This is a genomic window from Lysobacter sp. DMC97 (genome assembly GCF_056313745.1).
Genome location: NZ_JBQUZR010000002.1, coordinates 110,098 through 340,783, shown reverse-complemented (window position 1 = coordinate 340,783; position 230,686 = coordinate 110,098). Strand labels below are relative to the sequence as shown.

161 protein-coding genes, 1 tRNA gene and 1 pseudogene (2 of these 163 running past the window's edge) are annotated in these 230,686 nt (G+C 69.7%); 82 read left to right on the top strand and 81 right to left on the bottom strand.

The genetic code is table 11. The features are described from left to right. The 4 genes in view from ACT53Q_RS04345 to ACT53Q_RS04330 are tightly spaced (at most 45 nt apart) and all read right to left on the bottom strand, a layout consistent with a single transcriptional unit that may run on beyond the window. A protein-coding gene (locus ACT53Q_RS04345) for a 2OG-Fe(II) oxygenase (protein ID WP_476185433.1) crosses the window boundary here: on the bottom strand, positions 1 to 223 show its 5' portion. 476 nt of this gene lie to the left of the window's left edge; only the first 223 of its 699 coding nucleotides appear in the window; its start codon is at positions 221 to 223; its stop codon lies beyond the left edge, outside the window. A gap of 4 nt (positions 224 to 227) precedes the next feature. After that, entirely contained in the window at positions 228 to 1,130 is a 903-nt protein-coding gene (locus ACT53Q_RS04340) for an AEC family transporter (RefSeq protein WP_476185432.1), read from the bottom strand. A 45-nt stretch (positions 1,131 to 1,175) separates the two neighbouring features. Beyond that, a complete protein-coding gene (locus ACT53Q_RS04335) occupies positions 1,176 to 2,111 on the bottom strand; it encodes a hypothetical protein (RefSeq protein WP_476185431.1) in 936 nt (311 codons plus the stop codon). Next, positions 2,098 to 2,493: a helix-turn-helix domain-containing protein gene (locus ACT53Q_RS04330; RefSeq protein WP_476185430.1), complete on the bottom strand. Its 396-nt coding sequence runs from the start codon at positions 2,491 to 2,493 to the stop codon at positions 2,098 to 2,100. Before ACT53Q_RS04330 ends, ACT53Q_RS04335 begins: the two co-directional genes overlap by 14 nt. 430 nt (positions 2,494 to 2,923) lie before the next feature. Here ACT53Q_RS04330 and ACT53Q_RS04325 point away from each other — a divergent pair, with 430 nt between their 5' ends. Together ACT53Q_RS04325 and ACT53Q_RS04320 are read left to right on the top strand one after the other, a co-directional pair. After that, positions 2,924 to 3,058: a hypothetical protein gene (locus ACT53Q_RS04325; protein WP_476185429.1), complete on the top strand. Its 135-nt coding sequence runs from the start codon at positions 2,924 to 2,926 to the stop codon at positions 3,056 to 3,058. Between the two features lie 106 nt (positions 3,059 to 3,164). Next, positions 3,165 to 3,335 carry a hypothetical protein gene (locus tag ACT53Q_RS04320; RefSeq protein WP_476185428.1) on the top strand — a complete coding sequence of 57 codons (171 nt, stop codon included), beginning with the start codon at positions 3,165 to 3,167 and terminating at the stop codon, positions 3,333 to 3,335. A gap of 119 nt (positions 3,336 to 3,454) precedes the next feature. Here ACT53Q_RS04320 and ggt read toward each other — a convergent pair whose 3' ends face one another. Together ggt and ACT53Q_RS04310 are read right to left on the bottom strand one after the other, a co-directional pair. Then, positions 3,455 to 5,143 carry a gamma-glutamyltransferase gene (ggt, locus tag ACT53Q_RS04315; protein ID WP_476185777.1) on the bottom strand — a complete coding sequence of 563 codons (1,689 nt, stop codon included), beginning with the start codon at positions 5,141 to 5,143 and terminating at the stop codon, positions 3,455 to 3,457. Between the two features lie 212 nt (positions 5,144 to 5,355). Further along, positions 5,356 to 6,705 (bottom strand): jacalin-like lectin, encoded by a 1,350-nt coding sequence (locus ACT53Q_RS04310; protein ID WP_476185427.1) that lies wholly within the window; start codon positions 6,703 to 6,705, stop codon positions 5,356 to 5,358. Between ACT53Q_RS04310 and ACT53Q_RS04305 the strand changes: the two genes are divergently transcribed. Further along, positions 6,689 to 7,093 carry a hypothetical protein gene (locus tag ACT53Q_RS04305; RefSeq protein WP_476185426.1) on the top strand — a complete coding sequence of 135 codons (405 nt, stop codon included), beginning with the start codon at positions 6,689 to 6,691 and terminating at the stop codon, positions 7,091 to 7,093. The genes ACT53Q_RS04310 and ACT53Q_RS04305 overlap by 17 nt on opposite strands. Here ACT53Q_RS04305 and ACT53Q_RS04300 read toward each other — a convergent pair. From ACT53Q_RS04300 to ACT53Q_RS04275, 6 genes are all read right to left on the bottom strand, one after another. Continuing rightward, positions 7,036 to 8,910: a putative bifunctional diguanylate cyclase/phosphodiesterase gene (locus ACT53Q_RS04300; protein WP_476185425.1), complete on the bottom strand. Its 1,875-nt coding sequence runs from the start codon at positions 8,908 to 8,910 to the stop codon at positions 7,036 to 7,038. The two genes, ACT53Q_RS04305 and ACT53Q_RS04300, sit on opposite strands and share 58 nt — an antisense overlap. Before the next feature lie 117 nt (positions 8,911 to 9,027). Beyond that, positions 9,028 to 11,553, bottom strand: coding sequence for a prealbumin-like fold domain-containing protein (locus tag ACT53Q_RS04295; protein ID WP_476185424.1), 2,526 nt, complete (start codon positions 11,551 to 11,553; stop codon positions 9,028 to 9,030). A 346-nt stretch (positions 11,554 to 11,899) separates the two neighbouring features. Then, entirely contained in the window at positions 11,900 to 13,825 is a 1,926-nt protein-coding gene (locus ACT53Q_RS04290) for a hypothetical protein (protein WP_476185423.1), read from the bottom strand. A gap of 3 nt (positions 13,826 to 13,828) precedes the next feature. Beyond that, positions 13,829 to 15,745 carry a hypothetical protein gene (locus ACT53Q_RS04285; protein ID WP_476185422.1) on the bottom strand — a complete coding sequence of 639 codons (1,917 nt, stop codon included), beginning with the start codon at positions 15,743 to 15,745 and terminating at the stop codon, positions 13,829 to 13,831. A 170-nt stretch (positions 15,746 to 15,915) separates the two neighbouring features. Beyond that, on the bottom strand, positions 15,916 to 19,617 hold the full coding sequence (locus ACT53Q_RS04280; RefSeq protein ID WP_476185421.1) for a hypothetical protein: 3,702 nt from the start codon (positions 19,615 to 19,617) through the stop codon (positions 15,916 to 15,918). Positions 19,618 to 19,628: 11 nt separating this feature from the next. Beyond that, complete coding sequence (locus ACT53Q_RS04275) at positions 19,629 to 34,280, bottom strand: DUF7507 domain-containing protein (RefSeq protein WP_476185420.1); 14,652 nt, start codon at positions 34,278 to 34,280, stop codon at positions 19,629 to 19,631. Positions 34,281 to 34,832: 552 nt separating this feature from the next. On the opposite strand from ACT53Q_RS04275, the gene ACT53Q_RS04270 reads away from it, so the two are divergent. After that, positions 34,833 to 38,519 (top strand): indolepyruvate ferredoxin oxidoreductase family protein, encoded by a 3,687-nt coding sequence (locus ACT53Q_RS04270; RefSeq protein ID WP_476185419.1) that lies wholly within the window; start codon positions 34,833 to 34,835, stop codon positions 38,517 to 38,519. A 43-nt stretch (positions 38,520 to 38,562) separates the two neighbouring features. Here the strand turns inward: ACT53Q_RS04270 and ACT53Q_RS04265 are convergent, their stop codons facing one another. The 3 genes from ACT53Q_RS04265 to ACT53Q_RS04255 all read right to left on the bottom strand — a co-directional run bounded on the left by ACT53Q_RS04265 (position 38,563) and on the right by ACT53Q_RS04255 (position 42,879). Then, complete coding sequence (locus tag ACT53Q_RS04265) at positions 38,563 to 40,905, bottom strand: M56 family metallopeptidase (protein ID WP_476185418.1); 2,343 nt, start codon at positions 40,903 to 40,905, stop codon at positions 38,563 to 38,565. After that, the gene (locus ACT53Q_RS04260) at positions 40,905 to 41,294 is read right to left on the bottom strand and encodes a BlaI/MecI/CopY family transcriptional regulator (RefSeq protein WP_476185417.1); all 390 of its coding nucleotides are present in this window, start codon (positions 41,292 to 41,294) and stop codon (positions 40,905 to 40,907) included. The genes ACT53Q_RS04265 and ACT53Q_RS04260 overlap by 1 nt, the downstream gene beginning before the upstream one ends. 121 nt (positions 41,295 to 41,415) lie before the next feature. Beyond that, complete coding sequence (locus ACT53Q_RS04255; protein ID WP_476185416.1) at positions 41,416 to 42,879, bottom strand: hypothetical protein; 1,464 nt, start codon at positions 42,877 to 42,879, stop codon at positions 41,416 to 41,418. A gap of 381 nt (positions 42,880 to 43,260) precedes the next feature. On the opposite strand from ACT53Q_RS04255, the gene ACT53Q_RS04250 reads away from it, so the two are divergent. The 3 genes from ACT53Q_RS04250 (at position 43,261) to ACT53Q_RS04240 (ending at position 44,656) form a co-directional block, all read left to right on the top strand. Then, positions 43,261 to 43,602: an I78 family peptidase inhibitor gene (locus ACT53Q_RS04250; RefSeq protein WP_476185415.1), complete on the top strand. Its 342-nt coding sequence runs from the start codon at positions 43,261 to 43,263 to the stop codon at positions 43,600 to 43,602. An 80-nt stretch (positions 43,603 to 43,682) separates the two neighbouring features. Next, a complete protein-coding gene (locus ACT53Q_RS04245) occupies positions 43,683 to 44,210 on the top strand; it encodes a guanyl-specific ribonuclease (RefSeq protein WP_476185414.1) in 528 nt (175 codons plus the stop codon). Next, positions 44,207 to 44,656: a barstar family protein gene (locus ACT53Q_RS04240; RefSeq protein ID WP_476185413.1), complete on the top strand. Its 450-nt coding sequence runs from the start codon at positions 44,207 to 44,209 to the stop codon at positions 44,654 to 44,656. Before ACT53Q_RS04245 ends, ACT53Q_RS04240 begins: the two co-directional genes overlap by 4 nt. Positions 44,657 to 44,664: 8 nt before the next feature. Here ACT53Q_RS04240 and ACT53Q_RS04235 read toward each other — a convergent pair whose 3' ends face one another. Both ACT53Q_RS04235 and ACT53Q_RS04230 read right to left on the bottom strand, forming a co-directional pair. Next, positions 44,665 to 45,228 carry a hypothetical protein gene (locus ACT53Q_RS04235; protein ID WP_476185412.1) on the bottom strand — a complete coding sequence of 188 codons (564 nt, stop codon included), beginning with the start codon at positions 45,226 to 45,228 and terminating at the stop codon, positions 44,665 to 44,667. Beyond that, complete coding sequence (locus ACT53Q_RS04230) at positions 45,225 to 46,499, bottom strand: TCR/Tet family MFS transporter (protein WP_476185411.1); 1,275 nt, start codon at positions 46,497 to 46,499, stop codon at positions 45,225 to 45,227. The genes ACT53Q_RS04235 and ACT53Q_RS04230 overlap by 4 nt, the downstream gene beginning before the upstream one ends. Positions 46,500 to 46,743: 244 nt before the next feature. On the opposite strand from ACT53Q_RS04230, the gene gltB reads away from it, so the two are divergent. The 4 genes from gltB to ACT53Q_RS04210 all read left to right on the top strand — a co-directional run bounded on the left by gltB (position 46,744) and on the right by ACT53Q_RS04210 (position 53,755). Continuing rightward, positions 46,744 to 51,222, top strand: a complete 4,479-nt coding sequence (gene gltB, locus ACT53Q_RS04225; RefSeq protein ID WP_476185410.1) for a glutamate synthase large subunit — start codon at positions 46,744 to 46,746, stop codon at positions 51,220 to 51,222. A gap of 190 nt (positions 51,223 to 51,412) precedes the next feature. Further along, positions 51,413 to 52,906 (top strand): FAD-dependent oxidoreductase, encoded by a 1,494-nt coding sequence (locus ACT53Q_RS04220; protein ID WP_476185409.1) that lies wholly within the window; start codon positions 51,413 to 51,415, stop codon positions 52,904 to 52,906. A 121-nt stretch (positions 52,907 to 53,027) separates the two neighbouring features. Then, positions 53,028 to 53,330: a hypothetical protein gene (locus tag ACT53Q_RS04215; RefSeq protein WP_476185408.1), complete on the top strand. Its 303-nt coding sequence runs from the start codon at positions 53,028 to 53,030 to the stop codon at positions 53,328 to 53,330. An 80-nt stretch (positions 53,331 to 53,410) separates the two neighbouring features. Further along, on the top strand, positions 53,411 to 53,755 hold the full coding sequence (locus tag ACT53Q_RS04210; protein ID WP_476185407.1) for a hypothetical protein: 345 nt from the start codon (positions 53,411 to 53,413) through the stop codon (positions 53,753 to 53,755). Positions 53,756 to 53,889: 134 nt separating this feature from the next. Here the strand turns inward: ACT53Q_RS04210 and folE are convergent, their stop codons facing one another. The 6 genes from folE to ACT53Q_RS04180 form a co-directional block, all read right to left on the bottom strand. After that, positions 53,890 to 54,546 carry a GTP cyclohydrolase I FolE gene (gene folE / locus ACT53Q_RS04205; RefSeq protein ID WP_476185406.1) on the bottom strand — a complete coding sequence of 219 codons (657 nt, stop codon included), beginning with the start codon at positions 54,544 to 54,546 and terminating at the stop codon, positions 53,890 to 53,892. 85 nt (positions 54,547 to 54,631) lie between these two features. Further along, positions 54,632 to 56,500: an exodeoxyribonuclease V subunit alpha gene (gene recD / locus ACT53Q_RS04200; protein ID WP_476185405.1), complete on the bottom strand. Its 1,869-nt coding sequence runs from the start codon at positions 56,498 to 56,500 to the stop codon at positions 54,632 to 54,634. Beyond that, positions 56,497 to 59,877: a UvrD-helicase domain-containing protein gene (locus tag ACT53Q_RS04195; RefSeq protein ID WP_476185776.1), complete on the bottom strand. Its 3,381-nt coding sequence runs from the start codon at positions 59,875 to 59,877 to the stop codon at positions 56,497 to 56,499. The genes recD and ACT53Q_RS04195 overlap by 4 nt, the downstream gene beginning before the upstream one ends. Continuing rightward, entirely contained in the window at positions 59,874 to 63,290 is a 3,417-nt protein-coding gene (gene recC / locus ACT53Q_RS04190; RefSeq protein ID WP_476185404.1) for an exodeoxyribonuclease V subunit gamma, read from the bottom strand. The genes ACT53Q_RS04195 and recC overlap by 4 nt, the downstream gene beginning before the upstream one ends. A gap of 53 nt (positions 63,291 to 63,343) precedes the next feature. After that, on the bottom strand, positions 63,344 to 63,862 hold the full coding sequence (locus ACT53Q_RS04185) for a DUF1993 domain-containing protein (protein ID WP_476185403.1): 519 nt from the start codon (positions 63,860 to 63,862) through the stop codon (positions 63,344 to 63,346). Between the two features lie 177 nt (positions 63,863 to 64,039). Continuing rightward, the gene (locus ACT53Q_RS04180; protein WP_476185402.1) at positions 64,040 to 70,996 is read right to left on the bottom strand and encodes a putative Ig domain-containing protein; all 6,957 of its coding nucleotides are present in this window, start codon (positions 70,994 to 70,996) and stop codon (positions 64,040 to 64,042) included. 282 nt (positions 70,997 to 71,278) lie between these two features. On the opposite strand from ACT53Q_RS04180, the gene ACT53Q_RS04175 reads away from it, so the two are divergent. The 4 genes from ACT53Q_RS04175 (at position 71,279) to ACT53Q_RS04160 (ending at position 73,624) form a co-directional block, all read left to right on the top strand. After that, positions 71,279 to 71,824 carry a phage tail protein gene (locus ACT53Q_RS04175; RefSeq protein WP_476185401.1) on the top strand — a complete coding sequence of 182 codons (546 nt, stop codon included), beginning with the start codon at positions 71,279 to 71,281 and terminating at the stop codon, positions 71,822 to 71,824. Positions 71,825 to 71,900: 76 nt separating this feature from the next. Continuing rightward, positions 71,901 to 72,437, top strand: coding sequence for a phage tail protein (locus tag ACT53Q_RS04170; protein ID WP_476185400.1), 537 nt, complete (start codon positions 71,901 to 71,903; stop codon positions 72,435 to 72,437). 85 nt (positions 72,438 to 72,522) lie between these two features. Next, a complete protein-coding gene (locus tag ACT53Q_RS04165) occupies positions 72,523 to 73,056 on the top strand; it encodes a phage tail protein (RefSeq protein ID WP_476185399.1) in 534 nt (177 codons plus the stop codon). Positions 73,057 to 73,114: 58 nt separating this feature from the next. Continuing rightward, positions 73,115 to 73,624, top strand: a complete 510-nt coding sequence (locus ACT53Q_RS04160) for an N-acetyltransferase family protein (RefSeq protein WP_476185398.1) — start codon at positions 73,115 to 73,117, stop codon at positions 73,622 to 73,624. Between the two features lie 41 nt (positions 73,625 to 73,665). Here ACT53Q_RS04160 and ACT53Q_RS04155 read toward each other — a convergent pair whose 3' ends face one another. Next, positions 73,666 to 73,956, bottom strand: a complete 291-nt coding sequence (locus ACT53Q_RS04155; protein WP_476171377.1) for a DUF6916 family protein — start codon at positions 73,954 to 73,956, stop codon at positions 73,666 to 73,668. Between the two features lie 241 nt (positions 73,957 to 74,197). Here ACT53Q_RS04155 and ACT53Q_RS04150 point away from each other — a divergent pair, with 241 nt between their 5' ends. The 6 genes from ACT53Q_RS04150 to ACT53Q_RS04125 are packed head-to-tail and all read left to right on the top strand — an operon-like array spanning position 74,198 to position 78,425. Beyond that, complete coding sequence (locus tag ACT53Q_RS04150) at positions 74,198 to 74,983, top strand: ABC transporter ATP-binding protein (RefSeq protein ID WP_476185397.1); 786 nt, start codon at positions 74,198 to 74,200, stop codon at positions 74,981 to 74,983. Continuing rightward, on the top strand, positions 74,983 to 75,735 hold the full coding sequence (locus tag ACT53Q_RS04145; RefSeq protein WP_476171379.1) for an MlaE family lipid ABC transporter permease subunit: 753 nt from the start codon (positions 74,983 to 74,985) through the stop codon (positions 75,733 to 75,735). The genes ACT53Q_RS04150 and ACT53Q_RS04145 overlap by 1 nt, the downstream gene beginning before the upstream one ends. A gap of 49 nt (positions 75,736 to 75,784) precedes the next feature. After that, a complete protein-coding gene (mlaD, locus tag ACT53Q_RS04140; protein WP_476185396.1) occupies positions 75,785 to 76,318 on the top strand; it encodes an outer membrane lipid asymmetry maintenance protein MlaD in 534 nt (177 codons plus the stop codon). Then, positions 76,315 to 77,001, top strand: coding sequence for an MlaC/ttg2D family ABC transporter substrate-binding protein (locus ACT53Q_RS04135; RefSeq protein WP_476185395.1), 687 nt, complete (start codon positions 76,315 to 76,317; stop codon positions 76,999 to 77,001). The genes mlaD and ACT53Q_RS04135 overlap by 4 nt, the downstream gene beginning before the upstream one ends. Further along, positions 76,998 to 77,294, top strand: a complete 297-nt coding sequence (locus ACT53Q_RS04130) for an STAS domain-containing protein (RefSeq protein WP_476185394.1) — start codon at positions 76,998 to 77,000, stop codon at positions 77,292 to 77,294. Before ACT53Q_RS04135 ends, ACT53Q_RS04130 begins: the two co-directional genes overlap by 4 nt. Before the next feature lie 48 nt (positions 77,295 to 77,342). After that, positions 77,343 to 78,425: an MlaA family lipoprotein gene (locus ACT53Q_RS04125; RefSeq protein WP_476185393.1), complete on the top strand. Its 1,083-nt coding sequence runs from the start codon at positions 77,343 to 77,345 to the stop codon at positions 78,423 to 78,425. Positions 78,426 to 78,531: 106 nt separating this feature from the next. Here ACT53Q_RS04125 and ACT53Q_RS04120 read toward each other — a convergent pair whose 3' ends face one another. Next, the gene (locus ACT53Q_RS04120; protein ID WP_476185392.1) at positions 78,532 to 79,911 is read right to left on the bottom strand and encodes a DNA recombination protein RmuC; all 1,380 of its coding nucleotides are present in this window, start codon (positions 79,909 to 79,911) and stop codon (positions 78,532 to 78,534) included. A 122-nt stretch (positions 79,912 to 80,033) separates the two neighbouring features. Between ACT53Q_RS04120 and ACT53Q_RS04115 the strand changes: the two genes are divergently transcribed. Further along, the gene (locus ACT53Q_RS04115; RefSeq protein WP_476185391.1) at positions 80,034 to 80,741 is read left to right on the top strand and encodes a glycine-rich domain-containing protein; all 708 of its coding nucleotides are present in this window, start codon (positions 80,034 to 80,036) and stop codon (positions 80,739 to 80,741) included. A 38-nt stretch (positions 80,742 to 80,779) separates the two neighbouring features. On the opposite strand, the gene ACT53Q_RS04110 is transcribed toward ACT53Q_RS04115, so the two are convergent. Beyond that, positions 80,780 to 81,961: a class I SAM-dependent rRNA methyltransferase gene (locus ACT53Q_RS04110; RefSeq protein WP_476185390.1), complete on the bottom strand. Its 1,182-nt coding sequence runs from the start codon at positions 81,959 to 81,961 to the stop codon at positions 80,780 to 80,782. Between the two features lie 268 nt (positions 81,962 to 82,229). Here ACT53Q_RS04110 and ACT53Q_RS04105 point away from each other — a divergent pair, with 268 nt between their 5' ends. The 4 genes from ACT53Q_RS04105 (at position 82,230) to ACT53Q_RS04090 (ending at position 85,414) form a co-directional block, all read left to right on the top strand. Beyond that, complete coding sequence (locus tag ACT53Q_RS04105; protein WP_476185389.1) at positions 82,230 to 83,189, top strand: TerC family protein; 960 nt, start codon at positions 82,230 to 82,232, stop codon at positions 83,187 to 83,189. Then, positions 83,186 to 83,350, top strand: a complete 165-nt coding sequence (locus ACT53Q_RS04100) for a hypothetical protein (RefSeq protein ID WP_476185388.1) — start codon at positions 83,186 to 83,188, stop codon at positions 83,348 to 83,350. Before ACT53Q_RS04105 ends, ACT53Q_RS04100 begins: the two co-directional genes overlap by 4 nt. A 102-nt stretch (positions 83,351 to 83,452) precedes the next feature. Next, positions 83,453 to 84,235, top strand: a complete 783-nt coding sequence (locus ACT53Q_RS04095) for a rhomboid family intramembrane serine protease (protein WP_476185387.1) — start codon at positions 83,453 to 83,455, stop codon at positions 84,233 to 84,235. Between the two features lie 387 nt (positions 84,236 to 84,622). Further along, positions 84,623 to 85,414 (top strand): TrbM/KikA/MpfK family conjugal transfer protein, encoded by a 792-nt coding sequence (locus tag ACT53Q_RS04090; RefSeq protein WP_476185386.1) that lies wholly within the window; start codon positions 84,623 to 84,625, stop codon positions 85,412 to 85,414. Positions 85,415 to 85,513: 99 nt separating this feature from the next. Here the strand turns inward: ACT53Q_RS04090 and ACT53Q_RS04085 are convergent, their stop codons facing one another. Next, complete coding sequence (locus tag ACT53Q_RS04085) at positions 85,514 to 86,176, bottom strand: DUF2238 domain-containing protein (protein ID WP_476185385.1); 663 nt, start codon at positions 86,174 to 86,176, stop codon at positions 85,514 to 85,516. 110 nt (positions 86,177 to 86,286) lie between these two features. Here ACT53Q_RS04085 and ACT53Q_RS04080 point away from each other — a divergent pair, with 110 nt between their 5' ends. After that, entirely contained in the window at positions 86,287 to 87,990 is a 1,704-nt protein-coding gene (locus tag ACT53Q_RS04080) for a M28 family metallopeptidase (RefSeq protein ID WP_476185384.1), read from the top strand. A 6-nt stretch (positions 87,991 to 87,996) separates the two neighbouring features. Here the strand turns inward: ACT53Q_RS04080 and ACT53Q_RS04075 are convergent, their stop codons facing one another. Both ACT53Q_RS04075 and ACT53Q_RS04070 read right to left on the bottom strand, forming a co-directional pair. Further along, positions 87,997 to 89,814 carry a monovalent cation:proton antiporter-2 (CPA2) family protein gene (locus ACT53Q_RS04075; RefSeq protein ID WP_476185383.1) on the bottom strand — a complete coding sequence of 606 codons (1,818 nt, stop codon included), beginning with the start codon at positions 89,812 to 89,814 and terminating at the stop codon, positions 87,997 to 87,999. Between the two features lie 116 nt (positions 89,815 to 89,930). Beyond that, positions 89,931 to 90,851, bottom strand: coding sequence for a LysR family transcriptional regulator (locus tag ACT53Q_RS04070; RefSeq protein ID WP_476185382.1), 921 nt, complete (start codon positions 90,849 to 90,851; stop codon positions 89,931 to 89,933). Positions 90,852 to 90,956: 105 nt separating this feature from the next. Here ACT53Q_RS04070 and ACT53Q_RS04065 point away from each other — a divergent pair, with 105 nt between their 5' ends. Beyond that, the gene (locus tag ACT53Q_RS04065; RefSeq protein ID WP_476185381.1) at positions 90,957 to 91,556 is read left to right on the top strand and encodes a short chain dehydrogenase; all 600 of its coding nucleotides are present in this window, start codon (positions 90,957 to 90,959) and stop codon (positions 91,554 to 91,556) included. Positions 91,557 to 91,633: 77 nt separating this feature from the next. Here ACT53Q_RS04065 and ACT53Q_RS04060 read toward each other — a convergent pair whose 3' ends face one another. Then, entirely contained in the window at positions 91,634 to 92,083 is a 450-nt protein-coding gene (locus tag ACT53Q_RS04060) for a hypothetical protein (protein ID WP_476185380.1), read from the bottom strand. A 129-nt stretch (positions 92,084 to 92,212) separates the two neighbouring features. Here ACT53Q_RS04060 and ACT53Q_RS04055 point away from each other — a divergent pair, with 129 nt between their 5' ends. Together ACT53Q_RS04055 and ACT53Q_RS04050 are read left to right on the top strand one after the other, a co-directional pair. Then, complete coding sequence (locus ACT53Q_RS04055; protein WP_476185379.1) at positions 92,213 to 93,058, top strand: energy transducer TonB; 846 nt, start codon at positions 92,213 to 92,215, stop codon at positions 93,056 to 93,058. A gap of 248 nt (positions 93,059 to 93,306) precedes the next feature. Further along, on the top strand, positions 93,307 to 94,164 hold the full coding sequence (locus tag ACT53Q_RS04050) for a PA4780 family RIO1-like protein kinase (protein ID WP_476185378.1): 858 nt from the start codon (positions 93,307 to 93,309) through the stop codon (positions 94,162 to 94,164). A 27-nt stretch (positions 94,165 to 94,191) separates the two neighbouring features. On the opposite strand, the gene ACT53Q_RS04045 is transcribed toward ACT53Q_RS04050, so the two are convergent. From ACT53Q_RS04045 to ACT53Q_RS04025, 5 genes are all read right to left on the bottom strand, one after another. Further along, on the bottom strand, positions 94,192 to 94,929 hold the full coding sequence (locus ACT53Q_RS04045; RefSeq protein WP_476185377.1) for an RNA pseudouridine synthase: 738 nt from the start codon (positions 94,927 to 94,929) through the stop codon (positions 94,192 to 94,194). Positions 94,930 to 95,139: 210 nt separating this feature from the next. Further along, a complete protein-coding gene (locus ACT53Q_RS04040) occupies positions 95,140 to 97,071 on the bottom strand; it encodes a helix-hairpin-helix domain-containing protein (protein ID WP_476185376.1) in 1,932 nt (643 codons plus the stop codon). Continuing rightward, on the bottom strand, positions 97,068 to 97,883 hold the full coding sequence (locus ACT53Q_RS04035; protein WP_476185375.1) for a PP2C family serine/threonine-protein phosphatase: 816 nt from the start codon (positions 97,881 to 97,883) through the stop codon (positions 97,068 to 97,070). The genes ACT53Q_RS04040 and ACT53Q_RS04035 overlap by 4 nt, the downstream gene beginning before the upstream one ends. Then, a complete protein-coding gene (locus tag ACT53Q_RS04030) occupies positions 97,883 to 98,560 on the bottom strand; it encodes a vWA domain-containing protein (RefSeq protein WP_476185374.1) in 678 nt (225 codons plus the stop codon). The genes ACT53Q_RS04035 and ACT53Q_RS04030 overlap by 1 nt, the downstream gene beginning before the upstream one ends. A 153-nt stretch (positions 98,561 to 98,713) precedes the next feature. Beyond that, complete coding sequence (locus tag ACT53Q_RS04025; protein WP_476185373.1) at positions 98,714 to 100,123, bottom strand: tectonin domain-containing protein; 1,410 nt, start codon at positions 100,121 to 100,123, stop codon at positions 98,714 to 98,716. A 379-nt stretch (positions 100,124 to 100,502) separates the two neighbouring features. Here ACT53Q_RS04025 and ACT53Q_RS04020 point away from each other — a divergent pair, with 379 nt between their 5' ends. Next, entirely contained in the window at positions 100,503 to 102,131 is a 1,629-nt protein-coding gene (locus ACT53Q_RS04020) for an ATP-dependent Clp protease adaptor ClpS (RefSeq protein WP_476185372.1), read from the top strand. 63 nt (positions 102,132 to 102,194) lie between these two features. On the opposite strand, the gene fusA is transcribed toward ACT53Q_RS04020, so the two are convergent. The 3 genes from fusA to trxA all read right to left on the bottom strand — a co-directional run bounded on the left by fusA (position 102,195) and on the right by trxA (position 107,121). Beyond that, a complete protein-coding gene (fusA, locus tag ACT53Q_RS04015; protein WP_476185371.1) occupies positions 102,195 to 104,234 on the bottom strand; it encodes an elongation factor G in 2,040 nt (679 codons plus the stop codon). A gap of 487 nt (positions 104,235 to 104,721) precedes the next feature. Further along, a complete protein-coding gene (gene rho / locus ACT53Q_RS04010; protein WP_476185370.1) occupies positions 104,722 to 106,551 on the bottom strand; it encodes a transcription termination factor Rho in 1,830 nt (609 codons plus the stop codon). A gap of 243 nt (positions 106,552 to 106,794) precedes the next feature. Beyond that, the gene (trxA, locus tag ACT53Q_RS04005) at positions 106,795 to 107,121 is read right to left on the bottom strand and encodes a thioredoxin (RefSeq protein ID WP_476185369.1); all 327 of its coding nucleotides are present in this window, start codon (positions 107,119 to 107,121) and stop codon (positions 106,795 to 106,797) included. Between the two features lie 233 nt (positions 107,122 to 107,354). On the opposite strand from trxA, the gene rhlB reads away from it, so the two are divergent. From rhlB to ACT53Q_RS03960, 9 genes are all read left to right on the top strand, one after another. Beyond that, positions 107,355 to 109,163, top strand: coding sequence for an ATP-dependent RNA helicase RhlB (gene rhlB, locus ACT53Q_RS04000; RefSeq protein ID WP_476185368.1), 1,809 nt, complete (start codon positions 107,355 to 107,357; stop codon positions 109,161 to 109,163). Between the two features lie 145 nt (positions 109,164 to 109,308). Continuing rightward, positions 109,309 to 109,743: an RDD family protein gene (locus ACT53Q_RS03995; protein WP_476185367.1), complete on the top strand. Its 435-nt coding sequence runs from the start codon at positions 109,309 to 109,311 to the stop codon at positions 109,741 to 109,743. A 90-nt stretch (positions 109,744 to 109,833) separates the two neighbouring features. Continuing rightward, on the top strand, positions 109,834 to 110,523 hold the full coding sequence (gene ftsE, locus ACT53Q_RS03990; protein ID WP_476185366.1) for a cell division ATP-binding protein FtsE: 690 nt from the start codon (positions 109,834 to 109,836) through the stop codon (positions 110,521 to 110,523). Continuing rightward, positions 110,516 to 111,460: a permease-like cell division protein FtsX gene (gene ftsX, locus ACT53Q_RS03985; protein ID WP_476185365.1), complete on the top strand. Its 945-nt coding sequence runs from the start codon at positions 110,516 to 110,518 to the stop codon at positions 111,458 to 111,460. Before ftsE ends, ftsX begins: the two co-directional genes overlap by 8 nt. Before the next feature lie 120 nt (positions 111,461 to 111,580). Then, positions 111,581 to 112,420 carry a response regulator gene (locus tag ACT53Q_RS03980; RefSeq protein ID WP_476185364.1) on the top strand — a complete coding sequence of 280 codons (840 nt, stop codon included), beginning with the start codon at positions 111,581 to 111,583 and terminating at the stop codon, positions 112,418 to 112,420. A gap of 18 nt (positions 112,421 to 112,438) precedes the next feature. After that, a complete protein-coding gene (locus tag ACT53Q_RS03975; protein ID WP_476185363.1) occupies positions 112,439 to 112,828 on the top strand; it encodes a GFA family protein in 390 nt (129 codons plus the stop codon). Between the two features lie 10 nt (positions 112,829 to 112,838). After that, a complete protein-coding gene (locus ACT53Q_RS03970; protein WP_476185362.1) occupies positions 112,839 to 113,225 on the top strand; it encodes a hypothetical protein in 387 nt (128 codons plus the stop codon). 52 nt (positions 113,226 to 113,277) lie between these two features. Then, entirely contained in the window at positions 113,278 to 113,991 is a 714-nt protein-coding gene (gene ung / locus ACT53Q_RS03965; RefSeq protein WP_476185361.1) for a uracil-DNA glycosylase, read from the top strand. 196 nt (positions 113,992 to 114,187) lie between these two features. Next, complete coding sequence (locus ACT53Q_RS03960; RefSeq protein WP_476185360.1) at positions 114,188 to 115,750, top strand: sodium/sugar symporter; 1,563 nt, start codon at positions 114,188 to 114,190, stop codon at positions 115,748 to 115,750. Positions 115,751 to 115,775: 25 nt separating this feature from the next. On the opposite strand, the gene ACT53Q_RS03955 is transcribed toward ACT53Q_RS03960, so the two are convergent. From ACT53Q_RS03955 to ACT53Q_RS03920, 8 genes are all read right to left on the bottom strand, one after another. After that, positions 115,776 to 116,813 (bottom strand): LacI family DNA-binding transcriptional regulator, encoded by a 1,038-nt coding sequence (locus ACT53Q_RS03955; RefSeq protein ID WP_476185359.1) that lies wholly within the window; start codon positions 116,811 to 116,813, stop codon positions 115,776 to 115,778. Positions 116,814 to 116,843: 30 nt separating this feature from the next. After that, the gene (locus ACT53Q_RS03950; RefSeq protein WP_476185358.1) at positions 116,844 to 117,245 is read right to left on the bottom strand and encodes a hypothetical protein; all 402 of its coding nucleotides are present in this window, start codon (positions 117,243 to 117,245) and stop codon (positions 116,844 to 116,846) included. 11 nt (positions 117,246 to 117,256) lie between these two features. Continuing rightward, complete coding sequence (locus ACT53Q_RS03945; protein ID WP_476185357.1) at positions 117,257 to 117,637, bottom strand: hypothetical protein; 381 nt, start codon at positions 117,635 to 117,637, stop codon at positions 117,257 to 117,259. Positions 117,638 to 117,692: 55 nt separating this feature from the next. After that, the gene (locus tag ACT53Q_RS03940) at positions 117,693 to 124,064 is read right to left on the bottom strand and encodes an FG-GAP-like repeat-containing protein (protein WP_476185356.1); all 6,372 of its coding nucleotides are present in this window, start codon (positions 124,062 to 124,064) and stop codon (positions 117,693 to 117,695) included. 207 nt (positions 124,065 to 124,271) lie between these two features. After that, on the bottom strand, positions 124,272 to 124,484 hold the full coding sequence (locus ACT53Q_RS03935; protein WP_476185355.1) for a hypothetical protein: 213 nt from the start codon (positions 124,482 to 124,484) through the stop codon (positions 124,272 to 124,274). 63 nt (positions 124,485 to 124,547) lie between these two features. Further along, entirely contained in the window at positions 124,548 to 125,432 is an 885-nt protein-coding gene (locus ACT53Q_RS03930; protein ID WP_476185354.1) for a PA5033 family protein, read from the bottom strand. 370 nt (positions 125,433 to 125,802) lie between these two features. Continuing rightward, positions 125,803 to 127,800, bottom strand: a complete 1,998-nt coding sequence (locus tag ACT53Q_RS03925) for a glycoside hydrolase family 3 protein (protein ID WP_476185353.1) — start codon at positions 127,798 to 127,800, stop codon at positions 125,803 to 125,805. A gap of 103 nt (positions 127,801 to 127,903) precedes the next feature. Next, entirely contained in the window at positions 127,904 to 130,600 is a 2,697-nt protein-coding gene (locus ACT53Q_RS03920) for a TonB-dependent receptor (RefSeq protein ID WP_476185352.1), read from the bottom strand. A 286-nt stretch (positions 130,601 to 130,886) separates the two neighbouring features. On the opposite strand from ACT53Q_RS03920, the gene ACT53Q_RS03915 reads away from it, so the two are divergent. From ACT53Q_RS03915 to ACT53Q_RS03890, 6 genes are all read left to right on the top strand, one after another. Continuing rightward, a complete protein-coding gene (locus tag ACT53Q_RS03915) occupies positions 130,887 to 132,314 on the top strand; it encodes a glycoside hydrolase family 30 protein (protein ID WP_476185351.1) in 1,428 nt (475 codons plus the stop codon). A gap of 114 nt (positions 132,315 to 132,428) precedes the next feature. After that, a complete protein-coding gene (gene zwf / locus ACT53Q_RS03910; RefSeq protein WP_476185350.1) occupies positions 132,429 to 133,892 on the top strand; it encodes a glucose-6-phosphate dehydrogenase in 1,464 nt (487 codons plus the stop codon). Between the two features lie 10 nt (positions 133,893 to 133,902). Then, the gene (gene pgl / locus ACT53Q_RS03905; protein ID WP_476185349.1) at positions 133,903 to 134,610 is read left to right on the top strand and encodes a 6-phosphogluconolactonase; all 708 of its coding nucleotides are present in this window, start codon (positions 133,903 to 133,905) and stop codon (positions 134,608 to 134,610) included. Further along, on the top strand, positions 134,610 to 136,445 hold the full coding sequence (gene edd / locus ACT53Q_RS03900) for a phosphogluconate dehydratase (RefSeq protein ID WP_476185348.1): 1,836 nt from the start codon (positions 134,610 to 134,612) through the stop codon (positions 136,443 to 136,445). The genes pgl and edd overlap by 1 nt, the downstream gene beginning before the upstream one ends. 19 nt (positions 136,446 to 136,464) lie before the next feature. Further along, positions 136,465 to 137,469, top strand: a complete 1,005-nt coding sequence (glk, locus tag ACT53Q_RS03895; protein ID WP_476185347.1) for a glucokinase — start codon at positions 136,465 to 136,467, stop codon at positions 137,467 to 137,469. After that, positions 137,466 to 138,104 (top strand): bifunctional 4-hydroxy-2-oxoglutarate aldolase/2-dehydro-3-deoxy-phosphogluconate aldolase, encoded by a 639-nt coding sequence (locus tag ACT53Q_RS03890; RefSeq protein WP_476185346.1) that lies wholly within the window; start codon positions 137,466 to 137,468, stop codon positions 138,102 to 138,104. Before glk ends, ACT53Q_RS03890 begins: the two co-directional genes overlap by 4 nt. Before the next feature lie 18 nt (positions 138,105 to 138,122). Here the strand turns inward: ACT53Q_RS03890 and ACT53Q_RS03885 are convergent, their stop codons facing one another. From ACT53Q_RS03885 to ubiA, 4 genes are all read right to left on the bottom strand, one after another. Then, the gene (locus ACT53Q_RS03885; protein ID WP_476185345.1) at positions 138,123 to 138,617 is read right to left on the bottom strand and encodes a M15 family metallopeptidase; all 495 of its coding nucleotides are present in this window, start codon (positions 138,615 to 138,617) and stop codon (positions 138,123 to 138,125) included. Positions 138,618 to 138,743: 126 nt separating this feature from the next. Beyond that, complete coding sequence (locus ACT53Q_RS03880; RefSeq protein WP_476185344.1) at positions 138,744 to 139,115, bottom strand: excalibur calcium-binding domain-containing protein; 372 nt, start codon at positions 139,113 to 139,115, stop codon at positions 138,744 to 138,746. Positions 139,116 to 139,409: 294 nt separating this feature from the next. Next, on the bottom strand, positions 139,410 to 142,058 hold the full coding sequence (locus ACT53Q_RS03875; protein WP_476185343.1) for a TonB-dependent receptor: 2,649 nt from the start codon (positions 142,056 to 142,058) through the stop codon (positions 139,410 to 139,412). 337 nt (positions 142,059 to 142,395) lie between these two features. Further along, positions 142,396 to 143,295, bottom strand: coding sequence for a 4-hydroxybenzoate octaprenyltransferase (gene ubiA / locus ACT53Q_RS03870; protein ID WP_476185342.1), 900 nt, complete (start codon positions 143,293 to 143,295; stop codon positions 142,396 to 142,398). 64 nt (positions 143,296 to 143,359) lie between these two features. Between ubiA and ACT53Q_RS03865 the strand changes: the two genes are divergently transcribed. From ACT53Q_RS03865 to ACT53Q_RS03785, 17 genes are all read left to right on the top strand, one after another. Next, a tRNA-Arg gene (locus ACT53Q_RS03865) sits at positions 143,360 to 143,436 on the top strand. A gap of 586 nt (positions 143,437 to 144,022) precedes the next feature. Then, complete coding sequence (locus ACT53Q_RS03860) at positions 144,023 to 144,619, top strand: DUF4402 domain-containing protein (protein ID WP_476185341.1); 597 nt, start codon at positions 144,023 to 144,025, stop codon at positions 144,617 to 144,619. 169 nt (positions 144,620 to 144,788) lie between these two features. After that, positions 144,789 to 145,277, top strand: a complete 489-nt coding sequence (locus tag ACT53Q_RS03855) for a DUF4402 domain-containing protein (protein WP_476185340.1) — start codon at positions 144,789 to 144,791, stop codon at positions 145,275 to 145,277. A 97-nt stretch (positions 145,278 to 145,374) separates the two neighbouring features. Continuing rightward, positions 145,375 to 145,878: a DUF4402 domain-containing protein gene (locus ACT53Q_RS03850; protein ID WP_476185339.1), complete on the top strand. Its 504-nt coding sequence runs from the start codon at positions 145,375 to 145,377 to the stop codon at positions 145,876 to 145,878. Positions 145,879 to 145,970: 92 nt separating this feature from the next. After that, positions 145,971 to 146,828, top strand: coding sequence for a fimbrial biogenesis chaperone (locus ACT53Q_RS03845; RefSeq protein ID WP_476185338.1), 858 nt, complete (start codon positions 145,971 to 145,973; stop codon positions 146,826 to 146,828). A 98-nt stretch (positions 146,829 to 146,926) separates the two neighbouring features. After that, entirely contained in the window at positions 146,927 to 149,566 is a 2,640-nt protein-coding gene (locus ACT53Q_RS03840) for a hypothetical protein (protein WP_476185337.1), read from the top strand. A gap of 134 nt (positions 149,567 to 149,700) precedes the next feature. After that, the gene (locus tag ACT53Q_RS03835) at positions 149,701 to 150,153 is read left to right on the top strand and encodes a MerR family transcriptional regulator (RefSeq protein ID WP_476185336.1); all 453 of its coding nucleotides are present in this window, start codon (positions 149,701 to 149,703) and stop codon (positions 150,151 to 150,153) included. A gap of 58 nt (positions 150,154 to 150,211) precedes the next feature. After that, a complete protein-coding gene (locus ACT53Q_RS03830; RefSeq protein WP_476185335.1) occupies positions 150,212 to 150,793 on the top strand; it encodes an NAD(P)H-dependent oxidoreductase in 582 nt (193 codons plus the stop codon). Between the two features lie 122 nt (positions 150,794 to 150,915). Continuing rightward, positions 150,916 to 152,862 carry a molecular chaperone HtpG gene (htpG, locus tag ACT53Q_RS03825; protein ID WP_476185334.1) on the top strand — a complete coding sequence of 649 codons (1,947 nt, stop codon included), beginning with the start codon at positions 150,916 to 150,918 and terminating at the stop codon, positions 152,860 to 152,862. A gap of 146 nt (positions 152,863 to 153,008) precedes the next feature. Then, the gene (locus ACT53Q_RS03820) at positions 153,009 to 154,994 is read left to right on the top strand and encodes an eCIS core domain-containing protein (protein WP_476185333.1); all 1,986 of its coding nucleotides are present in this window, start codon (positions 153,009 to 153,011) and stop codon (positions 154,992 to 154,994) included. 8 nt (positions 154,995 to 155,002) lie between these two features. Continuing rightward, positions 155,003 to 158,425 carry a DUF6603 domain-containing protein gene (locus ACT53Q_RS03815; protein ID WP_476185332.1) on the top strand — a complete coding sequence of 1,141 codons (3,423 nt, stop codon included), beginning with the start codon at positions 155,003 to 155,005 and terminating at the stop codon, positions 158,423 to 158,425. Continuing rightward, positions 158,422 to 161,088: a hypothetical protein gene (locus tag ACT53Q_RS03810; RefSeq protein ID WP_476185331.1), complete on the top strand. Its 2,667-nt coding sequence runs from the start codon at positions 158,422 to 158,424 to the stop codon at positions 161,086 to 161,088. Before ACT53Q_RS03815 ends, ACT53Q_RS03810 begins: the two co-directional genes overlap by 4 nt. A 37-nt stretch (positions 161,089 to 161,125) precedes the next feature. Next, entirely contained in the window at positions 161,126 to 165,565 is a 4,440-nt protein-coding gene (locus ACT53Q_RS03805; RefSeq protein WP_476185330.1) for a hypothetical protein, read from the top strand. Further along, the gene (locus tag ACT53Q_RS03800) at positions 165,562 to 167,133 is read left to right on the top strand and encodes a hypothetical protein (RefSeq protein ID WP_476185329.1); all 1,572 of its coding nucleotides are present in this window, start codon (positions 165,562 to 165,564) and stop codon (positions 167,131 to 167,133) included. The genes ACT53Q_RS03805 and ACT53Q_RS03800 overlap by 4 nt, the downstream gene beginning before the upstream one ends. Before the next feature lie 15 nt (positions 167,134 to 167,148). Further along, positions 167,149 to 167,958 (top strand): helix-turn-helix transcriptional regulator, encoded by an 810-nt coding sequence (locus ACT53Q_RS03795; RefSeq protein WP_476185328.1) that lies wholly within the window; start codon positions 167,149 to 167,151, stop codon positions 167,956 to 167,958. Positions 167,959 to 168,048: 90 nt separating this feature from the next. Then, positions 168,049 to 169,137 carry a serine hydrolase domain-containing protein gene (locus ACT53Q_RS03790; RefSeq protein ID WP_476185327.1) on the top strand — a complete coding sequence of 363 codons (1,089 nt, stop codon included), beginning with the start codon at positions 168,049 to 168,051 and terminating at the stop codon, positions 169,135 to 169,137. Between the two features lie 167 nt (positions 169,138 to 169,304). Beyond that, positions 169,305 to 169,616 carry an SCO4225 family membrane protein gene (locus ACT53Q_RS03785; RefSeq protein ID WP_476185326.1) on the top strand — a complete coding sequence of 104 codons (312 nt, stop codon included), beginning with the start codon at positions 169,305 to 169,307 and terminating at the stop codon, positions 169,614 to 169,616. 37 nt (positions 169,617 to 169,653) lie between these two features. Here ACT53Q_RS03785 and ACT53Q_RS03780 read toward each other — a convergent pair whose 3' ends face one another. Beyond that, complete coding sequence (locus ACT53Q_RS03780) at positions 169,654 to 170,133, bottom strand: hypothetical protein (protein ID WP_476185325.1); 480 nt, start codon at positions 170,131 to 170,133, stop codon at positions 169,654 to 169,656. A gap of 102 nt (positions 170,134 to 170,235) precedes the next feature. Between ACT53Q_RS03780 and ACT53Q_RS03775 the strand changes: the two genes are divergently transcribed. Then, the gene (locus tag ACT53Q_RS03775) at positions 170,236 to 171,132 is read left to right on the top strand and encodes a LysR family transcriptional regulator (protein ID WP_476185324.1); all 897 of its coding nucleotides are present in this window, start codon (positions 170,236 to 170,238) and stop codon (positions 171,130 to 171,132) included. Positions 171,133 to 171,171: 39 nt separating this feature from the next. After that, positions 171,172 to 171,564 carry a hypothetical protein gene (locus ACT53Q_RS03770; RefSeq protein ID WP_476185323.1) on the top strand — a complete coding sequence of 131 codons (393 nt, stop codon included), beginning with the start codon at positions 171,172 to 171,174 and terminating at the stop codon, positions 171,562 to 171,564. Between the two features lie 33 nt (positions 171,565 to 171,597). On the opposite strand, the gene ACT53Q_RS03765 is transcribed toward ACT53Q_RS03770, so the two are convergent. The 10 genes from ACT53Q_RS03765 to glyQ form a co-directional block, all read right to left on the bottom strand. After that, positions 171,598 to 172,371, bottom strand: a complete 774-nt coding sequence (locus tag ACT53Q_RS03765) for an ATP-grasp domain-containing protein (RefSeq protein ID WP_476185322.1) — start codon at positions 172,369 to 172,371, stop codon at positions 171,598 to 171,600. A 61-nt stretch (positions 172,372 to 172,432) separates the two neighbouring features. Further along, positions 172,433 to 176,350 carry a translocation/assembly module TamB domain-containing protein gene (locus ACT53Q_RS03760; RefSeq protein WP_476185321.1) on the bottom strand — a complete coding sequence of 1,306 codons (3,918 nt, stop codon included), beginning with the start codon at positions 176,348 to 176,350 and terminating at the stop codon, positions 172,433 to 172,435. A 22-nt stretch (positions 176,351 to 176,372) separates the two neighbouring features. Then, complete coding sequence (locus tag ACT53Q_RS03755; RefSeq protein ID WP_476185320.1) at positions 176,373 to 178,184, bottom strand: autotransporter assembly complex protein TamA; 1,812 nt, start codon at positions 178,182 to 178,184, stop codon at positions 176,373 to 176,375. Between the two features lie 137 nt (positions 178,185 to 178,321). Continuing rightward, positions 178,322 to 178,744 (bottom strand): hypothetical protein, encoded by a 423-nt coding sequence (locus ACT53Q_RS03750; RefSeq protein WP_476185319.1) that lies wholly within the window; start codon positions 178,742 to 178,744, stop codon positions 178,322 to 178,324. 130 nt (positions 178,745 to 178,874) lie between these two features. Continuing rightward, positions 178,875 to 180,374: an aminotransferase class V-fold PLP-dependent enzyme gene (locus ACT53Q_RS03745; protein ID WP_476185318.1), complete on the bottom strand. Its 1,500-nt coding sequence runs from the start codon at positions 180,372 to 180,374 to the stop codon at positions 178,875 to 178,877. Between the two features lie 487 nt (positions 180,375 to 180,861). Next, entirely contained in the window at positions 180,862 to 181,287 is a 426-nt protein-coding gene (locus tag ACT53Q_RS03740; protein ID WP_476185317.1) for a hypothetical protein, read from the bottom strand. Positions 181,288 to 181,769: 482 nt separating this feature from the next. After that, entirely contained in the window at positions 181,770 to 183,965 is a 2,196-nt protein-coding gene (glyS, locus tag ACT53Q_RS03735; RefSeq protein WP_476185316.1) for a glycine--tRNA ligase subunit beta, read from the bottom strand. Further along, positions 183,962 to 184,306: a cupin domain-containing protein gene (locus tag ACT53Q_RS03730; protein ID WP_476185315.1), complete on the bottom strand. Its 345-nt coding sequence runs from the start codon at positions 184,304 to 184,306 to the stop codon at positions 183,962 to 183,964. Before ACT53Q_RS03730 ends, glyS begins: the two co-directional genes overlap by 4 nt. After that, positions 184,303 to 184,968 (bottom strand): glutathione S-transferase family protein, encoded by a 666-nt coding sequence (locus ACT53Q_RS03725; RefSeq protein ID WP_476185314.1) that lies wholly within the window; start codon positions 184,966 to 184,968, stop codon positions 184,303 to 184,305. The genes ACT53Q_RS03730 and ACT53Q_RS03725 overlap by 4 nt, the downstream gene beginning before the upstream one ends. Next, a complete protein-coding gene (glyQ, locus tag ACT53Q_RS03720) occupies positions 184,965 to 185,909 on the bottom strand; it encodes a glycine--tRNA ligase subunit alpha (protein WP_476185313.1) in 945 nt (314 codons plus the stop codon). Before glyQ ends, ACT53Q_RS03725 begins: the two co-directional genes overlap by 4 nt. Positions 185,910 to 185,980: 71 nt before the next feature. Here glyQ and ACT53Q_RS03715 point away from each other — a divergent pair, with 71 nt between their 5' ends. Together ACT53Q_RS03715 and ACT53Q_RS03710 are read left to right on the top strand one after the other, a co-directional pair. Further along, a complete protein-coding gene (locus ACT53Q_RS03715) occupies positions 185,981 to 186,718 on the top strand; it encodes a glutamine amidotransferase (protein WP_476185312.1) in 738 nt (245 codons plus the stop codon). Between the two features lie 70 nt (positions 186,719 to 186,788). Continuing rightward, the gene (locus ACT53Q_RS03710) at positions 186,789 to 187,661 is read left to right on the top strand and encodes a BPSS1780 family membrane protein (protein ID WP_476185311.1); all 873 of its coding nucleotides are present in this window, start codon (positions 186,789 to 186,791) and stop codon (positions 187,659 to 187,661) included. Between the two features lie 10 nt (positions 187,662 to 187,671). On the opposite strand, the gene ACT53Q_RS03705 is transcribed toward ACT53Q_RS03710, so the two are convergent. From ACT53Q_RS03705 to ACT53Q_RS03685, 5 genes are all read right to left on the bottom strand, one after another. Then, positions 187,672 to 187,971 carry a hypothetical protein gene (locus tag ACT53Q_RS03705; RefSeq protein ID WP_476185310.1) on the bottom strand — a complete coding sequence of 100 codons (300 nt, stop codon included), beginning with the start codon at positions 187,969 to 187,971 and terminating at the stop codon, positions 187,672 to 187,674. A 20-nt stretch (positions 187,972 to 187,991) separates the two neighbouring features. Continuing rightward, positions 187,992 to 188,435 carry an EF-hand domain-containing protein gene (locus ACT53Q_RS03700; RefSeq protein ID WP_476185309.1) on the bottom strand — a complete coding sequence of 148 codons (444 nt, stop codon included), beginning with the start codon at positions 188,433 to 188,435 and terminating at the stop codon, positions 187,992 to 187,994. A gap of 103 nt (positions 188,436 to 188,538) precedes the next feature. Further along, positions 188,539 to 188,709, bottom strand: a complete 171-nt coding sequence (locus ACT53Q_RS03695; protein WP_476185308.1) for a hypothetical protein — start codon at positions 188,707 to 188,709, stop codon at positions 188,539 to 188,541. Positions 188,710 to 188,720: 11 nt separating this feature from the next. Next, positions 188,721 to 189,302, bottom strand: a complete 582-nt coding sequence (locus ACT53Q_RS03690; RefSeq protein WP_476185307.1) for a TlpA family protein disulfide reductase — start codon at positions 189,300 to 189,302, stop codon at positions 188,721 to 188,723. Positions 189,303 to 189,504: 202 nt separating this feature from the next. Continuing rightward, a complete protein-coding gene (locus ACT53Q_RS03685; protein ID WP_476185306.1) occupies positions 189,505 to 190,713 on the bottom strand; it encodes a DesA family fatty acid desaturase in 1,209 nt (402 codons plus the stop codon). A gap of 188 nt (positions 190,714 to 190,901) precedes the next feature. On the opposite strand from ACT53Q_RS03685, the gene ACT53Q_RS03680 reads away from it, so the two are divergent. The 3 genes and pseudogenes from ACT53Q_RS03680 (at position 190,902) to ACT53Q_RS03670 (ending at position 193,217) form a co-directional block, all read left to right on the top strand. Beyond that, positions 190,902 to 191,525 carry a CDP-alcohol phosphatidyltransferase family protein gene (locus ACT53Q_RS03680; protein WP_476185305.1) on the top strand — a complete coding sequence of 208 codons (624 nt, stop codon included), beginning with the start codon at positions 190,902 to 190,904 and terminating at the stop codon, positions 191,523 to 191,525. 7 nt (positions 191,526 to 191,532) lie between these two features. After that, a pseudogene (locus tag ACT53Q_RS03675) lies at positions 191,533 to 192,165 on the top strand (lysophospholipid acyltransferase family protein); the annotation flags it as partial. 101 nt (positions 192,166 to 192,266) lie between these two features. Beyond that, complete coding sequence (locus tag ACT53Q_RS03670; protein ID WP_476185304.1) at positions 192,267 to 193,217, top strand: phosphatidate cytidylyltransferase; 951 nt, start codon at positions 192,267 to 192,269, stop codon at positions 193,215 to 193,217. A 552-nt stretch (positions 193,218 to 193,769) separates the two neighbouring features. Here ACT53Q_RS03670 and ACT53Q_RS03665 read toward each other — a convergent pair. Continuing rightward, a complete protein-coding gene (locus ACT53Q_RS03665; RefSeq protein WP_476185303.1) occupies positions 193,770 to 194,297 on the bottom strand; it encodes a hypothetical protein in 528 nt (175 codons plus the stop codon). A gap of 44 nt (positions 194,298 to 194,341) precedes the next feature. Between ACT53Q_RS03665 and mutM the strand changes: the two genes are divergently transcribed. The 4 genes from mutM to ACT53Q_RS03645 all read left to right on the top strand — a co-directional run bounded on the left by mutM (position 194,342) and on the right by ACT53Q_RS03645 (position 199,360). Further along, a complete protein-coding gene (gene mutM, locus ACT53Q_RS03660; RefSeq protein ID WP_476185302.1) occupies positions 194,342 to 195,169 on the top strand; it encodes a bifunctional DNA-formamidopyrimidine glycosylase/DNA-(apurinic or apyrimidinic site) lyase in 828 nt (275 codons plus the stop codon). A gap of 54 nt (positions 195,170 to 195,223) precedes the next feature. Continuing rightward, a complete protein-coding gene (locus ACT53Q_RS03655; RefSeq protein ID WP_476171470.1) occupies positions 195,224 to 195,817 on the top strand; it encodes an ECF-type sigma factor in 594 nt (197 codons plus the stop codon). A gap of 143 nt (positions 195,818 to 195,960) precedes the next feature. After that, entirely contained in the window at positions 195,961 to 198,801 is a 2,841-nt protein-coding gene (locus tag ACT53Q_RS03650) for a serine/threonine-protein kinase (protein ID WP_476185301.1), read from the top strand. A gap of 28 nt (positions 198,802 to 198,829) precedes the next feature. Next, positions 198,830 to 199,360 (top strand): hypothetical protein, encoded by a 531-nt coding sequence (locus ACT53Q_RS03645; RefSeq protein ID WP_476185300.1) that lies wholly within the window; start codon positions 198,830 to 198,832, stop codon positions 199,358 to 199,360. A gap of 9 nt (positions 199,361 to 199,369) precedes the next feature. Here ACT53Q_RS03645 and ACT53Q_RS03640 read toward each other — a convergent pair whose 3' ends face one another. The 3 genes from ACT53Q_RS03640 to ACT53Q_RS03630 form a co-directional block, all read right to left on the bottom strand. After that, positions 199,370 to 199,993: a thymidine kinase gene (locus tag ACT53Q_RS03640; protein WP_476185299.1), complete on the bottom strand. Its 624-nt coding sequence runs from the start codon at positions 199,991 to 199,993 to the stop codon at positions 199,370 to 199,372. A gap of 48 nt (positions 199,994 to 200,041) precedes the next feature. After that, the gene (locus tag ACT53Q_RS03635) at positions 200,042 to 200,881 is read right to left on the bottom strand and encodes a hypothetical protein (RefSeq protein ID WP_476185298.1); all 840 of its coding nucleotides are present in this window, start codon (positions 200,879 to 200,881) and stop codon (positions 200,042 to 200,044) included. Positions 200,882 to 200,978: 97 nt separating this feature from the next. Further along, positions 200,979 to 201,761, bottom strand: a complete 783-nt coding sequence (locus ACT53Q_RS03630; RefSeq protein ID WP_476185297.1) for a hypothetical protein — start codon at positions 201,759 to 201,761, stop codon at positions 200,979 to 200,981. A 111-nt stretch (positions 201,762 to 201,872) separates the two neighbouring features. Between ACT53Q_RS03630 and ACT53Q_RS03625 the strand changes: the two genes are divergently transcribed. From ACT53Q_RS03625 to plsB, 4 genes are all read left to right on the top strand, one after another. After that, on the top strand, positions 201,873 to 203,852 hold the full coding sequence (locus ACT53Q_RS03625; RefSeq protein WP_476185296.1) for a UvrD-helicase domain-containing protein: 1,980 nt from the start codon (positions 201,873 to 201,875) through the stop codon (positions 203,850 to 203,852). Positions 203,853 to 204,453: 601 nt separating this feature from the next. After that, positions 204,454 to 205,371, top strand: coding sequence for a 5'-nucleotidase, lipoprotein e(P4) family (locus tag ACT53Q_RS03620; RefSeq protein ID WP_476185295.1), 918 nt, complete (start codon positions 204,454 to 204,456; stop codon positions 205,369 to 205,371). 248 nt (positions 205,372 to 205,619) lie between these two features. Beyond that, a complete protein-coding gene (locus tag ACT53Q_RS03615) occupies positions 205,620 to 206,600 on the top strand; it encodes a hypothetical protein (protein WP_476185294.1) in 981 nt (326 codons plus the stop codon). 26 nt (positions 206,601 to 206,626) lie between these two features. Further along, positions 206,627 to 209,434, top strand: coding sequence for a glycerol-3-phosphate 1-O-acyltransferase PlsB (gene plsB, locus ACT53Q_RS03610; RefSeq protein WP_476185293.1), 2,808 nt, complete (start codon positions 206,627 to 206,629; stop codon positions 209,432 to 209,434). 12 nt (positions 209,435 to 209,446) lie between these two features. Here the strand turns inward: plsB and ACT53Q_RS03605 are convergent, their stop codons facing one another. The 5 genes from ACT53Q_RS03605 to ACT53Q_RS03585 all read right to left on the bottom strand — a co-directional run bounded on the left by ACT53Q_RS03605 (position 209,447) and on the right by ACT53Q_RS03585 (position 220,307). After that, positions 209,447 to 213,013 (bottom strand): RCC1 domain-containing protein, encoded by a 3,567-nt coding sequence (locus ACT53Q_RS03605; protein WP_476185292.1) that lies wholly within the window; start codon positions 213,011 to 213,013, stop codon positions 209,447 to 209,449. A gap of 79 nt (positions 213,014 to 213,092) precedes the next feature. After that, positions 213,093 to 214,910 carry an alpha/beta hydrolase-fold protein gene (locus ACT53Q_RS03600; protein WP_476185291.1) on the bottom strand — a complete coding sequence of 606 codons (1,818 nt, stop codon included), beginning with the start codon at positions 214,908 to 214,910 and terminating at the stop codon, positions 213,093 to 213,095. Positions 214,911 to 214,920: 10 nt separating this feature from the next. Next, positions 214,921 to 215,631, bottom strand: coding sequence for a DUF6445 family protein (locus ACT53Q_RS03595; protein ID WP_476185290.1), 711 nt, complete (start codon positions 215,629 to 215,631; stop codon positions 214,921 to 214,923). 10 nt (positions 215,632 to 215,641) lie between these two features. Beyond that, positions 215,642 to 217,666 carry a glycoside hydrolase family 97 protein gene (locus ACT53Q_RS03590; protein WP_476185289.1) on the bottom strand — a complete coding sequence of 675 codons (2,025 nt, stop codon included), beginning with the start codon at positions 217,664 to 217,666 and terminating at the stop codon, positions 215,642 to 215,644. Positions 217,667 to 217,700: 34 nt separating this feature from the next. Beyond that, positions 217,701 to 220,307 (bottom strand): alpha-1,6-glucosidase domain-containing protein, encoded by a 2,607-nt coding sequence (locus tag ACT53Q_RS03585; protein ID WP_476185288.1) that lies wholly within the window; start codon positions 220,305 to 220,307, stop codon positions 217,701 to 217,703. Positions 220,308 to 220,515: 208 nt separating this feature from the next. On the opposite strand from ACT53Q_RS03585, the gene ACT53Q_RS03580 reads away from it, so the two are divergent. Together ACT53Q_RS03580 and ACT53Q_RS03575 are read left to right on the top strand one after the other, a co-directional pair. Further along, positions 220,516 to 222,048 carry a tryptophan halogenase family protein gene (locus ACT53Q_RS03580; RefSeq protein WP_476185287.1) on the top strand — a complete coding sequence of 511 codons (1,533 nt, stop codon included), beginning with the start codon at positions 220,516 to 220,518 and terminating at the stop codon, positions 222,046 to 222,048. Positions 222,049 to 222,216: 168 nt separating this feature from the next. Next, positions 222,217 to 223,701, top strand: coding sequence for an MFS transporter (locus ACT53Q_RS03575; protein WP_476185286.1), 1,485 nt, complete (start codon positions 222,217 to 222,219; stop codon positions 223,699 to 223,701). A 304-nt stretch (positions 223,702 to 224,005) separates the two neighbouring features. Here the strand turns inward: ACT53Q_RS03575 and ACT53Q_RS03570 are convergent, their stop codons facing one another. Continuing rightward, complete coding sequence (locus ACT53Q_RS03570) at positions 224,006 to 225,043, bottom strand: LacI family DNA-binding transcriptional regulator (protein WP_476185285.1); 1,038 nt, start codon at positions 225,041 to 225,043, stop codon at positions 224,006 to 224,008. A 63-nt stretch (positions 225,044 to 225,106) separates the two neighbouring features. Next, a complete protein-coding gene (locus tag ACT53Q_RS03565) occupies positions 225,107 to 226,555 on the bottom strand; it encodes an MFS transporter (RefSeq protein ID WP_476185284.1) in 1,449 nt (482 codons plus the stop codon). 192 nt (positions 226,556 to 226,747) lie between these two features. On the opposite strand from ACT53Q_RS03565, the gene ACT53Q_RS03560 reads away from it, so the two are divergent. Continuing rightward, on the top strand, positions 226,748 to 227,122 hold the full coding sequence (locus tag ACT53Q_RS03560) for a hypothetical protein (protein ID WP_476185283.1): 375 nt from the start codon (positions 226,748 to 226,750) through the stop codon (positions 227,120 to 227,122). Positions 227,123 to 227,798: 676 nt separating this feature from the next. On the opposite strand, the gene ACT53Q_RS03555 is transcribed toward ACT53Q_RS03560, so the two are convergent. Then, positions 227,799 to 228,017, bottom strand: coding sequence for a YdcH family protein (locus tag ACT53Q_RS03555; RefSeq protein WP_476185282.1), 219 nt, complete (start codon positions 228,015 to 228,017; stop codon positions 227,799 to 227,801). A gap of 48 nt (positions 228,018 to 228,065) precedes the next feature. Further along, positions 228,066 to 228,431, bottom strand: a complete 366-nt coding sequence (locus tag ACT53Q_RS03550) for a hypothetical protein (RefSeq protein ID WP_476185281.1) — start codon at positions 228,429 to 228,431, stop codon at positions 228,066 to 228,068. A gap of 339 nt (positions 228,432 to 228,770) precedes the next feature. Between ACT53Q_RS03550 and ACT53Q_RS03545 the strand changes: the two genes are divergently transcribed. Further along, a complete protein-coding gene (locus ACT53Q_RS03545) occupies positions 228,771 to 228,938 on the top strand; it encodes a DUF1328 family protein (RefSeq protein ID WP_476185280.1) in 168 nt (55 codons plus the stop codon). Positions 228,939 to 229,047: 109 nt separating this feature from the next. Here the strand turns inward: ACT53Q_RS03545 and ACT53Q_RS03540 are convergent, their stop codons facing one another. Then, the gene (locus tag ACT53Q_RS03540) at positions 229,048 to 230,148 is read right to left on the bottom strand and encodes a hybrid sensor histidine kinase/response regulator (RefSeq protein ID WP_476185279.1); all 1,101 of its coding nucleotides are present in this window, start codon (positions 230,146 to 230,148) and stop codon (positions 229,048 to 229,050) included. Next, positions 230,138 to 230,686: the final stretch of an ATP-binding protein gene (locus tag ACT53Q_RS03535; protein WP_476185278.1), read on the bottom strand. It continues 1,623 nt past the right edge of the window; only the last 549 of its 2,172 coding nucleotides appear in the window; the start codon falls outside the window, past its right edge; its stop codon occupies positions 230,138 to 230,140. Before ACT53Q_RS03535 ends, ACT53Q_RS03540 begins: the two co-directional genes overlap by 11 nt.

Here is a 230,686-nt window from a genome sequence, read left to right as displayed (position 1 = left end):
CTTCGATCAGGCGGTCGTAGTCCGCGCCTTGCGGATACGCGCCGCGCGGGGTGGTGCGCGAGGTGCCGTCGCTGCGCTCGGCCAACTGCCACGGCACGCGTTCGGACAGCTCGCGCGCCAGCGCTTCGGCCGCGGGCGGCTGCAGGAAGCCGGGGATCTGCACGTGGCCGCGCATCGCGAGTTCGCGCCGCCAGTGGTCGATGTCGAGGTCGTTGCTGATCATGCCGTCATCCTACGCCGGCCCACAGCGGCAGCGTGAGCAGCGACAGCAGCAGGCCGTAGCCGACCATCGCCGCCGCCAGCCGCGGCGCGAGGCCGTGCGAGATCGCCAGCGCGCCGGCGGTGACCATCGACGGCATCGCCGATTCCAGCACCGTGGTCCGCGCCATCTCGCCGTGCAGGCCCAGCAGCCGCACCAGCGGCAGCGCCAGCGCCGGCAGCAGCGTGAGTTTCAGCAGCAGGCCGGCGGCGAGCGGCTTCAGCTCGTCGCGCGGCAGCGCCAGCTTCACCGACAGGCCGATGGTCAGCATCGCCAGCGGCAGCAGCGCGTCCGACAACCGCTGCAGCCCGCCCGCGACCCATGCCGGCGGCTCGGCCGGCATGATCGTGAAGCCGACCACGAGCGCCCAGATCGGCGGAAAGCGCACGACCCGCGCCAGCATCTCGCGCGCGGTCGGCTTGCGGTCGCCGCCGTAGCGCGCGAGCACCCACAGCCCGAACGTCGACAGGATCAGGAACGCGCCGAACTGGTCGTAGATGACGGCGTACGGCAGCGCGTGCTCGCCGATGAGCGCCCGCGTCAGCGGATAGCCGAGGAAGCTGGTGTTGCCCAGCGCCACCGTCAGCAGCAGCACCGCGCGCTCGTCGTCGCGGAACCGCAGCGCGCGCGCCAGCAGCGTCACCAGCACGATCGTCGCCAGCAGCAGCACCCATGGCACCACCGCGATCCCGATCAGCGCCGGCTCCAGGTGCAGTCGCGGCGCATAGCGCAGCACCGCCGCCGGCAGGCACACGTACAGCACCACGAGGTTGAGCGTCTGCGCCGCGTTGTCCGGCAGCACCCGCAGGCGCTGGAACGCATAGCCCAGCGCGAGCATCGCGAGGATGAGGGCGAAGGCGTCGAAGGCCATGTTATGAAAATAACTTACTTGAAGAAAAGCCGTAGCCAAGTACGTCTATGGCCTTCCATACGATGATGGCAAAATAATAGTTGTTGCCGTCATAGTATCCATCGCATGGATCAGGATGAACACTTGATACGTGTTAGTAAACGACTCCGCCACGCATTCATGAGAAACGCCATTTGCATCCGTAAGTTTCAAATTTCGCTTCCCAGAAGCACGACTCTTCCCCAGCGGAACCATTGCACCAATTTGGTCATCCGGCGTGAATGCATCTGGCCAGTCTAAGTTACCGAATACCTGGGCGAATGACGCGGATGGGACAACTCGGCGCAACGATGCCCGAAACCCATCGCCATCTGCAAATTTCGGCGGATTCAGCACGAGAACTACGCATGTTTTTGTACTTTTCGAAACATACTGCCGTATGCTTGCATACAGTGATGCCCCGTATTTTTTACTCATGTCGACAGCAGTAAAAATCCCGAACGCCTTACTTTCAGCCTCTTCAATAAACGTATCAATTTGGAACAGCACTTCCGATGCAAAGACGTTTGCTTCACGATCAAACGCTTCTGCCACATCGGGGTCTAGAGAATGCTCACAGTCCTCCACCACCGCATACATAGTGCGCTGCCAAGGCAAAAAACCGTGTGCTGACTCATGGAGACGGACAAAGGTTTTTTTGACCCCCATGAGACTCTTGTCGATAAAGACAAGCCCTTCACTTGCATGAAAGAGTCCAAGCACTTTGGATAACGCAGTCTTTAGGGACTGGCCAGCCTCGTGTGCTTTTGCGCGAAGCTTTTGAATAAAGCTCTCGTTGAGCACATCTTCTTTGACTTCCTCCACTTTCGCTACAGACATGATGTCGGCGACGGGAGTCGGAAAGACGCCGAGAGCTCCTGCCTCTCGAAGCGCTCGCTCTGCCTCAGCTCGAACTTTTGCGCGCTGCGCTTGCGTTAGACTGCAATCATCAGGTTTTCTCATGCCCCTTCCGTTGTGAGCGAAATACTGCGAGATATGTGAGAAGCGCGTGCTCTTCGTCTGCGGACAATTGCTCTATCGCGAAGGTCGCCGCACGGCCATGCTTTTCTTCTGCCCTACGATCCGTCTTTGTTGGCGCAATGTAGCCCGCTCGCTGCATCAAGTCCTCATATGAGATCCCGTATGCCTGGGACAGCGCATAGAGGATGTGCGGCGAAGGCTTTGCTACTTTGCCATTTTCAAGTTGGCTTAGATATGCATTGGAGACATCTTGATTGGTTGCCTCTTCCACACCACGAAGAGTCATGTCCAATCCAAGCCGTACTGATTTTAGGTATGTCCCAAGCTTTGCAGGGAGGGATACCCCTGTGGTCTCAGTCGTCATATGTCCTCCGTCCGAGGGCGGCTAGATGAGCCTAACCGGCTCAAAATGTTAGCACGCGCTAACCGAATCAAGCATGCTTAATGAGCGCTTGACATCGCAAGCACGCTCCGTAAGATACGCACATACCCCAAGGCCATAGGGGATTTGCTCGGCTCCTTAGCAGTCAGCCTGATCGACTGCTAAACATTCAAGGACGAAAAAAGGGCCTAGCCGATGGCTAGACCCTTTTGCAATTTTTTTGTGTTACCGACCGAGAAGGGTCGGGGTAAAACAAGAAAACCACACCCGTTTACGTCCAATCGGTGCGGTCTCAGAGGTTGCAGCACTGCGGGCGGGCAGTTCGGAAAGCATATGGATTGCTGACCGAACCGTCAAGTGCCGCTCCTTTGAGTTGTCGGATGGACGCCCTGCCAATAAGGAATCTCAGCGTATGACTACGCCGACGACTCCCCAGCGGCCGGGCTACAAGCTCATCTTCAGGCCGTTCATCACCCTGAAGAACGGCAAGAAGCTCTTCGCTTCTGCTGTGGGCTTGAAAGCCTTCCCGCTCTGGGTGCCCGAGTAATCGGGTCGGTGACGGGGCAGTCCTTGTGGCTGCCCCGTCCTGAAGGTCGGAGATTCCTACCCTTAGCGATAAAACCGATCCATTCACACTACAGAGGAATAATTAGATGGCTACCAACCCACCGAAAGGCGATGGTCACCGCATTGGCCCTGTGCGCGATCGTTCGCAGACCAAGACCCCTGCTGGAAATTACGTGAAGCGCAACACCGATACCGGGCGCTTCATGGACGTGAAGTCGGACAAGACCCCGTTTAAGGGCGTCCGAAAAGAGAAGTAAGAGCAACCAAGAAAGGGGGCACGCAGTTCGTGCCCCCTTTCCTTTGCCAAAGATCGGCCTCTGCTATCCAACCAATATCTTCTATCGCCCGCAATACGTACCCGCAGTACGTCATCCGCTCAATACCCCGCCGCCATGCCGTCCTTGCGCGATTCGCTGGCGCCGACGTAGCCGCCGCCGTTGGGGTTCACCATGATCGCCTGGTAGCCGCCGTAGGGACCGTCGGCGAAACGGATGGAATGTCCCTTGCGCATCAGCGCGCGGACGGTTTCGATCGGGAAGCCGCTTTCGAGGTCGACTTCGCCGCCGTCGGTCATCGCGGTGCTCTGGCCGGTGGGTTCGGTGCTGCCGTCGTGCTGGATGCGCGGCGCATCGCCGGCTTCCTGCAGGTTCATGCCGAAGTCGATCAGGTTCATGAGGATCTGCGCGTGGCCCTGCGGCTGCATCGCGCCGCCCATCACGCCGAAGCTCAACCACGGCTTGCCGTCCTTCGTGACGAACGCGGGGATGATGGTGTGGAACGGCCGCTTGCCCGGCGCGTAGGTGTTGGGATGGCCGGGCTTGAGCACGAACATCTCGCCGCGGTCCTGGAAGACGAAGCCCAGTCCCGGCGGCGCCATGCCGCTGCCCATGCCGCGGTAGTTCGACTGGATCAGCGACACCATCATGCCGCTGGCGTCGGCGGTGGTGAGGTAGATGGTGTCGCCTTCATTGACCTCGGGAATGATGCCCGGCTCCACGCTGCGCGCGGCCTTGTCCATCGAGATCCGCTTGCCGCGTTCGGCGGCGTAGCCCTTCGAGATCAACCGCGCCACCGGCGTGTCGTAAAACTTCGGATCGGCATACGACGCGGCGCGATCGGCGAACGCCAGCTTCTTCGCCTCGACGAACAGATGCACGTGCTCGGGGCTGCCGAAGCCATACGACTTCAGATCATAGGGTTCGAGCAGGTTGAGGATCTGCAGCGCGGCGATGCCCTGCCCGTTCGGCGGCAGTTCCCACACGTCGTAGCCGCGATAATTCGTGCTGACCGGCTCGACCCAGTCACCATGGTGTTCGGCGAGGTCCTCGTAGCGCAGGAAACCACCGTTGGCCTTGAAATACGCATCGATGGTGCGCGCGATGTCGCCCTTGTAGAACGCGTCGCGGCCGCCGCGCGCGATCTGCTCCAGCGTGTTCGCGAGGTTCGGATTGCGCCAGGTTTCACCGGTGCGGGGGCCGCGCTTTCCATCCACGGTGAACTGCTCGGCGAAGCCGGGCCACTTCGACAGGCCCGGCACGCTGCGGTTCCAGTAGTACGCGATGGTTTCGGCGACCGGATGGCCTTCACGCGCGTAGCGGATGGTCGGCGCGAGGTTGTCGGCCATCGGACGCTTGCCGAAGCGGTCGTGCAGCGCGAACCAGCCGTCGACGCAGCCGGGCACGCTCACCGGCAGCGGCCCCTGCGCCGGAATGTCGGTCAGGCCGCGGCGCTGGAACTCGGCCAGCGTCAGCGCCTTCGGCGAACGCCCGGAACCGTTGTAGCCGTAGAGCCGCTTCGTCTTCGGGTCCCACACGATCGCGAACAGGTCGCCGCCGATGCCGCTGCCGGTCGGCTCCATCAACCCCAGCGCCGCGTCGGCCGCGATCGCCGCGTCCACCGCGCTGCCGCCGGCGCGCATCGTCTCGAGTGCGATCTGCGTCGCCAGCGGATGCGACGTCGCCGCCATCGCATGCGGCGCATACACCTCGCTGCGGGTGGCGAACGGCTTGCCGGTGACGCGATCGGCGGCGAGTGCGGGACCCGCCGCGGACAGTGCGACGGACAACGCGAAGACCGCGGCGAACGAGGCCGCAGGCGTTCGGATCGATCGGGACACGGGGCACCTCGCCGGGACGGAACGCGGGAGGTGCAGGGTAGCGCGCCCGGCGTCCGCAGCGAATCCGCAGGCGCACCGGGGATCGCCGGCACCGACGCCGCGTCGCCCCGGACGCGCGACGGGCCCGCGCGCTCACCGCGCAGGCCCGTCGCTCCGGCGCTTCAACCGAACGCCGCCTGCAGGCTCGCGATGATCGCCCCCATGCTGCCGCCCGCCATCGGCACGGTCACCGTGGTCCCGCTGAAGGCGATCAGGCGCTGGCCGGACGGCGCGGACTGCGTGAACGGGGTCTGCGACGTCGCGCCGGACATCGTGCCGTACGGGCCGTGCGTCGCACCGCTCCTGCAGGTCAGGGTGAGCTGCAGGACGCACTGCCAGCCGTACCACGTGCCGGTGTAACCGGAGATCGACACGATCGGATCGTTCGGCGAAATCGCGAGGGTCGTGGCCGTGCCGCCGTTCCCGCCGTGCTGCGGCAGGGTGAAGAGATCGGCCCCCTGGGGCCCGGTGTTGTACGGCCCCGTGCCGGTGCACACGATCTGCAGGGCGTCGAGCACCTCGCCCGAGCGGACCGTGATCCCGGTGATGTCGGGGACGCCCGCGGCGCCGACGATCGGCCGATCGTCGAACGCGGTGCCGGCAGGCGGCTGCGCGAGCTGGTCCAGGATCATGAACTGCGCCTGCTCGAACTGGAAATTGCCGGAGTTCAGGCGCCACATGAAGATGTCCCGGTAGGCGTACGTGGTGCCGCCGTGCTGGAACCCGGCCGACACGGCGCTCCACACCTGCTGCGCGCTGGTGTTGGGTGCCGCGTTGTCGGGTTCGAACTGCGCGCCGTAGCCGATCTTGTCGGGGGAGATCCCGGCGCGCAGGAAGCTCGACAGCGGCGTGCCGTCGTAGAACTGCGGCGACACGAAATCGAACGCACTGTTGACCGTCGCGTAGTCGATCGTGTCGGTGGGCCATGCCGGCGTGAACGACAGGAAGTACTTCACCGGCTGCGCGTCGAACACCGTGCGGATCGTCGAGAACAGGATCTTGAAGTGTTCCCGGGTGAGCTTCAGGGAGACATCGCCTTCCCAGTCGACGTCCAGGCCGTTCATGCCGCTGGCCTGCAGGTAGGCCACCAGATTGGTGGCGAACGCCGTGGCCTGCGCCTGCGGATCGCCGCCGCCGGCGAAGATCCTCGCGAGGGTGTTGTCGCCCGAATACACCATGGTCGCCAGGAACTTGATGCCCGGGTTGGCCTGCCGCGCGTCGCGGAGCACGTAGTCGAGGTAGTCCTGGTTCGTCAGACCGCCGGGATGGGAAGAGGCGCCGATCTGGATGGTATCGCCGTTGGTCGCGGGCACGACCTCGAAGAAGGCGATGCCGATGAAGTCGGCGCTGTTGTACGTCCCGTACTGGATCAGCGACTGGTAACAGCTGTCGGGGCTGGTGTAGTTCGTCTGCGGCGGCTCATCCTCATTCAGGAAAAGCCATGCATTGACGCCATTGGGCAAGCTGGTCATTTCGATGCTCCTTTCGATCGACGCGGCGTTGGAGGGAACGTCGACGGCCTGGCGATCGCCCGGCCATCCACGTTCGGATCGCATGCGCAGGGTCGGCGCCGCTGACGGCGGGGTCGAGCGACGTGCCGACGCGATCCGCCGGATCGGTGCGAACACGGCCCGACCGCTCGTCGACGACGCCCTGCCGCATCAGGGTGCGTCGGATGCGGCATGCGGTGTGGTCGTCGTCGGTGTCTCTGCGGTGCCTTCGTCCACATGCACGCCGCTGTGCCGGTTGCCCGAGCTCCCGCGCGAGATCCGTGTCCGCGTCCGCCGCGTCGCGCGGCCGGCTCAGCCCTGCCCGCCGAACCCCGCGATCAGCGTGTCGTTGTCGATCGCCGGCGAATAGAGCCAGCCCTGCACGGCGAAGATGTTGCAGTCGCGGAGGCACTCGGCCTGGGCCTGCGTTTCGACGCCCTCGCCGACGACGTCGATGCCGAGGGTGTGGGCGAGTTGCGCCACGGCCTGCACGATCGCGAGGTCGGCACGGTTGCCGGGCAGACCGGCGGTGAAGCCGCGATCGATCTTCAGCGTGTCGATCGGCAGGTGCTTGAGGTAGCCGAGCGAGCAGTAGCCGCTGCCGAAATCGTCGAGCGCCACGTGCACGCCCAGTGCGCGCAGGCGGGCGAGCGTGCGGCCAGCGGTCTGCTGGTCGCGCAGCAGCAGCGTCTCGGTGAGTTCCAGGCACAGGCGCTGCGGCGGCAGGCCGGAATCGGTGAGGGCGATCTGGACGTCGGTGATGAGGCCGGCCTGCTCGAACTGGCGCGCGGAGACGTTGACGCGCAGCATCGGCGCGACGCCGTCGCGCGCGGGCCAGCGCATCGCGGCGTGGCAGGCTTCGAGCAGCACCCAGCGGCCGAGGCGCACGATCAGGCCCGAGCTTTCCGCGACCTCGATGAACTCGCCCGCCGGCACCACGCGGCCGTCGGGCGTGCGCCAGCGCAGCAGCGCTTCGGCGGCGCGCCAGCGCCCGTCGCGCAGGTCGATCTCGGGCATGTAGTGCAGCACCAGGTCGCCGGCGGCGAAGGCCTCGCGCAGCGCCTGTTCGGTGCGCAGGCGTTCGAGCAGGCCGCGGTGGCGGTCGGCGTCGAACACTTCGCAGCGGTTGAAGCCGGTCTGGCGCGCGCGCAGGCTCGCGTTCTCGGCGTTGCGCAGCAGCGTGTCGGCGGACGGCGCGACGAGGTCGCGCGAGAAGGCGATGCCGGCCGACACCGTGGCCGGCTGCGGCAGGGCGCCGCCGTGGTCGAAACCGGCCTGGACCAGGTCGATGCAGCGTTCGGCCAGCGCCAGCGCCTCGACTTCCGGCAGGTGCCGGTGCGGGATCACCGCGAAGGCGTCCTCGCGCACGCGGGCCAGCGTCGCCGCTTCGCCGGTGGCCTCGCGCAGGCGATCGGCGACCGCGGTGAGCAGGCGCTGGCGCGCGTCGCCGTCGGGCAGCGCCTCCATCGGCAGTTCCACCTGCAGGTGCACCGCCACCAGGCCGCCGTCGTTCTCGTGCATCGGCCGCAGCGCGCTGTGCGCGACTTCGAGCAGGTGGTCGCGGTTGGGCAGGTCGGTCTGCGGATCGTGGCGTTCGATGTAGCGCAGCCGGCTTTCGGCCTCGCGGCGCCGGCTGATCTCGTAGGCCATGGCCACGTAGTCGCCGATGCTGCCGGCGAAGGCCTCGTCCTCGGGCGTCCACATCCGCGCGCAGCCGACCTGCTCGTGGCAGACCACGCCCAGCAGTTCACCCTGGCTGCGCACCGGCGCGTCCAGCAGCGACTGCACGCGATGGCGGGTGAAATAGGCCTGCAGGCTGTCGTCGTCGGCCACGGTGTCGTCGGCGCGCACGTCGGCGATGTCGATCACGCGCACGTCTTCCAGCTGCTCGCCGTATTCGCGATCGATGGCCAGGGTTTCGTCGAAGCCGTCGGGGTTGTGGCGATCCTCGCTGCGCAGGTAGGCATGCACGCAGCGCAGGCGGCTGGCACCGCGATCCACGCGCCAGACGTTGACGCGCTCGACTTCCAGCGTTTCGGCGGCGACCTGGCAGATCAGGGCGATGGCGGTCTGCAGGGTGCAGTCGTCGCTCCACACCCGGCGCGCCAGGGCGACCAGCGCGTGGTTGTGGCGCAGCGCGCGTGCGCTGCGTTCGGAGTGCCTGGGGTGTCCCGCGTTCGCCGTCATCGCTCCCCCGTTCCTCGAACAAAGGTCGCGATCCGTTCAGGATCGCGGCGCTGGCCCGGTGTCATACGCGAAAACCGGGCCGGGGCGGTCAGCCACGGCAAGGTGCCGCCCTGCCTGTCAGTTCACCGTGCAGGTCAGCGTCACCGTCACCGAGCTGTTGAGCGGCAGCGCCGGGATCGGTGCGCCCGCGCCCTGCAGTGCGGCGACGAGAACTGCGCCGGTGATCGGCGGACACGTCGCGCCGCCGGTCGCGGTGCAGCTGGCGGAGGTGCAGGTGAGGTTGGTCGGCGCGGGATCGGTCAGCACCGCGCCATCGGCGGCATCCGGCCCGAGGTTGGCCACGGCGATGGTGTACGTGGTCGTGGCGCCGGAGGTCACGATGTCCGCGGCCTGGTCGACGTCGCCGTTCACGCCCGGCGTGTTGGTCTTGGTCAGGCGCAGGTCGGCCTGGTTCTTGCGCGTGTTGGTGAAGGTGCAGGTCAGGTCGTCGCCGGTGACGGCGGTCAGCGAGAAGCTGGTGCCGCTGCCGCTGGGCGCCTGCCCGCCCGCCAGTGCGTTGGTGCAGCTGTAGGTGGTGATGTAGTTGCCGAGGTTCGCGCCGGCGGCGGCGGTCTCGGCCAAGGTGTAGGTCGCGCCGATCGCGCCGGGATTGAGCGTGGCGACGCCGGTGGCGGTGGTGCCTGCGCCGGCAGTGGTCACGGTGGCCGGGCCGCCGGTGCCGGTGACGGTGAGGGTGAACTGGTCGCCGGCGACGAACCGCCCGGACGGCAACGCCTTCTGCAGGCGCAGGATCGGCAGGCGGTCATTGGTGAAGGTGCAGGTGAAGCCGGTGCTGGCCGCGATCTCGGCGCCGGTGATGGTGTAGGTGGTGCCGCTCAGGCTGCCGACGGTGGCGTTGGACGCGTTGACGCAGGTCGCACCGTTGAACGACCAGCCGGCCGGCAGCGAATTCTCGTTGATGGTGACGGCGGTGGTCGGCGAAACCACGGCGAAGACCTGCGTGCCGGTCATGCCGGTGTTGCCGTCGACCTGGGTCGCGGTGTTGGCGGCCGCGGTGGTGACGGTGCCGGTGGTCTGTCCGGTGTTGGTCAGGGCGAAGCCGAACGGGCCGCCGGCGATGCCGGTGGTGATCTTGTTCAGCAGCACCTTGCGCGTGACCTGGAACTGGTAGTCCTCGACTTCGCCGCTCTGCACCGTGCTGACCGGCGTGTTGCAGTTGTCCAGCGGGGCGGTGGTGGCGCTGCTGGTGCAGACGCGGAAGCGGGCGAAGGTCGGGCCGATGATCGCGCCGGCCGGCACCGCGATGTTGAGGTTGACCGTGCCCGTGGCGACCGCCTGGTCGCTGACCATCTGCTCGCCGGCGTCGTTGAAGTCGCCGTCGGCGTTCCAGTCGAACCAGGCGTTGAGCACGCCGCCGGCGTTCTGGATGCTCACCGGCACGATCGTGATCTCGCCGATCGGCAGCAGCGGCGACAGGGTCACGCCATCTTCGTCGTCGGTATTGTTGGTGTCGTCGCCGGTCGCGTTGGCATTGTTGAGCAGGCCGGTGTCGGCGTCCACGGTGGCGCCCATGCGGATGCCGGTGATGGTGTGCGTGGGGTTGCCGTAGCTGATCGGCGCGTCGCCGACGTCGGCGTTGTCGGATTCCAGCAGGAACGACGCGTTGGTGGCGCCGTAGACCAGCGTGGCCGCCGCACCCGCCATCTGCAGGGTGTAGAGACTGCCGGGCGTGGCGCCGCCGTTGCGGAAGTAGGCGCCACCGGTCACGCCATTGGGTTCGTTGTTGATGTTGCCGTTGGGCGTGTCGTAGGTGCCGGCGCTGTTGCCGGTCACCAGCGAGCCGGTGAGCGAGGTGTGGCCGGTGGGCGTGGTGAAGCCTTCGGTGCTGCTGCTGGCGCCCATCACCAGCTTGCCGTCTTCGGCCTCGTCCGGCGCCTGGCCGGCGTCGTAGGCGGCCGGGGCAAGCGAGGAGTTGCCCGGCGTGCCGGTCGTCACCTGCGCGGTGGCGGTGGCGTTGCGGACGAAGCCGGTCACCGTCTGCTCGACGTTCTGGTACACCGACGCCAGCATCAGCGCGTCGTCGCCGGGGTTGGTCGGCGACACCACGTCGGGGAAGGTGATGCTGACCGTGCCCGAGGCCGCGCCGCCGAGCAGCGTGTTGATGTCGTTCTCGAACAGCACGATGTGGAAGCTGCTGAGGCTGAAGAACGCGGTGCCGGCCGGCGAACCGCTGGGCGAGGTGCTGATGTTGATGAAGCGGGTGTCGCCGCTGGGCGTGCCGCCGATCACCAGCGCGTTCTGCCGGTTGATCGTGCCGCCCGGGCCGGTGACGCGCGCGGTGATCTGGTTGTTGCTGGTGGTGGCCGGGGGCGTGCCCGTGCGCGGCTCGGGATAGTTGTCGCCCAGGCCGGTGCCGGCGGTGTTGGCGGTGGTGCACAGGCCGCCCGTGCCGTCGGCCGCCGAGCAGTGGTCACGCTCGAACGTCGCCCAGATGAACAGGACGCGGTTCTTGCCGCTGGGGATGCTGAAGCTGGCGATCGATGGCGTGCCGGTCGCCCCGGCGCCGGTGGCGGTCGCCGTCTGGGTGGTGAGGTGCTGGACCGTGGCCGCATGGAGCTGCGGCGCATGCGCAACGATGGCCAACAGGCACGCAAGCACGGCCGCGCGACATGCGCGGGCCACGCCCGAGCTGATTCGGATACTCATCATCAACCACCCCTGTCCTGCTTCGTTGCTTCCGTGACTACCGTCCCCGGGCCGGCCGATTGCACGACAACATCACACCTTCGCGGCATGGCGGATGCGTTCGTGTTTCCATCGTGCGCGGCACGGGTCGCGCAATCACGTCCCGTGCAACATAAGCGCGGCAAGCGCCCCCCTCACGCTGTCACATGTGACAGGCTAGTGATTCCGGACCATGCAAAACCTGCCGTGCGTCTGAATTTCGTGGTCCTTTGGTCGCAATCGATGGCGTTGCCATCGATGTCCGCTATGGCACGGTGCAGGTCAATGCAAAACTCACATTGCCGCCGGACGGCAACGTGGGGATGCTCACCCCCCCGCCCTGCAGTGCAGTGACCAGTGCGGCACCGGTCTGCGCGGGACACGCGGCGCCGCCGGTGGCGGTGCAGGTGGCCGTGGTGCAGGTCAGTCCCGTCGGCGCCGGATCGGTGATGACGGCGTTGTTCGCCGGCTTCGGCCCCGTGTTGCTGACGACGATCGTGTAGATCGAGGTCGCGCCGGACGCCACGGTGTCGGCGGCCTGGTCGACTTCGCCGTTCACGCCCGGCGTGTTGGTCTTGGTGATGCGCAGGTCCGACTTGCAGGTCCGGCCGACGTCGGTGCCGGGCGTGTCGGTCGCGGCGCTGACCACCGATCCGGTGCTGCTGCCGCCGCTGGTCGCGCCATGGGTGGCACCGCCGGGCTGGCCCTGGGCCGTGTTGGTCAAGCCGGGCGCACCGCCGTTCGCGGTTACCGTGGCCGCGCCGGTGGTGATCACCACGCCCGCCGCACCGCCGCCGCCGCCGCCGTGGGCGGAGCCGCCGGGCACCCAGGCGTCGCCGCCGCGGCCGCCACTGACGTCGACGTTCAGCGCGGCGCTCCAGGTGGTCGCGACCACCACCACGCTGCCGCCCGCACCGCCGCCGCCGGCGGCGTCGTTGAGCGGGTTGTCCGCCGCACGGCCGCCGCGGGCACGGATGGTGCCGGCGCCGGTCACGGTGACCGCGCGCGCCATCACGATGCCGCCGCCGGCCGCGCCGCTGGACTGCTCGGCCGTGCTGTTGCCGTTGTTGTCGCCGCCGCCGCCGCCACCACCCATCACCAGCCGGGCGATGCCCGCCTGGGCGAACGCCGCGCCGCCGAAGGCCCACTTCTTGTCGGGCAGGTTGCTGTAGTCGGCGAGGATCCCGGCGTAGCCGGCCGAGCGCCAGCCGGCGCCGCCGCGTCCGCCCGCAGCGCCGTTGCCGCCGCCACCGCCGCCGCCGTTGTCGCTGCCGGCGTCCCAGTAGGCGCCGCCGCCGCCGGCGTTGCCGGGCGCGCCACGCGCCCAGTCGCCGGTGCTGGCGGTACCGGAGGGATAACCGCCCCAGCCGGCGCCGAGGTCGGTGATCGCCGCAGGGTTGCCGTCGTCCGGCGTGCGCTTCTCGCTGATGAAGCGCGGCGTGCCGGCGATGCCCTCGCCCTTCACCGCGTGGCGGGTGTCGTCGTCCCAGCGGAAGCGTTCGACGGCCTCGTTGACGTCGCGGGCGCGGCCGCCCGCGCCGCGGAAGCCGGCACCGTCGACATCGATGGTCTGGCCGTTGAAGTCCAGGGTGAAGGCGGCGTCGATCACCGCCACGCCGCCGCTGTTGCCGTCCCATGGCGACGCAGTGACGGTCCCGCCGAGGGTGACGTTGGCGTACTGCGGCACGCGGACGATCTGGAAGGTGCGGCGGCCGTTGGTGGTGGTGGCGGCGGCCTGCTCGTAGGCGGCCGTCAGCGGCGAACCGGTGAGGTCCAGCGTGCTGCCGCTGGTGCCCGCGCCGGCGCGGAGGAACTGGTAGCGGCCGGCGGCGCAGCCCGGCGACGAACTGAGGTAGCCCGATGCGGGCTCGCCCGCGACGCCGTCGCCGTAGGCGAGCGTGTCGGTGGTGTTCAGCGTGGCGCACTGCATCTGGATGATCAGCACCAGGTCGCCCGGGGCCAGCGTCGCCGCCGCGCCGCGCTGCGCGCTCAGCGAGATCGTGGTGCTGCCCGGCCCGTAGTTGCCGGTGCCCGGGGTCCAGTAGGTGTTGATGATGCCCGCGACGCCGGTGACGTTGCCGGCACCGCCGGGGGTGGCACAGACCTGCGCACGCGCGCCCGGCGTCGACAGCAGACCGCAGGCGAGGGTGGCGACGAAGGTGAGGACGAGACGCCGGGGAGAGGCAGTCATGGTTCAGGGCACCTGGCAGGTGAGGATGAAGGTGGCCGTGCCGCCGACCGGCAGCGTCGGCACGGTCGCACCGGCCCCCTGCAACGCGGACACCAGCGCCGCACCGGTCTGTGCCGGGCAGGCCGCGCCGCCGGCCGCAGTGCAGCTCGCGGTGGTGCAGGTCAGGCTCGCCGTCGCCGGATCGGTGATCACGGTGCCGTTGGCCGCGCCCGGCCCGTTGTTGCGCAGGGTGATCGTGTAGGTCGTGCTGGTGCCGGAGGTCACGGTATCCGCGGCCTGGTCGACATTGCCGTTGAGGCCCGGCGTATTGGTCTTGGTCACGCTCAGGTCGGCACGGGCGGTGAAGTTGCACAGCGGCAGGTCCGCGATCGCCGGCGCCGACGCGGTGTTGCCGCCGTTGCCGGCCGTCGCGCCGTTGGGCACGAATTCGGTCACGGCGGTCGACGAGGTCGTGCCGCCATTGCCGCCCGACACGGTGCGCGTGCCGCCGGGCGAGGCGATGTAACCGCCACCGCCGCCGCCGCCCGGACCTTCGGACTCGACGCTGGTGATCAGCTGGTTGCCGCCGCCGCCGCCGTTGGCGGAGAAGCTCAGCGCGCCTGCGCTCGGGGCGACCAGTACCACCGAACCGCCGCCGCCGCCGCCGCCGGGGGCATCGTTGTGGCCCGGCACCGTGGCCGTGGCCGTGCCGCCGTTGGCCTGGAGCGCACCGCTGCCGCCGACGGCGTTGGCGATGACGTACACCAGCCCGCCACCGGCAGCACCGGCGCTGGCCGCACTGTTGTTGCCATCGCCGGCACCGCCGCCGCCGCCGAAGAACAGGCGGGTGTCGCCGACGGTACTCGGGTTGTTGGCCAGCGGACGCCCGCCAAGCCCGCCGCGCTCGCGCCGGTTGTTGCCGGCCCACCCCGCCGTGCCCGGGGCCGTCGTCAGCGCATTCTGGTCGGCGGCGGCGTAGGTGTAACCGCCACGGCCACCGCCCGGGGAATTGGTCGTCGACGTCAAGGTGCCGTCGATATTCCACGCGTTGGCCCACGCTGCCGTGGCGAGGCTGGGCACGCCCTGGCCGCTCCAGCCGGCCGCACTGCCGCCGTTGGCGCCACCGCCACCGCCGGCATTGTGCGAATTGCCGCCACCGCCGCCGTTGGCGGGCGCGCCGCGGTTGTAGCGTCCGCCCAAGCCGTCGTACACGGTCTGCGCACCGGCGATGCTTTCGCCCTTCTCGCCACCATCGGCCGCGGTCGCGGCCACGTAGGCGGTGATGTCGGTCGCGGCATCGGTGCTCGTGTTGTCGAGCGCGCCGCCGCGGAACCCCAGCGCGTTGGCGTGGATCGTCCCGTTGATGGTGGCCGTGCCGTCGACGATGACCGCGACCACGCCGCCGGTGCTGCCGTTCCACGCGGACGGCACGACGGACGCCCCGGTGTTCACGGTCAGGCTGCTGAATTGCGGCACGCGCACGACCTGCGCACCGCCGTTGTAGGAGAAGCGCAGCGGCGTGGCGCTGCAGACGGCGCCCAGCGTGATCACGTTGCCGGCCACGGCGGCGACGCTGACGAATTCGTAGCGGCCGGCGTTGTTGAGCGCGGTCACCGCGCCGTAGCCGCTGGTATTGGTGGTCGCGATGCTCGCGCCCTGCGCCTGGTACAGCATGAGCACGTCGCCGGCGGTGATGCCGGCCGCACTGGCGACGGTGATCGTGCCGGCGCCCGACGCCGCGCCCGCAGAGAGCGTGGTCACGGTGTTGAGCACGGTGTTGGCCGCCGTCACCGTCCGCGCGCCATCCTTGCCGATCTGCCGCGCCTGCGCGGCAGGCGAGACCAGCCCGGCGGCAACGACCAGCGCCGCGACCAGCGTCGTCAGGCGAACGGGGCTGCGGGGAGCCGCAACCGGGCGGGACGACGACACGAGGCCTTTCATTCCAGGGAATCTCCGACAAACCAGGGTTGCGCTTGGAACACGGCGCGACACACGCGCCGACTATCGATCTGGCGTCGACGATCGAATCATTCGATGGCCGAAGCCGGGACGAGCGCGAACGCCGCGCCCGTCCTGCAGACACGGCGTTCCGTCGCCGTCAGTCGTTCATGTCAGTACCAGCCGACGAAGTTCACGAACCAGCCGCGCTGGTCGTAATCGAAGTTCGTCAGGTCGTCGTTGAACTGGGTGAAGTTGTAGCCCACGCCCAGGCGCAGGTTCTTGCCCAGATCGCGGTCGATGCCGACCAGCGCGCCCTGGCGATCACCGCCGTGCTTCGCGCCGAGCCAGCGGTACTCCGCCAGCGCGTGCCAGTCGTCGGCGAACGCGTAGCGCGCCTGCGCCGCGACGAACGTCGCGCCGGAGTCGGCCCACTCGCCCGCCAGGCGGCCGTAACGCACCTCGCCCTCGCGACGCATCGCCTTGCCCGCGAACTCCCAGTGCACGTTCGGGGTGTACACGCCTTCCAGCGACAGCACCTGGCTGCGCTGGTCGTAGTTGGCGACGTTGGTGCCCGTCTGCGACAGCGCGGACACGTCGTACAGGTACGTGTACTTGCCCAGCAGCGCCCACTTGCCGGTGTCGAACGGACGCCATGCGAACCCGAGGTTGCCCTCGATGAACTTCGCGCCCGCGCTCGCCTGCAGGTCGTCGGTGGTCTTCGAGTAGTTGAAGCGCGCCGCGATGCGGAAGCTCTCGTTGACCTTCTGCGTGAACGTGTTGGTGGTCACCCACTGCGTGCGCCGCTCGGCGCCGCTGTCCTCGCGCCATTCGAGCTTGCTGTTCCACTGCGTCGCGCTGGAGGTGCGGCCGCCGCTGACGCTGACCGCGTTGCGGTCGACGTTGCCGGTGCCGCGGTCGAGGTTCGCGGTCTGCAGGGTGAGGCCCAGCGTCCAGCCCACGCCCGGATAGAAATCCATGCCGAAGGTGTGGGCGAGGCCGCTTTCGTTCGGCGCCTTGAGGTACTGGCTCTCGTTGTAGACGTTGACCTGGTTCGACAGGCGCCAGCGCTGGCCCAGCGTCCAGCCGGCGGTCTGCCGGTTGTTGAACAGCGGGTCGTAGCTGGTGCGGTCGGTCGACCAGGTGTAGGCGCCGTAGAACGTGTGCTCGGGGCTCAGGCGGTATTCGGCGTTGACCTGCGCCGAGTCGCCGCGGTCGCCGGTGGTGACTTCCGCCCCGACGCTCGACAGATCGCCGAACAGGTACTTCGCGCCCAATGTGTACGCGTCGTTGTCGGCGTAGCGGCCGCCGTCGTCGTCCACCGTGAACTGCGCGGTGCCGTACAGGTCGAGGCTGCTGCCGAAGCGGTGCTTGTACTGCAGCGCGGCGAGCGTGCCGGACGCGTTGCCGGACAGGCGCTTCTCCTCGATGCGGCGCAGCTCGCCGGCGAGGCTGTTGAAGTCGTCGATCCGCCATTCGCCGGTGACCTGCGACTGGGTCAGCGTCTCGTCGCCGCGTTCGGCGCGGCTGTAGCGCGCGTGCACGTTGATGTTCTGCGCGAACTGGCCCAGCACCTCGGCACCTTCCTCGCGCACGCGCGAGCCGATGTCGAAGCGGCTGACCGAGAAGCCCGAATCCACGTCGCGCCACCAGGCACCGGCGGACCAGTCCAGCGCGGTCCAGCCCAGTTCCTTGAAGTTGGCGCGGGCCTCGACCGCACGCGCATCGCCTTCGCGCGACACGGTGGTCGGGTTGAGCTGGCTGAAGCTCAGGCCGCCGTTGTCGGAGAAGAAGATCGGCGCGCTCGCGGCCTGCGTGCTGCTCTGTTCGAGCTTCAGGTAGGTGCCGCGACCGGCCTGCAGGGTCAGGTCGGCGCCCTTGAGCGTGTAGTCGTCGCCGCCGCGGTTCTCGTCGATGTACGTGGCGCCCAGCGCGACGTGTTCGCCGAACCAGTGCTTGCCGCGCAGACCGGCGGTGAACGACCCCGGATCGAAGCCGTCGGGGATGTACTCGTAGTCGACCAGCAGCACCTGCGAGAAGCCGTCCAGCGGCGTGTCGCGGGTGAGCGTGGGGATGTTCTCGCGGGTGATCTGCGCCAGCGGCCGGGTCAGCAGCAGGCGGCCCTGGAACTCGTCGATCTCGTAGTCCGCGCCGCGGGCCAGGTCGATGCGCTTCTCGACGCGGCCGGTGGTGTGGTCGCGCACTTCCAGCACCACGCGGTCGGAACCGGGCAGCACGTCGGTGTGCTTGAGGTAGTAGAGACTGCCGCCGGTGCCGAGGAACTCGCTGTGCCCGGGCGCGCTCTGCGCCTCGGAGCCGAACACCTTCAGCTGCGACGCCGGTTCACCAAGCTCGGTCGCCTTGCGCGAACGCCAGCTCAGCGCGCCGCCGTACAGCGAGCGCGAGTACTGGCCGTACTCGGTGCCGGTGATGCCGGTGTTGAAGTTGCCCCACAGCGCCTGGCTCTTGTCCCAGTCGACGCGGACGTAGAGCTTGCCCTGGGTGTCGACGTCGCGGACCGTGGTCGAGTCGTCGCCGTAGACCGGGTAGTACTGGTCCGGATCGAGGCGGCGGAACACGTCCTGCGCGTTGGCCTTGCCGAAGCCGTGGAACAGGTCGCGGATCTCGCGTTCCTGCGTATCGGCCTGGGCGGTGACCAGGTATTTGCCCTTGATCTTGCCCTTCAGGTAGAACGCGAGGCGACCTTCCAGCAGGAAGCCGTCGTCGTAGCGTTCGTCGCCGCTGAGCGGCTCCACCGAACCGGACACGCTGCTGCCGGACGCCGTGAAGTCGGCGATCGCGACCGCGAACATGTACTTGCCGGTGACGTCGATGTCGAGGCGCTTGTTCAGCGTCTGCTGGTCGCCGCCGGCGAGTTCGATCTCGTAGGCATGGCGGCCCACCGGCACCAGGTATTCGGCCACCAGCTTGCGCTGCAGGTCGATCGGCTGGCTCTGGCCATTGATGCGGACCGAATAACCCTCGGGGATGTCGCGGCCCTGGATGCGGATGCGCGAGCCGTAGATCGCGATGTTCTGCTGGCGCAGCGCGTTCTCGCCGAACACGCCTTCCACCAGACTGCGCTGCTGCGCCTCTTCGGCGCTCATCGCGATGCCGTTGGCCTTCTCGACCGAGCGCTGCAGCACCTGGCTGCCGCGTTCGGCTTCGTCCGGCGTGACCAGCTGCATGCGCCGCGGCCAGGTCTCGTCGAAGCTGCCGTCGGCACCGTAGGCGCGGACGATGTAGACCAGTTCGTCGCCGGCGCGGGCCTCGAAGCCCGCCGGCAGCGTGCCGTCCCAGGTGACGTCCGTGACCGCACCGACCGGCAGGTCCACCTTCGCCAGCGGCGCGACCAGGTCGGCGTCGCTGGCGCGGTAGATCAGCACCTCGGCGCGGCGCACGAAGTCGGCGTAGTTGCTGTAGGCGTAGAAGCGCACCGGCTTGGCGATGCGGCTGCCGTCGAAGGCCACCAGCGACGGCGCCGAGACGTTGAGCTGCGGCTGGCCGAGGTTGGGATCCTCGGTGGCCCAGATCACGCCGCCGCCGGGCAGGTCGGCCGACCACTTGCCGATGGCCAGCGCCTGGCCGGGCTGGAGGTCGCGGTTCCACGTCGAGGCGACGTGTTCGGCTTCCACCGTCACCCGGCGATCGGGCTGCAGCTTGCCGGAGTCGGACTGTTCCGAGGTGTCCTTCGTCACCGGGCGCTGTTCGCCGCGGGTGCGGATGGTGAACACCATGCCTTCGTCGGACGTGCAGCCGTTGCCGTTGCAGCGGGTGGCGTCGGACGCGGGCGGCGCCTCCTGTGCGGAGGCGGTGCCGGCGAGGCCGCCGGCGAGGATGCCGATCAGGGTGTAGTCGAGCAGTTTCATCTTCATCTTGGCGACCCTCACTGCCCGTTCATTCCGGCGGGGGCAGCCGGATCCTCGTTGATGTCCACACGCAGTGCACCGCGGGCCTTCGCCGGCAGCGCCTCCGCGATCGCGTCGTAGACGGCCTTCGCACGACGCATGCCAAGTGCCACGTTGTAGTCGTCCGCACCGCGCTTGTCGGCGTGGCCGACCACCGCGACGCGGTTGCTGCCGACCTCGACCAGGTACTCCGCGATGCGGCGGATCAGCGGCCGGTATTCCGGCTTGATCTCGGCCCGGTCGGTCTCGAACAGGAAGGTGCCGATCAGCGGCCACGCCATCACGCCGACCACCGTCGAGGACGGATCGTGCGGGTTGGCGCGGACGCTGATGCGCAGGCCCGCCGCCGTCTCCGGCGACAGCTTCGCCACCAGCGCGTCGCGCACCGCGACCGCGCGCTCGAAGGCCAGCAGGTCGCTGTCGCCCTCGGCGCCGATCACGATCTCGCCGCCGCGGTGCTGCTGCGCTGCGTCGGCCATCTTGTCGATGGCCGCGCGGTACTGCGGGCGGATCTCGCTGCTGTCCGGAGCGAACATCACCGAGCCCAGCTCCATCTCGACCGACTGCGAACCGCCTTCCAGCACCGACACCGGCAGCTTCACGCCGAAGTCGAAGCGGGTCGGCACGCCCGGGGTCACGCGCTTCACCAGCGGGTTGTCGGTGGTGAACACCGTGCCCGGCGGCAGCGTGGCCGGATCGACCTTGAGGATCAGGTTGCGGCCACGTTCCCAGCGTCCGCCGTCGACACCCGCCAGGTGGTAGCGACCGTACTGGTCGGTCTCGACCAGCAGGCCTTCCACCGTGGCCAGACGCACGCCGGGGATGCCGCGCTCGTCGATGCCGGTGTTGGCGATCACGTAGTCGACCACGTAGCCGTCGGCCACCTGGCTGACATGGCGTTCCACCGTCGGCGCCGCCGCATTCAGTCCCTTGGCCGCATCGCCGCTCTTCTCGACGCGGGTGCTGCCGTCGGCCGCCATGCGCACCGTCACGCCCTGCGCCGAGGTCAGCACGAAGTCGTCGGTGAAGCGCAGGTCGCGCAGGGTCTGGCGGATGACGACGGTGTGCTTGGCCACCGGATCGCCTTCCGACTGACGCGCCGCGAGGTCGCCCAGCGCAATGCCGTGGAGCATCGGCGAGCTGTGGTCGGCTTCCGCCGCCGGGCCGTTGCCGCGATCGACCGTGGTCGAGTTCGGCACGTAGGCCTCCGGCGCGAAGCCGCCCTGGACATGCACCTCGCCCAGGCCCGCCGGATCCTGCCAGCCGTCGCCGTCGCGGTCGTTGAAGACCGTACCGACGATCAGCGAGTCGTCCAGCAGCGGATCGGCGACCAGCTGCACGTCCGCGGTCGCGGTGTTCGACACCACGTCGCCATCGTCCTCGACCACCGCGCTGTTGGTGTGGATGCCGGCGCGCACGCCCGCGCCCACGCGCAGCAGGTAGGTGATGGTGGCGCGACCGCCGGCCGGGATGTCGATCTGGTCGACCCGGATCGGGTAGGTCCCGACCAGGCGACCGGCACCGTCGGCATCCGCGACGCGCAGCGAGCCGTCGACGTAGGTGAAGCCGGCAGGCGGCGTATCGATCAGCGTGCCGTCGGTCATCGGCGTCTGGCTGGTGTTCTCCATCGTCACCGTGTAGCGGACCAGGTCGCCGACGTGGACGTCGTGCGGGCCGGCGGTCTTGGTGACGCGGATCGTCGCCGGAGCGCCGTTCACCGCCACCACCGCCGTGCCCGTGGACGTCACCGTCTGCGCCGAGGCCGAGGAACGGCCGGTCGCGGTGGCGACGTTGTCCAGCGTGCCGCCCGCCGCGGCCTCGGCCGCCGTCACCGTGTGCGTGTAGGTCGCACAGGTGGCGGACGCGCCCGGGGCCAGCGTGGTCGGCGAGCAGCTCAGCGTCGTCGGCGCACCGCCTTCGAAGCTGTCGGTCACGACCAGGTTGTCCAGCGTCACGTTGCCGGTGTTGGTCACGCCCACCGCGTAGGTGATCACGTCGCCCGCGTCCGCCTGGCCGATCACGCCGGTGTCGGTGGTGATCGTCGCGGTCTTGGTCGCCGCGATCGCCGGGTTGCGCGCGATCGGGGTGCTGGTGCTGTCAGGCGGGGACACCGTGGTGCCGCCGCCCGGCAGCGAGCCGGTCGCGGTCGCGGTGTTGTTCACCGTGCCCGCGTCGACTTCTGCCTGCGTGATCGTGTGCGAGCCGGTGCAGGTCGTGGACGCGCCCGGGGCCAGCGTGGTGGTCGGGCAGACCGCCGCCGCGGACAGGTTCGGGTCGTTGATCACCAGGCCCATCACCGTCACGTTGCCGGTGTTGGTCACCACGAAGCTGTACGGGATCGACGCACCGGCCGTGTTGGCGCTCGGGGTGCCGGCGATCTTGTCGATCGTCAGGCCCGGCTGCGCCGCCACGACCACCGTCGCCGTCGCCGTGTCGCAGTTGGTCGGGTTCAGCACTTCGCAGATCGTGTACGGGTACGTGTAGGTGCCCGCTTCCGTGTTCGGCGCGATGGTGATCGTGCCGTCCGCGTTCATCGTGATCGAACCCGACGCCGGCGTCGGCGCGGTGCCCGGGGTCAGCGTGACGTCGGCCGGGTTCACCGCCACGCCGTTCAGCGTGTCGTTGACCAGCACCGAGGCCGTCGAACCGCCGCCCACGCCGTTGACCGGCGGGAAGCTGTCGTCGACCGCGTCGATCGGGGCCGCACCCACGGTGACCACAACGATCGCCGTGTCGCAGTTCGCCGGGTTCAGCACCTCGCAGATCTCGTACGTCACCGTGTAGGTGCCGGCCGGCGTGCCCGGGGCAACGCTCACCGCGCCCGTCGCCGGGTTCAGGGTCACGTTCGGGTTCGTCGTCGCCAGCATGTTCAGCGTGACCGTCGCGAGGGTCGCCGGCGCGCCGTTGAGCGTGTCGTTGACCAGCACGTTCGGCACCGCGACGCCACCGGTCGCACCGTTCGCCACCGCACCGCTGTCGTCCACCGCGTCGATCGGCGCCGCCGCCACCACGATCGTGGCCGTGGCCGTGTCGCAGTTGGTCGGGTTCAGCACTTCACAGATGGTGTACGGGTAGCTGTACGTGCCCGCCGTTGTGCCCGGCGCGATCGTGATGGTGCCGTCGGCATTCATCGTGATCGAACCGGCCGTCGGCGTCGGCGCCGCACCCGGGGTCAGCGTGACGCTGGCCGGGGTCACCGCCGCGCCACCGAGCGTGTCGTTGACCAGCACGCTCGGCGTGTTGCCGCCGCTCGCACCGTTCACCGGACCGTAGCTGTCGTCCACCGCGTCGATGACCGCCGCACCCACGGTGACGGTGACCGTCGCCGTGTCGCAGTTGGTCGGGTTCAGCTGCTCGCAGATCCGGTAGACCAGCGTGTAGGTGCCCGCCGGCGTGCCCGGGGCCACGTTCACCGCGCCCGTCGCCGGGTTCAGGGTCACGTTCGGGTTGCTGGTGCTGACCTGCGTCAGCGTCACCGTCGCCAAGGTCGCCGGCGCGCCGTTGAGCGTGTCGTTGACCAGCACGTTCGGCACCGCGGTACCGCCGGCCGCGCCGGACGCCACCGTGCCGATGTCGTCCACCGCGTCGATCGGCGCCGCCGAGACCACGATCGTGGCCGTCGCCGTGTCGCAGTTCGCCGGGTTCAGCACTTCGCAGATCGTGTACGGATAGGTGTACGTGCCCGCCGTCGTGCCCGGCGCGATCGTGATGGTGCCGTCGGCATTCATCGTGATCGAACCCGCTGCCGGCGTCGGCGCCGCACCCGGGGTCAGCGTGATGCTGGCCGGGTTCACCGCGACACCACCCAGCGTGTCGTTGACCAGCACGCTCGGCGTGGTCGCGCCGTTCGTGCCGTTCACCGGACCGTAGCTGTCGTTCACCGCATCGATCGCCGCCGCACCCACGGTGACGGTGACCGTCGCCGTGTCGCAGTTGGTCGGATTGAGCTTCTCGCAGATCTGGTACACGAGCGAGTAGGTACCGGCCGGCGTGCCCGGAGCCACGTTCACCGCGCCCGTCGCCGGGTTCAGCGTCACGTTCGCGTTCGTCGTCGCCACCTGCGTCAGCGTCACCGTCGCGAGGGTCGCCGGCGCGCCGTTCAGCGTGTCGTTGACCAGCACGTTCGGCACCGCCGTGCCACCCGAAGCGCCGCTCGCCACCGTGCCGGTGTCGTTGACCGCGTCGATCGGGGCCGCCGCCACGGTGACGGTCGCCGTCGCCGTGTCGCAGTTGGTCGGATTGAGCTTCTCGCAGATCGTGTACGGATACGTGTAGATGCCGGCCGTCGTGCCAGGCGCGATCGTGATGGTGCCGTCGGCATTCATCGTGATCGAACCGGCCGCCGGCGTCGGCGCCGCACCCGGCGTCAGCGTGACGTTGCCGCTCGCACCCACCGTCACCGCACCGCCGTTCAGCGTGTCGTTGACCAGCACGCTCGGCGTGGTCGCACCGCTGGCACCGTTCACCGGACCGTAGCTGTCGTCCACCGCATCGATCGGCGCCGCGCCCACGGTGACGGTGACCGTCGCCGTGTCGCAGTTCGTCGGGTTCAGCTTCTCGCAGATCTGGTACACGGCCGTGTACGTGCCGGCCGGCGTACCCGGCGCGACGTTCACCGCGCCCGTCGCCGGGTTCAGCGTCACGTTCGGGTTGCTGGTGCTGACCTGCGTCAGGTTCACCGTCGCCAGCGTCGCCGGTGCGCCGTTCAACGTATCGTTGACCAGCACGTTCGGCACCGCCGTACCGCCGGAAGCGCCGTTCGCCACCGTGCCGGTGTCGTTGACGGCATCGATCGGCGCCGCACCCACGGTGACGGTGACCGTCGCCGTGTCGCAGTTGGTCGGGTTGAGCTTCTCGCAGATCTGGTACACGAGCGTGTACGTGCCGGCCGGCGTACCCGGCGCGACATCCACCGCACCCGTCGCCGGGTTCAGCGTCACGTTCGGGTTCGTCGTCGACACCTGCGTCAGGTTCACCGTCGCCAGCGTCGCCGGCGCGCCGTTGAGCGTGTCGTTGACCAGCACGTTCGGCACCGCCACACCGCCCGACGCGCCCGACGCCACCGTGCCGGTGTCGTTGACCGCATCGATCACGGCCGCAATCACCGTGATGGTCACCGTCGCCGTGTCGCAGTTCGTCGGGTTGAGCTTCTCGCAGATCGTGTACGGATACGCGTAGATGCCCGCGGTCGTGCCAGGCGCGATCGTGATGGTGCCGTCGGCATTCATCGTGATCGCACCGGCCGCCGGCGTCGGCGCCGCACCCGGGGTCAGCACGGCGTTGCCGCTCGCACCCACCGTCACCGCACCGCCGTTGAGCGTGTCGTTGACCAGCACGCTCGGCGTGGTCGCACCGCTGGCACCGTTGATCGGGCCGTTGCTGTCGTCCACCGCGTCGATCACGGCCGCACCCACGGTGACCGTCACGGTCGCCGTGTCGCAGTTGGCCGGGTTGAGCTTCTCGCAGATCCGGTACGTGACCGTGTACGTGCCGGCCGGCGTGCCCGGCGCCACGTTCACCGCGCCCGTCGCCGGGTTCAGCGTCACGTTCGGGTTCGTCGTCGTCACCTGCGTCAGGTTCACCGTCGCCAACGTCACCGGCACGCCGTTGAGCGTGTCGTTGAAGAGGACGTTCGGCACCGCCGTGCCGCCGGAGGCGCCGTTCGCCACCGTGCCGGTGTCGTCCACCGCGTCGATCGTCGCCGCCGACACGGTCACCGTCGCCGTCGCCGTGTCGCAGTTCGTCGGGTTCAGCACTTCGCAGATCGTGTACGGATAGGTGTAGATGCCCGCCGTCGTGCCAGGGGCGATCGTGATGGTGCCGTCGGCATTCATCGTGATCGAACCGGCCGCCGGGGTCGGCGCCGCACCTGGCGTCAGCGTGACGTTGCCACCCGCGCCCACCGTCGCCGGGGCGCCGTTGAGCGTGTCGTTGAGCAGCACGCTCGGCGTGGTCGCGCCGCCGGCGCCGTTCACCGGGCCGTAGCTGTCGTCCACCGCATCGATCGGCGCCGCGCCCACGGTCACCGTCACGGTGGCCGTGTCGCAGTTGGTCGGATTGAGCTTCTCGCAGATCTGGTACGTCACCGTGTAGGTGCCCGCCGGCGTGCCCGGGGCCACGTTCACCGCACCCGTCGCCGGGTTCAGGGTCACGTTCGGGTTCGTCGTCGACAGCTGCGTCAGGTTCACCGTCGCCAGCGTCGCCGGCACGCCATTCAGCGTGTCGTTGACGAGGACGTTCGGCACCGCGGTCCCGCCCGACGCGCCATTCGCCACCGTGCCGGTGTCGTTGACCGCGTCGATCGGCGCCGCCGCCACGGTGACGGTCACGGTCGCCGTGTCGCAGTTGGTCGGGTTGAGCTTCTCGCAGATCTGGTACACGACCGTGTACGTGCCGGCCGGGGTGCCCGGGGCCACGTTCACCGCACCCGTCGCCGGGTTGAGCGTCACGTTCGGGTTGCTGGTGCTGACCTGCGTCAGGTTCACCGTCGCCAGGGTCGCCGGCGCGCCGTTCAACGTGTCGTTGACCAGCACGTTCGGCACCGCCGTGCCGCCCGACGCGCCGTTCGCCACCGTACCGGTGTCGTCCACCGCGTCGATCACGGCCGCACCCACGGTCACCGTCACGGTCGCCGTATCGCAGTTGGTCGGGTTGAGTTTCTCGCAGATCTGGTAGGTCACCGTGTAGGTGCCCGCCGGCGTACCCGGCGCGACATCCACCGCGCCCGTCGCCGGGTTCAGCGTCACGTTCGGGTTCGTCGTCGACACCTGCGTCAGGTTCACCGTCGCCAAGGTCGCCGGCACGCCGTTGAGCGTGTCATTGACAAGGACGTTCGGCACGGCTGTGCCGCCCGAAGCGCCCGACGCCACCGTGCCGGTGTCGTTGACCGCGTCGATCGGCGCCGCACCCACGGTGACGGTGACCGTCGCCGTGTCGCAGTTGGTCGGGTTGAGCTTCTCGCAGATCTGGTACGTCACCGTGTAGGTGCCCGCCGGCGTACCCGGCGCGACGTTCACCGCGCCCGTCGCCGGGTTCAGCGTCACGTTCGGGTTCGTCGTCGACACCTGCGTCAGGTTCACCGTCGCCAGGGTCGCCGGCACGCCGTTGAGCGTGTCGTTGACGAGCACGTTCGGCACCGCGGTCCCGCCCGACGCGCCATTCGCCACCGTGCCGGTGTCGTCCACCGCATCGATCGGCGCCGCGCCCACGGTCACCGTCACGGTCGCCGTGTCGCAGTTGGTCGGGTTGAGCTTCTCGCAGATCTGGTAGGTCACCGTGTAGGTGCCCGCCGGCGTACCCGGGGCCACGTCCACCGCACCCGTCGCCGGGTTGAGCGTGACGTTCGGGTTGCTGGTGCTGACCTGCGTCAGGTTCACCGTCGCCAGCGTCGCCGGCACGCCGTTGAGCGTGTCGTTGACCAGCACGTTCGGCACTGCCGTGCCGCCCGACGCGCCGTTCGCCACCGTGCCGGTGTCGTTGACCGCGTCGATCGGCGCCGCACCCACGGTGACGGTGACCGTCGCCGTGTCGCAGTTCGTCGGATTGAGCTTCTCGCAGATCTGGTAGGTCACCGTGTAGGTACCGGCCGGCGTGCCCGGGGCCACGTCCACCGCACCCGTCGCCGGGTTCAGCGTCACGTTCGGGTTCGTCGTCGACACCTGCGTCAGGTTCACCGTCGCCAGCGTCGCCGGCACGCCGTTGAGCGTGTCGTTGACCAGCACGTTCGGCACCGCCGTGCCACCCGACGCGCCCGACGCCACCGTGCCGGTGTCGTCGACCGCGTCGATCGGCGCCACCGCCACGGTGACGGTCGCCGTCGCCGTGTCGCAGTTCGTCGGGTTCAGCACTTCGCAGATCGTGTACGGATAGGTGTACACACCGGCCGTGGTGCCAGGCGCGATCGTGATGGTGCCATCGGCATTCATCGTGATCGAACCGGCCGCCGGCGTCGGCGCGGCGCCAGGTGTGAGCGTGACGTTGCCGCCCGCGCCCGTCGTCACCGCACCGCCGTCCAGGGTGTCATTCACCAGGACGCTCGGGGTCGTCGCACCACTGGCGCCATTGATCGGGCCGTAGCTGTCGTCCACCGCATCGATCGCCGCCGCACCCACGGTGACGGTGACCGTCGCCGTGTCGCAGTTGGTCGGATTGAGCTTCTCGCAGATCTGGTACACGAGCGAGTAGGTACCGGCCGGCGTGCCCGGCGCCACGTTCACCGCGCCCGTCGCCGGGTTCAGCGTCACGTTCGCGTTCGTCGTCGCCACCTGCGTCAGCGTCACCGTCGCGAGGGTCGCCGGCGCGCCGTTGAGCGTGTCGTTGACCAGCACGTTCGGCACCGCAGTCCCGCCGGCCGCGCCAGACGTCACCGTGCCGGTGTCGTTGACTGCGTCGATCGGCGCCGCCGCCACGGTGATGGTCGCCGTCGCCGTGTCGCAGTTCGTCGGGTTCAGCACTTCGCAGATCGTGTACGGATAGGTGTACACACCGGCCGTCGTGCCCGGGGCGATCGTGATGGTGCCGTCGGCATTCATCGTGATCGAGCCGGCCGCCGGCGTCGGCGCCGCACCCGGCGTCAGCGTGACGTTGCCGCCCGCGCCCACGGTCACCGCACCGCCGTTCAGCGTGTCGTTGACCAGCACGCTCGGCGTGGTCGCACCGCTGGCGCCGTTCACCGGGCCGTAGCTGTCGTCCACCGCGTCGATCGGCGCCGCGCCCACGGTGACGGTGACCGTCGCCGTGTCGCAGTTCGTCGGATTGAGCTTCTCGCAGATCTGGTAGGTCACCGTGTAGGTGCCCGCCGGCGTGCCCGGCGCCACATCCACAGCACCCGTCGCCGGGTTCAGCGTCACGTTCGGGTTGCTGGTGCTGACCTGCGTCAGGTTCACCGTCGCCAGCGTCGCCGGTGCGCCGTTCAACGTGTCGTTGACCAGCACGTTCGGCACCGCCATCCCGCCGGCCGCGCCATTCGCCACCGTGCCGGTGTCGTTGACGGCATCGATCACCGCCGCACCCACGGTCACCGTCACGGTCGCCGTGTCGCAGTTGGTCGGGTTGAGCTTCTCGCAGATCTGGTAGGTCACCGTGTAGGTGCCCGCCGGTGTACCCGGCGCGACATCCACCGCGCCCGTCGCCGGGTTCAGCGTCACGTTCGGGTTCGTCGTCGACACCTGCGTCAGGTTCACCGTCGCCAGCGTCGCCGGCACGCCGTTGAGCGTGTCATTGACGAGGACGTTCGGCACCGCCGTGCCGCCCGAAGCGCCCGACGCCACCGTGCCGGTGTCGTTGACCGCGTCGATCGGCGCCGCAACCACCGTGACGATCGCCGTCGCCGTATCGCAGTTGGTCGGATTGAGCTTCTCGCAGATCGTGTACGGGTAGGTGTAGATGCCCGCCGTCGTGCCCGGCGCGATCGTGATGGTGCCGTCGGCATTCATCGTGATCGAACCGGCCGCCGGCGTCGGCGCGGCGCCAGGCGTCAGCGCGACGTTGCCGCTCGCGCCCGCCGTCACCGCACCGCCGTTCAGCGTGTCGTTGACCAGCACGCTCGGCGTGGTCACGCCGCTGGCACCGTTGATCGGGCCATAGCTGTCGTCCACCGCGTCGATCGGCGCCGCCGACACCACGACCGTCGCGGTCGCGGTATCGCAGGTCGCGGGGATCGTCGCCGGGAAGGTGCAGATCGTGTACGGATAGAGATACGTGCCCGCAGCGGTGCCCGCAGCCACCGTGATCGTGCCGTCGGCATTCATGGTCAGGCCGGCATTCGGGCTCGCGCCCGGCGTCAGCGTGACGTTGGTGCCGATCACTGCCGCCACGCCGTTCGACGTGTCGTTGGTGATCACCGTGGCCGTCGTGCCGCCCGCGATGCCGTTGATCGGCGTCGTCGAGAAGTCATCGTTGACCGCATCGATGAGCGCATTCGTCGGCGTGGTCACGCTGCTGCTGCAGTGCGCCGCCGCCGGACAGGTCGTGTCGCCGCCGCCGGTCACGCTCGCCGTGTTGGTCACGCTCGGCACGGCACCCGCCGTCGGCGTCACCGGGATCACGAAGCTCGTGTTGCTGCCCGCGGCGAGGCCCGCCGCGATCGTGCAGGTCACCGTCTGGCCGGCTGCCGTGCAGCCCGCCGGCAGCGTGCCGATCGTCAGACCGGTCGGGATCGCGTCGGTGATCGTGGAGACAGCATTCGTCGCCGCCGTACCGGTGTTGCTCACCTGCAGCGTGTAGCTCGCCGGGACACCGACCGTGAACGAAGCGGCGGACGCCGTCTTCGTCAGCGTCAGCACCGGCGCATTCACCGGCGTCGGACCCACCGTGCTCGTGCAGCGCGCAGCAGCCGGGCAGGTCGGATCACCGCCACCCGTCACCGTCGCCGTATTGGTCACGCTCGGCTGCGCCGCCGTGGTCGGCGTCACCGGGATCACAAAGCTCGTGCTGCTGCCGGCCGCCAGGCCGGAGGCAATGGTGCACGTCACCGTCTGGCCGGCTGCCGTGCAGCCCGCCGGCAGCGTGCCGATGGTCAGGCCCGCCGGGATCGTGTCGGTGATCGTGGAGACGGCATTCGTCGCCGCCGTGCCGGTGTTGCTCACCTGCAGCGTGTAGGAAGCCGGGACGCCCACCGTGAACGAAGCAGCGCTCGCCGTCTTCGTCAGCGTCAGCACCGGCGCATTCACCGGCGTCGGACCCACCGTGCTCGTGCAGCGCGCAGCAGCCGGGCAGGTCGGATCACCGCCACCCGTCACCGTCGCCGTATTGGTCACGCTCGGCTGCGCCGCCGTGGTCGGCGTCACCGGAATCACGAAGCTCGTGCTGCTGCCGGCCGCCAGGCCCGCCGCGATCGTGCACGTCACCGTCAGGCCCGCAGCGGTACAGCCCGCCGGCAGCGTGCCGATCGTCAGACCCGCCGGGATCGTGTCGGTGATCGTCGAGACAGCGTTCGTCGCCGCCGTGCCGGTGTTCGACACCTGCAGCGTGTACGAAGCCGGAACACCGACCGTGAACGAAGCAGCGCTCGCCGTCTTCGTCAGCGTCAGCACCGGCGCGTTGACCGGCGTCGGGCCGGCTGTGCTCGTGCAATGCGCCGCCGCCGGGCAGGTCGGATCACCGCCGCCCGTCACCGTCGCCGTATTGGTCACGCTCGGCTGCGCCGCCGTGGTCGGCGTCACCGGGATCACGAACGACGTGCTGCTGCCGGCCGCCAGGCCGGACGCAATCGTGCACGTCACCGTCTGGCCGGCTGCCGTGCAGCCCGCCGGCAGCGTGCCGATGGTCAGACCGGTCGGAATCGTGTCGGTGATCGTGGAGACAGCATTCGTCGCCGCCGTGCCGGTATTGCTCACCTGCAGCGTGTAGCTGGCCGGCACACCGACCGTGAAGCTTGCCGCCGAGGCGGTCTTCGTCAGCGTCAGCACCGGCGCGTTCACCGGGGTCGGACCCGCCGTGCTCGTGCAGTGCGCCGCCGCCGGGCAGGTCGGATCGCCACCGCCCGTCACCGTCGCCGTATTGGTCACGCTCGGCTGGGCCGCCGTCGTCGGCGTCACCGGGATCACGAAACTCGTGCTGCTGCCCGCGGCGAGGCCCGCCGCGATCGTGCACGTCACCGTCTGGCCAGCTGCCGTGCAGCCCGCCGGCAGCGTGCCGATCGTCAGGCCCGTCGGGATCATGTCGGTGATCGTCGAGACAGCGTTCGTCTCCGCCGTGCCGGTGTTCGACACCTGCAGCGTGTACGAAGCCGGGACACCGACCGTGAACGAAGCGGCGCTCGCCGTCTTCGTCAGCGTCAGCACCGGCGCGTTCACCGGGGTCGGACCCGCCGTGCTCGTACAGTGCGCCGCCGCCGGGCAGGTCGGATCACCGCCACCCGTCACCGTCGCCGTGTTCGTCACGCTCGGCTGTGCCGCCACCGTCGGCGTCACCGGGATCACGAAGCTCGTGCTGCTGCCGGCCGCCAGGCCGGCCGCAATCGTGCACGTCACCGTCTGGCCCGCGTTGGTGCAGCCCGCCGGCAAGGTGCCGATCGTCAGGCCGGTCGGGATCGTGTCGGTGATCGTGGAGACGGCATTGGTCGCCGCCGTGCCGGTGTTGCTCACCTGGAGCGTGTAGCTCGCAGGCACGCCCACCGTGAAGCTCGCCGCCGAGGCGGTCTTGGTCAGCGTCAGCACCGGCGCGTTCACCGGCGTCGGACCCACCGTGCTCGTGCAGTGCGCCGCCGCCGGGCAGGTCGGATCACCGCCGCCGGTCACCGTCGCCGTGTTCGTCACGCTCGGCTGTGCCGCCGTCGTCGGCGTCACCGGGATCACGAAGCTCGTGCTGCTGCCGGCCGCCAGGCCCGCCGCAATCGTGCAGGTCACCGTCTGGCCCGCGCTCGTGCAGCCCGCCGGCAGCGTGCCGATCGTCAGACCCGTCGGGATCGTGTCGGTGATCGTGGAGACGGCATTCGTCGCAGCCGTGCCGGTGTTGCTCACCTGCAGCGTGTAGCTGGCCGGGACACCGACCGTGAACGAAGCAGCGCTCGCCGTCTTCGTCAGCGTCAGCACCGGCGCGTTCACCGGCGTCGGGCCGGCCGTGCTCGTGCAATGCGCCGCCGCCGGGCAGGTCGGATCACCGCCGCCCGTCACCGTCGCCGTGTTCGTCACGCTCGGCTGCGCCGCGACCGTCGGCATCACCGGGATCACGAACGACGTGCTGCTGCCGGCCGCCAGGCCGGACGCAATCGTGCACGTCACGGTCTGGCCCGCGCTCGTGCAGCCCGCCGGCAGTGTGCCGATGGTCAGACCCGTCGGGATCGTGTCGGTGATCGTGGAGACGGCATTGGTCGCGGCAGTGCCGGTGTTCGACACCTGCAGCGTGTAGCTGGCCGGCACACCGACCGTGAAGCTTGCCGCCGAAGCGGTCTTCGTCAGCGTCAGCACCGGCGCATTCACCGGTGTCGGGCCGGCCGTGCTCGTGCAATGCGCCGCCGCCGGGCAGGTCGGATCACCGCCGCCGGTCACCGTCGCCGTGTTCGTTACGCTCGGCTGCGCCGACACCGTCGGCGTCACCGGGATCACGAAGCTCGTGCTGCTGCCCGCAGCGAGGACCGCCGCGATCGTGCAGGTCACCGTCTGGCCAGCTGCCGTGCAGCCCGCCGGCAGCGTGCCAATCGTCAGACCGGCCGGAATCGTGTCAGTGATGGTCGAGACAGCATTCGTCGCCGCCGTGCCGGTGTTGCTCACCTGCAGCGTGTAGCTCGCAGGCACGCCGACCGTGAACGAAGCGGCGCTCGCCGTCTTCGTCAGCGTCAGCACCGGCGCATTGACCGGCGTCGGACCCACCGTGCTCGTGCAGCGCGCCGCGGCGGGACACGTGGTGTCGCCGCCACCGGTCACGCTCGCCGTGTTGGTCACGCTCGGCTGTGCCGCCGTCGTCGGCGTCACCGGAATCACGAAGCTCGTGCTGCCGCCCGCGGCGAGGCCCGCCGCGACCGTGCAGGTCACCGTCTGGCCCGCGGCAGTACAGCCCGCCGGCAGCGTGCCGATGGTCAGACCCGTCGGGATCGTGTCGGTGATGGTCGACACGGCGCTGGTCGCCGTCGTGCCGGTATTGCTCAGCTGCAGCGTGTAGCTCGCAGGCACGCCCACCGTGAACGAAGCGGCGGACGCCGTCTTCGTCAGCGTCAGTTGCGGCGCATTGACCGGCGTCGGGCCGACCGTGCTCGTGCAGCGCGCCGCGGCAGGACACGTGGCATCGCCACCGCCGGTCACGCTCGCCGTGTTGGTCACGCTCGGCTGTGCCGCCACCGTCGGCGTCACCGGAATCACGAAGCTCGTGCTGCCGCCCGCGGCGAGGCCCGCCGCGACCGTGCAGGTCACCGTCTGGCCGGCCGCTGTGCAGCCTGCCGGCAGCGTGCCGATCGTCAGGCCCGCCGGGATCGTGTCGGTGATGGTGGAGACGGCGGTCGTCGCTGCGGTGCCGGTATTGCTGAGCTGCAACGTGTACGACGCCGGGGCGCCCACCGTGAAGCTCGCGCCCGAGGCCGTCTTCGTCAGCGTCAGCTGCGGGCGGTCGACCGTCGTGGTGACCGAACCGGTGTTGTTGCCGGTGCAGGTGACGGGCGAGCCCGAGCAGTTGGGATCGCCGACGCCGGTCGGCGGCAGCACGGTGGCGGTGTTGGTGATGCTCGCCGCGGCGGCGGAGCCGACCGTGCAGGCGATGGTGAGGGTGGCGCTGCCGCCATTGGCGAGCGCCAGACCGGTCCAGGTGCCGGTGCCGGTCGCGCCGGGGGCGATGGTGCCGACGGTGAACGTGCCGGCGGACGGGGTGTACGTGCAGCCGGTCAGACCGGCGGGCAGGCTTTCCTGGAGGGAGAGGGTGTCACCGGCAACGATTGCGCTGGGGCCGCCGTTGGTCAGGGTGAGGGTGTAGTTGAGGATCTGGCCGACGATCACCGGGCTGGGGCTGGCGGTCTTCACCAGGCTCAGGTCCGAAGTGCGGACGATGGTGTCGCTGTCGGTCGCGGTGTTGTTCGCAACGTTGGGGTCGGTGACGGTGACCGGGGGCGCGACCGAAGCGGTGTTGACCGCCTGCGACCAGGCGACCGGGCTCGCGAGGAGTCCGGCAGCGAGCAGGGTGACGGCGACGATCGAACGGCGCACGATTTCCGCGATGCAAGTCGGTTTGGCCAGCACTGAAACTCCCCCTGGGCCGACCGGTATGCGGTCGCCACCCGTTACTCGTTGAAGCAGTGCCCGACCCCCGTGCACTGCCGCTCTGTCACTACCCTGTCGAACGCCCGTCTGGCGGAATGCCGTCCGGGCGGGACATGGGTTGTCACATGCCGCTCCGGAAACCTCCGGAACGGAACGGACAGCAATCGCCTTTCTGCGAACGCATGTCGCCGCAGGCCCGGAAGCAAGTTTCGGGCCAGTAACGGACATTCATCACGGAATCCGGGCAAATCGCCTATCCATGTGAGTTCCCCGCATCGGGCAAACTCGCTGATCCGTCCCGGGGCGTCAGCGCATTTGGTCACATTTTGCGCATTTTCGCTGGCCCCCCCGGGGCACCTCCGGGAGGTCATGAACACGATTGCGTTGGGCTCTGGCGCCCCCGGCAGGCGCCCAACTCCGCGTCCCTGCTAGAATTTTCGCTCTATTTCCCCTGATCTTCGAGCGGCGGGCCAGCCCGTCGCCAAGGATGCCTGCCGCATGACCAGCCCTACCGACCTTCGTCCAATCTCCCCGGACCCGGCCGCGCCGTCCACCGTCGATCGCGCCTACACCCTGGACGACAAGTTCACCCGGACCGAGGGCCGCATCTATCTGTCGGGCGTCCAGGCGCTGGTCCGGCTGCCGCTGATGCAGCGGCTGCGCGACCAGGCCGCCGGGCTGGCCACCGCCGGCTTCATCAGCGGCTACCGCGGCAGCCCGCTGGGCGGCTTCGACCTGGAGCTGTGGCGGGCGAAGAAGCATCTGGAGAAGGCCGGGATGAAGTTCACTCCCGGCCTGAACGAGGATCTCGGCGCCACCATGGTCTGGGGCACCCAGCAGACCAACCTGTTCCCGGGCGCGAAGGTCGATGGCGTGTTCGGCATGTGGTACGGCAAGGGCCCGGGCGTGGATCGCTGCGGCGACGTGTTCAAGCACGCCAACGCGGCCGGCACCTCGAAGTTCGGCGGCGTGCTGGCGATGGCGGCCGACGACCACGCCTGCCGCAGCTCCACGTTGCCGCATGGCAGCGAAGGCGAATTCCAGTCGGCGCTGATGCCGGTGCTGAACCCGGCCGGCGTGCAGGATATCCTCGACATGGGCCTGATCGGCTGGGCGATGTCGCGTTACACCGGTCGCTGGGTGGGCTTCAAGACGATCGCCGAAACCGTGGAATCCTCGGCGTCGGTCGACGTGAATCCGCTGGCGCTGCAGATCGTCACGCCGGACGACTTCGAGATCCCCCCGGGCGGGCTCAACATCCGCTGGCCCGATCCGCCGCTGGACCAGGAGATGCGCCTGCATCGCTACGCGGTGAAGGCCGCGCAGGCGTTCGCGCGCGCCAATCGCCTCGATCGCGTGGTGATCGATTCGCCGAACGCGCGGCTCGGCATCGTCACCACCGGCAAGAGCTACCTCGACGTGCTGCAGGCGCTGGAATACCTCGGCCTCGACGCGCGCGCCTGCGCGGACCTCGGCATCCGCGTCTACAAAGTCGGCATGACCTGGCCGCTGGAGCCGATGGGCATCCGCGCGTTCGCACGCGGGCTGCAGGACATCGTGGTGGTCGAGGAGAAGCTCGGCTTCATCGAAAGCCAGATGAAGGAGCTGTTCTACAACTTCGAGGGCGACCGTCCGAGCATCGTCGGCAAGTTCGACGAGAGCGGCGCGTGGATCCTGCCCAGCACCGGCGAGCTGACGCCGGCGACGATCGCCGGCGTGATCGGCCGGCGCATCCAGCGTTTCCACGCCAGCGAGCGCATCGAGAACGTGATGCGGTGGATGGCGGAGAAGGAAGGCGAACTCGCGCTGCCGCGCGCCAGCTTCCCGCGCGTGCCGCACTACTGCAGCGGCTGCCCGCACAACACCTCGACCAAGGTGCCGGAAGGTTCGCGCGCGCTGGGCGGCATCGGCTGCCACTACATGGTCACGTGGATGGACCGCAACACCGACACCTTCACCCACATGGGCGGCGAAGGCGTGACCTGGTGCGGGCAGGCGGCGTTCACCGAGAACGAGCATGTGTTCCAGAACCTCGGCGACGGCACCTACTTCCATTCCGGTTCGCTGGCGATCCGCCAGTCGATCGCGGCCGGCGTCAACATCACCTACAAGATCCTCTACAACGACGCGGTGGCGATGACCGGCGGCCAGCCGGTCGACGGCACACTGACCGTGCCGCAGATCGCGCAGCAGATGCGCGCCGAGGGCGCGTACACGATCGTGGTGGTCAGCGACGACATCCTGAAGTGGACGCGCCAGCGCTACCTGTTCCCGAACGACGTCGAATTCTTCGATCGCCGCGAACTGGACGAGGTGCAGAAGAAGCTGCGCAAGACCAAGGGCGTCAGCATCCTGATCTACGACCAGACCTGCGCCACCGAGAAGCGGCGCCGCCGCAAGCGCGGCAAGCTGGTCGATCCGCAGAAGCGCGTGGCGATCAACTCGCTGGTCTGCGAAGGCTGCGGCGACTGCGGCGTGAAGAGCTTCTGCGTGTCGGTGCTGCCGAAGGACACCGAATACGGCCGCAAGCGCGACATCGACCAGAGCAACTGCAACAAGGACTACAGCTGCGTCGAGGGCTTCTGCCCGAGCTTCGTCACCGTGCACGGCGGCCAGCTGCGCAAGGGCAACAAAGTCAACGCCGCGGATCGCCTCGGCAACCTGCCGATGCCGACGTTCGCCAGCGCGCTCGACCGTCCCTGGAACATCCTGATCACCGGCGTCGGCGGCACCGGCGTGGTGACGATCGGCGCGCTGCTGGGCATGGCCGGCCATCTCGAAGGCAAGGGCGCGACGGTGCTCGACCAGACCGGCCTCGCGCAGAAGGGCGGCGCGGTGACCACGCACATCCGCCTGGCGCGCACGCCCGACGACATCCACGCCGTGCGCATCGCCGCCGGCGAGGCCGACCTCGTGCTCGGCTGCGACATGGTCGTGGTCAACGACTACTGGGCGCTGTCGAAGATCCGCGGCGACCGCTCCCACGTCGTGCTCAACAGCTACGAGGCGATGCCCGGCACCTTCACCACCCGCCCGGACATGCAGTTCCCGGCGGCCGACATCGTCGCCGCGGTGCGCACCGCGCTGGGCGGCAAGGATCCGTCGCTGGTCGACGCCACGCAGCTCGCCACCGCGCTGATGGGCGACGCGATCGCGGCCAACCTCTTCATGCTCGGCTATGCCTGGCAGCAGGGGCTGGTGCCGATCTCGTTCGATGCGCTGATGCGCGCGGTCGAACTCAACGGCGCCGCGGTGCAGATGAACAAGACCGCGTTTGCGTGGGGCCGCCTCGCCGCGATCGACCTGCCCGCGGTCGTCGAAGCCGCCGGCATCGTCAAGAACGCGCCGACCACCGCCGAAGCCACGCCGCACGCGCTGCCGCTGCTGGCGCCGACGCCGTCGGAAGGCCACGAGTCCGGCCTCAATCCGCAGGCCGCGAACCTGCGCGACGCGCAGGAGCTGCGCCACGTGCCGGCCAGCGGCGGCGGCGACGCGTTCGCGCCGCTCGACGACACGCGGCTGTCGCGCTCGATCGACGAGATCATCGCCCGCCGCGTCGCGTTCCTCACCGAATACCAGGACGCCGCCTACGCGAAGCGCTACCAGGACCTCGTCGCGAAGGTGCGTGCCGCCGAGCAGGCGAAGGCGCCGGGCGCGACCGACCTCTCGGAGGCCGTCGCGCGCTACGCGTTCAAGCTGATGGCGTACAAGGACGAATACGAAGTCGCGCGGCTCTACACCAGCGGCGAGTTCCAGCGCCGCCTGCAGCAGCAGTTCGAGGGCGACTACACGCTGCGCTTCCACCTCGCGCCGCCGCTGCTGGCGAAGAAGGACGCGCAGGGCCGCCTGATCAAGCAGGAATACGGCCCGTGGATGCTCAAGGCGTTCGGCCTGCTGGCGAAGCTGCGCGGCCTGCGCGGCGGCACGTTCGACGTGTTCGGCTACACCGCCGAACGGAAGATGGAGCGGCAGCTCATCGCCGACTACTTCGCCACGATCGACACGCTGCTGGCGAAGCTCGATGCCGGCAACGTCGCCCTCGCCACCGAGATCGCCTCGATCCCCGAGCACATCCGCGGCTTCGGCCACGTGAAGGAAGCGCACCTGCACAAGGCGAAAGCGCGCGAAGCGGCGCTGCTGGAGAAGTGGAACGCGACGCCGGCGGAGACGCGCGCGGCGGCCTGACCGGCCGGCCGCGCGCGAAGGCGCGCTTTCGCAACGCGCGCCATCACAGGTTCGCGAAGCGATCCAGCGCCTTTTCGGCGTTGCCGCGCTCGAAGTCCGGCAGCGTGCGCGCGACGTCGCGATAGTCGGCGATCAACTGCGCGTCGGCCGGCATCGTCGCGGCCAGCGCGGCCAGCACCTGTCCGCGCTCGAAATCGGAGCCGAGGGTGCGCGCATGCCGCAGGATCGCGCGGCTGCGGGCGGCGTCGGGCCGGGCGCTGGCGATGAACGCGAGCAGCGCCTCGCGCCGGTCGAAGTCGCCGCCGATGGCGTCGATCGCTTCGAGCACATCGTCGTCGGTCAGCGGGACACCGGCCTTCAGCGCCGTTTCCAGCACCGACCGGCGCTCGAAATCGCCGCCCATGCCCTGCAGCGCACGCAGTGCCAGCGGCACGGCCTGCATGCGTGGCCGGCCATCCTCGATCACCGCCTGCAACGTGCGCTGGCGATCGAAGTCGCCGCCGATGGCGGCCAGCGCCTGCGACCAGGCCGCGGCCGTGGGACCGTCGAACGGCAGCTTCGGCGCGGCGGAAATCAGCCATTCCGCGCGATCGAAATCCGCGCCCATGCCACCGGCGATCGCCAGCAGCGACGCCTGCTGCGCCGGCGTCAGGCCGGGCCGCGCCAGCGCCACGTCCAGCGCGCGGTGCTTCTCGAAATCGCCGTCGATGTCGCGCAGCAGCGCCAGCGCGCGGTCCATCTGCGCGGCATCCGGTGCCGCCTGCGCGAACAACTGCGCGAGGTAATTCGCACGCACGCCGTCGTCGTCGAGCTTCGCGATCTCGTCGAGCAGGCCCGGCACGCCGCGCGCAGCGAGGATCCGGCCCGCACGCGCCTCGGCATCGAAGCCGCTGAGGCGGTAGAGCGCGGGGATCGTCGCGGCCAGCCACGCCTGCGCCTCGGCATCGAAGGCATGCGGCCGGCCATCGACCGTGTAGGTGCGCGTCGCGACACCGGCGTCGTTGCGCATGTGCAGCACACGCAGCACGCCCCGGCGACGCTGTTCGAGCTCGAACCGGGCGCCGCGGCCGACGCGCAGCACCGTGCGTTCATCGGGCGAGAACGCGACGTCGCCGTCGATGCGCGCATGCAGGGTTTCCCCGCGGACGGGCATGTCGGCACCGACGCGGTACGTCCGGTCTCCGTTGTGGAACGTGATCGACAGCGGATGCAGATTGAACAGGTCCGGCAGCAAACCCGGCCGCGACACCACGATCACGCCGGGCAGCGCGACCAATGCGAGCAGCACGCCACCCGCGATGAGCCAGCGCCGGCGACGCGAAGGCGGCCGGCTCGCGTCGGGCGCGCGTTCGAGCAGCACACGCACGCGCTCGACGATGCCGCCGTCGCGTTCGGCCATCGCCAGCGCGAGCCCGACGGACGATGCACCAGCATGCTGCGGCGCGACGCGGGCCAGGCATTCGGCGAGGCATTCGGCCAGCGCGCGTGCGCCGTCGCGGCCGGCCGCGACGCGGTCGCACTGCGTTTCGGCCAGGGCTTCGAGACGACGCAGCGCGCACCACGCCAGCGGATGGAAGAACAGGGGCACCAGCGCGAGCCGCTGCAGGAAGCGCCAGCGCGGATCGCGGCGCTGCACGTGCGCGAGTTCGTGCGCGAGCATCGCCCGCTGCTGCGCCGGCGGCAGATCCTCGGCCCAGTGCGGCAGCAGGATCGCGCCGGGCACCACCATCGGGCCGTCGAGCCGCGCCAGCAGGCGCACGCGGGGCACGGGCAGGCGCAGCGCCACGGCCTGCGCCTCCAGCGTCGCCACCAGCGCGGGCGAAGCCGCGGTGCCGCTACGCAGTGCCTGCCGGCGCAGGCGCACCAGCGCCTGCACCTGGCGCAGCAGGCGGACACCGGCCCACAGCGCGCCGAGCAGCCACAGCGCGAGACCGAGCAGGACCAGCTCCTCGGTCACGGGAAGCGCAATCGAGGGCACGGGCGCGAGGCGCGCCGGCGGTGCGTCAGACGACGCGATCGGCATCGTCGACAGTCCCTCCGCCGGAAGCGCGACGGACGCCGGCAGGTCCGCGTGCGCCAGGGCCGGTGCCGGCCGTGCGGAGGCCGTCGATGCGGCGGCCGCGACCGCCGTCGGCGTCGGCGGCGCGGACGCCGGCAGCATCGACGCCAGCCGCAGCGCGACGGACGCAAAGGCGCCGAACAGCGCCAGCCGCCACGCGAATTCGGCCCAGCCCGGGTGGCGCAGCGCGCCGGCGCGTTCGAGCAGCCACGCCACGGCCAGCAGCACGGTCGCATGCAGCACGAACATCGCCAGCAGGCCGGCAAGGAAGGTCGGCGACAACGCCGCCTGCTGGGGCAGGCCGGCGAACAAGGGAACGAGGTCCATCACTTCGTCCCCCCGTCGGTGTCCTCATCGCGGCGCAGCAGCGCGCGCACCTGTTCCAGGTCGCCCGGCGCCACCTCGCGCTCGCTCACCAGATGCGCGAGCAACGCCTTCGGGTCGCCGCGGAACACCTGGGCGATGAGGCTCGACACCATGCTGCGCTTCACCTGCGCCTCGCTCACCAGCGGGCGGTAGAGCAGCAGCCGGCCTTCGCGCCGCGCCGCGACCACGCCGCGCTTCTCCAGCCGCGTCAGCAGGGTCGCGACCGTGGTGTGGGCCAGGTCGCGGTCGCCGAGGGCCGCCGTGGCGTCGGCCACGTTCAGTTCCCCGGCCCGCCACAGCATCCGCATCAGGTCAAGCTGGAGGTCACTCAGCACGATGTCGTCGGTCATTCTGGCATCTTCTCTACATGTGTAGTACTACATTTGTAGAATCGAGGCCCGGACCTGTCAAGCCCCCGCCACGTTCCGGCGGCCCGTCACCGGCGATCGGACGTGGCGAGCAGTGCCGAGGTCAGTCCCGGCACGCCCAGCGGGCGTAGGCGGCGTCGCGCTCGGCGTCGCTGTAGAAGTGGTGCATGAAGGCGCTGTCGTACAGCGTCGACAGCAGGTTCCCGGGCAGGCGGAAGTCGCGCAGGATCCGGCGGTACAGGCCGGAATACGCCTTGTCTTCACCGACGTTGCGCGGGTCCAGCCGCAGGTCCGGCACGCCGAGGAAGCCGGCGAGCGGCGCGGCCATGCGCGACAGGTCTTCCTGGCGATAGATCAGCAGCTCGATGCCCGCATGGTCGATGCGCGTGTACCCGGCGGCGTGGTCGAAGGGATGCGCGTAGACGTCCAGGTCGCAGTGGTAGCGATGGTCGAACCAGCGCAGGCCGCTGCTGCAGGTGTCCCAGAAGCGCTCCTCGATCAGCGCCACGGCATCGGCGGCGTTGAGCACGGCGGCGCCGTGGTACTGGAACAGGCCCGACAGCGTCCACGACACGATTTCGCGCGTCGCCGAGATCACTTTCACCGGACGCGCGCGTTCGTGCACCAGGATGCGCGAATACGCCAGGCGGTTCGACGGATAGCCGGTGACCACGTCCGTCGGCCAGTGCAGGTGGAGGACGCCGCCGTCGTAACCGGCCGCCTCCAGCGCGGCGGCGATCGCGTGCGAACCGACCTTGCCCATCTGGTAGACGTGCAGCGCGGCATCGTGCAGCCAGGCACTGTCGCGGTTCGGGATGCGTTGCTCGTACCAGCCTTGATAGCAATAGTGGATCTGCGCCGCGGCGTCGCTGGGCAGCGCGAGCTCGGGATAGCGCGCGCGATAGAACCCCGGATCGAAGCCGTCGAGGCGCGCGGGATCGAAGATCCGCCGCTCGTAGTAGCCCTGGTGGAAGAAATGGCCGAACGCGTGCGCTTCGCTGTCGCCGGTGGCGGCGACGTCGGGATTCGCGATCAGGTATTCGCGCCAGCGGAAGTCGCGCAGGATGCGGCCGGCGAACGGCGACTGGTAGAGGTTCGGCAGCGCCGGCGGCGGGATCTTCGGCGGACGCAGGTCGATCTCGAACGCGAGCGGCGGCGCCTCGTCGTCGGGCACGACGTCGATGACGGCCGTCAACGCCGGATGCGCGTCGGGATCGATCGGCGAACACGTCGGCAATGCCTTCAGCGAATGCTCGATGTCCGAAGCCTCGTCGTCCGCCAGCGGCAGCACGTGCCAGTGCACCGACCGGACCAGCTGCATGCAGCTGATCGCCGGCCGCCGCAGCGCCTCGCCTTCGACATCCCCGACGTGCAGCGTGCCGTCCGCCGCGGATGCGACGACGATCACGTCGCCGACGGCGCAGACGTCGGCGAAGCAGTGTTCGCGCGCGGCGGCGGCCGGGGGCGGATCCGGCTCGAGATCGAGCGCGCAGATGGCGCGACGCTCGAAGTCCGCGAGCGTGTCGGGGTCGCATTCGCCGAACCACCAGATGTTGCGATCTTGCATGTCGCTCTCCTCCCACGCCGCGAACGCACGCGCGCCGCCGCGGTTGACGCAGGGCGTGCCGGGCACGCCGCCGTGCGTGCCATGCATCACGTCTTCCGCCTGCCGCCGCGCGTGCACGCAAACGTGTGCATCGCGACGCGAGTCTACCTGCGCAGCGCGCGCATGCGACCGGATCGCCGTCGCACGATGCCGATCCGTGATCGATGGCCGATCGGCATGCGGGAATGCGCACGGGACCGTGCAGGACGATCGATTTTCCGCGTCGATCGAATCGCGCAGGATGCAAGACGCGCGCAGGGGCGTGCCCGCATCCGCGGCTTCACGAAAATCCTACGGACGGCATGCATACTGCGCGCAACTTCCACGGAAAGGACAAGCGCCATGGCTTCGTCTCCGATCCCGTTGTTCGCACTGCTCACGCTCGCCGCCTGCGCGCCCGTCGGGTCGCAGGAAACGCCGCCCTCCGGCGCGGTCGTCGGCGAGGAACCGCCGGTGCTGGCCGGTCCCGGCCTCGATGGGCCGGGTTGCGATGCCGCGAAGGCGCAGGACTTCGTCGGCCGCAAGGCGGACGAAGGCACCGTGCAGGCCGCGATGGCGGCCAGCGGCGCCAAGCTGGTGCGCGTGCTGCGCCCCGGCATGATGGTCACGCAGGACTACCGCGGCGACCGGTTGAACCTGCAGCTCGACGGCAAGGGCATGATCGCGTCCGCCACCTGCGGCTGAACGCGAGGAATTGACCCGGATCACCCCGCGCCGCGCCGCGCGGGTCCATCGTGGACCACGACAGCGACGGGAGGCGACCGATGCCGGCACGGACGGGTTCGGGATGGAGGATCTGGGGCACGCTGGCACTGCTGGCGGTCGTCGCGTGGTTCGCGCTGCGCGGGATGCACGCACCGGTGCCCGCACCATCGCCTGCGCAGACACCGGCGCAGCATGCACCGGTGCACGAGGCCGAGAATCCGCTGGCGCTCCCGCCAGCGATGCCACCGACCGAGACACACGGCGCGGCGCGCGACGATGCGCCGACCGGCACCGCCTATCCCGACTTCCTGCCGCCCGAGGCCATCGACACGCTGCGCCTGATCGCGCGCGGCGGCCCGTATCCGCATCGGCAGGACGATGGCACGTTCGGCAACCGCGAACGCCGGCTGCCGCCGCAGCCGCGCGGCTACTACCGCGAATACACCGTGGAAACGCCGGGCTCGCGCGATCGCGGCGCGCGGCGGATCATCGCCGGCGGCCGGCCGCCGACCGAATTCTTCTACACCGACGACCACTACCGCAGTTTCCGCCGCTTCACCCCCGACGGTCAGGAGACAGGCCGATGAGCGCGATGGAACTGAATGCGCTGCTCGCCGATCCCGAACGCGCCGGCGCGTACTTCGTCGACGCGCGCGATCGCGAGGCGCTGGTCGCGGCCGGGCGTGCGCTGCGCTTCCGCGTGCAGGCCATCGACCTGCGCGCCTGCACCGACACCGACGCCGTGCTGCGCGAGATCGGGGAGGCGCTGGAATTCCCCGACTGGTTCGGCGGCAACCTCGACGCACTGGCCGACTGCCTCGTCGATCTCTCGTGGCTCTCGGCGCCGGGCTACCTGCTGGTGCTCGAACACATCGGCGTGTGGCGCGAGCAGGCTGCCGAGGACGTCGAAGCGGTGGTCGAGATCCTGCAGGACACCGCCGCACGCTGGGCCGCGGACGCCGTGCCGTTCTGGGCGATGCTGCCGCTGCCGAGCCACGAACTGGCGGCGGTCGAAGGCGCGGACGACGACTGAGGCGCGCGTCAGCGGCCGAGGCGGGCGTGGTAGTCGCGGATGCGGGTGACGAGGTCCTTCGCCGACAGTTGCAGCCCTTCGGACAGGATCCACAGATGCGGGCGGCGGGGATTCGATGGCATGTCCCAGGATGCGATCCGTTGTTCCGGATGCTTCAGACGAATGCCGAGATACGGGCGCTTCGATTTCCCGCCTCGACGAAATTCGTCGCACCATTCGATCTCGTCCCAGCGCACGTCCACGCGCTCTCCGAGCCAGGGCGTCGCATGCAACCCATCGCCGTCCAGCGTGATCGCAGGGCCTGCCTTGCGGAATCGCAACAAGGCCCAAGCGCCGTTGAAGGCCAGGACCGAAAATGCGATGACGAACCAGACGAACATGCCCGGTTGCGGTGGATCCATGAAGTGCGGCACGACCCACCCGATCAGGAACGCCGTCGACAGGACGAGCGCTTCCGCCAAAGTCGGCCGGTAGTCCGCATACCGGATTTCGACGATGTTGGCCTCGACCGGCTGCTGCGCAGTCGTTCCGCGTGTGTCGATTGAATCCGGCAACGGAACGGGCGCGTTCACCCGCCCGCCACCTCCGGCGCGGGCGGCATCGCGGCCGGCGCAGTCGCCGGTGCGCGTGCATGGCGCCACGCGATCAGCCAGCCGCAGGCGAGCAGCACCGCGGCGAGCAGGAACGCGATGCCGGGCAGGTGCACCGGCGCATGCGGGCCGATGAAGTAGCCGAACGATCCGGCGAACAGCGCGGGCGCGAAGATGCCGGCCAGCGACACCAGTCCGGTCAGTGCACCGTTGACGCGGCCCTGCACTTCGGGGCCGACCTGGCGCGAGATCAGCGACATCGTGGCCGGGCTCGCGATCGCCCACAGGCCGCTGACCGGCAGCCCGCACAGGAACAGCCAGCCGGTGTCGGCGATACCGTAGATCAGGAAGCCGACGACGCCGCAGGCCAGGCCGAGCAGGATCGCGCGGCGTTCGCCCAGCGCCTTCACCAGCTTGCCCACCAGCACCGCATTGACGATCACGCTGATCACGCCGACCACCGCCAGCACGTAGCCGGCGTGCTTCTGGTCCCAGCCGTAGCGCACGTCGGCGAACAGCACGAACGTGCTCGGATACACGTAGTGCGCGAAGTTCGCCATGAACACCAGCGCGACCAGGCCCCAGATCGCAGGGTAATCGCGCAGCAGCGCCACGCCGCCCATCGGCCTGGCGTGCGACCAGTCGAAGCTCGACGTGCGCTTCTCCGGCGGCAGCGATTCCGGCAGCACGAACAGGCCGTACAGCACGTTCAGCAGCGCCAGGCCCGCGGAGAACCAGAACGGCAGGCGCAGGTCGACGTCGCCCAGCACGCCGCCGAGCAGCGGGCCGATGACGAAGCCCAGCCCGAACGCGGCGCCGATCATGCCGAAGCCCTTGGCGCGCTCCTCCGGCGCGGTGACGTCGGCGATGTAGGCGTTGGCGGTGCTGAAGCTGGCCGAGGTGATCGCCGAGATGATGCGGCCGACGAACAGCCAGGCGAGGTTCGGCGCCAGCGCCATGAACATGAAGTCGACGCCCAGCCCCAGGCACGACAGCAGGATCACCGGGCGGCGGCCGTAGCGATCCGACAGCGCGCCCTGGATCGGCGAGCTGAAGAACTGCACGAAGTAGTACGCGCTGGCGAACACGCCGACCCAGTAGGCGGCCTTCGACTCGTCGCCGCCGACGAACTGCTGCACCAGATGCGGCAACACCGGGATGATGACGCCGAACGCCAGCACGTCGATCAGCACGGTGACGAAGATGAAGGCCAGCGCGGCGCGGCGCCGGCCGGCGACCAGGGGCGTGTTCACGTGGGGACGGGGAGGCAGCGGAGCGAGGGCGCAGTCTACTCCGCACCGCCGGACCACGGTGTCCGCGACGGACGCCACCCTTCGACGAATGGACCCGGCCCCCCGGTTGCCGCAGTGCACCAATTGTGCTTTAGTCGGGTCATCCTGCGATGGACGTTCCCGTGGACCCGATCGGCCCGCGAGGGCGTCCGCGCCTCCCGATTCCCCGTGAATCCCCTGGCGTTCCCTTCCCGGAGCCCGTCCGATGGAAAGCGATCAACGCGGCCTGACCGGCCTCTACGACCCACGCGACGAGCGTGATGCCTGCGGTTTCGGGCTGATTGCGCAACTCGACGATCGTCCCAGCCCTGCCCTCGTGCGCAGCGCGCTCGAGGCGCTGGCCCGCATGACCCACCGCGGCGGCGTCGCCGCCGACGGACGCACCGGCGATGGCTGCGGCCTGCTGCTGAAGACCCCGGATGCCTTCCTCCGCGCGATCGCGGCCGAATCCGGCATCGTCCTCGGCCAGCGCTACGCCTCGGGAATCGTATTCATGCCGCACGACGCGGACGCCATCGACCGCGTCCGCGCCGCCTTCGCCCAGGCGCTGCGCGGCGTCGGCCTGGCGGTGTCGGGCTGGCGCACGGTGCCGGTGGACGCGTCGGTCTGCGGCGATCTCGCCCGCGCGCACCTGCCGGCAATCGAACAGATCTTCGTGGTCCCCGTGCTCGACGTCGAAGGCGCGCGCATGGCGGCGGCGGAATTCCAGCGCGCGCTGTACGTGGCGCGACGCCGCGCCGAACAGGCGCTGCAGGACGTCCCCGGCCTGCACGTGGTGAGCCTCTCGGCCAGCAGCATCGGCTACAAGGGCATGGTGCTGCCGGAATCGCTGCAGGCGCTCTATCCCGACCTGCAGCGGCCGGAACTGGCGAGCAGCGCGGTCGTCTTCCACCAGCGTTTCTCCACCAACACCAGCCCGCGCTGGCCGCTGGCGCAGCCGTTCCGCCTGCTCGCGCACAACGGCGAGATCAACACCATCGCCGGCAACCGCGTCTGGGCCCGTGCCCGCGCCCACATCTGGCGACCGAACGGGTTCGATCCGGCCGAGTTCGATCCGCCGATCGAGATGAGCGGCTCCGACTCGCAGAGCCTCGACTCGATGCTGGAACTGCTGCAGGCCGGCGGCATGGATCTGCTGAAGGCGCTGCGCATCCTCATCCCGCCGGCGACGCAGTCGCTGGAATACAAGGACGCCGACCTGCTGGCGTTCTACGAGTACTACGCGCTCAACAGCGAGCCGTGGGACGGCCCGGCCGGCATCGTCGCCTTCGACGGCCGCTTCGCCACGTGCACCGTCGACCGCAACGGCCTGCGCCCCGCGCGCTGGCAGGTGAGCGACGACCGCACCTTCATGGTCGCGTCCGAAGCCGGCGTGTGGGACGTCGACAACGCCCGCATCCTCGCCAAGGGCAAGCTCGGCCCGGGGCAGATGATCGCCGCGGACCTGGAGACCGGCCGCCTGCTCGATTCCGACGCCATCGACGCGATCAACCGCGCGCGCGCGCCGTACAAGCAGTGGCTGAAGCAGGGCATGACCTACCTGCACACCGAACTGGTCGATCCGAACCTCACCTCGATGCCGTTCGACGCGTCGACGCTGGCCGGCTTCCAGAAGCTGTTCCAGCTCACCCGCGAGGAGCGCGAGCAGATCCTGCGCCCGCTGGCGGAAACCGAGCAGGAAGCCGTGGGCTCGATGGGCGACGACGTGCCGATGGCCGCGCTCTCCGCGCAGGTGCGGCCGCTGTACGACCGCTTCCGCCAGGCGTTCGCGCAGGTGACCAATCCGCCGATCGATTCGCTGCGCGAAGACTGCGTGATGTCGCTGGGCACGCAGATCGGCCGCGAGGGCAACCTCTTCGCCGACGGGCCGGAGCAGGTCGCGCACGTCATGCTGAACTCGCCGGTGCTGTCGCAGCGCAAGCAGCGCCAGCTGCTGACGATGGCACCGTACGCCGAATCGCATCGCTACCTCGATCTGAACTATCCGCCCGAAGAAGGCCTGCGCGCCGCGCTCGAACGCCTGTGCGCCGAGGCCGAGGCCGCCGCGCGCGACGGCGTGCTGCTGCTGATCCTCACCGACCGCCGTCCGCGCCGCGACCACCTGCTGGCGCACGCGCTGCTCGCCACCGGCGCGGTGCACCAGCATCTCGTGCGCACCGGCCTGCGCTGCACGTCCAACCTCATCGTCGAGACCGGCACCGCGCGCGATCCGCACCACTTCGCCTGCCTCATCGGCAACGGCGCGACCGCGGTGTATCCCTACCTCGCCTACCAGACGCTGCACGACCTCGGCGAGCGCGGCATCCTCAAGACCAAGCACGGCGAAGGCACGCAGATCGGCCGCAGCTACCGCCGCGGCATCAAGAAGGGCCTGCTGAAGATCATCTCGAAGATGGGCATCAGCACCATCGGCAGCTACCGCGGCGCGCAGCTGTTCGAGATCGTCGGCCTCGCGAAGGAAGTCGTCGACCTGTGCTTCACCGGCACGCCGTCGCGCATCGGCGGCGCCACGTTCGAACAGCTGCAGACGGAGACCGCGGAAGTCGCGGCGCGCGCCTGGGACAACAACGCGTTGCCGGAATTCGGCGGCCTGCTGCAGTTCACGCCGAACGGCGAGTACCACCAGTACAACCCCGACGTCGTCACCACGCTGCAGCGCGCCGTGCGCAGCGGCCTGCGCGAGGACTGGAACGCCTACGCCGCCGCGGTGAACGGCCGCCCGCCCGCCGCGCTGCGCGACCTGCTCGCGCTCGACACGGCGAAGGCGACGCCGATTCCGCTCGATGAGGTCGAACCGGTCGAAAGCATCGTCAAGCGTTTCGACACCGCGGCGATGAGCCTCGGCGCGCTGTCGCCCGAAGCGCACGAGGCGCTGGCGATCGCGATGAACCGCCTCGGCGGCCGCAGCAATTCCGGCGAAGGCGGCGAAGACCCGCTGCGCTACGGCACCGACAAGGTGTCGAAGATCAAGCAGGTCGCGTCGGGCCGCTTCGGCGTGACACCCGAATACCTCGTCAACGCCGAAGTGCTGCAGATCAAGGTCGCACAGGGCGCCAAGCCCGGCGAAGGCGGCCAGCTGCCCGGCCACAAGGTCAACGCGCTGATCGCGCGGCTGCGCTACGCGCGCCCGGGCATCGGCCTGATCTCCCCGCCGCCGCATCACGACATCTATTCGATCGAGGACCTCGCGCAGCTGATCTACGACCTGCGCCAGGTGAATCCCGAGGCGCTGATCTCGGTGAAGCTGGTCGCACACGCGGGCGTGGGCACGATCGCCAGCGGCGTCGCGAAGGCCGGCGCGGATCTCGTCACCATCTCCGGCCACGACGGCGGCACCGGCGCCAGCCCGATCTCCTCGATCCGCTACGCCGGCACGCCGTGGGAACTCGGCCTGTCGGAAGCACGGCAGTCGCTGATCGCCAACGGCCTGCGCGACCGCGTGATCGTGCAGGCCGACGGCGGCATGAAGACCGGCCTCGACGTGATCAAGGCCGCGCTGCTCGGCGCCGAATCGTTCGGCTTCGGCACCGCGCCGATGATCGCGCTGGGCTGCAAGTACCTCCGCATCTGCCACCTCAACAACTGCGCCACCGGCGTGGCCACACAGGACGACCGCCTGCGCGAGGACCACTTCACCGGCCTGCCCGAACGCGTCGAGCATTTCTTCCGCGGCCTCGCCGAGGAAGTGCGCGGCTATCTCGCGCAGCTCGGCGCGCGCACGCTCGACGAGATCGTCGGCCGCACCGATCTGCTCCGCCAGACCGAAGGCACGCTGCCGGTGCATCGCCTGCTCGACCTCGCGCCACTGCTGTCGACCGACGGCCTCGTCGGCCCCGCGCGCTGCGGCGTGCGCGCGCCGCAGCCGGCACCGACCGGTCTCGCCGCGACGCTGGAAACCGACCTCGCCGACGTCATCGCGCACAAGCGCGGCGGCGCGTTCCGCCATCCGATCCGCAACACCGACCGCAGCATCGGCACGCGCCTGTCCGGTCGCATCGCGCGCCTGCACGGCAACCACGGCATGCACGGCGCGCCGATCGACCTGCATTTCGACGGCAGCGCCGGCCAGAGCTTCGGCGCGTTCCTCGCCGGCGGCCTGCACCTCGAACTCGAAGGCGAAGCCAACGACTACGTCGGCAAGGGCATGGCCGACGGCCGCATCGTCATCCGCCCGCCGCAGGGCGCGCGCTACGTCGCCAGCGAATCGCCGATCCTCGGCAACACCTGCCTGTACGGCGCCACCGGCGGCGAACTCTACGCCGCGGGCCGCGCTGGCGAACGCTTCGGCGTGCGCAACTCCGGCGCGCTGGCGATCGTGGAAGGCGCGGGCGACCACTGCTGCGAATACATGACCGGCGGCATCGTGACGGTCCTCGGCCGCACCGGCCTGAACTTCGGCGCCGGCTTCACCGGCGGCATGGCCTACGTGCTCGACATCGACCGCGACTTCGTCGATCGCTACAACCACGAGCTGATCGACATCCTGCGCATCAACCACGAAGGCTTCGAGAACCACCGCTCGCACCTGCTCGACCTGCTCGAACGCCACCAGCGCCTCACCGGCAGCGCGCTGGCGCAGCGGCTGATCGACAACTTCCGCGACTACCTCGGCAAGTTCTGGCTGGTGAAGCCGAAGGCGGTGAGCATCGAGTCGCTGGGCGAAACCCTGAGGCGCGCGGCATGACGATCACGCACATCGCGACACATCGCACGGCATCGCGGCCGCGCCCCCTCCCCAACCCTCCCCCGCATGCGGGGGAGGGAGATTCATACGCCCTCCCCATCCCTCCCCCGCACGCGGGGGAGGGCGATCCGCGCGCAGCGCGGATGGGTGGGGGCCGACGTTCGGCAGGCGCATGCGGGGGATCACGTCCATGAGCAAGAAGACGCCACAGGCGTTCCTGCAATCGCAGCGGCAGATGCCCGATCGCGTGCCGGTCGAGGCGCGTCGCGACGGCGACTGGCACGAGCTGTATGGCCGCTTCGGCGAGCCCGAGGCGAAGACCCAGGCGTCGCGCTGCCTCGACTGCGGCAACCCGTACTGCAGTTGGGGCTGCCCGCTGCACAACTTCATCCCGCAGTGGCTGGAACTCGCTCGGGAAGGCCGCGTGCACGAAGCCGCGGCGCTGTGCCACGAGACCAACCCGCTGCCGGAGATCTGCGGCCGCGTCTGTCCGCAGGACAGGTTGTGCGAAGGCTCGTGCACGCTCAACGACGGCTTCGGCGCGGTCACCATCGGCGCGGTCGAGAAATACATCGTCGACAAGGCGCTGTCCGAAGGCTGGACGCCCGATCTCTCGCACGCGCCGGCCACCGGCAAGCGCGTCGCCGTCGTCGGCGCCGGCCCCGCGGGCCTCGCCTGCGCGGACCGGCTCGCGCGCGCGGGCGTGCAGGCCGTGGTGTTCGATCGCTACGAACAGATCGGCGGCCTGCTGCAGTTCGGCATCCCCAGCTTCAAGCTCGAAAAGACCGTGATCGCCGAACGCCGCCGCGTGCTCGAAGGCATGGGCGTCGAATTCCGCCTCGGCGTCGAGATCGGCCGCGACGTGTCGCTGGACACGCTGCTCGCCGACTTCGACGCGGTGTTCCTCGGCCTCGGCAGCTATCGCTACACCGACGGCCAGCTGCCCGGCCAGGACCTGCACAACGTGCTGCCGGCGCTGCCGTTCCTCGTGCAGAACGGCCGCATCGTGATCGGCGAAGACAATGCCGCCGGCCGGCCCATCGCCGGCTGGGAAGACCGCGTCGAACTGCCCGACCTGCGCGGCAAGCGCGTGGTCGTGCTCGGCGGCGGCGACACCGGCATGGACTGCGTGCGCAGCGCCGTGCGCCTGGGCGCGGCCGAAGTGAGCTGCGTCTATCGCCGCGACGAAGCCAGCATGCCCGGCTCCGCGCGCGAGGTCGCGAACGCACGCGAGGAAGGCGTGCGTTTCCTGTTCCAGCGCGCGCCGCTGGCACTGCTCGACGACGGCACGGGCCATGTCCGTGCCGTGCGCGTCGCCGAAACCCGCCTCGGCGAACCCGATGCCCGCGGCCGCCGACGCCCCGAACAGGTGCCCGGCAGTGAAGTCGACCTCGACGCCGACATCGTGCTGATCGCGTTCGGCTTCCAGCCCGATCCGCCGGCGTGGCTCGTCGCCCACGGCGTCACGCTGCACGAGGACGGCCGCATCCGCGTCACGCCCGCGCCGCCGCCGCACCACCCGTTCCGCTTCGATCCCGCGAATCCCGTGCATCCGTACCAGACGACGAACCCGAAACTGTTCGCCGGCGGCGACGGTGTCCGCGGTGCGGACCTCGTCGTCACCGCGGTGCAGGAAGGCCGCGACGCGGCGGGCAGTATCGTGCGGTTCATCGGCGCGGTGTAAGCCGGGCGCGGACAGCGCCTGCCGAAATACCTGCCATGTCACCACAGGCAAGGAACCTGCTCGTTATGACAGGTTGAATTGCATTCGCACAGGTTTTACAAAGGACGGAGAGCGAAACCCCATGATTGAAGGCATCATGAAGATCTCCGACGAACAAATCGAAGCGGCAATTCTTGAGGCAGGCAGCGAATTTGATTCCCACGAAATCATTCGGAAAATCGTGCAGAAAAATCAGCACGCATACATCGCGGAATTGTCTTCCGTAGAAAGCGAAACACCCTTCCAGACATTTCATTCGATGCTGGGAAAGCGCATCAAGACGATCTGCATGCGCCATGGATTCACAGGCCACGCATCGCGCAGCCAGGATATCTTTGGTCAATACAGCAAATGCGTCTTCTGGACCCGCCTGGACGACACCTAACGCTCCGAATTCAAACATGCCATGCGATGCACTATGCATCTGAACTCATGAATCAAGGGCCATAGAAGAGACAACCGGCGATGCGTCATCTGATTTTTGCAGCTTTCATTTCTGCAATGTTTTTTTCATTTCCTGCAAATGCGGCAAAGACCTACACCCCGGAACAACTCCGGAAAATGGTCGAATCAGGAAAGCCACCAAAACAGGGAACCCCTACCACACAGAATCAAGTCATGGCATTCAACGTTTGCGTAGGAAAAGTTGACGCCATCGTAGATTCCATTGAAGGGCAGTACCCGGCAAAAAACATCGTCCAGACGAAGTTTCTTTACATGGTGAAGGTCTGGACAAACGATGCCGCCATGACGCTTTCCTGCAGCCAGCCTGACAGAAAGCTGATTATCACCACCGCCCAATATCTCTGAGTTCGCAAGCCAAGTCATCGACCCAGAGTTGTCTGGCACACAACATCTGGGTGCAGAGCACCCAGCCTGCAAGTTCTCATGTCGTGATTTGGCAGTTCACTCACCTACCACCGACGTGACTACGCCGGCACGGATCACCTTCCCCCACGCACCCGGATCAGTTCCAGGAACTCGCTGCGGGTCCGCGCGTCGTCACGGAAGGTGCCGAGCATCTTCGAGGTGACCATGCTGACGCCGCGCTTGTGGATGCCGCGGGTGGTCATGCATTCGTGCGCGGCTTCGATGACGACGCCGACGCCGCGCGGTTGCAGGGTCATCTGGATGCAGCGCGCGATCTGCGCGGTCATCTTCTCCTGCACCTGGAAGCGGCGCGCGTAGGCTTCGACCACGCGGGCGAGCTTGCTGATGCCGACGACGCGACCGCTCGGCAGGTAGCCGACATGCGCGCGGCCGACGATCGGCGCCATGTGGTGTTCGCAGTGGCTCTCGAATTCGATGTCGCGCAGCACGACCATCTCGTCGTAGCCCTCGACTTCCTCGAACGTGCGCTTGAGGTATTCCTCGGGGTCCATGGCGTAACCGCTGAACCAGTCGAAATACGCCTTCGCCACGCGCTTGGGCGTGTCGAGCAGGCCTTCGCGGGTCGGGTCGTCGCCGGCCCAGCGCAGCAGCACGCGCACGGCCTCCTCGGCCTGCACGCGGCTCACGCCATGGCGTTCGTCCGCTGCGTTCGCGGCGGTGTCCTGCGGCTGTCCGTCACGGGAATCGTCGTGGGAATCGTGCGCGCACATGGCGGGGGTCTCCGGCGGGGGACGGGCATGGTAGCGCGATCCCGCGACGGCCGCGCAGTGCCGGCCCGTGCACGATCGCAACGCCTCATTCCACGGGTCGCACGCGTGCTTGCAGGCGTGCGGCGAGCCCGGAATCTCGCCAGGTGCGGCGGTCGATGCTGCGCCGCAGGAGGTCCGGCGACGCCCACAGCAGCGCACGTTCGCGCGCGCGGGTCAGCGCCGTGTACAGCAGCTCGCGCGACAGCACGCGGGCATCGACGTCGGGCAGGATCAGCGCGATCCGCGCGAACTCCGACCCCTGCGCCTTGTGCACGGTGGTCGCCCACGCGGACGCATGCGCGGGCAACTGCGCGGGGCGCCACGCACGCAGGCCGTTCGCGGTATCGAACCACACCGCGATCTCGCCCTGCGCATCACGCCAGGCCACGCCGAGATCGCCGTTGAACAGGCCGTGGCGTTCGCTGTTGGCCGACATCGCCAGCAGACGGCCGTGGAAATACGGCGTGCGCCCGCCGAGCTCGGTCGCACACCACGCGTTCCAGTGCTCGGCGCCAAACGGACCTCGACGCAGTGCGGTGAGCAGGCGCAGCGTGGTCGCGCGCTGCAGCGCCTGCGCCGGATCGTCGGCATCGCGCACCGCGACGAACGCAGGCAACGCCTCGCGCCGCAGCGTGTCGGCGAGCGCCAGCGTGTCGCCCTGGTGCCAGTCGAGCGAGGCGTCCTCGCCATCGAGCACCGCGAGCGCGGCATCGGCATCGCCGCGCTGCACCGCATCGGCGAGCGTGCGCAATCCGGCCGCGCCCGCCTGCCGCCAGCCGCGCACGAGCTGCACGCGCGCACCGGCCAGCGGCGCATCGTCGGACGTCGCCGGCACCTCGGCATCAAGCAGCGCCGATGCGAACGCCGCATCGTGCGACGGGAACGCGAGACCATCGCCCGCGGCGACGCACAAACCGCCGAGCACGTCGCCGGCCTCGACCGCGGGCAACTGGTCCGGGTCGCCGAGCAGCACCAGCGTCGCGTCGTCGGGTACGGCGTCGACCAGCTTCGCCATCAGCGGCAGGTCGATCATCGAGGCTTCGTCGACGACGACCAGATCGAACGGCAGCGGATGTCGCGCATCGTGGCGGAACCCGACGCGACCGGGCCGCGCGCCGAGCAGGCGATGCAATGTGCGGGCGCGACGCGGCACGGCGTCGGCGAGCGCGGCATCGAGACGGCCGGCGTCGACATCGGCGCGCAGCACCGCATCGATGGCCTCGCCCAGGCGCGCGGCGGCGCGGCCCGTGGGCGCAGCGAGTGCGATGCGCGGTGCGGGCGCGTCACGCAGGCGCGCGTCCGCGAGCCGCAGCGCGAGCAGCCGTGCGACCGTCGTCGTCTTGCCCGTGCCCGGGCCACCGGTGATCAGCAGCAGTCGCCGGCGCAGGGCGATGGCGGCCGCAAGCGCCTGACGATCAAGCCCGGTGTCGTCGCTGCGCAACGGAAACAACGCGCGCAATGCATCGGCCAGCGGTGGCGACGCCGACGCTTCGATCGTCGCGTCGGCGCGCTGCACCAGCCGATCTGCCAGTCGTTGCTCGTAGCGCGCATAGCGTTGCAGCGCGACGCGGCCGTGCGCGAACGACAGCAGCGTGCCGCGCGGGTCGTCGCCCTCCCGTTCGAGCGCCACCTGCGACGACGCGCGCAGCGCCTCGGCCCAGGCATCGGTCTCAGGCAAGGTCGCCTGCACGTCCAGCGCCGCCAGCAGCGCGCCGGCATCGGCCAGCGCGAAACTGCTGTGGCCGAGCGCGACCGCGCGCATCGCCAGCGCACCGGCGAGCGCCACCGGCGTCGACGCATGCAGGCGTTCGCGCAGCAGCGCGGCGAAGGCGGCGTCGACCGTGCGCAACGCGCCTTCGGCCTGCAGATGGCGCAGCGCGCGCGCGGCGATGGCGTCGCGATCGTCAGCGCTCATCGCGTCGACTCCGTCGCTTCGGTTCCGCCATCGAACAGCGCATCGAGTGCCGCGAGCAGCGCCGGCGACACCGGATCGACGTGCACACCGCGCCGCGAAGAGATGCCATCGCCATCGTCGTGCGGATCGATGCCGCGCAGGAACAGGTAGACCGCGCCGCCGATCATCGTCGCGTCGTCGAAACGCTCGCCATGCCGCAGGCGCAGCCAGCGCCGCAGCGCGACGAGGTAGATCAGGTATTGCAGGTCGTAATCGCGCACGCGCACCGCATGGCGCAGCGACTCCGGCCCGTAGCCGGGCAGGCGGTTGGTCTTGTAGTCGAGCACCCAATGACGGCCGTCGGCATCGCGGTAGACGAGGTCGATGTAGCCCTGCATCAACCCGTCCAGCGTCGCCTGCGCGGGTTTGCGCGCGCGCGGGTAACCGTGCGCCTCCAACAGCGCATACACGGCGTCGATGCGCATGGGCCGCAGCCGGAAATGGAACGCCATCTCGCGGGCCTGCATCGACGCCGGCAGCGTGCACAGACGCACGTCGCCGGGCAACCGTACGTTCAGCGCCCGCGATACCAGCCGCGCGGTCTGCGCCAGATGCACGGGCGTCGCTGCAAGCCCTTGGCGCATCAGCGCGCGTTCCAGCAGTTCGCGCTGGCTGTCGGGCCAGTGGTCGTCGAGCAGCGTCACCTGGACATCGGCATCGCGACGCCACGCCATGGCGTCGGCAGTTTCCAGCACCGCGTGCACCGCATTGCCGAACGCCGTGCCGCCAAGGCTCGTGGCTTCGACTTCTTCGATCGCGATCGCAATCGATTCATCCTCCGCGCCGCGCATCGTTTCGACATCGTCGCCGTGCGCGAGCAGCGATGAAAAACTGTGCAACCGTGCATCGTTGGCGAAGCGACGCCGCGCTTCGCGCACCGGCGGCGGGGGTACCGGCGCAGTGCCACGGTGTGCGACCGCGGCGACCGCACGCGAGATGGACGCCGGCAGTGCAGTGATATCGACATCGCGTACCGCAATGCCGGGGTCACGCGCAGCCAGCGCGTCAAGCCGCGCACGCATGCCCGCGGCGTCCAGCGTGTCGGCCTTGCGGCCCATGCGCGCACCGTCGTGCAGGAGCCAGTGCAGCGCGGTGTCCTCGGTGCTGCCGCTGCGGCTCCACACCGCATGGATCGCGTACTTGGCGCGCGTCAACGCGACGTAGAGCAGGCGCTGCGCTTCGGCAGCGTCCTCGTCTTCGGCGCGTCCTTTCGCATCGAAATCGGGCGACGCCGGCAATGCCTTCGCCACCCACGCGCGCGCCGGGCCGGTCGTATCGAGATGAAAGTCATATACCTTCAGTGAGGACGGCGGCGGCTCGCCCAACCGCGCCACGAACGGCAGTATCACCACGGCATACTCCAGACCCTTGGCCCTGTGCATGGTGGTGATCTGGATCAGCCCGGCATCGGCCTCCAGTCGCAGTTGGCGGCTGTCGTTCTCGCGAGTGCTGGCATCGGCCTGCGTCGAGAACCAGCGCAGCAGTTCGGCCGGACCATGATGCTGCGGCGCTTCGGCCTGCAACAGTTCCAGCAGATGCAGCAGATCGGTGAGCCGGCGCGCGCCGCCGATCTCGCCCAGCCAGCGCGGCGCGGCCTGTCGCGCGAACGGGAGCAGCGCCGGCAGCGGGCCGCGGCTGCGCCATAGCGCCGCGGCGCGGTCGAAGTCGTCGATGGTCCGTGCCGAACGCTGCGGGTCGCTGTCGAAGGCTTCGATCGCCGCGGCGTCGAAGCCCAGCAGCGGCGTGGCAAGTGCGGCGCGGAACAGCCCAGGGTTGCCGGGTTCAGCCAGCGCACGCAGCACGGTCTGCAGCATACCGGCGGCCTCGCTGTCGAACACGCCGCCCTTGCTGAGCAGCGCCGCCGGCACGCCTGCGGCGGCCAGCGCACGCTGCATCCGCAGCGCTTCGTCGTTGCTGCGCGTGAGCACTGCGATGTCGGACGGCCGCAGCGGTTCACCGCGCAATGTTGTGTGTGCGAGCAGATCGGCGATGACCGCGACTGCCGTCGCGCACATCAGCGGCAGTTCGTCGTCCTTGCTGCGGAAACCCTTGTAGGCATTCGACGAATGATGCTGCGTCTTGTCTGGCGCGGGTGGCGGCAGCCAATGCAGGGTCAATGCGGGCACCTGCGCATCGTCGATGCGCAGATCGGCGTCGGTCGCGCCGCCCGCCGCGCGCAACGGATGGAATTCGATGCGCGGATCGCGGAACGGCTGCGCGTGCGCGGTGAACACGGTCTCCAGCGCCTGCAGCATCGCGGGCCGCGAACGATAGTTGGCGTCGAGCGCGTACTCGCCTGCCGCCCCACCCGCGTCCGCCAGACGACGCACGCGGTCGCGGGCGCTCAGATACGTCTCCAGATCGCCGCCGCGGAAACGGTAGATCGCCTGTTTGGGATCGCCGATCAGGCACAGCAGCCGCTGCTCCGGATCGCTCGCGTCGTGGATACGACTGAAGATGTGCCACTGCCGCGGGTCGGTGTCCTGGAATTCATCGATCAACAACAACGGCCAACGTTCGGCCAGCGCTGCGGCGAACGCAACATCTTCGCTGGCGCGCCACACCGCTTCGATCAACTGGTCCTGGGTGCGTTCGCCGCGTAATTGCATCAGCGCCGCGAAACGCGCCTGCGCCTCCGCGCGCAGTGCGTGCAAGGCGGTCGCGGCCTCAGATTCTTCCGCACGCGGCAACGTCGTGCGCGCCGGATCGCAGAGTTCCGGCAGAGACTTCGCCAGCGCGGCGGGACGCGACCAGACCTCGCGCAGCAGCGCGTACTGTGCGGGATCGCCCTCGTCGCCGGCCGCGCAACGCCACAGCTGCGCCGCGACCTCGTCCCAGGCTTCGGGTGCGCCGTCGACCAGTTCGACATCGGCCAGCAGCCTTGCGCGAAAACCGAACTCGCGCAGCGCGCGCTGGCAGAAGCCGTGGATGGTGGCGATCAGCGCTTCGTCGAGCTGCGCCAGCGCCGCGCGCAGACGGTCGCGGAGCGTGGCGGCGTCGACCTGCACGCTGGCTTGCACGAGCACGGCCTTCGCAGCGTTCGCTTCGCTGTCGTCGTCGCGCGTCGTCGCGCCATCCAGCACCTTCTGTGCAGCGAGCAGACGTTGGCGCAGGCGATTGCGCAACTCCTGGGTGGCTGCGCGGGTGAAGGTCACCGCCAGAAGCTTCTGGATCGGAACGCCGCGCTCCAGCAACAGGCGCAACAGCACCGTGACGAGCGTGAAGGTCTTGCCTGTCCCGGCGCTGGCTTCGATCAGGCGCAAGCCGTGCAGCGGCAACGCAAGGCCGAGATCGCCGCTGTCGCCTGCGGGCTGCGGGCGAGGATCGGACGCGCTCATGCCTGCGTCTCCAAGGCATCGAAGATCACGCGCGCGACCGCGCCGAAATCCAAAGCACGCACGCTGTCGACCGCATCGAACAAGCCATGCGGACGGAACGCGAGTGCCAGCCATGCATCGGCGGATTCCCCGCCGTAATCGCCGAAGCGCGGTGCGAACGCCTGCTGCGCCGCAGTCCATGCGGCGACGTGATCGGCCGGTTGCTTCGCACGGAATTTCTCGATGTAGGCCCAGCCCGCCTTCGGCGCGAATGGCAGTGGTTCGCACTGGCCGCGGCGAAACAATGCGAGCAGCGCATTCAATCGCGCCAGCGCTGCGTCGCGGTCGATACCCGCGAAGGTCCGGATCGCGATCGGCGGCACATCCTCTGGCGCATCGCCGGATTTCTTCCGGCCGCCCTTCGCTTCGCCCTCGCCAACCAGCACCGTGCGCGCATCTGCGCCGTGGACCGACGCCAGCAGCAGATGATCGATGCCCGCGCGCAACCGGCGCTTGCCGTCGAGCTTGCCGGATTCAAGGATCAACCGCAGCGGATGGCCGTCGGCGTCGCGATGCACGTCGTCGAAACGGAATGCCACCGGCGCCGTGGCTTCGGCGACCTCAGGCGATGTCGACGCGGTCAGCACGGCGCGCGCTTCTGCCAGCAGCCCGCGCGCCAGAGGCCGCGTGTCTTCGATCAGCGCTTCGCCATCGCGGCCCGGCGGCAATTCGGCGCGCGCGCGCATGCGCCGAACCACATCACCGTCATGGTCTTCAATCCGCTGCCGCGGGTCATCGGCAGTCAAGGCCGCGATGACCGTGTAGCGGCGCAGCTTGTCGCTGCCCTGCGGTTCGCGGTCGTCAGGCATCTCGTCGCGGGTCGTCAATCGCAGGCCGAGTCGATCCTGCAACCAGGCTTTCGCCGGGTTCGCGAAGAACGCCTGCAGCGCGTCGCGATCCGGCGGTTCGAATTCGACCGTATCCATCGCCAGTGGTGCAGTCACGAACGGAGGTTCGTTCACCTGCATGGCCGCAGCCGTGGGCATCGCCCATTCCTTCCGATACGAAAACCGCCGCGGTTCGACGCCACCGTCATCGCCCGCGCCGAACGCGCGCGGCGAGAACGGCTGCAGCGGATGCTGCACGCAGAGCTGGTCGCGAACCTGTTCGCCGTGCATGCGCTCGATAGCGCCCAGCAGTTCGGCGATCACCGGCGATGGCTCGCGCACGCTGCCGTCGCGTGCGTCGCTGCCGCCGTAGCTGAGATAGAACACGTCACCGGCCGCGCACAGCAACTGCAGGAACAGGAAGCGGTCGTCGTCGCGCACCGAACGGTCGCCCGGATAGCGCGGCGCGCGGCCCTGGATCGCATCGACCAGGCGATTGATGTCGTCGGCCGGTTCGCGGCGCGGGTAGGCGTCGGCGTCCAGCCCAAGCAGGCAGATCACGCGGAACGGCACCGTGCGCAGCGGCACCATGCCAGCGAAGGTCACGCCGCCGGACAGCCATGGTCGATGCGGCGACGGCAGGGTCAGCGCGTCGCGCAGCGCGCGGCGCACCAACAGGGCCGGCAATGCACCCGCGTTCGCGGCTTCGCTGGCGAAATCGTCCAGCGTTTCCAGCAGCAGCCGTCGCGCCTGGGCTTCGGCCTCGTCCTGCGGCACCGGCGCCAGCGACGCCTGCAGCCAGCCCGCGAGCCGCGCGCGCCATTCGCTCGCGGCATGCGGTTCGCGCATCCACGCGGCAAGCTCGCGCAACCGGCGATAGAACGCCAGCGCGCGATCCAGCGTTTCGGCATCCGCGCCTTCGAGTTCGGAATACGGCGCGATCAGTTCCGTGCCGACGACGGAGGCGTGCGCGCCATCGCCCGCGGCGTAGCCGCTGAGCAGGCGATCGATGCCGAAATCGAAACTGTATTCGCGCCAACGACTGGCGCCAGCGCGTTCGCGCGCGTGCTCGTCGTCGCCCCAGCGGATGCCGGCAGCGGCGAACCAGTCGTCGATCCGCGCGCGCTGGGCGGTGTCGAGCTGCAGCGCATGCGCGACCGCCGGTGTCGCGAGCAGATCGCGAAAGCCGCTGGCGGTGAGTGGAGCGTCTGCCAAGGCCAGCACGTCCAGCAGCATCGCCACCAGCGGATGTGACTGCGCCTGCGGGCGATCGGCAAGCGCGAACGGAATGTAGCGCGGATCATCCGCCGACAATCCGCCGAACACTGCGCGCGCCAGCGGCAGGTAATCCGCGATATCGGGCGCCAGCACCGCGATGTCACGCGGCTGCAGCGGCGGGTCGAAGCGGCAGTCATCCAGCAGGGCGCGCAACTGATCGTGCAGTACTTCGACTTCGCGCAGCTTCGAGTGGCAGGCGTGCAGTTGCAACGACACATCGCCCGGGTCGTATGCGGCGGCGGTCGGCGGGGCGCGCTCCAGCACGTCCTGCTGCAGGCGGTGCAGCAGCGTGTCGCGGCCCGGCTCGACGAACAGTTCTGTCTCGCGCTGCGGCAGCACCACATCGTAGGAAAACAGCTGTGCGACGATTTCGCGACCGCCCGCACCCCAGGCAGTGAGTAGCGGATTGTCGCGTTCTGCATCGGCGAGCGCCGCCGACAGCGAGGCGATGCCGTCGCGCTTCACGCGCTCGCGCAGCGATTCGACATCGCCCCAGTATTCGGCCGACGGCATGGGCAGGTAGAAATCGAGTTCGATCCACTGCCCCACCACCGCCAGCATGTGCAGTACATCGGGCGAGACGTGGATGGTGCCGAACGCGGCCACGCGCGGCGGCAGTCCCGGCGGTGCGATGCCGGCGTAGTCCTCGGCGTCGCGGTCGTGCCGCGCCAGCCAGTCGCCGAGCAGCGCGGCGCGATGCATGGATCCTTTCAGCCGCTGATGCAGGCTGCGCCACAGCTGAGCCTGCCAGTCGTCGCGGCTGGCAGACACGTTGCGTTCCCAATCGCGCAGCCAGTCGGGGCGATAGGCCTGGTAGCGGTCGTAGGCCGCGGCCAGCGCATCGGCCAGTGCGTAGCGGGTGATCGCGCGTTCGCCCGAATCGCGCCTGTCGTCCGCCGTGGCCCGCTGCAGATGGTGCTGCACTGGCTCCGGCAGGCCGGTTGCGTTGTCACCGAGCAGTGCGTAGAGCTCCCAGCGCAGGCGTTCGCGGTCCCACGGCGAGGCCTCGGGCAGCGCGGGACGCGCCGCGCGCAACAGCCGCCAGACGAATTCCGACGGCGTGCACAGGTCCAGGTTGGCGGCAACGCCGAAGCGTTCGGCCAACGCCTGTTGCAGCCAGTGCCGCAAGGCGGGCTGCGGGATCAGCACCACGTCCTGCGCCAGCGAATCGGGGTCCGCGGGCGTCGCCAGTCGCGCGCCGAGATGCGCCGCCAGCCGGTCGAGCCGGTTGCCGGAGATCAGGTGGAAGCGCGCGGATGCGGTCGGCATCGCGCCATGATGCCGGAGACGCCGCGTGGGCGTCTCCGGCACGGTGACGCGGTTCAGCCCTGGCCCGCAGGACCGAGGTAGTCCGCCTTGCCCAGCGGCACGCCGGCGTGGCGCAGCAGGCCGTAGGCGGTGGTGCAGTGGAAGTGCACGTTCGCCAGCACCCAGCCGAAGACGTACTCACGGCCGGTGAAATGCAGGTCGCCGCGGCTGCGCGTGGACACGACGATCGCGCGCGATTCGGCGCCGTCGAACGCCGATGCAGGCACGGAGGCGATGTAGTCGATCGCGCGCGCGAGGCGGTCGTCGAGTTCGCCGAAGGTGGTTTCGTTGTCCTCGAACTTCGGCGCCTCGCCGCCGCTGAGGCGGCCGACGGCGTTCTTGGCCATGTCGGTGGCGATCTGCACCTGGCGGGTCAGCGCGAACATGTCGGGCGCCAGGCGCATGCCGAGCAGGACGGCGGGATCCCAGCCCTGCGCCTCGGCGTGGGCGTGGCCCTTGCGCAGCACGTGGCGGAGCTGTTCGAGGGCATGGCGAATGGCGGGGACGGCGTCTTCGGCGATCGAGAAGGACATCGAGGTTCCGGGGGTCGGGGGAAGAGCGCGGAGTCTATGCCGCGCGCGGCCCGGGGGCAGCCGCCACCGGCGCATCACTGCGTCGCCACCACGGAATGGCGATGCCGCGGCGCAAAAAAAGCGCCGCTGCGGAGGCAGCGGCGCTCGGGTGTCGCATGGATCGGAAGCGGGTCCCGATCAGAACTTCCGGTCGACGTTGACCTGGATGCCCTGGTCCTTGTCGTCGCTGCCCACCATGCCGCGGTAGTCGAAGCGGAAGGACCAGTCGTTGTCCAGATCGAACATCAGGCCGAAGCCGAACAGCAACCGCGTGCGGTCGAACTCGTTCAGGCCGGCGCGGTAGAACGGACCCAGCGGCAGGTCGGCGTAACGCATCGTCTGCGCGCTGCCGGCCTTGAAGTCGTGCTGGTACTCGACCATGAACTTCGGCACGAGCATGCCCCACGACATCTGGCGGTGGTAATCGACGCGCAGGCCGGCGCTGCCGGTGTCGGTGTCGACGTCCATGCTGTCGTAGCTCAGCGCGAAGATCGGGTCGCCGTGCTCGGTGTAGCGGTCGAGCTGTGCACGGGCCACGTCGCCGCGCAGGTACGGCGAGAACCGCCATGCGCCGTTCTCGATGTCCGCACCCACCGACACCGAACCGAACCACTGCGCACCGTCGCGGGTGGCGCGGACGAAGCCGCCGTTCGCCGTCACGTAGCGGCGCAGGTCGTAGCTCAGCGTCTGGTAGCCGAACAGGCCGTCGACGAAGAACCGGTTGCCCGGGCTGTAGCTGCCGTACAGAGCGAACGTGTAGGCGTTGCCGTCGTTGCGCGAGCCGTTGTCGCCGATGTCGCTGCCGTCGCGGCCATAGCCGAGGCCGCCGCCGAAAGCGAAGACGTCGTTGACGCGGTAATCCAGGCCGACGCTGAGGCCGTCGGTCTCGAAGTCCACGCCCGCGCTGCCGCCGCGGCCGTCGTGGTTGCCAGAGCGGATCGAACCCGTCGCCCAGGCACCGAAGGCGCTGCCGTTGCCATTACCGTTCGCGGCGTTGCCGGTCATGCCGTTTCCGGTCATGCCGTTGCCCGCCAGGCCGTTGCCGGCCGAGCCGCCGTTGCCGCCCAGACCGTTGCGCGAGCAGTTGCGATCCGGGATCTGGCCCACGATCTCCGGGCAGTACGGCGAGGTCACCGCCGAGACGCCGTTGTCGAAGTGCCCGCCGTCACCGCCACCGCCGTGCAAGCGCTGCATGCGCTGCTGGAAGTTGTCGATCTGCGAGCTGGCGAAGCGACGGGTCGCATCCGCCTGCGATTCCAGCAGGCCACGGACTTCCGGATCACGCGACGGATCCGGACGCTGCACGATGTTCAGCGTGTAGGCACGGGTGCCCTGGAAGCCCAGGTTGTCGGTCGCGCGCACCGTGAAGGCGAACGCGCCCGACACCGTCGGCGTGCCGCTCAGCACGCCGGCGCTGCTCAGGGTCACGCCGGCCGGCAGCGCACCCACCGTCACCGCGTAGGTGTACGGCGCGGTACCGCCGGTCGCGCTCAGCGTCTGGTTGTAGGCCACCGAGAACACGCCGGCCGGCAGCGTCGCCGGGTTGATCGTGATCGTCGGCGCCGACAGCGCCAGGGTGTAGGCGTTCGTCACCGTCGCCGCGGTCCCGGTGGTGCTGTCGGTCGCGCGGATGCTGAAGGTGAAGTTGCCCGCCACCGTCGGCGTGCCGCTGAGCGTGCCGGTCGCGGTGTTCAACGTCAGGCCCGCCGGCAGTGCACCGGACGCCAGCGCGTAGGTGTACGGCGCGATGCCGTTGCTCGCGGTGAACGTCTGCGTGTACGCCGTGCCGGCCGTGCCGCCTGGCAGCGCACCCGCCGCGGGCGTCAGCGTGAGCGTCGGCACCGCGATGGTCAGCGTGTAGTTGTTGGTGACGGTGGCCGCGGTGCCGCCGGTGCTGTCGGTGACGGTCACGCTGAGGTTGAACGTGCCCGACTGCGTCGGCGTGCCGCTGAAGGTGCGGGTGCCGGCGTTGAAGGTCAGGCCGGTCGGCAGTGTGCCGGTCAGCGTCGTCGTGTACGGCGCGATGCCGCCGCTGATCGTCAGCACCTGCGAGTAGGCCGTACCGGCGGTACCGGCCGGCAGCGTCGCCGGGGTCAGCGTCAGCGTCGGCACCGCCACCACGACGGTGTAGGCACGGCTGGCGCTCTGGCCGAAGGCGTCGGTCGCTGTCACGGTGAAGTTGAATGTGCCCGAGGCCGTGGTCGTGCCCGACAGCACACCGGCCGACGTCAGCGTCGTGCCCGTCGGCAGGCTGCCGGCGGTGACGGTGAAGGCGTACGGGGCCACGCCGCCGGTCGCGGTCAGCGTCTGGCTGTAGGCCAGGCCGGCCGTGGTGTTCGGCAGTGTCGCCGGGGCGATCGCGATGACCGGCGCCGGGACGTCCAGCGTGTAGTTCTGCGTGATCGAGAACGGTGCGCCCGTGCCCGTCAGCACCGTGTCGGTGGCGGTGACGGAGATCGGGTAGCTGCCCGGGACGGTCGGCGTGCCCGACAGCGTGTTGCCGCTGAAGGTGACGCCGGCCGGCAGGGCGCCGGTCAGGACGTAGTTGTACGGACCCGGGCTGCCGCCGGCGGTGAAGGTCTGCGAGTACGCGGCGCCGTAGGTGGCGTTGAGCGTGCCCGCGGCCGGGGTCATCGTCAGCACCGGCGCGGCGATGGTCACCGTGTAGGCGCGCGAGCCCGTCTGGCCGTTGGCGTCTGTGCCGGTGACGGTGAAGTTGAACGTGCCGACCTGGAACGAGGTGCCGAAGAGCGCACCGGCGCCGGTCAGGGTGAGGCCGCTCGGCAACGCACCGGCGGTGACCGCGACGGTGTACGGGGAGACGCCGCCGGTCACGGTGATGCTCTGGCCGTAGGCGGTGCCCGCCACCGGGTTCGGCAGCGTGGCCGGGTTCACCGTGATCGTCGGCGCCGGCACGTTGAGCGTGTAGTTGTTGGCGACCGTGAACGGCGCACCCGCACCGGTCAGGACGGTGTCGGTGGCGGTGACGGTGATCGGGTAGCTGCCCGGCACCGTCGGCGTGCCGCTGATCGTGTTGCCGCTGAAGGTGAGGCCGGCCGGCAGCGCGCCGGTGAGGGCGTAGCTGAAGGTGTTGGAGCCACCCGAGGCCGTGAACGCCTGCGAGTAAGCGGCACCGTAGGGCGCGGTCAGCGTGCCCGCGGCGGGCGTCAGCGTCAGCGTCGGCGCGGCGATCGTCACGGTGTACGCGCGATTGCCGGTCTGGCCGAAGTTGTCGGTCGCGGTGACGGTGAAGTTGTACGTGCCGACGACGTTGCTGGTGCCGGACAGCGTGCCGCCCGAGGCCAGCGTGATGCCGGCCGGCAGCGCGCCCGCGGTCACCGAGAAGGTGTACGGCGCGGCACCGCCGGTCGCGGTGACCGTCTGGCTGTAGGCGGTCGCGGCGACCGGATTCGGCAGCGTGGCCGGGTTCACGGTGATCGTCGGCGCGGCCACGGTGATCGTGTAGTTGCGCGCGACGGTGAACGGCGAGCCGGTGCCGGTGGAACCGGTATCGGTGGCAGTGATCGTGATCGGGTAGCTGCCCGGCGCAGTCGGCGTGCCGGAGATCGTGTTGCCGCTCAGGCTGAGGCCGGCCGGCAGCGCGCCGGTGACGGCGTAGCTGTACGGACCGACGCCACCGCTGGCGGTGAAGGCCTGCGAGTAGGCCACCGCATACGGCGCGGTCAGCGTGCCCGCGGCCGGCGTCATCGTCAGCGTGGGCGCGGCGACGGTCAGCGTGAACGCCTGGCCGACGGTGTACGGGCCGTTGCCCGTGCTGGTGTCGGTGGCGGACACGTTGAGGTTGAACGAACCGGCCTGCGTCGGCGTGCCGGAGATCGTCACCGTGTTCGCAGTGGTGCCGGTGATCGACAGGCCCGCCGGCAGGTTGGTGACCTGGTAGCCCGACCACGGCTGCGCGCCACCGTTGAAGGTGAAGGTCTGCGTGTACGGGCTGGCGACGGTGGCAGCGAAGCCACCGGACGGGGTGATGGTGATCACCGGGTCATTGACCGTGATCGAGACCGTGGCCGGCGCCGAGGTGCCGCCGGTGTTGGTGGCGGTGTAGCTGAAGCTGTCCGGACCGGCGTAACCGGTGTCCGGCTGGTAGGTGATCGTGGTGCCGCTGACGATCGCGGTGCCGTGCGTCGGCGCCGTGGTGATCGCCAGCGAGGTCGCGGCGCCGCCGCCGAGGGTCAGCGGGACGTTCGTCGCCGCGGCGTTGTAAGCCACGGTCAGCGAGGAGTTGGTCGCCGTCGGCGGCACGTCGATCACGGTGATCGTGTGGGCGCGGCTGCTGATGTACGGACCGGTGCCGGTGCTGCTGTCGGTCGCGGTCACCGTGAAGTTGAAGGTACCCAGCGCCGACGGCGTGCCGGTAATGGCACCCGTGGACGGATTGAGGGTCAGGCCGCCCGGCAGCGCGCCGGCGTTGATCGAGTAGGCGTAGGGCGCGGTGCCGCCCGACGCCGGGCCGGTGTTGCCGGTATAGGCCGCGCCGAGCACGCCGCCCGGCAGCACGACCGCCGGCAGGGTGATCGTCGCCGGCGCGATGGTCAGCGTGTACGCCTGGGTGCCGGCGAACGGACCCGGGAACGGACTGCTGTCGGTCGCGGTGACGGTGAAGTTGAACGTGCCGCCCGCGGTCGGGGTGCCACTGAGCACACCGGCCGGCGACAGGGTCAGGCCGGCCGGCAGCGCGCCGGCGGTGACCGCGAAGCTGTACGGCGCGACGCCGCCGCTGGCGGTGATCGTCTGGCTGTAGGCCGTCGCGACCGCGCCGTTGGGCACGGTGGCCGGGCTGATCGTCACCGGCACGTCGTCGTTGGTGATGGTGCCGACGCCCTGGTTGTCGCTGATCGTCGCGTTGCTCGCGCCGCTCAGGTTGACGAAGAAGGTCTCGTTGGCTTCCGGCACAGTTTCGCCGATCACCGGCACCGTGATGGTGCGGGTGGTCTGGCCCGGCGTGAAGGTCAGCGAGCCCGACGTGTTCGTGTAGTCGGCCGGCTGGGTCGCGGTGCCGTCGGCGGTGGCGTAGTTCACGCCCACGCTCTGGCCGCTGGCCGCGCTCAGGGTCACGGTGAACACGGCGTTGGTCGTGCCGCTGTTGCCTTCGGTCACGGTGACGTCGTTGATCGACAGGCTGGGCAGCGGGTCGTCGTTGACGATCGTGCCCACGCCCTGGCCGTCGATCACGACCGCGTTGATCACGTTGGTGACGTTGACGAAGAAGGTCTCGCTCGGCTCGTTCAACAGCTCGCCGTTGACCAGCACCGTGAAGGTATAGGTGCTGCTGCCGGCCGGGATGGTCTGGTTGGTGAGCGCGCTGGCGACGTAGTCGATACCCCCCGTGGCGCTGCCGTTGGCGGTGGCGATGTCGAAGGTGACGCCGCCCGGGCCAGCCGGGGCGCTCAGGCTCACCGTGAAGGTGAAGTTGGTGGTGCCGGCGTTGCCTTCGTTCGCGGTGACGTCGTTGATCACCAGACTCGGCAGGTCGTCGTTGAGGATCGTGCCGGTCGCGCTGGCAGGCACGCCGACGGTGTAGCCGGCGCCGGCGTTGAGGGTCAGGGTGACCGTCTCGTCGGACTCGATGGTGGCATCGGCGGTCGGGTTGACGGTGATCGTGCCGGTGGTGCTGCCCGCCGGGATGACCAGCGGCGAGGCGATGGTCGCGTAGTCGGTGCCGTTGGTGGCGGTGCCGCCGATCGTGTAACCGATCGAGAGCGCCGAGAACGACGCCTGGTTCAGGGTGACGGTGTAGACGAGGTTCGGGGCACCGTCTTCCGCGACATTCGCGGGCGAGACGCTGATGGTGGCGCTCGGCACGTCGTCGTTGAGGATGGTGCCGGTGGCGCTGGCCGGCACACCGACGGTGTAGCCGGTGCCGGCGGCGACGGTCAGGGTGACGGTTTCGTCGGCCTCGACGGTGCCGTCGACGTTCGGATTGATCGTGATGGTCGCGGTGGTCGCACCGGCCGGGATGACGACCGTGGCGACGCCGCCGGCGTAGTCGGTGCCGGACGTGGCGGTGCCGCTCGTCGTGATGTTGACCGTGGTCGGCGAGGTCAGGTTGAGGCTGCGGGTGACCGTGTAGGTGAGGTTGGTCGCGCCGTCTTCACTCACCGAAGCCGGCGACACCGCGATGCTGACGCTCGGCGGCGGGCTGACGGTGAGGGTGTAGTTCTCGACCTCGAAGTAGCTGCCCGGGCCGGTGCTCGAATCGGTGACGCGGATGGTGACCGGATAGTTGCCGGGCGCGGCGGCCGTGGTACCGCTGACCACGCCGGCGCTGGAAATGGTGATGCCGGCCGGCAGCGTGCCGGTCTCGAGCGCGTAGGTGTGCGGGGCGACGCCGCCGGTGGTGGACAGCGTTTGCGAGAACGCGACGCTCTGGATGGCGGTGCCGCTGGGCGTGGCGAGCGTCAGGGTCGGGTTCTGGACCGTGCCGGTGTAGCCCTTGTCGACGAACTGCGCGGTGGGGCTGGTGGAATCCGTCGAGCGCACGCTGAAGGTGTAGCCGCCGCGCTGGGTCGGCGTGCCGCTGAGGACGCCGCCGCTGCTGAGGGTCAGGCCGACCGGGAGCACGCCGCTCTGCAACGTGTAGGTATAGGGCGCGAGGCCGCCGGTGGAGGTCAGGGTCTGCGAGAACGCCGTGCCCGCGGTCATCGTCGGCAGCGAGGCCGGCGAGACGGTGATGGGCGAGGCGGACGGCGTGATGGTGATGGTCACGCCGACGGTGTTGCCCGCGACGGTGCCGTCGGTGAATTCGAAGTAGTCGCTGGTGGCGGTGTCGTTGTTGTGGCTGTAGTCCACGAACCAGCTGCTGCCGGTGATCCGCAGGTTGGCGGTACCGTGGGCCGGGAACGCGGGACCGTCGACCGCACCGATGCCGGCGAAGGCGATGCTGACGGCGCAGTTGGTGACGTCGACGGCAACCGTGCCGCCCTGCGAGACCGTTCCGGTCTTCGCCGCGCATTGCACGGACGTGTGGGCTGCACTGGCCAGCGTGGGCCACATCGCGGCGAGCGCGAGCAGGACGACGATCAGACCGGCACGGGCCGAACGGCCCCGGCCTTTCGCGAAGAGCGACGTGAGCATGTGCATATCCCTGTTCCCCTGTGGTTCGTCCCTGCGGGACGGCCTTGCGGTCTATCGCCCTGCCGTCGTGACAACGGACAACGGGCCACGCATCGGCCACGGCCTTCCAGCGCCAGGACGAGCCGGCATTGGAACAGGATCGGCGGGAGAGGGGAAGTCCCGTTTGAAAGGATCAATCGCCCGCATACGCCCCCGTAGGGCTCTTGTGGGGGGACGTGGGCTGGTTCAGAGTACCCCCGCGCGCCGCATGAGGCGGTGCGCCACATCCAAGGGGGATCCACGATGAGCGAATTCTTCATCGGCCAGATCATGATGGCCGGCTTCAATTTCGCACCGAAGTTCTGGGCGCTGAGCAACGGCCAATTGCTGCCGATCAATCAGAACCAGGCCCTGTTCTCGCTGCTGGGGACGCAGTACGGGGGCAACGGCACCACCAACTTCGCGCTGCCGGACCTGCGCAGCCGCACGCCGATCGGCTACGCGTCATCGGTCGATCCGAGCTGGCAACCCCCGTCGGTGCAGATCGGCCAGTCCTCGGGCGTCGAGAACGTCACCCTGCTGAGCACGAACCTGCCGTCCCACACGCATTCGATGAATGCTTCGACCCTCAACGGCGACAAGCAGAACGCCGGTGGACGTCTCTACGGCACCAGCACCAGCACCGGCACCGTGCCGACCCTGTACGGCCCCAGCTCCGGGGCGCTGGTCCCGCAGAACCCGCAGACGGTCGCGCCGGCCGGCGGCAACCAGCCGCATCCGAACATCCAGCCCTACAGCGTCATCAACTTCTGCATCGCGCTGAGCGGCATCTTCCCGTCGCGCAACTGAGCCGCGGCCTCTCGACAAGGACCCACGGACCCTCGCGCCGGACCACCGCGCGATCGTCCTTCATTCGGAGCACATCATGAGCACTCCCTACATCGGCGAAATCCGCATGTTCGGCTTTGGCACCCGCGGCGCCCCCAACGGCTGGCAGGCCTGCGACGGCAGCCTCCTGGCCATTTCCGAGTACGACGCCCTCTTCGCGCTGATCGGCACCACCTATGGCGGCGACGGCCAGACCACCTTCGCCGTGCCCGACTTGCGCGGCCGGGTGCCGATCCACCAGGGCCAGGGCCCGGGCCTGAGCAACTACGTCATCGGCCAACGGGCCGGCACCGAGACCGTGACCGTGCTGCCGACGCAGATGCCGGCGCACACCCATACCCTGGTGGTGACCACGGGCGCAGCCAGCAGCATCACGCCAGGCAACACGCTGCTCCCGGCTTCGGTCAGCGGCGAGTCCTTCTATGCCTCCGACATCACCGGCGCGACCGTGCTGCCGATGTCCACGCAGTCGACCAGCCTCGCCGGCGGCAGCCAGCCGCACGAGAACTGCATGCCCACGCTGACGGTGCAGTACTGCATCGCCACGTTCGGCATCTTCCCGTCACCGGCCTGATCGCCGCATACCTCACATTCCGCGCGCCACGCAGGCGCGACCGCTGCCCTCGCGGGCGCGGAGACCTCATCGGAGGAACCAAGTCATGACGCAACCCTTCATCGGCGAAATCCAGCTGTTCGGCTTCAACTTCAACCCGCGTGGCTGGGCGTTCGCCAACGGCGCCACGCTGCCCATTTCGCAGAACACCGCGCTGTTCTCGCTGCTGGGCACCATCTACGGCGGCAACGGCCAGACCACGTTCCAGCTGCCCAACTTCGCCGGCCGCGCCGGCTGCGAGCAGGGCAACGGGCCGGGGCTGTCGCCGCGCTCGCTGGGCCAGACCTTCGGCGTCAACACGGTGACGCTGACCAGCAACCAGATCCCGCAGCACAACCACGGGATCAACGCCTACCTGCCCACGTCCGGGAAAGTCGGCACGCCGGTCGCGAACGGCGGGTTGTCGCAGCCCAGCCTGTCCGCCAACAAGCCGTTCAATTCAAGTGCGCCCAACACCACCTTCGCACCGAACATGATCAGCCCCAGCCAGGGCGGCGGGTTCCCGCACGAGAACCAGCAGCCGTACCTCGGCGTGAACTTCTGCATCGCGCTGCAGGGCATCTATCCCTCCTTCCCCTGAGGTGATGGCCGCCGCGCCCGCGCGGTTGACGCCGTTTCCAACCGAACGGCCCGACCGCATGACGACACCCGCGCTCCTTGCCGAGCGCGGGTTTTCGTTGCGCTGGCTGCACGACGACGACCTGCCCTGGCTGCGCGACCTCTACGCCAGCACCCGCGCCGCGGAAATGGCGCCGGTGCCGTGGCCGGCGCCCGCCAAGCGGCAGTTCCTGGACCAGCAGTTCGCGCTGCAGCACCAGCATTACCTCGCCCACTACGGCGACACCGATTTCCTCGCACTCGAACGCGCCGGCCAGCCGGTCGGGCGCTACTACCTCCAGCGCACGGCGCCGGACCACCTGATCGTCGACATCTGCCTGTTCCCCGCGCTGCGCGGGCACGGCGTCGGCGCGGCGCTGATCCGCGCGAGCCAGGACGCCGCCGCCGCACGCGGTCACGGCATGCACCTGCACGTGGAAGGCCACAACGCCGGCGCTCGCCGGCTGTACGAACAACTGGGCTTCGTCGTCACCGGGCCCGCGTTCCGCGGCACCCACTGGCCGATGCGCTGGGCGCCGCCGGCGGCCTGATCCCTCATTCCGGCGCCGCATCAGCCCCGGAACGCCCCGCCTCAGTTGAAGACGGCCTGGTACAGGAAGCCGGCGCGTTCCTGCGCCACCGGCACCAGGAAGATGCCGACGTCGCCGACGCGCGGGTGGTGCATCGTGTAGATCTGCTGCGGGAACAGGATCGGGGCGGTGTTGCGGAACAGCAGCGAGAACGGCGCGCGCGCCGGGTTCTTCGCGTGATCGGCGATGGGGCGGGCCTCGACCAGCACGAATTCGACCGACATGTCGTTGAGATCGGCCGAGAACGTCTCGTTCACGCACCCGGCGAAGTGTTCCAGCGTCAACAGCTCCATGGATCCCGGCCCCCTGCGGCCCTGCGCTGCGCGGTCCGCAGCGCCGCCATCCTCGCCGCTGGCGCCGACCGGCACAAGCCGCGGGACGCCGCGTTCCCGCCCCGACGCAGACAACGGCACCGCCGGCATGGACAATGGCCGCCCCCGAACGGTCCCGTATGGCCGGCGGCTCCCGTCCGATTCAGGCGGGGGCGGCCATCCTGAACGGGTTTTGCGCCCGCCCCCTTTCCCTGCGAACCCGATGCCCACCGCTCCCGCCGCTGTCCAGGTGTCCGGCCTCCGCCTCGATCGCGGGACGCGCACCATCCTGCGCGACATCGACCTGACCGTGCCGCAGGGCAGCATCACGGCGATCCTCGGCCCGTCCGGCTGCGGCAAGTCGACCCTGCTGTCGGCCCTGACCGGCGAACTGGCCCCGGCCGCGGGCACGGTGGAAGTGCTGGGCCGCCCGGTGCCGCAGCGCAAGCGCGAGCTGCTGGAACTGCGCAAGGGCATCGGCGTGCTGCTGCAGGGCAACGGCCTGCTGACCGACCTCACGGCCGCCGAGAACGTCGCCCTGCCGCTGCGCACCCACACCGACCTGCCGGCCGACGTGATCGCCCGCCTGGTCGAGATGAAGCTGCACGCGGTCGGCCTGCGCGCCGCCGCCGATCTCTATCCTCGCGAACTCTCCGGCGGCATGGCGCGCCGGGTCGCGCTGGCCCGCGCGCTGGCGCTGGACCCGCCGCTGATGCTGTACGACGAACCGCTGACCGGCCTCGACCCCATCGCCAGCGGCGTGATCATGAGCCTGATCGCCCGGCTCAACGCCAGCCTCGGCCTGACCAGCCTGATCGTGACCCACCACGTGCACGAGACCCTGCCGATCGCCGACCGCGCGGTGGTCGTGGCCAACGGCGGCATCGTCTTCGACGGCACCCCGGCCGAACTGGAAAGCAGCGCCGATCCGCTGGTCCGCCAGTTCCTGCGCGGCGAACCCGACGGCCCGATGCCCTTCGACGCGGTCCGCCGCACGGAGGCCGCGTGATGGCCTTCGCCGAGACCGTCCGCAGCCTAGGCCGCGCCGGCCTGTTCTCGCTGGCCGTGTTCCGCGCCAGCCGGCCGGGCACCCGCGATTTCTGGCAGGAGCTCACCCGCGAGATCTACAAGATCGGCGCGCGCAGCCTGCCGATCATCGCCGTCGGCGGCGCGTTCGTGGGCCTGTCGATCACCCTGCTCGGCTACCGTGCGCTGCAGACCTACGGCGCCGCCAACCAGATCAGCGCGCTGATCGGCCTGGGCATGTACCGCGAACTGGCGCCGGTGCTCACCGCGCTGCTGTTCGTCGGCCGCGCCGGCAGCTCCATCGCCGCGGAACTCGGGCTGATGCGCGCCACCGACCAGATCACCGCGCTCGGGCTGATGGCGATCGATCCCGTCGGCAAGGCGGTCGCGCCGCGCTTCTGGGCGGCGGTCATCACCGTGCCGCTGCTCACCGCGATCTTCTGCAGCCTCGCGATCTGCGCCAGCTGGTTCCAGGGCGTGCAGGTGCTGGGCATCGACAACGGCGCGTTCTGGCAGGTGATGAAGGACGCCGTGGATTTCCACGAGGACTTCCTGCCGGCGTTCCTGAAGTCCGCCGTGTTCGGCGGCACCGCGGCGCTGGTCGCCTCGTACGTGGGCTTCCACGCGGAACCCACCATCGAAGGCACCTCGGTCGCCACCACCCGCGCGGTGGTGAACGCCTCGCTGCTGGTGCTGATGTTCAACTTCGTGCTGTCCGCCTTCCTGTTCCGTTGACTTGTTCCGCTGACCTTCCCGTTGACCCGACCCAGATGAGTACGCGCCCATGAGTGCACGCGGTCCCCGCCTCGAATTCGCCGTCGGCGCCTTCCTGCTGCTGTCGCTGGCCTCGCTGCTGGTGCTGGCGATCGCCTCCACCAACGGCAAGTTCGGCTTCGGCGAACCCACCTATCCGCTGAAGGCGCGCTTCACCAACCTCGGCCAACTGCGGCCGATGGCGCCGGTGAAGATCGGCGGCGTGCCGATCGGCAAGGTCGCCGCGATCGAGCTCGATCCGAAGAAGCTCGACGCCGTGGTCGTGCTCGACATCGACGCCCGCTACAAGGACCTGCCGATCGACACCTCGGCCAGCATCCTCACCGGCGGCCTGCTCGGCGAGAGCTACGTCGGCCTGCAGCCCGGCGGCGACGTCGAGACGCTCAAGCCCGGCGAGGAAATCGCCTACACCACGCCGGCGGTCGACCTGATCCAGATGGCCGGCAAGTACATCTTCGGCGGCGGCGGCAGCAGCAAGCCCGACGACGCCACGTCCTCTTCCACTCCCGACGCTTCCCCCAACGACCGGAGCCCGACGCCATGACCCGCAAGTCCCGCTTCCTGCCCCTCCTGGCCGGCGCCGCGCTGCTCGCCGCAGCGCCCGCGTTCGCGCAGCAGGCCGCGCCCGCGGCCCCCGCCGCCGCGCGTGCCGCGCCCGCCTCGGCGACCATGCAGGGCACGCCCAGCCAGCTCGTGCTCAACAACAGCCAGCGCATCCTCAGCACGCTGGAGAAGCGCCGCGCCGAGTTCACCAAGAACCGTACCGCGCTGCGTGAATTCGTCAGCACCGAGTTCAACGCGATGTTCGACCGCGACTACGCCGCCCGCCAGGTGCTGGGCCGCCACGGCCGCGGCGCGTCCGACGAGGACGTGAAGCTGTTCGCCGACGCGCTGGCCGACAACCTGATGCAGCGCTACGGCTCGTCGCTGCTGGACTTCAACACCCGGCTGCGGGTGCGGGTGAAGTCCGAGACCCAGCTGCCGCGCGGCCTCGGCGTGAAGGTCTCCAGCGAATTCCTGCGCCAGGGCGGCGAACCGATCCCGGTCGACTACCTGATGCGCCGCAACGGCAACCAGTGGAAGGTGTTCGACGTGATGGTCGAAGGCGTGTCCTACGTGCAGACCTTCCGCAACCAGTTCGACGCCGAACTGCAGCGCAAGTCGATCCGCGAGGTCGCCACCGCGCTGCGCAGCGGCCAGTTGCGCCCGGACGCCGGCCAGCCGTGACCGCCGCGGCCGCCCCGTCGATCGCGGTCGCCGATGGAACCCTGCGTTTCGTCGGCCCGCTGCGCCGCGAGGCCGTGGCCGCCCTGCGGGCGCGGCTGCCGGCCTCGCTGGCCGACATCCACCGCATCGACCTGACCGGCGCCGACAGCATCGACAGCGCGGGATTGGCGCTGGTTTCGCTGGCGGCGGCGCGCTGCGCGGCGGATGTCGCCATCGACGGCCGACCGACGGGTTTCGACGAACTGCGCGCCGCGTACCGGCTCGGCCACGACCTCGGCTTCGTCCGCGACTGAGACGCGCCGCACGCACCCCACGCCACGACAACGGACTACACTCGGGCCATGATGCTCACCCGCCTCCTCCCCCCGGTGGCGCTCCTCGCAACGACGCTGCTGACCACCGGCTGCGCTCCGCGAACCGCCCGCCCCGACGCCCCGCCCGCGACCGCGACGATCGAAGCGCCGATCGATGCGCCCGCCGCCGCGGCCGACATGCCCGCACCCGCCGCCGGCGATGCCACGACCACGGACGATGCGTCCGGCATCGCGGCCTCGACCGGCACCACGCCCGCCGACATGCCGCCGCCCCCCGCGGACGCCACCGCCGACGGCGCATCGCCCACCGACGCCGAACGCGACTACGCGGCGATCTACGGCGGCCAGGACCCCGACGCCTACGATCCGATCGCCGATCCCACGCTGCCACCGCCGGCAGCCAGTCCGGCGAGTTTCGATCCGTGGGAAAAGCTCAACCGCCGCGTGCACCGCTTCAACATGGTGGTCGACCGGCGCGTGGCGAAGCCGCTGGCGACCGCGTACGTGCACGCCGTGCCGCGCCCGCTGCGGCTGGGCGTGAGCAACTTCTTCAACAACCTCGGCCAGCCGGTCAGCGCACTCAACGCGCTGCTGCAGGGCAAGCCGAAGCAGGCCGGCCAGTCCGCGGGCCGGTTCCTGATGAACACCACGCTGGGCATCGGCGGCCTGTTCGATCCCGCGACCGCCGCCAACCTGCCGAACCGCAGCGAGGACTTCGGCCAGACGCTCGGCGTATGGGGCTGGAAGCGCTCGCGCTACGTCGAACTGCCGCTGTTCGGCCCGCGCACGCTGCGCGACGTCTTCGGCATGGCCGGCGATTCGCCGATGTCGCCGACGCGGCAGGTCGAGGACGACAAGATCCGGGTGTTCCTGCAGGGCGTGCAGCTGGTCGACGTGCGCGCGCAGCTGCTGTCGACCGACAGCTTCCGCGAAGGCGCCGCCGACGACTACGCCCTCGTGCGCGATGCCTGGCTGCAGCGCCGCAACTACCAGATCGGCGAAGACCGCAAGCAGCCGCAGGACGAGCCGCTGCCGGACTACCTCGAGAACGGCGACGACGCGCCCACGGTGCCGGCCAACGCGATGCCGCTGCCGAATCCGCCGCGGTAACGGAGACCGTCCACGCTCTTCCGGTAGAGCGGGCTTCAGCCCGCTGTCTTCTCACGAAGCCAGAAGCTGCGGCCTGAAGGCCGCTCCGCGGTCCGACCGGAGTCGTTCACGGGACGTCGCCCTCGGCATCGTTCGTGTCCTGGGCATCGCCCAATAGCCTCTGCGCCTCACCGGCGGGCAAGGCCTCCACGTCGCGCAGCTTGCTGGTGAGCACGCGGGCCCGCTTCTGGCTGTCATCAATCTTGTTGCTGGCCTCGTCGAGCTTCTTCTTCACCGCATCAAGGGCTGTCCCGAACTTGCCGAACTCGGTCTTGACCGCGCCCAGCGTGCGCCAGACCTCGCTGGAGCGTTCCTGGATCGCCAATGTGCGGAAGCCCATCTGGAAGCTGGTCATCAGCGCCAACAGGGTGGTTGGTCCAGCAACCGCGATTCGCAGGTCGCGCTGCAGTGATTCGACCAGGCCCGCACGGCGCAGCACCTCGGCGTACAGGCCTTCGGTAGACAGGAACAGGATCGCGAATTCGGTGGTATGCGGCGGCGCGACGTATTTGTCGCGGATCTCCTTCGCCCATTTGCGTATCTGCCGCTCCAGCGCATCCCCGGCGGAGCGCGCAGCGTCCGCGTCGGCGCGCTCCTGTGCATCCAGCAGGCGCTCGTAGTCCTCGCGCGGAAACTTGGCGTCAATGGGCAGCCACACCGGTACGTTGCCGTCGGAGCCCGGGAAGCGAACCGCGAAGTCCACCTGTGCGTCCTTGCCCGGGATCGTCTTCACGTTCGATGCGTACTGATCCGGCGCGAACACCTGTTCCAGCAACGCCGCAAGCTGCATCTCGCCGAATGCACCGCGGGTCTTCACGTTGGTCAGCACCCGCTGCAGGCCGCCGACATCGGCCGCCAGCCTGCTCATGTCGCCCAGGCCCTGATGCACTTGAGCAAGCATCTGCGCCACGTTGCCGAAGCTTTCCGTCAACCGCGTCTCCAGCGTCGACTGCAGCTTCTCGTCGACCGTGGCGCGCATCTGTTCGAGCTTGGCTTCGTTGCCGGCCTGCAGCTCGCGCAGTTTCTGTTCCAGCGTCGTGCGCAGTTCGCCCAGCCGCTGTTCGTTGCGTTCGGTCAGTTCGCGCAGCTGCGCGCCGAGCGTGTCGGCGAACTGTTGCTGGCGCGTCGCCAGCTCCAGCCGCGCCTTGTGCGCGTCGTCGCCCAGCGCGACGCGCAGTTCATCCAGTCGCTGGTCGGTGCGCGCGGTCAGGTCGCCAAGGCTGCGGCCGAAACTCTCGATCCGCTGCCCCTGCGCCAGCGACAGGCTGTCCAACTGTTCACGCAGTTCGCCGCGCCCGCTGCGCTGCTCCTCGCGCAGCGCGTCCTCGATCCGGGTGCGCAGCTGGTCGAGTCCGGCATCGGGCCGGCGCAGCAGCAGGAGGACGAGCAGGACAAGGCCGATCGCGACGACGACCAGGATCAGGACGAGCAGGAGGATCGAGGACATGGGCGCCAGTGTACCGGCCGCGGCCGACGGGATGACCCGGTCATGACGGAAAGATGTCCGTTGTCATTTTTCAGTCACGACCGCATGCAAGGCTGGCGCCATCGCCACAGACGGAGCCGTGAATGTCGCGATTCGATCTCGGTATCACCCTGATCATCGTCGCCTTCCTGACCTGGAACACCGCATCGCGATGGCAGCGCGCCCGACGGCTGCGCTACCTGCGCGACACCCCGCTCCCACCCGGCCTTTTCGACAAGCTCCGCCGGCAACGCCCGGACATCGGCCCGGAGCATCGCCCCGCCATCGAAGTCGCGCTGCGCGATTTCTTCGCCGCCTACCTGCTCGGCGGCCGCAAGCCGGTGTCCATGCCTTCGCAGGCCGCGGACGAACTCTGGCACGCCTTCATCCTTTGCACGCGGCACTACGACGCGTTCTGCCGGCAGGCATTCGGACGCTTCCTCCACCACACCCCGGCCGTCGTGCTGACGCGACGTCACGACCGCAACGTCGGCCTGCGCCGGGTCTGGACGCAAACCTGCCGCATGGAAGGCATCGATCCCAAGCGGCCGACGCGCCTGCCGCTGCTGTTCGCGCTGGATGCGCAGGTCGGGCTGGCCGACGGCTTCCGCTACACGCTCGATTGCAGCGCCCTGCGCGAGGCCGGGGCCGCGGGCGATGCCGGCGGCGGCCATTGCGCAACGGACTTCGCCAGCGACGGCTTCGACGGCACCACCGATGGTCTCGGCGACGGCGGCTGCAGCGGCGATGGCGGCGGCGACGGGTGCAGCGGCGACGGGGGTGGCGACGGCGGTGGTTGCGGCGGGGACTGAACGTCCGCAACGTCACGCGGTCGCGTGGGGGTCGACCGTCAATCCACCACGCGGCAGAACACCGCCTTCAGGTAGCGGCTTTCCTGCACGTCGGTCAGCCACGGATGGTCGGCGCCGGCACCGGCGACCTTCAGCACCTGCACGGTGCGGCCGGCGTAGAACGCGGCACGGCGCAGCATGTCGAGGAACTGCTCCTCGCTCACCAGGCCGGTGCACGAGAACGTCGCCAGCAGGCCGCCGGGCTTCACCACGCCCATCGCCAGCTTGTTCATGTCGAGGTACTTCTTCAGCGCCGGGATCACCTGCTCGCGGTCGCGGGTCATCTTCGCCGGGTCCAGGATCACCACGTCGAAGCGCTCGCCGTTGTTCGCCGCATCGCGCAGCCACGGGAAAATGTCCGCCTGCACGAAGCGCGGGCGCACGCCGTTGAGTTTGGCGTTGCCCTTGGCGATCTCGATCACCGCCTCGTCGATGTCGATGCCGACCACCTCGCTGGCGCCGCGCGCGGCGGCGTACACGCCGAAACCGCCGGTGTTGCAGCACAGGTCGAGCACGCGCTTCCCCGCGCACTGGTGCGACAGCCATTCGCGGTTCTCGCGCTGGTCGGCGAAGAACCCGGTCTTGTGCGCGCCCGCGGGATCGGCGCGGAACTTGATGCCGTACTCGGTGATGATCGCCGGCGCCGCCGGCTCGCTGCCGCGGAAGTCGAAGCTTTCCTGCTTCTGCACGTGCTCGTCGGCGAACGCGTGGAAGCGGCAGCCGGGGAACTGCGCGCGCAGGGCGTCGTAGATCCACTCACGGTAGCGGAACATGCCGGCGCTGAAGTATTCGACCACCAGCAGGTCGCCGTAGCGGTCCACGACCAGGCCGCTGAGGCCGTCGCCCTCGCTGTGCACCACGCGCCAGGCGTCGGACACGGCGTCGAGCTTCAGCACCTCGCGGCGCAGGCGCACGGCCTCGGCGATCTTCGCCGCGAACCAGTCGGCGTCGACCACCACGTCGGGGTCGCGTTCGAGCAGGCGGATCGCGATGCGCGAATGGCCGTTGTAGAAGCCGCGACCGATCCACACGCCGTCCGGGCCCACTACCTCGACCAGACTGCCGGGCTTGGGCCGTTGGGTCGGTTTCTCGACCAGTTTCTGGAAGATCCACGGATGGCGGGAGGTCCAGGCGTTGCGGAGGCGGATCTCGGGGAGCGGGGCGGCGTTCGATGCGTTCATCTGCCGTATTGTAAGCGGGTTGACGCGACCGCTCCGGTCGCGAACAATCGCCGCTCCAGAAGGGGAGTAGCTCCCGAACGTTCCGGTCGTCAATACGGGCCCGCAAGCCCCGGCCGGACGGCAGTCGCACAAGGCATTTGATGCCGCGGCTGCGAGCGAGACCTTCGCCGCCACGGCGAAGCCTCGTTCTTCCGGTCGCTCCATGCCTTCCGACCCGATACGACGCCCAGCCCCGCGGTTGGGCGTTTTTCGTTTCGGGAGAAATCAGATGGACACCATCGGCAATCCGTTGTTGTGGAGCGCGTTCGCCGCGCTCGTCGTCGTCGCCCTGCTCGTCGACCTGGTGCTGATGCGCCACGGCGGCCCGCACAAGGTGACATTCAAGGAAGCGTCGTTCTGGAGCCTCGGCTGGATCGGCCTGGCGCTGGCGTTCAACGCCGGCCTCTGGTGGTACGCCAGCGACACCCTCGGCCAGGTCGCGGGCGACCGCATCGCGCTGGAGTTCCTCACCGGCTACCTGGTCGAGAAATCGCTGGCGGTCGACAACATCTTCGTGTTCCTGATGCTGTTCACCTACTTCGCCGTGCCCGAGGAACAGCGGCAGAAGGTGCTGGTGATCGGCGTGCTGGGCGCGATCGTGCTGCGCGCGATCATGATCTTCGCCGGCGCGTTCCTGCTGGCGAAATTCCACTGGATCCTCTACGTCTTCGGCGCGTTCCTGGTGCTGACCGGCATCAAGATGCTGCTGGCCGCGGGCCAGGCGCCGGACCTGGAGAAGAACCCGCTGCTGCGCTGGATGCGCGGGCACCTGCGGCTGACGAGCGACTACGCCGGCAACGCCTTCCGCGTGATGCGCGACGGCAAGGCGTGGTACACGCCGCTGTTCGTGGTGACGGCGCTGATCGGCGTGACCGACCTGATCTTCGCGGTGGACTCGATCCCGGCGATCTTCGCGATCACCGCCGACCCGTTCATCGTGCTGACCTCCAACGTGTTCGCGGTGCTGGGCCTGCGCGCGATGTTCTTCCTGCTGGCGGGCATGGCCGACCGCTTCCACCTGCTGCCCTACGGCCTGGCCGCGGTGCTGATGTTCATCGGCGCGAAGATGCTGCTGATCGACGTCTACAAGATCCCGATCGTCTGGTCGCTGGGCGTGGTGGCGGCGACAATCGGCGCGACCGTGGTGCTCAGCCTGCTGCGGCCGGCGAAGCCGGCGGGTGCCGCATGACCCTGCGCGAGAAGCTGCTGTGGGGTGCGGGTGGGGTGGCGACGCTGTGGATCCTCGTGCTGGTGCTGCGGGCGGCGAGCGGCCGCCCGCGCAGCGAATCGGGCCGCTGGGCCTGGGAGGCGCTGGGCTCGCTGCTCGACGCCCTGTTCTGGTTCCTGTGACCGCGACGGGCCGCGGAATGCGCCGCAGCGTTCCAGCCGCGGTGTCGGCGCGCCCCTGCCGGCGGCCTTGATCGCGCCGGCCGCCGGCTCCAGAACCTGACGATGCGCCTGCCCACCCCCGACGACGTCCCCGATACCCCCGCCCAGCGCGCCGCCGACCGGCGACGCCTGCTGCGGGCCCTCAACGCCAGTCTGGCGTTCGTGCTGCTGCTGTCGGCGGTGTTCGCGCTGCAGCAGGGCGAGGACATCGGGGCCTTCACCGTCACCCCGCACGCGATCGCGGGCCTGCTCGGCGTGCTGACCGCGCCGCTGCTGCACGGCTCGTTCGAACACCTCGCGGCCAACGCCGGTTCGCTGCTGCTGCTCGGCACGCTGGCGCTGGGCGTGTATCCCAGGGCCAGCATGCGCGCGCTGCCGCTGATCTGGCTGGGCTCGGGACTGGGCGCGTGGCTGCTGGGCGACCCGGACACCCACCACCTCGGCGCCAGCGGCCTGACCCACGGCCTGATGTTCCTGGTGTTCGTGCTGGGCCTGCTGCGCCGCGACCGGCCGTCGATCGCCGCGGCGATGATCGCCTTCTTCCTCTACGGCGGCATGCTGATCACCGTGCTGCCGCACGAGCCGGGCGTGTCCTGGCAGTCGCACCTGGGCGGCGCCGTGGCCGGAGTGCTGTCGGCGCTGCTGTTCCGGCATGCCGACCCCGTGCCGCCGCGCAAGCGCTACAGCTGGGAGCTGGAGGACGAGGCCGGCGAGGCCGATCCGCTGGAGCTGCCGCGGCCCGACGACGTGCCGGTGCTGTGGCATCGCCCCGAGGCCCGGCCCGACGACACCCGCAGCGTGGTGCTGCCGTTCCGGCGGCGTCCGGGCGTCGACGAGCCAGACTGAGGGAACCCGCCACCCGCCCGTCCGCGCAGGATTCCGACGAGCGGTCATGGCCCGGATCGACGCCGGGAGGGCGTCCGCCCCTCGCCCGGGCATCGATTCGCCTTTTCAATCATGGGGTTGCGCCACCGTCCCGCACTCCGGGACGCCTCTGCCCGCACCGGACGGGCGACGGGCCATGCTTTGCAAAGTGTCGCGGAACTCCGCTAACCTGAACTGGGGCTCCTGCCGCCGCATCGATCACGTCGATCGATCGCCGCGAGTGGGTCATGTAGCAGGGGCACTGAATTCCGAACGTTCCGGCATGGCCGGGGCCCGGTTATGTGAATCAAGGAACCGTCGTCCTCCGTGGTTCCCGCCCAAGCCAATCGATTACGGGAGCGAAGTCAGATGAACAGGAAAGCGATTTCGATGGCGCTCGCCACGCTGCTGCTGGCCAGCGGCGCCGCCTACGCCCAGGACAGCAACCAGCCCGACCCCAGCGTCTACCAGGCGATCGGCGTCGATCCGACGACCCTGCCTTCGCAGTACGACCCGAACCAGTACAGCGGCCTGCCGGAAGGCATCGATCCGAACGCGGCCCAGGGCGGCACGCTGTCGAACGACATGCAGGCGATGGTCGACAACATCGTCAACCAGCAGAAGGGCCAGACCCTGAGCGGCGACGAAGGCCTGGCCTGCGAAGCCATCATCTGCCTGTCCAGCGCCACCCGCCCGGGCGAGTGCGCGGCCTCGCTGGCCCGCTACTTCAGCATCAACCTGAGCAAGCCCTGGAAGACCATCCAGGCGCGCATCAACTTCCTCAAGATGTGCCCGAGCTCGAACGACTCGCCGCAGATGGGCAGTCTGGTCGAGGCCATCGGCAACGGCGCCGGCCGCTGCGACGCGGCCACGCTGAACCAGATCAACCGCCGCTGGATCGGGGAGAACGAATACGAGATCGACAGCACGATGCCGTCGTACTGCGACGCGTATTTCGCGCACGAGTACACCGACATCAACAACCTGCGCCCGCGCTACGTCGACCGCTTCGTGGTTCGTTCGTACACCGACAGCGAAGGCAACGTGATCAACGAGTACGACGGCGGCTACTGGGTCGACGGCACCACCAGCCTGCCGTCCTCGGTCGCGGCGACCAACGCGATTCCCGCTTCGAAGGACAAGGCCGGCGTCGGCTTCTGATCCTTCCGCCAGCGCGGAACGCAACGAAAAGGCGGGGGCGACCCCGCCTTTTTCGTGTCCGGAAGCCGGTCGCCCCGCGCCCGACCACGGCCCGACCGGTCAGCGCAGGACCGCGGCCCCCAGCTGGCGATCGTGCACCCGCGACCACAGCAGCAGCGACAGCGCCGCGCCGCACAGGCACAGGAACATGTCCCACTGCGTGTCCCACTGGTCGCCCTGGGTGGCGAGGAAGGCGTCGGCATCGGCGCCGTAGATCAGCGCCGACCACCATTCGATCAGCTCGAAGAACGCGCTGAAGCTCAGGCACACCGCCAGCACGAGGTAGTTGAGCCAGCCGCCGCGGCGCAGCGGCGTGTGGCGCAGCAGCAGTTCGCGGGCGAGGATCGCCGGCACGAAGCCCTGCATCAGATGGCCCACGCGATCCCACGGGTTGCGCTGCAGGTGCCAGCCCAGCGCCGTGGCGGTGTCGCGCAGCCAGAACCCGATCGGCGTCTCGGCGTAGGTGTAGGCGCCGCCGTGGATCAGCACCAGCGCATGCGCGACCAGCAGCCAGCACAGCAGCCGGGTCAGCGGGAAGCGGCGCCAGTTCATCAGGATGATCGGCAACGCGGCCATCACCCATATCGTCTCCAGCAACCAGGTGAGCCGGTCCTTCGGCGCGATGCCGGACACGACCAGCGCGCCGACCACGATGCCGAGCTGGAGCCAGCCCTCGCGGCGGCCGGGCGGGGTGGCGATGGCGGCGGTCGGAACGACGGACATGACGGCATCTCCCGCGAACGATGCCGCATGGTACGTCGCCCGCACGGCATCGGCGTTGTCGCGTTCCCGTGCCGGTGATAGCGTCCGCCATCCCCCGACCGGAACCGACGATGGCGCGCCTGCATTTCCTCGCCGCAACCCTGCTCCTGGCCATGCCGCTCGCCGCCTGCGATCGCGGCCCCGAGGCGCCCGTCGCGCCGACGGTCTCCGCGCCCGCGGTCGACACCGCGGCGCCGCAGCCGAAGACCGCCGCCGAGCGCCGCATCGCCGAGGACGTGCGCACGCTGGCCGACGATCGCTTCGAGGGCCGCGAGGCCGGCACCCGCGGCTACGACCTGGCCGCCGAGTACGTCGCCAGGCGCTTCGCCGCGATCGGGCTGGCACCGGCGGGCGACGACGGCAGCTTCTTCCAGCGCGTGCCGCTGCTGAAGGCCACACGCGAGGCCGACGGCGCGGCGCTGGTGATCAAGCGCAACGGCCGCGAGATCGCGCTGCGCTTCCGCGAGCAGTTCCTGCCCGGGCAGGACTTCGACGCGGCGGAGCACGACGTCGAGGCGCCGGCGGTGTTCGTCGGCCAGGGCGTGCACGCCCCCGACCTGGGCCACGACGACTTCGCCGGACTCGACCTGCACGGCCGCATCGCGATCGTGTTCGGCGGCGCACCCGCGACCTTCGGCAACGACCAGCGCGCGTTCCACAGCTCGACCCGCGAGAAGCTGCGCCTGCTGGCCGAGCGCGGCGCGGTCGGCGTGGTGTTCGTCGACACGCCGAACGACGAGGCCGACACGCCGTGGGCGCGCACCGCCGACAACTGGCAGCGCCCGGCGATGCGCCTGCGCGGCCCCGACGGCAAGAGCGTGGGCACGTTCCCGCAGCTGCGCGGCATGGCCGTGGTGAGTGCGGCGGCCGCCGACCTGCTGTTCGCCGACGGCCCGCGCACGGCCGCGCAGCTGTTCACCGCGGCCGATGCCGGCACGCTCAAGGGCTTCGCGCTGCCGGGCACGCTGCGGCTGGCCGCGCGCACGAAGATCGAACCGGTCGAGTCGCGCAACGTCGTCGCGAAACTGCCGGGCAGCGACGCCGCGCTGGCGGCCGAACACGTCGCCTACACCGCGCACCTCGACCACCTCGGCATCGGCGCGCCGGTGAAAGGCGAGGACGGCAAGGAGGACCGCATCTGCAACGGTGCGCTCGACAACGCGCTGGGCGTGGCGATCCTGCTGGAGACGGCGCGCACGCTGAAGGCCGAGCCGAAGGCGCCGAAGCGCTCGATGCTGTTCATCGCGCTCACCGCCGAGGAGAAGGGCCTGCTCGGCGCGGAATGGTTCGCCACGCATCCGACCGTGCCCGCCGACGGCCTCGTCGCCGACCTCAACGTCGACATGCCGGTGCTGCTGGCGCCGAGCAAGGACGTGGTGCCGATCGGCGCCGAGCATTCGACGCTGAAGACCGCGCTGGAAGCGGCGGCGAAGGAGGTCGGCGTGACCCTGTCGCCTGATCCCTATCCGGAGGAGGTCGTGTTCGTGCGCAGCGACCAGTACGCCTTCATCCGCGCCGGCGTGCCGTCGCTGTACCTCGACGGCGGCACGCTGTCGGCCGACGGCATACGCGATCCGAAGCTGGCGCTGCGCAAGTTCCTGCGCGACCACTACCACCAGCCCAGCGACGACGCCTCGCTGCCGATCTTCTGGCCCGATGCGGTACGGCTGGCGACGCTGGAAGCGCGCATCGGCCGCCTCGTCGGCGACGCGACGGATCGTCCGCGCTGGAACGACAGCGACTTCTTCGGCGAGCGGTTCGCGGCGAAGCGCTGACGCCGGTCAAGCGGCCGGCGCGTCGTCGCCGGCGTCCGCCGCGCCGGTGTCTGTCGACTCCGGCGCGACGTCGGCCTCGAACAGCTGTTCCAGCTCGCTGCGGGCGCGGCGTGCGCTTTCCAGCAGCGCCGCTTCGTCGTCGTAGATGAGGTGCTGTTTGGCGAGCAGCGTTTCGTCGTGCGCGCGGAAGCGGTGCATGCGGTCGTCGGCCTGTTCGGGCGGCATGCCCAGCGCGACCAGCACGTCGCGGCCCATCTCCAGGCCCGAGGCGAAAGTCTCGCGGGTGACGTCGGCGCCGAGGTCCATCAGCTGCCACGCGTGGCGGCGATCGTGCGCGCGCGCGAACAGCCGCAGGTGCGGGTACAGGCGCTTCACGACGCGCGTGGTGCGCAGGCTGGCGGCCGGATCTTCCAGCGCGTTGATGAACACCTTCGCGTTGGCCGCGCCGGCGGCGCGCAGCAGGTCGGGCCGCGAGGGATCGCCGAAGTAGACCTTGTTGCCGAAGCGGCGCATCACGTCGAGCTGTTCGCTGTCGGTCTCCAGCGCGATGAAGCGGATCTTCTGCGCCAGCAGCAGGCGCGCGACGATCTGCCCGAAGCGGCCGAAGCCGGCGAGGATGACCTGCGAGTCGTGGTCGGGGATCGCGTCGAACGCCCGCTCCGGCTTGCGTTCGGGATGCGCGCCCAGCCAGCGCCCCACCGCGATCATCGCCAGCGGCGTGAGCGCCATCGACAGGCCGACGATCGCCACCAGCCGGTTCTGCACGGCGTCGTCGATCAGCTGCACCTTCGCCGCTTCGGCCAGCACCACGAACGCGAATTCGCCGCCGAGCGCCATCACCGCGCCCAGCTGCAGCGCCTCGCGCCACGCCAGCCGCCCGGGGCGCACGCCGATCGCGAACAGCACCGCCGACTTCACCGACAGCAGCGCCAGCGTGCCCAGCGCGATGGTCCACGGCTCGGCCGCGATGCGATGCAGGTCGATGCTCATGCCCACCGACATGAAGAACAGGCCCAGCAGCAGGCCCTTGAACGGTTCGATCTGCGATTCGATCTCGTGGCGGTATTCGGAATCCGCCAGCAGCACGCCGGCGAGGAACGCGCCCAGGCCCATGCTGAGACCGGCCAGCGACATGATCCACGCCGCGCCGAGCACCGCGAACAAGGCGCTGGCGGTGAGCATTTCCGGCACGCCGATGCGCGCGGCGGTGCGGAACAGCTGGCGCAGCAGGAAGCGGCCGCCGATGACCACCACCACGATCGCGCCGACCGCCTTCAGCGCACCGGCACCGGCATTGCCGTGGCGCGCGGCGGCGCCGAGCAGCGGGATCGAGGCGATCAGCGGGATCGCCGCGAGATCCTGGAACAGCAGCACCGCGAAGGCGGTGCGCCCGTGCGGCGAATTCAGCGCCTTGCGCTCGGACAGCAGCTGCAGGCTGACCGCGGTGGACGACAGCGACAGCGCGAGCCCCGTCACCAGCGCGGCCTTCCAGCCCAGGCCCAGCGCCAGCGCGATCCCGCCCAGCGCCGCGCCGCTCAGCACGACCTGCAGCGCGCCGAGCCCGAACACCGGCCGCCGCATCACCCACAGCCGCGATGGCGACAGTTCCAGGCCGATGACGAACAGCGTCATCACCACGCCGATCTCGCTGGCGGCCATCACCGGCTCGGCGTCGCGGATCACCTTCAGCCCGAACGGGCCCAGCGCGACGCCCGCGGCGAGATAGCCCAGCACCGCGCCCAGGCCGAACCGCTTGAACAGCGGCACGGCCACGACGGCGGCGAGCAGGAAGACGAGGGCGAGCTGGAGACCGTTGCCGTGCATGACCGCGCCACGTTACCGACCGCGGCCGACCACGGCAACGCACGTGCGCCGATCGCCGCGTTCCGCCGACGCGACGCTGCGACGCTGCGACGCTGCGACGCTGCGACGCCGCGGCGTCAGCGCAGCAGCGCCTGCCGCTCCGGCGCCTCGAACCACGCCAGCGCGAAGCAGCGGAACGCCTGCTGCAACCGCGTGGGATGGCGTCGCTGCGGATGCACCAGCGCCATCGGCAGCTGCGCGATCTCCCAGTCCGGCAGCAATCGCACCAGCCGGCCTTCGGCCAGCGCATCGCGCACCAGGTAGAACGGCAACCGGGCCATGCCCACGCCGTGTTCGGCCGCGCGCTGCAGCGCCGCGAAATTGTTGATCGCGAGGCGACCGTGCGGACGCACCGTGCCGCTGTCGCCGCCGCGCACGAACACCCACTCCGCGTCGTCGCTGAAATGGCTGTTGCGCAGCGCCGGCAGCGATGCGAGATCGGCCGGGCGCCGCGGCGGCTCGCGCCCGGCCAGCAGCGCCGGCGCGGCCACCGCGATCTCGCGCACCACGCCCACCGCGCGCACGACCAGGCGCTCGTCGATCACGCGCGTGGCGCGGAACGCGAAATCCCAGCGGCCGTCGAACAGGTCGCGGACGACGATGCTGGTGTCGACCTCCACGTCCACCTGCGAATGCCGCGCCATGAAATCGCGGACCAGCTCGACCACGAACGTTTCGCCGAACGTGGTCGCGGTGGTGATGCGCAGCACGCCGCGCACCTCGTCGCGCTCGGCGGCGACGCGCTGCCGGGCGTCCTCGTAGGCCGCACGCAGGCGGCCCACGTCCTCGGCGTGGCGATGCCCCAGCGCGGTCAGCGACAGCCGCCGCGTCGTGCGCAGCAGCAACTGCGCGCCCAGCGCCTGTTCCAGCTCGGCCACCTGGCGGCTGACGTGCGCCTTGGAGCAGCCCAGCGCCGCCGCCGCCGCGGTGAAGCTGCCGTGCTCGGCGACCGCGGCGAAGCAGAGCATCCGGTCGATGTCGGCGGACATTGTCTTCATGGAGAAACAGTATTTCCGCGCCTGGCCGGCTAATCAAGGCAAAACCCGCGGCGCAGACTGTCGCTACTCCGCCGATTGTCGGCTCAATGGAACAAAGGAATCGCCATGAAACTGCTCCTCGTCGGTGCCCACGGCACCCTGGGCCGCGCCGTTGCCGCCGAACTCGGCGCGCGCCACGAGATCGTCACCGCCGGCCGCTCCGCCGGCGACGTCCGCCTCGACCTCACCGACCGCGACGGGGTTGCCGCCGCGCTCGACCGCATCGGCCCGCTGGACGGCGTCATCGCCGCCGCCGGCAACGTCGCCTTCGGCCCGCTGCTGGAGCTCACCCCGGAACAGTGGGCGCTGGGCCTGCAGGACAAGCTGATGGGCCAGGTCCAGCTGGCGCTCCTGGCCGCGACCCGCCTCAACGACGGCGGCTCGATCACCCTGACCACCGGCGTGCTCACGCACGACCCGATCCGCTACGGCGCGTCGGCGTCGCTGGTGAACGGCGCGATCGAGGGCTTCGTCCGCGCCGCGGCGCTGGAACTGCCGCGCGGCCTGCGCATCAACGCCGTCAGCCCCGGCGTGCTGGCCGAATCGATGCCGGGCTACGCACCGTATTTCCGCGGCTTCGAGCCGGTGCCCGCGGCCCGCGCGGCGCTGGGCTTCAGCCGCAGCGTGGAAGGCGCGCAGACCGGACAGGTGTACCGCATCGGTTGAAGTGCCGCATCGGCTGAGGCCGACGCATCACCGACGCGATCGAGGGTCCGGCGCAGCGCGCCGGGCCCTTGCGCGTTCTAGCCGCACATCACCACGCGGTCGTCGAGGCGACCGCGGAAACGACGCTCGAAGCGGCGGCCGTCGGCGGTCTTCAGCCGCAGCGTGCCTTCGATGCTGCCGTCCGCGGCCTGCCGGAATGTCGCCTCGCCGGTCAGCGGCGTCGCGTGGTCCGCGGTTTCGACGTACATCGCCACGCCGGTGCGGTCGTCGCCTTCGGCGAAGACGACCTTGCGTTCGCCATCGAACTGCGGCGACGACCAGACCGACAACTGCAGCGCCGGCAGCGCCGCAGGATCGACGCCATTGCCGGCGGGCACGGACACGGTGAAGGCCGCACCGTCCCACGGCGCACAGGTCCTGGCGATCTGCGCGGTCGCGACCGCCTCCGGCCGCGTCGGCGGCGCCGCGCCGCAGGCCGCACAGGCCAGCACCAGTCCCGCACACATCCACCCGCGCCATGACGTCATGTCCGCACTCTCCGGAGACGACCCGCGCGGCCCGATGCCGGCGGTGTCGATGACGCGATTGTGCACCGGACGCGCGATCGCGGCGGCTTGCAGTACGCTGGCGCCCTCGCATCCCTCAAGGTCGTCGCCGTGTCCTTCCGCCCTCTCGCCGCATGCCTGCTGCTCGTCTGCCTGCTCGCAGGGTCGACCATCGCCTCGGCGCAGCGCATCGACCCGAAACAGGTCGAATCCAGCCTGCTGGTGACCGGCAGGATCGACATCGCCGCCGACGGCACCGTACTCGGCTACACGCTCGACCAGCCGGGCAAACTGCAACCCACCGTGCTCAACCTCATCGCCGGCACCGCCCCGCAGTGGAAGTTCGAGCCGGTGAGCGAACCCGCGCCGCAGTCGTTGCAGATGTCGCTGCGCTTCGTCGCGCGGCGGCCCGACGACACCCACGTCACCGTGACGTTGAGCAGCGCGCAATTCAGCGTCCCCGATCCCGCACCCGACACCACGCTGCAGCTCGACAAGCGGAAGATGCGGATGCCGACGTATCCGAAGGAACTGGCGGAACAGGAAATCGAGGCGACGGCATTCGTCTCCGTCCGCGTGCACCCCGACGGCACCGGCGACGCCGTCGTCCGCCGCGTCGACCTGATGGCGCGCGGCTCGAAGGCGGACATGGCGCGCTGGCGCAACGCACTGGCGCAGCGCGCACTGACCGCCGCGAAGGAGTGGCGCTACAAGGTGCCCACCCGCGGCCCCGATGCCCAGCGCCCGTACTGGTACGGCAACATCCCGATCTGCTTCACGATGGAAGGCGAGCCGCCGCCGTACGGCGTCTGGCAAACCTACCTCCCCGGCCCCGAAACCCCGTCGCCCTGGGAAAACGAAGCCGACAAGGACACCAACTACGACGCCGCCGCACCGAACAGCATCACCGGCGCCTCGACGGCCCGGCGCCTGCTGACGCCGCTGATGAAGAAGTGATGCGGGATGGCGATGATCCTGCGTGCGCTGCGCAGGGTCCCGCCGACGTTCACCGCCGACGCGCCGGTCCGAGCCGACCTCTGCTCGTGGAATGTCCGCTTGTAGCCAAGGACTGACCTCTGCCATCACCGGACTGCGCGCTGATCGCAGCTGCCGTTTTTCGCACGATGGCGACGCCTGTCGCGAAATGCGAACATTTGCGGTTCGTGGCAAGCAGCGCCGTACCGGCGCGCCCCTCCAGAGAGACCGTGAAGACCCCCCAAGGCTTGCAGGCGCTGATCGACGACGGCGTCATCGATGAAGTGCTGCGGCCGCTGAAGAGCGGCAAGGAAGCGGCGGTGTACGTCGTTCGCAGCGGCGACGACGTGCGTTGCGCCAAGGTCTACAAGGACATGGCGCAACGGAGCTTCCAGCAGCGCGTGCAGTATCAGGAGGGCCGCAAGGTGCGCGGCAGCCGCGAAGCGCGTGCGATCGGCAAGGCCAGCAAGTACGGGCGCAAGCAGCAGGAAGTCGCCTGGAAGAATACCGAGGTCGATGCGCTCTACCAACTGCGCGCCGCCGGCGTGCGCGTGCCGGAGCCCTTCGGCTATTTCCACGGCGTGCTGGTGATGGAACTGGTCACCGATGGCGAGGGCTTCTCCGCGCCGCGCCTGGGCGAGATCGAGCCGAGCGAAGAACAGGCCCGCGAATTCCACCGCATCCTGATCCGTCAGGTCGTGCTGATGCTGTACTGCGGGCTGATCCACGGGGATCTGTCGCCCTACAACGTGCTGGTCGATGCGGACGGGCCGGTGGTGATCGACTTCCCGCAGGTCGTCAGCGCCGCCGGCAACAACGCCGCGCGCACGATGCTGCTGCGGGACGTCAACAGCCTGACCGCCTACCTCGGGCGCTGGGCGCCGGAACTGCTGGACACCTGGTACGGCGAAGAGATGTGGGCCCTGTTCGAGGCCGGCGAATTGCGGCCGGACACCGAATTGACCGGGGAGTTCACCGCGGACGAAGGCGACATCGACCTGGACAGCGTGCGCCACGCCATCAACGATGCGCGCGAGGAAGCGTTGATCCGCCAGCAGGGTCGCGAAGCGGCGGAACAGGACGATTGAAGCGACCGGCGGCCGGGGCGCCGTGGTTCAGAACTTCTCGCCGACCGGCAGGTAACGCCATGCGCCGGGCGGCATCGGGCCGTTGGCGCCCTTGCCCAGTCCGATTTTGCCGATGCGCAGGCGGCGGATCGACAGCACGTTCAATCGGACTTGCGCGCACATCGCACGCAATTGCCCGTCCCGCACGCCCTTGATCGCGAAGCGCAGCCGCGTCTCGCTCTGCCAGCTGACCTTGCATGGCGGCAGCTCGCGGCCGTTCAGGCTCAAGCCGTGGTTGAGCTTCCGCAGGCCGTAGGGAACGATGTCGCCGGCGACTTCGACGATGTACTCGTGCTCGATCAGGTCGGCGTCCTCGGTCAGGCGGCGCCAGACCCGGCCATCCTGCGTCAGCACCATCAGGCCGCTGGCCTCGGCGTCCATCGACACCAGCGGCGTCAATCGATGCAGATGGCGACGCAGCAGACGCACGCCGCTGGCGTCGTCGGCCCAGCGCGTGTCGGAGCGCACCAGCACACTGGCCGGGCTGCGCCCGTCGATCGCATCGAAACCGGACGGCTTGTGCAGCAGGATCGTCGCCGGCTCCACCGGCTCCAGGCGCGCCTCGGGATCGAGTTCCACCCGCTCCGTCGTCACCTTGTGCTGCGGCGCCTCGATCACGTCGCCCTCCACCGTCACCCAGCCATTGCGGATGTACTGCTCGGCTTCGGCGCGCGAACAACTGAACAACTCACTGACGCGATGGGCGAGACGAACGGGAAGCGACATGGAGACGGCCGAAAAGCGGGGCATGCAGTGTAGCGGCCCGGAAGGCAGCGCGCGGGGGAAGATTGGACGTGTGGTCGCGTGGCATCGGCCGAAGGCGGACGTTCGATGTTGCCCCCGTAGCCCGGGTAAGGCCGCACCCGGGAATCCCTGATTGTTCATCCCGGGTGCGTTTCGCTTACCCGGGCTACTTGCTGCTCTTGCCAACGACTTCTATCGGATTGCGCGAAGGTCAGCTTCTGCCTGTGCCGCGACTTGCGCCGCAGCGCGCATCGGGCCTTCCAAAGCTTGGCGTCTTGAGAGGATCGTATTGCGAATCTGATGGAGTTCAGTTGTCCCCCTCCGCAGCGCCTCTTCCAACTCCCGCTTTTGCAGGGCGATGCGCTGATCTAGGTCCGCGACATCCTTCGGATCTACGCCCGAAGTCGGATCGAAACGGAACTTGGCTTCGACTGCTCGCTTCCAGTCCATCAACCGCGCGGTGAGGGCAGGACCGAAACCGGGAACATTGAGTACCGCTTGACGAGAAATGTCGTCCGCAGTTTCTATTCCATAGGACTCTAGCATCGACTTCTTGGCCGGGCCAACTCCGCTGATGTTGGCTTTGGAAATTTCAAATTTATCGAGGAACTTCCTTTTTGCAGCAGCCTCACGATTGCTCACGAGCTGCGAGTAATGCAACTGACGCGTAACCGGGAGCTTCAAAAGCTCTTCCCGCTGGCTACGCAACTCATTGAGTTTTGCTTCAAAGGACCGACTGGATGCCTCCTTGAACCATCTATCACTCAGACTGCGCAACTCATTTTCAGCAAGCAACTTGCGCTGTTGGTATTTTGTCTTGTCAATCGAAGGAGCAATTGCACGAAGAATTGCGGCTGCAGCCCATGCCGCGAGGCAGCTCAACATCCAAAAAATTCCGTTTGCGATGCAAACGACAAATACAGCCAAAGCAGCTATGACACCGAGCCCGCTGAATACGCCTTTGAGCGAGGCGTACCGCTGCACCTCGGGGGATGGAACAACAGGATTCGAGGCGACTGCCAGCTGTGCCGCTGGTGGCGATGGAACAGAAGCGATTTGCGCCCACACGGCTTCGAGGCTGAAGGGCCCGCTTGCGTGAGGCTGTGGTACATAACCCATCGGCAACGGGAACGGCGAAGCTCCAGTGCCCGCTTGAATTTTGCACCAGGGGCAGGGGATGCCTCGCACGAAGTAGTGCCCGCCGTGGCTGGAACACTTGGCAAAATTTCCTTCCAGCCTTTGCAACGCAAGCACCCATTGCTCAGCTGTCGGGCGCCCGCCTGGCTGCATGCCATTCTTTGAGAAGGCCTTTTCCCATAGCTCAGCGATCTCCTGTCCCGCTACAAAAGCAGAGGGTGAGGCCGGCGGTGGCGCCATTTGCGTTGTAGCCTGCTCCCGGGAATAGGCGTATTTGCATTGCGCGATTGCCTCGCCCAGAGACAAGTCGCCCTTTCCGAAATGCTTCCCGGCAAAGGGATGCCGGCCGAGCATCAGCAGGCGAAAGATCAGGACGGCAAGGCCGAAATTGTCATGATTCGCAAAGCGCACGACGCCTCGGAACGCCTTTCCCTGTAGCTCGGGCGGCGTGAAGTCCTCGACGCCCACCTCGCACAGGAAGGTCTTTGCACCTGCGGCGAACTGGAAGCTGTCGCAGTCGATCAGGCGAACAGTGGCGTCGGCCGAGACCATGATTCCGCCATGGTTTACGTCAGCGACTAGGATGCCCGCTTCATGCACCACAGCAAACGCTCGCGCCGTATTGAGCGCAGTGCGAACCAGCAGACGCCAGTCTGCCTGCGGAAAGATCTGCTGCCGGCTCTTCGGGCCATATACTTCATGCACATCATGCGCAATGACTTTCGGCATCAAGAAGCCGGTCACTTTGCTGCCATTTCCATAGAGCACGTCATGCGGCCATGCCGTCAAAGCCGCAAGTTTAGGCGTCAGCAGCTTCGACATTGCACGCAACTTCTCTGCACGCTCGGCCGGAATATCTTTTAGATATATCTTTGCCACAAGATCCGGCTTGCCCACCACCTCATACACGGCGCCCTCGCCGCCCTTCCCCAGTAACTTGCCTAGTTGCACGAGGCCTTTCGACCCTCTGACCGCTATCAGACTCATGGCTCGACTGCTACAAGCGCTTTTGATGGAGGCATCTTCAGCCGACTTGCCATCAGGAGGGTGATGTCATCGTCCGCACGCTCCGTGATCGTCGGGGAAGACAAATAGCCGGCAAGCTGTCGAGACAGATCCTCACTGAAACCGTGCGTCTTGCATGCGCGAACGGCCGGGAACATCCCATCGAAGAATGGGCTGTGCACGGTTTGCGATGCATAGTGCAGTGTTAAACCTTCGATTCCGTCTGTAAATACTGCAACCTCATAGATGGGCTGTGCAGTCAGCGTGAACTCGAACGCCTCACGACTCGATGGCTCAGTAAGGAATCGCGTGGTGTTAAGGTACTCGCCATGCTGAGGCCACGACGCGATGCACCAATCGTCCTCACCTCGCGCCAAAAAGACGATCGCGCCGTCACCTATCTGCATGAACAAAGCGTGCTCGTTGGAAACAACGGCAGCGAGAAGCGTGCAGGCAAATTCGCGCAAAGCGAGGCCCTGCTCTTGGGCAGCCTGCTGTACCGCTTCGGCTGCGTTCTCGATCCATGTCGACGCAAGCTCACGCGTCACATCACAAAGCACACCACCTTCTTCGAGGTATAGACGAATATTGTCGAGCAGTTCTTGACAGGCACGTTCGGAACCATCATCGGAGCGAGAAGCACTGCCAGCGCCATCGGAGGCAATCAGGACGACAACCGGCCCAAAATCGGAAAGAATCTCCAGACGATGGCTGTCTTGGCAGGGCGCCCCGCTCTTCCCATGGGAAGCACCCGTAACGGAGGCAGCGACCGCACGCCACTCCTGCAGCTCCATCAGACGCTCGCCCACCCCTGCGGCGTAGCTGGGTTCTCCAGTGGAACGGCGTCGCCCGGAGTCGAACGCGAAACAGCACTCATCGAGTTCGACAGCCAGCTGAAAAGGTCGCGGAAACGAAGACCTTTGAGACTCAGCGGCTCGCGCACGCTTATCTGCTTCAGTATCTCCATGTTTGCGCCTTGAATGCCGACCGCGAAGAACTGGAAATTCTTATTGGCCTCACCCTCGCGTACGAGTTGTGCTGCTCGGTCCCACCTGTCGGTCGGGGCGCCATCGGTAATCAGGAATATCCATGGCCGGTAGAAAGCGACGCCATTAGCGCGGTAGATGTCTTTGCGCTGCCGTATCATTTCCACTGCGCGCTCTATGGCCGATCCCATTGGCGTATCGCCGGCACTCTCCAGGGCGGGAGGGTAAAATTCATCTGCTGTGACAAAATCGGTCACGGTCGAAACTGGTCCGAATGAGACGATACCGACCTCGACTCGCTTGGCAGCAAGCGAGTCGGCGACGAGCTCATCCTTGAACTGAATCAGGCCGGCATTGAGTTCCGCGAGCGGTTGCCCTGCCATGGACCCTGAATTGTCCAGCAATAGGAGACAAGGACACCGGGGCTCCGGGTTGTCAGCAAACTTGTGGGCGCCAAACGGCACCTGCTCAAACGCGTTCTCCATCCCCCACTCCTTAAGCATTAGGAAAGCTTCAAGTTAACCGGCTTGGCGCCACGCAGTCGCCGCAGCAAAGCATGCCGCTTTGGATCGACCTTCACGCCACAACGATAATCCAGCCCTATGCCAACTCCACCCTGCAACATCTGACAGCCCCCATCACCCACTAACACCTCCCACCCCCGCCGCCCTGAAATACCGCCGCAGATGATGGTCCGCGCCGACCATCACGCCGGCGCCGGTCCAGACGTTGTTGTCGTTGCCGGTACCGACGGTGATGCCGCAGACGTGGTAGCGGTCGGCGGCATCGATCTGCTGCAGCGGGACGGCGCCGATCTGCGCCCAGTCGCCGGGGGCGATACGCGACCAGAGTTTGTGTCCGCTGTCGATCGCGAACAGCGACGCGTCGCTGCCGATGGCGACGTCGAGCATCGGGCCCGTGATGGGTGAAGCGATGGGCTGCCAGGTGCCGTCATAGTAGAACAGCTTGCCGTCGGGATCGAGGCCAGCGATGTACTGCGCCGAGCCCACCGACACATTCTGCATCGTGCCGGGCACGGGCAACCAGCCACTGCCGTTGAAGCTGAAGATCGCGTGGTTCGCGTCGACGCCCCACAGCGTGCCGTCGGTGCCGACGGAGATCGATGCGAGGTTGCCGCCGGCGATGCGCTGCCACGTGCTGCCGCCCCATTCGAGATAGCGGTTCCGCTGCACGTCGAGCACGTACATCCTGTGGGCGTCGATCGCGAAGACGTCGAGCACCTGCGGGAAGTTCGCGAGGCGCTCGTAGACCGAGAAACCGGCAAGGCGCACCGGCGGCTGGCCGTCGACCAGCACCGTGCCGTCCGCGGCGACGCCGACACAGTTGACGATGCCGGGCGTGTCGAGCATCTGCCACACGCCGCCGCCGAGCACGTAGAGCAGGCCAACGTCCCAGCCGTAGACCAGGCCGTCGTTGCCGGCGGTGATGCCGTACAGCCGCGGCGTGTTGGTCGCGACCACGCGCCACGTGTTGCCGTCGAGCCGCAGCGTGCGCTGGTCGCTGGATTGCAGCCAGACCGTGCCATCGGGCGCGATCGAGATCCACTGAGCATCGGGTGCACCGTCCACGCGCGCGAAGATGGTGCCATTCCAGCGATACGGTGCGCCGGGCCCGCCCCACCAGCCGCTGGTGTTGTCGATGGTCCACGCATCGCCGCCGTTGCCGACCGCGATGAACAGCGCGTTCGCGCCGCCGTTCGGGCGCAGCTGCCAGCCGTCGTTGTTCGCCCACTGGAAGATGTTGCCGTGGTCGTCCACGCCCCACACGCCACCGTCAGGCGCGACCGCGGCGTGCCAGATCGGCGCCCACGGTACGGGCTGCAACGGCGTGTCGACGAGGCGGTAGAGATCGCCCGCGGGCCCGAGGCCGTAGATCGTCTCGACATTCGCCACCGCAACGCAGGTGATGGCCTGCGAAGGCTCCGGCTGGATCGCGCCGTTGCCGAGGAAACGCAGCGACTGCTGCGCCGTGTCCACTGCCCAGAGACTGCCGTCGTTGCCGTTCGCGGCCATCCGGTACTTCGCCATGTGCTGCTCCTGCGTCTGTGCTGCGGAAGGGGAGTCGGGCACCTGTCGCGGAAAACCGCGATGCGGCGGCGACGCAGACGCGGGACGCGCCGCATCGCGCGTTGCGCGTGCAGCAAAAGTGGCGATCGGATCTGGAGCGAGGCGCGCACCGGCGGCCTTCCCTGACGCGACCGCCTGTTCCCCCTGTCGGCGCGCCATGCATGCAGGCGCCTCGCGGATCATGACGTGATTTCGGGACGCATGCGGTCAGGGACGCACGGCAGCGAGGAACGCGTTGGCTCGGGTCGGTATCGCGATGGTCGCGGCCGGTGATCGACGGCGGGTCGTGCGGCCACTACGCCTATAATCCAGAAACGCTGGCCGAATGGACCGTTCAGACATGAAAGAAACGCCGGATTGGGTGAAGGATGTGTTCCTCGTCGTCCACGACGACGACGACACGCCGTTCGAAGGACTGGCCGCGCTGCTCCGGCGCTGCGTCGGATTCGGAAAGGAGAATGCCGAAAGCTGGGCGCGACACATCGATCGCAACGGCAGGACGAAGATAGGGCCATGGACGCGGACCATCGCCGAGACGATCCATGGCGAAATGACGCGCCTGGCGCCGGAATACGCATGCGGGACGCTGCGGGTGTCACTCGAGGACGATGCCGAGGACGACGTGCCGCCGGACGCGGCACGCCCCACGCGCAAGGCCCATCAGGTCATCGACGAAGTGTTCCGTGGCTGGCCTGCGGACAGTTTGGTGATCGTGCGACGCGAGTTCCCGGCGTACCTGCGCGTGGACGTGCAGCTCGCGCTGGATGCGCTCACGGCAGGTGCGCGTCGCGTGGGTGTCCATGGCCGCAACCGGTACGACGCTTCGGACATGGCGACACTCGTGTCCGAGCGCGATCACGCCAAGCTGGTCGGCGCGATCCAGTACGAGGACATCGACATCGGCGAAGGCCGCCCCGTGCGCCTGGCGACGAATGCGCTCTCGCTGGTCGAGGACGTCGACGTGCCGCTCGCCGTGTGGGTGAACACCGGGTCCGAGTTCACCCACATGCCGCAGCTGAACGTGGAGATCCTGTCGCCGCCCGGCGAAGCGGCCGCCGCTCGCACCACGATGATGCTCGACGCGATCGAGGCCGCCATCGCGCAGGGACGCAGCTATCGCGGAAAAGTGCTGTCGCTCGAAGCCAGCGAAAGCTATCGCGGCATGGCGGCGAACGCGCTCACCGTGCATTTCCGCACACCGGTGGGCGAGGACGAACTGGTATTGCCCGCTGCCGTGAAACAGGCGCTGGAGCGGCACGTCATCGGCTTCGCCGCGGAGCGCGAGGCGCTGAAGTCGTTCGGACAGTCCGGCCGCAAGGGCGTCCTGCTGTACGGTCCGCCCGGCACGGGCAAGACCCACACGATCCGCTATCTCGCCGAACGCCTGCGCGACCACACCACGTTCCTGGTCACGGCGGAGCAGGTCGGCATGATCGGCACCTACTTCCGGCTGGCGCGGCTGTTCGCGCCGTCGATCCTGGTGATCGAGGACGCCGACCTCATCGCGCGCCAGCGCGACGACATGTCGTCGGCCGGCGATGAAGTCATGCTCAACCGCCTGCTCAACGAAATGGACGGCCTGAAATCCGACGCCGATCTGTTCGTGATCATGACCACCAACCGTCCGCAGGCACTGGAAACCGCGCTGATCCAGCGCCCGGGCCGCATCGACCATGCCATCGAAGTGCCGGTACCCGACAGCGATTGCAGGCAACGCCTGCTGCGGCTCTACGGCAGGGGCCTCGACATCGATCCGAAGGCCGCCGCGGATCTCGTCGCGCGCACCGACGGCGTGAGCGCGGCCTTCATCAAGGAAATCGCGCGACGTCTCGCCCAGCAATCCATCCGCGCGGGCCATCCGGGGCGGGTGGATGCCGCCGACCTCGATGCCGTGCTGGACGAGATGCTGACCGAACGCGAAGGCCTCAACCTGCGACTGCTGGGGGGCGCGAGCGTCGGCAGCGCGTGAGGCACACGACGCGACGCGCAAAGGAAAGGCGCCGGTCGCCCGGCGCCTTCCTGCCACGAAACCTCATTGCACCCTGGCGTCCTCGTAGCCATGGAACGACAGGGTGGCCTCCGCGCGGCCCTGCGTGAGCGAACGCAGCGCGGTGGCGTAGCCGGCGAGCGCGGCGAGCGGCGCCAGCGCGAGGACGTCGGCGCGCGCGCCCTTGTCCTTGATCGTCGCCACGCGGCCATGACGGCGTTGCAAGTCGCCGATCACGTCGCCCAGATGCGCGGACGGCGTGTCGATGACGACGTCCATCACCGGTTCCAGCAACGTGGTGCCGACCTGCGCCAGCGCAGAGCGGATCGCGTCACCCGCCGCGCGCCGGAACGCGAGGTCGGACGAATCGACGGCATGCGTCTCGCCGTCGACCAGCGTCACCGCGATGCCGACGACGGGATGGCCACGCGGGCCTTCCGCCAGCGCCGTGCGCACGCCGTGCTCGGTCGCCGCCACGAACGCCTTCGGCACCGCGCCGCCGACGGTGCGGTCCTCGAACGTGACCAGTCCGTCGTCGCGCGGTACGACGTCGATGACCACGCGCGCGAACTGGCCGACGCCGCCGTTGCGCTTGACCACCTTGCCCTCGACGCCGCGGATCGCGGCGCGCGGGGTTTCCTGGTAGGCCACGCGCGGCGTGCCGGTGCGCACCTCGACCTTCCAGTCGTCGCGCAGGCGTTCGACCTTGGTGTCGAGATGCAGTTCGCCCATGCCCCACACCAGCGTCTCGCCGGTGTCGGGATCGGTACCGACGCGGAACGACGGGTCTTCCTGCGCCAGCGCGGCCAGCCCCTGGCCAAGCCGGATCAGGTCGTCGCCGTGCGCCGCAGACAGCCGCAGCGACAGCACCGGCGGCTGCGTGCGGATCGCTTCCAGCAGCAGCCGGTCGTCCGCACCCGACAGCGTTTCGCCGCCGACCGCGTCTTTCCAGCCGAGGATGGCGACGATCTCGCCCGCCTGCGCCTCGCGCACGTCGTGCGTGCGTGCCGCCTGCACCATCGCGAGGCGCCCGATGCGACGCGTGCGCGCCTGATGCGAGCACCACACCGCATCGCCCACGCGCAGCGTGCCCGCGTAGACGCGCACGTACGCGACCGGCCCGTGCGCCTGGTGCGCGACCTTGAACATCAGCGCCGCGAGCGGGCCCGCGGGGTCGGCATCGAGGTACGTCTCGACGCCGTCGCGTTCGGCACGCACCGGCGGGCGATCCAGCGGCGACGGCAGATAGCGCACGATCGCGTCGAGCAGCGCTTCGATGCCACGGTTGCGGATCGCCGAACCCGCGAGCACCGGCACGCCGGCGCCCGCAAGCGTCGCGCGCCGCAGCGCAGCGCGCAGCATCGCGTCGTCGATCGGGCGTTCGTCGAGCCACGCCTCGGCCAGCGCGTCGTCGTGGCCGGCGACGGCTTCGATCAGCCGTTGTCTTGCATCACGATGCTGCAGCGCGTCGTCGTCGGTCCACGGGCGACGCACGGTCTCGCCGTCGTCGGTCCACGACACGACGCTGCGTTCGACCAGGTCGACCCAGCCGTCGAACGTGCCGGCCTCGCCGAGCGGCACGCCCAGCGCCCATGCCTCGGCGCCGAGCTTCTCGCGCAACTGCGCGAGCACGCGCGCGAAGTCCGCGCCCGGCCGGTCCATCTTGTTGACGAAGGCGATACGCGGCACGCCGTGGCGTTCGGCCTGGCGCCACACGGTCTCCGACTGCGGCTGCACGCCGTCGACCGCGGAGAACACGGCGACCGCGCCGTCGAGCACGCGCAGCGAGCGTTCGACTTCGATCGCGAAGTCGATGTGGCCCGGCGTGTCTATGAGCGTGAGCCGATGCATGGTGTCGCCGTCCGGCGCCCAGTCCAGGCGCACGGCCGCGGCGCCGACGGTGATGCCGCGGCGGCGTTCGATCTCGGAGAAGTCGGTGGTGGCGGCGCCGTCGTGCACTTCGCCGATGCGATGGATCGCACCGGAAGCGTAGAGCAGGCGTTCGGTGAGCGTGGTCTTGCCGGCGTCGATGTGGGCGATGATGCCGAGGTTGCGCCAGCGGGAAAGCGATGTGCGGGTGTTCATAAAGGTGGATTCGATGAATCGCCAACATGCGGGGCCGCACGCCCCGGTTGGCGACGGGATGGGCGGCTAACGTTCGGTGTCGGCGGTCTGGTGCATGGCACGTTCTCCTGGTGTCTTCGGCGTGGTGGATCGGGAGATCCGGAAAATCGGGCGATTCGGAAAAATCGCGGGCAACAAAAAAAGCACCCTTGCGGGTGCTTGTCTGCGTCGCGACCGGAGGCGGCGGATCAGCGTGATCCGGAGCCGTCGATCGCAGGAGGCAGACGCACCCGGCCCGCGCTCGCGCGCTGGCGATTCAACAAAATCAGGAGCGGGTTCCGCGTCATGATCGTGGCCGGTCGGGTGGAAGGAGGCGCGCATTCTGCGCGCGGGGTCGCGGCGGCGTCAACGCGGCACGGATGGGACGCTGCGTCCGGGTCCGGAACGCGAACGCCCCGCACGAGGCGGGGCGTCCGGTACAACGCATGCGGTGCGAATGGACGCCAGATCAGCGCCGCATCGAGGCGAAGAACTCGTCGTTCGACTTCGTGGTCTTCATCTTGTCGAGCAGGAATTCCATCGCCGCGATCTCGTCCATGCCGTGCAGCAGCTTGCGCAGGATCCAGATCTTCTGCAGCAGGTCGGGTTCGATCAGCAGGTCCTCGCGGCGGGTGCCGCTGAGGTTGACCGCGATTGCCGGGTAGACGCGCTTCTCGGTGATGCGGCGGTCGAGGTGGATTTCGCTGTTGCCGGTGCCCTTGAATTCCTCGTAGATCACCTTGTCCATCGCGCTGCCGGTGTCGACCAGCGCAGTGGCGATGATGGTGAGGCTGCCGCCTTCCTCGACGTTGCGCGCGGCACCGAAGAAGCGCTTCGGGCGATGCAGGGCGTTGGCGTCGACGCCGCCGGTCAGCACCTTGCCGGAGCTGGGCACGACGTTGTTGTAGGCGCGGGCGAGACGGGTGATCGAGTCGAGCAGGATCACGACGTCCTTCTTGTGCTCGACCAGACGCTTGGCGCGTTCGATCACCATCTCCGCGACCTGCACGTGGCGGGCGGCGGGTTCGTCGAAGGTCGAGGACACCACTTCGCCGCGCACGGTGCGCTGCATTTCGGTGACTTCTTCCGGACGCTCGTCGACGAGCAGCACGATCATGTGCACGTCGGGATGGTTGTAGGTGATGGCGCTGGCGATCTGCTGCATCATCATCGTCTTGCCCGCCTTGGGCGGCGAGACGATCAGCGCGCGCTGGCCCTTGCCCTGCGGCGCCATCAGATCGAGGATGCGGCCGGTGATGTCTTCGGTCGAACCGTCGCCGCGTTCCAGGCGGAAGCGCTTGCGCGGGAACAGCGGGGTGAGGTTCTCGAACAGGATCTTGTTCTTCGACGCTTCCGGCGGCTCGCTGTTGATCGTGTCGACCACCGACAGCGCGAAATAGCGTTCGCCGTCCTTCGGCCAGCGGATCTTGCCGGCGATGTAGTCGCCGGTGCGCAGGTTGAAGCGGCGGATCTGGCTGGGCGAGATGTAGACGTCGTCCGGGCCGGCGAGGTAGCTGGCCTCGGCTGCGCGCAGGAAGCCGTAGCCGTCGGGCAGGATCTCCAGCACGCCGTCGGCGGCGACGCCTTCGCCATGGCGGGTCAGCACCTTCAGGACCGCGAAGATCACGTCCTGCTTGCGGGCGCGGGCCACGCCCTCCTGGATGTTCAGCTGATCGGCGACGTCCAGCAGTTTGGGGGTGGGCATCCGCTTGAGGTCGCTGAGCGAATACTGCGGAAAGCCTTCGGGCACCGCCGGTTGGCGCGCCTGGAACTGCGGCTGCGGCTGGCCGCCGCCACCACCACCGCCCTGGAAGCCGTTGCCGTTGCCGTTGCCGTTGCCGTTGCCCTCGCCGCTTTCGCCGCCCTCGTTCTGGTCGCGGTTGCGGAAGCGGTCGCGGCGGTTGCGGAAGCGGTCGCGGCGGTTGTTGTTGTTGAACCGGTCGCCGCCCTGGTTTTGGCCTGCGTTCTGCCCGCCGGGCTGGCCGGTGCCCTGACCGGCATTCGCGCCGCCGCCCTGCGGGTGCCCCTGGGACGACGGTTCGTCGCCGCCGGTCTCGATGTGGGAAAGCGCGAAGCTGCCGGCGGAGGATTCGGCCTGCGGCGCAGGCGGGGCCGCGGGCGGCGCAGTGAAGGCGGGTGCCGGCGCCGGGGCGGCCACCGGGGGCGCGGGCGGCGGCGGTGCCACCGGCTGCGGTGCCTCGGGGAGCGGGATATCGACCTGGACGGCGGTCTTGGCCACGCGCGGTTTGCGCACGCGCTTCACGGCGCTATCGCCGGATTCGGGGGTCTTGTCGGACAAGCGGAAGTCCTCGCGTCTGCGAGCGTCCGCGGTGCGCGGACGGGAATGCGGTGGGGAGAGGGTGGTCGGAACGACGGAGAAATGCGGCGCCGGGGGCGCGTCTCGCAGCAGAAGCTAGCACCGGCGCGGCGCGGCGGCAAGCGCCGGGGCGGGTCGCGATTCAGGCACCGCGACGGGCGGCACGCAAAATCTGCCGGGGCCGCCGGGGCCGCCGCAGCCCGGAGCCGCGGCGGCGGAAGGGCGTCAGAGCGCCTTGTCGATCAGCTGGGCGAGGTGCTGCTTGCCCACGGCGCCGATCTGGGTGCCATGGATCTGGCCGCCCTTGAAGGTCAGGAGCATCGGGATGCTGCGGGCGTTGAAGCGGCGACCCAGGTTCGGGTGGGCCTCGACGTCGACCTTCACGATCTTCGCCTTGCCGGCGTATTCGTCGGCCAGCTGGTCGAGCAGCGGGGCGATCATCTTGCAGGGGCTGCACCACGGGGCCCAGAAATCGACCAGGACGGGCACGTCGGACTGCAGGACGAGCGCGTCGAAATCGGCGTCGGTGGCATGGGCAATCTTGTCGCTCACTTCGGATCTCCGGAAAGGCGTGCGGGGCGCCGGGGCGCGCCGGTGGGGTCGGTCGGGGGGGCAGGCTGCTACACTGCGGGTTTGCATCGCCGGCTTCAAGGGTCGCATCCCGGGGGCCGAGCGCCACATTTCCGGTCGTGCGCGGAGAGCCGCAGTCTGCTGCCGACGCCCCTCACGCGCAAGCGCACACCCGGCCTCCCGCCGCCGCGCAGACCCGCCCAAGACGCCAGGACATGAGCGACAAGCCCCTAACCGACATCGTGTTTCCTTCCTTCGACCTGCATCCGGCGCTCCTCGCCGGGCTCGAAGCCGCCGGGTTCACCCGCTGCACCCCCATCCAGGCCCTGACCCTGCCGGTGGCCCTCGCCGGCCGCGACGTGGCCGGCCAGGCCCAGACCGGCACCGGCAAGACGCTGGCCTTCCTGGTGGCGGTGATCAACCGCCTGCTGACCCGCCCGGCGCTGGCCGAGCGCAAGCCGGAAGACCCCCGGGCCCTGATCCTGGCCCCGACCCGCGAGCTGGCGATCCAGATCCACAAGGACGCCATGAAGTTCGGCGCCGACCTGGGCCTGAAGTTCGCCCTCGTGTACGGCGGCGTCGACTACGACAAGCAGCGCGCCCTGCTCCAAGCTGGCGCCGACGTGATCATCGCCACCCCGGGCCGGCTGATCGACTACGTGAAGCAGCACAAGGTGGTCAGCCTGCACGCCTGCGAGATGTGCGTGCTGGACGAAGCCGACCGCATGTTCGACCTCGGCTTCATCAAGGACATCCGCTTCCTGCTGCGCCGGATGCCGGAGCGCACCATCCGCCAGACCCTGCTGTTCAGCGCCACCCTCAGCCATCGCGTGCTGGAGCTGGCCTACGAGCACATGAACGAGCCCGAGAAGCTGGTGGTCGAGGCCGAGTTCATCACCGCCGCGAGGGTGCGGCAGAAGATCTACTACCCCGCCGACGACGAGAAGATCCCGCTGCTGCTGGGCCTGCTCTCGCGCAGCGAGGGCGCGCGGACCATGGTGTTCGTGAACACCAAGGCGTTCGTCGAGCGCGTGGCGCGGTCGCTGGAACGCGCCGGCTACCGGGTCGGCGTGCTCAGCGGCGACGTGCCGCAGAAGAAGCGCGAGTCGCTGCTGAAGAAGTTCCAGGCTGGCCAGCTGGAGCTGCTGGTCGCCACCGACGTGGCCGCCCGCGGCCTGCACATCGACGGCGTCAGCCACGTCTACAACTACGACCTGCCGTTCGACGCCGAGGACTACGTCCACCGCATCGGCCGCACCGCCCGCCTGGGCGCGGAAGGCGACGCGATCAGCTTCGCCTGCGAGCGCTACGCGATGAGCCTGCCGGACATCGAGCGCTACATCGACCAGAAGATCCCGTCCGAGCCGGTGACCCGCGAGTTGCTGACCGCGCTGCCGCGGCCCGAGCGCGTCCGCCCGCCGGCGCCGGCCGAAGGCGAGGCCGCCGGCGACGAGGACAGCGACGACAGCATCAGCACGATCTTCCGCGAGGCCCGCGAAGCCCGCGCCGCCGACGAGGCCAAGCGCGGCGGTGGCCGTCGCGACGGCGGCGGTCGCAGCGGCCCGGGCGCCCGCAGCGGCGGTCGCGGCGAACGTTCGGGCGGCCCGCGCCGCGAAGGCGGCAGCCGCAGCGAAGGCAGTGCCGGCGCTTCGGGCGAAGCTCGCGGCGATCGTCCGCCCCGCGCCCCGCGCCCGCCGCGCGATCCGGCCGCGCAGGCGCCCGTCGCCAACGCCGCGACCGCCCCCGACGCCGCGCCCGCGGTGCCGCAGGCCGAAGGCGAGCGCCCCGCGCGCAAGCGCCGGCGCCGTCGCGGCGGCAAGCGCATCGAAGGCACCGAAGGCGCCCAGGCCGTCGGCCAGGCGGTCCGCGCGATGGAGACGCCCGCCCCGGTCGCCGTCGGCGGCAAGCCCGCGTCGGCGCCCGCTTCCGCACCGGCCGCGGCCCCGGCGCCGTCGTCGCTGCTGTCGCGGATCGGCAACAAGCTGAAGTCGCTGGTGACGCGGGCGCCGAGTTCGCGGCACTGAGGCTTGTCGGGAACGGGCGGGGCGGCATGCCCTCGCCCACGGAATCGTCTCGCCCGTCCACGATTGCGCCATGGAACCCGGAAACGAACCCCTCGTCTTCAGAAGTGCAGCCAGTCCGAGCACCCGGACGGCCGCCGACATCGCGATGTCCTACACCGGCTCGATAGTGATGCGCCGCTGGGCCGCGACCTGGATCGACTTCCTCGTGCTCGGCGCCATCCTGTTGGTCCCGGACGCCGTGTTCGGCAACGCGTTCTACCAACGCACGATCGCGATCTGGCTGTCCTTGTTGGTGCTGTACATCCCGCTATGCGAATGGCTGTCGGGCAAGACGCTGGGCAAGCTGGCGCTCATCATCCGGGTGGTCGACGCGCAGGGGAACAACCCGTCGATCGTGCAGACCCTCGCCAGGACCGTGCTGCGGCTGATCGAAGTCAACCCGCTGTTGTTGGGCGGCATCCCGGCGGGCATCGCGGCACTGGTCTCGAAACACCACCAGCGACTGGGCGACATGGTCGCCAACACCTACGTGCTCCGGGACTCGGATGTGCGGGAACTGCGCAGCCGTACCCGCGTCTGAAGCCTTCCGGCAGGGTCGGCCGGGGCGAAGCGACAACGGATGCCGGAACATGGTTTGGTCCTGCGGTCGGCTGCCGCTACTCTGTCGCACATGACCGTCCTCCGCTTCGACAACGTCAGCAAGCAGTATCCCGGCGGGCATGTCGCGCTGCGCGACCTCAGCTTCGCGGTGAACCGCGGCGAGATGCTGTTCGTCACCGGCCACTCCGGCGCGGGCAAGAGCACGCTGCTGAAGCTGATCCACCTGTCCGAACGCCCGACCCGCGGCGCGGTGCTGTTCGGCGAGCGCAACCTGCGCAACGTCTCCGGCCGCGGCGTGGCGATGCATCGGCGCGAGGTCGGCGTGGTCTACCAGGACCATCGCCTGCTGACCGACCGCACGGTCGCCGAGAACGTGGCGCTGCCGCTGCAGTTGCGCGGGCTGCGCCGCGACGAGATCCGCAAGCGCGTCCGCAGCGTGCTGGACCGGGTGAGCCTGGGCGCGCGCAGCGAGGCGCTGCCGACCCAGCTGTCCGCTGGCGAGCAGCAGCGCGTGGGCATCGCGCGGGCGTTGGTCGGCGAGCCGTCGCTGCTGGTGGCGGACGAGCCGACCGGTAACCTCGACCCCACGCTGTCGGCCGAGATCATGGCGCTGTTCGCCGGGCTGCCCGAGCGCGGCACCAGCGTGCTGGTGGCCAGCCACGACCTGGCGCTGGTCAAGCGCATGCGCAAACGCGTGCTGGTGCTGAACCAGGGCGCGCTGGTCGACGACATCAGCCCGGAGGAACTGGCCGATGGCTGAGCGCGCCGCGGTGACGACGAAGCCGCGCTCGCGGATCGCGGCGTGGGCCGACCACCATCTGCACAGCCTGGGCGCGAGCCTCGGCCGCATGGGCCGCCGGCCGTGGGCCACCGTGCTGACGGTGGGCGTGATGGCGGTCGCGCTGGCGCTGCCGCTGGGGCTGTGGCTGGTACTCGACAACGTGGCGCGGCTGGGCGGGCAGGTCGAGCGCGCCCGCGAGGTCACGGTATTCCTGAAGCAGGAAATTCCGGTCGACCGCGCCCGCGCGCTGGCGCAGGACCTGCGCGGGAAGCCGCAGGTCGCCGACGTCACGCTGCGCACGCCCGACGACGGGCTGGCGAGCCTGCGCACCGGCGCCGCCGCGGACCTCTACGCCGAGGCCGTCGCCACCGTCGGCGACAACCCGCTGCCGAGCGTGCTGATCGTGCGCCCCCGCGGCGACGAACGTGCGCTGGCGACGCTGCTGGAAGCGCTGCCCGAGACCGACTTCGTGCAGCACGACGCGATCTGGCGCGACCGTCTCGACCGCTGGCTGGCCTTCGGCGACCGCGCGGTGTGGGTGCTGTCGCTGCTGCTGGGGCTGGGCGCGCTGCTGGTGGTCGGCAACACCGTGAGGCTCGACATCCAGGTGCGGCGCGAGGAGATCGCGATCCTGCAGTCGCTGGGCGCGACCGACGGCTTCATCCGCCGGCCGTTCCTCTATCTCGGTGCCTGCTACGGCCTCGCGGCCGGCGCGACGGCGCTGGGCCTGCTGACCATAGCCGAGCTGGCGCTGCACGCGCCGCTGCGCGCGCTGGCCGAAAGCTACGGCAGCCGCTTCGCGCTGGCCGGCATCGACCCGTTGCGCGGTCTGGGTGTGCTGGTCGTCGCATCCGCGCTGGGTTGGCTCGGGGCTGGCGTGGTCACCGGGCATTTTCTGCGTCAAACTAGGGTCTGACGCGATCGCCGGGGGGCGTGTCGGCCACCTCCGGGTCGCCGGTGCGGGCCGCCGGACCGTTCCGGCGCAGGGTTGCGCCAGCATTGCCCTCCGCCCACGAAGCCCGAGCGAACGCCGCGCATGCCAGCCCACGATGTCCGTCATCTGACCACCGACAACCCCCGCGTGATGGTGGTGGACGGCTCGAAGATGGTCCGCAGGCTGATCGGCGACATGCTCCAGCGCGACCTGCCGGGCGTGGAAGTGATCGGCTGCGGTGGTCTGGCCGAAGCCCGCGCCGCACTGGCCGAAGGCGCGGTCGACCTGGTCACCACCTCTCTCGTGCTGATGGACGGCGACGGCCTGCAGATCGCGCGCGAGGTCCGCGGCGCCGCCGGCCAGCGCTACGTGCCGGTGATCGTGGTCTCGGGCGACGCCCAGGCCCACCTCGAAGCCCGCCGCTTCACCGAGGACGTCACCGACTACTTCGACAAGGCCGAGGGCTACGCCGCGCTGGCGACCTTCATCCGCGGCTACGTCCACCCCGAACCCATGCCCGACGCCCGGGTGCTGTACGTCGAGGACAGCATCACCGTGGCCGTGGCCACCCGGCGCATGCTGCAGGCGCACGACATCACCGTGATGCACATGAGCCGCGGCGACGACGCCCTGGCCTACCTGCGCGAGCACCTGGGCCAGGACGACGCCGGCGCCGACCTGGTGCTGACCGACGTGACCCTGGACGGCGCGGTCAGCGGCCTGGACCTGCTGCGCACCGTGCGCAACGAGTTCGCCTACGGCAAGCGCCGCCTGCCGGTGCTGGTGATGACCGGCGACGGCAACCGCGAGAAGCAGTCCAACCTGCTGCGCGAAGGCGCCAACGATCTGGTGCTCAAGCCGATCGAGGAACGCATGCTGATCACCAAGACCCTGTTCCAGCTGCGCCTGTCGCAGCTGCGGGACCGGACGCCGGCGGGCTGACCCCGACCGGGCGCGACGATGGCACCCGAAGCCCGACACGGCAGTTGCCTCTGCGGACGGGTCCGCTTCCGCATCACCGGCGAGATCGCCATGGTCGATGCCTGCCACTGCGTGCAATGCCGCAAGCAGACCGGCCATTTCCTCGCGTCCTGCGACGTGCCGCGGACGGCACTGACACTGGAAGGCGCCGAGGACGTCGCGTGGTATGCCTCCTCCGCCCGCGTCCGCCGGGGTTTCTGCCGGCACTGCGGCTCGACCCTGTTCTGGGACCCCGCCGACCGCGACTGGATCGCGGTCGCCCTGGGCGCCTTCGACGGCCCGACCGGCCTCACCCTGCATCGGCACATCTTCGTCGCGGAACAGGGCGACTACTACGCGATCACCGACGACCTGCCGCAGCATCCGTGACGAGACCGGCATGACCGACGACGACCGCATCCAGTGCGAACCGTCCCGGCAGGCACCGTCGACATTCCTGCACAAGCGGGCTCCGCAAGCCGAGCGCATGGGGGCGCATCGCGGCCATGCCGCCTGGACGGCCTGGCGCCGCGTGCGATGGGCATGGTGGACGCTGACGACGGTCTTCGTCGCCGCGCTCGTGTTCGATGCGAGCGCAGAGATCTCCCTGGGGCTCGGCATGTTCTGGGGCGTGCTCAGCCTTGCCGCCGCGTACTGGCCGTGTCCGCACTGCGGGAAGCACGTGGGCGTAGCCGGCCGCTTCCCGGTGTTCCTGTCGCCGTTCGGCGGCTGGTGCCTCGCCTGCAACCGGCGTCTGTTCGGGTCGAGGTCCGCGCACGACGCCTGAGCGTCCGCACCGGTTGCGGCATACTCCGGGCTCCTCCGCGCACACCGCCCGCATGACCGACGACGACCGCATCAAGCTCGAACCGTCCTGGAAGGCGCACGTCGGCGATTACCTGCGCAGCGAGCCGATGCAGGCGCTGTCGGCGTTCCTGCGCGAGCGGCGGGCGAAGGGGGCGCGCATCTATCCGCCGGCGTCGCGCATCTTCGCGGCGTTCGACGAGACGCCGTTCGACGCGGTGAAGGTCGTCATCCTCGGCCAGGATCCGTACCACGGCCCGGGCCAGGCGCACGGGCTGTGCTTCTCGGTGCTGCCGGGCGTGCCGGTGCCGCCGTCGCTGGACAACATCTTCAAGGAGATCCAGCACGACCTCGGCATCGCGCGGCCGGACCACGGTTGCCTCACACCGTGGGCGCAGCGCGGCGTGCTGCTGCTCAACGCGGTGCTGACCGTCGAGGACGGCCGCGCCGGCGCGCATCAGGGCAAGGGCTGGGAAGGCTTCACCGACCATGTCGTCGACACGCTCAACCGCGAACGCGAAGGCCTGGTGTTCCTGCTCTGGGGCAGCTACGCGCAGGCCAAGGGCAAGGTCATCGATCCGCGCCGCCATCGCGTGCTGAAGGCGCCGCATCCCTCGCCGCTGTCGGCGCATCGCGGCTTCCTCGGCTGCGGGCATTTCTCGGCGACGAACGCTTACCTCGCGCAGCACGGGCAGACGCCGATCGACTGGTCGCTGCCGCCGCGGGCACAGCTCGACGCCGCGACCTGAGACGCACGGCAGACGTCGTCGGCATCGCGCCCCGGCGCATATTGACAACGCTGTCAGCACCGTCTAGAACGTGGCGACGGACCGACCGGCGCATGCCGGCCGGTCCCGATGCATCATCGACGCACCGCGTCCCCCACGCGCGGGCTCCAATCACAGAAGACCCGTCGGGGGCCGACGGCCGATTCCGGAGAACGACGTGAGACTTTCAACCATCGATGCAGTGATCGTGCTGGCCTACCTGGTCGGCATCTTCGTGCTGGCCCAATGGGTATCGCGCGAAAAGAGCGGTCACCAGAAGGACGCGCAGGACTACTTTCTCGCCGGCCGCGCGCTGCCGTGGTGGGCGATCGGCGCCTCGCTGATCGCGGCGAACATCTCCGCCGAACAGATCATCGGCATGTCCGGCTCCGGCTACGCGCTGGGCCTGGCCATCGCCTCGTACGAATGGATGGCGGCGCTGACGCTGCTCATCGTCGGCAAGTTCTTCCTGCCGGTGTTCCTGCGCAACGGCATCACCACGATGCCGCAGTTCCTCGAAGAACGTTACGGGCCGAACATCCGCACGATCATGGCGGTGTTCTGGCTGGGCCTGTACGTGTTCGTGAACCTGACCTCGATCCTCTGGCTGGGCTCGATCGCGGTGACCCGCGTCGCCGGCATCGACCAGTTCATGGCGCTCGCACTGCTCGGCGGCTTCGCGCTGGTCTACCAGCTGTACGGCGGCCTGAAGGCGGTGGCGCTGACCGACATCGTGCAGGTCTCGCTGCTGGTGCTGGGCGGCCTGCTGATCGTCGGCATCTCGCTGGGCAAGATCGGCGGCGACGGCGGCATCGTGGCCGGCTTCCAGGCGCTGATGGCCGCGCATCCGGATCACTTCCACATGATCCTCACGCCCGACAACGCGTTCTACAAGGACCTGCCGGGCCTGAGCGTGCTGATCGGCGGCATGTGGATCATGAATGTCAGCTACTGGGGCTTCAACCAGTACATCATCCAGCGCGCGCTGGCCGCGAAGGACATCGGCGAGGCGCAGAAGGGCGTGGTGTTCGCCGCGTTCCTCAAGCTGCTGATGCCGGTGATCGTGGTGCTGCCGGGCATCGCCGCGCTGATGCTGGCGCCGGGGCTGGAGAAACCCGACCAGGCCTATCCGAGCATGATGGCGCTGCTGCCGACCGGCGTGCTGGGCCTGGTGTTCGCGGCGCTGATCGCGGCGATCGTCGCCTCGCTGGCGTCGAAGATCAATTCGATCTCCACCATCTTCACGCTCGACTTCTACGCCAAGCGCAAGGCGAACGCCGAGCAGGCGCATCTGGTGAAGGTCGGCCGCATCGCGGCGACGGTCGCGATCGTGCTGGCGGTGCTGGCCGCGAAGCCGCTGCTCGGCGGCTTCGACCAGGGCTTCCAGTACATCCAGGAATACACCGGCTTCTTCACCCCGGGCATCGTGGTGATCTTCATGCTCGGCCTGTTCTGGAAGCGCGCCAACGAAGCCGGCGCGATCACCGCCGCGGTCGGTTCGTTCGCGCTGTCGATCGCGCTGAAGCTGGCGTGGCCGTCGCTGCCGTTCATGGATCGCGTGGGCCTGGTGTTCCTGCTGGCGCTGGCGCTGGCCATCGTGGTGTCGCTGATGACCCACGCGCGCGGCGACGCCAACCGCATCCGCACCGACGACGTGGCCTACGGCACCAACGGCGCATTCAACGCCGGCGCGGTGGGCGTGGTCGCGATCCTCGTCGCGCTGTACGCCACCTTCTGGTGAGACGGAAGGACGACGGGGCCCGCGCTCAGCGGGCCCCGTGCGCCGGCGCCGGTCCGGTGGATTCGCGGAACACCAGTTCGTAGGGCACCTGCACCACGCCGCCGGCATCCGGCTCGCGGATCGACAGCAGCAGCTGTTCGGCCGCGATGCGGCCCATGTCGCGGCTGGCCTGGCGCACCGTCGTCAGCGCCGGCCACAGCTGGCGCGCCATTGGCAAATCATCGAAACCGAACACCGACAGGTCCTGCGGCACGCGCACGCCGCGGCGCGCGGCCTCGTGCAGCACACCGGCGGCGGTGTCGTCGTTGGCGGCGAAGATCGCGGTCGGCGGCTCGGGCAGCGACAGCAGTTCGGACGCGCCGGCCAGGCCGGACTCGAACAGGAACTCGCCCTCCACCACGAAGCGCGCGTCGAAATCGATGCCGGCCGCTTCGAGCCCGTCGCGATACCCCTGCAGGCGCCATTCGGACGCGCCATGGTCGCGATGGCCCTTGATGTGCGCGATCCGCCGATGTCCGAGGCCGACGATATGCGCCATCATCTCGCGCACCGCGCGGCGCTCGTCCAGGCAGGCGCCGATGCGCGCGTTCTGCTCACGCGGCGAAATGCTGGCGTAGCGCACGCCGAGCGCCTGCAGCTTCTCAAGCAGCGCCTCGTCGTCGGTGAGCGGCGGCGTCAGCACCAGCCCGTCGGGCGCGTACTGCGCCACGCTCTGCACGATGATGTCGACGTGGTCCTGGCTGCCGTAATCCACCGGCCGCATCATCATGCTGTAGTGCGCGGCCTCGCAGGCGTCCAGCACGCCGGACACCACCTGCATCACGTAGCTGCTGGACGGATTGTCGTAGAGCGTGGAGATGAGATACGAGCGTCGTCCCGCGAGGCTGCGGGCCGACGGATTCGGGCGGAAGTTCAGCGCCTTCGCCGCTTCCTCCACCTTCGCCCGCGTCTCGGGACGCACGTTGGGCTCGTGGTTGAACACCCGCGAGACCGTCTTCATCGACACGCCCGCGGCCCGCGCGACGTCGTCGATCCTGACCCCGAACCCCGCCGCTTTTCCCATTGCCTTCAGACCCTCGATCGAATGGACAGCTTAGCCCCTGCCCACCCCGCGTGCCAGCGGAGGCGCCGGCATCGCGTCCTGCACGGTGCCGTGAAAACGCGCATGAAACTCGACCTTTCGCGATGCCGAGCAACGGCCTACGACATGCGCCGCCGCTCGGTGGGACCGGCCGCTTTGCGTCCTGTCGACCCGCCGGACAGTGCCGAGCCATCCGGTATGGACGCTCGCCGCGGTACCCGTGACGCCGTCGACCCGTGCGTCCATCGGCGCGGCGCCACCGGTCGGATGGAGAGACGTCCGAACCGAGCGCGACCGGTCGTCGACGACACGGCGGGACGCGTCGATGCAGGCGAACAGGATTTCGTTCCGGCCGTGCCATTGCCGTCGGTGGCGGTGAAACACGGTTTCGACGTGGCCGTCGACGACGGCCACGTCCGCACGTCTCATTCCGCATCTCCGGACGCGGGGCGGGCCGCCCTTTCGGTGTTCCCGATGGCGCGCTGCGCGGTTTCCCCGTCGATCGGCACGCGGCGAACATCGCCGGGGTCGCGCGGGCGTTCCGGCGCACGCACCGGAACCGGCAAAGGCGGAAGCCGGTCCGCATCGACGTAATGCGGATCGATGGCCGCGGGAGCCGGCCCGTCGCGGCGGGCGTCGACGCTTGCGCCGGGAACGTCTCCGGCGACGTCCGCCGGAGCATCATCGCCGCGCCGCATCATCGAAAGCGCCGCCAACAGCAGGGCGAGCGCCGCACAACACAACAGCAACGGCCCGATCCGGATCGCGCGTGACGGCGCAGCGGCTTGTGCATTGTTCGAAGGCATCATCGCTCACCCGGATTGATCGGAATGGAACGGCATGTCCGGCATGTGCGCGCCCTCATTGCTCGAGGTAATCCCATCGGATGGCGCTCATCCAGTTCCGGTAGGCGGATTGCGACGATCCGTAGCCCCAATCAAGGCCGCCGCCACCCCATCCTCCCCATCCACCCCAGGCATCCCAACCCCCCACGCCGCCATTCATTCCCCAGCCCGATGAATCTCCGCCGTAACCCGTGCCGTACGTCGGCGCGGACCCGCAGTACGTGCACTCGAAGCGCAACGCGTCGTACCCGGCCTGGATCATCGCGGGGGAGGTCAAGGCCTCGCCGTGGAAACGATCGTCTCCGTAGATGTCGCGCCAATACCATTGCGACTTCGACGATCCTTCCACCGCGACATCGACCCCGGTACCGGCGAACGGGAACGTGCGACTGATGCCGAGGAACGGGCGCCCCGTGTCCGTCATGCCGAAATTCACCCCGGACCTGCCGCGATAGGCCCCGACGCTGAGCGAATTCGAGCTCGCGTCGTGGATCGACGCGAACTTCATGCTCGCACCGACATCCGCTCTCCCGAACAGGACCGCGAAGACGTTCGCGGGATCGAACAAGCCATATTTCCGATCCGATGACAGCAGCGGAACCAGGAAGGACGAAGCAGAAGCGGACACCGAAGTTCCCAGTTCCGGCGACCAGCGACCGCTCGAGTCGAACGTCTGCGCCGCCATATTGAAGCGATAGCCTCCGATGCCATCGACCGGATTCATCAGCGCGGTGATGACACCGGTGGAATAGCCCGCCGACATCTCGAACGTCATGCCGCGGCGCGCGAGGATGTATTCGAACGCGGCATGACCGTCGTCGATCTTGTTGATCGGATCGTTCATGGCGTAGGCGTAACGACTGAAGCCCACGCCCAGCGTGCCGGGAGCGGCATTGTCGGGCGAGAGATAGCGCGCAAGCACCGGATCGTAATAGCGGCTGTGCTGGTAGACGAGACCGCCCTCTTCGTCCCGGCGTTCGGAGATGAAATCGTTCTCCTCTTCCTGCGTGGGTGCCGTGTCCTTGTTGCGCACGCCGAAAGGCGCGCGATTCAGCCGCTTGATTTCCAGACCGCTTGTATTCGTCGAGACGCTGATCGAGCCCTGGTGGTTGCCATGCAACCAGGTCGTCGTGCCGCCTTGTCGTTTCGCGACCAGCATGCCGCCGAACATGATGTTCTTGGTGACGACGCCATTGCGGACGCGATAGTCCGGCACAGGATAGACACTCGTTCCCAGGGCACTGGTCTTCCTGACGCGCTGGTCGAATGCGTCGTAGAGGAACGACGTCCCCCCTGCCGACAGTGTGCTCAGGCGGTTCGCGCCGTCCCAGCCATACGCGATGCCGGAACGCGCGGTAACGTTGCCGTTCTGGTCGTAGGCGACGCTTCCGCCGGCGACCTGGGTCATCGCGTGCGGCCGGACCGCGGTGGCGCCGGGGGCCGGGTACACATAGGAGCCCGCCAGCTTCGAATTGGTCAGGAGATTTCCGGAAGGCGAATAGCTGAAGCCCTGTGTGAGTGACGCATCCGTGATGTTGCCAGCCGCCACCAGGCGATCGCGGTTGTCATACGTGTAAGACCAGGACTCGCCCGGAACCGAACTGGTGATCGCACTGATGCGGTTGCCGCCATCACGGGCATACGAGAGCGACTGCAGCGTCGCGCCGCCGGCCTTGGCGGTCGTGATCGTCTTCAGCGACAGGTCCGGGAAATATCCGTAAGTGGTGGCCACGCCATTCGGGAACGTGATCTGCAACGGATTGCCGGCCGCGTTGTATTGCGCATCGCTCACGAAACCGGGGATCGACACGGGCCTGCCCGCGGCATCGTATTTCAGCGGAGTCGTCGTCGACCCCACCATTTCGCCATCGGGATACCGGGTCCATTTCTTCAGGCCACCGGCATCGTACCCGTACTCGAAGGTATACGGCGTGGCCTGTCCGCTGATGGTCTTCTTCAGTCGCACCTGGCGTCCGGCGACGTCGTGATCGATCTCCGTCGAACCGCTGTTGTCGACATGACGCGAAAGCCGACCGTTGTTGTAATAGCCCGCACGCGGTTCGTCGTAGTAGAAGTTGCTGACGATCGTCGCCGTCGCCTGGCCCGCCGCACGGCTGCTCTTCGTCTTCAGGCGACCGATCGCGTCGTAGACGAAGTCGGTATGCGCCCCGCGGGCGTCGTCCTGCGCCGACATCCGTCCGTCGGCGAAATACGCATACACCCACCTACCGCGATCCGGATCCTTGTCTTCGTAGAGCCTCCCGAGCGAATCGTAGGCACGCTGCCAGACGTTGCCCTCGGCATCCACCGCACGCGTCTGCCTGCCGAGAAGATCGTAGGCATAGCGATCGGTATGCCAGGCCGACCCGATCATGTACGTTTCGGACACCTTGTTGCCGCGGGCATCCTGATCGACCCGGGTGACCCGGGACAGTTCATCGGTGACGGTGGCATACCAGAGGCCGTACGCGATCCTCCTCGACTTGCCGTTGGGCAACAGCGTCGTCGTCAGCCTGTCGAGCGCGTCGTACGCATGGGACGTGGTGCCCGATGCCGCCTCATTGTTGTAATGCGGGACTTCGACCGAGCGGATCTGTCCTCTCGGGTGGTATTCGCTCTTCTTGACGATGTATCGCGAACCCGACGCGAGCGTCTGCTCGGTGCGCACGCGCCCGAGGCCATCGAACTGGAAGCTCGTGCTCTGTTCGACGACGCCATCCGCCGACGGCGAGGCCACCGTGATCGCCTGCAACGCCGGGTTTCCGATGTTCGCGAACCCGTACTTGGTGTAGTTCCCGCCGGGCGCATCGATCCTCGATGGCCTGCAGAACACGTCGAAGGTGGACACGGTGCGTTCGGCGGCACCATTCAGGCCGATCGCCTCCTTCTGCTTGCCGCACGTCGTGTCCCAGACCGCGGTGGTCACCTGGTTCAGTGCGTTCGTCTTCCTGACCGGGAATACATGGAAGGTCGCATCGTATTCGGTCGCTTCGGCCCTGCCGCTCGCATCGATCGCGGTGGTGACGTTGCCGTAGGCGTCGTGGATCGCCTTCTCGACCGTGTAACTGCCCAGCCGATCCACCCAGCGATAGACGTGCGTCCGATCGCCCTTCGATGGAATCGCGGCGAAGTTCGGCGACGCCGCATTGGGCTGATCGTAGGCGTAGCGCGTCTCCGCGATGACGTCCGTCGCCGCGAGCACGGTGTTGACGCTCTTGTAGACGCGTTCGGCCACCGGCAACGCGACGATGTACTTCGTCGCGTTCGGAAGGTAGTCCGTCACCTCGCTGCGCTCGTCGCCCGCGACATCCGCATCGCCGTGGTCGTCCTTGCGGACGACGTTGCCGAAGCGATCGTAGACATATGACATCCGCGTCCGCTTGCAGCCCGCGCCGGGACAGGCCCCGGTCGCACCTTCGTAGCTGTAGTCCCACTGGTTCTGCAGGTGCGATGTGTACGGGACCGTCGACCCGTTGTTGACGTACTGGAAGACCGTCGACCGGAGCAGCGTGCCGCTCCCGGACCTCGAATCGATCCGCTCCGGCTTCGAGATGGAACCGTAGTCCTGCAGGAACAGCGAGTCCTCGTAGGGACACGGGGTCTCGCCCACGTTGCAGGGCAGGGTCTTCCTCACGTTGCGGAAGCCGAGGAAGCGTCGCTCGATCGGATCGATCAGCGGACTGCCGTAGCTGAAGCGCGTCGTCGCGATCTGCCCGCGCCCATCATTCATGCTGACGGCGGACACGACGCGCTCGCTTGGCGGACGGCAGCTGTAGCCCGTCGGACAGGGCGTACGCAGCGGCCACTGCGAGGCGGGCGCGTACTCGATCGTGCTGCTTCCGCCGAGCGGCGTGGTGATCGACGTGAGGTAGCCGCTGACGGGACTGGAGCGCCAGGCGGTCCAGTGCTGGCCCAGAACCTTGGAATAGCAATACAGGTCGGTCATGCCATCAGCGTTGAAATCGCCGTCCAGCAGGGTGCCATCGCGTTCGTTGCACCAACTCGTGAGCACGTCCTGCGTGAGGAAGGTGCCATCACCCACCGACACGATGGTGTAGGTCGTCCCGCCGAAGCTGCAACGCAGGTCGGTACGTCCGTCTCCGTCGTAGTCGCCGGAATTCGGCGTGTGTCCGGCGCACCAGGACCCGTCATTGGCCGGCCAGGTGGGCGCAGGCGCGAAGGTGCCGCCGCCCCGGGAGAACGCGATCGTCAGCTTGCCGCCGGAGAAGCAGCGCAGATCGTCCTTGCCGTCGCCGTCGTAATCGCCGACAGCGACGGTCGCGGAATCGCCCGCACACCACGCGCCCGCGGCAGGCCAGACCGGCTTCGTCGTGAAGAGGCTGTCGCCCGTCGACAGCGAGACGCTCAGTCGGGATTCCTCCCGGCACAGCAGATCGCCCTTGCCGTCGCCATTGAAATCGCCGTAACTGATCTGCCCGATCTCGCACCAGCCAGTGCTCGGCCACGTGCCACCGGAAACGAACGTACCGTCGCCCCGGGACTGCGCGAACGTGTGCTGGCCCGTCGAAGACATGCAATGCAGGTCCTCCCTGCCGTCGCCGTTCACGTCCAGCAGGCCAAGTGTCGCACCGTTGCACCAGGCGCCACTGGCGGGCCATGACGGCTTGATGTCGAAACCGCCATTGCCATTCGACACACCCACCCAATGCGTGCCCGCATTGCTGGAGCACAGCATGTCGGTCTTGCCGTCGCCGTTGAAATCGCCGTAGCGCACCTTGCCGCCGACGCAGGCGCTGCCCGATGACGGCCACACGACGCTGCCCGAGAAATTGCCCGGCCCGATGGCGTGCGTGATCCAGTAGGTTCCCGTGCTCGTCGGATCGCAGATCAGGTCCGTCTTGCCGTCGCCATTGAAATCGCCCAGTTCGATGCGTCCGTTCGCGCAAAAAGTGCTCGCTTGCGGCCACGGCGGCTGCAACGCAAGCCCGGGCGTCTCCTTCGAATAGCCGAAGTCGAACGCGGGCAGGGCCGAGCCGCTGGTCACCGCGCCCGACGTGTTGAAGACGACGTCCTTCCCGTACTGCTGCACGCGCGAAAGCGTCGAAAGCCCGAGCGGATGCTGTCCCGCATAGGTCAGCGCGTAGCCGCGCACCGTCGCGGTTCCGGTCTTGACCTCGATGCCGCGCAGCCGATACCTGATCTTCGCATCGAGCACGCTCCGCAGCGTGGCGACCGGGTCGGGACGTCCTTCGTAATGGAAATGGATCTGATGCCCGTTGTAGCGGATGTCGCCGAGATACGTCGACGCACCATCCGTCCAGTACTGGTAGTTCACCGCGTTCCCGTGCGGGTCCGTGCGGCTCGACAGATGGTACTGGGTGATTTCGGTGCCGGTGCCGGTCGCGCTGCAGGTGTACTTCGGATGCGGGCTGAACGCGAAGGTCTTGGCAATGTATCCGTGGAACGTCAATGTGTTGCCTGAAGTGGAGATACCATCATAGAAAGGATAATTGGGCCCATTCGCTGCGATGACGGGATCCGCGCCATAGGCCCGCATGCCACCGACTTGATTTCCCCAGCCATCCATCGCGCCAAAAAGGCCGTTGTTGATGAACAACTGGCCAATTTCGTTGAAATAGATCCAGCAGGTTCCGTACTCATTGCAGTCCGGGTACCCATTCGTCTGGATTCCTCCGCTGACCCGCATGCCGGATACCGGAAACGCGACGTCAGGGACATTGCATACCCCGTCTCCTTCGGACTTCATGACGGTGATCTTGTTACCGTCACCACGCACGCCGCAGACCAGGAGGTTGTCGGCTGCGTTGTAGCTCCCGCTGATGTTGACCGTACCCGGCACAGACCCGCAGGCCGATATCGTCGGCGACTGCGAGAACGTCGTGGTGTAGCGGCTCACCGTCCCGTTCTTGCCGGTGATCGTCCACGTACCGTCCGTTTCGCGCTTGATGCGGACATGGGATTCCTGCTTCGTCGAATGCGTCCCGCCCGTCGTGCAGCTCGGACTGACACTTCCGGCTGGGCAGGGAAACAGTTCCTGTCCGTCGAGCAACCAGATGTCCCTGCCGTCGAAATTCGGTGCGCCTTTTCCGGGGCTGGCGCGCTCGATCACCGAGGTCGCGTCCAGATCCCAGCCGATGCCGGCGATGCCGTTCCTGAGACTGGACCGGTAGTTCAGGCCGACATACGGCTCAAGGCCGTGATAGGCCGGCACGTCCACCGGCACCTGTGCCCCGAAGCTTCCGTAGAAACGGTCGACGTCGCTGGTGCCGGCATCCGGCATGTCGACGCTCAGATCCGAAAACACATCGGCCAATGCCGGCATCGAACCGGCAAGCACGATGGCGAGCCCCCAGGCTCGCCATGTGTTCCGCATCGACGGGCGTCCGTTTTCCATCACGTTCTTCATTTCCAGTTCTTTCCTGTTCAATGGGGCCACCATGGGGGAGGTGAACATGCCGGGGATCTTTTCCGTTTCCGGTTGCCCGTTTCGCAACCGATCCTGCAACTCGAACGCATGTCGTCGTCTTTCGACCTGATCGTCGACATGTCCTTCACTGCGCCGTACGCCCGTGCATCGACACGACGCCGGTGGACACGACATCCGGTGCGGGCGTCAGCGGTACGACACGGTCCCGGTCCGATCACCCTGTACCGAATGGCTGCGCGTGGTGTTCGCGCGGTCGTCGACCAACCTGATGCTGTCGTCGCCGTTGCAGTCGGCAGTGATCGTCGCCGCCTGCAACGCGGCCGGCATCCCGGTGATCCCCGCCAGCGCGAGCAGACCGCGCAACATCATCGAATGCGTGAGCTTCATCGATTGCTGCATCGTGGCGGCCTGGAAAGATGGCGGCCACGCACGGCCGCCATCGTGTCGCCGCAACGCTTTCCGTCAGTGGTAGGACCAGCTGTTCGTGCGATCCACCACCCACACTTTCGACGCGCCGTAGGTGAAGATGGCTTCGAGGCCCGCGACGCCGTCCACGTTCGCGTAGGTCGGTGAGGCACCGTTGGTCGGGTAGCTGTAGCTGCGCCGGCCGTAGATCCGGTCGTCGACCACCCACGTCTGTCCGCCCGGATACGAGAACATCATTTCGTTGCCGGCAATGCCGTTGAACTCCGCCACTGCCACATAGCGTCCGGTCCCCACTGCAGGCACGGTGTAGGAGCGACGGGTATAGGCGCGGTCGTCGATGACCCAGACGCCGCCGTCGCCGTACGCGAATCCGATTTCGTTGCCGGCGATCCCGTTCAGGTCGGTCAGGTAGACATTCCGTCCGCTGCCCACCGCCGGCACCGTGTACGAGCGCCGGGTATAGGCGCGATCGTCGATGACCCAGACCGGACCATCGCCGTAGACGAACGCGATCTCGTTGCCTGCAATCGCGTTGAGCTCGGAGAAGTAGACGATCCTTCCGCTGCTGGTGACGGGAGGCACCGTGTACGAGCGCCGGGTATTCGCCCGATCGTCGATGACCCAGACCGCACCGTCGGGACAGGTGGCGATCAATTCCTGCCCCGCCACGGCATTGGTCTCGACGGCATTGAAGCTGAACCAGTTCGACGGAACGGTATAGCTCGTGGTCCCACCGCCTCCGCGCGCGATCGTGACCGCGCCGGAACCAGGCGTAAAGGTTGCGGTGTCGTTGATGCCGTCGCCATTGAAATCCGCGACGAGCGACGCCGCCCGGGCCGTGGTCGACACGCCACCCCATCCCGCCAGCACACACAGGGCGGCCAACACGCCGCCGAAACGCTTCATTGCCACGATGTCCATTCCAACCTCCTGTCAAAAACACGATGCGCATCAAGCGCGCGATTCGGCGACTGCGCTCCGGCATGGACACATCGTCGACGGTCCGTATTTCGCCGACGCTGCGGCTCCTGCCTGCACAGGCGCCTCCCTCCCCCCGTTTCCTCGCAAAGCCCGGACGTCGCGGGCGCACTGTCACGTCGGGGCCAAGTCACACGCGCCCGTTCGCCGGCGCAGGGCCGACGGTCGACTGTGCTTTCACGCTCGCTCGGGACGACGAACCCCACACCGTTCGCGAGAACGATGATCGACATCCGGACTTCGAAACACATTGGCCACCGCAACGGACGCGATCGTCTCGACGATCGCGTCCGGCATTACACCTGCAGCGGAATCACTGACTGCAGCTCTGTACCGCGGACACCGGCAGGCTCGCCGGCACCTGCTTCGGCTGCGCATACCGCAGGCCGTAACCCACCGGGAACAACGTCGCCGACTTCGGCGCCGCCGGCAGACGCGTCACGCACGGATCGCCCGGCCATGCGAACGACAGGCGCCCGCTGAAATCGTGGCGCGGCTTGCCGTCCGTGCCGGCGAGCAGCAGGTCGGCGATGCCGCCGCCTTCGGTGCCCGGCAACCAGGCGGCAACGAAGGCGTTGGACAGGTTGAGCAGGTCGTTGGCGTAGCTCGGCCGGCCCGACAGGAACACGGTGACCACCGGCTTGCCGTTCGCGGCGAGCGATTGCAGCAAGGCCAGATCGTCGGGATAGCGCTTGGTGTGGGTGAGCGGCTCGGGCAGGCGCACGTCGCCCTTCATCTCGGCGTAGGGATGCTCGCCGATCACCGCGATGGCGACGTCGTAGTCGCCGGGCTTCGCGCCCGCCTGCGTGCCATCGAGGATGGTGACGTCGCTGCCGGCCACCTCGCGCAATCCGGCAAGGATGCTGGTGGCTTCCGGATAATCCGCGTTCGTGGTCTCGTCGCCCTGCCAGGTCAGCGACCAGCCGCCGGCCTGCATCGGCAGATCGCTCGCGCCGCGGCCGACCACCAGCACGCGCGCGCCGGGACGGATCGGGAGGGCGCCGCCGTTGTTCTTGAGCAGCACCAGCGATTCGCGCACCGCGCGGCGCGCGAGGTCGCGGTGCTGCAGTGCCGCGATGGCGCCGGCCTGCGGCGAGGCCGACGGCGGCCGGCCGTCGAACAGGCCCATGCGCAGCTTCACGCGCAGGATGCGGCGCACCGCATCGTCGATGCGCGACATCGGGATCTCGCCGGATTCGACCTGCTGCACGGTGTTCGCGATGAACGCCTTCCAGTCGTCCGGCACCATCACCATGTCGACGCCGGCGTTGATCGACTGCGGGCAGCTGGCGTTGGTGCAGCCGGGGATCTGGCCGATGGCGTTCCAGTCGGAGACGAGGAAGCCGTCGAAGCCGATCTTGTCCTTCAGCACGTCGGTCAGCAGCAGCCGGTTGCCGTGCATCTTGCCGTGGTCGGTGCCGGTGCCGGCGTCCTGCCAGCTGTTGTACGACACCATGATGTTCTGCGCGCCGGCGCCGAGCGCCGAGAAATAGCCCTGCGCATGCGTGCGTACCAGTTCGCGCTGGGTCGCGATGGTCAGCCCCTGGTCGACGCCGCCGGAGGTGCCGCCGTCGCCCATGAAGTGCTTCACCGACACCAGCGTGCTGTGGTCGTCGAACGTGCCCTGCATGCCCTTGACGTAGGCGGCGGCGTAGCGACGCACGAGCGCGGGATCGCTGGACCAGCTTTCGTAGGTGCGGCCCCAGCGCACGTCCTGCACCACGGGCACCGCGGGCGCGAACACCCAGTCGAGGCCGGTGGCGCGGACGCTGCTCGCGGTGGCGGCGGCGATGTCGTGGATGAGGTCGGGATCGTGCGCGGCACCGAGCCCGATGTTGTGCGGGAACAGCGTCGCGCGATAGACGTTGTTGTGGCCGTGGACTGCGTCGACGCCCCAGATGATCGGGATCTTCTCCGGCAGCGTGGTCGCCATCGACGCGTCGTGGTAGGCATCGGCCAGCGCCACCCAGTCGGCGGGCGTCGCGTGCTTGTTCTTGCCGGGCCAGGAGCCGCCGCCGTTGAGCACCGATCCGATCGCGTAGTCGCGGACTTCATCGGGCGTGATCGACTTGATCTCGGCCTGGGTCATCTGCCCGACCTTCTGGGCCAGGGTCATGCCGGCGAGGATGCGGTCGATGCGCGCTTCCATCGCGGCGTCGCGCGCGATCGGGCTGGTGACGTGCGGCCAGTCGCGCGCGGGCGCGTCGGGCTTCGGGGCCGCGGCCTGCGCCGCGCCGAGGCAGAGGGCGAAGCCGATCGCGGCGACCAGGGGGGAACGCGAACGGACGGTGTGCGGGGCCTGCGGTTGCAAGGGTCCGGTCTCCGATGGGGGGAGGGCGTGGAAGCAGGTGACGGGGGGAGGTGCGGGATAAAAGACCCGCCGCCGCGTCCGATCGCGGCGGCGGGAACCGGGATCACATCTTGAAGTTCACGCCCAGCAGGTACTGGCGGCCGTACTCGTTGTATTCCAGCGGCGTGGTGATGAAGTCGCCGCCGGCACCGAAGTCGGAACGCTGCACCGTGCGGTACGGCGAGTTGGTGACGTTGTTGACCTGGAACAGCACCGACCAGCCCGCCAGCTTGCTGCCACCGCCGAACTCGTAGCCGAGCTGCAGGTCGGTCTGCCGATCGGCGAGCACCTGCGTGTAGCTGCGCTGCGCGAACAGCGCGGTGATCTCGCCCTGGAACGCCGAGCGGTAGCGCTCGCTCACGCGCGCCGAGAATCCGTGCTTCTCGTAGTACGCGGTGAGGTTGCCGACCACGCGCGACAGGCCGGGCAGGCCCTGGCGCAGGCGGGAGTCGTCCAGCGGGTTCGGATCGATGGAAGTTTCGGTGTACGAACCGTTCACCAGCACGCCGAATCCGTCGAGCATCGGCGTGATCGTGCCGCCTTCCAGCGAAGCGCTGAGCTCGGCGCCGCGCATGTAGCCGCCCTTGCCGTTCGCGGGCGTGCTGAAGGTGCCGATGTTGCTGATCGGAACCGTGGTGGTCGGGTTGTAGAAGCCGGTGAAGTCGTACGGGATGGTCTGCGTGTAGACGTACGACTCCAGGTCCTTGTAGAACAGCGCCATCGCGACGTAGCCGGCACGGCCGAAGTACTTCTCGACCGACAGGTCGACCGACTTCGCGCGCCACGGTTCGAGCAGCGGGTTGCCGCCGTTGCCGCTCCACAGGCGCGTGGTGGTGCTCACGCTGGCGGAAGCGGATGCACGCATGTCGTCGATGCGCGGACGGGCCAGCGTCTTCGCGGCGCCGAAGCGGACCATCCAGCCGTGGCCGAAGTCGCCGACCAGGTTCAGGCTCGGCAGGATGTCGCCGTAATCCGCGCCGCGCTTGAGGGTGCCGGTGATCGTGCCGCCATCGTTGTTGAAACCGGTCGAGGACTGGCGGGTATGCACGAACTGCACGCCGAGGTTGCCGCGCAGGTGCAGCCAGTCGCCGAACTGCGTGTCGAGGTCGAGCTTGCCGTAGGTGGTCGCCACGTTCTCGCTGACGGTGAAGTCCTTGCGCAGGTCGTCGCCACTGAGCGTCAGCACCAGGTCGTAGTAGCGCGACAGGGTGTCGTTGACGTCGTAGGTCAGCACACCGGGGAAGCCGGCGAAGCCGAGGTTCACCGGGCTGCGCAGCAGGTCGGAGGCGACCACCGTGCTCGTGGCGTTGTTCTTCAGCTGCGCGAAGTACACCGCGGAGGTCTTGTCCTTGGTGCGATCGGTGCCGGCGAAGCCGACCTGGAAGCCGGAGAATGCGCCGTCGGTGAAGCTGCGCTGCAGTTCGAAGCGGAAGCCGGTGAGCCTGTCGTCCTGCTTGGTGCGCTCCAGGCGGCCCTCGTGGCCCCAGCCGGCCGGATCGCTCAGCACCACGGTCTGCGGATCGGCGTAGTTCAGGTGCGGACCGAAGTGCGGGAAGCTGTCGGAGCCCAGCGGCAGGTCGAAATCGATGCTGTCGAGCGTGGACGAGCCGGCGTAGGTTTCCAGATTGGTCTGGTCGCGCTTGGCGCGCGAGTAGTAGCCGTCGATCGACAGCGACCAGTCGTCGTTGATGCGGATCTCGTTCTTCAGGCCGACCGAGTAGAGGTTGTCGTCGCGCGTGTTGTGGTCGTTGCGCACGATCGGCCGGACGTTGTTGACCGTGCCGCCGACCACGACCGGATAGCCGCCGACGTTGGTGGTGCGGACATTGCTGAGGGTGACGCCGTTGCCGGTCCACGGATCCTGCGCCCACATGATGCCGCGCATCGATTCCTTCTGCTCGAAGCGCGAGTAGTACATGTCGAGCGTGCTGTGGATGAACTCGTTGGGCTTGTACTCGAGCACGCCCATCACGCCGTCGCGGGTCTGGTCGCGCGAGCGCCCCCACACTTCGGCGCCTTCCATCATCGCCGCGTCATCGGGCTTGCCCGGCACCGGCGAGCCCCAGGCGGTGGTGTTCGCCCACCACCAAGCCTTGTAGTGCTGTTCCTGGAACGGCGAATTCAGCTCGGCCACGCCCAGCGCGATGCCGAGGGTGTTGTCGGCGAACTGGTCGACGTACGACGCGCTGATGCGGTAGCCGTTGTCGCTGGCGCCGGGATTCTGCTTGCCCAGCGAGTTGTACTCGCCGCGCGCGTTGGCCGCGAACCGGCGCTGCCCGACCGTCAGCGGACGGATGGTGTGCAGGTCGACGCTGCCGGACAGGCCCTGGCCGATCACGGTGGCATCCGGGGTCTTGTAGACCACGGCGGAGTCGAGCAGCTCGGACGGATACTGGTCGAATTCCACGCCGCGGTTGTCGCCGGTGCTCACCTGTTCGCGGCCGTTGAGCAGGGTGGCGGCGAAATCGGGCGACATGCCGCGGATCGCGATCACCTGGGCACGGCCGTCGACGCGCTGCACGGCGAGACCGGGCAGGCGGGCCAGCGAATCGGCGATGCTGACGTCGGGCAATTTGCCCAGGTCTTCGGAGGAGACCGCTTCCACGATCGATGTGGACTGCTGCTTGGTCTCGCGCGAGGTCTCGATGCTGCGGCGGATGCCGGTCACCACGATGGTGTCGAGCTCGTCGTCCTGCTTGTCGCCGTTGCCGCTGTTACCGGCGGTGTCCTGGGCCTGCGCCGCGAAGGCGAGCAGGGCCATGGAGCAGGCGGCCGCCAGTGCGCACCTGCGGATGTTGCGTGATGCCGCCGGGCCTCGTTGTGCCCGCGCACGGTTCGTCGTCGTCATTGCTCCCCCTCCAGGATGCGGTTGTTGACAGCGCTGTCAAATACAGATATTTCCACAGGGTGTCAACAAAGCGGCGGCCGGATGGGGTGATGCGCCCCGTTCCTCGTCCATTTCGGGGTCGCCGGGCGCTTTCGGGGCACCGATTTTGTTGCACCGCAATACCACGACGCGCGGCCGATCCGCGCCTGGAGACGAGTCGATGACCTGGCGTTGTTCCATCGTCCTGATCGCGTTGCTGGCCTGCGTGCAACCGCTCGCCGCCGCGGAAATGCCCCCGTCCGCGCGGGTCGCGCCGCAGGTGTGGGCCACCACCGCCGACCGCCGGCTGGCGCTCGCGTCCCTGCCCGCGGACGCGCCCGTGGATGCGCTAGCGCCGGTGATCCGGATCGACATCGACCCGGCCGCGCGGCGGCAGCGCATCGACGGCTTCGGCGCCGCGATCACCGACAGCAGCGCCTGGCTGCTGCAGCGGCGCATGACGCCCGACGCCCGCGACGCCCTGCTGCGCGAACTGTTCGGGCCGGCGCCGGGCATCGGCCTGGGCTTCGTGCGGCTGACGATCGGCGCCTCGGACTTCTCGCTGTACCCCTACAGCCTCGACGACATGCCCGCGGGCCAGCGCGACCCGACGCTGTCGCGCTTCCGGCTGCCGCGGCAGCAGCGCGACGTGCTGGCGGTCGCGCGCGACGCGCGCGCGATCAACCCCGCGCTGCGGACGATGGCCTCGCCCTGGAGCGCGCCGGGCTGGATGAAGACCACCGACAGCCTGATCCAGGGCACTCTGCGCGACGATGCCGTCGACGCGTTCGTGCGCTACCTGGCGACCTACGTCGACACGGCGGCGGAGCACGGCGTGCCGCTGTTCGCGCTGAGCCTGCAGAACGAACCGGCGTTCGAGCCGGCGAACTACCCCGGCATGCGCCTGTCGGCGGCGCAGCGCGCCGTGCTGATCGCCCGGCTGGGGCCGATGCTGCGCGCGGCCGGCCACGACACCCGCCTGCTCGACTGGGACCACAACTGGGACAAACCCGGCGAACCGCTGGCGGTGCTGGCCGATCCCGCGGCCGCGCCCTACGTCGCCGGCGTGGCCTGGCACTGCTACGACGGCCACGTCTCGGCGCAATCGCAGGTGCACGACGCCTTCCCGGACCGGCCGGCCTATCTCACCGAATGCTCCGGCGGCGACTGGGAACCGGTGCGCAGCGGTGGCATGACGCTGCTGGCGCGCGACCTGGTCGTCGGCGGCACCCGGCACTGGGCCAGCGGCGTGGCGCTGTGGAACCTCGCGCTGGACGAAACGTCGGGCCCGCACAGCGGCGGCTGCGGCAACTGCCGTGGCGTGGTCACCATCGATCGCCGCAGCGGCGCGGTCACCCGCAACGACGAGTACTACGTGCTGGCGCACGCCAGCCGCTTCGTCCATGCGGGGGCGTATCGCGTCGATTCCAGCGAAGGCGAGCGCGACGTCGACAACGTCGCGTTCGTCGATCCGGCCAGCGGCGGGATCGCGCTGATCGTGGTCAACAGCGCCGGGCTGCCGCGCACCATCGTGGTGACCTCGGCAGGAAAACGCTTCGAATACACCCTCGCAGCGAAGAGCCTGCACACGTTCCTGTGGCCGGGCTGATGTGTTACCCGGCCGTTACATGACCGCTGTACGGCCGCGACCGTGCAAACGTTTACAATCCAGGCTCTCCGACACCAACGCGTACGCTCTGAAGTTTTCCCGACGACCAAGACCGTGACCACTTCTCCCGCCTCGCTGCTGACCATCTTCGGTGCCACCGGCGACCTCGCCCAGCGCATGCTGCTGCCTTCGCTCTACGGCCTGGAATGCAGCGGTCTGCTGCCGGCGAACATGCGCCTGCTCGGCACCGCGCGCAGCACGCTCGAAGACGACGCGTTCCGCGCCGTGGTGACGAAGTCGATCGAGACCTTCGTGCCCGCATCGCAGCGCGACGACGCCACGCTGCAGAAGCTGCTGGCCCGCGTGCACTACCAGCCCGCATCGCTGGACGACGACGCCTCGATGGCCGCGCTGGCCGAACGCGTGCAGGCGCTGCGCGACGGCGACGTGCTCTACCACATCAGCACCTCGCCGAAGTTCTACGTGCAGGCCTGCGAGGCGCTGGGCCGGCACGGCCTGTCCGGCCCCGGCACCCGGGTGATGCTGGAAAAGCCGATCGGCCACGACCTCGCCGAAGCGGTCGCGATCAACGACGGCGTCACCCGCGTGTTCGACGAATCGCAGGTCTATCGCGTCGACCACTACCTCGGCAAGGAAGGCGTGCAGAACCTGCTGGCGCTGCGCTTCGGCAACGCGCTGTTCGAGCCGCTGTGGAACGCGCGCCACATCGAACACGTGCAGATCACGGTCGCCGAGACCGTGGGCGTGGAAGGCCGCGGCGACTACTACGACGGTTCCGGCGCGATGCGCGACATGCTCCAGAACCACATGCTGCAGCTGCTGTGCCTGGTGGCGATGGAGCCGCCGTCGCAGTTCGAGCCCACCGCGGTGCGCAACGAGAAGATCAAGGTGCTGCACGCACTGCGCCGGATCGGCCGCGCCGAAGTCGGCAGCGAGACCGTGGCCGGCCAGTACGGCGCCGGTGCGATCGCGAGCAAGGCGGTGCCGGGCTACGTCGAGGAACTCGGCCGTGCCAGCGACACCGAGACCTTCGTCGCCCTGCGTGCGCACATCGACAACTGGCGCTGGTCGGGCGTGCCGTTCTACCTGCGCACCGGCAAGCGCATGGCGCGCCGCTGCACCGAGATCTACCTGCAATTCCGCGCGGTGCCGCATTCGATCTTCGCCCGCGCCGGTGCCGCGACGCACCCGAACGCGCTGCTGATCAAGCTGCAGCCGGAAGAGCGCATCGAACTGCAGCTGATGCACAAGACGCCGGGCCTGGACCGCAGTGGCCTGCGCCTGTCGCAGGTGTCGCTGGACCTCGACCTCGACGAGCAGTTCGCCAACGAACGCCGCCGCCTCGCCTACGAGCGCCTGTACCTGGACGCGATCGAAGGCAACGGCACGCTGTTCGTGCGCCGCGACGAGACCGAAGCCGCCTGGCAGTGGGTGGACGCGATCCTCGACGGCTGGAAATACGCCGGCACCACGCCGAAACCGTATGCCGCCGGCACCTGGGGCCCGAACGCCGCGCTCGCGATGACCGAGCGCCACGGCCACAGCTGGCGGGAGTGAGCGACGCGCCATGGCCTGGGTCGAACACCATCATCCCGACGTCGACGCGCTGGCCGCCGCGGTCGCCGCGCAGTTGCGCGACGCCTGCGCCGAGGCGCTGCAGGCGCACGGCCGCGCGACGCTGGCGCTGGCCGGCGGCCGCACGCCGTTCCCGATCTACCGCGCGCTGGCCGCGACGCCGCTGGACTGGTCGCGGGTGATCGCGCTGCCCGGCGACGACCGCTGCGTGGCGCACGATCATCCGGCGAGCAATGTCACTGCACTGCGCCAGGCGTTCGCCGACGCCAACGGCCTTGTCGTCGAATCGCTGACGACGGTCGACGGCGATCCCGCGGCGTCGCTCGCGCACGCCCGCGCTGCGCTCGCGCCGCTGCACGCCATCGCTTTCGACGCCGTCGTGCTCGGCATGGGCGAGGACGCGCACACCGCGTCGCTGTTCCCCGGCGCCGCGGCGCTGGCCGAGGCGATGGCACCGGACGCCGCCGAGGACGCCTTCGCCCTCGTGCCCGATCCGCTGCCGCCGGAAGCGCCGTTCCCGCGCATCACGCTCGGCCTCGCGCGCCTGCTGCGCGCGCGGTCGCTGCACCTGCTGGTCACCGGCGCGCGCAAGCGCGAGGTGCTGCGCGCGGCCCAGGCCGCGTGCGATCCGGCGCTGCGCCCGATCTCCGCCGTGCTGCACGCGCCGGAGACCATGGTGCACATCCACTGGAGTCCATGATGTCCCTGCATCCCGTCGTCGAACGCGTGACCGCACGCATCGCCGAGAAGAGCCTGCCGACGCGCACGGCCTACCTCGCCCGCATCGACGCCGCGCGTCCGCACGGACCCGCGCGCCGCGACCTGGGCTGCGGCAACCTCGCCCACGCCTTCGCGGCCTCCGGCACCGACAAGCCCATGCTGAAAGGCGGCGCCGGCGGCAACCTCGGCATCGTCACCGCCTACAACGACATGCTGTCGGCGCACCAGCCGATGGAGCAGTACCCGACGCTGATCCGCATGGCCGCGCGCAACGCCGGCGGCAGCGCGCAGGTCGCCGGCGGCGTGCCGGCGATGTGCGACGGCGTCACCCAGGGCCGCACCGGCATGGAGCTGTCGCTGTTCTCGCGCGACACCGTGGCGCTGTCGACCGCGGTCGCGCTCTCGCACGAGATGTTCGACGCCGCGCTGCTGCTGGGCGTGTGCGACAAGATCGTGCCCGGCCTGCTGATCGGCGCGCTGAGCTTCGGCCACCTGCCCGCGATCTTCGTGCCCGCCGGGCCGATGCCCTCGGGCCTGCCGAACAAGGAAAAGGCGGCCGTCCGCCAGCGCTACGCCGAAGGCAAGGCCACGCGCGAGGAACTGCTGGAAGCCGAGTCCGCGTCGTACCACGGCGCCGGTACCTGCACGTTCTACGGCACCGCGAACTCCAACCAGATGCTGATGGAAGTGATGGGCCTGCACATGCCGGGCAGCGCCTTCGTCAATCCGCACACGCCGCTGCGCGATGCGCTGACCGTGGCCGCGACCGAGCAGGCGCTGGGCATCACCGCGCTCGGCGACGACTACCGCCCGATCGGCCGCACCGTCGACGAGAAGGCGATCGTCAACGCCATGGTCGGCCTGGCCGCGACCGGCGGCTCGACCAACCACGCGCTGCACCTCGTCGCCATCGCCCGCACCGCCGGGATCATCATCGACTGGGACGACCTCGACGAACTGTCGCAGGCCACGCCGCTGCTGGCGCGCGTGTATCCCAACGGCAGCGCCGACGTGAACCATTTCCACGCCGCGGGCGGCCTGGGCTTCGTGATCCGCGAACTGCTCGACGCCGGACTGATGCACGCCGACATCCGCTGCGTGCACGGCGGCGACCTGCGCGCGCAGGCGCAGGTGCCGGCGCTGGAAGGCACGCGCTTGGTCTGGCAGCCCGCGCCCGCCGTGTCGCGCGACACGGACATCGTGCGCACGGTGTCGGCGCCGTTCGACCGCGAGGGCGGCCTGCGCTGCGTGAAGGGCAACCTCGGCCGCGCGGTGGTGAAGATCTCCGCGGTCGCGCCCGACCATCGCGCCATCACCGCGCCGGCGAAGCTCTTCGAATCGCAGGATGCGCTGCTGGCCGCGTTCAAGGCCGGCGAACTCACCGGCGATTTCGTCGCGGTGGTCCGCGGCCAGGGCCCGCGCGCCAACGGCATGCCCGAGCTGCACAAGCTCACGCCGACGCTGTCGGTGCTGCAGGATCGCGGCCAGCGCGTCGCGCTGCTGACCGACGGCCGCATGTCCGGCGCCTCGGGCAAGGTGCTGGCGGCGATCCACGTCACCCCCGAGGCCGCCTGCAACGGCGCCATCGCGAAGCTGCGCGACGGCGACCCGATCCGCATCGACGCCGAAGCCGGCGTGCTGCACGTCGACGTGGCCGAGGCCGACTGGGCCGCGCGCACCGCGACGCTGCCGGACCTGTCCGGCAACGGGCACGGCGTCGGCCGCGAGCTGTTCGGCCTGATGCGCGCCAACGTCGGCCCGGCCGAGGAAGGCGCGTGCAGCCTGTTCGTCACGACCCCGACCACCACCGGCTGAGCCGGGAGACCGCGATCGCATGAATGTTTCCGCCGCTTCCTCGCTCGCGTTGATCGCCGACATCGGCGGCACCAACGCACGCTTCGCCCTCACCGATCTGTCGGCGGCCACCACGCGGGTGCTGGAACCGCGCAGCCTGGAGGCCGCGCGTTTCGCCAGCCTGCAGCACGCGGCCGAGCACTATCTCGACGGCATCGGCGCGAAGCCGCGGCAAGCGGCGATCGCGGTCGCCAGCCCCGTGAACGGCGAGGAGATCCGGCTCACCAACCGCGCCTGGTCCTTCACCCGCGGCGAACTGCAGCAGTCGCTGCACCTCGATCACCTGCACGTGCTGAACGATTTCGGCGCGGTCGCGTGGTCGGTGCCGGCGCTGCACGCGGAGGAACAGATCGCGCTGCACGGCGACGGCGACGCGCCGCTGCAGGGCCCGATCACCGTGATCGGCCCCGGCACGGGCCTCGGCGTGGCGATGCTGGTCGGCGGCGACGACCGCTGGCAGGTGGTCGAGACCGAAGGCGGCCACGTCAGCTTCGCGCCGCTGGGCGAGGAAGAACTCAACATCGCGCGCTGGTTCACCGCGCGCTTCGGTCGCGTGTCGAACGAACGCCTGCTCTGCGGCAGCGGCCTGTCGCACATCGACGCGGTGCTGCGCGGCGCGGTCGACCACGGCACCGGCCAGCACCAGGCGCTGCGCGAGCCGGCGGACATCGTCGCCGCCGCACTGGAAGGCCACGACCTGGCCGCGCGCCGCACGCTGGCGCGCTTCTGCGCCGTGCTGGGCAGCGTCGCCGGCGACGCCGCGCTGATCCACGGCGCGCGCACCGTGATGCTGGCCGGCGGCATCGTCCCGCGCTTCGTACCGTTCCTGCGCAGCAGCGCGTTCCGCGAACGCTTTCTGTCCAAGGGCCGCTTCGCCGCGTATCTCGAATCCGTGAACATCCGCGTCATCACCCACACCGGCCCGGGCCTGCTCGGCGCCGCCATGGCGCTGCGCGCCGACGCGCACCGCGAGGCTGCCCGATGAATCCCGAGACGATGGACCGCATCGACGCGATCCTGCGCCAGGCCCCGGTGGTGCCGGTGCTGGCCGTCGCCGACGCCGACGACGCCATCCCGCTGGCCGAGACGCTGGTCGCCGCCGGCCTGCCGGTGCTGGAGATCACCCTGCGCACCGCGGCCGCGCTCGAAGTGATCCGCCGCATGCGCACCGTGCCCGGCGCGATCGTCGGCGCCGGCACCGTGCTCACCCCCGCCGACCTCGCCGCCGTGCAGGACGCCGGCGCCGCCTTCGCCATCTCGCCCGGCGGCACCGACACGCTCTACACCGCCGCGAAGACCGCCGCGATCCCGCTGCTGCCCGGCATCGCCACCGCCAGCGAACTCATGCGCGGCCTCGAACACGGCTGGACCCGCTTCAAGTTCTTCCCCGCCGAATCCAGCGGCGGCATCGCTGCCCTGAAAGGCTTCGCCGGCCCCTTCGCGCACGTGAAGTTCTGCCCGACCGGCGGGATCGACGCCGCCAAGGCGCCGGGTTACCTCGCGCTGCCGAACGTCATCACGGTGGGTGGGTCGTGGATGGTGCCGGTGGATGCGCTGAGGGCGAGGGATTGGGGGAGGATCGGGGGGTTGGCGAGAGAGGCGGCGCGGGCAGAGGCCTGAGCCGAATCGCCGGAGGCATCACAGCCGGGCGGCCTGCCAATGCATGCCATCCGGCTTGCCCCATCGACCGCCCCAGGTCCATTCCTCCGCGGCGAAAGCATCCAGCACCTGTGGAATCGTCGCGAAATTCGGCGTCCTGTCACCGAACGCGTTGCGCGCCGAATCGAAATCGACAGCGCACCCCCAACTGTGCATCGAGAGTCGGGTACTGCCGCGCATCAGCCGGTAGTTGAAGCCGCCGGCGTACAGATGCATGCCCCATTCGTTGATCCGGTCCTGTTTCCGGCCCGCAGCGTCCCAGATCGCGTCGAACACGCGCGTCAGGCTTTCCGAGCACAAGCGGTGGATCCTGATGGCTTTCACCGGCTGGAAGTCCCAGGCGGTCACCAGTTTCCACGGCGGGGAAAGCCGCACGATATTGTCCGAGACCCAGGCCGCACTCTCCTGTCCGTCCCGACCTCGCGGGTTTCCGTAAAACGCATCGACATCATTCTGGTGCGGCCACTTCGCCATCGTCATGCTCCTCGTGGGCGGATTTCCTGTCTCTCTCACGGACAGGCTCACCCCCGCATCTTTCCCCCGATGCACCTCGCCTGAAGGTGTTTAGAGGTCGCGCTTCGGCATCACGTTGGTCAGGCATCACCTTCTTCTCGGCTCACACCCCACGCCATCCCCGTCCCGATCCAGATGCGGGCCATAGCCGGGATCGCCGCGGCGCACGGGCGCAGCGCCGGCGGCACGGGCCTCGGTGCAGTTGGCGAAGGGTCGGGACGATCTCGTCCGCGGTGCGGCATCCGCGTCGTCATCGGACGAAAGATCGAATCGCAGCGGTGACGCGAGCGACGGCGCAGGTCCGCCACCGCGATGGCAGTGATAGCCGCCGTGCTTGAGATCGTGATGGCAGCCGTCCGCGTCGAGGCGGCCGCTATGGGCCGAGGCGGCGGGGATGCAGAGTCCAACGAGTATCAGCGGCGCAAGAATCGCCGCGACAACGGCACCGTCCCTGGCCATCGGCATTCCCCCTGTGGAATCGGCCGGCTTCGTTCCTGCAATGCGCTTCGAGTCTGTTGTGCGTTTCCCGGTCGCGTCAATCGCCTGGGCAGATTCGCCAGCGACAAGGCGCAGGGTGAATATCGCTCTCGGTGCAGGAAGTCACTGAAACGATCGATGAGTGCGATCGTGATCTGACATTTGATTCAGAGGACTGAATCGAACCGCAGTCCCATGCCATCTCGCCCAAAGAAAAGGCCCTTGCCCGGCGGGGAACCGGACAAGGGCCAAGCTCGCCTGTCGAGAGTGTTGCGCTTAGAAGCGGTAGTTCACGCCGAACAGGTAGGTGCGGCCGTACTCGAAGTACTCGCGCGGCTGCAGGGCATTGCCGCCGAAGGACGAGCGGAAGGGCTCGTTCTCGAGGTTGTTGACCTGGAGCAGGATGCCGAGATTCTCGAGCGCACCGGACTGGAAGGTATAGCCCAGCTGCAGGTCGGTGACGGTCTCGCCTTCGAACGTGCGCTTGGTGCGGTCGCCGCCGAAGCCCTGGACTTCACCCAGGAACGCCGAGCGGTGGCGCTGGCTGACACGCGCCGAGAAGCCGAAGCGCTCGTAGTACGCGGTGATGTTCGACACGTACTTCGACAGGCCCGGCAGCGGCTCCGAGGTGCTCGGACCGTTCGGGTGCACCGTGCTCTTCGTGTCGGAGTAGTTGGCCTGGATGCCGAAGCCGTTGAGCGGCTCCCACAGCAGGTCAAGCGGCAGCGACACCGCGAGTTCGAAGCCCTTCACCGTGCCGCCCTCGCCGTTGGCCGGACGGGTGTACACGCCCACCGGGTTCGGCGGCGGGTTCACCGGATAGTCGGCCGGCGTCAACGAGGTGTCGTTGATGTTGAACAGCGTGGCCTGGTTGTAGATGTAGGTCTTCAGATCCTTGAAGAAGTAGGCCGCGCTGACGTAGCCCTTGTTGCCGCCGAAGTACTTCTCGTACGAGAGGTCGTAGGCGTTGGCCAGCCAGGGCTTCAGCTGCGGATCGCCGCCGTCGCGGGTCCACCACGGGGTGGGATTGCCGGTGATCGGATCGACCGTGTTCGGGCCACCGGTGATCGGGTTGGTGGCGCGGTTGCGATCGACGCCGATGTTGCCGTTCGCGCGCATGTCGTCCATGCGCGGGCGGGCCATCTGCCGCGCAGCGCTGAAGCGGATGAACTGGTCGGCCGGCAGGCCGAACGACAGGTTCAGGTTCGGCAGCCAGTCGACATAGCTGGCGCCGTCATCGACGGTCCGGCCCACGCCGTTGCCCGGGTAGGTTTCCTGGCCGGACGAACGCTGGTCGACGCTGACCGCCTGGATACCGACGTTGCCCTTCAGCGGCACCGAACCGAGGTCGGTGTCGATGTTGGCCTGGAAGTAGAGCGTGGTGACCTGCTCGTTGACTTCCCAGTTCTTGTTGCTGATGTCCGGATGGACGTTGGAACGGCGGGTGTAGAGCTGCTGGTAGGCGCGCAGGGCGTCGTAGCCGTAGATCGAGCCCACGCCGTAGGCGTTGAAGGCCGAGCTGCTGTGCAGGTTCGTCGGGATGGCCGCCGAGAAGCCGTCCGGGCAGGCCGGCGACACGCCGCCGAGGCAGGCGGTGAGGTCGAGGAAGGCTTCCTTCGACGCGCGGCTCTTGGTGCGGTCGGTCAGGTTGGCGCCGAACTTGAAGCTGCTGAACCAGCCTTCGTCGAAGCTGCGCTCGAAGTCGAGGCGGAACGAGGACAGCGAATCCTTGACCTTGAAGTCCTTGATGTAGCCATCCTGGCCCCAGCCGCCGGCGTCGCCGAGGCGGAGGACGTTGGGATCGCCGTAGTCGTAGCCGAAATCGTGGACGAAGTAGCCGTCGCTGTTGCGCGTGATCGTCAGCGTGTCGCGCGGCAGCGTCGGGTTGATGCCGGCGTAGGTCTCGAGGATCCGCTCCTTGCGCTCGGCCTTCGAACCGCTGACATCGACGCTGGCCCGCCAATGGTCGTTCAGCTGCAGCTCGTTGCGCCAGCCGATCGAGAACAGGTTGTCATAAGTGGCGTTGAAGTCGTTGCGGAGGACCGGGTTGACGCCGGTGAACGACGCATGGTCCGGCGTGCTGCCGGCGACGACGGTCGCACCGAAGGCGCCACCGAACTCCATGCCGCGCTTGTCCTGCTCGCGGTCGAACTTCGAGTAGAACACGTCGAGGATGGTGTGGTAGGTGTCGTTCGGCTTGAATTCCAGCGTGCCGACGAAGCCGTCGCGCTGGTTGTCGTCGGCCAGGTCGTACAGTTTGCCGCCGCCGAAGATGCCGCTGCCGTCATAGCCCCAGGTGTCGCCGAACTGCTTGCTCTGGCCCGGGTTGTTGAGGTGGGCGTAGCCCAGCGCCAAGCCGACGGTGTTGTCCTTGAACTGGTCGATGTACGAGAAGCTGTAGCGCTCGCCGTATTCCTTCTCGTCGCCGACCTTGTTCATGTCGCCGCGGACGTTGACCGCGAAGGCGCGCTTGCCGAAGGCCAGCGGACGGATGGTGCGCAGGTCGACGGTGCCGGACAGGCCCTGGCCGATCAGCTGCGCATCCGGGGTCTTGTACACCAGTACCTGGCTGGTGAGTTCGGACGGGTACTGGTCGAACTCGACGCCGCGGTTGTTGCCGAGGCTGACCTGCTCGCGACCGTTGAGCGTAGTCGTCGAGAAGTCACCGGCGAAGCCGCGGATGTTGATTTCCTGCGGACGGCCGCCGAAACGCTGGGCGGTCAGGCCGGGCAGGCGCGCGAGCGAGTCGGCGATCGAGGTGTCGGGCAACTTGCCGATGTCTTCGGCCGAGATCGCTTCGACGATCGAAGTCGACTCCCGCTTGGAGTCGGTCGACGCTTCGATACTGCGACGGATGCCGGTCACCTTGATGGTGTCGAGGTCGCCGGCGTCGGATGGAGTCTGGTCGGCCGTCTGCGCTTGCACGGCGCTGGCCATCATGAGCGCGGCCGAAGCCAGCGCCACACTCAACAGGTTTCGCTTCAAAGGCTGCATGGATCCCCTCCACAGCAACTGGAATTCGTTGGCGGGGCCATGCGTGTCCACCGTCGTCGGGCGACGGCGCCGCGGTTCCCGGCATGTCCAGGGTCCAGCCTGTCCCCGGCACGCAGCGGCGATGGTAGTGCCTGCCCGCCCGGCGAAAAGGGATTTGCATACGTATTCATGCAAAAACCCCGCCAAATCAGCGTCATGGACGCGGGATTGTCGGAAATGCCGCAGGTTTTCGCGAATGGCTCGCGGATGGGCCCGGGCGCCTGCGCCCTCAGCCCCGCAGGGCGCAGGCCGCGGCCAGGCCGCCGAACACCGCCATGCCCACCCAGTGGTTCGCGAGGAAGGCGCGGAAGCAGGCCTCGCGGGCCCGGGTGCGGGCAATGGCGAACTGCCAGACCGTGCAGCCGGCCGCCGCCGCCAGTCCGACCCACCACGCCGGCCCCAGTTCGGCCTTCCGGCCGATCAGCCAGAGCCCGGCGAAGAACAGGGTATACAGCACGCCCAGCGCGACCAGATCCAGGTCGCCGAACAGGATGGCGGTGGACTTGGCACCGGCGCGGAGGTCGTCCTCGCGATCGACCATCGCATACCAGGTGTCGTACGCCGTGGTCCACAGGATGTTGCTGACGTACAGCAGCCAGGCGATGGCCGGCACCTCGCCACGGATGGCGGCGAACGCCATCGGGATGCCCCAGCCGAACGCCAGGCCGAGGTACACCTGCGGCAGATAGGTATGCCGCTTGAGGTACGGGTAGGTCGCGGCCAGCAGCACGCCGACCACGCTCATCATGATGGTCAGCCGGTTCATCGTCAGCACCAGCCCGAACGCCACCAGCATCAGCACCGCGAACACCGCCAGCGCCTCGCGGCCGCGCACCGCACCGGAGGCCAGCGGCCGGTCCTTCGTGCGCTCGACCAGCGGATCGAGCCAGCGATCGGCGTAATCGTTGATGACGCAGCCGGCCGAACGGGTCAGCCACACGCCCAGCGAGAACACCACCAGCGTCCACCACGGCGGCACCCCGTCGGCAGCCAGCCACAGGCCCCACCACGTGGGCCACAGCAACAGCAACCAGCCGATCGGGCGATCGCCCCGGACCAGCTTCCAGTACTGGCCCAGGCGCTCGCGCCAGACGGGAACCTCGGAGGCAGGATCGGCAGTTCGGCTCATCTCGGAACGGTCGCGGACGGGGAGGCTCGCGCCGGCCGCCCGAATCGGGGACAATGGCCGTCACGCGCCTGTAGCTCAGCCGGATAGAGTAGCGGCTTCCGAAGCCGTTGGTCGGGGGTTCGAATCCCTCCAGGCGCGCCAATTTTCTTCGGACACGCCCCCGACGCGGTCCCTTCTCCGAAACATGGGTCGGACAGCCGGTGCGCTGCGCCCTTCCGAACTTCGGCCACGGGGCATCCTTCGTCTTGCCGCCGATGTGAGTGCGCCTCCCCCGAGTGCTGCCACCTGCGGCGACGGCCTCTGCACCGCGACCATCGCCCTGGTGAACCTCGCCACCCAGCGTCGCGATGAAGTGATCGCGATGTCGTGATCCTGCACATGCGACGCATCGCCTTCGAACGGTGCGTCGTTGCGCCCCGGCGGGGAAGCCTCACCACGCGCTTCGGGGCGAACGCTTCCGGTCGAGCGCACCTTGCAGCGTCAACCGTGATCATCGACACGCATGAATCCAGATCGGATTCGCGGGATCGATGCATCACATCTATTGCTGCCTCTTCGAACACGACAGCGCCTTCAACGTCGTCGGCCGCTTGAAGACTCGGCCTTTCCGGCATCCGAAACGCTTTCCGACGGACGGCATGCCGTTGTCCGGCGGATGCAGACGGACGGTCTTGATTCGGCAATTCGCGCTTGATACGTTCGATTGTGCATCCAGGAAGGATGCGGCTTGAAAAGCCATCCTCGGGGGGAAGGCATCGTGAAGGATCACTACCGTGCCGACGCACGCGGCAAGTCGTGCGCAGAGAATTCCGTTTCATCATCGCGTCGTCATCGCGGCCGTGCCGCGATGCCCGTCCTTTTCGCCGTCGTGCCACCGTCGGCGGTGCTCGCACAGCAGCAGGCCGCGGCCACTGTCCAGGTCGAAGTCGAGACACGCGCGATCACGCTCCGCAACACGGGCGGCCTGCATTTCGGCCGCATCCTGCCGTATGGAAGAAACGGCAACATCACGGTGCATGCGAACGGGTATCCCGTCGCCAGCAATGCACTGCTGGTGGACGCCAGCGCCGTTCGCGCCGCTTCGCGGGAAGTGAACGGAACGCCCGGCGCGCCCTGTCGCGTCGCGCTTCCCGCCAGCGTCATCGTCGACAACGGCAACGCGCAGATGACGATTTCCTCGTTGTTCCGATCCGGTGCCGGCCAACGCGCACTGGATACGTCGGGAAACGGGGCCTTCACGGTCGGAGGCATCCTCGACGTCGGTGCGAACCAGCCGGCGGGCCGCTACGCGGGGACTTTCGCCGTCACGGTGAGCGACGACTGATCGTCGCGGCGTGCGAACGCCACCCCGAAAGCACTGCCGACATCCCGATCCCCAGCTTCGCACGATCGCCCGACGCGTCGCGGGCGATGCGAGCCGAGTTCGCCATGGCTCGCTGCAGAAACGGCGCACCACCTTCAGTCAACGAACCCACAACACGGAGTCTCCACGCATGAATCGCAAACTCGTTGTCGCCCTTGCGCTCTCGCTGCTCGCGGGCAACGCTGCCGCCCAGACCGCCACCTCGACCGTGACGGTCGAAGTGGAAAACCGCGCGATCACCCTGACCAACACCGGCGGGCTGAATTTCGGCACGATCCTGCCCTACGGCAGCCCCGGTTTCGTCTACGTGGCCACCAACGGCACGTACAGCACGTCCAACGCCTTCATTTCGAATGCGGCGAACATCTCCGCGTCGTCCTGGAGCGTGACCGGCATTCCCGGCGCCCCCTATGCGGTCACGCTGCCGAACACGGTGACGCTCAGCAACGGCACCGAGACGATGACCGTCAGCAGCTTCAACCGCAGCGGCGCGACGCAGTTGCTGCTGGACGCCGCCGGCAACGGCGGCTTCAACGTCGGCGCGCGCCTGAACGTGGGCACCAACCAGCCGGCCGGCACCTACGCGGGCACCTTCAACGTCACCGTCAACTACAACTGACGTCCCGACGACACGGAAGCAGGGCCCGCCGCGACCTCCACGGTCGCGGTGGGCTCTCGAATGGCGGCGCATTCCTCATCATCCAGGAGATTCGCACATGCATCCGGCACTTCGTTTCCTCTGCACGCTCGCGATGGCGCTCGCGGCGATCCCGGCCTCGGCGCAGACCGCGTCGACGCAGGCCACCGTGAAGATCGAAAACTACGCGTTGGTCATCACCAAGCAGAACGACCTCGATTTCGGCAGCATCACGCCGTCGGCTTCCTCCAGCGGCTACGTCACGCTGGATCCAGCGGGCACCTACAGCGTGCACGGCAGCATCCCGGCCTACAACCCGGCAGGCACGACCCCGGCACGCTACGCCGTCTCCGGCGTGCCTTCGACCGCATTCTCGGTCTCGCTGCCCGGCCCCACCATCAGCCTGACCAACGGGACGCAATCGTTGCTGGTCGGCGACTTCGTCGCGGAAGGCGGCCCCACGCAACAACTGGATGGCAATGGGACGGCCAACTTCCGGGTCGGCGCCACGGTCTTCATCCAGGCCGCACAGCGTCCCGGCACCTACACCGGCAGTTTCAACGTCACCGTCGCCTACAACTGACCCGTTTTCCTCCGGGACCCCGAACGATGCGGGATGGGCATCGTTCGGGCTTTTCCGCACAACCGCCTGCCTCACGCACACGAGAACATTCCATGTCCCAGATCACGCGGATCCGGCTGTCCCGGATCATCGCCGCGGCCTTCCTCGCCATCGTGGTGCCGGCCTTTGCCGCGCACGGTGACCTGACGGTGACGCCCACGCGCGTCGTCTTCGGTGATCGCGATCGCGCAGCGCAGGTCTACCTGGTCAACCGCGGAGAGACCCGCGCCACGTTCCGGATCGAGTTCGTGCAGATGCGCATGGACGAGAACGGCCAGATGAGCGAAATCGACACGCCGAACGACAAGGAGCGTTTCGCCGACACGCTCGTGCGCCATTCGCCGAGGCAGGTCGAACTGGATCCCGGCCAGGGGCAGACCATCCGCCTGCTGCTGCGCAAGCCCGAGGATCTGGCCGCGGGCGAATACCGCTCGCACCTGCTGTTCTACGCCTTGCCGGACGCGTCCGCGGGCGCCGACGTCGAACGCGAGCGCAGCCGGCAGGACAAGGGGTTCAGCGTGTCGATCCAGGCGATCTACCGCGTGGGCATTCCGGTGATCGTGCGCAACGGCGACCTGCCGGTGCGCTTCTCGATGCAGGATCTCCGGTTGACGCCCGCGACACAGCCCGGCGACAAGCCGCGTCTCGGCCTGCAGGTGCGACGCGAGGGCGCGCGTTCGGTGTACGGCGACCTCGACGTCTATTTCCAGCCGAAGGGCGGCGAACGGATCCTGCTGAAGCACATCAAGGATTTCGTGCTCTACACCTCCAGCGACGTCCGCAAGGTTGACCTGCCGGTGGACGTTCCCGCGGGCCTCCGCCTGGCCGCAGGCACCGTGCATGCCGTGTACAGCGAGAGCCTCGACGGCACCCCGAACATCCTCGCGGAGCAGCGGATCGAACTGCCCTGAAAAGAACATGGATGCCGGCCCGCCGCGCGCCACGCGAACACCGGCTTCGGGTCGCCGCGATGCGCATGGCGAACGGCCTGCGGTGCCTCGCGATCGCGATGCTCCTCTTCGCCGGCGCGGTGAAGGCGGAAACCCCGGAGGTCCTCGGCGGCTTCGTCGAGCGCGACGAGGACGAGGCGCTGATCCTCGGCCTGCAGGCGGGCGACCGGCCGCTGCACGAGGGCATCGTCGTCTATGCCGATGGCGACGATCTGCTGGTCCCGCTGCTGACGCTGTGCGAGGCCCTGGGCATCCCGGTCACCGGTTCGTCCGCGCAGGGGCATGCCGAAGGCTGGTTCCGCGACGAAGGCCGGCGTTTCCTGCTGGACACGCAGCGCCGCAGGCTGCATGTCGACGGGCTGGCGCGCGAGACCGACTGGCGCCGCATCGAGCGGCACGAAGACGATCTGTATCTGCCGCTCGACACGTTCTCGGACTGGTTCGGACTGAAGATCACGCCGCAGCTCAACCACGCCCGGCTGTGGCTCGACGATGCGCGTGACCTGCCTGCCGAACAACGGCGCGTGCGCCTGGCGCGCTGGGAGCAGCGCCAGCGCATCGCGCCGACGGCGTTCGAGCGCGGCGCGATCGTCGAATCCGTGCCGCACTGGCTGGACTGGCCGACCGTCGATCTCGATCTCGCCGCCAGCCGCGAATCCGCCCGCACCGCGCTCAGCCTCACCGCGCTGGCCAGCGGCGATCTGCTGCGGACCGAGGGGAATGTCTCGCTGGCATGGCGGCGCGACGCGCTCGGGAACGACGTCGCCGATGCACGACTGCGCCTGCAGCGCAGCCCGCGCGGGTCGAGCACGCTCGGCTGGTCGGGGGGCGACGTGGTGTCGCCCGCCATGCCGCTGCTGTTCGCCCCGCGCGAGGGCATCGGCGGGCTGATCGGCACATGGAACGAAGACGCCGGCAACGACGCCTTCGTCACCGACTTGCGCGGCGAAGCGCTCAACGGCTGGGACGTGGAGTTGTACCGCAACGACGAACTGCTGGCGCTGCGCACGGTGGAACGCGACAACCGCTATGTCTTCGAGGCGGTGCCGCTGCAGAGCGGCCTCAACGTGTTCCGGATCGTGCTGTACGGCCCGCAGGGCCAGCGCCGCGAGCAGCGCCGGCAGCTGACCGTGGGGGCCGCGCTGCTGCGCCCGGGCGAACGCCGCTGGCGCGCCTTCGCGCTGCTGCCGGGACGTCGATTGTTCTCCGGCCTCGATACGGGATCCCCCGAGGCGGACGCGCGCGAGGACGGTGTCGCGTTCGGCGCGGGCTACCAGTGGACCCTCGGATCGCGGGCCGCGACCAGTGTGGAAGGACTCAGCGCCACACGCTCGGACGGCGCGCGACATCTCTATGCCTCCGCGCGCCTCCAGAGCGGACTGGGCGGGTGGTGGATGGAAGGCCAGTGGCTGGCCGAACGGGAAGGCGGACGGGCGTTGCGCGCCGCGGCGCAGCGCAACGCCGAGCGCAGCGATCTGGGGATGGCGTACGAACGCTTCGACGACTTCGTCAGCCCCGAAATCGAGACCGACGGCAGCGACGAACGACCGCGCGATCGCCTGCGCCTGCGCTGGAGCGGGCGTCTCGGCGCGCGCACGCCGGTCTCGCTTGAAGCCGAACGCCAGCGCGCCCTCACGTCCGGTGGAGAAGAGCATGCGCGCGGCGCGCTGCGGATGCGGCTGTCGCAACGCTGGCACGGCGCGAACTTCACCGTCTCGAGCGAACTCGATCGCGACAGCGCGCGCGCACCGGGCGCCGCCGCCGGACTCCTGCTCAATTACCGCAGGGCGCCCTTCGATCTCAACGCGCAGCTGACCCGCGAATTCGCGCCGCATGCCGGCCTGCGCCAGGCGGACCTGACCGTGCACTGGGCACTCAACGACCGGCTGCGGTTGCGCGCCCAGTTCAGCCGGACGCCCGCCGCGCGCGCGCGCGACCGGATCGATCTGGGGCTCGCCTGGAGCACGAAGCGCTGGTCGCTGCAGCTGGGCGTGACGTCCAGCGACGACGGCACCCGCCGCCTCAGCGTCGGCTTTTCCACCTCGCTGCAGCACGGACCGCACGGCTGGCAGGCCGACGCCCGCGCGGCAACGGCCACGGGCAACGCCGAGGCCCGCGTGTTCCTCGACCGCAATGCCGACGGCCGCTTCAATGCGGGTGATCGCCCCCTGGGTGACGTCGCCATCCGCGCCTCGACGGACGGACGCACCGTGAGGACCGGCCCCGACGGCCGCGCGCTGCTCGCCCGTCTGCCGGCCGGCACGTCCGCGACCCTGCGCCTGCAGCCGGAGAGTCTGGACAACCCGTTCTGGCTGCCGACCTCGCCCACGGTGTCGTTGCGGCCGCATCCCGGCGCGCGCGTGGCGATCGACTTCCCGGTGGTGCCCACGACGGAAATCGACGGCACCGCCTTCATCGTCACCGCGGAGGGGCGGAAACCGGCCGCCAACGTGCTGCTGCAATTGCGCGATCCGCAGGGCGCCGTGGTGCGCGAGGTCCGCAGCGCCTTCGACGGCGCCTACCTGATCGACCGGCTGCCGCCGGGCGACTACACGCTGGCCGTGTCCCCGGAGCAGATCGAACGGCTGAGGCTGCGTCCGACGCCGTCCCGACGCGTCGTGCTGGGCGACGGGCACGACACCGCGACGCTCGACTGGAAACTGATCCCCGTCGAGGCCGCTGCGGAGAGCGACGAATGACCCGCCGACCCGGCGACGGAAGCCGCCCGGATTTCGACTACGCTGGCGGCATCCCGCTCATCCTCCTGCTTCCGACGATGCCCGCTTCCCCCAGGACCCGCGCCCCGACGTCCGTCGACCGGATCGCGGACGGGTTGAACATCGCGCAGGCCAGCCGGGCGACCGGGGTGTCGGCGAAGGCGATCCGCGAATACGAAGCCCTGTGCCTGATCCCGCCGGTCCCGCGCCGGGGAACGGGCGCCTACCGCGTGTTCTCGCCGATGCATCTGGAGGCGATCCGGTTGATCCGGCAGGCGCAGGCGCTCGGTTTCACCCTGCGCGAGATCCGCGCGCTCGGGTGCGAGGACTGCTCGCCGGACTGGCCGCGCATCCGTGCGGCGGCGGCCGAGAAGCGCCACGCGCTGGACGCGGAGCAGCAGCGTCTGCAGGCCCGGCAACAGGCGCTCGATGCCTTCGAACGCCAGCTCGACGCATTGCTCGGCGCCGGCGACGCGGTGGATATCGGGGCCGCGCTGCGCGGCCCGCCGCCCGTCCGCGCCGTCGCGGACCAGCGCCGTCCCCGGACCGTCCGCCGCCGACAGGCTTGACCTTGCCCGCGGGGGCAGGGTTTAGATTGCGTGCCGGTTCCTCCACGACGAGATCGGCATGCCGAAACAGATCCTGGTCATCGATGGCCACCCCGACCCCCGCAGTCTCACGGCCTCGATCGCCGATGCCTACGCGCGCGGTGCGCGCGCCGCCGGGCACGACGTCCGTCTGCTGCATCTGGGCGCGCTCGCGTTCGACCCCGTGCTGCACGGCGGATTCCGCGGCGAGCAGCCGCTGGAACCGGACCTCGTCGCCGCGCAGGACGCGATCCGGCAGGCCGACCACCTCGTGCTGGCCTTCCCGCTGTGGTGGGGCGGGCTGCCGGCGCTGCTGAAGGGCTTCTTCGACCGCACGCTGCTGCCGGGCTTCGCCTTCCGCTACAAGGCGGGACACCGCGGCTGGGACAAGCTGCTGACGGGGAAGACCGCGCGGCTGCTCCTGCTCATGGACACGCCGTCGTGGGTGTACCGCTGGCTCTACCGGCAGCCGGCCACGCGGCAGCTGCGCCTGCAGATCCTCGGGTTCTGCGGCATCAAGTTGGTCGGCAGCACCCATTTCGGACCGGTCATCCACGCCGACGACGCGCGACGCGCCGGCTGGCTGGCGACCGCGGAACGGCTGGGCGTCGAGGGCCAATGAGGGCGGGCCCGGGCGGCCTGCCGGTGCGACGCCGGCCTTGAAACCGCCGGGATCGCGCCCACCTCCGGGGCATCCCCGGTTTCCCGGGTTTCATCGCCTTCATGCCTCCAGGAGCCCATCGGATGAGCACCGACACCCCCGCCGCGCCCGAGACCGGCGCACCCCACGCCCCCGAAACCCACGCCGCCGAGACCCATGCCTTCCAGGCCGACGTGCAGCAGGTGCTGCAGCTGGTCATCCACTCGCTGTACTCCAACCGCGACATCTTCCTGCGCGAGCTGGTGTCCAACGCCTCCGACGCCTGCGAGAAGCTGCGCTTCGAGGCGATCGAGGCCCCGGCGCTGCTGGCCGACGGCGGCGAGCTGGCGATCGACCTGCTGCTCGACGACGAGGCCGGCACGCTGACCGTGCGCGACAACGGCATCGGCATGTCGCGCGAGGAGCTGATGCACAACCTCGGCACGGTCGCGCACTCGGGCACCAAGCGCTTCCTCGAACGCTTCGCCGGCAACGGGACGGTGGACGCGCAGCTGATCGGCCAGTTCGGCGTGGGCTTCTATTCGGCGTTCATCGTCGCCGACCGCGTCGAAGTCACCAGCCGCCGCGCCGACAGCGGCGAGGCCTGGACCTGGGCGTCCAGCGGCGACGGCCAGTTCACGCTGACGCCCGCCGGCGCCGATGCGCCGCGCGGCACGTCGATCCGCCTGCACCTGCGCGAGGACGCCGGCGACTACGCGCAGGCGTGGAAGCTGCGCTCGCTGGTGCGCACGTATTCCGACCACGTGGCGTTCCCGATCCGCATGGAGAAGCCTGCCGCGTCCACCGAGGACGACGCCGAGCCCGCCGCACCGACGCTGGAGACCGTCAACCAGGCCGCCGCGCTGTGGACCCGGCCGAAGAACGAGCTGACGGACGAGGACTACCAGGGCTTCTACAAGCACCTCAGCCACGACTTCGAGAACCCGCTCGCTTGGACCCACAACCGGGTCGAGGGCAACCAGAACTTCACCTCGCTGCTGTACGTGCCCGCGCACGCGCCGTTCGATTTCCAGAGCGGCCGCGACGAGCGCAAGGGCCTGAAGCTGTACGTCAAGCGCGTCTTCATCATGGACGCCGCCGAGCAGATGCTGCCGGCCTACCTGCGCTTCCTGCGCGGCGTGGTGGATTCCGACGACCTGCCGCTCAATGTCAGCCGCGAGCTGCTGCAGGACAGCAAGCAGGTCGAACGCATCAAGGGCGCGCTGGTGAAGCGCACGCTGGACCTGCTGGAGAAGATCGCGAGCGAGGAACCCGAGCGCTACGCCACGTTCTGGGAAGCCTTCGGTAACACGCTGAAGGAAGGCATCGCCGAGGACAACGCCAACCGCGAGCGCGTGCTCAAGCTGATGCGGTTCGCGACCACGCGCAGCACCGGCGCCGCCGACCGCGTGTCGCTGGACGACTACATCGGCCGCATGGCCGGCGCACAGGAGGACATCTACTACCTCACCGCCGACGGCTGGAACGCGGCGCAGCACCATCCCAAGCTGGAGGCGCTGAAGGCGCGCGGCATCGAAGTGCTGCTGATGCACGAGCGCATCGACGACTGGATGTCCGGCTACCTGCACGAATACGCCGGCAAGCGCCTGCGCAACGTGGCCAAGGGCGAGATCGACCTCGACGCGCTGGGCAGCGCCGAGGACAAGGCGAAGCACGAGGAAGCCGCGAAGGCCGCCGCGCCGCTGGTCGACACGCTGAAGGCCGCGCTGGGCGACCAGGTGAAGGACGTGCGCGTGTCCAACCGCCTCGTGGATTCGGCCGCCTGTCTGGTGCTCGACGAGTACGAGATGTCGATGCAGATGCAGAAGCTGATGAAGTCGCTGGGCCAGGACGCGCCGGCCGGCAAGCCCGTGCTCGAAATCAATCCGGACCACGCCCTGCTCAAGCGCCTGGAAGCCGCCGCCGGCGACGAAGCGCTGGTCGGCGACTACGCCCGCCTGCTGTTCGACCAGGCGATGCTGGCCGAGACCGGCACCCTGGACGACCCGGCGACCTTCATCGCCCGCGTGAACCGCCTGCTGGCGGGGTAACCGACCGGCGGTGGCCTCGACCGCCGCCGCATTGCGTTGGAGACGGGCAGTGGTTCGTGCCCGCGAACGGGCCGGCACGCAGGTGCCGGCCCGTGTCGTCTCGGGGGCGGGTCGCTTTCCTGGACACGCTCTGCAAGGATCGACCCATGGGGCTCCATCGCCGTCGTGCCATCGCGAGTGCGGCGCACCGCGCGGGCGAAGAAGCGGCCTGCGAACACGAAGCGGATCGCCTGGCGGCCGGGCTGCTGGCCGCCGCCCGGCGCGAGAGGCTGCTCGCCCCGGGGCGCACGCACCGGCAGACACGGCTGTCGCCCTTGCTGGCGGACTTCTTCGCCTGGGCGCTGGGACAGGATCTCCGCGCCGTCCGCCTGCACGCGGACGACTGCGCGGCCGCGGCCGTCGCAGGCGTCGGTGCACGCGGCCTGGCGCACGGCGGCGACATCGCCTTCGCCCGCGGCCGGTTCGCGCCGCACGAGGACGCCGGCTTCGCGTTGCTGGCGCACGAACTCGTCCACGTCGTGCAGCAGGGTGCCGCCCGGCCCACCGGCGAACGCCCCGCGCTGGCGACGGTCCGGGGCCGGTTCGCCGGCGGCGCGCAGCGCAGCGTCGACCCCAAGACCATCCACGCGCTGGTGTGCCCGCCGGGCCGCACGCTGACGCGGGTCAGATCGTCCATGGCGATCGGCACCCACTACGGCTGGTGGCTGGGCGGGATCTACAAGTTGCTCCGCGATCCCGATCCCTACTGCCTGGTCGACCACTTCATGTACCGCCGCGGCAGCTGGAGTGCCGGCTTCCTGCGCACCCTCAACCAGGAGGACCCCGGCGTCGCGCTCGCGTTCATCAACGTGCGCCGGGATCTGGCGGAATACGGCCGCTACCGCTATCGGGCCGACATCCTCGATGCGCAGCTCGACGAGCTGTACGAGATCAAGCCCGTCACCGAGCGCGAGGCGGGGGTGGAGCAGCTCGAGCGCTATCTGTTCCAGCTGCAGCGGTGCGCACCCACCACCGGACCGATCCACCTGATGTCCCGGCGGCGCGCGTGGAGCGGCGGCACCTGGGACCCGTCGCCGTACCCGCTGATGCTGCCCGGGCGCAACGGCCGGGTCTGCTTCATCCACGCGCGACAGGACGCGACGGTGCAGGGCCTGCTGCTGTACGAGGTCCTGTGCTGCAACAAGAACGACATCGACGAGGAACCCGACCTGGTCGCCGTCCCGCGCGTGCTGGAGCTGGTGCGCGAGTTCCGCGACGCGCCGAACATGCAGACGCAGATCGAGGCCATCCTGGCCGAGCAGTTGCCGCTGGTGCCCGAAGGCGCGCGCTACGCACTGGTCGTGCCGGAGCGCGTCTTCCACGCGATGGTGATGGCGCCGCGCGACCGCGAATGGCAGGCGCGCTACGACCGCATCTACCGGCCGACGCCCAGCCCGGCGATGTCCGCGTTCTTCCTGCAGACCTTCGTGCTCGCCTACGTGCTGGCGCCGCAGGCGGCGGTCGCGGCGGCGATGATGGTCGGCGGCCCGATCCCGCCCGAGACCATCGCGAAGCTGTGGAAGATCGAGATCGGCCGCGTCATCGCCTCGGCGCTGACGGTCGCCGTCGCCACCGTGATCCCGGCCGGCGCGGGGATCGCCGCCGGCGCGAGCGCGACCGCACCCGAAGCCGTCGGCATGGCGACCGAACTCGCGGCACTGGAATCGAGCGCCGCGCCGCTGACCGCCGCGGAACAGGGCGTGGTGAACGCCATGACCGAAGCGGTCGCCGACGGCGTGTACAGCCTGCCGCCGAAGCTGGCGACGTGGTCCGTCGCCGAAACGGCGGTGATGGAGGAGGCGATCGCGACCACGGCCTCGACCCCGGCCTGGGTGCCGGGCATGGTCGGAAGCGCCCTTTCCGAACGGGCCGGGCTGACGATGGTGGGACTGCTGGTCACCGCCTTCACCTCGGCCCGCGCCGAGGCCGCGAGCGTGCCGTCGCCCGCGCCGGAGATGGTCATCGCCGGCAGCGACCCGCTGCATCTGGTGCCAGTCGAAATGCTGGTGCCCCGCCGCGGCGCGATCGCGCTGGAGGCCGAGGTGCTGTTCAACGACGAGCCGCACTTCATCATCGGCCTGGTCGGCGTCTAGGGAACGACATGGCGGACAGCGACGACCTGCTGGCACTGTTCGGACGGGAACTGGTACGGCTGCTGCGGCCGCTGCTCGTCGCGCGCGACGATGCCGAGGCCCGCCGGCGCCTGTTCAACGCCATCGGCTGGGAGCTGGAGGCGCTGGACGGCTTCCCGCTCGACGCCTTCCTCGACGATCTCGCCCAGCTTGCACAGACCGTGCAGGCGCTGGCGGAGGAACGCCCCGGCGGCAGCGCGTCGCTGGCCGACCTCGGGCTCGGCCTGGTCGCGCTGTCGCAGGCTTTCGCGCTGGTGGACGGACTGGCCCGCCATGCCGACGACCCCGCACTGGACGTGCCGGCCGAGGTCGCGACCGCACTCTCGCAGGTGGCCGAAGACCTGCTCGGCTTCCTGTTCGTGACCTATCTCGAACGCCACCATCCCGCCGCCGGGCACCTGGGGCGGCTGCTGACGCTGATCGAGACGCCGGCCGACGCGCAGGCGCCCGCCATTGCCCTGGTGCAGGCGGGCGGCGTGGTCTACCGCCGGCGCACCGCGCTGCCGCGGGTGCGCTTCGACCGCATCGGCCTGCTGTGCTCGGATCCGCTGGGCACGCTGCGCGACGCCTACCTGCCGGCAGGCGGGTTGACGACGCCGGACACGACGCGGGCCTCGATCGCGCCGCTGCTCGATCGCCTGGCGACCCTGCTGATGTCGCTCGGCGCGTCGGTGTCCGACGGCGTCTGGCTGGCCGGCGACGATCTGCGCGACGCACGGCGGACGCTGGCGCTGGCGTTCCACTTCCCGGTGGCCGGCGCGATGACGTCGGTCGGCGCGCTGGCCACGGTGCTGGCCGAGAGCGAAGGCGGCGCGGGCGTGACGATCGCGCCGTTCGGCACGCTCGCCGGCACGCTGGGCGCCGGCGACTGGACGTTCACGCTGACCTCCAGCGGCACGCTGCCCGGCGTCACCCTGCGCCGCACCGGCGCGACGCTTCCCACCGGCATGGGCGCCTACGCGTTCTCGCTGGAAGCCGCGCGCCGGCGCCGCGTCGACGCGCCGGCGTTGCTGTTCGGTGCCAAACGCGGCACGCGGCTGGAGATCGGCACCATTTCCGGCAAGGTCGGCGTGTCCCTCGATGCGACACGGCAGGACATCGTCATCGACTTCGACCTCGCCGATTCGGCGCTGGTCTTCCAGGCGACCGAGGGCGACGGCTTCCTGCGCAACGTGCTGCCGCCAGATGGGATCCGCGCGGATTTCGGGATCGGCATGACGTGGTCGAAGTCGCAGGGCCTGCGTTTCCGCGGCGCGCTGGGCATGGAGGCCGAACTGCCGCTCGGCCTCGATCTGTTCGGCGTGCTGTTCGTCGACAGCCTGACGCTGTCGGCGAAGGCGCACGCCGGCGCCGGCACGCCGGGTGTGCAGGTCGGCGTGGGTGCGACCGTGGACCTCCATATCGGCCCGCTGTTCGCGACGATCGAACGGATGGGGATGCGCGCGGACCTCACCTTCCCCGCGACCGGCGGCAACCTGGGCGTGGCGGACCTGGCCATCGCCCTGCAGCCCCCCAAGGGCGTCGGCCTGTCGCTCGACGCCGGCCCGGTGAAGGGCGGCGGCTATCTGTTCTTCGATCCCGACCAGGCGCTGTACGCCGGGGCGTTGCAGCTGTCGATGAAGGCGCTCGCGTTCAACGCGGTGGGCGTGGTGACCACGCGACTGCCCGACGGCAGCGACGGCTTCAGCATGCTGGTGATCATCACCGCCGAGTTTCCGCCGATCCAGCTCGGCTTCGGCTTCACCCTCAACGGTCTCGGCGGGCTGGCGGGCATCCACCGCGCGATGGACCAGGACGCGCTGTCGGCCTGCCTGCGCGAGGGCCGGCTGGATTCGATCCTGTTCCCGCGCGACGTGGTCGCGAACGTGCGCCGCATCGTCGACGACATCCGCACCGTGTTCCCGCCGCAGCGCGACCGCCACGTGTTCGGGCCGATGGTGAAGATCGGCTGGGGCGCAAACGCGCTGCTGGAGATGGACGTCGCGGTGCTGATCTCGCTGCCGTCGCCGATCGTGATCGCGATCCTCGGGCGCATGCGCGCGGCGCTGCCGACCAAGGACAACGCGGTCGTCGACCTGCGCCTGGAGGTGCTGGGCCTGATCGACCTCGGCCGCGGCCGGATCACCGTCGAGGCGCGGCTGGTGGATTCGCGCATCGCCGCGTTCGCGGTGACCGGCGGCATGGCGCTGCTGATCTCGTGGGGCGCGACCAAGGCGTTCGTGCTGTCGGTCGGCGGCTTCCACCCGCGCTTCCTGCCGCCGCCGGACTTCCATGCGCCGGCGCGGCTCGCGATCGCGCTGTCGTCGGGCGAGAACCCGACGTTCGCGCTGTCGTCATACTTCGCGATCACCTCCAACGCGGTGCAGTTCGGCGCCGGCGCCGACTTCCGCCTCGCGGCGGACACCGCGCTGGGCCTGTTCGAACTGGCGGCGTACGCGCGCTTCGACGTGCTGCTGGTGTTCGACCCGCCGTTCTTCGCCGCCGACCTGGTCGCCGGCATCGAGGTCAAGCGCAACGGCGCGACGCTGTTCCTAGCGAAGCTGGAAGCCTCGCTCACCGGGCCGGAGCCGTGGCGCATCGCCGGCCTGGTCGAGATCCAGATCGTGGTGCCGGTACGGATCCCGTTCCAGCACACACTGGGCGGCGCGACGGCGCGGACCCCGGCGGCGATGCGTCCGCTGGACGAACTGCGCCGGCAGCTGGCCGCGGAGATCGCCCGCGCCGAGAACTGGGCCGCGCTGCCCGCCGCCGACGCCGATGCGGTGGTGGTGCTGCGCAAGGTCGAGGCGGTGCCGGGCACGGTGCTGGTGCACCCGCTGGGCGGGCTGGGCTTCCGCCAGCGCACGCTGCCGCTGGGCAAGGTGCTGCGCAAGTTCGGCACCGCGACGGTGGCCGACCCCGGCGCGTTCGCCATCGCCGGCCTGACCCTGGGCGGCGCGGCGATCGGGTCGCGCGGCGTGGACGACGATTTCGCGCCGGGCGAGTTCGAGGCGCTGAGCGACGACGAGAAGCTGGCGCGGCCGGCGTTCGAGACGCTGCCCGCCGGCGTCGAGGCCACGCCCGCCGGGCCGGGGCTGCCGCGCACGCTGCGCCCGCCGGTGACGCCGGGCTTCGAGGAGACCGTGGTCGCGCCGAACGGCAGCACGACGGCCGGCACGTCGACGCAGCCGGGCCTGGGCTTCGTGCAGCCGGACCCGCGGCTGTTCGGCGACGCCGGCGCGGCGGCGATCCGCGTGCGGCCCGAACGCTGGGTGCTGGCCGATCCCGACACGCTGCAGACGCCGCCCGGCGGCGAGGCCGCGCACGCGGTGCTCGCCGACGCGCAGCGCGGCCGCGCCGACGCCCGCGTGCGGGTGCCGGCACACGACGCCATCGTGGTGGTGGACCCATGAGCCTGCGATTCCTGCGTTACGTCCGTCCGCCCGTGGCCGCCGCGCTGACCCGCCCCGCGGGCGATCCGCAGGCCCGCATCCGCGCCGGCATCGATCCGGCGCTCGGCCTGCGCACCGAACACGAGGACGGCCAGGTCGCGACCTGGACCGCCCCGGGCGCGACGCTGTCGGTGCTGGGCCCGGCCGACGCGGTGGCGCTGGCGACCGGGCAGGTGCTGGCGCGCACGCCGGCGCCGGACGCCACCGGCGTCCCGCCGACGCAGTTCGCGTCGATCGAGTTCGTCCGCCCCGACCTGCCGTGGCTGTTCACGCCGCTCGCGCCGGACGCGAACGACCGCCTGCCGCCGTGGCTGTGCCTGGTCGCGGTGCCGGCGTCGCGGGCCGAACTCGCGCCGGGTCCGCACGGCACGGTGCTGCGGCTGGACGCCGCCGGCAGCGCCGGCCTGCCCGACCTCGCCCATGCGGCCGAGTGGGCGCACGTGCAGGAAGGCGACGCGCGCGCCGGCGACGATCGCGACGCCGTGGCCGCCGGCACCGTGGCCGCGCCGCGGCGGTTCCGGTCGCGGCTGCTGTGCCCGACCGCGCTGCAGCCGGACACCGACTACGTGGCCTGCGTGGTGCCGACCTTCCTCGGCGGCCGCCAGGCCGGCCTTGGCGAGACGGTCGCGCTGGACAACCCGGCGTTGCTGGGGCCGGCCTGGACCGTCGGCCAGCCGGTCGAACTGCCGGTCTACGAGCACTGGCGTTTCGCCACCGGCGCCGCCGAAAGCTTCGCCGCGCTGGCGTTGCGGCTGCAGCCCTACGACCCGGGCGCCGCCGCCGGCCGCACGCTCGATGCCGGCGCGCCCGACGGCACCGCCGGACCGCACTTCAGCGACACCGCGCTGACGCTGGACGCGGTGATGACCGCGCGCAGCGCGGCGCCGCCCGCGGCGCCGTCGACCGCGCTGGCGACCTACCTCGGCACCCGGCTGGCCGATGCCTCGCCGCTGGCGCCACCGGTCTTCGGCGGCCGCCACGTGCGGGCGCTGCCGCCGACGCCGCAGTCGCCGGCGTGGGTGCGGGCGCTGAACCTCGATCCGGTGCGCCGCGTCGCCGCGGGCCTGGGCGCGGAGGTCGTGCGCCGGCACCAGGAAGAGATGATGGCGGCGCTGTGGGAGCAGGCCGGCGAGATCGAACGCGCCAACCAGCTGCTGCGTCTGGGCCAGACCGCGCGCGCCGCGGCGATGGCGCTGTTCCTGCGCCGGCTGGCGCCGGACCTCGACCGCGCCCGCGACGGCCGCGACCTGACCGCGCTGCTGTGGCTGGCGCCGATGCTGGGCCAGCTGCCGCTGGCGAGCGGGCTGACCGGGCGCGCCGAGATCGTGCGCAGCTGCCTGCCGGTGCTGGCGACCAGCGGCGCCTTCCGCAAATGGATTCGGCCGAACGCGGGACCGATGCGGCGCCTGCGCCGCCTCCGCGACGGGCGCGACGGCGGCGTCGACCTGCTGCTGCGCCTGGCCGACGGCGGCGGGCGGCGCCCTTCGACGCCGACACCCGACGCCGCGGTGCTGACCGCGGCCGAACTGGCCGGGCTGGGCGCCACGCGGCCCTCGCCGTTCGGGACGCGGCTGCCGACCCCGCTGCCGCGGCCGCCGCTGGGCGGCATCGTCCTCGACCCGAACCTCACCTTCCCCGTGCGGCGCACGCTCGCACCCGCGTCGCTGGCCGACGCGCGACGCCTCGCCGCGAAGCTGGCGCGGCCGCGCAGCCACGACTGCCGGCCGCTGGGGCCGGCGGGCGGCGCCGCGCGCGAAGCCCTGTTCGAGCAGCTGCGCGCCGCCGCCGACCCGGCGACGACGCTGCCGCGCCGTACCCGCGCCCGGATCGCGATCGACCCGGCCTCGCCGGCGGCGGTCACGCCGGTCGCGACCGCGCCGGCCGACGACGCGCTGGACCCGATCCTGATCGCGCCGAAGCTGCCGTGGCCGATGCTGCGCCCGCTGCTGGCACTGAGCCTCGACTGGATGGCGCCGTCGCTGGCGGCGCGCGGCGCGCCGGAGGACTACATCGCGCTGCTGGCGTCGAATCCCGCCTTCATCGAAAGCTATCTGGCCGGCCTCAACGAGGAGATCGGCCGCGAGATGCTGTGGCGCGGCTTCCCCACCGACCAGCGCGGCACCGTGTTCGACCGCTTCTGGTCGGGCGACCGCGCCGAATGGCCGCCGCTGCACGGCTGGACCGGCACGCTCGGCAGCCACGGCCTGTCCGGCACGGTGCCGACGCTGGTGATCGCCATCCGCGGCGCGCTGCTGCGCCGGTTCGACCGCGCGAAGGTGTTCCTGCAGAAGGCCAACGCCGCGCACCCGCCGGCGCCGCTGCCGACGCTGGGCGATCCGGCCGCGACGCAGTACCCGCTGATCGAGACCCGCCTGCCCGGCGACATCGCCTGCTTCGGCTTCGACCTCACCGAGGAGGCGGCCATCGGCGGCCCGGGCCTGGGCAACGGCTGGTTCCTGGTGCTGCAGGAGCCGCCCACGGACCTGCGCTTCGGCCCGCCCGCGGGCACCGCGCCCGGCCACCACGTCGCCGGCAGCGGCGACGCCGACCTGTTCGCCGAAACCGCGCTGCGCCCGCCGCAGCGGGTGTACCTGCACGCCGCGACCCTGCTCGGGCGCATCTGACCGCCCCGCCTTCGACCGACCCCGGACCCGCCGCCCCATGCCGACCACCGCGCAACGCGACCTCCAGACCCGCATCGCCGCCTCCCGCGAGGCGCTGGCGACGCTGGAGGACAAGCTCGGCGCGGTGCGCGCCGCCCGCGCCCGCGGCAGCCTCGGCGCGGCCGACGCCGCGACCGAGGAAGCCGGGCTGCTGGCGCGCCGCGACGCCCTGCGCGCGACCCTGCAGGCGGACCGCGACGCGCTGCTGAAGACGACGTCGAACGCCGGCGACCCGATCGGCGCCGGCCTGCTGGACCCGCGCGCGCCGCTGGCGCTGCTGCCGGTGCGGCTGGAAACGCGCTACCGCGGCGCCGAACTGCTGGTGCGCATCTATCCCGACGACGTCCACGTCGACGCCCACGATCCCGGCGTGACCGACGTCGAACGCGCGGCGTGGACGCGCTTCCGCAAGCTCGTGGAGCGGTCCTCGGACCTGCCGCCGATGCGCGCGGCGTGGCAGCAGCTGGCCCGCGACATCGGCGCGCAGCGCGCGCTGTACCTCGCCAGCCGCCGCGACCTCTCGGGCCTGCCCGACCGCCCGCCGGGCTACGCCCGCGCGCCGCGCGCCGCGCTGCTGCCGGAGCGGTTCGTCGCCCACGCCTGGCTGGACGATCCGCAGGCCCGCCCGCTGCGCGCCGATGCCGCCGCGCCGGTGCGCGAACCGCTGGCGCTGGGCCCGGACCCGGCAGCGGCGGGGATCGCCGGCGAGGGCTCGCTGGACGCCGACAGCGCGTGGATGACCGCCTTCACCGCCGCCGAGGCCGCCGGCATGGCGCTGCGGGTCGCGCTGCCGGACGCAAGGGCGCGGGTCGCGCGGCTCATCGTGCTGGGCGTGCGCGGCAGCGCGGACGCGACCGTCACCGCCGACGCCTGGGACGCGCACCTGCGCGGCCAGGACGCGACCGGCGGGCTGTCGCTGCCGCCGCCGGGCAGCGCCACGAATGCCTTGCCCGGCGAACGCCCGCTGTTCGCCACCCGCCCCGACCCCGAAGCGCTGTACGCCCGCGCCCTCGATTTCGCGGTCCGCAACCCGGCCGATCCCGCCGACGACCCGCGCCCGCGGCGCGCGCCGCACTACATCACCCGCCACTTCGACTCGCGGCAGAACCGCTGGGTCGACCAGGTCGACCCCGGCGCGCCGGCGATGACCCTCGCCCGGGCGCTGGGCCTGTCGCCGGAGACCTTCGGCTGGCTGGAAGGCGCCGGCGACCGGCTGCTGCAGGGCGAACACGTGCTGCTGGACCTGCTGCGCGGCGCGTTCGAGAGCGGCCTGCGCCAGGCGTTCGGCGGCGAGTTGCCGATGCCGGTCCAGTTCGGCCTGGAACTGCTCGCCGGCGGCAGCGCGCTGGGGCCGTGGCCGACGCTGATGGTCCGCGCCCAGCCGTACGGCGTGCTGCCGCTGGCGCTGGGCCGCGACCAGGCCAGCGGCGCCGACTGGGACGCGCTGTGGACCGGCGCGGCGACGCTGCGCGAGGCCTTCACCGCCGCCGGCGAACGCGCGCCGCGGATCGGCGGCGCGGTGCCGGCCGATCCGGTCGAGCGCATGATCGGCGTGCTGCAGACCGAAGGCGTCGCGCTGGCCGCGGAACTGCGCCTGCTGCTGTCCGACGCGCTGGCCGCGCACGTGTTCGCGACCGCCGCCGACCCGCTGGGCGAACGGCTGAAGACGGCGCGCGATCGCGCCCGCGCCCTGTTCGCGCAGCTGGGCGGCGATCCCGCGGCCCGGCCGCCGCTGACCGAACGCGTGCTGATGGCCGAAGCCGGCGCCGCGCTGCCGCTGGTGCGCCCGGCCGATCCCGCGCCGCTGGACGAGCCGGCGTACTACCTCGCCTGGCTGGCCGACACCGCATCGCCGCTGACCGTGCTCGAAGGCGTGCTCGCCGACGCCACGCCGCGGGCGCTGCTGTTCCACATCGCCCGCCTTGCGCTGCTCGACGCCGCGGACGAGGACACCCGCCGGATCATGCTCGGCGCCGGCCTCGCGGCCGAAGCGGATTTCGCCGAACCCGCGGGTCGCTACCGGCGCCTGGCCGACCGGCTCGCGGTGCAGGCGCCGCCGACCGTCGTCGCGCCGGGGCAGATCGCCACGCTGGGCGAGGCGCTCGGCGACCGCAGGCGACCGATCGGCGCGATCCACCTGCGCTACGCCCAACTGCGCACACTGGCCGCGCTGCCGGCGGACGGGCTGGCGCTGCTGTTCGGCGCCGGCCTGAGCCTGTTCGCGCACCGGCTGGACGCACTGTACACGGCGCGCGCCGTCGACCGCCTGCGCCTGCTGCGCAGCGACAACCTCGGCGGGCCGATGCCCGACGGCTTCGTCCGCGGCGTGCAGCTCGGCGCGTTCGGCTGGGTCGAGGGCATCCCGCGCACGCGGCCCGGCGCCAACGCCGGCTACGTGCTGGCGCCCAGCGCGCAGCACGCCGCTGCCGCGGGCGTGCTGCTGTCGGCCGACCACGCGCGCCGCCTCGTGCAGGGCGGCGGCAGCGGCCGGGACGACTACGCGGTCGAACTCTCGTCGCGGCGCACCCGCGAGGCGCAGGCGCTGCTCGACGGCCTGCGCGAAGGCCAGGCGCTGCCGGCGCTGCTGGGCTACCGCATCGAACGCACGCTGGTGCAGGCCGGCGGCACGGTGCCGGCGCTGGTCGCCCGGCTGCGCGGCATCGCCTCCACCGCGGCGCGGCCGATCGACGGCAGCGGCGCCCCGCTGCCGGAAGCCGCGGCCGAAGCGGTCTGCGACGGCCTCGCGCTGGTGCGGCTCGCCACCGACGCGCTGGCGCAGCCGGTCGACCTCGCCCGGCTGGGCAACGCCTTGCAGCAGCCGCGGCCGCTCGACGCCACCCAGACCCGCACGCTGCTGTCGGCGCTGGAAGCCGCGCGCGACGCCGTCGACGCCACCGCCGACGTGCTGCTGGCCGAAAGCGTGTACCAGCTGACCGCCGGCAATCCCGCGGCCGCCGGCGGCGCCACCGACATCCTCTCCGGCGCGGTGCCGCCACCGGAGCGGCTCGACGTGCTGCATCCGCCGGAGCGCGGCATCGCGGTGTCGCATCGCGTGCTGGTGGCGCTGGAACCCGACCGCGTCGCGCCCGACGGCTGGCCCGCGGGCGCGCCGCGCGACCTCGCCGATCCCGACCTCGCGGCGTGGGTCGGCCGCCTGCTGCCGTCGCCGAAGCGGATCGCGCTGCGCCTGCTCGACGCCGACGGCGCGCCCACCGGCGCCACGCTGACGCTGCAGGATGCGCTGGACGCGCTGCCCGGCGACGATCCGCCGCTGGGGCCGCTGGACCTCGTCTTCGCCGGCGCCGAACCGCAGCGCCTCGCCCGCGGCCCGCTGGAAGCGCGGCTGCAGCCGGCGATCGCGGCGCTGACCGGCAATCCCGACGCGCGCTTCGATGGCGCCCGCGATCCGTCCACGGGCGGCGACGTCCTCGCGCTGGACGACGCGCTGGCGATCGCCGCGGCGGTGCGCACGCTGCTCGGCCACGCGCGGCCGCTGCAGGCCGGCGACCTGCCGGGGACGGCGAGCGTCGACACCGGCGACCTCGACGCCCGCCTCGCCGCGACCCTCGACGCCGCCCGCACCGCGCTGAAGGCGCTGGACGCCGCGCGCGGCAACGCCACGGCCTGGCCGTCGGCGCGGCGCTGGGCCGAGGCCTTCGGGCTGGCGGCGGAAGCCGACGGCCCGGCCGGCCGCGGCCGCGTACGCGACGACTTCGCGGCCCGCCTCGCGCAGGCCGAAGGCGCCGGCGCGGCGCACGACCGACTAGCGGCCCTGTTCGACACCCAGCCGCTGCTGCCGCGCCTGCGCGGCGCCGATCCCGACTGGCACAAGGGTTTCGCCGCCCAATTGGCCGGTCCGTCGGAACTGCGCGCCTTCGCCGCCCGCGCCGCCCGGGTGCGCCCGGCGGTCGCGGCGCTGCACGCCCTCGACACCACCCTCGACGCGCTGACCCTGCGCGACGACACGCTCGCCGGCCAGCACCGGCCCGTGGTGTCGCAGACACCCCGCGGCCCCGGCGAACGCTGGGTCGGCGGCCCGGGCGTGCCGGCGCGCGGCCGCACCTCGTACGTCGCATGGCGGGCGCGCAAGGGCCGGGCGCTGGACGATTCGGCCGATCCGGTCTGCGGGCTGCTGCTCGACCGGTGGAACGAGACCGTGCCCGCGGCCGAGGTCGACGCCGCGATCGCGGTGCACGCCGACGCGCCGTCCACCGCCGCGCCCAACGCGATCCTGCTGTGCGTGCCCGCGACCGGGCAGGAAGGCTGGCGCGAGGCCGACGTGCTCGATCATGTGCAGGAGGCGCTGGCGCTGCTGCGGCTGCGCGCAGCGCAGCCGGGCGATCTGGGCCCGGTGGGCGCGTTCGCGCCGCTGCTGCTGGTCGACGACGCCCGCCACCAGCCCAGCTTCGGCGACCTCGCCGCGGAACCGACGCCATGAGCCACGACCTGATCGTCCGCATCGAACCGGTGAACCGCGCCGAGGACCTGCGCCCGGGGCTGTCGGCGCGGCTGCTCGACCCGCTGTGGCTGCTCGCCCGGCAGTGGATGGTCGGCGAATTCGACGGCGAGGACGCCGGCACGCCGGTGTCCGCCGACTACACGCTGGCGCACTACCCGCTGGAGATGATGGCCGGCCCGGACGGCAAGGTGCCGCTCGACGCCAAACCGTTCGCCGGCCTGCCGCTGGACGCCGTGCTGGAAGCGGTGCCCGAACCCGCCGACGGCTGGGACGCGCGCAAGCGCGCCGACACCGCCGCGCTGCTGGCGCGGATGCTGTGCGACGAGGAGTTCGATGACGCGGCGACGACGCTGTTCGACGCCTTCCGCCTGCCCGACGACGTCTGGCCGGCAGGCGTCCTCCCGCCACCGCGCGCCGCCGACGGCCAGGCGGCGTACGAGGACGCGCTCGCCGGCAAGCTCGCCGACCGCCTGCGTGCGCCGGCGGCGGAGCCGGTCATCGCGCTGTGGCAGGCGGTGGTCGCCGAGACGCTGCCGACCCCGCTCGGCAGCTGGCGGCCGGAACGGCTGGGCTACACCGCCGAACTGCACTGCACCGGCCTCGCGCCGGCACTGCACGTGGACGCGCATCGCGGCGGCGGCGCGGGCTGGATGATGGCCGACCTCGACGGCCCGGTCGCCGGCACCGCGCCGGTGACGCGCCGCGCAGTCCGCACGCCCGTCGCACTGCGCTTCCGCGGCATGCCGCAGGCGCGCTACTGGGAAAGCGAGGACGCGACCATCGACCTCGGTGCCGTCGACGCGCCGGCCGCCGAACTCGGCCGCACCGCGCTGCTGCAGTTCGCGCTGTTCTACGGCAACGACGCCTTCCTGCTGCCGGCCACGCTGCCCGCGGGTGGCGTGTCCGGGGTGACGTCGCTGCAGCTGTCGGACACCTTCGGCGACGTGCTCGGCCCGGTCGCGCTGGCGCCGGCCACCCGCAGCGGACCGGCGCGCGGTCGCGGCTGGGCGCTGTGGGCGCCGGAAGCGAACGGCGCACCGCAGCCGTGGCTGTTCCTGCCGCCGCCGCTGGCCGCGCCGCTGACCGGCGACCCGCTGGAAGAAGCGGTGCTGGTCCGCGACGAAATGGCCAACCGCGCCTGGGCGATCGCCCGCACCGTCACCGGCCCCGACGGCCGCCGCCAGCATCCGGACGCCGCCCCGGCGCCGACCGCCGACGCGCCCACCGCCGCCAGCTACCGCTACCGCCTCGCGACCGACGTCCCGCCGGGCTGGCTCCCGCTGACCCTCGATCCAGATCCCGCCGGCCGGCGCCTGCAGCGCCCCGCCGGCGACGACGGCCTGCTCGCGCGCCTGCTGCCGCCCGGCGGCTGGGTGTTCGACGAGGAAGTCGGCCGCGAAGGCGTGCGACTGCGCATCGAACCGGTGCATGCCCGCGCCGCCGACGGGCGCACCTGCACCTGGATGCGCATCCGCCGCGGCGCCGGCCGCGGCGGTGCCGCCAGCGGCCTGCGCTACGATGCGGCGGTGCCGTCCACGCACGACTGAGGCCACCCCGCCCGCATGAAGACCTTCGGCCGCGGCATGTTCTACGGCGCGACCGAACGCCGGCAGCGGATCGGCGACGGCGACGGCGCCATCGAACTGGCGGAACTGCAGCCGACCGTGCCCGAGCACGCGGTCGAGACCCACACCCACAGCGACGCGCACTTCGTGCTGGTGCTGTCCGGCCGCTACCTCAGCAGCGCGCGCGGCATGCCGGCGATCAGCCGCGGCCCGGCGCTGGTCTACAACCCGCCCGGCACCACCCATCGCGACTGCTTCCGCGGCCTCGACGGCGCACGCTTCCTCACCGTGTCGCTGTCCGCCGCCGCCGTGGCCGGGCGCGATCTGCCCGGGGACGCCGTGCGCACCGACGCCCGCGGCGAACTCGCGGCGCTGGCGCTGCGCGCGGAACTGCACCGCTGGGACGACGTCTCGGCGCTGGCGGTCGACGCCGGCGTGCAGGCCTTGTTCGACACGCTGCAGCGACGCCATCGACTCGAAAGCGACGACGGCCCGGCGTGGCTGGCACGCGCCCGCGAACGCCTGCACGACGACTGCGCGCAGCCGCCGCGGATCGAGGAACTGGCGCGCATCGCCGGCGTGCATCCGGTGGCGTTCGCCCGCGCCTTCCGCCGCCGCTATGGCCGCTCGCCCGGCGAATACCTGCGCGAATGCCGGCTGGAACGCGCCGCCGGCCTGCTCCGCGACCGGCGCCTGTCGCTGGCCGACATCGCCGCCCGCGCGGGCTTCGTCGACCAGAGCCACTTCACCCGCAGCTTCCGCCGCGGCTTCGGCTGCACGCCGGGCGCGTGGCGGCGCGGACGCTGAGCGGCGCACGCGTTTCGCCGCGGGTTCGGTGCGTACCAAACCGGGCATCGCGGCGCTGGTAGTGTCGTCGCGTCTTCCGGAGTCCACCGCATGCGCCCAGCCGCCGTCCTGCCCGTCCTGCTCGCGACCGTCTTCGTCGCATCGCCCGCCCTCGCCGAGGAAGCGCCATCGCCCGCCGCGGCCCCCGCCGCCGGTTTCGACGCCGCGACCCGCGCGATCGAGGCCGGCGAATACAAGCGGATCACCAGCGTCCTCGTCGCCCGCGACGGCAAGCTGCTGTACGAGCACTACTTCGACGCAAACGACGCCGACGGCGGCCCCGAGGCGCGGCGCAACACGCGCTCGGCGACCAAGACCATCGCCGGCATGCTGCTCGGCCTCGCCATCGCCGACGGCAAGCTGCCGAACGCGCAGGCGCCGATGCTGCCGTACCTCGGCGATCGCCCGCCGATGCAGAACCCCGATCCGCGCAAGGCGAAGATCACCTTCGAGGATCTCGCGACGATGTCGTCGCTGCTGGAATGCGACGACGAAAACCAGTTCTCGCGCGGCAACGAGGAGCGCATGTACCTGGTCGAGGACTGGGTCGGCTTCTATCTCGACCTGCCGATCCAGGGCTTTCCCGCGTGGATGAAGAGACCCGCCGATTCGCCCTACGGCCGCAACTTCCGCTACTGCACCGCCGGCGTCACCACCCTCGGCGCCGCGCTGCAGGGCGCCGTCGGCGAACGCCTCGACGCCTACGCGCAGCGGCGCCTGTTCGACCCGCTGGGCATCGTGAAACCCGAATGGCAGTTCTCGCCGCTGGGCATCCCGCAGGCTGGCGGCGGCCTCGGCCTGCGCAGCCGCGACCTGCTCGCCCTCGGCCAGCTCTACCTCGACGGCGGCCGTGCGCACGGCAAACAGCTGATTCCCGCAGACTGGGTGAAGACCTCCGTCGCCCCGCACGCCCGCGTCGACGACGGCGTCGAATACGGCGTCCTGTGGTGGCGCATGCAGTTCCCCGTGAACGGCAAGACCTGGCAATCCTTCGCCATGAACGGCACCGGCGGCAACACCGTGCAGGTCTTCCCCGACCAGCACGTGGTCGTCGTCATCACCACCGCCAACTACGACGTGCCGCAGCCGCACCGTCTCGTGATGAAGCTGATGACGGAGCGGCTGCTGCCGGGGTTGTGAGCGAAACGCCGTAGGGTGGGCCCCTGGCCCACCATTGCAACCGCAACGCGCGATGGCGCGGAACAGGCAGATCCTCTCGCCGGACGCCATCATCGGCATGATGGCCGGGACGGTGGGCCAGGGGCCCACCCTACGGGCTTGGTACCGACCGCGACTCGAAAGCCATGATGCGACATCCCATCCGTCTGCTCGCCATCCTCTACACCGCGCTCGTCATCGTCGTCGCGGCATGGGCGTTCTACATCGACATCACCATGGCGTCTTCGTCGACGGAACACCTGCTCCCGGACGTCATGCTCACGCTTGTGTGCTTGCCCGCATCGCTCTCGCTGCCCGCGATCGCAACGGCCTTCCCCGGGCACTTCAACTCAGAACTGCCGCAGGTGGCGTGGGTGACGTTCTGCGGGCTGTTGCAGGCGGCCTGCCTGTTCCTCATCGCGCACCTGATCGAAAAAAGAACGACACGTTCGCCGGGTTGAGGGCGCACCCGGCACGCGCCATCCCGCGCGGCCGGATTCAGTCCCGCAGCATGGCCTGCGCGACATCCCGCCATGCAAGGACAGGGTGCATGTGCTCGGGCGTGTGCCCACGCTGGGGGCCGAACAGGAAGAGATTCGACACGATGCCGATCATCGGCTGCAGCACATCGACGCGATCGTCGATGAAGTGGCTGATGCCGAGCTCGCGGCAGTGGATCGCCTTGTCAGGTCGCTTGAGGCAGAACCGCACACGGTCGCGGGCGATCCCCGTCCGCTCGAAGAAGCGGTGATGCTCGAACCATTGCAGCGTGCGCTCCTGGATGCGCGGACCGCATTTCGAGACGATCCAGACCCGGCCTTCGAAGCACTCGACCAGCGCAGGCACGACGTCGAACATGCCGTCGTAGGGCGGGGTGTTCAGGGCGTCTTCCAGCGTGCCGCCAATGAAGGAAGTATCCGGCGACGTGCTGTCACCGGGGCTGATGAGGACACGACCGACGTCGATGCCGAGTTTCATGATGTGCTCCGTGGATTTCTTGGTTTCGATGGCGTGCATTGCACATGCCCCGTCTATCAACGGGAAATTGATTTGCCGGAGCATCTATAGAAAAATCGGATAATGAATCTCTTGCGCGATGTCTCGATCAATGCGCTGCGCGCCTTCGCAGAATTTGCCGAAGACGCCAACTTCAGCCGCGCCGCCCTCCGGCTGCACCTCTCGCAACCCGCGCTCCATGCCAAGGTCGGGAAACTCGCCGAGGCCGTCGGGCGCCCGCTGTACGTGCGGCGCGGGCGGGCGATCGAGATCACCGACGCAGGCAGGCGCGTGCAGCGCTTCGCCCGCGAGATCTGCGCTTCGATGGCGTCCTTCCAGGACGAACTGCTGGACCGGAACGCGGCGCAGCCGGTTGTGCTCGCCGCGGGCGAAGGCGCGTTCCTCTACCTGCTCGGCCCGGCCATGCGCGCGCATCTGGCGACGCGCGGACATGCGCTGCAGTTGATGACCGCCGACGGCGCCACCGCCGTCGAGGCGGTGCGCAACGGCAAGGCGCACCTCGGCGTGGCATGCCTTGAATCAGCACCTCGCGATCTCGCCCTCACGCCGTTGACCCGGGTCGGACAGGTGCTGGCGCTGCCGAGGAAACACCCGCTCGCCGCGCGTCGCAGGCTGCGCCTGCGGGATCTTGCAGGCGCCGGACTCATCGTGCCGCCCGCGGGCCGCCCGCATCGCACGATGCTCTCGCAGATGCTGCAGTCGTCAGGCGTGCCATGGGAGGTCGCGGTCGAAGCGAACGGCTGGGAACTCATGCTGCAACTGGTGCGGCTGGGCATGGGGCTCGCCGTGGTGAACGCCTGCTGCCGCGTCCCGGCCGGAGTGACGACGCGACCCCTGACTGAATTGCCGGCCTTGCAGTACATGGTGTTTTCGCGCAGGGAAGGCGTCACCGGCCCGGCACAGGCGCTGCGGCAGACCATGCTGACGCACGCGGAGGCGTGGTCGTCGACGGGCGCCTAGGCGGACCTGTCATCCACGCAACATCGTGAATGCAACACCATGTCGGGCACAAAACATCCGGCCTGCGCTTATCCTTTCGGCATCGCCTCGCCGCTGCCGGCATGGCTTGAATCAGGCACAAGGCGCATGTCCCCAACCAGCGGAAGAAACGATTCGAGCGATGGCTTCGATCCGCGCTTGCTCATCGATGCTGCGAAAGAGCAGGCCCCCGGATGCCCATGGCTTCCGGATGCGCTGGCAAGTTGCGGTGCTGGCGAATGGGAAAGCCGTGCGTATGTCGGTTATGTCGCGAGACAGAACCCGGACCAGCCAGGATCCGATTGGCAGTTCCAGAGCAACATCGTCCTCCAGCACGTGAAATTCGGCATGGTGATCATCGACATCCTGATCGGAAATCGCATCGGAGGCATCGAACTCGTCGACAGGATCTAGGTGTGTCGAAGCAATGGCGGGCCAAGGCCCGCCCTACGCCTCCATCCCCTCCAGCGCCGCCACGATCCGCTGCACGTCGCCGGCGTAGAAACCCGCCGAGTTGATCGTGTTGATCTCGACGATGCGCGGGCCTTCCGGCGTGTCGCAGACGTCGATGACGAAGGCGCGGTGCGGTTGCCAGTCGGCGATGGCGGCCATGACGAAACGGTCCAGGCGCTCGTCGACGTCGGCGGCGTACACGACGCGGCGGCCGAGCTTGTACAGCGACTTCGTCGCGATGCGGCCGTCGACGACCCAGAACCGGTATTCGGCGTGGATCGTCTTCGGCACGCACAGCTGCACCTGCGTCGTCGGCGCGAGACTGGTGCCGTAATCTTCCTCGAGATTGCACACCTGCCGTTGCCAGGCCTCGAATTCGTCGGGGTCGAACACGCGGCCGGCGAAATACTTGGAATCGTCGATGGGGCGCAGGAAGGTCGGCTGCGCCAGACGCACGTCCTCGAATGCCATCACCTGCGCATCGGCGTTGAGCATGCGCTCGCCCCATGCGGCCAGCTGCGCGTGGAAGTCCTGGCCGAAGAGGTCGTAGACGCCCGGCGTCCAGCCGTGCACGCGCGCCGCGTGGCGCATGGAATACGAACCGAAACACACGGCCTTTGCGAGCCGGAGCACGGGCAGCGGCTCCAGTTCGCCCACGAACGGCACGACCTTGTGGACGCTGTACGGCAACCCGAATTGTTCGAGCGTCGACACGAGCCGGTCCCACTCGCGCTCGCGAAACAGATTGGTCTGCAGGATCCAGTGCATGGTGCGCCCTCGAAAGCGGCCAGTCTATCGGACGCCATCCCTCTGCCGGCGCGGTCGCGCGCTACCGCTCCTTCCGCCAGTTCACCGAGCCGCGATGCTCGATCGTGCTGGTCTCGATCTCGATGTCGAAGCCCTTGCGCAGCAGGTACTTCAGCGTGAGCACCTGGCCGGTGCCGAGCAGCGACACGCCGTAGCTCACGTACAGTCGCGGCGAGAGGTACTTGCCGATGCCGACCACGCTGCCGCCGAGTGCGCGCGATTCACTGACGCCGGCGTCGTCGAGGCCGATCTTCGCGCCCAGCTGCGACGCCAGCAGGTTGCCGGCCGACAGCGCGGCGGTGGCGGCGCTGAGCTGGCGGCTCTCGCTGGCGTTGGCGCTGGACAGCGGACGGCCCAGCGCGAGGTAGGCCAGCGCCTCGGATTCGCTGGTCGCCGGATTGCTCCACACGTGCGCGACCGGCGCCGAGGCGCGGCCGCTGACGTCGATGCCGGCGGTGACGTCGCCGACTTCGCGTTCGGCGCGCACGTCGACGACGGGATCGCCGAACGCGGTGTTCGACCACACCAGCCGGCCGCGGGTGATGTCGAGTTTCTGGCCGTAGGCGGTGTAGCGGCCGTCGACGTCGAGCGAGCCGGTGGCGACGGTCTCGCGGCCCGGGCGCGCGCGCATGCGCACGCTGCCGCCGAGGCTGCCGTCCAGGCCGAAGCCGTGCAGGCGCACGTCGTCGCCCATGACCAGCGCGAGGTCGAGGTCGAGCGGCGTGCCGCCGCCGCGTTCGGGATCGGCGGGATCCAGCACCACCACGTCGGACGAGCGCGACACGCCGGTGTCGAGGCGTTCGAGGTCGACGCGCGCGCTGGGGATGCGCACGGTGCCGGTGACCGACAGCGGCTGGCCGGCGGCGTAGCGCACGACCACCGAGGGATCGACCACCGCATGCAGCTCGCGCGTATCGGAGACCAGCACCTTCTCGCCGGTCAGCGCGAGGCGCAGCGGCGTTTCCGCGTCCTGCCAGCCCAGCGTGCCGTCGATACGCAGCGTGCCGTCGCCGCTGCGCACGCTGCCGGCGAGCGTCGCGCTGCCGTCGGGCTGCGCGTCGAGGCGCACGTCGCCATCGCGCAGGCTCAGCGCCAGCGCCGGCAGCTCGGTGCGGAAGTCGCTCAGCCGCGCCTGCCCGCCCAGCGCCGGCGCCGCGCGCGTGCCGGCCAGCGTGATCCGGCCCTGCAGATGGCCCTGCGGTTCGACGATGTCCGGCGAGAACAGCTCCAGCCACGTCAGCGAACGGGTGTCGACGTCGACCGTGCCGCGCAGCGGCGCGTAGCCGTCCCAGCCGGTCGCCAGCTGCGCGGACACGCGGCCGTCGGGGCTGAGCGCGGCGGCCAGCGTGGCGTCGACGCCGTGCGGATCGAAGCGGCCGTCGAGCACGAGGTCGCGGTAGCCCAGCACCTCGCGTGCGCCCAGCGCGAGCCCGCCGTCGGCGGAGCGGATGTGCGCGGTGCCCTGCCACGCGCCGCCCTGCGGCCGCACGCGGGCGTCGAGATCGATCGCACCGCGCAGCGCCCAGCGCTGGCCGCGGCCGGTGGTGGTATGCGTGTCCGGCGCGAGGTACGGCCCCAGCAGCGCCAGCGGCAGCGCCTGCCCGCGCACGTCGGCGCGGGTCGGCCAGTCGACGTCGGCGCAGAGCGTGCCGGTGCGGTCGTCGGTGGCGAAGCAGCTCGACGCGATGCGCAGCCGGAACGCGTTGCCCTGCGGCGTCGCGGCGAACGCCGCCGGTGCCTGCAGCGTCCACGCCGCGCCGGTGGTCGGCACCAGGTGCAGCGTCGCCAGCGTGCCGGCCCAGGTCGCATCTCGGCGCGCGACATTGCCGGACAGCGCGACGCGGCCGACGTCGGCCACGGCCTCGCCGTCGACCTGCAATCGCTCGATCGCGCCGCGCGCCGACAGATGCAGTGTCTGTAGCGCGAGGCCCGCGTCGACGCCGGTGGCATCGACGGTCAGCGCGCCGACGGCGCCATCGCGCCACGGCAACCGGCCCTGCGCGCGCAGCGACTCGGCGGTGTAGCCGGCGACGCGCACGCCGTTGCCGGTCAGGTCGATCGCGATGTCCGGCTGCGCGCGCAGCCCGGTGAGGCGCAGCGTGCCGCGCAGCGCGCCCTGCGCGGTCGGCAGCAGGTCTTCCAGATGCAGCGGTGCGAACGTCGCGTCGACGTCGAAGCGTTCGGCGATGCGGCCCTTCGCGTCGACGCGGCTGTCGCCGAGCGTCAGTGCGACGGTGCCTTCACCGTCGGTGCGGCCGTCGGCCTTCACGGGCAGGTGCGCGAGCACGTGCGCGCGGCCGCCCAGCGCGCGACCGCGCAGGCGACCGCCGAGGCGATCGGCGTCGACCAGCACGTCGAGGCCACCGTCGCCGCGCGTGCTGCCGGTGCTGCGCAGCGCGCCGTTCACCGCGCCGCGCCAGTCGGGCAGCAGATAACCCGGATCGAAGCCGGCGAGCGTCGCATCCGCCTGCCAGCGCAGCGCGGGCGACCACGCGACCTCGCCGGTGGCGTCGAGGCGACCGCTCGGCATCGTCGCGCGCAGTGCGCCGATCTTCGCGGCCTTGTCGTCGCCGTGTGCCTGCAACGCCAGCTGCGCGCGTTCGTTCGCACGCACGAGTGTCGCGGTGCCATCGGCAGTCCAGTCGCGCAGGCGGCCGGACAACTTGAAATCGCCGTCGCCGGTCACCGCGACCGCGTCCTTCGCCGTGCCCTGCCAGCGCAGGCCGCGCGCCTGCACGCGGCCGTCGAAGCGTGCGTTCGCGGGCACGGTGAAATCGGCGCGGCCGTCGGCACGCACGTGGCCGCCGAGCACGTCGATCGCCAGCGGCGCGAGCAGCAGCGTCTGGTGTTCGATCGTGATCTTCGAGGGCTGCACCGTCGCGACGAACGTGTCCTGCGCCACGCGGCCCTGCACGGTCGCGCTGCCGCCGGTGCCATTCGCACGCAGGTCGAAGACGTAGGGCGGTGCGTCGTCGTCGGTGCCCGTCAGCGCGGCGAGCGTGAGCGCGTCGCCCTTCGCGGCGAAGGCCCAGCGCGGCACGTCTTCGCCGACGAGGTGCAGCCGCGCCGACACCGGGCCCGGCGCGCGGCCCGACAGCGCGACGTCGAGCGCGCGCAGGTCGCCGCGCGCGACCAGCCCCAGCGTCGCCGGCGTGCGGCCGGCGGCGGCGGGCAGGCGCGCGCCGGCGACGAGGTCCATGCGGTAGCGATCGCCCGGCGCGTAGTCGCCGTGCAGCGTGAAGCGGCCGCAATCGGTGTCGGCGTCGAGATGTTCGACGTGCAGCGCGCCCTCTTCGGCGCGCAATCCGCCGCGCAGGCGGCGCACGTCGACGACGCCCTCGCCGGCCTTCGTCACCGCGAGGCCGTCGATCACGATCGCGTCGGCCTCGATCGACAGCGGCGGCGCGATCTGCGGCAAGGATTCCGGCCAGCGCGGCAGCTCGAACGGCGTGTCGTCCTCCGGCAGCGACAGCGTCGCGCCGCGCACGGCGAGCGCGTCGAGCCGCAGGCGCCGGCCGAGCAGCGGCTGCAGCGCGGGATCGAGCGTCAACGCCTTGGCCGTGAACACGGTCTCGAGCGGCGCGGCGCAGCCGGGATACGCGACCGGCTTGCCGTCGCGATCGGGGCAGCCGCGATGCACGTAGCGCACGTCGTGCAGCGTCATCGGCCCGGACGCCGGGCCTTCGGCGCGCGACCACGTCAGCGTGTCGCCTTCGGGCAAGCGCGCGACGATCTGCCGCAGCAGCACGTCGCGGCCGCCGAGCGTGTTGAGCAGCCAGTACAGCAGCACGACCGCGCCGACGGTCAGCGCCGCCAGCGACAGCGCGCCGCGGATCGCGAGCCAGCGCAGCCGCGCGCGGCGACGGTCGCGCAATCCGGCGATGCGCGCCTCGCGCTCGGCCTGCGGCTGTGGTGGCTCGACGGGCGGGGTGTCGGGCATGGGCTCGTCCGGGCGCATGGGCTCAGAGATCCGCGCCGAGGTTGATGTGCAGCGTCACCTTCGAATCCGGATCGTCCAGGCCATGGCCGATGTCGATGCGCAGCGGGCCGACCGGCGATTTCCAGCGCACGCCGATGCCGACGCCGGTGCGCCAACGATCGATGCGGCCGTCGAAGGCGCTGCCGCCGTCGACGAACACCGCCGCGCCCCAGGTCGGCGTGAAGTAGCGCTCGTATTCGGCGCTGGCGACGACGACGTTCTTCGCGCCCACCGAATACAGGCCGCGGTCGGTCTCGATGCGCGGGCCGATCTCGCGGTAGCCGTAGCCGCGCACGCTGCGGTCGCCGCCGGCGTAGAAACGCAGGCTCGGCGGCAGGTCGACCAGCGCGCCGCTGAAGGTATGGCCGAGTTCGCCGCGCACGATCAGCCGGTCCTGCGGGCCGAGGCCGCGGAACCAGCTGCCGCGCACGTGGACCTGGGCGAAGTTGGCGTCGGAACCCAGCGCGCTGGCACCGGCGCGCAGCGTGAGCGCACCGCCGAAGCCGCGGCGCGGCGCGATGCGGTCGTCGACGTTCGCGTACTCGGCGACCAGCGACGGGAACGTGGCGGTGGCGTAGCGGTACTGGATCGGCGCCAGCGCGCCGCCGCCGTCGTCGGCGAGCGCCGGGTACGCCCAGCGTTCGCGCAGCACGTGCACCGACGCGACGAGGTTGAGGTTGCGGTTGTATTGCCCGCTGCGGCTGCCCACGAATTCCATGCGCCGCGAATCGATGTAGTCGGTCTGTTCGTCGGCGAACTGCAGGCCGGCGGTGTACCAGCCGTCGCGCCAGGCGAACGCCGGCACGCGGTACTGCAGCGTCAGCGTCTTGCGCTTCTCGGCGTAGTCCAGCTGCGCCAGCGCCTTGTGCCCGCGCGAGTTGAGGTAGCGCCGCTCCACGCCCATCGACACGCCGGCGCCGCTCTCGGTGCCGTAGCTGGCGCCGAGGCTGTAGATGCTGCGCTTGGCCGGCGTCAGCCGCACGGTGACCGGCACGCGGCCGTCGACGGCGTCCTCGGGCCGCGGCTCGATGTCGATGCGGCTGAAGTAGTCGAGGCCGTCGAGCGACTTGCGCAGGCGATCGAGACGCCCCTGGTGGTAGTACTCGCCTTCCTTCCAGTAGACGAAGCGGCGCAGCAGCGCGTCGCGCACCGCCGGCTTCGGGCCCTGGTCGAAGACCACCTCGCCCATGTCGTAGCGATTGCCGCTGTCCCAGCGCAGGTCGATGTCCGCGGCGCGCTCGGCGCGGGTCACTTCCACCCGGCGGGCGAGGAAATCGGCGTCGAAATAGCCGCGCTCGGCGAGGCGGCGGGTGATGAACGCCTTGCTCTTCTCGTAGGTCGCGTGCTCGAACACGTCGCCGACCTTCGGCTGGAAGGCGTCCAGTTCCTGCTTCAGGTAACGGTCGTCGTGGCCTTCACCCTCGATCGCCACCGCCGCGCTGCGCACGCGCACCGGCTCGCCGGGCACGACCGTGATGCGCACGTCGACCGGGGCGTCGGGCGCGAGGCCTTCGACCGTCGCGGGCACGGTGACGATGGTGATCTGCGGCGAATAGCGGCCGAACGGCTCCAGCGCCTCGCGGGTCTCGTCCTCGGCCACGCGCAGCAGGTAGGCCAGGCGCGCGTCCGACACCGCCTTGCCCTGCGCGTCCTCCAGCGACAGCGCGGCATGGACGTTGACGGTCATCGCCGGATCAAGGCCGTCGACATCGACACGGCCGATCGTCGCCGCCTGGGCCGCGCCGCAACACAGGACACAGACGGCGGCGGCGACGGGACGGGAAGCGATCGGCATCGCGACAGGATAACCGCCGTCCGCACGGCGCCGGTCGCGCGGCGCGGCGACCGTTCATCTTGCAATCGCGGCTGCAATCGACGGCGTGCGGCCGCACATGCGCGCGGCCCGTCCTCACTCGGCGCGAGGCGCGTCGATCAGGGCGTGGTCGACGCCACCGGCGCCGTGGCCGGCGGCAGCTGGTCGGCGTACTTCTTCATGCACTTCGCGATCGGCTCGGAGGCCAGCACGCGCGGCTGCCAGCTGCGGTTGGGTTCCGGGTGCGAATGGTCGGCGGCCAGCACGTAGCGGGTGCAGGGTTGCATGTCGACCGAGAACGGCTGCGCGGTCATCTCGCCGCTGGGGCCGCGCTTGTAGCTGGCCAGGCGCAGGCCGTGGCGGCCGGGTGCAAGGCGGTAGACCGACTGGTCGGGGAAATCCATCGAGCCGTCGATGACGGCGACCATCACGTCGTACTGCGCGAGTTTCGCGTCGGTCCGGCCGCCGACGCTGATCTCGGCCCAGGGGCCGTCGGCGGCGAGGGCGAGGACGGGGAGACACAGGCAGGACACGGCCAGCATGGCGAGCGACTTCCTTCGACGCATGACGACACCTCGAAGCATCGGGACGCCATCACTCTAGGCCGGTCGCATGACAGCCCGCCGAGACTTCCATTTCAGATTCGCACGGACGCGGTCCGCGGCGCGGCGGTCACACCGGGCGGAACGTCTCCAGCCCCGGCATCGGCAACTCGCCGGCCTTCGGGCGGAACTCGCCGGAGGCGGTGTCGAAGACGTAGTCGTGCTTCCACGCGTCGTAGTGCCGCATCACCTCGTGGATGGCCCGGGCCACGTACACCACTTCGGCGTCGGTCATGGTCGGGTGCAGCGACACCCGCACCCAGCCGGGCTTGTTGCTGAGGTCGCCGGCGTCGATCTGGCAGGTGATGCGGTGCGAGGTCTCGGGGTCCACGGCCAGCAGGATGTGGCCGTAGGTGCCGGCGCAGGAACAGCCGCCGCGCACCTGCACGCCGAAGCGGTCGTTGAGCAGGCGCACGATCAGGTTGTGGTGCTTTTCCAGCGAATAGAACGAGAAGATGCACAGCCGGTCGCACTGTTCCGGCTCCAGCAGCTGGATGCCCGGCTCCTTGCGCAGCTCGGCGAGGAACAGTTCGCGCAGTTCACGCTCGCGGGCCTCGATGTTGGCCACGCCCATCGCCTCCTTGACCTGTACCGCCAGCGCCGCGCGGATGGTCTGCAGGAAGCCCGGGGTGCCGCCGTCCTCGCGCGCCTCGATGTTGTCGACGAAGCGGTGGCCGCCCCACGGGTTGGTCCACGCCACGGTGCCGCCGCCGGGGGCGTCCGGCACCTTCAGCCGGTACAGCGAGGCATCGAACAGCAGCACGCCGCTGGCGCCGGGGCCGCCGAGGAACTTGTGCGGCGAGAAGTACACCGCGTCGAGCTTCTGCGCCGGGTCGGCCGGGTGCATGTCGATGTCGACGTACGGCGCCGAGGCCGCGAAATCGACGAAGCACACGCCGCCGTGGGCATGCATGATCGCCGCCATCTCGTGGTACGGCGTGGCGATGCCGGTGACGTTGGAGCAGGCCGAGAACGCGCCGATCTTCAGCGGCCGGTGCGCGTTGCGGCGCAGGATGCCCGGCAGCGCGTCGATGTCCGGGCGGCCGCAGGCGGCGCGCGGCAGGATCTCGACGTGCACCGCGCATTCCTCCCAGCTGGTCTGGTTGGAGTGGTGCTCCATGTGGGTGAGCACCACCAGCGGCTTTTCCTCGTCGCGCATCGCCACGCGGTCGGCCATGTGCTCGGGCACGCGCAGGCCGAGGATGCGCTGGAACTTGTTGACCACGCCGGTCATGCCCGAGCCCTGCGCGATCAGCACGTCGTTCGGGCCGGCGTTGCAGTGGCGTTTGATGATCGCCTGCGCCTGATGGTAGGCGTGGGTCATCCGGGTGCCGGTGAGCGTGGTCTCGGTGTGCGTGTTCGCCACGTACGGGCCGAGCACGTTCGCGATGTAGTCCTCGATCGGCCGGTACAGGCGGCCGCTGGCGGTCCAGTCGGCGTAGACCACGCGTCCGTCGCCCTGCACCCGCGGGTCGACCAGGTCATGACCGATGACGCCGGCGCGGAAAGGGGCGAACCAGGCTTCAAGGCTGGCCGGACGGGCAACGCGGAGGGGGGCGGCGGCAGGCATATCGATATTATGCCTCGTCATTTGCCACAGGCGCAGCGGTATGGCATGCGAGCCGCCGACCGGTTGCGCCGCGCCGCCCCTCATCCGCCCTGCGGGCACCTTCTCCCCGCGTGCGGGGAGAAGGGAGAAGCGGGTCAGGCCGGACATGCCCCGGTCACGGCACGCGTCAACATGGCGCGACGGATGGGGTGAGGGAAGCACTATGGGCGCAGGTCGGAGCGGTCCCTCTCCCCGCCTGCGGGGAGAGGGTGCCCGGCAGGGCGGGTGAGGGGCACAACGGATCAGACCGACAGATGCTCGATCGCGGCGGCACTGCCGAAGCGGTGCAACAGCCCGAGCAACGAGCACGCCTCATGGCTCACACGGACAAGATTTTCCGGCAGCGCTACCGGGCTGCGGCCAATCCGCCCCTCATCCGCCCTGCGGGCACCTTCTCCCCGCCCGCGGGGAAAAGGGAGAAACGGATCGGGCGCTTGGCGCATCTGCCTCAGGGCGCCGGCGCGGCGGCGACGTCGCCGAATTTCTTCCGGCAGCGCTTGATCGGGGTCTGTCCGCGCAGCTCCGGCATCCAGTGGCGGTTGTCGTCATCGGTACCGGGCGTGCGCCGGCCGATCAGCTCGTAGTTCATGCAGGGCTGCATGTCGATCGCGAGGGTCTGCACCACCAGCGCCCCGGCGGTGTCGGTGCGCTGGATGGCGACCGTGATCTCGTGCCGGCCCGGCCCCAGTTGGTAGAGGGTTTCCGGATCGAAATCGCGTTTTCCATCGATGGCGATCATCACCAGCGGCTCCTGCCGCGGATCGGAGGCCTTGGGCAGGCCGAGCAGCACCTGCGACCACGGCTTCGATTCATCGGCGAAGGCGGGCGCGGCGGCGGCGAGGACCAGCAGCACGGACAGGGCGAGTCGGGACATGAGGGCACCGATGGCATGGGGGGAGACATGTCTGACAGCGTAAAACGCCACGCGACGGGATCATGCGCCTGCGACACCGGCCTGCGCGACAAAGCCCCTCTCCCCGCCTGCGGCGGCAAGCCTTTTCCGGCAGCGCTTCCGGGCTGCGGCCCGTGCCCCTCATCCGCCCTTCGGGCACCCTCTCCCCGCAAGCGGGGAGAAGGAGGTGTTCCGCACGACCGCGCCTGTGTCAGGGATCCGCAGCCGCAACGTGGCAGATCGACATCCGCGCCGACCGGACACCATCCCTCTCCCCGTCTGCGGGGAGAGGGTGCCCGGCAGGGCGGGCGAGGGGCGCGGCGGATCAGACGGACAGGTGCTCGATCGCGGCGACGGGGCCGAGGCCACCGACCAGACGCTCTCCACCGCGGACGCCGAACGCTGTCCCTCTCCCCGCCTGCGGGGAGAGGGTGCCCGGCAGGGCGGGTGAGGGGCGCGGCGGATCAGACCGACAGATGCTCGATCGCGGCGACGCTGCCGAGGCGGCCGGCGAGGCGTTGCAGCAGCGCGAGGCGGTTGGCGCGCACGGCGGGGTCGTCGGCGTTGACCATGACGGTGTCGAAGAAGGCGTCCACCTGCGGACGCAGACGTGCAAGGTGGGCGAGCGCATTGACGTAGTCGCCATGCGCCAGCGCATGCCCCGTCTCGGCGTACACGGCCTCGACCGCCTCGGCCAACGCAAGCTCGGCGGGCTCCTTCAACAAATCGTGGTCCACGCTGGCCGCTGCGTGCTTGTGCGGCATGTCGCCATCGGCTTTCTTCAGGATGTTGCGAATGCGCTTATCGGCAGCGGCGAGCGCAGCGGCCTCGGGCAACGTCGCGAAGGTGCCGATGGCATCGAGACGACAATCAAAATCGTACAGCGACGCTGGCCGCAACTCGGCAACGGCGTTGAAATGCTGCGCCGGCACGTCCTTGTCGGCGTAGTAGCCGCGGAGGCGATCGAGAATGAAATCGTAGAGATCCTTCGCGATCGCGCCTTGGTCAAACTGGAAAAATTTCACTGGCGCGGATCTAACATCAATACCCTCGCGGTCCATGGCTTTCATCATCCCGACAGTCGCGTCAACTTCGCTCGACTCCAGTTGTTGCTGAAGCTCGCGGAGAGAAGAGGCGATTAGGGTGCGAATATCCAAATTAAAACCGCTCTCGATCACCGTTCGCGCCAACCCCAGCGCATTGCGGCGCAGGGCGAACGGATCCTTGTTGCCGGTCGGCTTGAGGCTCGCAGCAAAACCGCCAGCCAGCGTGTCCAGACGTTCGGCGATCGCAAGCACCTTGCCCAGCGGCGACAGCGCAATGTCATCACCGGCAAAGCGCGGCTGGTAGGCCTCGTCGATGGCCAGCGCCACCTCGGGCGATTCACCGCCGGCCTTGGCGTAGTAACGTCCCGCGATACCCTGCAGTTCCGGGAATTCGTTGACCATGCGCGATTGCAGGTCGGCCTTGGCCAGTTCGGCCGCGCGCTTCGCGAGCGTCGGGTCGACGCCGACTTCGGCGGCGATGCTTTCCGCCAGCGCGGCGACGCGGGCGACCTTGTCGGCGACGGTGCCCAGCTTCGCCTGGTACGTCACCGTCTTCAGGCCTTTGTTCATCGACGCGAGGCCCTGCTTCAGGTCTTCGTCGAAGAAGAACTTCGCGTCGGCGAAGCGCGGGCGGATCACGCGTTCGTAGCCCTTGCGGACTTCGCTTTCGTCCTTCGATTCGATGTTGGCGATGCCGATGAAGTGCTCGGTGAGCTTGCCGGCGCCGTCGAGCACCGGGAAGAACTTCTGGTTGGCTTCCATCGTGGCGATCAGCGCTTCCTGCGGCACCGCCAGGAATTCGCGCTCGAACGCGCACAGCACGGCCTTCGGCCATTCGACCAGACACTGCACCTGTTCGAGATTGTCGTCGGTCTTGCGCGCGGTGCCGCCGGCCTTCGCGGCGGCGGCGGCGGCGTCGACTTCGGCAACGACACGGGCGCGGCGTTCGTCCGGATCGACCAGCACCTTCGCCGCGCGCAGCGCGTCGACGTAGTCGCCGGGCGTGGCGATCCACACCGGCTTCGGCGCTTCGAAACGATGGCCGCGGCTCATGCGGTCGGCGCGGATGCCGAACACGTCGCCATCCACCACGTCGGCGCCCAGCAGCGCGACCAGCCAGTGCACGGGGCGCGCGAAGCCGGCGTCGCGCTCGCCCCAGCGCATGGGCTTGGGAATCGGCATGCCGGCCATCGCCTCGCGCAGGACGTCGGGCAGCAGCGCGGCGGTCTTCGCGCCGGGCTTCGTGCTGCGCAGCACGAAACGCTCGCCCTTCTGGTCGCGCGTCTTCTCCAACTGCGTCCAGTCGACGCCGGCCTTGGCGGCGAAGCCTTCCAGCGCCTTCGTCGGCTTGCCTTCGGCATCGAGCGCGATGTTGAGATACGGGCCGAGGACCTCGTTGTGCTGCTCGGGCTGCTCGGCGGCGACGCCGGGCAGCAGCACCGCGAGGCGACGCGGCGTGTACAGCGGCTTCGCGCCCGCGCGGTCGAAGGCGACGCCGCGCTTCGCGAGGCCGTCGACGATGCCGTCGAACAGCGCCTGCGCGAGGCCGGGCAGCGCCTTGACCGGCAGTTCCTCGGTGCCGAGTTCGATGAGGAGGGGAAGCATCTGGGTCATCGGGTCAATCCTGTCTGCGCTTCGCCACCTTCGGGACCGTAGAAGATCACCCAGGTGGCGAAGTCGTCGCTGAATTCGAGAAAGCGGTGGTCCATGCCGGCCGGGACGAACAGCAGTTCGCCGGGGCCGAAATCGCGGGTTTCGCCGGCGCAGAAGAACTTCCCGGTGCCGGCGACGATGACGTAGACCTCGTCGCGCGCGTGCGCGGCCTGCAGGTCGTGCCCGCGCGGGGCGTACAGCTCGGCGACGAGGCTGCCGTGGGTGAAGACTTCGAGGAAGCGCGGCGAGTCGCCCAGGCGGGCGACAAGGTCGGGCGTCAGACGTTCCGGCAACGGGTTCATGTGCGCGGCGCTCCGGTGGCGTCGGGCTGGAAGAACGGCGCGTGGTAGCGACGGAAGACCGGCAACGCTTCGTAACGGGCATGCCGCGCGCGCAGCGCGGGATACGCGTCGAGCGGCTCGGGCACGGCTTCGTGCACGTAGGTGACGAAGCAGGCGAGGGTGATGTCGGCCTGGGTCATGCGCTCGCCGACCAGCCACGCGCGATCGCCCGCGGCCACGCAGGCACGCTCCAGTTCGCCCAGCGCACCGCGCATCTGCGCGCGGCAGCGTTCGACGAACGGCGCGTGGTGCAGCGCCTCGGGCCGGAACACGCGCTCCATCACCACCTGCAAGCCCTTCTCGACCGCGCCGGTGGCGAAGGTGATGAGGCGCAGCGCGGCGCGGCGGTCGGGGCCCGACGGCGGCATCAGCGCGCGATCGGGGCCGACCACATCGTCGAGGTGTTCGAGGATCATCGCCGATTCGATCAGCGCCTCGCCGTCCGCCGGCGCCAGCACCGGCACGCGGCCGAGCGGGTTGTATTCACGGATGCGGTCGAAATCCTTGCCCACCGACCAGTCGCGGTGCTCGAACGGCAGGCCGAGCAGATCCATGCTCACCGCCACCCGCCGCACGAACGGCGAGTCGAACATGCCGATCAGCAGCGGCGCGGGCGCGCTCACGCCGCCGCCTGCGCGCCGAGCAGGGCGAGGCCCAGTGCGGCGCGCTTGGCCTCGTCCTTCAGGCCGGGGAAGCCGAGCTTTTCGCGCTGGGCGTGGTAGGCCTCGGCCACCGAACGCGCGAGGTTGCGCACGCGCAGGATGTAGCGCTGGCGTTCGGTCACGGAGATCGCGCGGCGGGCGTCGAGCAGGTTGAAGCTGTGGCTGGCTTTGCAGACCTGGTCGTAGGCCGGCAGCGGCAGGCCGAGCTCGACCAGCTTCAGCGCCTCGGCCTCGCAGGCGTCGAAGCGGTGGAACAGCTCCTCGACGTTGGCATGCTCGAAGTTGTACGCGCTCTGCTCGCGCTCGTTCTGCAGGAACACGTCGCCGTAGCTGACCACGCCCTGCGGACCGACAGTCCACACCAGATCGTAGACGTTGTCGCAGTTCTGCAAATACATGCACAGGCGTTCGAGACCGTAGGTGATCTCGCCCAGCACCGGCCTGCACTCCAAGCCGCCGGCCTGCTGGAAGTAGGTGAACTGGGTGACTTCCATGCCGTTGAGCCACACCTCCCAGCCCAAGCCCCAGGCGCCGAGCGTCGGCGATTCCCAGTTGTCCTCGACCAGGCGCAGGTCGTGGACCTGCGGGTCGATGCCCAGCGCCTTCAGCGAGTCGAAGTACAGCTCGACGATGTTGTCGGGGTTGGGCTTCATCACCACCTGGTACTGGTAGTAATGCTGCAGCCGGTTCGGGTTTTCGCCGTAGCGGCCGTCGGTGGGACGGCGGCTGGGCTGGACGTAGGCGGCGTTCCACGGCTCGGGGCCGAGCGCGCGCAGGAAGGTCGCCGGGTGGAAGGTGCCGGCGCCGACCTCCAGATCGAGCGGCTGGATGAGGACGCAGCCCTGCCCGGCCCAGTAGGCGTTGAGGCGCTGGATCAATTCCTGGAAGGTCGGTCCCTGCATGAGAACGGCACGCGGTATGGGGACTGGGTAGTATAAGCGGCACATCCCATCCGCCTGCCGCGCCCGCCGCCGTGACCTCTCGCCGCGCCCGTCGTTACCTGATCGTCGAAACCGGACAGCCCATCCCCACCCTGCGCCGCCACGGCCGGTTCCCGCACTGGATCCGGGTCGCCGCCGGCCTGTCGGCCGACGAGGCCGACGCCGTGAACGTGGAAGCCGGGGAGGCCCTGCCGCCGCACCGGGACTACACCGGCGTCATCGTCACTGGCTCCAGTTCGATGGTCACCGACCGCCACGACTGGAGCGAGCGCACCGCCGCGTGGCTGCGCGATGGCCTCGACGCCCGCACCCCGGTGCTGGGCATCTGCTACGGCCACCAGCTGCTGGCGCACACCCTCGGCGGCCGGGTCGACTACAACCCGCAGGGCCGCGAGATGGGCACGGTCGCCGTCGACCTGCACGACCCCGCCGGCGCCGACCCGCTGTTCGGCCCGCTGCCGGCGCGGTTCCAGGTGCAGGTCAGCCACCTCCAGAGCGTGCTGCAGCCGCCCGATGGCGCAACCGTGCTGGCCCGCTCCGATCAGGACGCCTGCCAGGCCTTCCGCTGGCGCGATCACGCCTGGGGCCTGCAGTTCCATCCCGAATTCAGCGTCGACCACATGCGCGGCTACGTGAACGCCCGCAGCGAGGTGCTGGCGCGCGAAGGCCAGTGCCACCGGCGCATGGCCCGCGAGGTGAAACCCACGCCGCAGGCCCGCGGCGTGCTGCGCCGGTTCGTGCGCCACGCGGCGACGCTGCGCGGCCACTGACGCGCCCGACGCCGCGCTGAAGCCAAGACCCCGAAGCCACGACACGACGAGCGAGAGAATCAGGATGGAGATGCGCAAGGTGCCGGCCTCCGCCGGCGCGGAATGGCTGCTGGCCACGTTCCGGCTGCTGAAGCGGTCGCCCGCCGGCTTCGGCGCGCTGGGCGCGATCTACGCCGGCCTGTGGCTGGCGATCATCCTGGCCGCGACCGCCGCCCCGGGCGCTGCCCTGCCGCTGCAGATGGTGATGATGCTGATGGGACCGCTGCTGCTGGCCGGCATGATCTTCGCCGCGCACGAAGTCGACCACGGCGGCGGCGCCACGCCGGCGCACCTGATGGCCGCCTTCCGCACGGGCAAGGCCGGCCGGGTGATCACCACCCTCATCCCGCAGGTGCTCGTGCTGCTGGTGTGCATGCTGCTGCTGGTGGCCATCGTGGGCATGGACAACCTCGACCGGCTGGCCGCACTGATGACCAAGCTGCAGGCCGAAGCGCAGAAGGGCGGCCAGGTCGATCCGGCCCTGTTCGCGGACCTGCCCGCCGGCCGCATGCTGCTGTGGCTGCTGCTGGTGCTGGTGATCGGCGTGTTCTCGACCCTGCTCACGCTGACCGTCATCCCCGACATGCTGTTCGGCGACGTGGGCCTGGTGGCCGCGATGAAGCGCAGCTTCGGCGCCTGCCTGCGCAACGCGGCGGCGGTGATCGTGTTCCTGGTGCTGGGCATGGTGGTGCTGTTCGCCGCCGCCATCGGCCTGGGCCTGGTGGTCGGCACCCTCGGCCTGATCCTCGGCGACGCGGCGGTGCTGGTCGGCCAGGCGATCACCAACGGCTTCTTCGCCTGCTTCCTGTCCGGCGCGATGTACCACGCCTGGAAGGGCCTGCTCGGCCCGGCGGAGGCCGGCACCGACGCCCCGTCCGCCCCGCCGACCGGCGTGGCGATGTAAGCATCGCGCCTCAGCGACGCATCCACAGGAACAGCGCGAATACCGCGCTGTAGCCGGCGAGGAAAGACACCGGCAACCAGACGGCGCGGCTTTCGGCACCGCCAGCGGTCGTCGCCACGGCGACCAGCCCGGTCGCGAGCACCAGCAGGTAAAGCCGCACCGGGCAACGGCGACGCTTCGGGTCGGGCGGATCGCCCCCGGACAACAGCGCCATCAGCGAAAGGCGGCAGACGCGCCAGGCCAGGCCGAAGAAGGCCACGCCACCCAGCACGAACAGCAACCCGATCCTGTGGTCGATCGACAAGGGCATGCGTCTTCCGGGGAAACGTCTCAGCGACCCTGCGGCGGCGCCGCCAGTTCCTTCGCGTCGAGGAAACCGCTGCGGTCCACGTCCTGGCGGCGGAAGCGTTCGGCCAGCCGGGCGCGGTGGGTGTCGCGGGTGATCGGCTCGCCGCGGCCGCCGGGCTGTTCGGCCGGGCTCAGCACGCCGTCGTGGTCGCGGTCCATGCCGTCGAAGGCATAGCTCAGCCAGTCCTGGTATTCGGTCGGGGACACCCGGCCGTCACCGTCGGTGTCCATGCGCCCCAGATAATCGCCGCTGCGCTGCGGCGGGGGTGGCGCGGGCGGCGGCGCAACGGGCGCGGCCTGCGGCGCGGGCGTGCCCGCCGGCGGCACGGTCACGCGCAGGGTCTGAGCGACGACAGGGCCGGACGACATCGCGCAGATCGACACCGCGAGCGCGAACACCGGCAAAAGGATCGGGCGGGCCAACATGCGCGCAGGGTGCGGATTCGCGCCCGGCGATGCAAGTCCGCGAAGCCCCGTCCGGAGGCCGCCGCGCGGCGACCTCCGGACGGAGCGGACCTTGCGGAGCCGATCAGGGCAGCATGCAGCAGCCGACGCGACCACCGCCCCACTTGCAGCCGGCCTTGTTCGGGCAACCGGTCTCGGGGTTGGTGCCGCCGGCGGCCTGCACGGCGCCGAAGCTCAGGGCGCCGACGACGGCGAGGGCGACCAGCGCATTCTTCCAGTGCTTCATGGCTTTCATGTGGAACTCCTTCAGGGCAGGTGTCCCGCCGCCTTCCCTCCCTGGAGGCGCACGGCGGAGAGGAGAGTGGCCGCTTCCGTGCGGTCGAGTTGGCCCGCGTGCGCATATACGACGCGGCTGTCGCCATCCACCACGATCGTCAGCGGCACGATGCTCACGCTGAACAACGAGCGGATCTTCGAGGTGGAATACACGATCGGGAAATCGAAGCCCTGCGCACGCGCGTACGCCGGCTGCGTGGCGTCGACGCTGGCGGTGACGCCGTAGAGGTCGGCGCCGGGCGCCTCGCCGCGCGCCAGCGTGGCGGCGAGCTCGCGCACCGTCGGCGCCGTGGCCTTGCACACGGCGCAGTCGGGATCGAAGAAGTAGAGGATCTGCAGGCGGTGCGCCGCCTGCCCGAGCATCAGCCGCTCGCCGGCGGCGGTGCGGCCTTCGGTGGCGGGCACCCATGTCCCCACCTGCGGCTGCAGCCCGGCGAGCGCGAGCTTGTCGTAATCGTCCTGGAGGCTGCGTTTCTGCATCGCCAGCAGCACGACGAGCGCGCAGGCGGCGAGCAGGGCGACGTGGACGAAGAGGTCTTTCCGTGGCGGCATGGACACCGATCCGTGGCGGGAGAACTGCGAACCCGCGACGACATCGCGTCGCGGAGCCCGACCCTAGCACCCGTCCGCCGAAGGCGGCAAGCGCCGGCCGCCGATGACGACGCGTTCACGGGAGGCGGGCGCCGGGCAGTGCCCGCGCCGGACACGACGACGGCCGCCCGGAGGCGGCCGTCGGATCGGGTGTGCAGTGGCCTCAGGCGCGCACGGGCTGCAGCGCGTAGCCCTTCATCCGCAGCGAGTACGCCTGCAGCGCCTGGATGCCGCTGGCCTCGGCCTCGCGGCACCACTGCTGCAGTGCGAGCAGCGTGTCGGAGGCGTTCTGGCTGCGCGTCTCCAGCACCGCCGCGAGCCGCGCGCGGTATTCGATCAGCGTGCCGATGCGCGGACGCTGCGCCACCCACTGCCGCAGCTGTTCGCGCGCGTCGGGCTTCAGCCAGCGGCCGTCGTCGACGAGGCCCTTGCGCAGCTGGCGCGGCAGCAGCGCGCGCAGCTTCTCGCCGGCGATGCGCGCTTCTTCCTGCAGCGCCGGCTTCAGCACGTTGCGCTGGTAGTCGGTCATCGCCTGGAAGCGCATCGCCAGCAGCGCCTTCAGCGTGTCGGTGTCGGGCACCGGGATGTTCGGACGCACGTCCAGCGACGGCGCCACGCGCAACACCTTCGCCAAGCCGACGGCTTCCAGCGCCTTGATCGCCGCCCAGCCGATGTCGAACTCCCACTTGCGCAGCGCGAACTTGGCCGAGCTGGGGAACGCATGGTGGTTGTTGTGCAGTTCCTCGCCGCCGACCCACACCGCCCACGGCGTGAGGTTGGTCGCGGTGTCGGTGGTCTCGAAGTTGCGGTAGCCCCACCAGTGACCCAGACCATTGATCACGCCGGCGGCCCAGATCGGGATCCACGCCATCTGGATCGCCCACGCCGCCACACCCTTGGCGCCGAACAGCGCGAGGCTGATCGCGAACAGCACGATCGGCCCCCAGTTCGCGTACGGCGTGTAGAGATGCCGCTCGATCCAGTCGTCCGGCGCGCCCTTGCCGTACTGCGCGATCGACGCGCGGTCGCGGCGCGCTTCGCGATACAGCTCGGCGCCGCGCCACAGCACGGTGCCGATGCCGCGGGTCATCGGGCTGTGCGGGTCTTCCTCGGTCTCGCACTTCGCGTGGTGCTTGCGATGGATCGCGACCCATTCCTTCGTGATCATCGACGTGGTCAGCCACGTCCAGAAGCGGAAGAAGTGGTTCAGCATCGGATGGAAATCCACGCCGCGGTGCGCCTGGCTGCGATGCAGGTACAGGGTGACGGCGAAGATGGTGATTTGCAGGACGACGAGCAGGTACACCAGCCATTCGCCCCAGCCGATCTGGAACAGACCGCCGGAGAGAAAGTCGAGCAGGGACGCGGGCATGAGCGGACGCCGGAAAGAGGACCGAGGCCATCATGGGGGCAGCCGATGACGTTTGCCATCCGTTCGAACGCGTATGGTGCGCGCTCCGCAACACGACCTTGGTCGAATCGCCACGTTCATGCGCGTGCCGGCGTGATGGCCGTCGTGAACCGGGGACAACGCACGCCACGGTATGGAATCATGCGCGCATGTCGATCTATGCCCTGAAGCCGAAGTTCCAGGCCCTGCTGCGGCCGCTGGTGCGCGGCCTGCACGCGGCGGGCGTCACCGCCAACCAGGTCACGCTGGCCGCCTGCGCGGCGTCGATCGCGCTCGGGCTGTGGCTGTTCCTCGCGGCGGTGCCGTCGCGCGCCTTCCTGCTGCTGCCGCTGTGGCTGTTCCTGCGCATGGCGCTGAATGCGATCGACGGCATGCTCGCGCGCGAATTCGGCCAGCAGTCGAAGCTCGGCGCGTACCTCAACGAACTCACCGACGTGATCGCCGACGCAGCGCTGATCCTGCCGTTCGCCGCGATCGCGCCGTTCGCCGATGCGCACGGTCCGCTGTGGCTGGCGACGCTGGCGCTGCTCGCGGCGCTGAGCGAATTCGCCGGCGCATTGGGCGTGACCGTCGGCGCCAGCCGGCGCTACGACGGCCCGATGGGCAAGAGCGACCGCGCGTTCGTGCTCGGCGCGCTCGGCCTGTGGTTCGGCCTTGCGGGCACGTTGCCGGCATGGGTCGCGTGGCTCGCGCCCGCGCTGTGCGTGCTGGTCGCGTGGACGATCGCGCGGCGCGTGCGCAACGGGCTGCGCGAAGCGGCGACGAAAGCCTGAGGTCCGCATGCTCGAACGCCTCGTCGCCCGCGCCTTCATCGGTTTCATCCGCGTGCTGACCGGCGCGCAGGCCTACTGGCGCGGCGTGCGGCCCACCGCGGCGCTGCGCATCTACTACGCCAACCACAGCAGCCACGGCGATTTCGTGCTGCTGTGGGCGTCGCTGCCGCCGTGGCTGCGCCGGCGCACGCGACCGGTGGCCGGCGCCGATTACTGGAACCGCGATGCGCTGCGCCGCTACGTCGGCGGCCGCGTGTTCCGTGCGGTGCTGATCGATCGCGAACGCCGCGAAGGCAGCCCCGATCCGATCGCGCAGATGGCCGACGCGCTCGCGGCCGGCGATTCGCTGATCCTCTTCCCCGAAGGCACGCGCAACGTCACCGACGCGGTGCTGCTGCCGTTCAAGAGCGGCCTCTACCACCTCGCCGCGCGCTGCCCGCAGGCGGAGCTGGTGCCGGTGTGGATGAACAACCTCGCGCGGGTGATGCCCAAGGGCGAACCGCTGCCGCTGCCGCTGCTGTGCACGGTGACGTTCGGCCCGCCGCTGCGCCTCGCCGACGGCGAGGACAAGGCCGCGTTCCTCGAACGCGCCCGCGACGCGCTGCTCGCGCTGCGCCCCGAGGAGCCCGACGTCGACGCGCCCAGCGACACGGCGCCGTTCGACGCGCTGCATCCCGTCGACGCGCACGTCGTCGCCCGCCCGTCCGCCCCAGATTCGCACGACCCCGTGGAGCCCGCGTGATGCAGAACCCGTTCCCGTCGCTCTACGCATTGCCGATCTTCGCCGGCGCGGTGGTGGTGCTGACCATCGCCTCGATCGTCGGCTGGGTGCTGAAGCTGCGGCTCGCGCCGGAGGAACCGCACGCGGTCATCGACAACCTCAACAGCCGCATCCGCGCGTGGTGGTGGATGGTCGCGGTGCTGGCGACGGCGTTCTGGATCGGCAAGGCCGGCGTGATCGTGCTGTTCGGCGCGCTGTCGTTCTTCGCGCTGCGCGAATACATCACGTTGTGCTACACGCGCCGCGGCGACCACCTCGTGCTGCTGCTCGCGTTCTTCGTCGCGCTGCCGGTGCAGTACGCGCTGGTGTGGATCGAGTGGTACGGGCTGTACGCGATCTTCATCCCGGTGTACGCGTTCCTGATCCTGCCGATCTTCGCCGCGCTGGGCGCCGACACCACGCGCTTCCTCGAACGCGCGTCCAAGGTGCAGTGGGGCCTGATGATCTGCGTGTTCTGCCTCTCGCACGTGCCGGCGCTGATGACGCTGAACATCCCCGGCTACCAGGGCCACAACCTGCTGCTGATCGCGTTCCTGGTGATCGTGGTGCAGGGCAGCGACGTGCTGCAGTACGTGTGGGGCAAGCTGCTGGGCAAGCACAAGGTCGCGCCCGCGCTGTCGCCGTCGAAGACCTGGGAAGGCCTGATCGGCGGCGTCGCCAGCGCCACCGCCCTCGGCGCCGCGCTGTGGCGCATCACCCCGTTCACCCCGGGCCAGGCCGCGGCCGTCGCCTTCGTGATCTGCCTGATGGGCTTCTTCGGCGGCCTGGTGATGTCCGCGATCAAACGGGACCGGGGCGTGAAGGACTGGGGCCACATGATCGAAGGCCACGGCGGCATCCTTGACCGCCTCGACTCCGTCGTGTTCGCCGCGCCGATCTTCTTCCATATCGTGCGGTATGGGTGGCAGTAGCCGTATCGCATTGAATCCAGCCACCCGCGCGATTCGTCCCCGCGAAGGTCATGAACCGACGTCGTTCCACTGAATCGGAGACCCGGAGAGCGGCGGACAGGAGGTCCGCCGTTTTTCGACGAGGCAGGACGCCTCATCGGAAAATCCCGGCCACGGTCCCGACGGCTGATTTGCCTCAGCACTGAGGAGTTTTCTTGACTCGCGCCTGCGGCGCTCGCCCTTCGGGCCGGCTTCGCCGTTCGCGCCGCAAGCGGCGCAGTGGTGACTTTCTTTTCGAAAAAGAAAGTCACCACTGCGCCAGCGCGGAAAAGGATTCCGGGCTTTGACAAAGCACAAGCAGATCCCTCACCTGCGGTTCGGGATGACATTCGGTGGGGCCTGCCATGACCATCCGATCGCCCGCAGGATGACGGCGCGAATGCCGTCGACGCGTCCAGGGGCGCCGACCCCGGCGCGATCTGTCTGCATTCGCGCGAAGCAGCAGGTCCCTCGCCTTCGGCTCGGGATGACATGCTGTGGTTCCGGCGCTCGATTCGCCTTCTTCCAACCAACTCAATGCAGCCGATGCGCGGTCACGGCGCGCACCATCTGCAGCCCCTTCTCCATCCAGTCGATCAGCGCCCGCCGGTCCGCGACCGTCATCGACTGCACGGGAACATCGACGATCTCGCCCGCGCCGGTCTGCGAGAACACGACATCGTAGAGTTCCAGCCGCGAGCGGATGCCACCGAACGCGGCGGCGCGGCCCGTGGCCTTGCAGGCCAGCGCAATGTCATCGAGCAGATTCAGGGCATTGAGCAGCGCCTCGAAATCCGGCGCGTCGGTCGATCGCAGGCCTGCGATCAACGCATCCAGATCGACGACGGTGGCGTCGGGGTCGATGTCGATGCCGGGATGTCGGGTGCGCCACGCGGCAGCGAGCCCGGACAGGGAGGACGACCACAGCACACCGTCCGCATCGCGCGCGATCGCGTCGTCCGGGTCCTCGGCGTGGCGCCACGCGAACCAGTGCTCGGCACCGCGGGCACGCAGGCATACCGGGTACATCCTGTCGGTCATCGTGCACACCCGCCGCGCCAAAGGCCCCGCAGTATCATCCCCGCACGCCCCCGGTCTCCACCCCCATGCCCGAACTCCCCGAAGTCGAAACCACGCGCCGTGGCCTGGCGCCGCATCTGGAAGGGCGGCGGGTGCTGGGCGCGACGCTGCGGCGGCCGGACCTGCGCTGGCCGATTCCGCGCGAGATCGAGACGGTGCTGCCGTCGCAGCGGATCACCGGCATCCGGCGGCGGGCGAAGTACCTGCTGATGGACACCGACGCGGGTTCGGCGCTGTGGCACCTGGGCATGTCCGGCAGCATGCGCGTGCTGCCGGCGGACACGCCGGTGCAGGCGCACGATCACGTCGATCTGCTGATCGAAGGCAAAGGCAAGGCCGCGCCGAAGGTGCTGCGCTTCAACGATCCGCGCCGCTTCGGCTGCCTGCTGTGGCAGCCGCCGTGCGAGACGCACGAGCTGCTGCGCGGCCTCGGGCCGGAGCCGCTGTCGGACGATTTCGACGGGGATTACCTGTTCGAGCGCAGCCGCGGGCGCAGCGCGCCGGTGAAGGCCTTCCTGATGGACCAGAAGATCGTCGTCGGCGTGGGCAACATCTACGCGGCCGAGGCGCTGTTCGCGGCCGGCGTGTCGCCGCTGCGCGCCGCGGGCAAGGTCTCGCGCGAGCGCTACCACGCGATCGCGCAGGAGATCCGGCGCATCCTGGCGTACGCGATCACGCGCGGCGGCACCACCCTGCGCGACTTCCTCAGCCCCGACAGCACGCCGGGCTACTTCGCGCAGGAGCTGTCCGCCTACGGCCGCGGCGGCGAGCCCTGCCCGAAATGCGGGCGGCCGCTGAAGCAGGCGATGCTGGCCCAGCGCGCGACCGTCTGGTGCGGCCACTGCCAGCGCTGAGCGGCGGCGCGGTATAGTCCTTGCCCGACCGTCGGCGCCTGCGAACCCCCGTCCATGAGCGATCACGAGCCCCAGAAGGAACCCGCCGAGATCACCCAGTGGCTGGATGCGGCCCGCGGCGGCGACCGCGCCGCGCTGGACCGGGTGCTGGGCACGCTGTACCACGAGCTGCACGCGATGGCGCGGCGCCAGCTGGCGGGCCAGTACGGGCAGACGCTGGACGCGACCGCGCTGGTGCACGAGGCCTACCTCAAGCTGATCGGCCGCCGCGACGTGCGGTTCGACGATCGCGCCCACTTCTTCGCCTACGCCGCCTCGGCCATGCGCAGCGTGGTGGTCGATTACGCCCGCCAGCGTCTGGCGCAGAAGCGCGGCGGCGACCTGCACCGCGTGACCGAGCTGCCGGACGACGTCGAAGGCGGCCTGCGCCTGGACGAGGACATGCTGGGCCTGGACACGGCGCTGACCAAGCTGGCCGGCGTCGACGCCAAGCTGGCGCAGGTGGTCGAGCTGCGCTACTTCGCCGGCCTGTCGGAGCAGGAGATCGCCGAACTGCTGCAGCGCTCCGAGCGCAGCATCCGCCGCGACTGGCAGAAGGCGCGGATGTTCCTGCTGGCGTCGCTGGGCGGCCCCGAGGGCGAGCGCTGATCCTTTTCGAAAGCGGGCCGTTCGAAAAAACGCGCCACCCGATCGTTTTCCTCGACACCTTCCTCGACACCCGGCCCCGTGGTTGCCGGCCGCAACGGCCCGGGCGACGATAGGCCGCCCTTCCCGCCGCTTCCCGGATCGCGATGGACGCCGAACGCTGGCAGCGGCTGTCGCCGCTGCTCGACGCGCTGCTCGAACTCGACGCCGACGCCCGCAAGGCCCGGCTGACGGCGCTGCACGAGGAAGATCCGGCGCTGGCGGCGGAACTCGAAGGCCTGCTCGCGCTGGAGGAAGAGAACGCCGACTTCCTGGCCGAGCCGCTGGTGGCGCCGCCGCCGATGGCCAAGCCCGACACCACGATCGGTCCGTACAAGCTCGACCGCCTGCTGGGCGAGGGCGGCATGGGCCAGGTCTGGCTGGCGCGCCGCGCCGACGGCCTGTACCAGCGCCGGGTCGCGCTGAAGCTGCTGCGCCCCGGGCTGGCCGACCCCAACCTGCGCCAGCGCTTCACCCGCGAGCGCCAGATCCTCGCCCGCCTCGGCCATCCGCACATCGCGCGGCTGCTGGACGCCGGCATCAGCAGCGACAACCAGCCCTACCTCGCGCTGGAGTACGTCGAGGGCGAGGCGATCACCGACTGGTGCCGCGCCCGCGACCTCGACGTGGAGGCGCGGCTGAAGCTGTTCCTGCAGGTCTGCGAGGCGGTGAGCCACGCCCACGCCAACCTCATCGTCCATCGCGACCTGAAGCCGTCGAACATCCTCGTCACCCCGCTGGACGAGGTGCGGCTGCTGGACTTCGGCATCGCCAAGCTGCTCGACGGCCCGGAACCCGGCCGCGACAACACCCGCACCGAGGTCCGCGCCTTCACCCTGCACTACGCCGCGCCGGAACAGATCCGCGGCGAGCCGGTCACCACGATGACCGACGTCTACTCGCTGGGCGTGGTGCTGTACGAACTGCTGGCCGAGACCAAACCCTACCGGCTCAAGCGCCAGAGCGACGCGGAATGGGAAGAGGCGATCCTGATCGCCGATCCGCAGAAACCGTCGGCGAACCTGCTGCGCGAGGCCGACAGCGACCCGTCGCGGATGGCCGCGCTGCGCCGGCGCGCGCGGCAGATTTCCGGCGACCTCGACAACATTGCGCTCAAGGCCTTGCAGAAGCGGCCGGAGCATCGCTATCCGTCGGTCGAGGCACTGGCGCTGGACCTCAACCGCTACCTCGAAGGCAAGCCGGTGCTGGCGCGGCCGCAGAGCGTCGCCTACCGCACGCAGAAGTTCGTGCATCGCCACCGCTGGGCGCTGGCGACGACCGCGCTGGTGCTGGTGGTGCTGACCACGGCGCTGGCGCTGGTGACGTGGCAGGCGCAGCAGGCGCTGCGCGAGGCCAACCGCGCGCAGGCGTTGCAGGATTTCGTCACCGGGCTGTTCGAGCAGGCGGGCGGGCGCGAGACCTCCGGGCCGCTGGACGTGCGCAAGCTGCTGGAGGCCGGCGAGGAGCGCGGCAACCGCGAGCTGGCGACGCAGCCGCAGGCGAAGGCGGAACTGTTCGGCGTGATCGCGCGCCTGCGCCTGGGCCTGGGCGACTACCGCGAGGCCGAGCGCCTGCTGAAGACGCAGAACGCGATCCTCGACAGCCTGCCGAACGTCCCCGAGAGCCTGCGCCTGAGCGCGACCTCCGACTACGGACGCACGCTGCGGCTGCTCGGCCGCGCGGACGACTGCATCCAGCGCATGAGCCCGCTGGAAGACCTCGCCCGCAGCCAGCAGCGGACGCTGCCGGTGCAGGCGGCCGACTTCTACTCCGAACTGGGCCGCTGCCTGCGCACGCTGGGCAAGCCCAAGGCCCGCGCGGCGCAACTGCTGTTCCAGCGCTCGCTGGAGGTGCGTCGCAACACGCTGGTCGACATGCCGGGCGTGGTCGAGAACCTCGCCGACCTCGCCGACCTCGACAGCGACGCCGGCCGCACCGCGCAGGCGCTGGAGGGCTTCCGCAACGCGCTGGCGCAACTGCAGGCCAGCGCCGGCAACCGCCATGCGCTGGCGATCGACCTGCACCGCCGCCTGTGCGACCTGGAGCGGCTGGGCGGCGACCTGGTGCTGGCCGAACGCGACTGCCACGACGCGCTGACGCTGGCGCTGGACGTGCGCGGCGAGGAAAGCCGCGCCACGCTGGACGCGCGCCGGCAGCTGGCCGCGATCCACGTCGACCTGGGCCGGCTGAAGGAAGCCGACGCCGCCTTCGCGCAGGCGCAGCGCTGGCTGGTGGCGCGGGTCGGCCGCAATCACGTCGACACCGCGCGCAACGACAACAGCATCGGCATCGTCGCGTGGGAACTGGGCGACGACGAGCGCGCGCTGCGTCACATCGACCAGGCGTTGTCGGTGCTGCGCAAGGTGCCGTCGTCGTACTGGTACGCCGGCGTGCTGTTCAACAAGGCGATGATCCTGCACGAGATGGGCCGCGACACCGAGGCGCTGCCGCTGCTGATGCAGTCGCGGCGGCTGCGCGTGCAGTACCTCGGGCCGACCCATGCGATCGTGGGCGACGTCGACCGGCTGATCGGCGAAGTGCAGGCCACGCTGGGCCACGACGAGGAGGCACGCCGGCGGCTGGTCAGCGCGGTCGCCCTCACCACCGATGCCGCAGAGAATGGACCGACGCATCCGCACACGCGGCGCGCGCAGCTGTCGCTGGCGCGGTTCGACCTCGACCATGCCGGCACGGCCCCGGACGAGCCGCCACCTGCGGAGGCGATGCACACGCTCGAAACGCTGGCCGCGCTGCCGCTGTCCGATCCTGAACTGCGCAAGACGGCGTGGCTGGCGGCCACCGCGCTGGCTCTGCAACACTGTCGCGAACCGGGATACGGCGGCGGTCCGGAGGCACTGGACGCCATCGCCCGGGACATCCACGAGGCGTTGCCCGAAGGCGGCGCCATCGTCCGCGAGTTCGAACGCGAACGCCGCCGCTGCCGCTGACCGGGCGGCCGCCAATACGGAGGTTCCCATGGCCGTCATCCGCCCCCTTTTCCTGCCGCTGCTCGCGCTGTCCGCGGCGCTGTCGACCACCGCCTGCGCCGGCTCCGGTGCCCGCGACACGGGTGCCGGGTCCGCAAGCGCATCGCCCGCGGAAGCGCCCGCGCCCGCACGGGCCACGCGCAGCGATGCCGGCGGCACGACGGGCGGCACAATCGCCGGCCGCATCGCCTACGACGATGGTGCCGCGCCCGCGTTGCGCATCTGCGCGATCGGCAGCGGCGATCCGGCCACCGCGCGCCACGTCTGCACGACCACCGCCGCCGGCGCGACCGAGTACCGCCTCACCGGCCTGCCCGCGGACGACTACGGCGTGTTCGCGTGGACGCGCTCGGGGCCGTCGCGCGTCGGCGGCCACGTGCGCCAGGTGCAGTGCATCCGCGCACCCTGTCCGCCGATGCCGATGGACGTGACCGTCGACGCCGGCGCGCGCGTCGACGGCGTCGACCTCAACGGCTTCTACGACAGCCGCGACGACTTCCCGCCGATGCCGGCGAACTGAACCGGCGTCTCACCCCAGCGGCAGCGGGGTCTGCATCGGTTCGATCAGGCCCTCGCCGCGCATCACCTTCTTGAACTCCGCGCGGCTGACCGAGATGTAGCGCTCGTTGCCGCCGATCTCGACCTGCGGGCCGTCCTGCACGGCGTGGCCCTGTTCGTCGACGCGCACGGTCATCGTCGCCTTCTTGCCGCTGTGGCAGATCGTCTTGATCTCGCTGAGTTCGTCGGCCCAGGCCAGCAGGTACTGGCTGCCCTCGAACAGCTCGCCGCGGAAATCGGTGCGCAGGCCGTAGCACAGCACCGGGATGCGCAGGTTGTCGACCACTTCGCTGAGCTGCCACACCTGCGGCTTGGTCAGGAACTGCGCCTCGTCGACCAGCACGCAGTCGAGCTTGCCGTGGCGGGCGATGTCGTTGCGCACCCAGGCGTCGAGGTCGTCGTCGCGCTCGAACGCCTGGCCTTCGGCGCTGAGGCCGATGCGCGAAGCCACCGTGCCGGAGCCGGCGCGGAAATCCAGCTTCGGCGTGAAGATGAGCACGCGCATGCCGCGTTCGCGGTAGTTGTGCGCGGACTGCAGCAGGGTGGTGGTCTTCCCGGCGTTCATCGCCGAGTAGTAGAAGTAGAGCTTGGCCATGCCGCACAGTTTAAGGGCGGAGGCCGATGCGCGGCATCCGCCCGCGGCTCAGGGCTGCGAAGCCGGCGCCGGTTCGGGCGATGCGGGCGCCGGTGCCGCGGCCGGCATCGGCTTCGCGTCCTCGATGTCGCCGATGCGGACGATCGCGTGCTTCCACACGCGGTCCTCGTGCGCCCAGTAGCGATCGGGGTCGTCGCGCTCGCGGGTGTGGATCTTCGCCACTTCCAGGCCGTCGACGACGTTGGCCAGCGTGCCGCCCAGCTTCTCCGGCGTGCTCACGCCGAGGAAGCCGACGAAGCCGGTGTGCGAGCCGGTGACGTTCATCCGGCCGTGACCCAGCGCATCGGCGAAGCGCTTCTTCGCGGCCGGATCGCCGAACTCGGCGTAGCGCGCGGGACCGCGTTCGGCCACCGCCGCCTGCTGCGCCGGCGTCAGTTCGGCCCACATCTTCTCGCGGATGGCGAGAAACTGCGGATAGCCGCGCTCGGCGGCGATGTCGGCCCAGAGATAGGCCTCGACGCGGTCCTCGGCGACGCCCACGCCGTGCCAGTACATCAGGCTGAGCCGGTGCTGCGAATACTTGTCGGCGTAGCGCGCGGCCATGCGGAAGTTGCGCGCGGCATCGCCCCAGTTGCCGGTGGCCGCGGCCTTCTGGCCGTAGAGGCGGAAACGTTCGTTCGGATGATCGGCGCTGAGCGCGTACAGCGCGTCGAAACGCGACAGCGCCTCGGCGTCGGTGTCGACCGCGACGGCTTCCTGCGCGGGCGTCGGCGGCGATGCGGCGGCGTGCACGTTCGCGACGGCCGCGTTCGCGGCGAGGCCCAGCAGCAGCGCGGCCAGCAGCGGACGCGGGACGCGTCGGGACAGCGGCTTCGGCATGGCGGTCATCGTGATGTCTCCTCGTCGCGGCTTCGCGCTGTGCCGGCACCATAGCGCCGCGGATCGCGCGCCACCTCTGCCGGAAGCCACGCCGACCTGTGGCCGGCTAGGGCGTCGCAGGCGCGGGATCGGTTACCTCGGGCGCCGGCGCATCGACCTCCGGCGCGGTCTCCGGGATGCGGGAGACGGTCTCGATGTCGCCGATGGTGACGCGGCCGATCTTCGGCTTCTTCCACACGCCGTCCTGCCACGCCCAGTACTTCTTCGCGTCCCAGTAGCGCGGGTCGTAGAACTTCGTGCCGGGGATGGACTGGCTGCCGGCGGGGCCGGGAATCTCGATCGACACACCGCGGTTGAAACCGGTGCGGCTGCCGGTCATCTCGCGCCGGCCGATGCGCAGTTGGTGCTCGTAGCGCGGCTTGGCCGCGGCATCGCCGAAGCGGGCGAAGACGGCCTGGCCTTCCTCGACCGCGCGGGCGCGTTCGGCCTCGGTCAGCGCCTGCCAGTAGCGCTCGCGCAGGCCGAGGAAACCGACGTAGCCGCGCTCGGCGGCGAGGTCCATCCAGATGTAGGCCTGCACCGGATCGCGCGGCACGCCCTCGCCGTTCCAGTACATCTCCGCGACCATGCCCTGCGAGGGCTTGTCGGCGAAGAACGACGCGCGGCGGAAGAAGCGCATGGCGTCCTCGAAGCGCTTCGCCTTGTACGCGGTCATCCCGTGCATGCGGTACTTGATGTCCTGGTGGCTGTCCAGGAAGCCCGCGGTCATCAGCATCGGATCGTTCGTCGGGTCCGGCGGCGGGCCGGCGGGCGCGGCGGCGGCGAGCGGGCCGGCCGCGCAGGCCAGCGCGAGACCGAGCAGGAGGGCGTGGCGCAGGGGGCGTTCCATCGTTCGGCGTCGTTGCGGGGGCGGAGGATGCGCACGGTATCCGATCGCGGGGACGCCGGCAGGTAAACTGATGACCTACATCGCCGCGGCAAGTTCATTTCCCCGATTTCCATGCAAGGCCTCAATCCCCCCCAACGCGAAGCGGTGCTGCTGGCCGACGGCCCGGTGCTGGTGCTGGCCGGCGCCGGCAGCGGCAAGACGCGCGTGATCGTCGAGAAGATCGCGCACCTGATCCAGTCGAACCGCTATCCCGCCAAGCGCATCGCCGCCATCACCTTCACCAACAAGGCGGCGAAGGAAATGCGCGAGCGCGTCGGCAAGCGCATCCGCGGCGACGCCGCGGAAGGCCTGACGATCTGCACCTTCCATGCGCTGGGCCTGAAGGTGCTGCAGATCGAGCACGCGAAGGCGGGTCTGAAGCGCGGGTTCTCGGTGTTCGATACCGACGACGTCGCCGCGCAGATCAAGGACCTGATGCCCGGCGCGAAGACCGATGCCGTGCAGGCGATGCAGGGCCTGATCTCGCGGGTGAAGAACGCCGGGCTGTCGCCCGAGGAAGCGCTGGCCGCCGCGCAGAGCCCGCGCGAGCGCGAGGCCGCCAACCTCTACGTGCGCTACCAGCAGCGCCTGACGACCTTCAACGCGGTCGACTTTGACGACCTGATCCGCCTGCCCGTGCAGTTGCTGGAAAGCGACGAGGACTGCCGCCTCGGCTGGCGCGAGCGCATCGGCTACCTGCTGGTCGACGAATGCCAGGACACCAACGACGCACAGTACCGGCTGCTGAAGGCGATCGCCGGCGAGAAGGGCAACTTCACCTGCGTGGGCGACGACGACCAGAGCATCTACGCCTGGCGCGGCGCGAACCCGGAGAACCTCGCGCAGCTGGGCAAGGACTATCCGGCGCTGCGCATCGTCAAGCTGGAACAGAACTACCGCTGCAGCAACCGCGTGCTGCGCGCGGCCAACGCGCTGATCGCCAACAACCCGCACGAGCACCTGAAGACGCTGTGGAGCCAGCAGGCCGACGGCGAACGCATCCGCGTGCTGGAATGCCGCGACGGCGAGCACGAGGCCGAACGCATCGCCTCGGAGATCCAGTTCCTGAATCAATCGCGCCAGGCCGAGTGGGGCGAGTTCTGCATCCTGTTCCGCGGCAACCACCAGTCGCGGCCGCTGGAAAAGGCGCTGCAACTGCTGCGCGTGCCCTATCACCTCAGCGGCGGCACCGCGTTCCTCGATCGCGGCGAAGTGAAGGACGCGCTGTCGTGGCTGCGCCTCATCGCCAATCCGGAGGACGACGCGGCGTTCCTGCGCGCCGTGCAGTCGCCCAAGCGCGAAGTCGGCACGACCACGCTGGCGAAGCTGGCGGAACTGGCGCACCACGCCGGGCTGCCGCTGTCGCGCGCCGCGGAATCGGTCGGCCTGCTGAAGCAGCTGCAGCCGCGCGCGGCGAACGCGCTCAGCGGCTTCGCCGACATCGTGAAGGGCCTGCGCCACGAGTCGCGCACGCTCACCCCGGCCGAGCTGGTGAAACAGCTCAACGAGCGCTCCGGCCTGCTCGCCGCGCTGCGCGCGCAGTGCAAGAACGACCAGCTGTTCCAGCTGCGCCGCGGCAATCTCGACGAACTGGCGAACTGGTTCGACGGCGCGCGCGGCGGCGCCGGCCCCGGCGAGCTGGCGGCGTCGCTGGCGCTGCTCAGCCACGCCGACAAGGGCGAGCCCGGCAACCAGGTGCGGCTGATGAGCCTGCACGCGGCGAAGGGCCTGGAATTCCGCTACGTGTTCATCATCGGCATGGAGGACGGCACGCTGCCGCACGAGGCCAGCCTGGAAGAGGGCCGCCTCGACGAGGAGCGCCGGCTGCTCTACGTCGGCATCACCCGCGCGAAGGAGCAGCTGTGGCTGTCGCACTCGCGCGAGGCGCAGCGCTGGGGCACGAAGCTGCGGTTGACGCCCAGCCGCTTCCTCGACGAACTGCCGGCGGCCGAACTCCAGCGCGACGGCGCCGATCCCGTGGCCGACGCCGAGCGCAAGAAGGAACGCGCGAGCGCCGGCTTCGCCGCGATCAAGGCGCTGCTGGACGGCTGAGGCGACGCGGCGCCTCGGCAGCGTCACCGCGATCGAGCATCTCTCGGTCTGATCCGGCCTCGCCCCTCTCCCGCCCTGCCGGGCACCCTCTCCCCGCCGGCGGGGAGAGGGGCGGCATCGGTCGGCGCAGAGGTCGACCTGCCGCGTTGCGGCTGCGGATGCCACGACGCAGCCACGACCACGCGGAACGCCTCCTTCTCCCCGCTCGCGGGGAGACGGCTGAGGCGACGCGCACCGCCTCGGCAGCGTCGCCGCGATCGAGCATCTCTCGGTCTGATCCAGCCTCGCCCCTCACCCGCCCTGCCGGGCACCCTCTCCCCGCGAGCGGGGAGAGGGGCGGAATCGGTCGGCGCAGAGGTCGACCTGCCGCGTTGCGGCTGCGGATGCCCCGACACCGCCACGACCACGCGGAACGCCTCCTTCTCCCCGCTCGCGGGGAGAAGGTGCCCGCAGGGCGGATGAGGGACAGGCACTGCCGTCCGCGTGCGCCACAAGGCGTGCTCCGTTCCTGCGTTGCTGCAATGCCTCGCCGACGGCCGAAGGCCGGTCATCCGGGCGGGCTACACTTTGCGGCCCGTTCGCCACGCTTTCCGGAGTCTCCATGCGCAGGTCCATGCTGCACGTCGCCCTCTTCGCCGCGGTCCTGGGCCTCGGCGCCTGCCGCACGATGACGCCGGCGGACGCCGCCGCACCGCCCGCCGTCGAGGCGCCGCCGGTGGCCGCAGCCACGACCACGGCCGCCGTGCCCGCGAACGACAACCTGAACGCGGTGCTGTGGATGCAGCGCGCGGCCGAGTACCGCGCCACCTGCGAGACCGTCTACCACGCCGCCGCCGACCGCCTGGACGCGGCGCTGAAGGATCCGCAGTGGGACGCCATCGTCCCCGGCGAACGCGCCAACCCGGCCCGCGGCCTGCCGCCGGCGGTCGTGCTGGACGTCGACGAGACCGTGCTGGACAACTCGCCCTACCAGGCCCGGCTGATCCGCAACGGCGCGGAATACGACGAAGCCACCTGGGACGCCTGGGTCCGCGAGGAGAAGGCGCAGCCGCTGCCGGGCGTGCTGGACTTCGCCAAGGCCGCCACCGCCCGCGGCATCACCCTGATCTACATCTCCAACCGCGCCGACCAGCTCGGTCCGGCCACGCTGTCGAACCTGCGCAAGGCCGGCCTGCCGGTGAAGGACGACAGCGTGTTCCTGGGTCTGGGCACGTTCGTCGAAGGCTGCGAGCAGGAAGGCTCGGAGAAGCTCTGCCGCCGCCAGCTGGCCGCGCGGAAGTACCGGGTGCTGATGCAGTTCGGCGACCAGTTGGGCGACTTCACCCAGATCATCGCCAACACCCCCGCCGCCCGCGACGCGCTGGAAGCGCAGTACCGCGGCTGGTTCGGCCAGCGCTGGTGGGCGCTGCCCAACCCGAGCTACGGCAGCTGGGAACCGGCGGTGTTCAACAACGCCTGGTCCGAGCCGACCGAGCGCCGTCGCGCGCTCAAGCGCGACGCGCTGAACACGGCGGACTGATCACCCGGGAAAATCGCGCCGCGCAGAATCGTTTCATTTCAATGGCTTGAAGCACACAACTTCACGTATTGCATCAGGATCGCGAGGCCGGTAGGCTGTGCGCCAGCCGGCCTCGCCGGCGCCATGCCACAACCGTGACCTGCCGGCGCGAGCCGGATTTGAGGGAGACCCCACCGGGTCTCCTTTTTCTTGCCGGTCGCTTGTCGACCGCTTGTCGGCCCCGCGCCGGCCGGCCAAGATGCCGGACCATGTGCCCCGCCGCCGCCGCCGCCCCTGCCATCGCCTCCCGCACCTGCCCGCCGCCGCTCGCGGCCCTGCTGGCGCTGGCCCTCGCGCTGGGTGCGGTCGGCTGCGGCGATCGCGAACGCACGCACGCGCCGCACGTCGGCGCGACCGATCCGGTGCAGGCCGTCGCGCTGCTCAACGGCGACCTGCGCGACAACGACCTCGCCGCGTTCGCCCGCGATGCCGTGCCGCCGTCGCTGCACGCGCCGCTGGCCGCAGCCTGGCAGGCCGGCCGCACCCGCTGGCCGCTGGACGAGCTGCCGTTCGACCAGCGCATCCCGGGCGTGCTGGCCAGCCTCTCGGCCGACGACGCCGAGAAACGCCTGCGCAAGGGCTACGACCGCCAGTTCGCCCACGCCGACGGCGAGATCCGCGCCGCCGCGCAGGCGCTGGGCCTGTTCGGCGAGAAATACCTGCAGAGCGAGACCGGCCTGAGCGCGGAGGAACGCGCCCACTACGTCCAGCTGGTGCGGGCGATCACCGCCTGGGGCGGCCGGGCCGGGCTGGGCGATGCCCGCCGCGGGCATGCCGCGATCCCGAAGCTGGCCCTCGCCGCCCGCGGCACCGGCCTGCACGACCCCGCCGATTTCCGGCGGCTCGGCATGGACGAAAGCCTGCGCCGGCTGGGACCGATGGCCGCGGCGTTGAAGGACGTGCTGCGCGGCTACGGCCTCGACCTCGACGCCAGCCTCGACGCGATGGCGCTGACGCTGGAAAGCCGCGATGGCGACCACGCGCGGGTCCGGATGCGCTATCCGCTGGCCGGCGCGACCATCGACACGGTGGTCGCGGTCGAGCAGGTGGACGGCCACTGGTACCTCAGCGATTTCCTGCGCCACGCGCGCGACGCGGCCGCGACGGCCGACGCGCCGGCGTCGCCCGCGGTGCCCGTCGCACCGCCAGCGCCGGCCTCCGCATCGACGCCGGCGAACGCGACGCCGTAGCCGACTTCGTCATAATGGCGGCGATCATGCCGAACCGCCCGACATCGCCCGACCAACCCGCCCTGTTCGCCGCGTCCGACGCGCCCGTCGACGGCGCCGCCACGCCCGATCCCGAACCGGCCGCGCCGGCCCCGGAAGGCGACGCGACGCCGGCGTCCGACGCCGCGGAACCGCCGCACGAGACGCCGGCACCGGCCGATCCGGAGCCTGAGGTGGTGCCGACCCAACCGGCGCTGGCGATGCCGCCGCCCCCCGCACCCGAACCGCCGCCCGCCCCGCCGCAGGCGCGCGGCCGCCGCCCGCTGTGGGCGCGCCCGCTGGCCTGGCTGCTGGAACCGTGGATCGAACTGCACATCGACCCGCTGCCGGAGGCGCTGTCCGACGACCCGCGCCCGGTCTGCTACGTGCTGGAAGATTACGGGCTGTCCAACGCCCTGATCCTCGAACGCGCCTGCCGCGAGGCCGGGCTGCCGTCGGCGCTGCGCCCGCTGGCCGGCGATCCGCTGGGACGCAAGCGCGCCTACGTCGCGCTGGCCCGCCGCCACAGCGCGCTGGGCCTGGCCGCGGACATGGCCGTGGACCTCGCCACCGGCAAGCCGCCGCAGCTCACCCGCCCCGCGCGCCGCCATTCCGAGGCGCTGGCCCGCCTGCTCGACGCCCACCGTGCCGATCCCGGGCTCGACGTACGCCTGGTGCCGGTGTCGATCTTCGTCGGCCGCGCGCCGGACCGGAACAACAGCTGGTTCTCGGTGCTGTTCTCCGAGAACTGGGCGATCGTCGGCCGCTCGCGCCGGCTGCTGGCGATCCTGCTCAACGGCCGCGACACCCTCGTGCAGTTCGCCGCGCCGGTATCGGTGCGCGAAACCCTCGCCGAGGACCTGCCGCCCGAACGCACGGTGCGCAAGCTCTCGCGCGTGCTGCGCATGCACTTCAACCGCATCCGCGAGGCGGTGATCGGGCCGGACCTGTCCACCCGCCGCCTGCTGATCGACAAGGTGCTGGCCGCCGACCCCGTGAAGCAGGCGATCGCCGACACCGCGCGCCGCGAGAACGGCAAGCCCGAGGACGCGTGGAAGAAGGCCCACGCCTACGCCTACGAGATCGCCGCCGACTACTCGCCGCCGGTGGTGCGCTCGGCATCGTTCCTGCTCACCACGGTGTGGAACCGCATCTACCGCGGCGTGCTGGTGCACCACCTCGACCGGCTCAAGCAGGTCGCGCCGGGCTACGAAGTGATCTACGTGCCCAGCCACCGCAGCCACATGGACTACCTGCTGCTGAGCTACCTGCTCTACACCAAGGGCGTGGTGCCGCCGCACATCGCCGCCGGCATCAACCTCAACCTGCCGGTGATCGGCACGCTGCTACGCAAGGGCGGCGCGTTCTTCCTGCGCCGCAGCTTCCGCGGCAACGCGTTGTACTCGGCGGTGTTCTCCGAATACGTCGCGCAGCTGGTCGCCGGCGGCTACTCGATCGAATACTTCATCGAAGGCGGACGCTCGCGCACCGGCCGCCTGCTGCAGCCCAAGGGCGGCATGCTGGCGATGACGATCCGCGCCTTCCTGCGCCAGCCCGCGCGGCCGGTGCTGTTCCAGCCGGTGTACATCGGCTACGAGAAACTGATGGAAGGCGGCAGCTACCTCGACGAACTCTCCGGCAAGCCCAAGGAGAAGGAATCGATCTGGCAGCTGCTGATGGGCATTCCGCGGGTGCTGCGCAGCAACTACGGCCAGGTGGTGGTGAACTTCGGCGAGCCGATCAAGCTCGGCGACATCCTCGCCGAGGAAGCGCCCGACTGGAACGGCCAGCCGGTCGGCGAGGACGAAAAGCCGCAGTGGCTCGCACCCGCGATCGACACCCTCGCCGACCGCATCCAGATCAACATCAACCGCGCCGCCGACGTCAATCCGATCAACCTGCTCGCGCTGGCGGTGCTGTCCACGCCCAAGCATGCGATGGGCGAGGCCGACCTGCTCGCGCAGATCGCGCTGTCGAAGACGCTGCTGGCGGAAGTGCCGTACTCCGACCGCGTCACCGTCACCCCGCACACGCCGCAGGAGATCGTGAAGCACGGCGAGGAGATCGGCGTGCTCGCGCGCACCGCGCACCCGCTGGGCGACGTGCTGCACGTCGACGGCGACACCGCGGTGCTGCTGAGCTACTTCCGCAACAACGTGCTGCACCTGTTCACCGCGACCGCGTGGATCGCCTGCTGCTTCCTGCACAACCGACGGATGAGCCGCAACACGCTGCTGCGCATCGGCCGCTCGCTGTACCCGTTCATGCAGGCCGAACTGTTCCTGCCGTGGGACGAGGCCGGCTTCGCCGAACAGATCGAACGCACCATCGCCGTGTTCGCGCGCGAAGGCCTGCTGCAGCAGGTCGGCGACGACGACGGCGGCATCCTCGCCCGCAACGCCGGCCAGTCCGACGAAGTGTTCCGCCTGCGCGGCCTGGGCCACCCGCTGCAGCAGGCGTTCGAGCGCTACTACATCGCGATCTCGGTGCTCGCCAAGAACGGCCCCGGCACCCTCGCCGCCGCCGAACTCGAAAGCCTCTGCCACCTCGCCGCGCAGCGCCTGAGCCTGCTCTACGCCCCGGCCGCGCCCGAGTTCTTCGACAAGAGCCTGTTCCGCACCTTCATCCGCAAACTGCGCGAACTCAAGCTCGTGTCCACCGACGAGAACGCCAAGCTCGTCTTCGACCAGCGCCTCGACAACTGGGCCAAGGACGCGAAGACCATCCTCGGCCGCGAACTGCGCCATACCATCGAGAAGGTGAGTCCGGAGGCGGTGAAGCCGGCGGAGGGCGCGACGCCCGCGAACGGCGGCTGACGCGCCGTCCGCTCAGCGGACGGCGCGATGTCCGGCTCGGTTTCGGGCGGGCATCGCAGGCAGGCGCGATCCGCGCAGGATCCGCACCTTGGCCGGCACGATCGGCGCCACGACGGTGTAGGTGCTGCGCATCACCGTGGTGTTGCCGGCGCGGTCGGTCGCGGTGCACTGCGCGATCCGCTCGACGGGACCACCGGGCCCGCCCTGGTAAGGCGTGCTGTCGACCGGGATGCAGACGAGGCTGTCCATGCCCGACAGCGCATCGGACGCCGTTGCGTGGTAGTCGTGCACAGTACCGGCCGGGAGTTGGCTCGGCGGCATGACGGCATCGAGGAGCGGCGCGGTCCAGTCGATCCGGATCGGCGCCTGGGACGTGGTTGCGATGTTGCCGGCACGATCGCGCACGGTCTGCAGCGGCGGGACGTGCACGCCTTCGGTCGTGAAGTCGGAAGGCGACGGGCAGGAGCCCGCGACCCCCGATGTCGCGTCCCCGCAGGTGTAGGACAGGTGCACCGACGCACGGAACCAGCCGTGCGCGTTCGGCGCCGACTGCGGCGAGTGCCAGGCGCCGATCGCGGGCGGCGTGCCGTCACGCTTGATCTGGCGTGTCTGCGACGATGAAAGCCCTGCGCGATTCCGCGCGGTGCAGGACGCCGGCAGAAACGCGGCATCCTGTGTCAGCACCGTCTCGTCGCATCCGTTGCTCTCGACGATGCCGCTGTCCGGATCGTCCACGCCCCAGACGACATGGACATCGCCGATGTACCAGCCGTCGTCGCCTGTCGGGCCGGAGATCGAAACGCCGATCACCGGCGGCGTGGTGTCTGCCGACGGACCCACCTGCAAGACATAGTCGCGCGTCGCGGTGAAGCCGTTGGCGTCGCGGACTTCCACAGTGAAGGCGTAGCGTGCATTCGGCTGCGTGATGTAAAGCTGCAGCCGGCCCGCCGGCGTGAGCGCGCCCTCCGGCAGGTCCCCCGCGACGACACGGAACACGGGGGATCGGGGCACGTAGCCGCCGCTGCCGGCGACCGTGAGCTGCACCTCGTGCAGGTCGCCATAGCCACCGGACGCGGGCGGCAACGTCGCGGGTGCGAGCGACAGCGAGGGCGCCTGGCCGGCACCGTTGTCGCCCCAGCAGGCGCGCGTGCCGTCTTCGCGCACCGCGCAGGCATGCGCGCCACCGGCCGTGACCGAGACGAAGCGTCCGGCGGGTGGCGTCGCCTGCCCGTGGTCGTTGCGTCCCCAGCAGGCAAGCGCGCCATCGGCGCGGATCGCGCAGGCATGGAAGGTGCCGACGGCCAGCGCAACGTAGTGGGCGTCGTCCGCCGGCGGCGTCGACTGTCCTTCGGAATCCAGCCCCCAGCAGTGCAGGCGGCCGTCGCCCGCGATCGCGCACGAATGCCGTTCGCCGACGTCGACGGTCAGATACGTGCCCGCCGGCGCGGCGATCTGGCCATCCGCACCGTAGCCCCAGCAGGCGAGCGTGCCGTCGTCGCGCACGCCGCAGCTGTGGTTGAGGCCCGTGGCGACACGCCGGAACGCGCCCGCGGGCGGCGAAGCCTGGCCGTTGGCGTTCCAGCCCCAGCAGGTCACGTCACCGCTGCGTTCGATGCCGCAGCCACCGAACTGGCCGACATCCACGTCGCGCACCTGCAGGCCGGGCGGCGGCAGGTTCGCCTCGCGCTGGCCGTCGCCCCAGCAGTGCAACAGGTTGCCGCGATCGGTCCCGCAGGTGTGATCGCCGCCGGCGCCCGCGATCGACCCCATGATCACCGACGCATCGCGCTGACCCTTCGTATTGTCGCCCCAGCAATCGACACCCCCGGCGTCATCCACGTTGCAGGTATGGCGCGCACCCGCGACGAGTCCACCCGTGCCCACGGGCACGGCCCTCAGTCCCCGCACGGCGTATTCGCGCCCGCGACACGTGATGAACCCGTCGGCATGCAGCGCGCAGACATCCTGACCAGATGCAGCCAGCGCGACGACATCGTCGTAGGAATAGCCTTGCCGCACGGGTTCCGCGGCGCCCATGCACTGGACGAAGTGCCACATCTTCCAGCAAGCGAAGGTGTCGCCGACCACGGCGTCCGAGTACCGGTAGACGGTGGGCGGAACGGGCAGGCGGCCCGCGTCGTTCCAGCATTCGGGCATGTCCTCGTCGCGGCCTGCGCAGAGGATGGCATCGCCACCATAGAGCGAGGTGAATCCGTTGCCCACGGGCAAGCGCGTCACGAGGGGATCGGTGCCCCAGCACATGACGACGCCTTCCATCGACAGCCCGCAACTGTAGTCGTCGCCGGCAAGTACGTCGCGATAACGTCCCGGCGTCACCTGCGTCTGGCCTGCGCTGTCGTCGCCCCAGCAGAGGATGCGATCGTCGTCGGCCAGTCCGCAGGCATGCGCCTTGCCGACACTGACCGCGTGCATCGGCTCCGCCGGCACCGGTCCGAGCGATTCGCCCCAGCACAGGACTCGATGATCGACGTCGATCCCGCAGCCGCGATCGCGGCCAAGGGACACATCGAGGTAACGCCCCGGTGGCGGCACCAGCGGCGATTCGGGATCCAGGCAATGGGTGATGCCCTCGGCATCCATCGCGCACACCGTGCCGCCGCCCATGGCGAGCCGTGCCAGCGGCACCCCCAGCCCGGTGACGCCTTCCAGAAACACGCTTTCCCCCCAGCAGTCGACGGTGCCATCCCGCCTGCGTCCGCAGGCCTGGGCATAGCCGGACGCCAGTTCGGTGAATTCGCCGCGCGGCGAAGGCATCGGCCGCGGCGTCCCGCTGTATCGCGTGCCGCCCCAGCACACGACCGTGCCATCCGCTTTCAGTCCGCACGCGTGGTAGGCGCCCACGGAAAGATCGATGAAATCGTCGCGGTCCGGCACCTGGTTGCCGCCATCCACGTCAAGGCCCCAACACAGGATGCGGCCATCGCTGCGCAAGGCACAGGCATGGAGGGAAGACACTTCGACCTTCAGGAATCGCCCAGGCGGCGATCGCTCGATCTGGAATTCTTCCAACAGTCCCGCTCTCCAGCAGGCCAGTGTGCCGTCGACGCGCAGCGCGCAGCCGACATACCAGCCGATCGACACCGATCGGAACGGGCCATCGGTCGGCGCGGCGGTGGCCATCTCCGGCACGTCGCCCCAGCAGGCCAGGCTGCCATCCATGCGGATGCCGCAGGTTTCGTCGTACGCAACGGCCAGCATGCGCCAGGGCCCCGCCGGCGCCTCCGGCACCGGCGACCCGGAGGCGGAGCGGCAGACGGCTTCGCCATCGACCCGCACGGCACACAGGCGTCCCCAGGAATCTCCGGATGCCATCGATCGGAAGCGCTCCGTCGACGTGGGAGGAAAGCCGTTGTGCTGGGGCCAGCATCGGATGCGACTATCGGACCCGATCGCACAGGCGTTGTCGCCTATGGCGAGGTGGTCATCCAACGCATCCGGGTCACCCATCGCATGCGCGGATGACATGCCGAGGCCGGCCAACGACGCCCCCATCAGGACGCCGCATATCCGACGCATCAGGCAAGAACCGACCCTGTTCATGGCATTGGCTTCCTGCATTCCCGTGTCGGGCCAAAGAGTCTAGCCAGCTTGGCGGCAGGAGCAACGCGCAGGGCATCGATGTGGCATCAGCTCACGCTCAGTGTCCGTCGCCGCGCCCCAGCAGGAATTCCAGCGGCACCTCCGCCCGCGCCCGCCACGCGATCTCACTGTGCTCCGCGCCATCGAACGTGCGGGTGACGAAGTCGCGGCCTTCGCGCCAGCCGGCGCGGCGCAGGGCGGCATCCATGCGCAGCTGGAAGGGCGCGTAGCCGGCGTCGAGGGTGGCGGTGCCGTGGTCGAAGTAAATGCGGTGCGTGCGGCGGTCTGGCAGGTGCGCGGCGAACCAGTCGATCGTGCAGCCGCCGCAGGCGGGCCAGTGCGTCGACACCGCGGCGGCACGACCGAACACGTCGGGCCTGCGCGCGATGGCGTACAGCGAGATCAGCCCGCCCATGCTCGATCCCATCACCGATGTGTCGTCGCGTCCGGGCCGCGTGCGGTACTGCGCGTCGATGAAGGGCTTCAGTTCCTCGACGAGGAAGCGCAGGTAGGCGTCCGACTGCAGGCCCGCCGCGTCGAACGGCGGCACGCCGTCGATGCCCGCGGCGATCGTCGGCGTGCGTACCGGCGCCTGCGGCATGTATTCGAGGAAGCGCTGCGGCGAGTTCCACACGCCGACGACGATCGCCTCGCGGATCGTGCCGGCGTCGATCAACCGCGTCATCGCGCCGTCGATGTCCCAGTCGGTGCCGTTGAATACCAGCGACGGATCGAACAGGTTCTGGCCGTCGTGCATGTAGACGACGGGATAGCGCTTGCCCGGGTCGCGGCCGTACGACGGTGGCAGCCAGACGTCGACATCACGCGCCGCGACGAAGCGCGACGGCACGGCGTGCCACGATTCGACGCGACCGGTCGCATGCAGCGACGGCGCATGTAAGGCGTAGGCCCAGCGCAGGAACGCCGGCAACATGCGCGACCAGCTGGGCTGGCGATGCTCGCCGCCGGGCAACACATAAAGCGCGACGTCGGCGCGCGTCGGCGACGCGGCGTGATCAAGATTGATCGAGTGTCCGAGCTGGTGCAGGCCCTTCATCCGCGGCGCGTCTTCGCCCACGACGCGCCAGCCGTCGACCAGATCGCGCGCGTCGTCGACCACGTCGATGACGCCGTCGCCGTCGCGGTCGTCGGTTTCCTCGGCGTCGCCGACGGCGAGGAACGCATGCAGCCCGGGATGGTAGCTGCCGTTCGCGATCATGCCTTGCGCGATGCGCGTGCGCTGCACGGCGTCGGCATCGCGGCGATCGGTCGCCAGCCACAGCGACGGCGAGAACGCGCCGATGCGGCCGAAGGTCTCCGGATACTGCCAGCCGCTGTTCAACGCCTGCGCGCCGCCCAGCGACCAGCCGAGCAGCGTTCGCGCATCGGCGCGCGGCTGCGTGCGGTAGCGCGCATCGATCGCAGGCACGAGCGCATGCGCGAGCCATTCCGCGTACACATGCGCATTCGCGCCGACCGCACCGGCACGCGTGTCGGCGACGACGCTGCGTCCCGACGCGCGATCGGAAAAGCCGTAGGCGCCGAGGCGATCGTGCGGCATGTCGACCGCCACCGCGATCAGCGGCCGGATCTCGCCGCTGATCGTCAGCGCGTCGATCCACGGTTGGAGCGCGACCGCTTCCGCATCCTGTCCGTCGTCGACGTAGAGCACGGGATAGCCGGGCTGCGCGTTCGCGTCGTAGCCCGGCGGCAGGAGCACACGCACGCGCAGGCCGTCGGGATCGATGCCGGGCGCGCCGATCCGGAACGTATCGATGCGGGGCGTGTCGATGCGCGACGGCGATGGCTCCGCTGCCGGCACCGCACCCGCGAGCAGACCGAACGCGCACAGCAGGACGAAGGCGGCCGACTTCATGCAACGGACCTCATGCGGCGACACTCCGGCGGCAGGTGAAGAAGCCGTTGAGCGTGAGCCGCCCGGTGCGCGGGTCGTCGGTCAGTAGTTCGGGATACGCGATCTCTCCGCTGTGGAAGATCGTGCCGGTGTAGAAGATCAGGCGGTTCCAGCGCGCGGGCACGCTCGCGACCTTCTCGAACCACGCGTTCGAGGCGGTCATGTAGCCGGTGCGCAGACCGTACTTCGCCTCGAACGCCGCGGCGTCGAGCTGCGAGGACTCCAGCACCAGCGGCACGATCTCCTCGGGCGGCCGCTTCGGCGCGTAGAAGCTGGTGCCGCCGAGGCGCGGGTCATGGAATAGGTACAGCACGCCCGCGATCACGCACTGGCTCGGGTCGACGCTGAGGCGGTCGACGTGGCAGATCGACTGCGCCGGCGACAACCGCTCCGGCGGTGTCGCGGTGAGCGCCAGCCGGCTGTACATGCGCTCGGTGCGGCGCGCATCGAGATGGCGGCGCACGTGCGCGGCGAAGAACGCGTCGAGCTGCGCGGAAAAGGCCTCCGGCATGCGCAGTTCCGGCCCCGGATACGCGTTGTGCCCGGCCTCGACGAACGCCTCGCGCTGCGCGACCGCGTAGGCGACGAGCGACTCGGGATCGAGCAGCGCGTCGTCGATCACGCAGCAGACGTGGCGGCCCCCGATGGACACGGTCTCGATGCGCGGATGCGGGTTGAACATGCGAGCGGACTCAGCGTTTCGGCACGAAGCGGATCGCCGCGCCGCCGGCCTTCGCCAGCCGCAGCACGAGCGTGTCGGTGCGGGTCACGGTGCGGGTTTCGCGCACGAACGAGAAGCGGTGGTCGGTGTCGTCGGCATCGTCGCCATCGCGATAGATCTGCGCTTCGTAGCGCTTGCCGGCGTCGAGGAAATCCAGCGGCACCTCCAGCGTGCGCGCGTTCTCGTCGGTGACGCTGCCCAGGTACCAGTCCTGGCTGTTGCGATCCTTGCGCACCAGCGTGACGTAGTCGCCGACCTCACCGTTGACGGCGCGCGTCTCCTGCCAGTCGACCGGCACGTCGCGGATGAACCGGAACGCATCCATGTGCTGCGCGTAGTGCTCGGGCAGGTCCGCGGCCATGTGCACCGGGCTGTAGAGCACGACGTAGTCGGCCAGTTGCCTCGCAATCGTGCTGCGGATCGGCTGGTTGCGGCCTTCCAGGCTCAGCACGCCCGGCGTGTAGTCCATCGGCCCGGCGAGCATGCGCGTGAAGACGAGGTTGGTCTCGTGCTCCGGCGGATTCGGCGGATTGCCCCAGGCGTTGAACTCCTGTCCGCGCGCGCCTTCGCGCGACACCCAGTTCGGATACGTACGGCGCAGGCCGGTGTCCTTGATCGGTTCGTGCGCGTCGATCGCGATGTGGTGTTTCGCCGCCGCCAGCACCACGCGCAGGTGGTGGTTGCTCATGAACTGGCTTTCATGCCACTCGCGGATCACCGGGCCGCCTTCGACGTCCTGGCGTTCGATCTGTCCCGCGTCGCAGACGTAGCCGGTCTTCACGCTGTCGATGCCGAGTTTCTCGAACAGCGCGAACGCCTCGTCCATCTGGCGTTCGTAGTGGCTCACCGCGCAGGCCGTCTCGTGGTGGCCGATCAGGTGCACGCCCTTCGCCTTCGCGTAGGCGGCCAGCCCGGGCAGGTCGTAGTCGGCCGTGGGCTTGCGGAAATCGAACTGCCAGCCGTTCGCGAACCAGTCGCCGTCCCAGCCGGTGTTCCAGCCTTCCACCAGCACGCCGCGGAACCCGTTCTGCGCGGCGAAATCGATGTAGCGCTTCACGTTCGCGGTGGTCGCGCCGTGCTTCGGCCCGGTCGCCCAGCTCTGCTGGTCGAGGTGCATCGCCCACCACACGCCGACGTATTTCGACGGTTTGAACCAGCTCACGTCGCCGAGCTTGTTCGGCTCGTTGAGGTTGAGGATGAGGTTCGACTCGACCAGCCCGCCGGCGCGGTCGGCGATCTGGATCGTGCGCCACGGCGTCGCGAACGGGACTTGACGCACCACCTTCGCCGGGCTGCCGGGCGTGAGCGACGCGCGCAGCACGCCGCCGTCCCCGCGCATCAGATTCATGCCGGCGTAGTCGACCAGCGCGGCCTCGTGCAGCGTCACGTGGGTGCCGTCGTCGGTGCGCAGCGTGATCGGTGTCTGCGCGGTGCCGACCTCGGCCAGCGGCGTGCGGTGGTAAAGGTATTCCTCGCGGTTCCATTCGTACGCCGGCAGCCACCACGCAGTCGCGGGGCGCGCGATCGCGAATTCGGTCAGCTCCTCCGCGATCTGCACCTCGTCCAGCGCCGGCTGCTTCGGGAATTCGTAGCGGAAGCCGACGCCGTCATCGAACACGCGGAACACCACGTCGAGGCGGCGATGATCGTGGTCGCGTTCGACGAACTGCGCGCGCAGTTCGTTGTAGTGGTCGCGCACGAAGCGGCGCTCGCCCCACGGCTGCTCCCAGGTGTCGTCGGCACTGCGTGATGCTTTTGCCTGCAATTCCAGCCCGCGCAGAAACTGGCGGCCGTTGCGCAACAGGAAGCCGAGCCGCGAGTCGCCGATCAGCGGCTTGCCGTCGCGCGCGACGCGATAGGCGAGGCGGCCCTCGCCGCTGACGTCGAGTTCGACGCGGGTGCGTCCGTCCGGCGACGCGACCTCGGCGACGGTGGCCGCCTGCGCGGCGCCCGCGGCGGCGAACACGAGCAGTGCGAGCGCGAAACGGGAAGGCATGAATGATGGGCGCATGGCGAACGAACCTCGGACGTCATTCGACGACATAGACCACGACGCTGCGTGGCGGGATGGAAAAGGTGCCGGTGGCGGTCTCGACCCGCGCGTCGCGGGCGCGGGCATCGACGGCCTGCGGATCGCGCTGCACCGGATGCAGCGTCCATGCCTTGCCGGCCTGCGCCGGCAGCGACAGCGTCCGCGCATCGGCGGACGCGTTGAGGAAATAGAGCACCTCACGGAAGCGCGCACCGTCGAGCCCGGCACCATCGAGATGACCGACGACCACGCGCGGATCCTGCTGCGGACCGACGTTCGGGAACGTCAGCCGCTTCGCGACCTCGTCGGCGGTGCGCAGGCGGAACAGCGTCGAGCTCGCGCGGATGCGCAGCAGGTCGCGGAAGGCACCGTCCATCCACGCGATGTCCGCGGGCGCGGGCTTGATCCGCGCGTTGGCCAGCACCGGCCGCATCCACGGCCAGTCGCCGCCGTTGTCGGCCTGTTTCGGCAATCCAGCGCCGAAGCCGTTGTCGGCCAGCGTCCAGTCGAGGCGGTTGAACGCGTCGCCGGAATCGAAACTGTTCTTGTCGAGCGACTTCGAGCGCAGCACGTCGATGCCGGCGTGGTAGTAGGCGACGCCCTGCGCCAGCGCCACGAACGCGGCGCCGAGCAGCTGCACACGGGCGCGATCCTCGCGCGACGTGTCGCGCGGCAGCCGCATCGCGCCGAGGTCGAACAGCGTCATGTTGTCGTGGTTCTCGACGTAGTTCACCGCCTCGCCGGGCGCCGCGGCGTAGCCCGCGGGCTGGCCGGCGTAGTCGATCGCGGAAAATGCCTGCGTGCGCCCGTCCGCCGTGGTCATGCGCATGCCCGCGAGCGTGCCGCCCAGACCCACGCGCACGAGGTCGGCCGCGCGCTTCGCCGCCGCTTCGTCGCTGCCGTCGGCGAGCCCGTTGAGCCAGCCCTTCGCATCGACCAGCGCCGCACCGCTATCGCAGCAGCCACCGCCGCGCAGCGCATCGCGCGCGCGGTCGCTGAAGCTGCCGATGCCGCTGCCGGCGAGCGAACGCTGCGACGCCTGCACGAAGCGCGCGCCGTCGGCGACCTCGCCGAAGTTCCAGCCTTCGCCGATCAGCGGCACGTGCCGGCCCGCGGCAGCGTCGACCGCGCGCTGCAACCTTTCCATCGCCGCGCGCGGCTGGTGGCCCATCAGGTCGAAGCGGAACGAATCGATGCGGTAGTCGCGCACCCAGCGCGCCGCGGTGTCGATCATCAGCTTCGCCATCATCCGGTGCTCGGTGGCGGTGTTCTCGCAGCACGTCGAGCGTGCGATCTTCCCGGCCGCGTCGAGGCGCTGGTAGTAGCCGGGCACAACGCGGTCGAGCACCGCGCGCGCGTCCTGGCCCGCAGCGAAGGTGTGGTTGTAGACCACATCCATGCCCACACGCAGGCCGGCGGCATGCAGCGCCTGCACCATCGCGCGGAACTCGCGGACGCGCGCCGCGCCGTCGGGCTGCACCGCGTAGCTGCCTTCGGGCGCGCCGTAATGCCACGGGTCGTAGCCCCAGTTGAAGCAGTCGGTCGCCGCGGTCTTCGCGACCGCGGCCTGCTGCGCTTCACCGTCGGGTGCGCCCTTCGGCACCTGCGGCACGACGCAATCGCGCTCGGGCACCGACGCGAAGTCGTACACCGGCAGCAGGTGCACGTCGGTCAGGCCGGCGGCCTGCAACGCGCGCAGGTGGCGCATGCCGGCGGAATCCGGTTCGGTGAACGCGAGGTACTTGCCACGCCATGGCGCGCGCACGCCGGCATCGTCGCGCGAGAAATCGCGCACGTGCAGTTCGTACACGACCATGTCGACGCTGTCCGCCGCCGGCGCGGGCCGCGATGCCGCGTCCCAGCCGGTCGGCTTCGTGTCCGGCGCGTCGGGATCGAGCACCACGCTGCGCGCCGAATCGACGGTGAGCGCGGCCGAATACGGATCGGTGACGCGATTGCGCACGATGCCCGTGCCCGGCGCGAACACGTCGACGAGATACGCATAACGCGCGCCGTGCAGCGTGCCCGGCAGGTCCAGCGTCCACGTGCCGGTCGCGTCGTCGCGATGCGCCGGCAGCGCGTGGGTCGCGCCGCGGTCTGCGTAGATGCACACGGCGACGTTGCGCGCGGTCGGCGCCCACAGCGCGAAGCGGGTGGCGAAGTCTTCCGCACCGGCGGGCGGCACGGTGCGGAACGCACCCAGCGCGATGTCGCCGGCCGCGGCGTACAGGTCATCCAGCGCGCCGGGCGTCTGCACCGCGGTCGCGTCGAGCACGCGGCCCGCGTCATCCTCGCGCACCAGCAGCAGCTGATCCTTCAGCAGCGCGCCGACGTCGACGGCATCGCCGAACACCAGCCGTGGACCGTCGCCGACGAAACGGAAACGCTCGGCCAGCGCCGCGATCATTTCGACCTTCGCCGGCGCCAGATCGACATGGCCGTCGGCACCGGCGACGACCTGGCCGGGCACCGCGCGCAGCGCGGCGGTCGCCGATCGATACAACCGGAAGCGACCCGTCACCGGCGCGCCGGGCCACTGGATCAGATGGCGATCCAGCCAGTAGGCGCGGGCGTCGACGGCGGGCCCGGCCTGCGCATGCAGCACGGTCGCGGAAGCGGGCGCATCGCAGGCAGCGCGCAGGCCGGCGTCCGCGCGCGCGGAGGCCGCCGCGATGGCCGGGATGCACGCGAGAATCGTTACAAGCGCCCTGAATACGTATGCAGTGCGCGGGTGTCGTGGCCGTTGCACCGCGGGATGACCGGGATTGCCGTGCATCGCATACTGATTGCGCATCCCAACGAGCCTCCGCCGCATGAACACCACGCCCGACAGTTCTTCGCCGCACCGCGTCAACCAGATCGTGATCGTCGGCGGTGGCACCGCCGGGTGGATGACCGCGGCGGCGCTGGCGAAGGTGCTGAACCCATCGTATTCGATCCGGCTCGTGGAATCCGACGAGATCGGCATCGTCGGCGTGGGCGAGGCGACGATCCCGATGATCAAGCTCTACAACACCGCGCTGGACCTGGACGAGGGCGACTTCATCCGCGAGACCATGGGCTCGTTCAAGCTCGGCATCGAGTTCGTGAACTGGGGCCGGGTCGGCGACAGCTACATCCACGGCTTCGGCAAGATCGGCCAGGACCTCGGGCTGGTGCCGTTCTACCAGTACTGGCTGAAGATGCGCCAGGCCGGCAAGGCCGCGCCGCTGGACGATTATTCGATCAACACCTTCGCCTGCCGGCACAACCGCTTCATGCCGCCGGTGACCGACCGCCCGAACTCGCCGCTGGCGGACATCGCCTACGCCTATCACTTCGACGCCAGCCTGTACGCGCGCTTCCTGCGCCGTTACGCCGAGGCACGCGGCGTGGTGCGCACCGAGGGCAAGGTGATCGGCGTCGAGCAGAATCCCGAGAGCGGCTTCATCAACGCGATCACGCTGGACAACGGCGAGCGCATCCCGGGCCAGCTGTTCGTCGACTGCTCGGGCTTCCGCGGGCTGCTGATCGAGCAGACCCTGAAGACCGGCTACGACGACTGGAGCCACTGGCTGCCCTGCGATCGCGCCGTGGCCGTGCCCTGCGAGCGCACCACGCCGCTCACGCCGTACACGCGCTCGACCGCGCGCGAGGCCGGCTGGCAGTGGCGCATCCCGCTGCAGCACCGCGTGGGCAACGGCCACGTCTTCAGCAGCCGGTTCATCAGCGAGGACGAAGCCACCGCGACGCTGATGGCCAACCTCGAAGGCCCGGCGCTGGCCGAGCCGCGCGTGCTGCGCTTCCTCACCGGCAAGCGCAAGAAGTTCTGGAACAAGAATGTCGTTGCGGTGGGCCTGGCGAGCGGCTTCATGGAGCCGCTGGAATCGACCAGCATCCACCTGATCCAGTCCAGCATCGCGCGGCTGACCGCGTTCTTCCCGCACGGCGGTTTCGACCAGGCCGACATCGACGAATTCAACCTGCACTCCGAATTCGAGTTCGAGAAGATCCGCGACTTCCTGATCGCGCACTACTGCGCCACCGAACGCGACGACACGCCGTTCTGGAACTACTGCCGCACGATGGACGTGCCGGCGTCGCTGACCCGCAAGCTGGAGCTGTTCCGCAGCTGCGGCCGCCTCTTCCGCGACTGCAACGAGCTGTTCGCCGAGCCGAGCTGGATGCAGGTGCTGTACGGCCAGCGCGTCATCCCGCGCAGCTACCACGCGATGGTCGACGTGTATCCGGAAGAGAAGATCATCGAGTACATGGAAGGCATCCGCGGCGTGATCGCCAACTGCACGCGGGTGATGCCGACCCACGAGGAATTCATCGCGAAGCACTTCGCGGCGAAGGCGATGTAGCGCCGCGGCGCTCGCAGGCGGACGGGCACGGCGATCGCATCCGTCGCGCCTGTCGCGCTGAATACGTTTGCATGCCGCCATTGCTGCGCTGCAGCGCGACGCCCTGCGCGCATCGGCGCATGTGATGATGCGCGTCCGCATGCCGCGCACGCACAGGGACCCCCGCCGATGACCTCCGGATCGCAGACCACGAAGCCGACGCTGTCGTTCTGGCAGATCTGGAACATGTGCTTCGGCTTCCTCGGCATCCAGTTCGGGTTCGCGCTGCAGAACGCCAACGTCAGCCGCATCTTCCAGACCCTCGGCGCGGACATGGACGCACTGCCGGGCCTGTGGATCGCGGCGCCGCTGACCGGGCTGATCGTGCAGCCGATCATCGGCCATCTCTCCGACAGCACCTGGACGCGTTTCGGCCGCCGCCGCCCGTACTTCATGGTCGGCGCGATCCTCGCCTCGCTGGCGCTGCTGGCGATGCCGAACTCGCCGTCGCTGTGGATCGCCGCCGGCCTGCTGTGGGTGCTGGACGCCTCGATCAACGTGTCGATGGAACCGTTCCGCGCCTTCGTCGGCGACCAGTTGCCGGTGTCGCAGCGCGCCAAGGGCTACGCGATGCAGAGCTTCTTCATCGGCGTGGGCTCGGTGGTGGCGAGCATGCTGCCGTGGCTGTTCGAGAAGGCCGGCGTGGCCAACGCGGCCGGCGCCGGGCAGGTGCCCGACACCGTGCGCTACGCGTTCTACGCCGGCGCCGGCGTGCTGCTGGGCGCGATCGCGTGGACCGTGCTGCGCACCCGCGAATACCCGCCGGAAGCGCTGCAGGCCTTCGACGAGGCACCGGCGCTGGATCGCCCGCCGCTGGACCGCACGCGCAGCACGCGCTTCGGCACGTTCTGGTTCTTCGTCGGCGCGATCGCCATTGCAGCGGTCGCGGTGCAGGGCCTGCCGAAGGAACTGTTCCTGCTCGGCGCGCTGCTCGCGGCCTACGGCCTGGCGCTGCTGCTGCTCAACGTGGTGACGCCGGAAAGCGCGTTCGGCACGGTGATGACCGACATCTACGCGATGCCCGACACCATGCGCCGGCTGGCGCTGGTGCAGTTCTTCTCGTGGTTCGCACTGTTCGCGATGTGGATCTACACCACGTCCACGGTGACCGCGGTCTACTACCACACCACCGACACCGCCTCGGCCGAATACAACACCGGCGCGAACTGGGTCGGCGTGCTGTTCTCGGCGTACAACGGCTTCGCCGCGCTGGCCGCGATCGCGATTCCGTTCATGGCCCGCCGCCTCGGCCTGCGCCGCAGCCACCTGATCAACGTGACGCTGGGCGGCCTCGGCCTGATCGCCATTCCCTACATGCCGAACGAGAACTGGCTGATGGTGCCGATGGTCGGCGTCGGCTTCGCCTGGGCCTCGATCCTCTCGCTGCCCTACGCGCTGCTGTCCGACAGCGTGCCGGCGCGCAAGATGGGCGTGTACATGGGCATCTTCAACTTCTTCATCGTCATCCCGCAGCTGGTCGCGGTGGCGACGCTGGGCTTCCTGCTCAAGCGCGTCTTCGGCGATGCCCCCGCCGGCATCCTCGTGCTCGGCGGCGCCTCGATGATCCTCTCCGGCCTGCTGGTGCTGCGGGTGCGGGAGCCGGAGGCGCACTGAGGCACGATCCGCCTGCTTTTGTAGGAGCGACGTAAGTCGCGACCCTGCACCTGCATCGGTCGGATCGTCGCGACTTCCGTCGCTCCCACGCGAAAGGTCGGCGTCATTCCATTGTCTTGGTCGTTTGGCGACGTCTCCCCTGCGACATCATGCATTTCGCCGCACGGGGTCGCGACTCACGTCGCTCCTACGAAGATCAAAGGCGCGGCAGTCCGCTTTTGCAGGAGCGACGTGAGTCACGACCCGGTGGCGGGTCATCGTTGCGTCGCGACTCCCGTCGCTCCCACAGGAGAGGCAGTGCGCCTCAGCCGCCGGCGCCGCTCGATCGCCGCACCACCAGCGTCGCGGGCAGCATCGCGCTTTCGGCGGGCTGGTCGTGGATGCGCTTGAGCAACGTGCCGACCAGCAGCTCGCCGGCGCGGGCGGTGTCCTGGTAGACGGTGGTCAGCGGCGGGTTGCAGAAGCGGGCCATCGCGATGTCGTCGAAGCCGACGACGGCCACGTCCTCGGGCACGCGCAGGCCGTGTTCGTGCAGGGCGCGGATGGCGCCGATCGCGATCAGGTCGCTGGCGGCGAAGATGGCGTCGAACAGCACGCCGCGGCCGAGCAGCGCCTTCGCCGCCTCGTAGCCTTCTTCCTCGGAGCTGAGCGCGTCGACCTGCAGCGCGGGTTCCTCGGGGATGCCGGCCGCGCGCAGCACCTGCTCGCAGCCGCGGTAGCGCGCGTGGAATTCGGGATAGTGCGGCGAGGCGTCGCCGAGGAAGGCGATGCTGCGCCGGCCGAGGCCGAGCAGGTGTTCGCCGACGAGGCGGCCGCCGTCGGCGTTGTCGCAGCCGATCGAGATGCCCGGCTGGTCCGGCAGCACCGCGCCCCAGCGGACGAAGTGCGTGCCCTGCTCGACCAGTCGTTCGAGCTTGGGCCGGTAGTCGACGTAGTCGCCGTAGCCCAGCAGGATCAGGCCGTCGGCCTTCATGCTGTCCTCGTAGTCGGCGTGCCAGTCGTCCGACAGCTGCTGGAACGACACCAGCAGGTCGTGGTGGTGGCGGGCGCAGGCGCGGGTGATCGAGCCCAGCATCGACAGGAAGAACGGGTTGATGTTCGACTCGTCCTCGGTGGGATCCTCGAACAGCAGCAGCGCGAGCGTGCCGGCGCGCTGGGTGCGCAGGCTGGAGGCGCGGCGGTCGACCTTGTAGTTGAGTTCCTGGACGGCGTCGAGCACGCGCTTGCGGGTCTCGGCGTTGACCAGCGGACTGCCGCGCAGCACGCGCGAAACGGTCGCCTGGGAAACGCCGGCGCGGTGGGCGATGTCGACCGAGGTGGCCTTGGTCTTGCGGAGGGCCATGGCAGTGCCGGAGGTCTTGGGCTGGTCCGCAGTGTAGTCGGGGCGGGCGGCCGGCGCGACGGGTCAGTGTCCGCCGCCGCCGGGGGCCGCCGCGGCATGCGGCGCGCCCTGCTTCACCGCCAGCCATGCCAGCGCCGAGACCAGCATGCAGACGCCGCCCAGTGCGAACACCAGCGCCTTGTTCTCCACGCCGGCGAGCAGCGCGCCTACGCCCAGGCTCACCGCCAGCTGCGGCAGCACCACGCTGAGGTTGAACACGCCCATGTACAGGCCGATGCGTGCCGGCGAGACGCTCTGCGAGAAGATCGCGAAGGGCAGGCTGACGATCGCGCCCCAGCCCAGCCCCATCACCGCCATGCCGAAATACACCGCGGCGGCGGCATGGCCGAAGACATAGACGAAGCCGAAGCCCAGCGCCATCGTCGCCAGGCTGGCGGCGTGCACGCGCACCTCGCGGAAGCGGCGCGCCAGCGGGTTGAGCACCAGCGCCGGCACCAGCGCGGCGACGGCATTCAGCGAGAGGAAGCTGAAGGACATCAGCCGCCCGGTGGCGTCGGCGTCGAGCTCGGGAAAGCGCTGCTGCACGAAGCCGATCATGTAGACGAACAGGCTCTGCATGCCGAACCAGCTGATCGCGTGCGCGGCCAGCACCTTGCGGAAGCCGGCGATGTCCTCGCGGCCGTCCAGCACCTGTTTCTCGGTCAGCGCGTGCGCGATCAGCGCGAGCGTCGCGATGCCGAACACGACTTCCAGCCACATCCCGTGGCTCTGCACGCCGGCCAGCTTCAGGCCCATCGCGATCGGCGCGTACACCGCGAACGCCCACAGCGGGCGCATCAGCATCAGCAGGCGGCCGACGCTGAGCTTCTCGGCCGGCGTGCCGGTCTCGGTGTGCGCCAGCGTGCGCGGCTCCTGCACCAGCAGCGCCGGCACCAGCGAGAACACCAGCACCAGCCCGGCGCCGAAATAGATCAGCGCGATGTTGCCCCACACCGCGCCCACCGCGTAGGCCAGCACGCCGAACGTGCCGGAGACGGTCTGCATCCAGGTGTAGCCGGCGGTGCGCTTGGGGCCTTCCGGCGTGAGGTCGGCGATGATCGAGCGGGTCGGGTTGAAGCCGAGGTTGATCGACAGGTCCAGCGCCATCGCCACCGTCACCGCGACGCCGAGGATGGTCTCCAGCCCCAGCGCCGTTCCGATCGCGCCGATGGAAGGCAGCGCCAGCAGCATCAGCGCGGTCAGCACGCCGCCGACCAGGATGAAGGGTCGCCGCCGCCCGCCCCACAGCCACACGTTGTCGCTGATGATGCCGATGATGACCTGGCCGAGGATGCCCGCCAGCGGGCCGGCCGCCCACACGATGCCGATCTCGTCGAGCTTCAGCCCGTACTTCGTCGACATCAGCCAGCTCAGCGCGGAGATCTGCACCGCCAGCGCGAAGCCCATCGCCGTCGACGGCAGGCTCAGCAGCATCAGGAACGGCGATGACAGGCGTTCTTGCATCCGCAGCATGGGCGGTCCTCCCCGGGTGACCCGGCAGGATAGCGTGCCGCCCGGAGCACGGCGTTGAATACGGTTGCTGCTGCGACGCAGCATGCCGCTCGTCATCGCCGCGTTGCCTTCCGGCGGGGATGGCGACGGCGCTCCCGGATGCCGGCGAACGGCGCGGGTATGCTCGCGGGCGACCTGCGAGGAGCCACCGTCATGGCCATCTGGAACTGCGCCAGTTGCGGCGAAGACAACGATTCGGTGTACGGCATCTGCTGGAACTGCGGCCTGGCGCTCGCCGCCGAAGCCGACGGCGCGGACGCCGCGGTCGTGGCCGACGACGGCCTGCTGGTGGACGACGACACGCCCGAGGCCCGCGACCTGCGCTGCACCCGTTGCGGCGCGGCGATGCAGCCGCTGGGCCGGCTGCGCTTCCAGGACGGCAACCGCATGGTGCCGCTCATCGACGGCCAGCTGGGCGAACGCCTGATCGACCGGACCTCGCTCGACGCCTATGCCTGCACCGCCGCGGCCTGCGGCAAGGTCGAGTTCTTCACGATCACCGTCGCGGAAGTGTCGCAGGCGGGCTGAGGCCTGAGGTATGCCCACTTTTTGTCCCGGCAGATCATCGGGTCAGGTGAGTTCAACCCATCTTGTGTCATCCCGAGCCGTAGGCGAGGGATCTGTTTGATCCTGCAACACCATTCTCCGTCATCCCGGCGGACGCCGGGATCCGGCTTTGAAGGCCCTGCCGTTGTTTTCTTGTTTCGCTCGCTGCCGCGAGCGAGTCACCTTTCTTTGCTTGTGCACTGCTCTTTGCTTGTGCACTGCGCCGCTTGCGGCGCGAACGGCGAAGCCGGCCCGAAGGGCGAGCGCCTGAGGCGCGAGTCAAGAAAGGGTGACCCAAAGAAAGCATTTCCGGCCCATGCGCATGGCGCATGGGCGCTCGGCCGCCCGCGCGCCAGTGGCGCGCAAGCAGGCGTCTTCGCCCCCGTCGGTCGCGCCCGGCGCGTTGCGCCGGGTGCACGGGTTTCGCGGGGTTTTTCGACAGGACGTCCATATCCTGTCGAAAAACGCGCGGCCTCCTGCCGCGCGCCCTGCGGGCCTGATCAGCGAATCCCGTCGCGACCAGGGGCCCCGGAACATCAAGACCAGAACGGGCTCACGGATGTCATCGAGACATGAATGCCCGAGGCTTCCGCGAAAATTTGCGGGGATACCTCAGGCTGAGGCCCGCGACGGCAGGTGATCGACCCGCAGCGATCGCTTACGCCGGTTCGTCCGGGATCAACGCCGATTCCATCCGCGCGATCGAATCCTTCAGCTGCAGCTTGCGCTTCTTCAGGCGCTTGATCGCCAGCTCGTCGGCGGCGATGTTCTCGTGCAGACGCTCGATGGCGAGATCGAGGTCGCGATGCTCCTGGCGCAGCTCGCCCAGTCGCTCCACCAGGCGGGCGAGTTCGGCGGGGTCGGAGAGGCGGCTCATGCGCGGCAGCTTAACATCGCCGCCGCCGCACGCAGGCGCCGCCCCGGCTCAGCGGTCGCCGACGTAGAGCGCGGCGTCGGACACGTGCTGCCAGTCGGCCAGCGCGCCTTCGGTGTCGATCGAGACGTCGGGCTCGCCCGTGGGTGCGGGGCTGCCGTCGTCGTAGTCGGATACGTCGTCGGCGAACCATGCGCCGTGCGCGCCGGTGGCCGCCGCCGGGCCGAGGGCGGCCGCCGCGAGGCCGTGCCGGTCGGCGGCGCGATCGTGATCGACCGCCGAGACCAGCGCCCAGCCGAAGAGGACGGCCCAGACCACGAGCAGGCCGAGCATCGCCCGCAGGCGACGGCGACGACGGCGCGACAGGCGACCGGGGGACATGCGGACGAGGGACGTGTTGGCGAGGGCGGTGGGCATGGCGGAAGTCCTCACGGGACGGAGGGGCGGGCACGCGTTCCCTCCATCAAATCGCGTGCCATTCGCAACTACGCGGATTTCCGGGGAAATCGGCCGTCGCCCGGCGGGACGCCCGGGGCCGCGGGCATGCGTCGCGCACGATCGCGTGCAGAACGCGCGACCGGCACGATCGCGCGACCACGCACGCCGCACCCGGGACTGTCGCCGGCGTGCACGCAAACCGCTGAAAACACGGGCGTTGTGGGCCGTTCACCCGCGGCGCGCGGCTGGCACGCGATTTGATGTTCCTTCGGTGCGTCCGCACGCGCGGACCCGCATCCGCCCCCGAGGAGAATCGTCATGCTGTATTACGCGCTCGTCTTCCTGGTCATCGCCCTGGTCGCCGCCGTGCTGGGCTTCGGCGGCATCGCCGGTGCCGCCGCCGGCATCGCCAAGATCCTGTTCTTCGTGTTTCTGGTGCTGTTCGTGGTGTCGCTGATCTTCGGTCGTCGCCGACCCGCGGTCTGACCCGCTCACCGCGCACTCCGTGAATACGCAACGCCCCGCGCGATCGCATCACGCGGGGCGTTGTCGACGCCGCATCGCCGCAGCGACGACGACGGGCACGGCGCGCGGCTCAGGCCAGCGCGAGTTCGAACACGAACGTCGCGCCGCCGCCGGGACGGTCCTCGTACCACAGGTCGCCGCCCATCATCCGCGCGCGCTGCTTCGCCAGCGCGAGACCCAGCCCCGTCGCACTCTCGCCGCCGGTGGGGATCGACGACAGCCGCACGAACCGCTTGAACAGGTTCTCGCGATCCTGCTCGGAAATGCCGGGGCCGCGATCGTGCACCGCCAGTGCGCCGAACTTGCCGCGCCGGGCCACCGACATCACGATCTCGCTGTCGTGCGGCGCGTACTTGATGGCGTTGGACAGCAGGTTCTGCAGCACGTGCCCGGCGCCGGCCTCTTCGGCCAGCACCTGCAGTTCGGGATCTTCCGACGGCGCGAGGTGCAGCGCGATGCGCTTGCGCGCGGCCTGCGCCTCGAACAGATGCATCGCGCGTCCGGCCAGCTCGGTGGCCGGCATCGGCTTGACCGGCACACCGTGGCTCTGGTCATGCTGCTGTTCGAGGAACGCCTGCAGGAACAGCACGCCGGCATCGGCGGATTCGCGGATCGACGACGCCAGCGCGCGGCGCGCGTCCTCGGGCAGGTCGTCCTCGCGCAGCATGTCTGCCGAGAACAGGATGTTGCCGAAGTGGTTGCGCAGGTCGTGGCTGACGATCTCGGCCATGCGCTGGCGCTCCTCGGCGACGCGCGCGAGGCGTTCGCGCGAACGCTTGAGGTCGAGGTGCGTGCGCACCCGCGCCAGCAGTTCCTCGGCGATGAACGGCTTGGTGATGTAGTCGACGGCACCGGAGGAGAACGCGCGCACCAGGCTGTCGCGTTCGTGGTCGGCGGTGAGGAACACCACGGGCACGTCGCGCGTCTGCGGCAGCGCCTGCAGGCCTTCGAGCACCGCGAAGCCGTCCATGCCGGGCATGCGCATGTCCAGCAGCACGAGATCGGGCGGGCTGCGTTCGGCCAGCGCCAGCGCCTCGCGGCCGTCGAACACCGGCACCACGTCGTAGTCGGCATGGGTCAGCAACTGGCCGACCACCTGCACGTTCGCGCTCTGGTCGTCCACCACCATCACCACCGGCAGCGCGACGGGCGACTGGAATCTATTGGGCATCTTCGGGTGTCTCCTGTGCGATCTCGCCGGCGTCGCCGGCCAGGCGGTCGAGCACCGCCTTCATCTGGTGGGCGTCGAAGCGCTGGACGGCCAGGTGCAGGCGCCGCGCTTCCTCGACGAGCATGGCATCGCCGATCTCTTCGGCGAGGACATCGAGCCGCTTCGAGAATTCGCCGATCTCGCGGATGCGCATGCGCCGCCGCAGCGCGTCCAGCGACATCGCGCGGATCGCCTGCCATTCGGCCAGCGCGACGTCGCGCGTCGCGCCGCCCTGCGCGCCGCCGCCGCCCGGGGCGGCCGCATCGACCTCGGTCTCCGCGCTCGCGGCTTCGCCGAACAACGACAGCAGCACGTTCAGCAGTTCGGTCGGCGCATACGGCTTGCGGATGTAGCCGTCGAAGGACACCGCGTGCACGCCGTGTTCGTCGACCAGGCTGGACGCGGTGACCGCGATCACCCGCACCTGCCTCAAGGCGGGATGTTCGCGGATCGCCTCGGTCGCGCGATAGCCGTTCATGCGCGGCATGCGCAGGTCCAT

Excerpts from the sequence above, each read along its gene's own strand:
- ACT53Q_RS04340 (WP_476185432.1), bottom strand. The coding sequence starts at position 1,130 with ATGGCCTTCGACGCCTTCGCCCTCATCCTCGCGATGCTCGCGCTGGGC.
- ACT53Q_RS04335 (WP_476185431.1), bottom strand. The coding sequence starts at position 2,111 with ATGAGAAAACCTGATGATTGCAGTCTAACGCAAGCGCAGCGCGCAAAA.
- ACT53Q_RS04330 (WP_476185430.1), bottom strand. The coding sequence starts at position 2,493 with ATGACGACTGAGACCACAGGGGTATCCCTCCCTGCAAAGCTTGGGACA.
- ACT53Q_RS04325 (WP_476185429.1), top strand. The coding sequence starts at position 2,924 with ATGACTACGCCGACGACTCCCCAGCGGCCGGGCTACAAGCTCATCTTC.
- ACT53Q_RS04320 (WP_476185428.1), top strand. The coding sequence starts at position 3,165 with ATGGCTACCAACCCACCGAAAGGCGATGGTCACCGCATTGGCCCTGTG.
- ACT53Q_RS04310 (WP_476185427.1), bottom strand. The coding sequence starts at position 6,705 with ATGACCAGCTTGCCCAATGGCGTCAATGCATGGCTTTTCCTGAATGAG.
- ACT53Q_RS04300 (WP_476185425.1), bottom strand. The coding sequence starts at position 8,910 with ATGACGGCGAACGCGGGACACCCCAGGCACTCCGAACGCAGCGCACGC.
- ACT53Q_RS04290 (WP_476185423.1), bottom strand. The coding sequence starts at position 13,825 with ATGACTGCCTCTCCCCGGCGTCTCGTCCTCACCTTCGTCGCCACCCTC.
- ACT53Q_RS04285 (WP_476185422.1), bottom strand. The coding sequence starts at position 15,745 with ATGAAAGGCCTCGTGTCGTCGTCCCGCCCGGTTGCGGCTCCCCGCAGC.
- ACT53Q_RS04280 (WP_476185421.1), bottom strand. The coding sequence starts at position 19,617 with ATGAAGATGAAACTGCTCGACTACACCCTGATCGGCATCCTCGCCGGC.
- ACT53Q_RS04270 (WP_476185419.1), top strand. The coding sequence starts at position 34,833 with ATGACCAGCCCTACCGACCTTCGTCCAATCTCCCCGGACCCGGCCGCG.
- ACT53Q_RS04265 (WP_476185418.1), bottom strand. The coding sequence starts at position 40,905 with ATGGACCTCGTTCCCTTGTTCGCCGGCCTGCCCCAGCAGGCGGCGTTG.
- ACT53Q_RS04260 (WP_476185417.1), bottom strand. The coding sequence starts at position 41,294 with ATGACCGACGACATCGTGCTGAGTGACCTCCAGCTTGACCTGATGCGG.
- ACT53Q_RS04255 (WP_476185416.1), bottom strand. The coding sequence starts at position 42,879 with ATGCAAGATCGCAACATCTGGTGGTTCGGCGAATGCGACCCCGACACG.
- ACT53Q_RS04250 (WP_476185415.1), top strand. The coding sequence starts at position 43,261 with ATGGCTTCGTCTCCGATCCCGTTGTTCGCACTGCTCACGCTCGCCGCC.
- ACT53Q_RS04245 (WP_476185414.1), top strand. The coding sequence starts at position 43,683 with ATGCCGGCACGGACGGGTTCGGGATGGAGGATCTGGGGCACGCTGGCA.
- ACT53Q_RS04240 (WP_476185413.1), top strand. The coding sequence starts at position 44,207 with ATGAGCGCGATGGAACTGAATGCGCTGCTCGCCGATCCCGAACGCGCC.
- gltB (WP_476185410.1), top strand. The coding sequence starts at position 46,744 with ATGGAAAGCGATCAACGCGGCCTGACCGGCCTCTACGACCCACGCGAC.
- ACT53Q_RS04220 (WP_476185409.1), top strand. The coding sequence starts at position 51,413 with ATGAGCAAGAAGACGCCACAGGCGTTCCTGCAATCGCAGCGGCAGATG.
- ACT53Q_RS04215 (WP_476185408.1), top strand. The coding sequence starts at position 53,028 with ATGATTGAAGGCATCATGAAGATCTCCGACGAACAAATCGAAGCGGCA.
- ACT53Q_RS04210 (WP_476185407.1), top strand. The coding sequence starts at position 53,411 with ATGCGTCATCTGATTTTTGCAGCTTTCATTTCTGCAATGTTTTTTTCA.
- folE (WP_476185406.1), bottom strand. The coding sequence starts at position 54,546 with ATGTGCGCGCACGATTCCCACGACGATTCCCGTGACGGACAGCCGCAG.
- recD (WP_476185405.1), bottom strand. The coding sequence starts at position 56,500 with ATGAGCGCTGACGATCGCGACGCCATCGCCGCGCGCGCGCTGCGCCAT.
- ACT53Q_RS04195 (WP_476185776.1), bottom strand. The coding sequence starts at position 59,877 with ATGAGCGCGTCCGATCCTCGCCCGCAGCCCGCAGGCGACAGCGGCGAT.
- recC (WP_476185404.1), bottom strand. The coding sequence starts at position 63,290 with ATGCCGACCGCATCCGCGCGCTTCCACCTGATCTCCGGCAACCGGCTC.
- ACT53Q_RS04185 (WP_476185403.1), bottom strand. The coding sequence starts at position 63,862 with ATGTCCTTCTCGATCGCCGAAGACGCCGTCCCCGCCATTCGCCATGCC.
- ACT53Q_RS04180 (WP_476185402.1), bottom strand. The coding sequence starts at position 70,996 with ATGCTCACGTCGCTCTTCGCGAAAGGCCGGGGCCGTTCGGCCCGTGCC.
- ACT53Q_RS04175 (WP_476185401.1), top strand. The coding sequence starts at position 71,279 with ATGAGCGAATTCTTCATCGGCCAGATCATGATGGCCGGCTTCAATTTC.
- ACT53Q_RS04170 (WP_476185400.1), top strand. The coding sequence starts at position 71,901 with ATGAGCACTCCCTACATCGGCGAAATCCGCATGTTCGGCTTTGGCACC.
- ACT53Q_RS04165 (WP_476185399.1), top strand. The coding sequence starts at position 72,523 with ATGACGCAACCCTTCATCGGCGAAATCCAGCTGTTCGGCTTCAACTTC.
- ACT53Q_RS04160 (WP_476185398.1), top strand. The coding sequence starts at position 73,115 with ATGACGACACCCGCGCTCCTTGCCGAGCGCGGGTTTTCGTTGCGCTGG.
- ACT53Q_RS04155 (WP_476171377.1), bottom strand. The coding sequence starts at position 73,956 with ATGGAGCTGTTGACGCTGGAACACTTCGCCGGGTGCGTGAACGAGACG.
- ACT53Q_RS04150 (WP_476185397.1), top strand. The coding sequence starts at position 74,198 with ATGCCCACCGCTCCCGCCGCTGTCCAGGTGTCCGGCCTCCGCCTCGAT.
- ACT53Q_RS04145 (WP_476171379.1), top strand. The coding sequence starts at position 74,983 with ATGGCCTTCGCCGAGACCGTCCGCAGCCTAGGCCGCGCCGGCCTGTTC.
- mlaD (WP_476185396.1), top strand. The coding sequence starts at position 75,785 with ATGAGTGCACGCGGTCCCCGCCTCGAATTCGCCGTCGGCGCCTTCCTG.
- ACT53Q_RS04135 (WP_476185395.1), top strand. The coding sequence starts at position 76,315 with ATGACCCGCAAGTCCCGCTTCCTGCCCCTCCTGGCCGGCGCCGCGCTG.
- ACT53Q_RS04125 (WP_476185393.1), top strand. The coding sequence starts at position 77,343 with ATGATGCTCACCCGCCTCCTCCCCCCGGTGGCGCTCCTCGCAACGACG.
- ACT53Q_RS04120 (WP_476185392.1), bottom strand. The coding sequence starts at position 79,911 with ATGTCCTCGATCCTCCTGCTCGTCCTGATCCTGGTCGTCGTCGCGATC.
- ACT53Q_RS04115 (WP_476185391.1), top strand. The coding sequence starts at position 80,034 with ATGTCGCGATTCGATCTCGGTATCACCCTGATCATCGTCGCCTTCCTG.
- ACT53Q_RS04110 (WP_476185390.1), bottom strand. The coding sequence starts at position 81,961 with ATGAACGCATCGAACGCCGCCCCGCTCCCCGAGATCCGCCTCCGCAAC.
- ACT53Q_RS04105 (WP_476185389.1), top strand. The coding sequence starts at position 82,230 with ATGGACACCATCGGCAATCCGTTGTTGTGGAGCGCGTTCGCCGCGCTC.
- ACT53Q_RS04100 (WP_476185388.1), top strand. The coding sequence starts at position 83,186 with ATGACCCTGCGCGAGAAGCTGCTGTGGGGTGCGGGTGGGGTGGCGACG.
- ACT53Q_RS04095 (WP_476185387.1), top strand. The coding sequence starts at position 83,453 with ATGCGCCTGCCCACCCCCGACGACGTCCCCGATACCCCCGCCCAGCGC.
- ACT53Q_RS04090 (WP_476185386.1), top strand. The coding sequence starts at position 84,623 with ATGAACAGGAAAGCGATTTCGATGGCGCTCGCCACGCTGCTGCTGGCC.
- ACT53Q_RS04085 (WP_476185385.1), bottom strand. The coding sequence starts at position 86,176 with ATGTCCGTCGTTCCGACCGCCGCCATCGCCACCCCGCCCGGCCGCCGC.
- ACT53Q_RS04080 (WP_476185384.1), top strand. The coding sequence starts at position 86,287 with ATGGCGCGCCTGCATTTCCTCGCCGCAACCCTGCTCCTGGCCATGCCG.
- ACT53Q_RS04075 (WP_476185383.1), bottom strand. The coding sequence starts at position 89,814 with ATGCACGGCAACGGTCTCCAGCTCGCCCTCGTCTTCCTGCTCGCCGCC.
- ACT53Q_RS04070 (WP_476185382.1), bottom strand. The coding sequence starts at position 90,851 with ATGAAGACAATGTCCGCCGACATCGACCGGATGCTCTGCTTCGCCGCG.
- ACT53Q_RS04065 (WP_476185381.1), top strand. The coding sequence starts at position 90,957 with ATGAAACTGCTCCTCGTCGGTGCCCACGGCACCCTGGGCCGCGCCGTT.
- ACT53Q_RS04060 (WP_476185380.1), bottom strand. The coding sequence starts at position 92,083 with ATGACGTCATGGCGCGGGTGGATGTGTGCGGGACTGGTGCTGGCCTGT.
- ACT53Q_RS04045 (WP_476185377.1), bottom strand. The coding sequence starts at position 94,929 with ATGTCGCTTCCCGTTCGTCTCGCCCATCGCGTCAGTGAGTTGTTCAGT.
- ACT53Q_RS04040 (WP_476185376.1), bottom strand. The coding sequence starts at position 97,071 with ATGAGTCTGATAGCGGTCAGAGGGTCGAAAGGCCTCGTGCAACTAGGC.
- ACT53Q_RS04035 (WP_476185375.1), bottom strand. The coding sequence starts at position 97,883 with ATGGAGCTGCAGGAGTGGCGTGCGGTCGCTGCCTCCGTTACGGGTGCT.
- ACT53Q_RS04030 (WP_476185374.1), bottom strand. The coding sequence starts at position 98,560 with ATGGAGAACGCGTTTGAGCAGGTGCCGTTTGGCGCCCACAAGTTTGCT.
- ACT53Q_RS04025 (WP_476185373.1), bottom strand. The coding sequence starts at position 100,123 with ATGGCGAAGTACCGGATGGCCGCGAACGGCAACGACGGCAGTCTCTGG.
- ACT53Q_RS04020 (WP_476185372.1), top strand. The coding sequence starts at position 100,503 with ATGAAAGAAACGCCGGATTGGGTGAAGGATGTGTTCCTCGTCGTCCAC.
- fusA (WP_476185371.1), bottom strand. The coding sequence starts at position 104,234 with ATGAACACCCGCACATCGCTTTCCCGCTGGCGCAACCTCGGCATCATC.
- rhlB (WP_476185368.1), top strand. The coding sequence starts at position 107,355 with ATGAGCGACAAGCCCCTAACCGACATCGTGTTTCCTTCCTTCGACCTG.
- ACT53Q_RS03995 (WP_476185367.1), top strand. The coding sequence starts at position 109,309 with ATGTCCTACACCGGCTCGATAGTGATGCGCCGCTGGGCCGCGACCTGG.
- ftsE (WP_476185366.1), top strand. The coding sequence starts at position 109,834 with ATGACCGTCCTCCGCTTCGACAACGTCAGCAAGCAGTATCCCGGCGGG.
- ftsX (WP_476185365.1), top strand. The coding sequence starts at position 110,516 with ATGGCTGAGCGCGCCGCGGTGACGACGAAGCCGCGCTCGCGGATCGCG.
- ACT53Q_RS03980 (WP_476185364.1), top strand. The coding sequence starts at position 111,581 with ATGCCAGCCCACGATGTCCGTCATCTGACCACCGACAACCCCCGCGTG.
- ACT53Q_RS03975 (WP_476185363.1), top strand. The coding sequence starts at position 112,439 with ATGGCACCCGAAGCCCGACACGGCAGTTGCCTCTGCGGACGGGTCCGC.
- ACT53Q_RS03970 (WP_476185362.1), top strand. The coding sequence starts at position 112,839 with ATGACCGACGACGACCGCATCCAGTGCGAACCGTCCCGGCAGGCACCG.
- ung (WP_476185361.1), top strand. The coding sequence starts at position 113,278 with ATGACCGACGACGACCGCATCAAGCTCGAACCGTCCTGGAAGGCGCAC.
- ACT53Q_RS03955 (WP_476185359.1), bottom strand. The coding sequence starts at position 116,813 with ATGGGAAAAGCGGCGGGGTTCGGGGTCAGGATCGACGACGTCGCGCGG.
- ACT53Q_RS03945 (WP_476185357.1), bottom strand. The coding sequence starts at position 117,637 with ATGCCTTCGAACAATGCACAAGCCGCTGCGCCGTCACGCGCGATCCGG.
- ACT53Q_RS03940 (WP_476185356.1), bottom strand. The coding sequence starts at position 124,064 with ATGAAGAACGTGATGGAAAACGGACGCCCGTCGATGCGGAACACATGG.
- ACT53Q_RS03935 (WP_476185355.1), bottom strand. The coding sequence starts at position 124,484 with ATGCAGCAATCGATGAAGCTCACGCATTCGATGATGTTGCGCGGTCTG.
- ACT53Q_RS03930 (WP_476185354.1), bottom strand. The coding sequence starts at position 125,432 with ATGGACATCGTGGCAATGAAGCGTTTCGGCGGCGTGTTGGCCGCCCTG.
- ACT53Q_RS03920 (WP_476185352.1), bottom strand. The coding sequence starts at position 130,600 with ATGGCCCTGCTCGCCTTCGCGGCGCAGGCCCAGGACACCGCCGGTAAC.
- ACT53Q_RS03915 (WP_476185351.1), top strand. The coding sequence starts at position 130,887 with ATGACCTGGCGTTGTTCCATCGTCCTGATCGCGTTGCTGGCCTGCGTG.
- pgl (WP_476185349.1), top strand. The coding sequence starts at position 133,903 with ATGGCCTGGGTCGAACACCATCATCCCGACGTCGACGCGCTGGCCGCC.
- edd (WP_476185348.1), top strand. The coding sequence starts at position 134,610 with ATGTCCCTGCATCCCGTCGTCGAACGCGTGACCGCACGCATCGCCGAG.
- glk (WP_476185347.1), top strand. The coding sequence starts at position 136,465 with ATGAATGTTTCCGCCGCTTCCTCGCTCGCGTTGATCGCCGACATCGGC.
- ACT53Q_RS03890 (WP_476185346.1), top strand. The coding sequence starts at position 137,466 with ATGAATCCCGAGACGATGGACCGCATCGACGCGATCCTGCGCCAGGCC.
- ACT53Q_RS03885 (WP_476185345.1), bottom strand. The coding sequence starts at position 138,617 with ATGGCGAAGTGGCCGCACCAGAATGATGTCGATGCGTTTTACGGAAAC.
- ACT53Q_RS03880 (WP_476185344.1), bottom strand. The coding sequence starts at position 139,115 with ATGGCCAGGGACGGTGCCGTTGTCGCGGCGATTCTTGCGCCGCTGATA.
- ubiA (WP_476185342.1), bottom strand. The coding sequence starts at position 143,295 with ATGAGCCGAACTGCCGATCCTGCCTCCGAGGTTCCCGTCTGGCGCGAG.
- ACT53Q_RS03855 (WP_476185340.1), top strand. The coding sequence starts at position 144,789 with ATGAATCGCAAACTCGTTGTCGCCCTTGCGCTCTCGCTGCTCGCGGGC.
- ACT53Q_RS03850 (WP_476185339.1), top strand. The coding sequence starts at position 145,375 with ATGCATCCGGCACTTCGTTTCCTCTGCACGCTCGCGATGGCGCTCGCG.
- ACT53Q_RS03845 (WP_476185338.1), top strand. The coding sequence starts at position 145,971 with ATGTCCCAGATCACGCGGATCCGGCTGTCCCGGATCATCGCCGCGGCC.
- ACT53Q_RS03840 (WP_476185337.1), top strand. The coding sequence starts at position 146,927 with ATGCTCCTCTTCGCCGGCGCGGTGAAGGCGGAAACCCCGGAGGTCCTC.
- ACT53Q_RS03830 (WP_476185335.1), top strand. The coding sequence starts at position 150,212 with ATGCCGAAACAGATCCTGGTCATCGATGGCCACCCCGACCCCCGCAGT.
- htpG (WP_476185334.1), top strand. The coding sequence starts at position 150,916 with ATGAGCACCGACACCCCCGCCGCGCCCGAGACCGGCGCACCCCACGCC.
- ACT53Q_RS03820 (WP_476185333.1), top strand. The coding sequence starts at position 153,009 with ATGGGGCTCCATCGCCGTCGTGCCATCGCGAGTGCGGCGCACCGCGCG.
- ACT53Q_RS03815 (WP_476185332.1), top strand. The coding sequence starts at position 155,003 with ATGGCGGACAGCGACGACCTGCTGGCACTGTTCGGACGGGAACTGGTA.
- ACT53Q_RS03810 (WP_476185331.1), top strand. The coding sequence starts at position 158,422 with ATGAGCCTGCGATTCCTGCGTTACGTCCGTCCGCCCGTGGCCGCCGCG.
- ACT53Q_RS03805 (WP_476185330.1), top strand. The coding sequence starts at position 161,126 with ATGCCGACCACCGCGCAACGCGACCTCCAGACCCGCATCGCCGCCTCC.
- ACT53Q_RS03800 (WP_476185329.1), top strand. The coding sequence starts at position 165,562 with ATGAGCCACGACCTGATCGTCCGCATCGAACCGGTGAACCGCGCCGAG.
- ACT53Q_RS03795 (WP_476185328.1), top strand. The coding sequence starts at position 167,149 with ATGAAGACCTTCGGCCGCGGCATGTTCTACGGCGCGACCGAACGCCGG.
- ACT53Q_RS03790 (WP_476185327.1), top strand. The coding sequence starts at position 168,049 with ATGCGCCCAGCCGCCGTCCTGCCCGTCCTGCTCGCGACCGTCTTCGTC.
- ACT53Q_RS03785 (WP_476185326.1), top strand. The coding sequence starts at position 169,305 with ATGCGACATCCCATCCGTCTGCTCGCCATCCTCTACACCGCGCTCGTC.
- ACT53Q_RS03780 (WP_476185325.1), bottom strand. The coding sequence starts at position 170,133 with ATGAAACTCGGCATCGACGTCGGTCGTGTCCTCATCAGCCCCGGTGAC.
- ACT53Q_RS03775 (WP_476185324.1), top strand. The coding sequence starts at position 170,236 with ATGAATCTCTTGCGCGATGTCTCGATCAATGCGCTGCGCGCCTTCGCA.
- ACT53Q_RS03770 (WP_476185323.1), top strand. The coding sequence starts at position 171,172 with ATGTCGGGCACAAAACATCCGGCCTGCGCTTATCCTTTCGGCATCGCC.
- ACT53Q_RS03765 (WP_476185322.1), bottom strand. The coding sequence starts at position 172,371 with ATGCACTGGATCCTGCAGACCAATCTGTTTCGCGAGCGCGAGTGGGAC.
- ACT53Q_RS03760 (WP_476185321.1), bottom strand. The coding sequence starts at position 176,350 with ATGCCCGACACCCCGCCCGTCGAGCCACCACAGCCGCAGGCCGAGCGC.
- ACT53Q_RS03755 (WP_476185320.1), bottom strand. The coding sequence starts at position 178,184 with ATGCCGATCGCTTCCCGTCCCGTCGCCGCCGCCGTCTGTGTCCTGTGT.
- ACT53Q_RS03750 (WP_476185319.1), bottom strand. The coding sequence starts at position 178,744 with ATGCTGGCCGTGTCCTGCCTGTGTCTCCCCGTCCTCGCCCTCGCCGCC.
- ACT53Q_RS03745 (WP_476185318.1), bottom strand. The coding sequence starts at position 180,374 with ATGCCTGCCGCCGCCCCCCTCCGCGTTGCCCGTCCGGCCAGCCTTGAA.
- ACT53Q_RS03740 (WP_476185317.1), bottom strand. The coding sequence starts at position 181,287 with ATGTCCCGACTCGCCCTGTCCGTGCTGCTGGTCCTCGCCGCCGCCGCG.
- glyS (WP_476185316.1), bottom strand. The coding sequence starts at position 183,965 with ATGACCCAGATGCTTCCCCTCCTCATCGAACTCGGCACCGAGGAACTG.
- ACT53Q_RS03730 (WP_476185315.1), bottom strand. The coding sequence starts at position 184,306 with ATGAACCCGTTGCCGGAACGTCTGACGCCCGACCTTGTCGCCCGCCTG.
- glyQ (WP_476185313.1), bottom strand. The coding sequence starts at position 185,909 with ATGCAGGGACCGACCTTCCAGGAATTGATCCAGCGCCTCAACGCCTAC.
- ACT53Q_RS03710 (WP_476185311.1), top strand. The coding sequence starts at position 186,789 with ATGCGCAAGGTGCCGGCCTCCGCCGGCGCGGAATGGCTGCTGGCCACG.
- ACT53Q_RS03705 (WP_476185310.1), bottom strand. The coding sequence starts at position 187,971 with ATGCCCTTGTCGATCGACCACAGGATCGGGTTGCTGTTCGTGCTGGGT.
- ACT53Q_RS03700 (WP_476185309.1), bottom strand. The coding sequence starts at position 188,435 with ATGTTGGCCCGCCCGATCCTTTTGCCGGTGTTCGCGCTCGCGGTGTCG.
- ACT53Q_RS03695 (WP_476185308.1), bottom strand. The coding sequence starts at position 188,709 with ATGAAAGCCATGAAGCACTGGAAGAATGCGCTGGTCGCCCTCGCCGTC.
- ACT53Q_RS03690 (WP_476185307.1), bottom strand. The coding sequence starts at position 189,302 with ATGCCGCCACGGAAAGACCTCTTCGTCCACGTCGCCCTGCTCGCCGCC.
- ACT53Q_RS03685 (WP_476185306.1), bottom strand. The coding sequence starts at position 190,713 with ATGCCCGCGTCCCTGCTCGACTTTCTCTCCGGCGGTCTGTTCCAGATC.
- ACT53Q_RS03680 (WP_476185305.1), top strand. The coding sequence starts at position 190,902 with ATGTCGATCTATGCCCTGAAGCCGAAGTTCCAGGCCCTGCTGCGGCCG.
- ACT53Q_RS03670 (WP_476185304.1), top strand. The coding sequence starts at position 192,267 with ATGCAGAACCCGTTCCCGTCGCTCTACGCATTGCCGATCTTCGCCGGC.
- mutM (WP_476185302.1), top strand. The coding sequence starts at position 194,342 with ATGCCCGAACTCCCCGAAGTCGAAACCACGCGCCGTGGCCTGGCGCCG.
- ACT53Q_RS03655 (WP_476171470.1), top strand. The coding sequence starts at position 195,224 with ATGAGCGATCACGAGCCCCAGAAGGAACCCGCCGAGATCACCCAGTGG.
- ACT53Q_RS03650 (WP_476185301.1), top strand. The coding sequence starts at position 195,961 with ATGGACGCCGAACGCTGGCAGCGGCTGTCGCCGCTGCTCGACGCGCTG.
- ACT53Q_RS03645 (WP_476185300.1), top strand. The coding sequence starts at position 198,830 with ATGGCCGTCATCCGCCCCCTTTTCCTGCCGCTGCTCGCGCTGTCCGCG.
- ACT53Q_RS03640 (WP_476185299.1), bottom strand. The coding sequence starts at position 199,993 with ATGGCCAAGCTCTACTTCTACTACTCGGCGATGAACGCCGGGAAGACC.
- ACT53Q_RS03635 (WP_476185298.1), bottom strand. The coding sequence starts at position 200,881 with ATGACCGCCATGCCGAAGCCGCTGTCCCGACGCGTCCCGCGTCCGCTG.
- ACT53Q_RS03630 (WP_476185297.1), bottom strand. The coding sequence starts at position 201,761 with ATGGAACGCCCCCTGCGCCACGCCCTCCTGCTCGGTCTCGCGCTGGCC.
- ACT53Q_RS03625 (WP_476185296.1), top strand. The coding sequence starts at position 201,873 with ATGCAAGGCCTCAATCCCCCCCAACGCGAAGCGGTGCTGCTGGCCGAC.
- ACT53Q_RS03620 (WP_476185295.1), top strand. The coding sequence starts at position 204,454 with ATGCGCAGGTCCATGCTGCACGTCGCCCTCTTCGCCGCGGTCCTGGGC.
- ACT53Q_RS03615 (WP_476185294.1), top strand. The coding sequence starts at position 205,620 with ATGTGCCCCGCCGCCGCCGCCGCCCCTGCCATCGCCTCCCGCACCTGC.
- plsB (WP_476185293.1), top strand. The coding sequence starts at position 206,627 with ATGCCGAACCGCCCGACATCGCCCGACCAACCCGCCCTGTTCGCCGCG.
- ACT53Q_RS03605 (WP_476185292.1), bottom strand. The coding sequence starts at position 213,013 with ATGCAGGAAGCCAATGCCATGAACAGGGTCGGTTCTTGCCTGATGCGT.
- ACT53Q_RS03600 (WP_476185291.1), bottom strand. The coding sequence starts at position 214,910 with ATGAAGTCGGCCGCCTTCGTCCTGCTGTGCGCGTTCGGTCTGCTCGCG.
- ACT53Q_RS03595 (WP_476185290.1), bottom strand. The coding sequence starts at position 215,631 with ATGTTCAACCCGCATCCGCGCATCGAGACCGTGTCCATCGGGGGCCGC.
- ACT53Q_RS03590 (WP_476185289.1), bottom strand. The coding sequence starts at position 217,666 with ATGCCTTCCCGTTTCGCGCTCGCACTGCTCGTGTTCGCCGCCGCGGGC.
- ACT53Q_RS03580 (WP_476185287.1), top strand. The coding sequence starts at position 220,516 with ATGAACACCACGCCCGACAGTTCTTCGCCGCACCGCGTCAACCAGATC.
- ACT53Q_RS03575 (WP_476185286.1), top strand. The coding sequence starts at position 222,217 with ATGACCTCCGGATCGCAGACCACGAAGCCGACGCTGTCGTTCTGGCAG.
- ACT53Q_RS03570 (WP_476185285.1), bottom strand. The coding sequence starts at position 225,043 with ATGGCCCTCCGCAAGACCAAGGCCACCTCGGTCGACATCGCCCACCGC.
- ACT53Q_RS03565 (WP_476185284.1), bottom strand. The coding sequence starts at position 226,555 with ATGCTGCGGATGCAAGAACGCCTGTCATCGCCGTTCCTGATGCTGCTG.
- ACT53Q_RS03560 (WP_476185283.1), top strand. The coding sequence starts at position 226,748 with ATGGCCATCTGGAACTGCGCCAGTTGCGGCGAAGACAACGATTCGGTG.
- ACT53Q_RS03555 (WP_476185282.1), bottom strand. The coding sequence starts at position 228,017 with ATGAGCCGCCTCTCCGACCCCGCCGAACTCGCCCGCCTGGTGGAGCGA.
- ACT53Q_RS03550 (WP_476185281.1), bottom strand. The coding sequence starts at position 228,431 with ATGCCCACCGCCCTCGCCAACACGTCCCTCGTCCGCATGTCCCCCGGT.
- ACT53Q_RS03545 (WP_476185280.1), top strand. The coding sequence starts at position 228,771 with ATGCTGTATTACGCGCTCGTCTTCCTGGTCATCGCCCTGGTCGCCGCC.
- ACT53Q_RS03540 (WP_476185279.1), bottom strand. The coding sequence starts at position 230,148 with ATGCCCAATAGATTCCAGTCGCCCGTCGCGCTGCCGGTGGTGATGGTG.